The organism is Rugamonas aquatica (genome assembly GCF_009380215.1).
Taxonomy (GTDB): Bacteria; Pseudomonadota; Gammaproteobacteria; order Burkholderiales; family Burkholderiaceae_D; genus Rugamonas; species Rugamonas aquatica_B.
In genome coordinates this window covers 1-164,064 of sequence record NZ_WHUG01000016.1, presented here as the reverse complement: position 1 = coordinate 164,064, position 164,064 = coordinate 1, and the positions used below count along the sequence as shown (strand labels likewise).

The window sequence follows — 164,064 nt, the reverse complement described above, 5'->3', positions numbered from 1 at the left end:
GTCACGCAATCATCAAGGCCCCAAACAAACAGTCCAGCGGCGCCCAAGGGTGATCGCGCCCGCGCCGCACGACAACCCGTGGCGCGCCCATCGGGGCCGCCGCGCCAACCCAGCATGCCAGTCGCGAAGCCCGGCAATGGCATGCAGCCCAAGAGTGGTTCCGGACGAGGTTCCCGCCGTCGCAAAAAACGTCCTGCGACGAAACACGTTCCCGGAAGTCCGTGATGAACCATAAAAAAGCCCTCCATCCTCGCGGAGGAGCCGCGTGGATGGAGGGCGTAAGAGCGACCTGAAGGCAGGGTCGCGAGGGAGATGCAACTTTTAGAACGTCATGTCCAGGCGCGCGCCAAAGTAGCGCTGGTAGTCGCGTGGCGGCAGCCATTCGGTGGTGTTGACCACCAGCGGCGTGTTGGGCGCCTTGCTGCTCCAGTTGCTGTTGGCGTAGCCGTTGTTCAGCCCTGCCGCATAGCGCTTGTCGAACAGGTTGTTGACCAGGAAGGTGAACTTGTAGCGGTCCTGCTTGTCCTTCACGCCGAAGCTCAGGTTGGTGATGCTGTACGCGCCCTGTATCGTCATCGGATCCTGGCTCAGCGAGAACTGCGTGCGGCTCTGGTAGCGCGTGGTGGCCGCGACGAAGCCATTAAAACTCTGCGACGGCAGCACCAGATCATACTGGCCGCCCAGGTTGACCTTGACCTTGGGCGCATTGGGCAAGGTCTTGCCCGCCAGATCCTGGACGTTGGTGTTGTTGTACTTCGGACTGTTGACGCAGCCGGGGCCGGGGATGGTGCCCGTTCCCGTGGCGTTGAGCACGTTGTAGCACGGGCCGTTCTCGAACGATTGCACGGTGGCCTTGGTGTAGGCGAAGCTGCCGTTCAGTTGCAGCTCACGCGTCACGCGCACGCTGCCTTCCAGTTCCACACCCTCAGTGCGCAGGCCGCCGATGCTGTTCAGGCCGGTGCGATAGGTGCCGTCGGCATCGAAGAAGCTCGATGATTGCTGGAAGTTCTTGAAGTTGGTGCGGAACAGCGCCAGGCTGAACATGGCGCGGTTGTCCAGCAGGCTTTGCTTCAGGCCGATCTCGTAGCTGCGCGCCGTCTCCGGCTTGACGGCCGGCAGCTTGGCGGTGGCCGACGTGAAGCCGGACGTCAGGTCGTAGGCCACGCCCTTGTGGCCGGTCGACGCCATGCCGTACACCATGCTGTCCTTGTTGATGCGGTGCTCCAGGCCCAGCTTGCCGGTGAAGCTCTTGTCGTTGTCTTCCTTGTGGTAGTACTCGGTCAGCGCGTGCACCTGCGGCGGCACCGTGTAGCGGCGGAAGTTGTAGCCGGTGTCTTCATCGTTGTAGCGGCCGCCCAGGATCAGGCTGGTGTTCGGCACGAAGTCCCACGAACCCTGGCCGTAGATGGCCTTGCTGATATTCCACGCGTCGGCGCCGTAGGAAGTGCCGTAGGCCTGGATCAGCGGCGCCTTGGTCAGCTCGCGGTTCAGCCAGTTCTTGCCGTACCACAGGCCGGCCACGTAGCGCACAGCGCCCTTGTCCGGCGAGGTCAGGCGCAGTTCCTGCGTGGTCGAGTGCACGTCGAAGGAGCCGTACTGGAACAGGCCGCCGTGCATGCCGGTCGGCTGGCCGTTGGGCAGCAGCAGGAAGGGCAGGATGTCGATGTCGGTGTTGTCGTTGTCCTGGTAATCGTCCATGTGGTAGCGGCCGTAGGACGAGATCGAGCTCAGCGTATGGCCGGCCAGCGGGCCGTTCGGATCGAAGGCCCAGTCCAGCTTGACGCCGCTGCCGACGTCGTGGAACTTGCCGCCGGTCGGGTAATCGTTGCGCACGTCGCGGTTGCCCGGGCCGATGTTGATGCCGGCCAGTACCAGCGAGGCCGGCAGCTGCGGCGCGTTGCGGTAGATGCCGCCCGGCGACATATAGCTGTAGGCGTTGGAGCAGCAGAATTTCTCGGTGCGGTTGTAGTGCGGCGTCAGGGTGACGGTCAGCTGGTCGGTCGGGGTCCACTCCAGTTTTCCGCTGAGGTTGTCGCCTTTGCTGCCGTTCAGGTGGCCGCCGGTGGTCAGGTCGTTGAGCGTGCCCTGGTAGCTGGTCTTGCTGGCGGCCAGGCGCATGCGCAGCGTGTCCGACACGGCGCCGCCGACGCTGAAGCCGGCCCGCCATTCATGGTCGTCGGTGAGGTAGCTGCTGACGGTGGTCTTGATCGGGCCGCCGATCGGCTTGGTGGTGATGTTGAGCGCGCCGGCGATCGAGCTCTTGCCGAACAGCGTGGACTGCGGCCCCTTCAGCACCTCGATGCGGTAGACGTCGGCCAGGTCCTTGAAGGCGCCGGCCTGCATGCCCTGCGGGATATCGTCGACGATGACGGAAACGTCGGCCTCGACGCCGATGCCCAGCGAGAAGGTGCCGATGCCGCGCATATTGATGCTGAAGTTGCCCGGCTGGGTGCCGTATGACAGCGTCAGTGCCGGCGACAGCGACGGGATGTCTTCCAGGTCGCGCACGTTGGAGCGTTGCAGCACGGCGTCGCCAAGCACGGTGATCGAGGCCGGCACGTCCTGCAGGTTCTGGGCGCGCTTGTTGGCGGTGACGACCACCGATTCGAGCTTGCCGCTGTCTACCGGCGCGGCCTGTTGCGCGGAGGCTGTGCCCAGTCCTAGCAGGGCGATGGCGACTGCGGCCGTGATGGGCCGCAGCGTGAGGTTGTGAGTGTTCATCGTGTCTCCAATTTTTATTAAATGCTTTGTGGAATCGCTTCCACTTATTGTGAAAAAATACGCCGGCAATCGCGTGGATCGCCGGCGGTGCTGCGCTTACTTCGAACTGACCTTCAACGGGGCCTTCAGCTTCTGCGCGTAGTTGCGCACGTAGGCCTGCCATGCTGCGCCGTCAGCGAAATCGCCGCTCTTGTTCCAGCCCGCGCCGAAGTAGTAGACGAAGGGCTGGCCCGGTTGCGCCGTGCCCAGCGCCAGCTGCTGTTTGTCGGTGACGGCGAAGCCGCTGGCGCCGGCCGGCAGGATCACGCCGCAGCCGGTGATGCCGTCGTCGCCATGCTGCGGCTCCCAGTAGCTGGACCAGCCGCCGGCGGCGTCGGTCACGTAGTCGCCCTGGCCGTCGCGCTGCACGATGCCCACGCCCACCGTCAGCGGGCCTTTGCCGCTGGCGCTGTAGCGGCTCTCGACGCGGGTCATGTTGGAGCCGGCGTCGATGGAGAAGCGCTTCACTTCGGAGACCATGCGGCCGTTGCCCGCATCCCATTTGCCGAATGTGAGTTCGAACACGGAGCGCAGCGGACCGTCGGCCAGCACCTTCCAGCCCTGGAAGTTGGAGGAGTTGTGCAGGGCGTTGTCGGCGTAGATGGTGGTGCCGCCGCAGCCGCGGTTCTGGCCCACGTGGTAGTAGTCCAGGCCTTCGCCTGCGTCCTTGTGATAGGCGCCGGTCTTGTACCACTTGTCCACCACCGGGTAGCGCACCTTCTTGACCCACACGTCGACGCCGCTGCTGATCAGGTGTTCTTTCGGATCCTTGATGATGGCCGGGCCGTAGACGCGGTGCACGGTGCGGTCGCTCTCCCACGCGAAGTCGTCGAGGCGCTCCGGCACAAAGCGCGCGTGCGTCTTGACGTCGGCTGGCGGTGTCGCCGCCAGGCGTTCTGCTGGCAGCACCAGATAGCGGCGCGTGTCGCCGGCCGGCACGTTCACGGAGAACAGCAGCTGCTTGCCGATCACTTGGGAATTGATGATCGCCGAGGTGGCGGCATCCATCACCACCGGCGCCTTGATGCCGCCTGCGAGTTTGACTTCCACCAGCTCATCGCCGCGCAGGCCGTCGGTGCCGTTGGCTACGGCGACGGTCTGTGGCTTGGCCTTGTCCAGCACCGCCATGCGATACACCTCGCTGCCGGCCAGCAGGAAGCCGCCGACGCCATACACTTCGGTGGCGTCGTTGTCGAAGGATTTGGGATCCTGGCCGATAGGCTGCACGTGGGTCAGTTTGCCGTCCGCCTGCACGTTGGCTACCAGCGCGCTCCATACCTTCTGCACGGCGGGCTTGTAGGTCTTGGCGTCCAGCAGTCCCTGGTTGACGCCCCAGGCGAAGGCGTAGGCATACAGCGCCGAGCCGCTCGATTCCTTCAGCGGATAGCTGGCCGGATCCAGCAGGCTGGCGCGCCACAGGCCGTCCGGCTGTTGAAGCGTCAGCAGCTTGGCCGACATCTCCTTGTACTGCTGCTCGAAGCGCGGACGGGCAGGGTGATTGGCCGGCAGGTACTGCAGCATGCGTACCAGGCCGCCCATCACCCAGCCGTTGCCGCGTCCCCAGTAGACCTTCTCGCCGTTGGCTTCGCGCTTGTCGAAGTATTTGCTGTCGCGGAAGTAGAGGTGCGCTTCCTTGTCGTACAGGTAGTCCGACGTCACCCACCATTCGCTGACGGCGAAGTCCAGGTAGCGCTGGTCGCCGGTGACGGACCACAGGCGCAGCCAGGTCGGTGGACCCATGAACAGCGCGTCGCACCACGACCAGCGGTCCTGGTTGCCCTTGACGGTGAAGTCCAGCGTGCCGGTGCGGCGGTTGGCCAGGATGTCGTCGAAGCTGGCGCGCATGGCGGCGATCATCTTCGGATCGCGCAGTTGCAGATACAGCTCGGCGTAGGTCTGGCCGATGATGTGATCGTCCGCGTGGTAGTGGTTGGGGCCCAGCTTCCATTCGTTCTTGTCGCCGATGGCGAGCATGGCGTCGCGGTACTTGCGGTCGCCCGAGATGCCCACCAGGGCCATGAAACCGGTATCGCCTACCGCCTGCGTCCAGTCGTCGGTGCGGTGCTTGCTCGGATAGTCGAGCTGCCAGTCCGCCACGCGCTCCATCGCGTTCAGCACCGCTTTCGGATTGATGGCGGCCGAAACTTCCGCGGCGAAGACTGATGATGCGGGCAGCGCCGCCGCGAAGGCGGCCAGCACGGCGGCGTGCAGATACGTTGGGTTCATATAGGCGTCTCGTTTATATTTTTGGAGGTTGCTGCGTTACTTGTACATCGGTCCTGCGGTGACGAACGGGCCGCCCTGGTAGATGGTGGGCGCATCGCCCGCCGCAGGGTAGGCCGCGCTGTCGGGGAAGTTGCCGGCGAACTGGCTGGAGCTGTGCTTCGGCACATAGCCCAGGTGCGAGGCGTGCTTGTTGTCCCACCATTTGGTTGGATTGTCCGAGGTGCCGAAGGTGATCGTGTGGCCCACGCGCGGAGTGAACAGCGAGCATCGGATCAGCTCCACCAGATCGTCATAGGCCAGGTAGGTAATCATCATGCGGCTGTTCTTCGGTTCCGGGAAGGAGGAGCCGATGCGCAGGCAGACGGTCTCGGTGCCGAAGCGGTCGTAGTAGTAGCGCGACAGCGCCTCGCCGAAGGCTTTCGAGACGCCGTAGAAACCATCGGGCCGCAGCGGCATGCTGGCGTCGACCAGCTCCGTGGTTTCGTAGTAGCCCACAACGTGGCTGGAGCTGGCGTAGATCACGCGCTTGACGCCGCACTTGTGCACCGCCTCGTACAGGTGGTGCAGGCCGAGGATGTTGGCGTTCATGATCGGTTCGAATTTGTCTTCGACCGAGATGCCGCCGAAGTGCAGCACGGCGTCCACGCCTTCCATCATATTCAGCACGAAGTCGCGGTCGCCCAGGTCGCCGATGACGATCTCCTCGCCCTCGCGTGCAGGGCTGAGATCCTTGACGTCGTTCAGGCGCACCACGTCGGCCCAGGCCTTGGCGCGTTCGCGCAGGATGGTGCCCAAGCCGCCGCCGGCGCCGGTCAGAAGGAGGCGTTTGAAGGGTTTTGTGCTGGAAGTATTGGTCATTTGATGTTTTGTAGTTAAACGTTTAATCGCAAGTATATCGAATTTATTTTCGTGGTCAATCGCTTTCGTATCAATGTAGATATGGTGTGTGGCGAATTTGGCGTGCTAAGATCAAGGCGGATGGCACACTAAAATAAAAACCGATTGACTGGATTGATGAAAAAACCGATACCCACCATCCGCGATGTGGCCGCAGCAGCAGGCGTTTCGACCGCCACCGTGTCCAAGTTCGTCAACGGCGCCCAGCGTTTTTCGCCGGGTGTGGAGGCGACCATCACGCGGGTTATCGCCGACCTGGGTTATCGTTCCAATCCGCTGGCGGCGTCGATGATTACCGGCCGCACCAAGAGCATCGGCCTGTCGGTGCTGGATGTCGCCAATCCGCACTTCACCAGCGTGGTCAAGGGCGCCAACCGCGTGGCGCAGGAACATGGCTACACCTTGCTGCTGGTCGATACCGAGGAAAACCCGGATCGCGAACGCCCGCTGCTGGAGGCGTTGAGCCGCCGCGTGGACGGCATGATCGTCATCTCGCGCATACCGGAATCGGAGATGGACTGGATGGTGGCGCTGGAGAAGCCGATGGTGTTCTTCGGCCGCCTGGCCGGCCACGATATCCCCTGGGTGGCGGGCGACGATCACCGGGGCGCCTGCATGCTGACGCGTCACCTGGTCGCGCTGGGCCACCGCAGGATCGCCTACCTGGGTTTTTCCAAATCGCGCCGTGATGAAGAGCGCCTGGCCGGCATCCGCGAGTGCCTGTCCGCGCACGGACTGCCGCTGGCCGTGCATGACGCGGCCGCGCCATCGGCGCTGGAAGGAGAGCGCGTATGCTCGTCCATCATGCTCGGCTCCGAACCTCCCGACGCGCTGATCTGCTACAACGACCTGATGGCGCTGGGCTTCATGAAAGCCGCGCAGACATTGGGCTTCTGCCTCCCTGCCGATATTTCGGTGGCCGGCTTCGACAACATCCAGTTCGGCGCCTACACCTCGCCGCCGCTCACCACCGTCGACCTGCAAAGCGAGCGCCTGGGGGCGGCCGCGATGGAACAGCTGATCGGGCAGATCGAAGGCAAGCCGGCTCCCGCCTTCAGCATGATCGAGCCGCAGGTGATACTGCGCGGCTCCACCTCCGCCCGCAGCATCTAGAGCGATTTTTTCACGCGAAGCTTTACGTCTTCAGAAAAATCACATAACATCGGTTAAACGTTTTCCAAAATAATTCAAACCCGAGACCTCCGCCCCATGATTTCGAACCGATTCCGCCTGTCCGCGATCGCGCTGGCCGCTCTGCTGGCCGGCGGCGCTGCGGCGCAAACCGCCGCCACCGCGCCGATGAACCGCATCGTGCAGGACAACGCCTATCAGCAGCTGGACTACTTCTTCAAGAAGCTGGTGGCGGAAAAGGAAGCTATCGTCATCGACGGCTACGCGCCGTTCAAGGCGGGCGACAAATTCCTGCCGGGGAAAGTGGCGGCGGGCCTGGGCCACGTGCTGCTTAACAGCGCCAAGGACGATCCGGCGCTGCCGCAGCGCTTGCGCGACTACCGCGACATCGCCGATATGACGGTCGGCATGGACAACCACACCTGGGGCATCTACTACTACATCGGTACGCTGGTCAAACTGAAGGAAGCGGGCCTGCTGGAACAGGCGGTCAGCCCGGCCACGCTGGAGAAGCTGCGCAAGCAGCTGGACTGGCGCACCTTCGTCACGGTGCCGCAGTACGACTTGATTAACCTGCCGACCAACTACTACGGCGTGGCGTTCAGCATCGCGCGCCTGCGCATGCTGATGGGCTGGGAGGACGACAGCGGCAGCAAGATCCTGCTCGACAAAATGCTCACGCATTACAAGAAGTACTCAGGCAAGTTCGGTTTCTCCGACGAGACCGACGGCGAAGGGCGCTTCGACCGCTACAGCATCCTGCTGATCGCCGAGATCTGCGAGCGCTTCCTGGAGACCGGCCTGCAACCGACGCCGGAGCTGAAAGGCTTGCTGCGCAAGGCGGCCGACATCGCGCTCAACGTCAGCAACACCGCCGGCGACGGCTTCAGCTTCGGCCGCAGTCTCGGACCGTATGGCGAGACGGCGCTGGTCGAGATCCTGTCCGTGTCCGCCTACCTCGACGTGCTGACGGCGGAAGAGAAGCAGTATGCATATGCCTTCTCGTCGCGCGTGGCCGCACGCTACATGGACTTCTGGTACGACCCGGCGATGCATTCGCTGGACATGTGGGGCAAGGGCCGCCGCACCGACGCCTATCGCGGCAAGCACCGCATCCTGGGCGAGAACTTCTCGCTGCTGCATCAGCTGATCTACACCAACGATACCTGGAACAAGGCAGGCATGAAGGATGCGCCGCCCAAGGCCGACCTGCAGGCGTGGCTGGACAGGACGCGGCCGCAGTTCAGCACCACCACCTTCGCGCAGGGCGAGTACGACCGCGCGTTGACCATTTTCCGCGATGGTAAGCACGTCGTCAGCCTGAACATCATCAACGGCGGCATCAGCCAGCATGACAACAGCCCTTACTACCCGCTGCCGTTCGCGCCGGGCATCGTGTCCGGCATCGCCGACAGCGGCAGCGCGCATCCGCAGCTGCTGCCCAAGTTCACCATGGCGGACGGCACGCAGCTGATCGGCACAGCGTGGATCAAAGACATCAAGACCAGCCAGGCCGGCCAGCGCTACACCGTCAGCTATCGCCAGGATGAGCTGGACCGCCTGGGCAAGAAAGGGCCGGTCAAGGATGGCCGCATCAAGCTGCAAACCACCTACACGCTGGAGCACGGCCAACTGACGCGCAACGACGTCTACACGCCGGTCGGTACGCAGGAAGTGGAGAAGATCACGCTGGAATTCGCATCCTTCTCGGAGCAGCCTTCCATCGACGGCGGCACCGTCACCTTCGCCAAGGGTGACGTGAACGAGTACAGCGTGACGGGCCTTCAGCAATGCCAGGTGGCGCCGACCAACGGCAGCAAGGACTACATGGCGCCGTATGGTGCGATGAAGACGATCGTCACTTGCGGCACCGGCAAGCTGACGATGAAGGAACCGCTGACCATCAAGTGGACCATCAAGTACCACTAAGGACATCATGCCGCACTTAAAAATCGAATACACCGCGAATCTCGACGCGCACGCCGACATCGGTGAACTATGCAAGACGCTGTCGCACACGCTGGTGACACTGAAGGATGACCAGGGCGCGCCGGTGTTCCCGCTGCTGGGCACACGCGTGCTGGCCTATCCGGCCGCGCAGTACGCGGTGGCGGACGGCGAGCAGGGACGCGCCTTCGTCTACATGAACATGCGCATCACGCCGGGCCGCAGCGATGCGCTGGTGAAGGCGGTCGGCGATGCCGTGCTGGCCGCCGCGCACGCGCAACTGGCGCCGACGTTAGACAAACTCCCGTTGCGCCTTACGCTGCATATCGATGCGACACCGCCCGGATACGAAGGCAAATTCAGTAGTTAATACAATCTTGGAGACCTGAATGCGTAGTGTGTTGAAGCTCTTGTTGATATCGGGTTGTCTGGCGACGGCGGCATGGGCGCAGGATGACCAGGCCCCTGGCCAGGCGATGGTGGTTCCTGCCGCAGATGGCCACCCCGTCTCTGCACCTGCTGTGATGGCGAAGCAGCCGCCCACGCTGCACAATATCTATGGCCGCACGCGCCTGCTGCTGGACGGCCGATGGAACTACATCGTCGATCCCTACGAAGCGGGCTACTACAACTATCGCCATCAGCCGTTCGACCAATCGGCCACCGGCTCCGGCGGCTTCTACGACGACCGCAAACCCAAGGACAAAACCGAATCCGTCGAATACAGCTTCGACGGCTCGCCGACGCTGGCCATACCCGGCGACTGGAATTCGCAGAACGCCAAGCTGGAAAACTACGAAGGCACGGTCTGGATGCGCCAGCAGTTCAAGGCCGCCCCCAAGGACGGCAAGCTCTACTTCCTCTACTTCGGCGCCGTCAACTACGAGGCCCACGTCTACCTGAACGGCAAGAAGGTCGGCAGCCACAAGGGCGGCTTCACGCCGTTCCAGTTCGAAGTGACGGGCCGCCTGCTGAACGGCCAGAACACGGTCATCGTCAAGGCCGACAACAGCCGCCATCAGGACGACATCCCGACGCTGAACACCGACTGGTGGAACTACGGCGGCATCACCCGCAACGTGCTGCTGGCCGAGACGCCGGACACCTACATCGCCGACTACCAGATCCAGCTGGCCAAGGGCGACATGGGCCGCATCGAAGGCTATGTGCAGATGACCGGCGCGCAGCGCTCGCAGGACGTGACCATCACCATCCCCGAGGCGGGTGTCAAGGCCACCGTGCACACCGGCGCCGACGGCCGCGCTGTGGTCAGCATTCCGCTGGCGAAGAACAAGATGCGCTACTGGTCGCCGGAAGACCCCAAGCTGTACACCGTCACCATCGCCGCCGCCACCGACAAGCTCAATGACCGCATCGGTTTCCGCACCATCGAAACACGCGGACAGGATTTGCTGTTGAACGGGAAGTCGGTGTTCCTGCGCGGGATCTCGCTGCACGACGAAAACCCATTGATACCGGGCCGCCTGCGCGGCGAGGGCGACATGCGGATGATGCTGCAATGGGCCAAGGACATGAACTGCAACTACGTCCGTCTGGCGCACTATCCGCACAGCGAGGAGATGATAAAGCTGGCCGACGAGATGGGCATCCTGGTCTGGGCCGAGGTGCCGGTGTACTGGACCATCTCGTGGGAGAAGCCGGAAGTCTACGCCAACGCCAGCCAGCAGCTGACGGACCTGGTAACACGTGACAGGAACCGCGCCAGCGTCATCATCTGGTCCATCGGCAACGAGACGCCGGTCGGCGAGGCGCGCAATGTCTTCATGGGCAAGCTGGCCGATACCGTGCGCTCGCTCGACCGCACACGCCTGGTCGGCGCCGCGCTGGAAGTGCACCGCAAGGGCGACGAGGTGACGGTGGAAGATCCGCTGGCCGACAAGATCGACCTCGCCAGCTTCAACGAGTACGCGGGCTGGTACTGGTCCAACAACAAGGAGATGATGAAGTTCTCCTTCAAGGTCAATTACAACAAGCCGGTAATCATCACCGAATTCGGCGCCGACGCGTTGGGCGGCCTGCACGCGGATGACGACACCCGCTGGAGCGAGGAGTATCAGGACCTGCTGTACAAAAACCAGTTCAAGCTGCTGGACGCTATCCCAGGCCTGCGCGGCATGACGCCGTGGGTGTTGACCGATTTCCGCTCGCCACGCCGCCCGCATCCGTACTATCAGGACTTCTGGAACCGCAAGGGCCTGATCTCGGAGACAGGCAAGAAGAAGCTGGCCTTCTACACGATGAAGGCTTACTACGACCAAAAACAGCAGCAGTACAAATGACCATGAAGAAGACCACACTTGCCCTGGCAGCGGCCTTGCTGCTGCCGTTGATGGCCCACGCACAGGACGCGCAGATCGAACGCAAGGTCGCCGCGCTGATGAAGCAGATGACGGTGGCCGAGAAGGTCGGCCAGCTGCACCAGATATCCGGCCGCCTGTTCACCGGTCCGACCAGCAGCGACTATGCCGCCAAGCTGGCCGATATCCGGCTCGGCAAGGTCGGCTCCATGCTCAACATCAAAGGCGTTGCCGACACGCGTGAGATCCAGGCGCTGGCGCTGCAATCGCGGCTGCACATTCCGCTGCTGTTCGGCCAGGACGTGATCCACGGCTACCACACCGTGTTCCCCGTTCCGCTGGGCGAGTCGGCGTCGTGGGACATGGAGGCGATCGAACAGTCGGCCCACATCGCCGCACGCGAGGCGGCAGCGGCGGGCATCCACTGGACCTTCGCACCGATGGTGGACATCGCACGCGATCCGCGCTGGGGCCGCGTGATGGAAGGCGCGGGCGAGGACACCTTCCTCGGCTCTGCCATCGCCCGGGCGCGCGTGCACGGCTTCCAGGGCAAGCAGCTGGGCGCCACCGATTCCGTGATGGCCACCGCCAAGCACTTCGCCGCCTACGGTGCGGCCGTGGCGGGCCGGGACTACAACGCGGTCGATATGAGCAATCAGCAGCTGTTCGAAGTCTACCTGCCGCCGTTCAAGGCTGCGCTGGATGCGGGCGCGGCGACCTTCATGAACTCCTTCAACACGCTGAACGGCATACCGGCCACCGGCAATGTGTTCCTGCAGCGCGATATCCTGAAAGGCAGCTGGAACTTCAAGGGCTTCGTCGTCAGCGACTGGGGTTCGGTGCGCGAGATGGTCCCGCATGGCTATGCCGCCGACCTGGCCGATGCGTCGGTCAAGGCCATCAACGCCGGCAGCGACATGGACATGGAGAGCTACGCCCACATCAAGCACCTTGAGGATGCCGTCAAATCCGGCAAGGTGAAAATGAAGACGCTGGACGATGCCGTCAGCCGCATCCTGTACAAGAAATTCGAACTGGGCCTGTTCGACGATCCATACCGCTACTCGGTCGCCGAGCGCGAGAAGGCCGTGCTGGCCGATCCGTCGCACCGCGCCGCCGCCTTGGACGTGGCGCAGAAATCGCTGGTGCTGCTGAAGAATGCCGCCAAGACTTTGCCGCTGTCGCGCACCGCGCAGAAGATCGCCGTCATCGGCCCGCTGGCCGATGCGAAGCGCGACCTTGAGGGCGGCTGGGTGGTGGAGGGCGACCGCGCTCCCGTGGTCAGCATCCTCGAAGGCATCCGCAGCCACGCCGGCAAGGCGGAGGTCAGCTATGCTCAGGCTTGCGATAACCGCTGCACCGGCACCGACGGCTTTGCCGACGCCGTCGCCGCAGCCGTCCGCGCGGACGTGGTGGTGCTGGTCGTCGGCGAAACCTGGGACTTGAGCGGCGAAGCCAAGTCGCGCACCGACATCACGCTGCCCGGCCATCAGGAACAACTGTTCGCGGCGCTGAAGGCGACCGGCAAGCCGGTCGTGGTGGTGATGCTGGCCGGCCGCCCGCTGGTGTTCAATACCATCGCCGGCCAGGCGGACGCCATCGTCTACGCATGGTTCCCCGGCAGCGAGGGCGGCAACGCGGTCGCCAATGTGCTGTTCGGCGACTACAACCCGTCCGGCAAGCTGCCGATCACCTTCCCGCGCAGCGTCGGCCAGATTCCGCTGTCCTATGCTCAGTACAGCACCGGCCGTCCCGTCACCGACGAGAAGAACGTGGTCTACAAATCGGCCTACATCGATTCCGTCAACACGCCGCGCTACGCCTTCGGCCATGGCCTGAGCTACACCGACTTCAAATACTCCGGCCTGACGATCAGCAGCAAGGCGATGTCGCCGTCGCAGCAGGTCACGCTGTCGTTCGACCTGGCTAACACCGGCAAGGCCGCAGGCACCGAGATCGTGCAGCTGTACCTGCGAGATCTGGTCGCCTCGGTGGTGCGGCCGGTGAAGGAGTTGAAGGGCTTCCAGAAAATCCACCTGCTGCCTGGCGAACAGCGTCGCGTGAGCTTCACCATAGACCGCGAGCTGCTGTCGTTCTTTAACAACCAGCTGGTCTGGGGCGCGGAGGCCGGCGACTTCAAGCTGATGGTCGGCAGCGCCTCCGACGATATTCGCCTTGAGGGCGCAGTCACGCTGCTGCCATCCAAATAACCAGAACCACCGGACACCGAACCATGACCATCCCTCGTCAATCCAGCACGCCCGTCGTCACCGCCATGCGCGTGGTTCCGGTCGCGGGGCAGGATAGCATGCTGCTCAACCTGAGCGGCGCACACGCACCTTACTTCACCCGCAATCTGCTGATCCTGACCGACAGTGCCGGCAACCAGGGCGTGGGCGAAGTGCCCGGCGGTGAAGCGATACGCGCCACGCTGGAAGACGCGCAGCAGCTGATCGTCGGCCAGCCGGTCGGCCAGTACAACGCGGTGCTGAACAAGGTGCGCGCTGCCTTCGCAGACCGTGACAGCGGCGGGCGCGGTTTGCAGACCTTCGACCTGCGTATCGCGATCCACGCTGTTACCGCTATCGAGTGCGCGCTGCTCGACTTGTTGGGCCAATACCTGGATGTGCCGCTGGCCGCACTGCTGGGCGATGGGCAGCAGCGCGCGCAGGTGCCGATGCTGGGCTATCTGTTCTTCATCGGCGACCGCACCCGCACAAATCTGCCATACGCCAGCGACGCCGGCGCGGCGGACCGGTGGTCGCGTCTGCGCCATGAGCCGGCGATGGATGCCAAGGCCGTGGTGGCGCTGGCCGAAGCAGCCTATGAGCGCTATGGCTTCAAGGACTTCAAGCTGAAAGGCGGCGTGCTGCGCGGCGAGGATGAAATCGAAGCCGTCACCGCGCTGGCCGAACGCTTCCCCGACGCGCGCGTGACGCTCGATCCGAACGGCGGCTGGCTGCTGAAGGATGCGATCCGCCTGTGCCGCGACCAGGGCCACGTGCTGGCCTACGCCGAAGACCCTTGCGGCGCGGAGAACGGCTACTCGGGCCGCGAGGTGATGGCGGAATTCCGCCGCGCCACCGGCCTGCCCACCGCCACCAATATGATCGCCACCGACTGGCGCGAACTGGGTCACGCGATCCAGTTGCAGTCGGTGGATATTCCACTGGCCGATCCGCATTTCTGGACCATGCAGGGTTCGGTGCGCGTGGCGCAGCTGTGCCATGAATGGGGGCTGACCTGGGGCTCGCATTCGAACAACCATTTCGATGTGTCGCTGGCGATGTTCACGCACGTTGCCGCTGCCGCGCCGGGCAAGATCACCGCCATCGATACGCACTGGATCTGGCAGGATGGCCAGCGGCTGACCAAGGCGCCGCTGCAGATCAAGGGCGGCATGGTCGACGTGCCGGTCAAGGCGGGCCTGGGCGTGGAGCTGGATATGGGCGAAGTCGAGGCGGCGCACCGGCGCTACCTCAACATGGGCCTGGGCGCGCGCAACGATGCGGTGGCGATGCAGTTCCTGATACCCGGCTGGAGCTTCGACGCCAAGCGTCCCTGCCTGGTGCGGTAAGATCTTCCTCGCAGCGCTTACTCCAGCGAGCGCTGCATCTCTGCGATTTCGTCCTTCAGCCAGGCGCGCAGGCGCGCGATCTTGGTCGTGCCTTCCTTGCTTGGGCTGACCACCAGCTTGTAGCCGCGTTTGTACGGGGCGCTGAAGCAGACTATCCTTCTCAGTGCGCCGGCGCGCAAGTCTTCGTAGGCGATCGCATATGAAACGAGGCTGATGCCCTGTCCCGCCAGCGCCGCCTGCGCCAGCACGGCGAAGTTGCTGTAACTGCGGGAGAAATCGTATTGACCTTTGAGGGCGCTGTTCTGCCGCAGCAGCTGTATCCATTCCTCGTTGCTGTGCTCATGCAGCAGCGGGAAGCGCTGCAGGTCGGCCAGCGTCAACGCCTCCTGGCCGGGCGCCAGCAACGACGGGCTGTAGACCGCCACCAGCCGTTCGCGGAACAGCAGTTCGGGATCGCCATCCTCGATGGGATGGAAACGCAGCGCGGCGTCGGTGCTGCCGTCTTCCAGGTTGGCCAGGCGGTCGCTGGAATCGATGCGGATGTCCAGCTCCGGATACATCTTCGTGAAGCGGTGGATGCGCGGCACCAGCCACTTGATCGCCAGCGAGTGGGTGGTGGAGATGCGCAGGATTTTTTCCTCGTCGCCGTCCTGCAGCGCCGCCACCTTGGTGCGCAGGTCGCCCAGCGCGCGGGCCACCGTCGTCGCCAGTTCCTGTCCCTTGTCGGTCAGCGTGATGTGGCGCGGATGGCGCACGAACAGTTCGAAACCGACCGCCTGTTCCAACTGCTTGACCTGCAGGCTGATCGCCGCAGGCGTCTTGTGCAGCTCCTGCGCGGCCAGCTTGAAACTGCCCCAGCGGGCGGCGCAATCGAAATCGATCAGGCCGGAAAGTGAGCGCAGCGGTTTGTTCATGTCGGGATTAGGCTAAGTTTTTCTTATGCAATGATGGAAAATTACTCGTTTGATCGAGAGCGAATGCGGGAGGAAAATATACCTCATACGCTGATAAAACTCCATGAGCAAGAATTTATCGATATCGGCGCCACATTCGACAGGGGGGAGCCATGATCCAGATTCAGACCGTTCTTCAGCCATGTGTTTGCAAACCGGCTGCGCCATGCCCGGCGCCGGCGCCCAAGTTTTCGGCGGAATTGATGCGCATGCTGGCGCAGCTGGTGATGCTGCGCTGAGCCGGCGGCGCAGCGGCGCAACAGCCGTCAAAGACGGCAGCAGGTTTGTACAAGTTGCGCCGCATTCGGCATTTGCGCGGCCGGCGGCGGCGTGACAATCGGTGTTCCACATAAAAAAATCGGGAGACACCATGACCTTGTTACGCATCTCGGCGGCGCTCGCAGCGCTGCTGGCGACCGGCGCCGCCAGCGCCGACAATATCTCGCTGCGCCTGGCCTTTGCCGATGGCCGCAGCGGCGCAGTGTTCAGCGCACGCCACGCTGAAATCGGCAATTTCGCCTTGACGCCGGACGTGCGCAGCCAGGCGGCGGGCGCGCAGTGGCGGGTGGTGGCGCGGGATGCGCAGGGCGCCATCCTGCACGAGGTCACGGTGGCTGGCGCGCAGCAGCGCCATGTCGAGGCGTTCAATCCGGCGACCGGCGCCATCGATATATCCGAAACCGTGCGGCAGGCCAACGGCACGTTCGAAGTATCGCTGCCCTTCGACAGCGCCACCGCCAGCGTCGAGGTGCTGCCGGTGCCGGCTGCGGCGGCGCGTGGCGGCAAGAGCGCCACCATCGCCGCTGCCACCATCGCCCCCGCATCGCTGGCGCGCTTCGACCGCGCCACGCTGGTCAAGCTGGCCGCCGCCTCGCGCGATGCGCGTGCCGCCGCGCTGGCGTCGACCACCAACGCCACCACCATCCTCAGCACCGGCCCGGCCGCCTCGCGCATGGACTATGTGTTCATCGGCGACGGCTACACCGCCGCGGAGATGGACAAATGGCACGCGGATGCGAAGAAGGTCATCGACGGCTTCCTGGCCGATCCGCTGTTCGCGGCCAACCGCAACGCTTTGAACATACGGCGGGTGGATGTGGTCAGCAAGCAGTCCGGCGTGGATGAACCGGACAAGGGCATCTACCGCGACACCGCGCTGGACGCCGCCTTCAACTGCTACAACATCGACCGCCTGCTGTGCGTGGATACGGACAAGGTGCACGACGTGGTCGGCTCGGTGCTGGCGCCGGATGAGCGTGACGTGATTATCGTCGTCGCCAACTCCACCCGTTACGGCGGTTCGGGCGGCGAGGTCGCCACGCTGTCGATGGCGGCGCAGTCGATCGAGATCGCGCTGCACGAGATCGGCCATACGGCGTTCTCGCTGGCCGACGAATACGACTACGGCACCTGCAGCCTGGATGGCGAGCCGGGCGAGCCCGATGTGACGATGAACGGCACGCGCACCGTCAAATGGCGCGGCCTGATCGCGGGCAGCACGCCGGTGCCGACTCCTGCCGGCGTTTATCCGAACGGCACGGTGGGTGCGTTCCAGGGCGCGCAGTACTGCACCAGCGGCAAGTACCGGCCGACGGAAAACTCGCGCATGCGTATGCTGGGCTACCCCTGGCATGCGGTCAACGAGGGAGCGGCGCGCAAGGTGTTCGCGCAGTACAGCGGCGGCGGTTCCGGCGTGACGCAAACCGGCACCGTCGCGGCAGGCGGCAGCATCAGCATACCGAATGTGAACCCGGGCTGGATACGGGCGGCGGCGGGCAATATCAGCTTGCAGCTGAACGGCAAGGCGGGCACCAGTTATCAGCTCTACCTGTATCAGTACGGCGATAGCGGCTGGGTGCAGGTGGCGAGCAGCGCGGGCGGGACATCGAGCCCGTCGATCTCGTACAACGCCGCCGACGGCTACTACTATGCGATGGCTACCACGCCCTCAGGCGGCGCCTACACGCTGACCTACAGCTATACCAGGCCTTAGCCGGGAGCGGTGGCGCGTTCCAGGTCGGCCAGCCACAGCATGGCCGACTCGCGGCTCGTGCCGCACATCTCGGCCGACGGTTGCAGGCCGCCGCAGAAGGCTGGCCGTTCGGGGCGGCCGAAGATCTTGCAGCGCATGTCGTCGGCCAGCTGGATGCAGCGCACGCCCGCCGGTTTGCCGTCGGGCATACCGGGGATCGGGCGGGTGATGGAGGGCGCCGTGCAGCAGGCGCCGCAGTTCGGACGGCAGTCCAGGGCTGGGATGGTTTTCATAGGGGCGTTATTTTACGCCCCTTTTTCTCCACCCAGCCATTTTGCGACCGACGCCGCCACCCACGGGCCGTCATCCAGCGGCAGGTCGTGGCCGGCGCCGGGATGCAGCGCCAGCGGCGCATCCCACGCCTGCGCCAGCCGCAGCGAGCAGCGGTGGTCGACCAGCTGGTCGCCGGCGCTGGCCAGCACCAGCAGCGGCACGGCCGGTCGCGCCGCCGGTGCGCGGAAGCGGGCGGCGGACCACAGCTGGCGCAGGGCGTTGGCGCGCGTGACGGGATATTCGCGCTGGTAGTCCTGCCAGCGTTGCAGCAGGCCCGCGCGTTCGGCGGCGTCGCCGGCGCGGCTGGTCAGGCGCAGGATCAGGCGCTCCTGGTTTTCCATGCCGCCGCACAGCATCTGTTTGACGATCGATGGATAGTTCTGCCAGCGCAGCCGCTGGTGGAAGCGGCTGTACGGCCGCATGCTGGTGTTGATTAACACGCAGCGCTCCACTTCGTCCGGATAGCGGCTGGACCATTCCACCGCCGCCATGCCGCCCAGCGACAGGGCCAGCAGCGAGTAGGGCGGTTCGATGCCGCGCGCGCGCAGGTCGCGCCGGCAGTACTCCACCATCTGCGCGACTTGCGTGGCGCTGCGCACGGCGTGGCGTTCGCCGTTGCCCGGCAGGTCGGGCGTGACGATGGCGGCATCCGGCAGCGCGGCGGCCAGCTGGCCGGGGAAGCGTCCCCAATGCCGCTGCTCGCGCATCAGGCCGCGCAGCAGTATCCAGTTGCTCATGCGTCGTACCACTGCGCCAGCGCGCGGCGGTGGTGGACCTTGCGCGCCATCCCTTCCGGCATCCAGCGCCCGTGGCTGCTGGCCGCGCGCATCAGGAAGTCGAACCAGATCAGGTGGCGCCGCAGCACCCGTTGCAGGCGGTGCTTGGCGGTCGGGTTGAAGATGGCGATGCGGTCGAAGATCTGGCGCGGATTTTTTTTCACCCACAGCCACGATCCCATCTCCAGCGTCAGCGGCAGGAACACGCGCTCGCTGTAGCTGGTGCCGTTCAAATACAGGTAGTCCCACAGGTCGCCGTGCGTGCGGTACTGGCGGCTCTGCGGCTCGAACACGTAGTTGTGGTTGGGGTAGCTCTGGCTGAACAGCTGCTCCAGCGCGCCGATGTCGGCCAGGTGCGGGATCGGCGCGGTGGTGTGCGCGTGCGGGAACCAGATGCGGTCGCGCAGGCCGAAGCCCGAGTGGCAATCGAGCGCCATGCTGAACTGGCGCGTCAGCAGCTCGCGTTCGACCAGCTCGCATACTGCCTGGCTCTCCGGTTCCATCGGCGCTCCGGCGCGGCCGCGATACCAGGGCAGGTGGTGGCTGAAGCGCTGGCCGCCCAGCATGAATGGCACTTTGTCGACTGCGCTCAGCGGCGCGTTGCGCATCAGGTCCACGCCTTGCGGGTTGCAGCGCGTGGCTTGCCACATGCCGCCCGGGTTCACCAGCGGCATGAACACCAGCCGCATCGATTCGAGCTGCTGGTGCAGCGTGCTGTCCCAGCGCAGCCGTGCCAGCAGGCTTTCCATGAAGGACAGGATGACCTGGGTGCCGATGCGCTCCAGGCCGTGGATGCCGCCGAAGAAGCCCAGCGCCGGCACGTCCAGGCTGGGATTGCCGAGCGCGATGGAGTACACCGGGAATTCGCGGCCGTCCATCGCCACCGTGCACGAGGTGCCCACTTCCAGATGCCGCCCGCCTTCGTCGATCAGACGTTTCAGGGTGATCAGTTCAGGCAGATTCTTCTCGGGCATGGAGGCGGACGCAGAAAGAGGTGATCGACAGTGTAGCCCACTCGCCGCCGCTTGGCGATTTGTATAGGTGTTAATCATCTGTTAATGCTGGGCTTCGGGCACTTCATCGCAAGAACCCAAGGGAGACAGAGTCGATTGAAAGCAGCTTGCACCGGGGCAGCCGTGGCGCGTGCAGGAGCTCAAGGGACGGCGCTGACCGCCTCTCTCAACAAGCCTATTGCAATTGTCGCGCATGCGTTTCATTATCTGGGGGCGAAGCGCATCACCCACGCCAGGCGCGCGCCTGGCTTTTTGTTCATTCATTTTCCAGGGAATTTCATGACCACTATTGCGATCGTCTATTTCAGCGGCTACGGCCACACCGTCAAACAGGCCGAGGCCGTGCAAGAGGGCGCCGCCGGCGTCTCCGGCGCCGAAGTGCAGGTGTTCCGCATCGACCAGAACGGCGACCTGTCCGAGGATGCGCTGGCCGCCATCGGCAAGGCCGACGCCATCATCTACGGCAGCCCGACCTATATGGGCGGCCCGGCCTGGCAGTTCAAGAAGTTCGCCGACAAGTCGTCCGCCTCGTGGTTCGGCCAGAACTGGAAGAACAAGGTCGCCGCCGGCTTCACCAATTCGGCCTCGGTCAACGGCGACAAGTTCTCGACGATCCAGTATTTCTGGACGCTGGCCATGCAGCACAGCCAGATCTGGGTCGGCACCGGCGTGATGCCGTCGAATAAAAAAGAACACGGCCCGTCCGACGTCAACTGGACCGCCGGCTTCGGCGGCGCGCTGGCGATCTCGCCGTCCGACGCTTCGGCCGAGGAAGCGCCACGCAGCGGCGACCTGGAAACCGCCCGCCTGCTGGGCAAACGGGTAGCGGAACTGGCCGCCCGCCTGGCCTGATTCTTCTTCCCGCAGCACCCGCCCCGGCGCGCCCCGCGCCGGGGCATCATCTCCCCCTCGCATCCTTCATATCTGTTTTCCGTTCTAGCGAACTTGTTTTTATTCGTTCTGTTTAATTTTCATCGAACGTATATTCGAGTCGCGGCTGGTTGACGTCTATCGCCATCAAAAGTCCGCAAGCCTGAACCGATCAAATCATTTATGAGGTCTGAGTCTTATGCCAGTTGACGTGCTGCCTGCATTGCCTGCGGAGCTGGAATCCGTGAAAGCCGAGGCGCAATCTTCCCAGCTGCCGTATGCCGGCGGCGTCAGCCCCGGCGTCGCCTGGCAGCTGTTTTCCACGCAGCGCGTGCTGCTGGTCGATGTGCGCACCGCCGAGGAGCGCAAGTTCGTCGGCCACGTCGCCGACAGCATCCACGTGCCATGGGCCACCGGCACCGCGCTGACGCGCAATCCCCGCTTTGTCCGCGAACTGGAAAGCAAGATCGGCGGCAAGGATGTGCCGGCCCTGCTGCTGTGCCGCAGCGGCAAGCGCTCCGCGCTGGCGGCCGAGGCGGCGGCCAAGGCCGGCTTGAGCAATATCTTCAATGTGCTGGAAGGCTTTGAAGGCGAGATCGACGCACAACAGCAGCGCGGCAAGGCCGACGGCTGGCGCTTCCGCGGCCTGCCGTGGATACAGGACTGATTATGGCCACCTTCGACATCACCACCATCGTGCAGTCGCTGCACGAGGCGCGCAGCATCTGGCGCCGGACGCAAAGCCATGCCAGCGAACCGGGCGGCCGCGAATTCCCGTCGCGCGATGCGCTGGCCGCCATCGTCGACAGCCTCAAGGGCGTGCTGTTCCCGATGCGCCTGGGGCCGCCCGACCTGCGCCAGGAAAGCGAAAACTTCCACGTCGCCCACGCGCTCGACGCCGCGCTGCACGGCTTGCTGAAGCAGGTGCGGCGCGAGCTCAAATACAACGCCAGCCTGGACGGCGACGAGCAGCGCGATGTCGACGAGGCGGCGCTGACCGTGGTGCGCACCTTTGCCGCCGCCTTGCCGGACATCCGCGCCCTGCTCGACAGCGATGTGCTGGCCGCCTACCAGGGCGATCCGGCCGCGCGCAGCGTCGATGAAGTGCTGCTGTGCTATCCCGGCGTGCTGGCGATGATCCACTACCGCCTGGGCCACCAGCTCTATACGCTGGGCCTGCCGCTGCTGGCGCGCATCGTCTCCGAGCTGGCGCACGGCGCCACCGGCATCGACATCCACCCCGGCGCCCGCATCGGCCCCGGCTTCTTCATCGACCACGGCACCGGCGTGGTGATCGGCGAGACGGCGGTGATCGGCCAGCGGGTGCGGGTGTACCAGGCCGTCACGCTGGGCGCCAAACGCTTCCCGACCGACGCCGAAGGCAATCTGCAAAAAGGCTTGCCGCGCCATCCGGTGGTGGAGGACGACGTGGTGATCTACGCCGGCGCCACCATCCTCGGCCGCATCACGCTGGGCAAGGGCGCCGTCATCGGCGGCAATGTGTGGCTGACGCATGACGTGCCGGCGGGCGGCCGCATCGCCCAGGCCGAATCGCGTTCCGGCGCGCTGGCCAACGGCATCGCCGCGGCATGAGCGGCGATGCGCTGGCCAGCGCCCTGGTGCAAAGCTTCGGCATCGGCGTGCGGCAGTTGCGCGAGGCGCAGGGCTGGTCGCAGGAGCGGCTGGCCGAGAACTCCAACCTGAACCGTTCGTACATCGGCGAAATCGAGCGCGGCTGCGTGATCGCTTCGCTGGCGACGGTGGCCAAGCTGGCGGCGGCCTTGAAGCTGACGCCGTCGGCGCTGGTCACGTACGGCGAAAGCATCAGCCGCCGGACCTGGGGCCAAGCCCCGGGTTGATGGCGATAGCATGTTGAAACTGTATGCGGCAGCCCGCACACTGGGCGGGTCTGTACCTTACCCATCTGAAATTTACCTTGAATTGGAGTCACAATGTCGGCAACTGTTGGCGGTACGACCGCACTGGGCGATAACGCAGCAAGGCAACTTGCGAACGCCACCAAAACCGCACCGCAGCTGGAGACCATCAGCCCGCGCTGGCTGACGCATTTGTTGCAGTGGGTGCCGGTGGAAGCGGGCATCTATCGTCTGAACAAGGTCAAGAATCCGGAAGCGATCAAGGTCACCTGCACCGCGCGCGAGCAAGAGAACCAGCTGCCGCGCACCTATGTCGACTACGAAGAAAATCCGCGCGAGTATTTCCTCAACGCCGTTTCGACCGTGCTGGACGTGCACACCCGCGTTTCCGATCTGTACAGCAGCCCGCATGACCAGATCAAGGAACAGCTGCGCCTGACCATCGAGACCATCAAGGAAAACCAGGAAAGCGAACTGATTAACAACCCCGACTACGGCCTGCTGGCGCAAGTGACGGACGAGCAGCGCATCTTCCCGCTGACCGGCGCGCCGACGCCGGACGACCTCGACGAGCTGCTGACCAAGGTGTGGAAAGAACCGGCCTTCTTCCTCACGCACCCGCTGGCGATCGCCGCCTTCGGCCGCGAGGCGACCCGGCGCGGCACGCCGCCGCCGACCATCAGCCTGTTCGGTTCGCAGTTCATCACCTGGCGCGGCATTCCGCTGATCCCGTCGGACAAGGTGCCTGTGGCCGACGGCAAGAGCAAGATCCTGCTGCTGCGCGTGGGCGACAAGCGCCAGGGCGTGGTCGGCCTGTTCCAGCCCGGTCTGCCGGGCGAGCAGAGCCCGGGGTTGTCGGTGCGCTTCATGGGCATCAACAACCATGCGATTTCGTCGTACCTGATCTCGCTGTACTGCTCGCTCGCGGTGCTGACCAGCGATGCGCTGGCCGTGCTTGACGATGTGGAAATCGGCAAGTACCACGACTATCCTGACACCTACAAATAAGCCGCGCCGTGAGCCAACTTTCGCCTCCCACCTCCGTGCCGGAACCCGCCGGCGCGCCGTTCGATCCTGCGGTGCTGGCACGCCTGGCGTCGGCGATGTTTGCCGCGCCGCCGGGCGCGCCCGCCTTCCCGTTTCCACCGCCGGGCGTGCAGGCGCCCGGCAATATCGCACCGCCCGGTTCGCCGCTGGTCAGTCCGGCCGGCTTCGGCCCCGGCGTGCCCGGCACGCCGATTCCGCAAGGGCAGGTGCCAGGCACCAATCTGATTCCGGCGTCACCGACGTCGGTGCTGTCGCTCGGTAACCGCGCGCCGGCTTTGCTGCCGGTGGCGCCGGCCGGCAACGGCGTGCCGGACAAGGCTTTCAGCGCCATCCCCGCGTATGAGCCGCGCAACGGCGGCGCCTTGCTGGGCGTGCCGGAAGCGCTGGATGCGGGACGGCCGCAGGCCGGCGCTTCGCCGTACTACTTCCTCAGCGAGGTCGGCGTGCCGAGCGCGCCGGCGGCGCAGCCGATAGCCGATTTCTTCGCGCCGCCTGCGCCCGTGCAGGCGCCGCGCGTGTCGAACGCGCCTGCGGCCGACGGCCTGCCCGTCGCCGGTGCGGCCTCGCCGGCGCCGCAGTATTATTTCGTCGATTCGGTGGTGCTGTCCAGCGGCTATGTCACGCCCGCCAAGGCGCAGCCGCATGTGACGGTGCCGCTGGCCGGCGGCGACCGCCATCCACCGTTCGATGTGCATGCCGTGCGGCGCGATTTTCCCATCTTGCAGGAGCGCGTCAACGGCCGCCAGCTGGTGTGGTTCGATAATGCGGCGACCACGCACAAGCCGCAGCCGGTCATCGACCGCATCAGCTATTTTTACGAGCACGAGAATTCGAACATCCACCGCGCCGCGCACGAACTGGCGGCGCGCGCGACCGACGCCTACGAAGGCGCGCGCGAACGCGTGCGGCGCTTCCTGAATGCGCCGGAGGTCAATGAAGTGATCTTCGTGCGCGGCACCACGGAGGCGATCAACCTGGTGGCCAAGAGCTGGGGCGCGCAGCATGTGGGCGAGGGCGACGAGATCATCGTCTCTAATCTCGAACACCACGCCAACATCGTGCCCTGGCAGCAGCTGGCCGCCGCCAGGGGCGCGCGGCTGCGCGTGATACCGGTCGACGACAGCGGCCAGGTGCTGCTTGATGAATACCGCAAACTGCTCAACGACCGCACCAGGATAGTCGCGGTCACGCAGGTTTCCAATGCGCTCGGCACCGTCACGCCGGTCAAGGAGATCGTCGAGCTGGCGCACCGGGCCGGCGCCAAGGTGCTGGTCGATGGCGCGCAATCGGTGTCGCACATGCGGGTCGATGTGCAGGATCTGGGCGCGGACTTCTTCGTCTTCTCCGGCCACAAGGTGTTCGGTCCGACCGGCATCGGCGTGGTGTGGGGCAAGCGCGAAATTCTGGAGGACATGCCGCCATGGCAGGGCGGCGGCAATATGATCGCCGACGTGACCTTCGAGAAGACCGTGTTCCAGCCGATCCCCAACAAGTTCGAAGCCGGCACCGGCAATATCGCCGACGCGGTCGGGCTGGGCGCGGCGATCGATTACGTCAACCGCATCGGCATCGAGAACATCGCCCGCTACGAGCATGACTTGCTGGTCTACGGCATGCAGCAGCTGCGCACCATCAAGGGCGTGCGCCTGATCGGCACGGCGGCGGAGAAGGCCAGTGTGATGTCGTTCGTGCTGGACGGTTACAGCACCGAGGAAGTCGGCCATGCGCTCAACGAGGAAGGCATCGCCGTGCGCACCGGCCACCATTGCGCCCAGCCTATCCTGCGCCGCTTCGGCGTCGAGACGACGGTGCGGCCATCGCTGGCGTTCTACAACACCTTCGATGAAATCGACCAGCTGATTACGGTCGTGCGCCGCCTGGCGGGGCAGCGCCGCACGGGCTGACTTTATTGCGCCGATGGGGGCGAGGCCGCTGCCATCGTCTCCCGGAACCAGTCGCGCAGGCGGACCACGTCTGCGCGGCTGTCCACTTCCGGCGCGCAGACAAAATGATAGGCGTCTCCCGCCAGGGTTTGCTCGAAGGGCATGACCAGCAAGCCTTCCGCCAGCGCGTCCGCCACCAGCACCACACTGACCAGCACCACGCCATTGCCGGCGATGGCGGCCTGTATCGCATGCATGCCGTCGGTGAAGCGCAAGCCGCTGCCGGTATCGATGCCGGTGATGCCGGCCTGCGCGCACCAGCGCTCCCAGTCGGGCAGCGGCAGCGGCGCCGTGCGGCCGTCGATGTGGATCAGGCGTGCGCGCCGCAGGTCGTTGGCGCTGCGGATGCGCAGCGCCGGGCTGCACACGGGGGCGTAGCGGTCCGCCGCCAGCGGCGTGGCGGCCACGCCGGCGTACGGCCCCTTGCCGTAGCGGATGGCGATATCCACCGCGCCTTGCCGCAGCGGGACGATCGCGTCGGAGGCGTGCAGGCGCAGGTCGAGTTGCGGAAACAGGGCCTGGATCTGTCCCAGGCGCGGCACCAGCCAGTGGCTCAGGAAGGCGGTGGTCGACGACAGCGTCAGTTGCTGCGCGCGCGGGCCGTGGCGCAAATCGTCGGCGACCCGGAGGATGCCATCGAAGGCGCCGACCGTGGCTTCGTACAGGCGGCGTCCGTCCGCCGTCAGGCTGACCGAGCGCGGCGTGCGGTCCAGCACGCGGACGCCGAGATGGGCTTCGAGCTGGCGTATCTGATGGCTGATGGCGGTCGGCGTCACGAACAACTCGGCGGCCGCAGCCTTGAAGCTGGACAGCCTGGCCGTCGCCTCAAACGCGCGCAAGGAAGCCAGCGGTGGCAGGCCACGAAAGGTCATGATGAATCCTGGTCATCTATGGGTGATAAATTCGATTTTGACATGAATCTGCCGGCGCATGACACTGGGTGTAGCAAGATGATGCCCATTCATGATAAAGGAAGCCAATATGGAATTGACCGCAGGATTAGTTGACGTGTTCGCCGATGCCCCGTTGAGTGGCAATCCGCTGGCCGTGGTGGAGAACGCGGACGGACTGAGCGACGATGTGTTGCGCCGCATAGCCGGCGAGTTCAACCAGGCCGAGACCACCTTCCTGATGCGCAGCGAACGCGCCGACTGGAAGCTGCGCTCCTTCACGGCGAGCGGAGCGGAGGTGGGCGGGGCGGGCCACAACGCGCTGGGGGCCTGGCTGTGGCTGGGCCATCACGGCGCGCTCGGCCCGCTGGATGCGCCGGCCACCTTTCATCAGGAAATCGGCGGCGCGGTGTTGCCGATCACGCTGGAGCGGCGCGATGGCAGGATTTACGGCCGGATGCGGCAGGCGCCGCTCAAGCTGGGCGCGCCGTTGAGTTCGGTGGATGCCCTGGCCGCCGCGCTGGGCGTCGGCGTTGACCAGGTGCGGCCCCATCCCGCGCCGCGGGCGGCCGATACCGGCGCGCCGCATCTGATGGTCAGGCTGCAGGACCGGGCGGCGGTCGATCGGGCCAGGCCGTCGGCGGAACAATTGCTCGCAGTCCTGGGACCGGCAGGGGCGGAAGGCTGCTATGTCTACGCTTTCGACGAGACGGCGCCGGCCACCGCCTACGCGCGCTTCTTCAATCCCACCGTGGGCCTGTGGGAAGACTCCGCCACCGGCACCGCCGCCGGCCCGCTGACGGCCTATCTCGGCCAGCAAGGCTTGCTGGCGGAGCACCGCAGCCTGGTCATCGAGCAGGGCACGCAGATGGGCCGTCCAAGCTTCCTGCACGTGCGGCTGGCATCCGATGCCGAACTCTCCGGGACCGGCATCGTGGTTTTGCGAGGTGTGCTGAAAATTTAAGCTGGCAAGCGGCCTGCGCCCCCGCCACTTGCTTGACGCTGGACCTGCTTGCGCTTATATTAATGACTTATAAGTAAGTTAAATTGAGTACACCCATGCAAGCCCCTCAAGATACCAAGCCACGCTGGGAGCGGCGCAAGGATGCGCGGCCACAGGAATTGCTGGCGGCGGCGCTGGACCAGTTCGTCGAGCGCGGCTATGCCGCCACGCGCCTGGAGGATGTGGCCAAGCGCGCCGGTGTGTCCAAGGGCACGCTGTACCTGTATTTCGCCAACAAGGAAGAACTGTTCAAGGCCGTGGTGCGCGAGAACATCGTGCACGCCATCGGCGAGGCCGAACAGGACGCGGCCGTATTCGACGGCCCCAGCTCGGTGCTGCTGCGCGCCATCCTGATGAAGTGGTGGGACCAGATCTGCGCCACCCAGCTGGCCGGCATCACCAAGCTGATGCTCGCTGAAGGCAACAATTTCCCGGAGTTGGCGCAGTTTTACAACGAGGAAGTGGTCGCGCGCGGCAACGGCCTGATCGCCAGCGTGCTGGTGCGCGGCATCGGGCGCGGCGAGTTCCGCCCGGTCGATCCGGCCGTGATGACCCAGGTGCTGGTGGCCCCGGTGCTGATGCTGATGATGTGGACCCACTCCTTCATGCCGACCTGCGAGATGCCGCCCATCGACCCGCACGCCTTCATGGATACGCTGATCGGCGTCACCCTGAGCGGCCTGGAGGTGGCCCAGCCGTGAGCCGCCGGCCGCGCCGTTTGCGCCAAACTTGCCAATTTGGTAGGTTCATCCCCCTTAAACTGCAGACTGTCGCAATTTCCCGCGAACCCGCCGTCATATCGTTAATATGTGCCTCGATGCCAGTTCAACGATAAAATGACGGATTATTTAATCCGACCAGAGTCATAAGATGAATATCGAACAAGCCCGCTTCAACATGATCGAACAGCAAATCCGCCCTTGGGACGTCCTGGACACGAGTGTGCTGGATCTGCTGATGGTGGTGAAACGTGAGAATTTCGTGCCGGCCGTGCACAAGGCGCTGGCGTTTGCGGATACCGAAATCCCGCTGCCGGGTGGCGTTTCCATGCTGAACCCGAAGGTGGAAGCCCGTCTGCTGCAGGACGTCAACGTCAAGAAGCATGAGAGCGTGCTGGAAATCGGCGTCGGCTCCGGCTATCTGGCGGCGCTGCTGGCGCACAAGGGCCGTCACGTGACGGCGGTGGAAGTGTCGGCGGAGCTGAAAGCGCTGGCAGAAAAGAATTTGGCCGACAACGGCGTCACCAACGTGAGCGTGGAACTGGGCAATGGCGCCCAGGGCTGGAGCAACGGCGCGCCGTTCGACGTCATCGTGGTGACCGGCTCGCTGCCGGAACTGCCGCCGGCGCTGTTGCAACAATTGAAAGTGGGCGGCCGTCTGGCAGTCATCATCGGCCAGTCGCCGGCGATGAAGGCGCAGCTGATCACCCGCACCGGCGAAGCCGGCTACGACACGCGCACGCTGTTCGAGACCGACGTCAAGCCGCTGTCCTCGGCTGTGCAGCCGTCGCAGTTCAAGTTTTAAGCAAGGCGGACCAGTATGCAGCAGATCACCGCTCTGGAACTGGCCGACTGGCTGGCGGACGATGCACGGCCCAGCCCGATGTTGCTGGACGTGCGGGAAAACTGGGAATTCGAAACCTGCCGTATCGACGGCTCGGTGCAGATCCCGATGAATACCATACCGGCGCGCATAGACGACCTGGATGAGGATGCGGCGATAGTCTGCATCTGCCATCACGGCGCGCGCAGCCTGCAGGTGGCGGCCTTCCTGGAGCGTAACGGCTTCGGCAAGATGGTCAACCTGACCGGCGGCATCCACGCCTGGGCGCTGCAAGTCGACAGCACGATGGCCAAGTATTAAGTGCCGCGACGCTAGAAACGAGCGCGGCGCTAAGGTAGTGTGTTTTTGATTTGATCAACTTTTTTGATGACTCCAACGGAGAATGCAATGCAGAGACCCCTTATCGCCGTGCTGATCACCAGCGCCTTCTTGACGCTCAACGCACAGGCGGCCGACCTGATCCAGGTATATCAGCAAGCGCTGGCCAACGACGCCACGTACGCCAGCGCCCGCTCGTCGCTGGCCGCCGGTCAGGAACGGATTACCCAGGGGCGCTCTGGTTTGCTGCCTGTCATTGCCGCCACCGGCAGCAGTGTCCGCAATAGCGGCGACTCGACGACGGCGCTCGCCGGCACCTACCTGCCCAAGGCGGATGTCGACAACAACGTCAATTCCTACTCGGTGCAACTGACCCAGCCGTTGTTCAACTGGGGCAGCTGGCAGACTTACCAGCAGAGCAAGCTGGCGCAGGCCACCGCCGAAGCCACCTTCGCCCAGGCCCAGCAGGACCTGATTACCCGCGTGGCGCAAGCTTATTTCGACGTGCTGACGGCGCAGGACAACCTGACCTCGACCCAGGCGCAGAAAGTGGCGACCACCGAACAGCTGGCCTCGGCCAAGCGCAATTTCGAAGTCGGCACGCAGACCATCACCGACACCCACGAAGCCCAGGCCGCGTACGATCTGGTGGTGGCGCAGGAATTCGCCGCGATCAACGATCTGGACAACAAACGCACCGCGCTGCAAGTGATCGTCGGCCAGGCGCCGGGCGAACTGGCGCCGCTGCGCACCGGCGTGACGATCAGCGCGCCGTCGCCGGCCGCCGTCGAGCCGTGGGTCAGCTCGGCCGAGAGCCAGAACTATGCCGTGGTCGCCGCCAAGCTGAACGTGGAAATCGCCAAGCGTGAAATCGAACGCAACCGCGCCAACCACATGCCGACCGCCAACCTGACCGCGACCACCTCGCATCAGACGACGACCAGCACCCAGCGCCTCAACAACAATGCCATCGGCATCACCTTGAACGTGCCGATCTTCAACGGCTTCGCCGTCACCAGCAAGGTGCGCGAAACCATCGCCCTGGAAGACAAGGCCCGCAACGACCTCGAAGCGACCAAGCGCGCCGCCTCGCAGAACGCCCGTTCGGCCTACCTGGGCATGAACAGCGGCCTGGCGCAGGTCAAGGCGCTGGAAGCGGCCGAAGTATCGAGCAAGTCCTCGCTGGATTCGAACAAGCTGGGCTACCAGGTCGGCGTACGTATCAACATCGACGTGCTGAATGCCCAGAAGCTGCTGTACTCGACCCAGAAAGACCTGTCGAAAGCGCGCTACGACACCATCATGAACGGCCTGCGCCTGAAATCGGCCGCCGGTTCGCTGAAGGAAGACGACCTGGCGCCGATCAACGCGCTGCTGGCGCACTGATACAGCAATGCCTGATGAAACGCCGGCCGGTCCGGCGTTTTTTTTCGTCTGTATTATTTGCGAAAATTGCATAGTCATAGCAAATTCCATGGATTTATTCATTTCCTTCGCCGGGTGATACTGCTTGCACACCAATCCACCGAAGGAGCAGGACCATGAAACAAGTTGCCATCGTCACCGGCGCATCGCGCGGCATCGGCGCCGCCATCGCCCGCCGCCTGGCCCGGGACGGCTACGCCGTGGTCGTCAACTATGCGGGCAACGCCGCCGAGGCCGACAAAGTGGTGGCCGCCATCGAACAGGCCGGCGGCAGCGCCGTCGCCATCCAGGCCGACGTGGCCGACTCCGCCGCCGTGCGCCACCTGTTCGACGCCGCCATCGCCCGGCTGGGCCGGGTGGACGTGCTGGTCAACAACGCCGGCATCATGCCGCCGGCGCTGCCGCAGCTGGCCGACACCGACGACGACACCTTCGACCGCCTGGTGGCGGTCAACCTCAAAGGCAGTTTCAACAGCATGCGCGAAGCGGCCGCCCGCTTGCAGCACGGCGGCCGCATCATCAATTTTTCCAGCAGTGTGATCGGACTGGCGCTGCCCGGCTACGCGGTGTACGCCGCCATCAAGGGCGCGATCGAAGTGATGACCAACATCCTGGCCAAGGAGTTGCGCGGCAAGCAGATCACGGTCAACGCCGTCGCGCCCGGCCCGACCGCCACCGCGCTGTTCCTGGACGGGAAAACGCCGGAAGCCATCGAGCGCCTGGCCACGATGGCGCCGCTGGAACGGCTGGGCCAGCCGGACGATATCGCCGGCGCGGTCGCCTTCCTGGCCGGCCGCGACGGCGGCTGGGTCAACGGCCAGACGCTGCGCGCCAACGGCGGCCTGGTGTAGGGCCGAGGCCGGTTTTACAGGCCGGCGCCCTGGCCGTCGAAGCTGCGTTCGATCAGCTCGATCTTGTAGCCGTCCGGGTCGGTGACGAAGGCGATCACGGTCGAGCCGCCCTTGACCGGACCCGGCTCGCGCGTGACGGCGCCGCCGTTGGCCTTGACCGCCGTGCAGGCGCTGACGATGTCGTCGGCGGAAATGGCGATGTGGCCGTAGGCCGTGCCCAGCTCGTAGCTGGTCTGGCCGTAGTTGTAGGTCAGCTCCAGCTCGGCGTGCTCCGGGTTGGCGCCGTAGCCGAGGAAGGCCAGCGTGTACTGGTACTCGGGATTGTCGCTGGTGCGCAGCAGCTTCATGCCGAGTACCTTGGTGTAGAAATCGATCGAGCGCTGGAGGTCGCCGACCCGCAGCATGGTGTGCAGAATACGCATCGTGGTCTTTCGTGGGAACGGATAAACCAGAATTCTATGCGTTTTGCCGCAACCCTGCTCAGCTCTCCAGCCGCGCGTCCAGCGTGATGTGCGCGTTCAGCAGCTTGGAGACCGGGCAGTTCTCCTTGGCCTTGCGCGCCGCCGCCTCGAATTTCTGCTGGTCGGCGCCGGCGATGGTGGCCACCAGGTTCAGGTGCACTTCGGTGATGGCGAAGCTGCCGTCCACCTTGTCCAGCGTGACGGTGGCCGTGGTGCTGAGGTTTTGCGCGGTCAGGTCGGCCTCGGCCAGCACGCCGGACAGCGCCATCGTGAAGCAGCCCGCGTGGGCCGCGCCGATCAGCTCTTCCGGATTGGTGCCGGGGCCGCCTTCAAAGCGCGAATGAAAGCCGTACTCGACCCCGTCGAGCACGCCGCTTTGCGTGGATATCCTGCCGCCGCCGTCTTTCAGACCGCCGCTCCATACTGCCGAACCTGTGTGTTTGCTGCTCATGATGGTCACTCCTTATTTGCTTGCGGTTGTGGTAGCGGAAGGCGCCACGCGCCAGATGATGTTGCCGACGTCGTCCGCCACCAGCAGCGCGCCTTGTCGATCGACCGCCACGCCGACCGGACGCCCATGCGCCTTGCCGGAGTTGTCGAGGAAGCCGAACAGGAAATCCTGCGGCGGGCCGGACGGCTTGCCGCCGGCGAAAGGCACGAACACCACCTTGTAGCCGCTGTGCGGCTTGCGGTTCCACGAGCCGTGCTGGCCGATGAACACGCCGCCCTGGTAAGCCGGCGGGAACAACCGGCCGTCGTAGAACGCCAGCCCCAGCGAGGCGGTGTGGCCGCCCAGCGCGTAGTCGGGTGCGATCGCTTTCGCCACCAGCTCGGGCTTCTGCGGCGAGACGCGGCTGTCGACGTGCTGGCCGTAGTAGCTGTACGGCCAGCCATAGAAGCCGCCTTCCTTCACCGAGGTCATATAGTCCGGCACCAGGTCGTTGCCCAGCTCGTCCCGCTCATTGACCGTGGTCCACAGGGTTTTGCTGTGCGGCTCCCAGCCCATGCCGTTGGCGTTGCGCAGCCCGGTCGCGTACAGGCGCGACTTGCTGGTGGCGAGCTCCAGCTGCCAGATCGCGGCGCGGCCGGTTTCGGCGTCGAGGCCGTTCTCGCCGACGTTGCTGTTGGAGCCGACCGTCACATACAGGTACTTGCCGTCCGGGCTGGCGATGAGGTTCTTGGTCCAGTGGTGGTTGATGGTGCCGGCCGGCAGGTCCATCACCTTGACGCCGGGCGCGCTGAGCGCGGTCGCGCCTTCCTGGTAGGGGAAGCGCAGGATGGCGTCGGTGTCGGCCACGTACAGCATGTTGCCGACCAGCGCCATGCCGAACGGCGAGTTCAGCCCCTTGATGAAGACGGTCTGGCTTTGCGCCGCGCCGCTGGCGTCCAGCCCGCGCAGCAGCGTGATGCGGTTGGCCGACGGCGTGACGGCGCCGGCTTTCTTCATCTCGTACTGCATGATCTTGCCCTTGATACCCTTGCTGTCGTCGGGCTTGGGCGGGGCGTTGGTCTCGGCCACCAGCACGTCGCCGTTGGGCAGCGTGTACACCCAGCGCGGATGGTCGAGCCCGCGCGCATAGGCGGTGACGTGGAAGCCGGGCGCGGTGCGCGGCTGGTCCTGGCCTTGCCAGGCGACGGCCGGCGCCACGTTGACGGTCGGGATCAGCGTGCGCTGCGGCTCCGGCAGCACGGCGTTGGGGCCGTAGCCGGCCGGATAGGTCTGGGCCCAGACCGCTGGCGCGGCCAGCAGGGCGGCAATGGCCGCGTGAAGGAATTTCATGGCGCGCCGCTCAGTCGCGTTTGTTGCCGGGTTGCGGCTGGGCGGTGGCGGGCGCGGGCCCGGAGGCGCGGGTTTTTTCCACGCCGGGCTGGTTGTGCAGGTCGGTGTCGACCAAGCCCCGCTCGATGTCGCTGGCGGCCTGCTTCATGACGCTGCGCGGCTTGGCGCCCTGCGCGTCCGGCGTTTCGTCGCGCTCGTGCGGCATGCGCTTGACGCCGTCGTTCTCCACCTTGGCCTTCGTATTGACGTGCGCGTCTTTCATGGCGTCCTCCGGTGCTGTGATTGAAAGCCATCTTAACCAGTTGTTTTTTCCACGGTCGCCACATTGAATTCTGACAACTATCTGCTGAAGTCGTTTATCATTTCTCCACTTTTTCCACGCCCTAACCGATCAGGAAGTTTGCATGAGCACTGCTGTGAATCTGGAACACGACGCCCACGCGGCGCCGGCCACTTGTCCCAACTGCGAGGCGGTGGTCAGCGGCCACTTCTGCGCGAACTGCGGCCAGGAAGCCATTCTGCACCACGCCAGCACGCGCGAATTCCTGCACGAGTTTGTCGGCCACTACGTGGCGCTGGAAGGCAAGCTGTGGGGCACGGTGATGCGCCTGCTGTTCCGCCCCGGCGCGCTGACGCTGGAATACATCCGCGGCCGCCGCGTGCGTTTCGTGCAGCCGCTGCGCCTGTATCTCACGCTGAGCCTGCTGTTTTTCGCGATCATGAAGTTCAGCGGCGGATTTGCGCTGAATGGCCAGGACAACGACAAGCCCGAGACGGCCGTGGCCACGTCGGCCGTCGACATCGCCCGCAACGCCGCCAAGGTGCAGGAGAAAACCAGCGAAAAGCTCAAGCCGCTGACGCCGGAAGAGCAGCGCGGCAAGGCCGCTGCCGAAGCGGCGATTGAGGACATGCAAAAGGATTTCAAGCTGGAGGAGTCGTCCGCCGCCACGCGCGCAGCCGAGCGCAAGGAGCGGCGCAAGGAAAAGCGCAGCGAGAAGGCCAGGCAAATAGAGAAGGACACGGTCGACGGCAAGGACGATGACGATGACGATAATCTCAACGTCAGCTTGCTGGACAAGGAAGGCGATTTCCTCAACCGCTGGCCGACGCTCAAGCACAAGTGGCAGGCGTTCGAAGACCTGCCGAGCGGCGAAAAGGGCAAGGTCTTCACCGAAGGCTTCTACCACTACGCGCCGTACGCCATCTTCTGCCTGATGCCGGTGTTCGCGCTGTTCCTCAAGGTGCTGTATCTGGGCTCGGGCAAGCGTTTCGGCGAGCACCTGCTGTTCGCGCTGCACACCAACGCCTTCGCCTTCTTCATCTACAGCGTGATCCTGCTGGTGCCATCGGCCTTCGTCTCGTTCGTGCTGTGGTGCTGGCTGCTGGGCTATCTGCCGTGGGCGATGCGGCGCGTGTACGGCGGCAGCCGCTGGGGCGTGTTCTTCCGCTGGGGGACGCTGATGACTTTCTACTCGATGGCGGTCGGCCTGGCGATCCTGCTGTCGATGCTGGGCGGGATCATGAGCGTCGGCGCCCACTGAGGTCCTTGCAGTCTGGCCGCCCGCACACTATACTGCGCAAAATACTGTTTAAATGTACAGTTGTGAGGCGGGCGGGTGATAGCAGAAGCCTGCGTTATGGGTTACTCTGCTGCGTGTCGCCGACCTCACCCTTTTGCCGAGATTTTTATGACCGCCACGCCCGCCGTTTATCAAACCATCGCACTGGTCGTGCGCCAGAACACCGACGGCATCGCCGAATCGGTGCGCAGCGTGGTCGACTTCCTGCAAAACGATGGCTACACGGCGGTGTTTGAAGAGCAGACCGCCGCCCATCTCGGCTTCGAGATGGCCAACGTGCGGGTGATGAGCGCCACCGAAATCGGCGCCCACTGCGACGCCGCCATCGTCATGGGCGGCGACGGCACCATGCTGGGCATCGCGCGCCAGCTGGCGCCGTTCGACGTGCCGCTGATCGGCATCAACCAGGGCCGCCTGGGCTTCATGACCGACATCCCGCTCGACGCCATGCTCGATGTGCTGCCCAAGATCCTGGCCGGCCGCTACAAGGCCGAGCGCCGCACGCTGCTCGAAGGGCGCGTGATGCGCAACGGCGAAATCATTCACGTCGGCCTGGCCGTCAACGATGTCGTGGTGTCGCGCGGCGGCGGCGCCGGCATGGCCGAGCTGCGCGTCGATGTCGACGGCCACTTCATGTACAACCAGCGTTCCGACGGCTTGATTATCTCGACGCCCACCGGCTCCACCGCGTATGCGCTGTCGGCCGGCGGGCCGCTGCTGCATCCCAGCCTGGGCGGCATCGTGCTGGTGCCGATCGCGCCGCACGCGCTGTCGAACCGGCCCATCGTGCTGCCCGAGTCCAGCGAGATCGTGGTGGAGATCGTGCGCGGGCGCGACATCAGCGTCAACTTCGACATGCAGACCTTCGCCAGCCTGCAGGCGCAGGACCGCATCGTCATCCAGCGCTCGCCGCATTCGATCACCTTCCTGCATCCGGAAGGCTGGAGCTACTACAACACGCTGCGCGAAAAGCTGCACTGGAATGAATATCCTTCCGGCGAAGGCAAACTCAATTAACCTCACCAGGCCTCCATGCTCCGTACTCTGTCCATCCGTGATTTCGTCATCGTCGACACCATCGAACTGGAATTCTCCGCAGGCTTCACCGTCTTCACCGGCGAGACCGGCGCCGGCAAATCGATCCTGATCGACGCGCTGACGCTGGCGCTGGGCGGCCGGGGCGACGCCAGCGTGGTGCGCGAGGGCGCGGCCAAGGCCGACATCACGGCCGATTTCGCGCTCAGCGAGCAGGCGCGCGACTGGCTGGCCGCCAACGAATTCGCGGTGGAAGAGGGCGGCGCGCTGCTGCGCCGCGTGATCGACAACGCCGGCCGCAGCAAGGCCTACATCAACGGCATCGCGGCGACGGCGGCGCAGCTGCGCGAGATCGGCGACATGCTGGTCGATATCCACGGCCAGCACGCGCACCAGTCGCTGATGAAGACCGAGGCGCAGCGCGTGCTGCTCGACAGCCAGGCCGGCGCCGGCGGCGATGTGAAGGCGGTGTCGCTGGCATACAGGGCCTGGCGCGCGCTGGCGCGGCAGCTGGAGGAATTCGAGACCAACGCCGCCAACGTGCTGTATGAACGCGAGCGTCTGGAGTGGCAGGTCAACGAGCTGGAAAAGCTGGCCGTCAAACCGGGCGAGTGGGCCGAGATCACCAATGAGCAGAGCCGCTTGTCGCACGCCGCCAGCCTGCTGGAGGGCGCGCAGGAGGCGCTGGCCGTGATCTCGGAGGCGGAGGACCATCCCATCCTGTCGCAGCTGTCGTCGCTCAATCAGAAGCTGGGCAAGCTGGCCGGCATCGACACCGGCCTGCAAGCCATCGTCGACCTGATCGAACCGGCGCGCATCCAGTTGCAGGAAGCCGTGTATGCGCTCAACGACTATCTCGACCGCGTGGACCTCGACCCGGCGCGCCTGCGCACGGTGGAGGCGCGCATGGACGCGATCCATTCGGCGGCGCGCAAGTTCCGCGTCACCGAGGAGCAGCTGCCGGAAGAGCATGCGAAGCTGGCCGAGCGCCTGTCGCAGATCGCCGACGCCAGCGACATCGAAGGCTTGCGCAAGCAGGAAGAGAAGCTCAAGGCGGCCTACATGGAACAGGCGCTGCGCCTGTCCGCCACGCGCACCGTCGCGGCCCGCCAGCTGAGCGACGCCGTCACCAAGGCGATGCAGGAATTGAACATGACGGGCGGCCGCTTCGAGGTCGCGCTGAACGCCGGCGAGCCCGGTGCGCATGGGCTGGAGCAGGTGGAGTTTCTGGTGGCCGGCCATGCAGGCGTGGCGCCGCGTTCGCTGGCCAAGGTGGCTTCGGGCGGCGAGCTGGCGCGCATCTCGCTGGCGATCTCGGTGATCACGTCGAACGCCACCACCACGCCGACGCTGATCTTCGATGAAGTGGACAGCGGCATCGGCGGCGGCGTGGCCGAAGTCGTGGGGCGCTTGCTGCGCCGTCTGGGCCAGGAGCGCCAGGTGCTGTGCGTGACGCACTTGCCGCAGGTGGCCAGCCAGGCGGGCCAGCACTTCCAGGTGGCCAAGGGCACGCTGGACAACGGCAAGACCGCCTCGCGCATCGACGTGCTCGATGCCAAGGCCCGCGTCGAAGAAGTGGCGCGCATGCTGGGCGGCCTGGAAATCACCGCCACCACGCGCAAGCACGCGCGCGAATTGCTGGCCTCCTGAATCGGAACAATCGAATGAAACGCATGCTAATCGCGGCTGGCCTGATCGCGGCCAGCCACTGGGCGCTGGCCGCCGCACAAGTGCCGCCACAAGCACCTCCGCAAGCACCTTCGCAATTGTCGCCGGTGCCCGGCGCGCCACTGGATGAAGCGGCGGCGATCCGCCACCATCACTTCAAGCGCCTCAACGAGCGCCTGGCTGTGGAGCCGGAGGTGCTGGAAGGGCGTTGCCGCTACGAGTCCGACATCGCCACGCCGCCGCCGCTGAACCGCGTGGCGCTGACTTTCGACGACGGCCCCACCGCACCGGGCACCGAGAACATCCTGGCCGTGCTGAAGAAGTACCATATCCACGCGACCTTCTTCATGATCGGCGAGAAGGCGCAGCAGTATCCCGAGCTGGTGGCCAAGGTGCGCGCGGCCGGGCACGACGTGGTCGCCAACCATTCGTGGAGCCATCCGAACTTCCACGACATCGACCTCGCCCGCCAGACCAGCGAAGTGCTGCGTACCGACAGCCTGGCCGGCCAGGACGGCCCCAAGCTGTTCCGCTACCCCTACGGCAATTCGACCTGCGAAACCAACCAGCTGGTGCGCGAGCATGGCTACAAGATCGTCGGCTGGCATATCGATTCCTGCGACTGGGCCTACGACCGCACCGGCGCCATCGACGCCCGCGAAGCGATTACCTGCGGTGTGCCGCGCCAGTTCCAGGGCGACTACGTCGGCCATGTGCTGGCCGCCGCCCGCGCGCGCCGCGGTGGCATCATCCTGATGCACGAGATTCATCCGAATACGCTGAAAAGCCTGGACGCCATCGTCGCCGGCCTGCTGGCGGGCGGCTTCGAGTTCGGCATGGTCACCGACGCCGATTTTCAACCATCGCTGCGCTAGGCTAACTATAATGGCAAGCTGTCTTATACACACTGCCATTGGCCTACATGACCTTCTTAAAAGAACCGCCTCATAAGCACGGCACGGTGGGCCGCAGCGCCATCGTGCTGGTCAACCTGGGCACGCCCGACGCGCCCACCCGCTCGGCGGTGCGCCGCTATCTGAAGGAATTCCTGTCCGATCCGCGCGTGGTCGAGATTCCGCGCGCCGTGTGGTGGTTCATCCTCAACCTGATCATCCTGCCGTTCCGCTCCGGCCAGTCGGCGAAAAAATACGCGTCGATCTGGACCCGCGAAGGCTCGCCGCTGAAGGTGCACACCGCCGCCCAGGCCCAGCAGCTGCGCGGCGCGCTCGGCGAACGCGGCCACCACAACTTCACCGTCGCCATGGCGATGCGCTACGGCTCGCCGTCGCTGCCAGAGGTGCTGAGCAAACTGAAGGCCGACGGCGTCGAACGCATCGCCGTGCTGCCCGCCTATCCGCAATATTCCGGCACCACCACCGGCTCGATCTACGACGCCGTGTTCGACCACTACGGCACGGTGCGCAACATTCCCGAGCTGCGCTTCGTGCGCAACTACCACGACCACGAAGCCTATATCCGCGCGCTGCGCCTGTCGGTGCAGGCGCACTGGGACGCCCACGGCCGTCCGGACAAGCTGGTGCTGAGCTTCCACGGCGTGCCCAAGCGCACCCTGATGCTGGGCGATCCCTACCACTGCGAATGCCTGAAAACCGCGCGCCTGCTGGCCGCCGCCCTGAAGCTGACGCCGGATCAATACATCGTCACCTTCCAGTCGCGCTTCGGCAAGGCCGAGTGGCTGCAGCCGTACACGGCGCCGACCATCGCCCAGCTGGCCCGCGCCGGCGTCAAGCGGGTGGACGTGCTGTGCCCCGGCTTCATCAGCGACTGCCTGGAAACGCTGGAGGAGATCTCGATGGAAGTCCGGCACGACTTCGAACAGGCTGGCGGCCGGGAATTCCACTACATCCCTTGCCTGAACGAATCGCCGGCCTGGATCGCCGCCATGGCGGAAATTGCCGAGCAGCACATGATCGGCTGGCCGACGCAGATGCCTGCCGCCCAGCACGAGGAAGCGAAGGCCGATGCGGAAATCGGCCGCGCAGCCGCCCTCAAACTCGGCGCCGCCGACTGAAAAGAGACAACCGCGCCACACTCACCGTAATCAGCACTTGCGGGTGACGAGTGCCAGCCTGTTAAAATAGCCGGCTGATGGGATCGGCGGCATAGCATATCCATGCCGTCGCCAAGACGATATACACCAGGATGGATGCTGCGATCAGTGGCAACTTCATGATGGATGCGCTCCCGGAAACGGTTGTCTTTAATACAGCTTAGACGCTGCGCTGCAAAATAGTAGAGCCTGCACAGATGAAGTTTTGTAACGCTTGTTACATGGGCTTGTTTGTGAGGCAGCGCACGGCGGCGCTGATTAAATGGCGAGCAGAATACCCCTTGAAAACATAGGTTATCGCCCCATTTGCAGCCGGTGCAGTAAGAAAGTAATGTCAAACAAACACGATAGTAGGAGTCTATAGATGCAAGATCAGGAAAACCAAGCCGTACCTAATCCAGAGGCGGACGCAGCGCCGGCCGCGCCATCGACTCCTGACCAGCAGCCATCCCTGGAGGAGCAGCTGTCGGCCACCGAAGCGAAACTGGCCGAGATGCACGACGCTTTCATGCGCGCCAAAGCCGACGGTGAAAACATCCGCCGCCGCGCCCAGGAAGACGTGGCCAAGGCCCACAAGTTCGCCGTTGAAAGCTTCGCCGAAGCCATGGTGCCGGTCAAGGACAGCCTGGAAATGGCCCTGAAGGTCGAAACGCCATCGATCGAATCGCTGAAAGAAGGCGTGGAAATGACGCTCAAGCAGCTGTCGTCGGCCTTCGAGAAAAACCGCCTGCTGGAAATCCTGCCGGCCCAGGGCGAGAAGCTGGACCCGAACAAGCACCAGGCTGTCGCCGTCGTGCCTGCCGACCAGGAAGCCAATACGGTTGTTTCCGTGTTGCAAAAAGGCTATATGATCGCGGACCGCCTGCTGCGTCCCGCCATCGTGACCGCGGCGCAAGCGAAATAGTGAGTCGCGGCAGTGCCGCGACGAACAATAGTAAATTTCGCCGAACTAAGCACTTGAAAACATACAGCTTTTCCACATATTAGTACCATCTGAACTTTAGCAAATAAGGAAGAAAAATCATGGGTAGAATTATCGGTATCGATCTGGGAACCACGAATTCCTGCGTTTCCATCATGGAAAACGGTCAGCCAAAGGTAATCGAAAACGCCGAAGGCGCACGCACGACGCCATCGATCATTGCTTACCAAGAAGATGGTGAAATTCTCGTCGGCTCGCCGGCAAAACGCCAGGCTGTCACCAACCCGAAGAACACGCTGTTCGCCGTCAAACGTCTGATCGGCCGCAAGTTCGACGAAAAAGAAGTGCAGAAGGACATCGGCCTGATGCCTTACTCGATCATGAAAGCCGACAACGGCGATGCATGGATCGGCGTGCGCGACAAAAAACTGGCTCCGCCGCAAATCTCGGCTGAAGTGCTGCGCAAGATGAAGAAAACGGCAGAAGACTACCTCGGTGAAGAAGTCACCGAAGCCGTCATCACCGTGCCTGCGTACTTCAACGACTCGCAGCGCCAGGCCACCAAGGATGCCGGCCGTATCGCGGGCCTGGACGTCAAGCGCATCATCAACGAACCAACCGCGGCCGCACTGGCTTTCGGCCTGGACAAGACCGACAAGGGCGACCGCAAGATCGCCGTGTATGACTTGGGCGGCGGTACCTTCGACGTGTCGATCATCGAGATCGCCGACGTCGATGGCGAAAAACAATTCGAAGTGCTGTCGACCAACGGCGACACCTTCCTGGGCGGCGAAGACTTCGACCAGCGCATCATCGATTACATCATCGACGAGTTCAAGAAGATCAACGGCCTGGACCTGAAAAAAGATCCGATCGCCCTGCAGCGCATCAAGGCTTCGGCCGAGCGCGCGAAGATCGAACTGTCGTCGTCGCAGCAGACCGAAATCAACGAGCCGTACATCGCCATGGCGAACGGCGCGCCGGTCCACCTGACCCTGAAGATGACCCGCGCCAAGCTGGAATCGCTGGTCGAGGAACTGATCAACGCGACCATGGAACCATGCCGCACCGCGATCAAGGATGCCGGCGTCAAGGTTTCGGACATCGACGACATCATCCTGGTCGGCGGTATGACCCGTATGCCTAAGGTGCAGGAAAAAGTTAAAGAGTTCTTCGGCAAAGATCCGCGCAAGGACGTGAACCCGGACGAAGCCGTCGCTGTCGGCGCCGCCATCCAGGGCTCCGTGCTGTCGGGCGAGCGCAAGGACTTGCTGCTGCTGGACGTGACGCCTCTGTCGCTGGGTATCGAAACCCTGGGCGGCGTGATGACCAAGATGATCCACAAGAACACCACGATTCCTACCAAGTTCTCGCAAGTGTTCTCGACCGCCGACGACAACCAGCCTGCCGTGACCATCAAGGTCTACCAGGGTGAGCGTGAAATCGCGGCCGGCAACAAGGGCCTGGGCGAATTCAATCTGGAAGGCATCCCGCCGGCAGCACGCGGCACGCCACAGATCGAAGTGACCTTCGACATCGACGCCAACGGCATTCTGCACGTCGGCGCGAAAGACAAGGCCACCGGCAAAGAAAACAAGATCACGATCAAGGCCAACTCCGGCCTGACCGAAGCTGAGATCCAGAAGATGGTGAAGGATGCCGAAGTCAACGCCGAAGAAGACAAGAAAGTGAAAGAGCTGGCCGAATCGCGCAACCAGGCCGACGCGCTGGTGCACTCGACCCGCAAATCGCTGACCGAATACGGCGACAAGCTGGAAGCCGGCGAGAAGGAAAAAATCGAAGCTGCGATCACCGACCTGGAAGGTTCGATCAAGGCTGGCGACAAGGCCGAGATCGACGCCAAAGTGGCATCGCTGTCGACCGCTTCGCAGAAGCTGGGCGAGAAGATGTACGCCGACATGCAGGCGCAGCAAGCCGCAGCCGGCGGCGCTGAAGGCGGCGCACAGCCAGGCGCCGAGCAGGCCAAGCCGCAGGACGACGTGGTCGACGCCGACTTCAAAGAAGTTAAAGACAGCAAGTAATCGCCGGCGTCATTCCCGCGCAGGCGGGAATCCATACCGAGCATCCGCAGTCGCTCAGCATGGGTTCCCGCTTCTGCGGGAACGACAAGCCGAGCCGAGTCGCCGCCTCTGCGGCACCGGCTCGGCTTTTTAGCATAAACAGTACATCAGTATAAATACAGCAAGGTGCCGACAATATGGCAAAGCGAGATTTCTACGAGACACTTGGTGTCGCAAAAAATGCGTCGGAAGACGAGATCAAGAAGTCTTATCGCAAACTGGCGATGAAGTACCATCCGGACCGCAATCCGGATAGCAAAGAGTCGGAAGAAAAATTCAAGGAAGTCAAAGAAGCCTACGAGATGCTGACCAATCCGGAGAAGCGCGAAGCGTATGACCGTTACGGTCACGCCGGCGTCGATCCGAACATGGGTGGCGGCGGTGGCTTCGGCGGCGGCGCCGGCGGTTTCGGCGATGCCTTCGGCGACATCTTCGGCGATATCTTCGGCGGTGGACGCGGCCGCGGCCAAGGCCCGCAGGTGTATCGCGGCGCCGACCTGCGCTACAACCTGGAGATCACGCTGGAACAGGCCGCCCACGGCTTCGATACCACGATCCGCGTACCGTCCTGGGACAAGTGCGACACCTGCCACGGTTCGGGCGCCAAGCCCGGCACCTCGCCGGTCACGTGCTCGACCTGCGCCGGCCACGGCCAGGTGCGCATGCAGCAGGGCTTCTTCAGCATCCAGCAGACCTGCCCGAAATGCCACGGCACCGGCAAGATCATCCCCGAGCCATGCGCAGCCTGCGCCGGCCAGGGCCGCATCAAGCGCAACAAGACGCTGGAAGTGAAGATCCCGGTCGGCATCGACAACGGCATGCGTATCCGCTCGTCCGGCAACGGCGAACCGGGCACCAACGGCGGACCTTCGGGCGACCTGTATGTGGAAATCCACATCAAGCCGCACTCGGTGTTCCAGCGCGAAGGCGACGACCTGCACTGCGAAATGCCGATCTCCTTCGCCAAGGCGGCGCTGGGCGGCGATATCGAGGTGCCGACGTTGTCTGGTAAAGTATCGTTCACGATCCCTGAAGGCACCCAGTCGGGCAAGACCTTCCGCCTCAAGGGCAAGGGCATCAAGGGCGTGCGTTCCGGCTTCGCGGGCGATCTGTTCTGCCACGTGGCGGTCGAGACTCCGGTCAAGCTGACCGAGAAGCAGAAGGACATGCTGCGCGATTTCGAAAAGCTCACCACCGAGGGCGGCGCCAAGCACAGCCCGCAAAGCAAGACCTGGCGCGACAAGGTGAAAGACTTTTTTGAGTAGAGGTTTAAGTAACTGCGACGTCATGCAGTCTTGGTAATATCGGACCGCCGCGCCACCCTTTCCGGGCGGACCGGCGGTCTTCTTATGTACGAGAGGAGCATCATGAGTGATCTGGACAACAGCAATTCCCCGTTGCGCGACCTGCTGGCAAACAACCGCCGCTGGGCCGAATCCGAAGTCGAGCGCGATCCCGACTTCTTCAACCGCCTGGCGCAGCAAGCGTCGCCGGAATACCTGTGGATAGGCTGCTCCGACAGCCGCGTGCCGGCGAACGAGCTGCTGGGCCTGGCCCCGGGCGACGTTTTCGTTCACCGCAACATCGCCAACGTGGTGGTGCACTCGGACTTGAACGCGCTGTCGGTGTTGCAGTTCGCGATCGATGTGCTGAAGGTCAAGCACGTCATCATCGTCGGCCACTACGGCTGCAAGGGCGTGCACGCTGCCATGACCGGCACCCGCGTCGGCCTGGCCGACAACTGGCTGCGCCACGTGCAGGACGTGCACCAGAAGCATGAGCGCTACCTCGGCGATGTGTTGACCAGCAAGCTGCGCGCGGAACGCATGTGCGAGCTGAACGTGGTCGAGCAGGTGTCCAACGTCTGCCAGACCACCATCGTGCAGGACGCATGGGACCGCGGCCAGAACGTCACGGTGCACGGCTGGGTCTACGGCCTGAAGGACGGCAAGCTGCACGATCTGGAAATGACCGTCACCGCCGCCCACGAACTGGCGCCACGCGTGGCCAAGCGTCTGAGCGAGTACGAAGCGGATCAGGGCTGATAAGGCGGGGCTGATAAAGATTCTGTATATCGATATCAGGTAAGCTTCGTTTTCTAAATAAGGGAAGCGGCATAGACTGGGCACATACTCATTCACTGGGCGTGTGCCATGTCTGCCGTTCTCCAACCCGCTTTTGACATCGAACTGTTCGACGCGCCGCTCGGCGCCGAGATCCTGGGACTGGACCTGAACCATCCCTTGTCTCCACGGGCGTTCGACCGCATCCACAAGGCGCACCTGGAGCACCACCTGCTGGTGTTCCGCGACCAGCGCATCACACCACGGCAGCAGGTCGATTTCAGCCGCCGTTTCGGCCGGTTGCAAATCCATGTGCTGCGCAATTTCCAGCTGCCTTCGAATCCGGAGGTGCTGGTCATCTCCAACATCATCGAAGACGGCAAGCCGATCGGCCTTGGCGACGCCGGCCACTTCTGGCATTCCGATTTGTCGTACAAAGAGACGCCCAGCCTGGGCTCGATGCTGCACGCGCAGGAGCTGCCGGCCGAAGGCGGCGATACGCTGTTCGCCAATATGCACCTGGCCTGGGACACCTTGCCTGCGGCCTTGCGCTTCGCGGTGCAGGGTGCGCGCGCGGAGCACAGCTATCTGGCGCAGTACGAGGAGCTGCGCCGCCGCAATCCCTACCGTCCGCCGCTGACGCCGGAGCAGATCGCCGAGGTGCGCCCGGTCATGCATCCGGTGGTGCGCACACACCCGGAGACGGGCCGCAAGGCGCTGTTCGTCAGCGAGCATTTCACCACGCGCATCGTCGGCATCCCGCCGGACGAAAGCCGCGCACTGCTGGCCGAGCTGTTTGCGCACAGCGTGCTGCCCGAGCATGTGTACCGCCATCGCTGGGCGCCGCACGACCTGGTGTTCTGGGATAACCGCTCGCTGATGCACCTGGCCGGCGGCACGCCGGACCATCTGCGTCGCAAGCTGTATCGCACCACTATTGAAGGCGACACGCCTTTCTAATTTCAAGGAAACCCATGTCCAGATTGACTTCCCGCGTGATCGCCGCCGCCCTCGCGCTCAGCTTCGCCACCGCCGCGCAGGCCGAAGGTCGCATCCGCATCGCCGAGCAGTTCGGCGTGGTCTACCTGCTGCTGAACATCGCGCAGGACCAGCAGCTGATCGAAAAGCAGGGCCGCAAGAACGGCGTGGACGTGAAGGTCGAGTGGACGCAGCTGTCGGGCGGCTCGGCCGTCAACGATGCGCTGCTGTCCGGCGCCATCGATATCGCCGGCGCCGGCGTCGGTCCGCTACTGACGATCTGGGACCGCACCTCGGGCAGGCAGAACGTGAAAGGCGTGGCGTCGCTGGGCAGCTTCCCTTACTACCTGGTCAGCAATAACCCGAAGGTGAAGTCCATCGCCGACCTGACCGAGAAGGACCGCATCGCGCTGCCGGCGGTGACGGTGTCGGTGCAGTCGCGCATTTTGCAGTATGCGGCGGCCAAGCAGTGGGGCGAGAAGGACTTTGCGCGGCTCGATAAATTCACCCAGACCTTGCCGCACCCGGATGCAACGGCGGCCGTCATTGCTGGCGGTACGGAGATCAACGGCCACTTCGGCAACCCGCCGTTCCAGGAGCAGGAGCTGGCCGGCAATCCGAACGCGCACATCATTTTGAATTCCTACGACGTGCTGGGCGGCCCGAGTTCGGCCACCGTGCTGTATGCGACCGAGAAGTTCCGCAACGAGAATCCCAAGACTTATCGCGCCTTCACCGCCGCGCTGGCGGAGGCGGCCAAATACGCCAGCAGCAATCCCGAGGGCGCGGCCGATGCGTACATCCGCGTCAGCAAGAGCAAGGTGGATCGCAACCTGCTGCTGAAGATTATCAAGAACCCGCAGGTGCAGTTCAGCGTGGAGCCGCAGAATACTTACGGCCTGTCGCAGTTCCTGTACCGCGTCGGCGCGATCAAGAAGCAGCCGGCCAGCTGGCGCGACTACTTCTTCGACGACCCGGTCATCACCCAGGGCGGATGAGATCATGACACTGCAAGTCGTGCGGCCCGTTGGTGCGGTTGCGCCTTTGTTGAAGGCCAGCGGTGTGAGCCTCGAATACGGCGGCACGCGGGCGACGCATGACGTCAGCTTCGACGTGTATCGGGGGGACCGTTTTGTGCTGCTGGGGCCTTCCGGCTGCGGCAAGTCTTCGTTGCTGAAGGCGGCGGCGGGGTTTCTGGCGCCCAGCGCCGGCAGCATCAGCATCGATGGCGTGGCCGTGACGGGGCCGGGGCCGGACCGCATCGTGGTGTTCCAGGAGTTCGACCAGCTGCCGCCGTGGAAGACGGTGAAGGAGAACGTGATGTTCCCGCTGCTGATGACCAAGCGCTTGCGCCGTCATCAGGCGGAGGAGCGGGCGATGCACTGGATCGCCAAGGTGGGCCTGGGTGGCTTTGAGAACGCTCATCCGCATACCCTGTCCGGCGGAATGAAGCAGCGCGTGGCGATTGCGCGCGCGCTCGCCATGCAGCCGGAAGTGCTGCTGATGGACGAACCCTTTGCCGCGCTGGATGCGCTCACGCGGCGCAATATGCAGGAGGAGCTGGGACGCTTGTGGGAAGAGCTGCGCTTCACGCTGCTGTTCGTCACGCACTCGATCGAGGAGGCGCTGGTGGTGGGGAACCGCATCTTGTTGTTGTCGCCGCATCCGGGGCAGGTGAGGGCGGAGTTGAACAGCCACCAGTTCGACCTGCACAGCGCTGGCAGCGCCGAGTTCCAGGCCGCCGCACAACGCATCCACAGCCTGCTGTTCGACGCGCCTGTCATCGCGACGCCGCTCGACCGGAGCGTCGCGCTATGAGCTTGTCCTTCGATCCACCGATCCGCCAGGAATACGAATACATCCCCGCCGACCATGCGCCGCGCACAGTGGCCGTCGCCGCACCGCCGCTGCAGCGCGCATGGCAGCAGACATGGCTGCGCAAGTTCTTCATCCTGCTCCTGCTGGCCGCCGTGTGGCAAGCCGCCGCCATCTGGACCGACAACGACCTGCTGCTGCCGACCTTCCTGCAAACCGCACAAGCCTTCATCGCCGGCATCGCCAGCGGCGAACTGCTCGACCGCGTGCGCGCCTCGCTGGCCGTCCTGCTGCAAGGCTACGCGGTAGGTGTGCTGGCCGCTTTCGTCCTGACCGCGCTGGCCGCGTCCACCCGCATCGGCCGCGACCTGCTGGAAACGCTCACCTCCATGTTCAACCCTCTGCCAGCCATCGCGCTGCTACCCCTGGCGCTGCTGTGGTTCGGCCTGGGCCGCGCCAGCCTGATCTTCGTCATCGTGCACGCCGTACTGTGGCCGCTGGCGCTGGGCGCCTACGCCGGCTTCCAGAGCGTGCCCGACACCCTGCGCATGGCCGGCCGCAACTACGGCCTGCGCGGCTTGCGCCTGGTGCTGCACATCCTGGTGCCGGCCGCGCTGCCATCCATCCTCGCCGGGCTGAAGATAGGCTGGGCCTTCGCCTGGCGCACGCTGATCGCCGCCGAGCTGGTATTCGGCACCACGGCCGGCCAGGGCGGCCTGGGCTGGTACATTTTCCAGAACCGCAACGAGCTCTATACCGACAAGGTATTCGCCGGCCTGGCCGCCGTCATCCTGATAGGCCTGCTGGTGGAGAACGTGGTTTTCCGTCCACTGGAAAGCCTGACGATACGCCGCTGGGGCATGCAGAGATAAGGGATAGTCTGGCAGACAGACGAGCTTGTGCCGTAGAATGGTTTGATTCTTGCTTGTAGAAGAGTCATGAAACATTTACGCATAGTGGTCGTCAACACCATCATCCATGCCGGCGACGAAGATGACGCCTCCCTGCTCGCGCAGGCCGAACGCGCGCGCGCGTTGCGCATAGGCCTGCTGGAAGCGGGCTACGACATCATCGCCTCACTGCCGCCGGACATGTACCTGCCCGAGCGCATCGCCCAGCTTCAGCCCGACATGATTATCGTCGACGCCGAGTCCGACGCACGCGACGTGCTGGAGCACATCGTCATCGCCACCCGCGACGAGCGCCGCCCCATCGTCATGTTCACCGAAAGCGACGACACCGAGAGCATGGAGGCCGCCATGGCGGCCGGAGTGTCGGCTTACATCGTGGCCGGCCTGCAGAGCGACCGCATCAAGCCGGTGCTGCAAGTGGCGCTGGCACGCTTCAAACGCGAGCAGAAGCTGCTCGATGAACTGTCCGACACCAAGAGCAAGCTGGCCGAGCGCAAGATCATCGAGCGCGCCAAAGGCCTGTTAATGGAGCGCCAACGTTTCAGCGAAGAGCAGGCCTATCAAAAGCTGCGCAGCATGGCCATGAGCAAAAACCTCAAGCTGTCCGAGGTGGCTCAGCGCATCATCGATGTAGAAGACCTGCTCGGCTAAATCCCGTCCAAAATGATGCACTGCGCAATCGCGGTGCGTTTTCTGCGCCATCACGCGGCGCTGCCGCTCTCCGGTTTCCCTCCTTTTCCCCCTGAAGACTTGCTGGCATGGTCATTGCATAGCCTGTAGGCAAGTGCAACGATGCGCTTGCTGTACCTCGCCAACGGCGGTGAGGTCCACCAGACAACGACGTCTACACACGCGAATCCGTTCGCGCTGGGTAGACTTTTTTTTTGGAGATTTGCGATGGAATACGAAGAACAACAAGCCGGCGTCGATACCAAGCGCCGGCAAATCATTCAAAGCGCAGGTCTTGTGGCGGGAGGAAGCATGCTGGGTTTGTCGACGGGTGGAGTGTGGGCGGCGGGTTCGGACAAGCCGGAGAAGGAAGAAGTCAAGATCGGCTTCATTCCGCTGACCGATTGCGCGTCGGTGGTGATGGCGTCGGTGCTGGGCTTCGATAAAAAATACGGCGTCAAATTCGTGCTGAGCAAAGAGGCCTCCTGGGCCGGCGTGCGCGACAAGCTGGCCAATGGCGATCTCGATGCAGCCCATGTGCTATATGGCCTGCTTTACGGCGTGCAGATGGGCATAGGCGGCCAGAAAAAGGACATGGCGGTGCTCATGGGCCTCAACAACAACGGCCAGGCCATCACGCTGTCGAAGAAGCTGTCCGACAAGGGCGCCGTCGACGGCCCGTCGCTGGCAAAGCTGATGCAGACCGACAAACGCGAATACACCTTCGCCCAGACCTTCCCGACCGGCACCCACGCGATGTGGCTCTACTACTGGCTGGCCGCGAACGGCATCAATCCGATGAAGGACGCCAAGGTTATCACCGTGCCGCCGCCGCAGATGGTGGCCAATATGCGGGTCGGGAATATGGACGGCTTCTGCGTGGGCGAACCGTGGGGCCACCGCGCCATCATGGACGGCGTGGGCATCACCGCCACCACCACCCAGGACATCTGGAAGGACCATCCGGAGAAGGTGCTCGGCTCGACGCTGGAATTCGCCAAGAAGTATCCGAACACCTGCCGCGCGATGATGGCCGCCATCCTCGATGCCGGCAAATGGATCGACTCCTCGCTGGCCAACAAGAACAAGATGGCCGAGGTCATCGCCGACAAATCCTACGTCAACACCAGCAAGGATGCGATCGATCAGCGCATCATGGGCCGCTACCAGAATGGCCTGGGCAAGACCTGGGACGACCAGAACTACATGAAGTTCTACAACGACGGCGCGGTCAACTTCCCTTACCTGTCGGACGGCATGTGGTTCATGACGCAGCACCGCCGCTGGGGCCTGCTGAAGGAAGACCCGGATTACCTGGCCGTCGCCACCTCGGTCAACCAGATCGATTTGTACAAGGATGCGGCGGCGATGACCAAGACGCCGGTGCCGAAAAGCCCGCTGCGCACCTCGAAGATGATGGATGGTTCCGTATGGGACGGCAAGAACCCGAAAGCGTTCGCCGCCTCGTTCAAGATCAAAGCCTGATAAAGGAATGCCATGAACGCCATGCTCAAACCCGATAGCGCCGAACCGGTAGCAGCAGCGCCGATCCGCCGTCCACGCCGCCCGCTTGCCGCCAACTCCACGGCGCGCGCGCGGCAGCAGGTATCCGCCACCGTGATGAAGATCGTCGCGCCCTTGCTGGGGGCTGCGCTGCTGGTGCTGGTCTGGCAGATCATCACCATCAAGAACAGCGCCTTCCCCACGCCGCTGGCGACTTTGCAGGAAGCGGTCAAGCTGTTCTCCGATCCGTTCTACAGCAAAAGCCCGAACGACCAGGGCATAGGCTGGAACATCCTGGCGTCGCTGCAGCGCGTGGCGGTGGGCTTCGGGCTGGCGGCGTTGGTGGGCATCCCGCTGGGCTTCCTGATCGGCCGCGTGCAGTTCGTCGGCAGCATGTTCGGGCCGATTATCAGCCTGCTCAAGCCCGTGTCGCCGCTGGCCTGGCTGCCTATCGGACTGCTGGTGTTCAAGTCCGCCAACCCTGCTGCGATATGGTCGATCTTCATCTGCTCGATCTGGCCGATGATTATCAACACCGCCGTCGGCGTGCAGCGCGTGCCGCAGGATTACATGAACGTGGCCAAGGTGCTGAACCTGTCGGAGTGGAAGGTGCTGACCAAGATCCTGCTGCCGTCGGCGCTGCCCTACATCCTGACCGGCGTGCGGCTGTCGATCGGCACCGCGTGGCTGGTGATCGTCGCGGCGGAGATGCTGACCGGCGGCGTGGGCATCGGCTTCTGGGTGTGGGACGAGTGGAACAACCTCAATGTCCCGCACATCATCATCGCCATCGTCGCCATCGGCGTGGTCGGGCTGCTGCTGGAACAGGCGCTGATGGCGCTGGCCCGCGCCTTCACCTACGAACAAGTATCCAACTAAAGGACTGCGATCATGGACGAGCCAAAATTCATCGACATCGAAGGCGTGGAGATGGTGTTCCATACCCGGAAGGGCGTGTTCCACGCGCTGCGCGAGATCGACCTGACGGTGCGCAAGGGCGAATTCATCACGCTGATCGGCCACTCGGGCTGCGGCAAGTCGACGTTGCTGAACCTGATCGCCGGTTTGCTCAAGCCGACGGACGGCGTGCTGTTATGCGCCAACCGGGAAATCGCCGGGCCGTCGCCGGAGCGCTCGGTGGTGTTCCAGAACCACTCGCTGCTGCCGTGGCTGACCTGCTATGAAAACATCTTCCTCGGCGTGGAGCGCGTGTTCGGCAAGACTGAATCGCGCAGCCAGCTGCGGGAGCGCACCATGCAGGCCCTGGCGCTGGTTGGCCTGACGGCGGCGGAGGCCAAGCGTCCGCATGAAATCTCGGGTGGCATGAAGCAGCGCGTCGGCATCGCCCGCGCCTTGGCGATGGAGCCGAAAGTGCTGTTGATGGACGAACCCTTTGGCGCACTGGACGCGCTGACCCGCGCGCATTTGCAGGACGAGCTGCTGAAGATCGTCGCCGCCACCAGTTCGACGGTGGTGATGGTCACGCATGATGTGGACGAAGCGGTGCTGCTGTCGGACCGCATCGTCATGATGACCAACGGCCCGGCCGCCACCATCGGCGAGATCGTCGACGTGCAGCTGGAGCGTCCACGCGACCGCGTGGCGCTGGCGCAGGATGCGCGCTACATGGCGTACCGCACGGCGGTGCTGGAGTTCCTGTACCGCAAACAGGCGCATCCCGCGAAGGAAGCCGCCTGATGGACATGACCACGCCACCCATGGCGCCGGAGGGCGCCGCCAGGAAGCCGCTGACCGGTGAAGTGTTCGGCGCGTTGATTAATCTGTCGGGCCGTCGCCGCTTCACGTCGCAGCGCATCGTTTTATATGCGCTGCTGGCGTCGCAAGGGCATGCGGATGGCGCGGCCACCGCGCAGGAGGCGCTGGCGCTGTTCCGCGGCGCGCACAAGTCCTTGTTGGCCGAGGCGGATGGCTTGCCGGGCGTGTTCTGCCCCGAACTGCACGACGCCTACTTCGGCAAGCCGGATGGCGACCGGCTGATCGTCGCCTTTGCCGATCTGGGCGAGCGCACGCTGAAGGCGATCGCGCAAGGCTCGTCGCAGGCCGCAGAGCTGCTGGCGGAGCTGGTGCGCATCACCACGCCGACGCTGGCGATCCTCAACACCATCACCGGCATCTACGAAGAGCAGGCGAAGAAGAACGCGCGCCTGGTGCGCAAGCAGCTGCGTGGCGTGATTACGGATATCGATACGATCAACCGCCAGGCGCGTATGGTGGCTTTCAACGCGCGCATCGTCGCGGCGCGGGCGGGAAACGCGGGCAAGGAGTTTTCGGTGGTGGCGGGCGTACTGTCCAACATCACCGGCGAGATAGACGAAATGGTCAGCGCGGCGCTGGCCGCCGCAGGATAAGGAGAACATCATGAGCATCGTAACCCTGGTAGGCGCAGGTCCCGGCGACCCGGAACTGTTGACGCTAAAGGCTGTCCGCGCCATTGAGCGTGCGGACGTGGTGCTGATCGACGACCTGGTCAACCCGGAGATACTCAGCTTCGCGCCATCTGCGGCGCGGGTGATCCAGGTCGGCAAGCGCGGCGGCTGCGCATCCACGCCGCAGGAATTCATCGAGCGGCTGATGATCGCCGAGGCGAGGGCGGGGCATCGCGTAGTGCGGCTCAAGGGCGGCGACCCGTATATGTTCGGTCGGGGTGGCGAGGAACGCGCATCGCTGCGCGCGCATGGCATCGAGGTCGATGTGGTGCCGGGCATCAGCAGCGGCCTGGCCGCGCCGTCCAGCATCGGCATACCGTTGACGCATCGCTCGTGGAGCCAGGGCGTCACCTTCGTCACCGGCCATGGCAAGGATGCGGAGTCCGAGCCGGAATGGAAAGCGCTGGCGCAGAGCGGCCTGACGCTGGTGATCTACATGGGCGTGGCCCGGGTGGACGCGATCCAGGCCGGCCTGCTGGCAGGCGGCGCGGAGGTCGATACGCCGGTGGCGGTAGTGCAGTCAGCCACGCGCGATAATCAGCGGCAGCTACTTACGACGCTGGGCCAACTGCCGCAGGCACTGCGCGACAGCGGCCTAGGCAGCCCAAGCATCATCGTCGTCGGCGACGTGGTACGCTGCGCGGACGACTGGCAGGCGCTGATCGAACCAGTGCGCGCTAGCGCTTGAGGCCAGACTTGAACCACGCCGCCAGGCCGGCGATGAAGTCCTGCAGGTTGGCCTTGTCCGGCGCCTGAAGCGCATGGCCGGCGTTGGGGTATTCGATGAAGGTGAAGTTCTTTTCCGGATGACGTGCGAAGTAGTCGCGCAAGGCTCGTCCGGATTCGATCGCCTCGCTGTCATCCTTCTCACCCATGGCTGCGATGATCGGGATATCCAATTTGGCGTAGGTAGTCAGCGGATCGTAGAACAGGCCATCGCCTTCAAGGCCGGCTCCTGGCCGATGAACGCCAGGGTGTCGTTTACTCGACGCTCCAAGGTGTCCGCCTGATTGTAGGACTCGGAACAGGCCTGACCATCCGCACCTTTCTGGATGCCGATCTTTTCGAGGAAGTAGACATCCACCGGCGCCGGGTAGCGTTCAAAGAAGAACGGCACGCGGCTGCCGAAGTCCTTGCAGCCCGATCCGCTGAGCAGCACGATGGGCTGCGCTACGTCGGGCGTTTCGGTATCGCGCAGGTGATAGTAGCGGCGCTCCTGCCCGTCAATCTTGAGCGTCGCTTCATCAAGCACGCGCGCCGCAAAGGCCGGTGTGGCTACAAGGGTGGCGAGTGCGGCATGAGTAAGCAGTTGGCGTAAGGTCATGGACACCAGCATATGGCAACGTTAATGTATCGTCAATATCATGGCCGTCGTTTGGTCGAGTAAAACCGTCGTTCGTCTCATGTATGCTGTCGGCTGCGCGGTAAAGGCACAGACTCCACTCTGTGATTAACCAACCGTGCCGGAACAGGCATCAACGACCATGAAAACGACCAAGTATCCACGTATCTTCGCCGCTGCCTGCTGGCTGTTCGGCGCCCCTTTGCCGGATCGGCAGCCCGCCTCGGGATCACGCCGCACGCTGGAGGCGGCCGCGCGCCTGCTGATCGCCGCCGTGTTGTGCGCCGCTATCGGCTCCCTGATCACCGGCATCGCTGAAGCCTCGATCGATTTCGTCCGGGGCTTCAACGCCGGCATGAACAGATCGGCGGACATCCCGCCGGAGGCCAGTGTGAATCTTCCGCTCGGCGTGCTGATAGGCCTGTCGCTGATGGCCATGCTGCTGGTCCAGAGCCGGGTGCTCAAATCCGCGATCGTCTATACCGGCGACCGTCTGAACCTGGAGCGCGAGCGGGCCAGCCGCCAGGAGCTGGAATCGACGCTGCGACTGCTCAAGGCGCAGATCGAGCCGCACTTCCTGTTCAACACTCTCGGCGCGGTCCAGCAGATGGCGGAAGACAAAGCCCCGCAAGCCGCGGCGCTGACCTCCGAATTGATCACCTTCCTGCGCGCCAGCATGACCAGCCTGCGCGCCGACACCATCGGTCTGGCCGAGGACTGCGCCATCTGCGAGGCCTACCTGCGCATCATGCAGGCCCGCCTGGGCCAGCGGCTGTCGTTCTCGATCGACTATCCGATGGACCTGGGCGCCTTCACGCTGCCGACCACGCTGCTGCTTACGCTGGTCGAAAACGCCGTCAAGCACGGGATAGAGCGCGCACCGGCGGGCGGCCGCATCGACATCAGCGCGCAACGCCAGCAGGACCGGGTTGTGGTGACGGTGGCCGACACCGGCGCCGGCTTCGGCGCGACGGTGGGGCAGGGCGTGGGCCTGCAGCACATTCATGACCGCCTGGCGCTGATCTACAATGACGAAGCCCGCCTGACGATAGAGGAAAATGCGCCAACCGGCGTCGTCGCCAGGCTCTATCTTCCCAACGTGGAGTAATGGTGATGACGTTGAACGACAGCCCCACCATATTGATCGCCGAGGACGAGGCCCTGATGCGCGAGCGGCTGCTGGCCCAACTGGCGCAGGCCTGGCCGCAGGCGCGCGTCGTCGCCGTCGCGGAAAACGGCAACGACGCCTGGGACGCCTGGGTGGAGCACGAGCCGGACGTGGTCTTCCTCGATATCCAGATGCCGGGACTGACCGGGCTCGAAGTGGCCCGCCGCATCGCCGAGCGCTCCCACGTCGTCTTCGTGACGGCCTACGACCAGCACGCGCTGGAGGCGTTGCAGCGCGGCGCCGTCGACTATCTGCTCAAGCCTGTCGATATCGCCTCGCTGGAGCGCGCCGTCGCCCGCCTGAAGCAGCGCACGCAGCAGGCTCCCGCCGCGCTGGGAGGTGTGCTGGCCGAGATCCAGCTGGCGAAGGCTCCGGCCCAGCGGCTGAAATGGCTCAAGGCCAGCGTCGGCAAGCAGATCCGCCTGATTAATGTGAACGATGTGCTGTTTTTGCAATCCGATACCAAGTACACCCGCGTGGTGCTGGCCGACGGCGAGGCCCTGATCCGCGTGGCCCTGAAGGATTTGCTGGAGGGGCTGGACCCCGAGCTGTTCTGGCAAATCCATCGCGGCACCATCGTCAACGCCCATGCTATTGCGGCCGTGGAGCGGCTCGATAACGAGCGTCTGCAGGTGCTGGTCAAGGGCAGCGATGAAGTGCTGGCGGTGAGCCGCACCTTCGCCCACGTGTTCCGCGACTAGGACGTCGCACCATCAAGGCGCACCGCCGGCGCGCACCGATAGCGTGCAATCGTGCACCGCAACATAGCATGATGGCCGCGCAGCCCACGCGCTGCGCTGCGCTCTCCCTCTGTAGCAGCCTCGAATCCACTCTGGCACGCCTCTTGCAATACAGAGGCTAAGGGATCAACGGCGATCCCCCCGAATACATACGCCGACCCAAAGACGGGTTGGCAGGACAACGGCGTCCGCCCAACCCGGTCTTAGGTGATCGTGGCTGCGCGGACGCCTTTTTGTTTTCTGAACGGGATAAAAAATGGCCACCAAAGCTACCAGCATCAAGCTCTTCTCGATCTCAACGCCTCAGATGCGGGCGTTCCACTTGACCTGGATGGCGTTCTTCGTCTGCTTCTTCGCCTGGTTCGCCTGCGCGCCGCTGATGCCGGTGATTAAAGGGGAATTCGGCCTGAGCATCGCGCAGATCGCCAACATCAACATCGCGGCAGTCGCCATCACCATCCTCGTGCGGCTGGTGGTCGGCCCGCTGTGCGACCACTTCGGCCCGCGCAAAACCTATACGGGCTTGCTGCTGCTGGGGTCCATCCCGGTGATCGGCGTCGCCTTCGCGCAGAGCTACGAGAGCTTCCTGTTCTTCCGCCTTGGGATCGGCGCGGCCGGCGCCAGCTTCGTTATCACGCAGTACCACACCTCGGTGATGTTCGCGCCTAAAGTGGTGGGCACCGCCAACGCAGCCGCCGCAGGCTGGGGCAATGCGGGCGGCGGCGTGGCGCAAGCCGTGATGCCGCTGCTAATGACCGCCATGGTCATGCTGGGCGTGAGCGAGGGCTTCGGCTGGCGCGCTGCGCTGATCGTGCCGGGCGTGCTGATGATCGTCATGGCCGGCGTCTACTACCGCTACACGCAGGACTGCCCGCAAGGGAACTTCAGCGAACTGCGCGCGGCAGGTATCGCCATCGATGGGGGAGCAAAGAAAGGCGGCTGGGAGAGCTTCAAACTGGCCTCCGCCAACTACCGCGTATGGCTGCTGTTTATCACCTACGGCGCCTGCTTCGGCATCGAGATCTTCATCCACAACATCGCCGCCATCTACTACGTCGACCACTTCAAATTGACGCTGGCGCAGGCCGGCATGGCGGCGGGCAGTTTCGGCCTGCTGGCATTGTTCGCCCGTGCGCTGGGCGGCTGGGTGTCGGACAAATTCGCCGCCATCGGCAACCTGAATAACCGCGTCACGCTGCTGTTCGTGCTGATGCTGGGCGAAGGCGCGGGCCTGCTGATGTTCGCCAACGCCGGCACCGCCGCACTGGCCATAGTCGCCATGCTGGTGTTCGGCCTGTTCACCCACATGGCCTGCGGCGCGACCTACGCCATCGTGCCCTTCGTCGACAAGCGCGCCCTTGGCGGCGTGGCCGGCATCATCGGTGCCGGTGGCAATGTTGGCGCCGTGGCTGCGGGCTTCCTGATGAAAGGCCTGGGTAACACGCAGCAGACGCTGAGCATCCTGGGCTTCGTGGTCGCCGCATCCGCGCTGTGCGCGCTGGCGGCCCGCTTCAGCAGCAGCGCCGTCGAAGAAACCGCCATCGCATCCAAGCTGGCAGCTTAAGAGGAAAACGCATCATGAAAATTATCGTTATCGGTCACGGCATGGTCGGCCACAAGTTCCTGGAAAGCCTGGCCAACAGCGGCGCCGCCAATCTGCAGGTGACGGTGCTGTGCGAAGAACCGCGCCCCGCGTACGACCGCGTGCACCTGTCCGAATTCTTCTCCGGTAAATCGGCGGAAGACCTGTCGCTGGTGAAGCCCGGCTTCTTCGACCGCGACGACATGGTGCTGCGCCTGAACACCCGCGCCACCGGCATCGACACCGCCCGCAAGACCGTCTCCACCGCCGACGGCAATGTGCTGGACTACGACAAGCTGGTGATCGCCACCGGCTCCTTCCCCTTCGTGCCGCCGCTGCCGGGCAAGGAGCGCAAGGACTGCTTCGTCTACCGCACCATCGAAGACCTGGAAGCGATGCTCGAATGCGGCCAACGCTCGAAGACCGGCGTCGTCATCGGCGGCGGCCTGCTGGGCCTCGAATGCGCCAAGGCCTTGCGCGACATGAAGCTGGACACGCACGTAGTCGAGTTCTCGCCGCGCCTGATGGCGGTGCAGGTGGACGACGGCGGCGCGCGCGTGCTGCGCCGTAAGATCGAAGAACTGGGCGTGACCGTCCACACGGGTAAAAACACCACCGCCATCGTCGACGGCGTCGATGGCACGCACCGCATGGAGTTCGCCGACGGCGGCCATCTGGATGCGGACATGATCGTCTTCTCGGCCGGCATCCGCCCACGCGACATGCTGGCCCGCGAGAGCGGCCTGACCATCGGCCCGCGTGGCGGCATCGAGATCAACAACAACTGCGTCACCTCCGATCCGGACGTCTACGCCATCGGCGAATGCGCGCTGTGGGGCGGCTTGATCTTCGGCCTGGTGGCGCCGGGCTACGAGATGGCGCGCGTCGCGGCCAAGCATATGCTGGGCGAAGCGGCGGAATTCGCCGGCGCCGACATGAGCACCAAGCTGAAACTGATGGGCGTGGACGTGGCCAGCATCGGCGACCCGCACGGCAAGGTCGAAGGCAGCCGTTCCTACCAGTTCACCGACGAGCGCAAACAGATCTACAAGAAGATCGTCGTCTCCGATTGCGGCAAGTACCTGCTGGGCGGCGTGATGGTGGGCGACGCCAGCGAGTACGGCACGCTGCTGCAAATGATGTTGAACAAAATCGAACTGCCGGAATCGCCGGAGTTCCTGATCCTGCCGCAGTCGGATGGTGCGGCCAGGCCAGGCCTGGGCGTGGATGCGCTGCCGGAAGGCGCGCAGATCTGCTCCTGCAACGACGTGTCGAAAGGCGCGCTGTGCGCAGCGGTTGCCGGCGGCGCCACCACCATCAGCGAACTGAAAAGCTGCACCAACGCCGGGACCTCCTGCGGCGGCTGCGTGCCGCTGGTGACGCAGGTGATGAAGGCCGAGATGAAGAAGCTCGGCATGGCCGTCAACAACCACGTCTGCGAACACTTCGCGTATTCGCGCCAGGAGCTGTTCCACCTGATTAAAGTCGGCCAGATCAAGAGCTTCGGCGATCTGCTGGCCAAGCATGGCAAAGGCCTTGGTTGCGACGTCTGCAAACCGCTGGCGGCCAGCATCCTGGCGTCGGTGTGGAACGACTTCGTGCTGAAGAAGGAACACGCCAGCCTGCAAGACACCAACGACTACTTCCTCGGCAATATCCAGAAGGACGGCACCTACTCTGTGGTGCCGCGCATGCCGGGCGGCGAGGTGACGGCCGATGGCCTGATCGCAGTCGGCATGGTCGCCAAGAAGTACCAGCTGTACACCAAGATCACCGGCGGCGCCCGCGTCGACCTGTTCGGCGCCCGCGTCGAGCAGCTGCCGCTGATCTGGGAAGAGCTGATCGCCGCCGGCTTCGAATCCGGCCACGCCTACGGCAAGTCGCTGCGCACGGTGAAGTCTTGCGTCGGCTCGACCTGGTGCCGCTATGGCGTCGACGATTCCATCGGCCTGGCGATCGAACTGGAAAACCGTTACAAAGGCCTGCGCACGCCGCACAAGATCAAGTTCGGCGTATCCGGCTGCACCCGCGAGTGCGCCGAGGCGCAGGGCAAGGACGTGGGCGTGATCGCCACCGAAAAAGGCTGGAACCTCTACGTATGCGGTAACGGCGGCATGAAGCCGCGCCACGCCGAGCTGCTGGCGACGGATCTGGACAAGGCCACGCTGGTCCAGTACATCGACCGCTTCCTGATGTTCTACACCCGCACCGGCGACCGCCTGCAACGCACTAGCGTATGGCGCGAAAACCTGGAAGGCGGCCTGGATTACCTGAAGCAGGTCGTCGTCAACGACAAGCTGGGCATCGCCGCCGAGCTGGAAGCCGATATGCAGCACGTGGTCGACACCTACGCGTGCGAGTGGAAGGAAGCTGTCGAGAATCCGGAAACCCGCAAGCGCTTCCGTCACTTCGTCAACAGCGAGAAGGGCGACGAGAACGTGCTGTTCATGGAAGAACGCGGCCAGATTCGTCCGGCCACCGTGGAAGAGCGCAAGCGCGTGATTCCGATCGCAGTCAAGGCAGCTTGAGGAGAAGATTATGCATCGCGATATTCAAACCGATAACTGGATCGCCGTCTGCAACCTGGACGACATCGTGCCCAACACCGGCGTGTGCGCCTTGCTGAACAAGCAGCAGGTCGCCGTGTTCCATGTGGACGACGGCAGCGCGCGCGTGTTCGCCATCGATAACTACGATCCGAATTCCGAAGCGTCCGTGCTGTCGCGTGGACTGGTGGGCAATCTGGGCGAACGCATCGTGGTCGCCTCGCCGATCTACAAGCAGCACTTCGACCTGCAAACGGGCGAGTGCCTGGAGGCGCCGGAGCATTCGGTCGCCACCTATCCCGCCCGCATCGACGGCGGCAAAGTGTGGGTAGGCCTGTGAACGAAATTCCGTCATTCCCGCGCACGCGGGAATCCATACGCAGCATCCTGGTGAGCGTTCTATGGATTCCCGCCTGCGCGGGAATGACTGCGGAGGGGGTAACTCAATGAAGCCATCACTGGTGGTCATCGGTAACGGCATGGCCGGCATGCGCACGGTCGAGGAGCTGCACAAGCTGGCGCCGGACATGTACGACATCACCGTGTTCGGCGCCGAGCCGCACGGTAACTACAACCGCATCCTGCTGTCGCCTGTACTGGCGGGCGAGAAGAGCATGGAAGACATCATGCTCAACACGCGCGAATGGTACGTCCAGCATGGCATCACGCTGCATGCGGGCGATCCGGTCGAGCATATCGACCGACGCAAGCGCATCGTCCGCGCCCGCTCCGGGCTGGAAGTGCGCTACGACCGCCTGCTGATCGCCACCGGTTCCAAGCCCTTCATCATTCCCGTACCCGGCCACCAGCTGCCAGGCGTGCTGGCCTTCCGCGACATCCAGGACGTGGAGAGCATGCTGGCGATGGCCCGCAATCACCGCCACGCCGTGGTGATCGGCGGCGGCCTGCTGGGCCTTGAAGCTGCCAACGGCCTGCAACGGCAGGGCATGTCCGTCACCGTGGTCCATGTCTCCGATGTGTTGATGAACCAGCAGCTCGACAAGCCGGCCGCGCTGCTGCTGCAAAAGGCACTTGAAGCCAAGGGCCTGAAATTCCTGATGAACGCGCAGACCGCCGAAATCGCCGGCCCGGACCGTGTACGCGCGGTGCGCTTCAAGGATGGCAGCGAAATCCCTGCGGACCTGGTGGTGATGACCGCCGGCGTGCGTCCCAATATCGACCTGGCCAAATCGGCCGGCCTGCATTGCGAACGCGCCATCGTTGTCGACGATACGCTGCAAACCTACGATCCGCGCGTGTACGCCGTCGGCGAATGCGTGCAGCACCGCAGCGCCACCTTCGGCCTGGTGGCGCCGATCTGGGACCAGGCGCGCGTGTGCGGTGCGCACCTGGCCGGCGCCGGCGTGCGCCGCTACGTGCAACAGACATCGCCGACCCGCCTGAAAGTGACCGGCGTGGACCTGTATTCGGTCGGTGATTTCGTCGGTGGCGAAGGCAGCGAAGACCTGGTGCTGCGCGATGCGCGGCGCGGCGTCTACAAGCGCCTGGTGCTGAAGGACGGCCGCGTCACCGGCGCCGTGCTGTACGGCGACGTCAAGGATGGCCCGTGGTACTTCAACCTGATTCAGAACCGTACCGACATTACGCCGATCCGGCAAAACCTGTTGTTTGGCGAAGCGCTTTCCGCGCGCGCCGCATGATTTGAGCGAGCAAGCATCTTGAACCTGTCCACCGACCATCTGGCAGTACGCACCACATGCGCCTATTGCGGCGTAGGCTGCGGCGTGCAGGCGACGCCCAAGGCCGACGGCACGATAGCCATCGCCGGCGACAAGCTGCACCCGGCTAACAAGGGCCGCCTGTGCGTCAAGGGTTCCGCCCTGGGCGAGACGGTAGGCCTGGAAGGCCGCCTGCTGTATCCGCAGGTGCGCGATGCCGGCGGCCTGCGGCGCGTATCGTGGGACGATGCGCTGGACAAGGTGGCCGGCACATGGCGCTCCATCATCGCCGAGCATGGGCCGGACGCTGTCGCGCTGTACGTCTCCGGCCAGCTGCTGACCGAGGACTACTACGTCGCCAACAAACTGATGAAGGGCTACGTCGGCAGCGCCAATATCGACACCAACTCGCGGCTGTGCATGTCGTCGGCGGTGGCCGGCTACAAGCGCGCCTTCGGCGAAGACCTGGTGCCGTTGTGCTACGACGACCTGGAACTGGCCGACATGGTGGTGCTGGTCGGCTCCAACACCGCGTGGTGCCATCCCATCCTTTTCCAGCGCATCCTCAAGGCCAAGGAGAGCCGGCCGGAGATGAAGATCGTCGTCATCGATCCGCGCCGCACCGCCACCTGCGAACTGGCCGACCTGCACCTGCCGGTCAAGGCGGGGACGGACGTATGGCTGTTCAACGGCCTGCTGAGCTACCTGGCGCGCATCGGCGCGGTCGATCCGGCCTTCGTCGACGAGCACACCAACGGCCTGGATGCGGCGCTGGAAACGGCCAACGTCGATTGCAGCGATCCGGCCGCCGTGGCCAAGATCTGCCGTATCGAGCTGCCGGTGCTGATGGAGTTCTACGAATCCTTCGCCGCCACGCGCAAGACCATCACCGCGTTTTCGATGGGCGTCAATCAATCGTCGGCCGGTACCGACAAGGTCAACGCCATCATCAACTGCCACCTGATCGGCGGCCGGATCGGCAAGCCGGGCATGGGGCCGTTTTCGATCACCGGCCAGCCCAACGCCATGGGCGGCCGCGAAGTGGGCGGCCTGGCCAATATGCTGGCCGCGCATATGGACCTGGACCGCGCCGACCATCGCGACGTGGTGCAGACTTTCTGGGACTCTCCCTCCATCGCCGGCAAGCCTGGCCTGAAGGCGGTCGACCTGTTCCGCGCCATCGAGGTGGGCACCGTCAAGGCGGTGTGGGTGATCGCCACCAATCCGCTGGTCAGCCTGCCGGATGCGGACCAGGTGCGCCGCGCGCTGGAGAAATGCGAGCTGGTCGTGGCCACCGACATCATGCAGAACACTGACACCAATGCCTACGCCGACGTGCTGCTGCCCGCGCTGGGCTGGGGCGAGAAGGACGGCACGGTCACCAATTCCGAGCGCCGCATCTCGCGCCAGCGCGCCTTCCTGCCGGCGCCCGGCGAGGCGCTTCCGGACTGGAAGATCCTGTCGCTGTTCGCGCAGCGCATGGGTTATGGCGGCTTCGATTTCTGCGGCGCCCACGGCGTGTTCGACGAGCATGCGCGTTTGAGCGGCTTCCGCAACGCCGTCGGCGACGTGCCGCGCGCGTTCGACATGTCCGGCTTGGCAGGGCTGAATCAACGGGAGTACGACGAACTGGAACCGACTCAATGGCCAGTACGCCGCACCGCTTCCGGCGAGCTGCAAACGGAAGCTCGCCTGTTCAAGGACAATGTCTACGCCCACGCAGATGGCAAGGCGCGCTTCATCGCTACCGCCACGCGTGCGCCGGCCAACGCCGTCAGCGAGGATTTCCCGCTGACGCTCAACACCGGCCGCGTGCGCGACCAGTGGCACACGATGACGCGCACCGGAAAATCCGCCACGCTGGCCGACCACATCGCCGAATCCTTCGTCGACATCCATCCGCAGGACGCACTGCTGCACGGCGTGCGCGAAGGTGAACTGGCGCGTGTCAGCTCGGAGTGGGGCGCGATGGTGGCGCGGGTGCAGCACGGCGGCGGCATCCCGCGTGGCAGCGTGTTCATTCCCATCCACTGGTCGGGCCAGACCTCGTCCGACGCCCGCGTCGGCGCGCTGGTCAACCCGGTGGTCGATCCGGTTTCCGGCGAGCCTGAGTTCAAGCACACGCCGGTGCGCATCGAGCAGTTCCGCGTGAACTGGCATGGCTTTATCCTCAGCCGCACCGAGATGAGCCTCGACAGCGTGGCCCACTGGACGCGGATACAGGGCCGCGAGTTCGCCCGCTACGAACTGGCCGGCCGCAACACCATCAAGGACTTCAGCGACTGGGCGCGCACGCTGCTGGGCGTGCGGGATCTGGACGCCGACTGGCTCGAATACGAAGACCGCACCGCCGGCGTGTACCGCGCCGTGCACGTGGTGAACGACCGCATCGAGCAGTGCATTTTCCTGTCGCCGCGCCAGGACATGCCGTCGCGCGCGTGGCTGGCCAGCCTGTTCGTCAAGCAGGAGCTCAGCGAAATCGATCGCGTCGGCCTGCTGGTCGGCATGCCGGTGGAGAAGGGCGCCGATACCGGGCCGACGGTATGCTCTTGCTTCGGCGTGGGCCGCAACACCATCTGCAACGCCATCATCGAAAAAGACCTGAAGACGGTGCCCGAAGTGACAGCCTGCCTGAAGGCGGGCGGCAACTGCGGTTCCTGCGTCCCGGAGATCAAGAAAATTCTTGTGCAAACCCGCGTGGAGGCAGCAGAAGAAAGGTTGTAAACATGGTAAATTAGACTATCGATCGCTTGATCATGACCACAGAGAGCGAACATGTCTATCCGTGAAAATTTCTCCGATGCCGATATGGACCAGTGGCTCAACGAGAATCGCGTCACTGAAATTGAATGCCTGGTGCCCGATCTGACGGGCGTGGCGCGCGGGAAGATCCTGCCGCGCGCCAAATTCACCCAGGAGCGCGGCATGCGCATCCCCGAGGCGGTGCTGGGCATGACCGTCACCGGCAACTACCCTACCGAGAACGCGGCCTACGACCGCGCCATCTCTTCAACGGACCGCGACATGATACTGCGCGCGGACCCCGGCAGCATCACCAAAGTCCCCTGGGCCATCGACCCGACCGCGCAAGTCATCCACGATTGCTACTTCGCCGACGGCACGCTGGTCGATTTCGCCCCGCGCTCGGTGCTGCGGCGCGTGCTCAAGCTGTACGCGGACCGCGGCTGGACGCCGGTGGTGGGGCCGGAGCTGGAGTTCTACCTGACCGAGAAGAACATCGATCCCGACCTGCCGCTGAAGGCGCCGGTGGGCCGCAGCGGCCGTGCCGAGACCAGCCGCCAGGTCTACAGCATCGACGCCGTCAACGAATTCGATCCGCTGTTCGAGGATATCTACGACTACTGCGCGCTGATGAACCTCGACGTCGACACGCTGATCCACGAAACCGGCGCCGGCCAGATGGGCCTGAACTTCCAGCACGGCGACGCACTGGCCTTGGCCGACAACGTCTTCTACTTCAAGCGCACCTTGCGCGAGGCGGCGCTCAAGCACGATATGTACGCCACCTTCATGGCCAAACCGATGGCGGGCGAGCCGGGATCGGCGATGCATGTGCACCAGAGCGTGAGCGACGCCGCCACTGGCCGCAATATCTTCAGCGCGGCGGACGGTTCGCCGTCGGCGCACTTCCGCCACTATATCGGCGGCCTGCAGCGCTACACGCCGGCGGTGATGGCGATCATGGCGCCGTATGTGAACTCCTACCGCCGCATCGTGCGCCACACGGCCGCGCCGATCAATATCCAGTGGGGCATCGACAACCGCACCGTGGGCTTCCGCATTCCGATATCGGGCGTCGAACAGCGCCGGGTGGAGAACCGCATCATCGGCGCCGACGCCAATCCCTACCTGGCGATGGCGGTGACGCTGGCCTGCGGCTACCTGGGCCTGGTGGACCAGCTGGAGCCGACGCCCATGACCACCGGCAGCGCCTACGACCATCTGTTCGAGCTGCCGCAAGGGCTGCCGCAGGCGCTGGAGCTGCTGCGGCGCGAGGACCGGCTGCGCGATGTGCTGGGCGAACGCTTCATCGACGTCTACACGGCGATCAAGGAACTGGAGCATCAGGAGTTCATGACCGTCATCAGCCCGTGGGAGCGGGAGCACCTGCTGTTGCATGTGTGATTGCGTCATTTATAATCACGGGTTCGACCAAGCGCGCGGCCTGCGGTCGGCCTACTTTTCACGGGTTTTCCCGTAATATTATTAATATCATTTATATTTTAATAACATGACCCAAGAGCGAGAACCCTTCCTGCTGATCCGCAACCTGGTTAAGGAATTCGACGGCGTCCGCGCCGTCAACGATGTGTCGGTGGCGATCAACAAGGGCGAGATCTTTGCGCTGCTGGGTAGTTCCGGCTGCGGCAAGTCCACGCTGCTGCGCATGCTGGCCGGTTTCGAAACGCCGACCCAGGGCCAGATCACGCTGGGTGGCAAGGACATCGTCGGCGTGCCACCGTACGAGCGCCCGATCAACATGATGTTCCAGTCGTACGCGCTGTTCCCGCACCTGACGGTGTGGGACAACATCGCCTTCGGCCTGCGCCGCGACGGCCTGCCGAAGGACGAAATCGCCGCCCGCGTTGAGCAGATGCTGGCATTGGTGCAGCTGACCGCCTACGGCAAGCGCAAGCCGCACCAGCTGTCCGGCGGCCAGCAGCAGCGCGTGGCGCTGGCGCGCAGCCTGGCCAAGCGTCCGCAGTTGCTGCTGCTGGACGAGCCGCTGGGCGCCCTGGACAAGAAGCTGCGCGAACGCACGCAGATGGAGCTGGTCGGCATCATCGAGGAAGTGGGCGTGACCTGCGTGATGGTGACGCACGACCAGGACGAAGCCATGAGCATGGCGACCCGCATCGCGGTGATGAGCGAAGGCCGCATCCTGCAGGTGGGCGCGCCGGGTGAAATCTACGAAACGCCGAACTGCCGCTTTGTCGCGGACTTCATCGGCAGCGTCAATATGTTCAACGGCAGCGTGTCGGTCGATGAACCGGACCACGTCATCATCGAAACGCCGGAAGGCCGCCACTACGTCACCCACGGCATCACCGGCACGATGGGCATGGCGGTGTCGGTGGCCGTGCGTCCCGAGAAGATCGCCGTGCAGGCAGAGGCGCCGACCGCGGCGCAGCGCGCCAACGCCAGCGAGGATGGCTACAACTGCGTGCAGGGCACGATCACGGCGATGGCCTACTTCGGCAACGAGACGCTGTACCACGTGCGCCTCGACAGCGGCATGGAGATGAAAGTTTCGCGCACCAACGCGGCCCGCCATGACGAATCGGCGCTCAAGCGCGACCAGCGCGTCTACGCGTGGTGGGACGGCGCCGACGTCGTCGTGCTGACCAGCTAAGGCGGAGCGCAGCCATGAAATTTCTCAAGAACCTGCTGACCGGGCGCTGGCTCACCGGCCGCAACGTGGTGATCGCCGTGCCTTTCCTGTGGCTGACGTTCGCCTTCCTGGTGCCGTTCCTGATCGTGATGCGCATCAGCTTCACCGAGGCGGACGCCGGCGGCAACCCCTTCGGCACCTTGATGACGCTGGCCGACGGCGTCATCACGCTCAAGGTCAAGGTATCCAACTACCTGTTCATCGCGCAGGATGATCTGTATGCGATCACCTACCTGAACTCCATCAAGTTCGCCGCCATCACGGCCTCGCTGTGCCTCATCATCGGCTACCCGTTCGCCTACTTCATGGCGCGCGCCAAGCCGACCGTTCGCCCGGTGCTGCTGATGATGGTGATGATGCCGTTCTGGACCTCCTTCCTGCTGCGCATCTACGCATGGAAGGGCATCCTGGCCAACAACGGCATCCTGAACCACTTCCTGATCAGCATAGGTGCGATCAACGAGCCGCTGCATCTGATGAACACGCAGTTCTCGCTCATTATCGGCATGGTGTACGCCTACCTGCCGTTCATGATCCTGCCGCTGTACGCCAACCTGGTGAAGATGGACCTGCGCTTTCTGGAGGCCGCGGCCGACCTGGGCGCGACGCCGATGCAGGCGTTCTGGCGCATCACGGTGCCGCTGTCGAAGTCCGGCATCATCGCCGGCACCATGCTGGTGTTCATTCCGGCGGTGGGCGAGTACGTGATTCCCGAGCTGCTGGGCGGCCCGGAAACGCTGATGATCGGCCGCCAGCTGTGGGACGAATTCTTCACCAATAACGACTGGCCGCTGGCGTCCTCGGTGACGGTGGTGGTGATCCTGCTGATCCTGGTGCCGATGGCGATCTTCAATAAATACAAGGCAGAGCAGGAGGCCCGCCCATGAAAGGACATTCCAACTTCGTGCAGCGCTGGTTCGGGCGCGGCTGGCTGTCGCTGGGTTATCTGTTCCTCTACCTGCCCATCGTGGTGCTGGTGGTGTTCTCGTTTAACAGCTCGCGCCAGGACATGATCTGGAGCGGCTTCTCGACCCAGTGGTATGCGGAGCTGATGAACGACTCGGAAATCATCAGCGGCTTCGGCCTGTCGCTGCGCATCGCGCTGCTGACGGCTTGCGCTTCGGTGGTGCTGGGAACGTTCGCGGCGTTTGTGCTGAACCGCTACCAGCGCTTCGCCGGCCGTACGCTGTTCTCGGGCATGGTCAGTGCGCCGCTGGTGATGCCGGAAGTGATTATCGGCCTGTCGCTGCTGCTGATGCTGGTGTCGGTGCAGAAGGCCTTCGGCTTCCCGGAGCGCGGCCTGGTGACGATCTGGCTTGGCCACACCTTGCTGGGCATGGCCTATGCGGCGGTGGTGGTGCAGTCGCGCCTTCAGGAGATGAACAAGTCGCTGGAGGAAGCGGCGATGGACCTGGGCTGCCGTCCGTACCAGGTGTTCTTCCTGGTGACGCTGCCGAACATCACGCAGGCGCTGGGTTCCGCGTGGCTGCTGACGTTCACGCTGTCGCTGGACGACGTGGTGCTGTCGGCCTTCCTGTCCGGCCCCGGCTCGTCGACGATGCCTATCGTGATCTTCTCTCGTGCGCGTCTCGGCCTCGATCCGCGCGTGAACGCGGTGGCGGCACTGACCATCCTGGTGGTGTCGATCGGCGTGATCGCATCGAGCCTGTACATCGCCCGCAACGAACGCCTGCGCCAGAAGCAGGTGGCTGCTGCGGCCAAGGGTTAATCCACGTAGCCCTGTTTGTGTTCCCACCAGGCGCAGGCGACGAAGATCGCCGCGCCGCACCATAGCACCGCCGGTAGCGCATTGATGCCGGCGATCTGCATCAACAGACCTGTCACCAGCGGCCCGCCGCTGCTGGTGATACCCCAACTGGCATTGACTACGGCGCTGGCCGCGACCAGCGATTGTCCCTGGAAGCGCGCGCCGCACGCCACCAGCGACAGCATGTAGATCGCTCCCGCCACAGCACCCAGCATCAGCAGCAGTATCCACCAGAGCCACGGCGTGCCGGCCGCAAAGGGCAGCAGCGGCAGCAGCACGCAGACGGCGATGCCGCAGCCGGTATGCACGCGCCGCCGTCCCACATGGTCGGCAAGCCAGCCGAAGGCGAATTGCAGCGCGGTGTCGCCGACCAGCACCACCGTGGCCGACAGCAGCGCCAGTTCGGTGACGATGCCCTGGCGGATCGCATACAGCGGCAGCAGGCTCAATGCCAGCGTGTCGAACAGCGCGAAGAAGGCCGCGCCGACTGCGATCATCGGCATGCGCGGCAGCACCGCGCGCCACGAGACGTGCGGCTCGTCCTCGTCGTGATGCGCGTCGTCGGCGATCAGAGCCATGCCGGGCAGCGCGAGCAGGAACAGCGCACCGCAGGCGGCGAACGGCCACGCTACCTTGCCCTCCAGGCCCGCCACAAGTGCAGGGCCTATCAGCTGGAACAGTGTGAACGCCGTGGTGTACATGGCGACCACGCGTCCGCGCGAGTTGACTGGCGCAAGATGGTTGACCCACGCCTCCCCGATGGTGAACAGTACGCCCATGCAGGCGCCGAATACAAAGCGCAGAAGACCCCACAGCAGCAGGTTGTCGGTCGTTTCCATCAACGCGGTGGACAGCGCGCTTGCAGTGATGGCGCCTAGCATGCAGCCACGCGGCCCGTAGCGTGCCACCCAGCGCGAGACGAAGGGCGTGGCGGCCAGGATGCCGAAGGCGCTGGCGGCGGTGATGATGCCGATGATGTCGGTGCCGATGCCGCGCTGGTCCAGCCGCAGCGCCGTCAACGGGATGGTGGCGCCCAGTCCCAGCCCGACCACGCCGATGCTGCTGACCAGCGCGCAGAAGTCTCGCCATGGCATGGTCTTCATGCTTGCACCCCGTCTGCGATCAGGTCCGCCAGGATGCGGCCGTAGTGGGCGATCTTCTCCGGCGTGCAGTAGGCGTAGCCGACCAGCAGGCCGCGCCGGGTCGGCTGCGCGAGGTAATAGGTCGATAGCGCCTTGACGCGGATGTCCGCAGCGGCGGCAGCCGCTTCCAGCGCCACATCGTCGGCGTCGTCGGGCAGCTGCACCACCAGATGCAGGCCGGATTCTTCGCTGGAGATCGTCACCTTGCCGCCGAGGCGAGGCGTGAGCTGTTGCACCAGCGTGCGGCGCAGCAGTTCGCGGCGGGCGCCGTAGGTCTGGCGTATCTTGCGGATGTGGGTGGTGAAGTGGCCCAGCGCGATAAAGTCCGCCAGCACCGCCTGCACCGTCAGTTGGCCGGGGCGCTGAAGGTCGTACAGCGCGCTCTTGAAGCCATCGACCAGCGCCGGCGGCACCACCAGGTAGCCGACCTTGATGCCGGGGTAGAGCACCTTGGAGAAGGTGCCCATGTAGAGCACGCGGTCGTCGATGTCCAGGCCTTGCAGGGCGGCCAGCGGCCGGCCGGTGTAGCGGAATTCGCTGTCGTAGTCGTCCTCCAGTATCCACGCATCTTTGCGCACGGCGATGTTCAGCAGCTCGCGTCGGCGGGCCAGACTCATGACGGAGCCCGTCGGATATTGGTGCGACGGCGTTGCATAGATCAGGCGCGGCTTGGTGGCGAGGTCGGACTCCTTCAGCACCATACCGTCGTCGTCGACCGCGATCGGATGCAGTTTCAGTTCGCGTGACTGGAATACGCGGCGCGCGCCCCAGTAGCCCGGATCTTCGACCCAGGCGGTGTCGCCGGCATCGGCCAGCAACTGCGCGCACAGGTCCAGCGATTGTTGGGTGCCGGCTGTAATCATCACCTGATCCACCGTCACTTTCACGGAGCGTGACAGGCGCAGATATTCGGTGATGGCCTGGCGCAGCGGCAGGTGGCCGCCGGACTGGCCGTAGTCCAGCAGGTCGGTGCGCGCCTCGCGCCAGATGCGGTTTTGCAGCCGCTGCCACAGCTTGAAGGGGAAGGACGAAAAATCATCCTCGCCCGGTGCGAAGGGCTGGATCTCGAAACGCGGGCCGGCCGCAAAGCTGGTCAACTCGCGGCCCCGTTTGGACAAGCGCGCGGCGCGGCCCTGCGACGATCCACGCGGCGCCGGCCCCGAACCGCGCATGCTGGCGCGTTGCGCCTGCAGGTCCGCCACGTAGGTGCCGCTGCCCATCGCGCTGGTGACGTAGCCCTCGGCCGCCAGCTGTTCGAACGCCGCGATCACCGTGTTGCGCGAGATGCCGAGATCACGCGCCAGGTCGCGGCTGGACGGCAGTTTGCTGCCCGCGCCCAGCAGCTGGCGGTGGATGGCGCTCTTGGCCGCCTCGTACAAACGGCGCTGCTGCGGCAGGCGCGGATGGAAGCCGGATAGTGCCAGCGTTTGGGCTAGCAGATCGGAAGTGGGCGACAGGGGATGCGGCATGATACTCAAAGTGGTTCCATCAATTTTAAACAAGTGGCACTCACAATGATACCAAAATAGGCATATGATGAAGACATGCGTAGCCCAATTGTCATTGTCCCCGCCTGTGTGAACCAGATCGGCGCCCATGCCAACCACACGGCCCAGTTCAAATATGTCGCCGCAGTGGCCGACGGGGCGGGCTGCACGCCGCTCATCATGCCGGCCCTGGGCGCGGCCACGGATTTTGAAGCGCTGCTGGCGCTGGCCGACGGCGTCATGCTGACCGGCTCACCTTCCAACGTGCACGCCGGCCTGTATGGGCAGGAAGTGCTGGAACCGTCGCTGCCGCAGGACGCGGCGCGCGACGCCACCACGCTGCCTTTCATTCGGGCGGCGCTCAAGCGCGGCATACCGCTGCTGGCGATATGCCGCGGCTTTCAGGAAGTGAACGTGGCGCTGGGCGGCACGCTGCACCAGGCGGTGCACAACGTGGCCGGCATGGCCGATCACCGCGAGCGCAAAGACCAGCCGTTGGAGCAGCAATACGCAGCGTCGCATCGCGTGCTGCTGGAGCCGGACGGTCAACTGGCGCGCATTCTGGGCGGCGCTTCGGAAATCATGGTCAATTCGCTGCATGGCCAGGGCATCGCCCAACTGGCGCCATCGCTGGCCGTGGAAGCACGCGCTGACGACGGCCTGGTGGAAGCCTACCGCGTAGCAGACGCCAAGAGTTTTGCGCTCGCGGTACAGTGGCATCCAGAGTGGCGCCTGACGGAGAACCCCGATTCCGTCAAATTATTCAAGGCCTTCGGCGAGGCCTGCCGCAACTATAAAAATCAACGCTAAAAAAGAGAGAGAACCATGGCAATCCGCGAAAATTTTACTTATACCGACATGGACCTGTGGCTCAACGAGAAGCACGTCACCGAAATTGAATGCCTGGTCCCCGACTTGACCGGCGTGGCACGCGGGAAGATCCTCCCGCGCGGTAAGTTCACCCAGGAGCGCGGCATGCGCATCCCCGAAGCGGTGCTGGGCATGACCGTGACCGGCAACTACCCGGTGGAGGACGCAGGCTACGACCGCGCCATCTCCACCACCGACCGCGACATGATACTGAAGGCCGATCCGACCACCATCACCATGGTGCCGTGGGCCACCGATCCGACCGCGCAGGTGATCCACGACTGCTATTTCTCCGACGGCCGCCTGGTCGATTTCGCGCCGCGCTCCGTGCTGCGCCGCGTGCTCAAGCTGTATGCCGACAAAGGCTGGAAACCTGTCGTGGCGCCGGAACTGGAGTTCTACCTGACCGCCAAGAACAGCGATCCCGATCTGCCTTTGAAACCGCCTATCGGCCGCAGCGGCCGTGCGGAAACTAGCCGCCAGGTCTACAGCATCGATGCGGTGAACGAGTTCGATCCGCTGTTCGAAGACATCTACGATTACTGCGACCTGATGAACCTCGACGTCGACACGCTGATTCACGAAATCGGTGCCGGCCAGATGGAAATCAACTTCCTGCACGGCGATCCGCTCGGCCTGGCCGACAAGGTGTTCTTCTTCAAGCGCACCTTGCGCGAGGCGGCGCTCAAGCACGATATGTACGCAACCTTCATGGCCAAGCCGATGGCGGGCGAACCGGGTTCCGCGATGCACGTGCACCAGAGCGTGGTCGATCTGAAGACCGGCAAGAACATCTTCAGCGCGGACGATGGCTCGGCCGCGCCGATCTTCAAGCACTACATCGGCGGTCTGCAACGCTACATGCCGTCGGCGATGGCGATCGTCGCGCCGTATGTGAATTCGTACCGCCGCATCGTGCGCCACACGGCTGCGCCGATCAACATCCAGTGGGGCATGGACAACCGTACCGTCGGTTTCCGTGTGCCGGAATCGGGTGTGCAGGATCGCCGCGTGGAGAACCGCATCATCGGCGCGGACGCCAACCCGTACCTGGCGCTGGCGGTCACGCTGGCCTGCGGCTACCTTGGCATGACCGAGCAGCTGGAGCCGACGCCGATGACCGTCGGCAGCGCCTACGATTTGATGGTCGAACTGCCGCAAGGCTTGCCGGAAGCGCTGCAACTGCTGCGCGGCGAGGACAAGCTGCGCAGCGTTCTGGGTGACCGCTTCATCGACGTCTACTCCGCGATCAAGGATCTGGAGCATCAGGAATTCATGACCGTCATCAGCCCGTGGGAGCGTGAGCACCTGCTGCTGCACGTCTGATCACTTTTGATAGGAACCACTATGTCGAACAATCCATTGGCGCCTGGCGCCTCCCTGGTCGCGTCGGTGAAGGCCGCAGCGCGTCCGGAAGTGTATGACACCGCCGCCATCCAGAAGCTGGACACGGCCCACTACATGCACCCCTTCACCGACCACAAGGCGCTGGGCGAAAAAGGCGCGCGCGTGATGGTGCGCGGCGAGGGCATCTACCTGTGGGATTCGCAAGGCAAGAAGGTATTGGACGGCATGTCCGGCCTGTGGTGCGTCAATGTCGGTTACGGCCGCACCAGCATTTCGGAAGCGGTGTACAAGCAGATGGAGACGCTGCCGTTCTATAACAGCTTCTTCAACACCACCAATATCCCGGCGGTGGAGCTGGCGGCCAAGCTGGTGAAGATTTCGCCGCCGCAGTTCAATCACGTCTATTTCACCGGCTCAGGCTCGGAAGGCAACGACACCAATCTGCGCATGGTGCGCCGCTATTGGGATGTGCTGGGCTACAAGGAACGCCACACCATCATCAGCCGCCACAACGCCTACCACGGCAGCACTGTGGCCGGCGCGTCGCTGGGCGGCATGGATGGCATGCACGCGCAGGGTGGCTTGCCGATTCCCGGCATCGTTCATATCGGCCAGCCGAACTATCTGGAGTCCGGTCGCGGCATGACGGAGGACGAATTCGGCATCGAAGCGGCATCGTGGCTGGAGAAGAAAATCCTGGAGGTCGGCGCGGACAAGGTCGCGGCCTTCATCGGCGAGCCGATACAGGGCGCGGGCGGCGTGGTGATTCCACCTGCCACCTACTGGCCGGAGATCCAGCGCATCTGCGACAAGTACGGCATCCTGCTGATCGCCGATGAGGTGATCTGCGGCTTCGGCCGGCTGGGTAAGTGGTTTGCGTCTGAGCTGTTTGGCATCAAGCCGGACTTGATTACTTTCGCCAAGGGCGTCACGTCTGGCTATGTGCCGCTGGGTGGTGTGCTGGTCGGCGACCGCGTGGCCAATGTGCTGATCGAGAAGGGCGGCGAGTTCAATCACGGGTTTACCTACTCGGGCCATCCGGTAGCCTGCGCTGCGGCGCTGGAAAATATCCGCATCATCGAAGACGAGAAGCTTGTCGAGCGTGTCGGCAGCGAGACCGGGCCGTATCTGAAAAAGCGTTTTGCCGAGCTGGCGGATCATCCGCTGGTTGGTTATGCTGACAGCTGCGGTTTCGTCGCCGGGCTGAATCTGGTGCGCGTCAAAGGCGCTACCGTGCACGAGAATGTGCCGTTCGACGAGGAGCTGGCGGTGGGCATGGTCTGCCGTGGCTATATGTTCGGCAACGGCATGATTATGCGCGCCGTCGGCGACCGCATGATTATCGCGCCGCCGCTGGTGATGACCTGCGCGCAGATCGACGAAATGATCGCGCTGATTCGCCACTGCCTGGACCTGACCTACGCGGACGTTCAGCAGCGCGGCTGGCTGTAATTCAGAATTGGAGACGCATATGACTACAACATCATGGCATGAACGGGCGAGCAGCCTGCAGATCGACGGCCGCGCCTTTATCGGCGGCGAGCGCGTCTCGGCAAAATCGGAACAGCAGTTCGAGAACCTGTCGCCGATCGACGGCCGCAAGCTGGGCATGGTGGCGCGCTGCGATGGCGCCGATGTCGACGTGGCGGTTGCCGCCGCACGCGCTGCATTCGAAGACCGTCGCTGGGCCGGCAAGTCGCCGGCGCAGCGCAAGCGCACGCTGATCAAGTTTGCGGACCTGGTGCAAAAGTACGGCCCGGAGTTGGCGCTGCTTGAAACGCTGGACATGGGTAAACCGATCAAATACAGCCAGAGCGTGGACGTGGGCGCAACCGCCAACTGCCTGCGCTGGTATGGCGAGGCGATCGACAAGATCTACGACGAGATCGCACCGACGGCGGCCAACAGCCTGGCGCTGATTACGCGCGAGGCGGTCGGCGTGGTGGCGGCCATCGTGCCTTGGAATTATCCGATGATTATGGCCGCGTGGAAGATCGCGCCGGCGCTGGCAGCCGGGAATAGCGTGGTGCTCAAGCCGTCCGAGAAATCGCCGTTGACGGCGCTGCGGCTGGCGGAGATCGCGCTGGAGGCGGGCATTCCGCCGGGCGTGTTCAATGTGCTGCCGGGTTATGGCCACGAGGCCGGCGCCGCGCTGGCACTGCACATGGATGTGGACTGCATCGGCTTCACAGGCTCCACCCGCGTCGGCAAGCAGATTTTGCAGATGGCCGGACAATCGAATTTGAAGCGGGCATGGACTGAGTTGGGCGGCAAGTCCGCCAACATCGTCTGCGCCGATTGTCCCGATCTGGACAAGGCGGTACAGGCGGCGATTGGTTCCATCTACTTCAACCAGGGCGAGAGCTGCAACGCGCCTTCGCGCCTGTTCGTTGAAGCGTCGATCAAGGACCAATTCCTCGAAAAGGCGATGGCGATGATGCCGAGCTTCCAGCCGGGCGATCCGCTGGACGAGAACACTGTCATGGGCGCCATCGTCGATGCGACGCAATTGAAGACGGTGATGGGCTATATCGAAGCCGGCCAGTCGGGCGGCGCCAAGCTGCTGTCCGGCGGCCGCCAGGCGCGCACCGATACTGGCGGCTTCTACGTCGAGCCGACGCTGTTCGACCAGGTCGACAGCAGCATGACCATCGCGCGCGAAGAGATCTTCGGGCCGGTGCTGTCGGTGCTGAGCTTTACCGACGTGAAGGATGCCGTCAAGCAGGCCAACTCCACGCCGTACGGCTTGCAGGCCGCCGTGTGGACTGCCGATATCAGCAAGGCGATCCAGACGGCGCGTGCGCTGCGGGCAGGCACCGTGCATGTGAACCAGTACGACGGCGACGACATCACCGTGCCGTTCGGCGGCTACAAGCAGTCCGGTAATGGCCGCGACAAATCGCTGCACGCTTTCGATAAATACACCGAGCTGAAAACTACATGGATACAAATCGGCTAGACAGTACGGCGGCTCGCTCGACGGAAGAATCGCAGCGCGAGCTGGCTGCGAAAGGCGTGCGTTTCGTGTTCGCGCAGTTCACGGACATCCACGGTGCGGCCAAGGGCAAGCTGATACCGCTGGCGCATCTGGACGATATCGTCTCTCCGGGGGCTGGATTTTCGGGCCCGTCGATCTGGGGCACGGGCTTGCCGCGTACCGGTCCGCGTTCGGAATACTATGGCCGCGCCGATCTCTCCACCTTGAAGATCATGCCGTGGCTGCCGGGCTACGCGCGCGTGGTGCTGGATGGCCATGTGGCGGGCGTGCCTTTCGACGCCTGCCCGCGCCAGGTATTGCGCAAGCAGGTCGAGCGGCTGGCGCAGCGCGGCTGGACCTTGAACGCGGGTCTGGAACCGGAGTTCTTCCTGCTGCAAAAAGGTGCCGACGGCTATGACGCCGAAGCAGCCGACACGCTGGAAAAACCATCCTACGACACCAAGAGCCTGTTGCGCCGGCGCGGCTTCATCGAGAAGCTGACTACGTCGCTGGATCAGTGTGGACTGGGCGTTTTCCAGATCGACCACGAGGATGCGACCGGCCAGTTCGAAGTCAACTACAAGTACGCCGACGCGCTCAAGGCGGCGGACAACTTCATGCTCTTCAAGATGGCGGCGCAGCATATCGCCGAAGAGGAGGGCATGCTGTTCTCGATGATGCCCAAGCCGTTTGCCGACCGTCCGGGCAGCGGGCTGCATTTCCATCTGTCGCTGGCGAACGTCGCCGGCAAGCCGCTGTTCGCACTGGGTGAAGAGACGGAGCCGGGCGGGCGCGATCTCGGCCTGTCATCGCTGGCCTATCACTTCATGGCGGGCCTGCTGCATCACGCCCCGGCCTTGGCAGCGCTGTGCGCGCCGACGGTCAATTCGTATAAACGATTAATGTGCGGGCAGTCGCTGTCTGGCACTAGTTGGGCGCCGGCCTTTATCGGCTATGGCGACAACAACCGCACCACGGTGGCGCGGGTGGTCTACCAGCGCATCGAGTGGAGGCTGCCGGATAGTTCGGCCAATCCCTATCTGGCGCTGGCCGGTGTGATTGCTGCGGGACTGGATGGCATCGACCGGGCGCTGGCCGCCGGTGAGCCGATCAATCAGGATGTGTACGAAATGTCCGATGCGGCGCGGGCGGAGCTGGGATTGAAGCTGCTGCCGCAGAATCTCGGCGAGGCCGCCGCTGCGCTGAAGGCCGACGCGGTGCTGGCCGCAGCACTGGGTACGGATATCGTCAACGAGTTTGTGGCGCTGAAGAGCGCTGAATGGATCGAATACAGTCAACACGTCAGCGCCTGGGAGACCAGACGCTATCTCGACCGCTTTTAGGAGCAAGCGATGAGCCAGGCCATGAAGGACTTTCTACGCGACCGCAATATTCACGAAGTGGAGTGCGTGATCGCCGACATGACCGGCATCGCCCGTGGCAAGATACTGCCCAAGGATCTCTTCCTCAGCGAGGGCGAGATGCGCTTGCCCAAGAGCGTGCTGCTCAACACCGTCAACGGCGAGCAGCCTAACAATCTTCCCTATACCGGCGCTACTGATCCCGACATGATCTGCGTGCCGGACCTGGCCACGCTGCGGCAGGTGCCGTGGGCAGCGGAGAACGTCGCGCTGGTGATCCACGATTGCCAGAACTTCGATGGCTCGCCGGTCGGCCTGTCGCCGCGCGCGGTGTTGCGCAAGGTGCTCAAGCTGTATGCGGAGCGCGGCTGGCAGCCGGTGGTGGCGCCGGAGATGGAGTTTTATCTGGTCGCCCGCAGCAGCAATCCGCACGAGCCGCTGACGCCACCGCTGGGCCGCAGCGGCAAGACGGAATCCGGCCGTCAGTCATATTCCATCGACGCCGTGAACGACTTCGATCCTTTCTTTCTGGAGCTGTCCACCTTCTGCAAACAGCATGAGCTGGGCGTGGAGACGCTGATACACGAAGCGGGAGCGGGCCAGATGGAAATCAACTTCACGCACGGCGAGGCGCTGGAGCTGGCCGACCGCGTCTTCCTCTTCAAGCGCGCGGTGCGGGAGACGGCGCTGCGGCACGGGATCTTCGCCACCTTCATGGCCAAGCCGATGGAGACGGAGCCCGGCAGCGCGATGCACATCCACCAGAGCGTGCTCGATACCGCGACCGGCGAGAACATCTTCAGCCGCGCCGATGGCGAAGCCAGCGCCTTGTTCTTCAACTATATCGCGGGACTGGAGCAGTATGCGGCGGCGGCCACGCTGCTGTTTGCGCCGCATGTGAATTCGTATCGCCGCCTGTCGCGCTTCATGTCGGCGCCGACCAATGTGCACTGGGGTTACGACAACCGTACCTGCGGCATCCGCATTCCGAACTCCGCACCGCTGAACCGGCGTGTGGAGAACCGGGTGCCGGGCGTGGACGTCAATCCCTATCTGGCGATGGCCGCCACGCTGGCCTGCGGCTATCTCGGCATGACGCAAGGTTTGACGCCTTCGCCGCCGACCGCCGATAGCGCCGAGCATGTGCATGACCAGCTGCCGCGCAATCTGGAGGACGCCATTCTGCGCCTGCGCGAATGCAAGCCCTTGAGCGATATCCTGGGAGAGCTGTTCGTACAGGCCTTCTGCGAAGTGAAGGAACTGGAATTCGCCACCTACAGCCGCGTAATCAGCTCGTGGGAGCGCGAGCATCTGATGCTGCTGGTGTAACCATGGCCGGCACCCGCGACGGATTGAACTGGCCGCGCGTGCAAGCGCTGGCTGCCGCCGAACGCACCAGCTACATCGCGCGCAATCCCGAGTCGGCGCGGCTGGCGGGGCAGGCCGCGCAGCATCTGCTGTTCGGCGTGCCGATGCACTGGATGAACGACTGGTCCACGCCGTTCGCGCTGACGGTGCGCGAGGCATCCGGCGTCCGCTTCCGCGATGCGGATGGCCACGAATACATCGACTTCTGCCTCGGCGACACCGGCGCCATGTTCGGCCACGCGCCGCCGCCGGTGGCGCAGGCCATCGCGCGCCAGGCTGCACGTGGCTACACTGCCATGCTGCCGTCGGAAGACGCCGCGCCGGTGGCGGCAGAGCTGGCGCGGCGTTTCGGCCTGCCGTACTGGCAGTTCGCATTGTCCGCATCGGACGCCAACCGCTTCGTGCTGCGCTGGCTGCGCGCTGCGACGGGCCGCAGCAAGGTGCTGGTCTTCAACGGCTGCTATCACGGTACGGTGGACGATGTGTTTGTCGATCTGGTGGACGGCGTGCCGACGCAGCGCGACAGTCTGCTGGGGCAGGTGCACAAGCTGACGGATCATACGGTGGTGGTGGAGTTCAACGACCTGCCGGCGCTGGAGGCTGCGCTGGGGCAGGGAGACATCGCCTGCGTGCTGGCCGAACCGGTGATGACCAACATCGGCATGGTGCTGCCGCAGCCGGGCTACTGGGAGGCCGCGCAGCAGCTCATCAAGCGCCACGGCAGCCTGCTGGTGATCGACGAGACGCACACCATCAGCAGCGGCCCCGGAGGATACGCACAGGCGCACGGCATGCAGCCGGACGCGCTGGTGGTTGGCAAGCCAATTGGCGGCGGCATTCCTTGCGCAGTCTATGGATTTACGGAGGAGCTGGCGCGGCGCGTGGAGAAGGCAAAGCGCGATGCGCCACCGGGTCATTCAGGCATCGGCACCACGCTGAGCGCCAACATGTTCGCCATGGCCGCGATGCGCGCCAATCTGGAGCAGGTGATGGCGGAGCAGGCCTACCAGCACATGTTTGCGCTGGCGGCCCAATTGGCGGAAGGTTTGCGGGCAGTGATCGCGCACCACAAGCTGCCATGGTGCGTCACCCAAATCGGCGCCCGCACCGAGTTCCAGTTCACGCCGACGCCACCGCAAAATGGCACGCAAGCGCAATCGATACTGGACAGCGAGCTGGAACAGATCATCCACCTTTACCTGCTCAACCGCGGCCTGCTGATCACACCGTTCCACAACATGCTGTTGGTGTGCCCGGATACCAGCGACAACGACATCAAGCAGCTATTGGCCGCGTTTGAAGACTGCGTCAGACAGTTCGTTTAGAAGCAGTGCTCCAGCGCCGGGAAGCTGCCGTCCTTGACGGCGGTGACGTAGGCGGTGACGGCGGCGTCGATGCTGGTCTGGCCTTCCATGAAGTTCTTCACGAAGCGCGCTTTGCGGCCTGGGAAGACGCCCAGCAGATCGTGCATCACCAGCACCTGGCCCGAGCAGTCCGGACCCGCGCCGATGCCGATCGTCGGTATCGCCAGCAGGTCGGTGACTTCCTTGCCCAGCTGCGTAGGAATCGCTTCAAGCACCAGCAGCGAGGCGCCGGCTGCCTGCAGTTTCAGCGCGTCCGCTTTCAGCAGGTCGGCGCTTTCGATGGTCTTGCCTTGCACCTTGTAGCCGCCCAGCTGATGCACCGATTGCGGCGTCAGGCCGAGGTGGGCGCAGACCGGCACCGAGCGCTCGGTCAGGAAGCGTACCGTGTCGGCCAGCCATGCGCCGCCTTCCAGCTTGACCATGTGCGCGCCCGCCTGGATCAGCTGCACGGCGTTGTTGAACGCGCTCTCCGGCGTGGCGTAGGCGCCGAACGGCAAGTCGGCGACGATCATCGCCGACTTGCTGCCGCGCGCGACGGCGGCGGTGTGGTAGGCCACTTCGGCCACCGTCACCGGCAGCGTGGACTGGTGGCCGTTGCAGACCATGCCCAGCGAATCGCCGATCAGCAGGATCTCGACGCCGCAGCGGTCCATCAGCGAGGCGAAGCTGGCATCGTAGCAGGTCAGCATGGTGATCTTTTCACCGGCCGCGCGCAGGTTCGCCAGCGTGGGGATGGTGACTGCCTTGTTGGCGACCGCTTTGGCCGGTGCAGGTGCGGTGGTGGCGGCAGGCTTTTGGCTCGCGGCCATTTCGTTTCCTTGCAAATAACCAGACATGGGAAATCCTTTAAAGATGTGATGACACGGCGATAGTGTAGTCCTGAATGCTATCGCGTGCAGGGGAGTCAAATAATGGGGCTGATGCCCTGATCGGCTACCGAGGCGGCATAATCCTGCGCCGCGCCCTTGCCGGGAATGTGGATGGCCGGCGCCAGTTCCAGCAGCGGCACCAGCACGAAGGCGCGCTCGGTCATGCGCGGATGCGGCACGGTCAGCGTGGCGCTGGCAATCTGCTGGTCGCCGTACAGCAGCAGGTCCAGGTCCAGCGTGCGTGGGGCGTTGCGGTAGGGCCGCTCGCGTCCATGCGCCTGCTCGATGCCGTGCAGCGCCTGCAGCAGCGCTTCGGCGTCCAGCGTGGTGGCGATGCGGGCCACGGCGTTGATGTAGTCGTCGCCGCTCGAATCGATGGGCGCGGTGCGGTACAGGCCCGACGCCGCCATCAGCGTGCAGCCGGGCAGGCGTTGCAGGCGCTCCAGCGCATCGGCCACGTTGCCGCGCGCGTCGCCCAGGTTGGCGCCGATGCCGATGTAGGCGATGGTGAAGGCGAAGCCGTCTTCACCTGGTGTGCCGATGATGCTCATGATGCGTCAGGGCGCAGCTTATTCCGCGCCGCCGTCGCCGCCGGAACCGCCGGCATTGCCGCCAGCGTTGCCGCCTTCAGCGCCGCCCTTGCTGCGGCCACCGCGACGCGGTGCGCGTTTGCGCTTGGCGCCGCCGGAACCGGCCGGCTGGTTGGCCGATGCGATCAGGTCTTCGCGGGTGGCTTCGTCGCCTTCGTAGAACGCGGTCCACCATTCGCCCAACTCGGCGTCGATCTCGCCCGAGGCGCAGCGCAGCAGCAGGAAGTCGTAGCCGGCGCGGAAGCGCAGGTGCTCCAGCAGCTTGTGCGGCGACTTGCCGGTGCGGCGTTCGAAGCGTGGCTGCATCGACCAGATGTCGCGCATGTCGGAGCCGATCTTGCGCTGCAAGGCCAGCTTCTCGGTCTGCGAATCGAGCACGTCGTCGGCCGCCAGGTGCAGCGCGGGGATGGTTTGCTCGCCCGAGGCGCGGTAGGCGGTCCACTTCTCCAGCACCTGGTGCCACAGCAGCGACGCAAACAGGAAGCCCGGCGATACGGTCTTGCCGGCGTGGATGCGGGCATCGGTCGAGTCCAGCGCCAGCGTCACGAACTTGGCGCCCAGCGGCTGTTCCAGCACCACGTCCAGCAGCGGCAGCAGGCCGTGATGCAGGCCTTCCTTGCGCAGCTGCTGCAGGCAGGCCAGCGCCTGGCCGCTCATCAGAAGCTTGAGCATTTCGTCGAACACGCGCGCGGCGGGCACGTTGTCGATCAACGACGCCATCACGGAGATAGGCGCGCCGGTATTCGGTTCGATGGTGAATTTGAGCTTGGCGGCGAAGCGCACCACGCGCAGCATACGCACCGGGTCTTCGCGGTAGCGCGCTTCCGGCTGGCCGATGATGCGCAGCGTCTTGGCGCGGATGTCTTCGATGCCGCCGTGGTAGTCCAGCACCTGCTGGTTGGCCGGGTTGTAGTACATGGCGTTGATGGTGAAGTCGCGGCGCACCGCGTCTTCCGCCTGCGAGCCGAAGGTGTTGTCGCGCAGGACGCGGCCATGTTCATCCTTCGGCGCGTTGTCCAGCGTGGTGCCGCGGAAGGTGGTCACTTCCAGCAAATCCTGGCCGAACATCACGTGCACGATCTGGAATCGCTTGCCGATGATGAAGGCGCGGCGGAACAGGCGCTTGACCTGCTCCGGCGTGGCGTTGGTGGCGATGTCGAAGTCTTTCGGCTTCACGCCCAGCAGCAGGTCGCGCACGGCGCCGCCGACGACGAAGGCTTCGTAGCCGGCTTCCTGCAGGGTGCTGGTGACGCGCACCGCGTTCGACGACAGCAGGCGCGGGTCGATGCCGTGGGCGTCGGGGCCGAGTACCACCGGCGTGCTGGTGTCGCGCGCCTTGCTTTTGGTGCCGAGGATTTTGCGGATCAGTTTCTTAATCATTGAATAGGTCAATTAATGGCCAGCCTTGGGCTGTGGCGTGCGTTTTCAGTGCGGCGTTGGGGTTGGTCGCCACCGGATGGCTGACGATGGACATCAGCGGCAGGTCGTTGTGCGAGTCGCTGTAGAAGTGGACGGTGTCGAAGTCTTCCAGCGTCTTGTCCATCTTCGCCAGCCAAGCCTTGGTGTGGGTGATCTTGCCCGCGCCCTGGGTTGGCGTGCCGACCAGTTTTCCGGTCAGCTTGCCGTCGGCGTCTACTTCCGGCATGGCCGCGATCAGGTGCTCCACGCCCAGCGCCTTGGCGATCGGCGCGGTGACGAAGTGGTTGGTGGCGGTGACGATGGCCACCAGGTCGCCGGCGTCGATGTGCTTTTGCAGCAGCGCGCGGGCGGCCGGGCGGATCGCCGGCTGTACCACTTCGGCCATGTACTGCTGCTGCATGGCTTTCAGGCGGTCCTGCGGGAACGAGGCCAGGGTGCCGAGCGAGAACTCCAGGTATTCCACCGGGTCCAGCGTGCCGGCCTGGTACTGGGCGAAGAACTCGTCGTTGCGGCGGGCGAATTCGGCGGCGTCCACGGCGCCGATGCGCACCAGGAACTGCCCCCACTCGTAGTCGGAGTCGATCGGCAGCAGCGTGTGGTCGAGGTCAAATAAGGCTAAGTTCATGCAGGCGTCTTTATTCTTTAGCTTCCGCCTGCAACCACTCGCGCAGCAGCGGCAGGGTGATCGGGCGTTGGGTTTCGAGGGAATACTGGTCCAGCGAGTCCAGCATGGTCGACAGCGACCGCATGTCGCGCTGAAAATGGGACAGCAAGTAGGGTATCACGCCCGGCGACAGCGTCAAGCCGCGTGCGGTGGCGGCGGCGCTCAGCGCGGCCACCTTTTCGTCGTCGGTCAGGCCGTGGATCTGGTAGATCAGGCCCCAGCCCATGCGGGTGCGCAGGTCTTCGCGCACCGGCAGCACGGCCGGCGCGACGGCGCCGCTGCACACCATGAAGGCGTTGTTGGCGCGGATTTCATTGAACAGCGCGAAGGCGTCGATCTGCGCCAGCGGCGACAGCTTTTCGCAGTCGTCGAGCAGGTACAGGTCCACCTCCGGCGAGTAGACGAATTCGGACTCGATGGAAAACGGCGAGATGTAGCGCGCGCGCAGTTGTTCGGCCTCGCTGCCGGCGCTGGCCAGGGCTTTCAGCAGATGGGTCTTGCCGACGCCGCCCGCGCCCCACAGGTAGGCGAAGTGCTCGCGCGACGTGCGGTCGGCGAACTGCGCCATCAGCGCTGCCGCTTCGGCATTCTGTCCCACCTCGAACGATGCGAGGCTGTGCGCCTGGTCTGCGCCTAAATCGAGCACCAGTTGTTTCATGGCGTTCGCCTGATTGTGATCTTTTGCATAACGTTTTTCTGTTCCACGTCACGCATTATAGAAGCTGCTGCTCAGGTAGTGGCGGCGCAGATGCTTAAATGCCACCATCAGCACGGCCGAAGCGGGCAACGCCAGCAGCACGCCGACAAAGCCGAACAGCTGGCCGAAGGCCAATAAAGCGAAGATCACGGCCAGCGGATTGAGGCCGATGCGCTCGCCCACCAGGCGCGGCGTGAGGAAAAAGCCCTCGATCACCTGGCCGGCGCCGTAGATCACGGCCACCGCCACCACGCCGCTCCAGTCGGAGAATTGCAGCACCGCCGAAATCAGCGCCAGCACCAAGCCCAGGCCGAAGCCCAGGTAGGGGATGAACACCAGCAGGCCGGTGATGATACCGACCGGCAGCGCGACGTCGAAGCCGGCGATGGCCAGCGCCACCGAGTAGTAGACGGCCAGCACGAACATCACCAGCAGCTGGCCGCGCAGGTACTGGGCCAGCAGGGTGTCGACCTCGTTGGCCATGTCCATCGTGGCGCCTATCCAGCGGCGCGGCACGCAGCCGGCGATACGGGCCAGCATCGGGTGCCAGTCCAGCAGCAGGTAGAACAGCACCACCGGAATCAGCACCAGCGTGGCGATCCAGCCCAACACCGCGGTGCCGCCGACGCGCGCCGAATTGAGCACGGCGCTCCAGATCTCGTCGCCGCTGGTTGCCATCTGCTGTGATACGAGCTTCTTGATGCCGTCGCTGTCGAGGCGCACCTTGACGCCCATTTCCTGCAGCTTGGGGCCGAGCAGGTCGTTGGCCTTGGCCAGGAAGGCGGGGATCTGCGCCTGCAGCATCGGGATTTCTTTTTGCAGCACCGGCACCACGATCAGCACCAGCGCGGCGATGGCGGCGAAGAACAGCACCACCACCACCAGCACGGCCAGCGGGCGTGGCACGCGCATTTTCAGGCGGCCGACGCGCAGATGGTCGAGGAAGTCGACGCCCGGGTTCAATGCGTAGGCGAGGATGGCGGCGGCCAGGAAGGGCGTCAGCACCGGTCCCAGCGTGACCAACAAGAGGAAGAATGCTGCCCAAACCGCTACCCAGAATGCCGTTTGCTTTTGCTCTACCGAGAGGGGAAATGGCATGGAGTGTGATTTAGATGGTTAAAAACGGCTGTTGGACGGGGCATTTTGATAAAATAGCGGATTGACCGGGTTGTTGTGCTGCTTTTTCTGCATTTTCGTGGCTTTTTGCTACGAAACAGGTCTCCGCCTTCTATTTTACCGCCTCCGCTGCGAAATACACCATGAGCCAAACTTCTAATGTTTCCCTGTCCTACCGTGACGCCGGCGTCGATATCGACGCAGGTGACGCTTTAGTCGAAGCGATCAAGCCTTTTGCCAAGCGCACCATGCGCGAAGGCGTGATGGGCGGCTTGGGCGGTTTCGGCGCGATGTTCGAGATCAGCAAGAAGTACAAGGAGCCCGTCCTGGTTTCCGGTACCGACGGCGTGGGTACCAAGCTGAAACTGGCGTTCGAGCTGAACCGCCACGACACGGTCGGCATCGATCTGGTCGCGATGAGCGTCAACGACATCCTGGTGCAGGGCGCCGAGCCGCTGTTCTTCCTCGACTACTTCGCCTGCGGCAAGCTGGACGTGGCCACCGCGACCGACGTCATCAAGGGCATCGCCCAGGGTTGCGAACAAGCCGGTTGCGCGCTGATCGGCGGCGAAACGGCGGAAATGCCGTCCATGTACCCGGCCGGTGAATACGACCTGGCCGGTTTCGCGGTCGGCGCCGTGGAAAAATCGAAAATCATCGACGGCACCAAGATCGTGCCGGGCGACGTGATCCTGGGCCTGGCGTCGTCGGGCGTGCATTCCAACGGTTACTCGCTGGTGCGCAAGATCATCGAAGTGGCCAAGCCGGACCTGGAAGGCGACTTCCACGGCCGCAAGCTGTCGGACGTGCTGATGCAGCCGACCCGCATCTACGTCAAGCCATTGCTGGCGCTGATGGCTTCGATGGAAGTCAAAGGCATGGTGCACATCACCGGCGGCGGCCTGGTCGAGAACATTCCTCGCGTGCTGCAGCCTGGCCTGGTGGCTGAGCTGGACGGCAAATCGTGGACCATGCCTCCGCTGTTCACCTGGCTGCAACAGCACGGCGGCGTGGCCGACGCTGAAATGCACCGCGTGTTCAACTGCGGCATCGGCATGACCGTCATCGTATCGAAAGAAAACGCGGCAGCCGCCATCGCCCAGCTGGAAGCGGCCGGCGAGACGGTCTACACCATCGGCGCGATCCGCGCCCGCATGGGTGACGAGCACCAGACCATCGTCGTTTAAACGATAAGCACTTTCCAAAAAGCGGACCACGCCCTTGGCGTCGTCCGCTTTTTTTATGCCTGGACCCTGAACGATGACATCAAGCCTGAAACAACTGGCCGGCCTGTTGCTGCTGGCCGCGAGCTGCTGCGCCACGGCGGCGCCGTTGACGATACTGGTATCGATCGACGGCATGCGTCCCGATTACCTGGAGCGCGGCGTCACGCCCAATCTGAACCGTCTGGCGGCCAGCGGCGCGCGGGCGGTGGCGATGCGGCCGTCGTTTCCGTCGCTGACCTTCCCTAACCACTACACGCTGGTGACGGGGCTGCGTCCCGACCATCACGGGGTGGTGGGCAACAATATGGACGACGCGGCCATCCCCGGCGTGCGCTTCAGTCTGGATAACGAGGCGGCCGTCACCGACCGCCGCTGGTGGGACCAGGCCGAGCCGGTGTGGGTGACGGCCGAGCTGCACCGCATCCGTGCCGGCACGCTGTTCTGGCCGGGGTCCGAGGCGGCCATTCATGGCGTGCGGCCGACCGTGGCGCCGCCGTTCGACGGCAAGCATCCGGCCGTGGTGCGGGTCGACCGGCTGCTGTCGTGGCTGGGGCGGGCGAAGGGGGAGCCGCTCGGCTTCGCCACGCTGTACCTGGATGATGTCGATCACGCCGGCCACACCTTCGGCCCGGATGCCGGCCAAACCACGCGGGCGGTGGCGCGCGTCGACGAGAGCATCGGGCGCTTGCTGGATGGCTTGGCCAAGCGCCGCGTGGATGCCAACATCGTCATCGTCTCCGATCACGGCATGGCGCCGACCAGCGCCGAGCGCGTGGTGCGCATGGACCGGCTGCTGCCGGAGGGCAGCTACAACAAGGTGGCCAGCGGATCGTATGCGGGGCTGGAGCCGGTGGCGGGACACGAAGAGCAACTGGCGGCGGCGCTGCTCAAGCCGCATGAGCATATGCAGTGCTGGCGCAAGGGCGAGATCCCGGCGCGGCTGGCGTATGGACGGAACGCGCGCGTGCCGGCCTTTATCTGCCTGGCCGAAACCGGCTGGCTGCTGGCGTTCAACGACAAGACGATGGTGAGAGGCGGCGCGCACGGCTACGACAACGCCGCGCCGGAGATGAGCGCCATCTTCATCGCCGCCGGCCCGGCCATCAAGCCGGGTGTGGTGCTGCCGGCGTTCGACAATGTTGATGTTTACCCGTTGCTGATGCGGTTGCTGGAGTTGAAGCCCCTGCCATCCGACGGCGACATTATGCCGCTGCTGCCGGCGCTCGCGCCATAGTGTAAGCTTTAGCCACACACTGAATGCAGGAGTGGCAATGGGTGCGAATATTTCTGAACCGGAGATCGTGTCCGCATTGCGCCTGCGCTTGCCCGGGCTGCTGGCCGTCTACCTGTTCGGCAATCGAGCAACGGAGCAGGCGTGCGGCGACAGCGACCTTGATCTTGCGGTGCTGGTTGAGGGCAAGCTGGAGCCGTTGGCGACGTGGGAGCTGGCGCAATCGCTGGCCGGGTTGGTCGGCTGCGACGTCGATTTGATCGACCTACGTGCCGCATCGACGGTCTTGCAGTACCAGGTGATTACCACCGGCTCTCGTCTGTGGAACAAGGACGTGCAGGCCTCCTTGTACGAATGTGCGATCCTGAGTCAAAAGACGGATCTGGATACGGCCCGCGCCGGCCTGCTGGAAGACATTGAACGTGAGGGGCGCGTGTATGGCCGATGACGTCATCCTTAACAAGGCGGCCACGATAGAGCGCTGCGTGGCCCGTGCTCGCGAGGAGTATCTCAAAAATCCTGCCACGTTCGGTGCGGATCATACGCGGCAGGACGCCGCGATCTTGAATATTCAGCGAGCGTGCGAAGCCGCGCTGCACGACGTTTAGGCGAACGGCCGTGCATCGGGCTGGCGGCGCAGGGCTTCGAAGGCTTGCGGTTCCCATGGCTTGACCGCCATCAGCAGGCTGGTGCCGTAGCGTTGGGCGTCGGGTGCGGATTTGCTGTCTTCGTGCAGTTCGGCGAACTCGCGCAGCAGGCGCTGCATGCGTTGTTGCAGACGCGCGCTGGCCTCTGCCGTCAGCATCGCGTGCTGAAAGCGCAGCTGCTGGCCTGGCTGGTCGAAGCGGCCGTTGAGGAAGTCGGATTGAATGCGGTCCTGGAAGAAGCGTTGGATCGGGCCGTCCGGCAACCAGGCGAAGTCACGTGCGATACGCAGCTTGACGCGGTTTTCTGGCATCAGGTGTATCAATCCCAAACGGTCCAGTTGCACCAGGTAGCCGACGCACTTGGCTTCGCTGATCCGGTAGGTCTCGACAATGCGCGCGGCGCTCCAGTGGTTGAGCACGCAGACCGCTGTCAACAGTCGGCCGGGATCGGCCACCAGTTCTTTTTCCTGCGTCGCGCTCAGGCTGCGCAGCGTAGCCTGGCTCTGCGCGGCGGCCTGTACCAGTTCGGCCAATTCCATGTGCAGCAGGTCGCAGATTGCTTCCAGCGTTTGCAGTGAAAAGCTCTGCAGCGAGAACTGCCGCTTGACTGTGGCTTCGCTGAGCTGCAAGTGGGCGGCGACGCGGGCGTAGGTGATGCCGTCGGCCTTCAGCAGGCGCTTCAGCGTGGCGATCAGGTGCTGGGTCTGGGACATGGTGAAAAGTATCGAAAATTGATACTTCAAAGCTTAAATGACGTTGTTGGTAACGGCAATGTATTTATTTTGGCTACTTGCTGGCAGACTCCAGTCTTTCTCATCAATCAAGGAGAACGACATGTTGGGCGTGATACTGCTGGTGTTTGGCGGATGTTTTGTGCTGGAGCGGCTGCGGCCCGGCTGGGCACTGCCGCGCGTGCGGACCTGGCCGCTGCGGGTGTTGCTGGTCAACGCGGCGCAGTTGGGCATAGTGCTGCTGGCGGGCGTGAGCTGGGAGCGCTGGCTGTCGGCGGCCTCGGTGTTCCACCTGTCGCACTTTCTGCATCCGGCGGCGGGCGGATTGCTGGCCTATTTCATTGCCACCTTCGTGTTTTACTGGTGGCACCGCTGGCGTCATGAGTCGGACTGGCTGTGGCGCATCTTCCATCAGATTCACCACAGCCCGCAGCGCATCGAGGTGATCACCTCGTTCTACAAGCATCCGGGCGAAATGCTGGTCAACTCGGTGCTGGGCAGTCTGCTGGTGTACACGCTGCTGGGATTGTCGCCGGAAGCGGGCGCGGTCTACACGCTGTGCACGGCGCTGGGCGAGTTCTTCTATCACACCAGCGTGCGTACGCCGCGCTGGATAGGCTACTTCTTCCAGCGGCCGGAGATGCACCGCATCCACCACCAGCACGGCCGCCACCGCAACAACTACGGCGATATCGTCTGGTGGGACATGCTGTTCGGCACCTACGAAAATCCGGCCCGCTTCGAAGCCAGCTGCGGCTTCGATCCGGACAAGGAGGAACGCCTGCTTGCTATGCTCGCGTATCGCGATGTGCATGCGGATGAGTAGCGGCGTATCGCGTTTCCGTCTGCCTTGAAGTCGCCGTAATCTTCGATACGTTTCAATATCCGGTCTTCGGGACATGCTGCGTGGCCGGATTATCTTGCATGGTCGGTTGCTGTTCTATCGTTTGACAGGGAACAGGGCAAGCACTATAAATACTCCAAGGGTTTAGCGCTTTGGGTAGCTAAAGCCCCCGGCAATCGACCGCCATTCGCAAAGACGGCAGCCAGCCATGTCCCATATCCGGCCCTAAGGGGCGACAGGGTTATTCCTCATGGATAGCGCGCAAATACTGGCTAAGGCACGCTTGGCACTCGACCTCGGTGATATTGCCGAGGCGTCCCAGCTCCTCGGCCCCTTGGTGGAGCATGCCGATCCTGAGGCGTTGTTTTTATTTTCCACCTTCAGCATGCCCGACGCCGAGTCGGTTGCGCAATTTGAAGAACGCAGTCTGCGCTTGTTGGAGAAGTCTGCCGAACTGGGCTATGCGCCAGCTTTATATGCACTCGGCGTTTGCTACGATCTTGGCGATCTGGTTCGTCAGGATGAGTTCAAGGCAGCCCATTTTTTTGAGTGCGCGGCCAAGCTCGGTTATCCCAAAGCGAAATATGAACACGGTCGTAATCTCTACTACGGCTCTCACGGGGACCACAAAAAATCGCAGTTGGGCTGGCAGTTGATCCAGGACGCGGCAAACGAGCAGGTGGAAGGCGCGATGGAATTCATACGGAATTCAGCGCCTCCGCACCATATCTGATTCTCTGCTATTTCTTCAGTATTTTCTCCACCGGCGCCGGCCGCAGGCGGAAGGCGTCGGGCATGCCGGAGCCCAGCAGCGGGCGCAGGTACAGGCGGAAGGCGTCGGTGACGTCGGTGCCGCTGGCGCTGATGAACTCGTCCTCCATCACGCGCGTCTTGCCGGCCACGTCGGCCAAGGCCATCAACTCATAGTCGACCGAGTAGAAGCCGGTGCGCTTGATCGCTACCGAGCCGTCGCGCCCGCCCCACATGGCGAACTGCACCGCCTTCTCGCCGACTTCGCGCGCCTCGCGCTGGTCCACGTCCGACACGCAGCCGATGAACGAGCGCTGTAGATAGCCGAAGGTGTCGCCGCGCACGCGCTTGATGCCCAGCTTGGCCTTGATCTCGTCGCACAGCAGATCGGCCAGCGCGCCGGTGCCCGACAGCTGCACATTGCCGTGCGCGTCGCGCTCGACTTCCTTGGCCAGCAGGCTGGCGATCGCTTCGCCCGATGCGTCATGGATGCCTTCCGACACGGCGATCACGCAGCGCCCATAGCGCGCATAAGTGGCCTTGACATCGGCCAGGAACTGCTCCAGCGAGAACACCCGCTCCGGCAGATAGATCAGGTGCGGGCCGTCGTCCGGGAACTTCTTGCCCAGCGCGGCGGCGGCGGTCAGGAAGCCGGCGTGGCGGCCCATCACCACGCCCACGTACACGCCCGGCAGCGCGGCATTGTCCAGGTTGGCGCCGGCGAACGCTTGCGCGACAAAGCGCGCGGCCGACGGGAAGCCCGGCGTGTGGTCGCTGCCGACCAGGTCGTTGTCTATGGTCTTGGGGATGTGGATGCAGCGCAGCGGATAGCCGGCCTGCTGCGCCTGCTCGCTGACGATGCGCACCGTGTCCGATGAATCGTTGCCGCCGATGTAGTAGAACTGCTCGATCTCATGCGCGCGCAGCACCTTGAAGATCTCTTCGCAATACGGCAGGTCCGGCTTGTCGCGCGTGGAACCCAGCGCCGACGATGGCGTGGCCGCCACCAGCTCCAGGTTGTGGCTGGTCTCGCAGGTCAGGTCGACCAGGTCTTCGTTGATGATGCCGCGCACGCCGTGCAGCGCGCCGTAGACGCGGCTGACGTCGCGGAAGCGGCGCGCTTCCAGCACCACGCCCGCCAGCGACTGGTTGATGACGGCGGTCGGACCGCCTCCCTGTGCGACCAGAATTTTTCCCGACGACATGCGCGCTCCTCCGTGGTGGTTGAACCGGTTTGCTGCACCGAGACTATAGCGCGACTTTCAGCGCGCGCCGATATTCTTGTCGAGGAATTTCTCGACCCGGTTCCAGAAGTCGTAGCGGGTCTTGGGCAAGGCCCAGCCGTGGCCCTCGTCCGGGTACTCTATCCACTCGACGTTGGGATTGGTTTCCTTGACCGCCTTGTAGAACTTGGTGCCATGCGGCAGCGGCACGCGCATGTCGGCGCCGCCGTAGGCCAGCAGCAGCGGCTGCTTGATGCGCGCCGCCTGCAGCAGCGGCGAGGTGGCCTTCAGCTGTTCCGCATCCTTGACCGGATCGCCGACCAGCGCCGCCATGCCGTACTGGCGCCAGCCGTCCGAAAAGTCCGACACATAGGCCCAGTGGCCGTCGTGCATCAGGTTGATGTCGGTGACGCCCAGCCAGTCGATGCCGCACTGGTACAGGCCGGGATCGTTGATCAGTCCCATCAGCGTGGCATAGCCGCCGTAGCTGGCGCCGGCGATGCAGATGCGCTTGGGATCGGCCGTGCCCTGTTCGATGGCCCAGCGCGTGCCGTCGGCGATATCGTCCTGCATCTTCAAGCCCCATTGCTTCCAGCCGGCCAGGTAGTGTCGCACGCCGAAGCCCTTGCTGCCGCGATATTCCGGCTCCAGCACGGCGTAGCCGCGCGAGGCCAGGAACTGCGCCTCCGGCTCCCACGCCAGGTCGCCGCCGCGGACGTAGGGGCCGCCATGCACCAGCACCACCATCGGCAGGTTCTTGCCGCCGCCCTGCGGCACGGTCAGCCAGGCCGGAATCTCCAGGCCGTCGCGCGCCTTGTAGCGCACCATGGTCTTGTGCGCCATCTGCGTCGGGCTGATGCTCGGATGGCTGGCGCCGACCATGCTCAATTGCTGGGTGTCGCGGTTGTACAGGAAGGTGCGCGACGGCCACACGTCGCTGAAGGACTGGACCAGCACCCATGGCGCTTCCGGCCGCGTCGGCGGCGTCAGCAGATTGATGGTGTTGGGCAGCATGGTGTCTATCTTTTCCTGCATGGCCTTCATCGCCGCGTCGAACCAGACGGTGCCGGCGGCGTCGGTCAGGTAGCGCACGCCGAGTATCTTGTGCTGGTCCATGATCAGGTGGCCGCTGAAGTCGTAGCCGTCCAGCGTCACCACCGGGTCGTCGGAAATCTTGTTGGTGGCGAAGTTGTAGCTGTGTATCGAGGTGATGTTGCTGTTGCGGTTGATGATGACGTACAGCGTGCCGTCCGGCCCGAACGCCAGCGGCGTGAACGCGCCCTTGCCGCCGGTGTAGCTGTCGAACGCGGTCAGCCGGCGCCATTCGTTGTTGGCCGGATCGCGGTAATAGATCTCGCTGGTGCGGTCTTTCGAGGTCATCGTCAGGCGCGGTTCGCCCTTGTGGTCCAGCAGCCAGCTCATGCTGTCGCCGGGACGGGCGATGGTGGTCGCCACGCGGCCGGTCATGGTGTTGATGCGCAGCAGGTCGATACGGTCCACCTGGCCGGGACCGCTGAAGCTGCTGTTGAGCACGTACATGAATTCGGAATTCTGCGGCCCGTCCTGGTCCAGCATATAGGTGTGCCAGGGCAGCAGTTCGCGCGTTGCCACGCTGCTCAGGCCGCTGGTGATGAAGGGCATGCCGCTGCGCGTCGCCAGCTGGCGGAAGTCGGTGCCGTCGCGGTTGATCGCGTACAGGCCGGGCGCGTAGCGCTGGTCGCCCTGGGCCAGCGTGCGGTCGGCGGCGCTGAAGGCCAGGCGCTGGTCATTGATCCACTGGAATCTGCCGATGTCGGCGTCGCTGAAGTTGCCCACCACCTTGACCGTGTTCGGGCCCAGCTCGACCACGGCCAGGCGGTCGCGCTGGTCCTTGGCGCCGACTTTCACGGCCAGGTATTTGCCGCTGGGCGACAGCAGCGCGGCGCTGAATTCGGGATTGCTGAAGAAATCTTCGACCTTGGGCCGGGCCGGCGGCGCGTCGGCCGCCTGGGCGGCGGAGCAAGCCTGGACCAGGGCGCAGGCCAGCAACAGAATGGTGCGGAGTGTCATAGGTGGATTCAGAGTAGCGTATCACCGGACAATAGCATCAAGTTGTTAAATCCGCCACACTCGCTGTGTATCCTAAAGTTCCGGCGCGCGGATGTAGTCGACCAGCGCGGCGGTCTGGCGGTCGGGCGCCGGCGTGAGCAGGCTGACCGCGATCATCGTCAGCAGTCCGGCCGGCACGCCGAAGATGCCGGCCGACATGGGCGCGATGTGCAGCCACTGGCCGGCCGCGCTGCCGCCCAGGATGGGGTTGGTGTGCAACATGTAGTACAGGCAGACGATGAAGCCGGCCGTCATGCCGGCCAGCGCGCCCTGGTGGTTGGCGCGCTTCCAGAACACGCCCAGCACCAGCGCCGGGAACAGCGTCGAGGCCGCCAGCGAGAAGGCCGCGCCCACCAGCGACAGGATGTCGCCCGGCTTTTGCGAAGCCGCGTAGGCGGCGATGAAGGCCACGCCCAGCAGCAGCAGCTTGGAGATCGTCACCCGCTTCTGGGTCGAGGCGGCGCGGTCGACGATCTTGTAGTAGACGTCGTGCGACAGCGCGTTGGAGATGGCCAGCAGCAGGCCGTCGGCGGTCGACAGCGCGGCGGCCAGGCCGCCCGCCGCCACCAGGCCGGACACCACGTAGGGCAGGCCGGCGATCTCCGGCGTGGCCAGCACCAGCACGTCGGCGTCGATGGTGATCTCGGCCAGCTGCACCACGCCATCGTGGTTGATGTCGCTGATGCTGAACAGCGGATTGAGCTTGTCCACATTGGCCCAGTACGACACCCAGTTCGGCAGGTGGGCATAGTCGCTGCCGACCAGCGCGCTGTAGATGTCGTACTTGACCAGCACCGCCAGCGCCGGGATGGTCAGGTAGATCAGCAGGATGAAGAACAGCGTCCAGAACACCGACACGCGCGTCTCGTGCACCGACGGCGTGGTGTAGGCGCGCATCAGGATGTGCGGCAGCGCGGCCGTGCCCATCATCAGGCAGAACACCAGCGCCAGGAAGTTGTTGCGCTTGATGTCCGAGGTTTCCTTGTCGCCGGGGTAGGGCGTGGCGTGCGGCGTGATCGGTTCGGCGCGCGCCAGGTTTTGCGCGCGCGCCTCGGCCCAAGTGCGCGCCGCCTCGTCGGCGTTCTTCGGATAGGCGATCAATGCGCGCTCGGCGTTGCGGATGTCCAGCAGCGAGGCGTTGCGCAGCTTGACGCTGTCGAGCTTGTGCTGCACTTCGATGCGGCCCGCTTCCCACGACACCGGCAACTTGCGGATGCGGGCTTCGTAGTCGTCGGCGCGCTGGCGGAAGATGGCGCGTACTTCGGCTTCACGCGGATCGTTTTGCAGCACCTGTTCGCGTGCGCTGAGCTTGGGCAGCAGCTTGCCGTAGGCGACCTGCGGGATGGGGTTGTCGCTGTGCTTGCCGGACAGCCAGACCGCCGGCATCAGGAAGGCCACCAGGATGATGATGTATTGCGCCACCTGGGTCCAGGTGATGGCGCGCATGCCGCCGAGGAAGGAGCACACCAGGATGCTGGCCAGACCGAGGAAGATGCCGACCGAGAAATCGACGCCGGTGAAGCGCGAGGCGATCAGCCCGACCGCGTAGATCTGCGCCACCACGTAGGTGAAGGAGACGATGATGGTGGCGGCCACCGCCAGGATGCGCACGGCGCGGCCGCCGCGGTTGTCGCCGTGGCCGCCGCCGTAGCGGGCGGCCAGGAAATCGGGGATGGTGTACTGGCTGAACTTGCGCAGATACGGCGCGATCAGCAGCGCCACCAGGCAGTAGCCGCCGGTCCAGCCCATGATGTAGGCCAGACCGTCGAAGCCGTGCAGATACAGGCCGCCGGCCAGGCTGATGAAGCTGGCGGCGGAAATCCAGTCGGCGGCGGTGGCCATGCCGTTGAACATGGCCGGCACCCGGCGTCCGGCGACATAGTATTCAAGCACATTGGAGGTGCGGCCCAGCACGCCGATCGACGCGTACAGCACGATGGTGGCGAACATGAACAGGTAGCCGATCCAGACGCGCGACATGCCTTCCTGCTCCAGCACGGCAAGCGCGACCAGGAAGCAGGCGAAGCCGGCCGTGAACAGCAGGTAGTAGCTGCTCAGGCGCCGGAAGAAGGCGCGCTGGGTGCTCATGGGCGCTTTTCCGGCAAATTCGGCGCGGCGGCGCGGTCGTAGCGCCGCATGCGCCACGCGTAGACGGCCAGGATGGCGAGGTAGACCAGCGACGCGCCCTGCGCCGCCAGGTAGAACGACAGCGGCCAGCCGAACACGCTCAAGCCGGTCAGCTCGCGGGCGAAGAAGACGGCGCAGAAGCCGGTGGCCAGCCAGACCAGCAGCAGGATGGCGGTCAGGCGGCGCGTCTTGTGCCAGTGCTGGACGCGGGTGAGCGGAGGCTTAGCCATAGTAGGGCGGTTCGCTTTCTTCTTCCTGTGCTTGCGGCGGCAGCGGGAAGCTGAGCCGGAACAGCGCGCCCGGCAGTTTGGCCTGCTGCGCGCGCGGGTTGTTGTAGATATCGACTTCGGCGCCGTGCTGCTGGGCGATCTCGCGCACGATGGCCAGGCCCAGGCCGCTGCCCTCGGCGCTGTTGCCGAGGATGCGGTAGAAGCGCTCGAACACCTGCGCGCGCTCGGCCGGGGCGATGCCCGGCCCGGTGTCCTCGACTTCCAGCAGGCTGTGCTCGTCGCCGGCGCGCACCCGCACGGTGACGCTGCCGCCGGCCGGCGTGTAGCGCAGCGCATTGTCGATCAGGTTGGACAGCAGTTCGCGCAACATGGTCGGATTGCCGACGATCTGCACCGGCGCGGCCGGCGCCTCGTAGCCGAGGTCGATGCGCTGGGCGAACGAGGCCGGCACCCAGTCCTGCACCGCGCTGCGCGCCAGCTCCGATAATTCCAGCGGCAGCATGGCGGTGCCGGCCTGCGGCTGGTTCTCGGCGCGGGCCAGGGCCAGCAGTTGATTGACCAGGCGGGTGGCCGCCTCCGAACTCTTGGCCAGCTGTTCCAGCGAGCGGTGGATTTCGCCGCTGTCGGTCTGGCGCAGCGCCAGCTCGGACTGCATACGCATGCCGGCCAGCGGCGTGCGCATCTGGTGCGCGGCGTCGGCGATGAAGCGTTTCTGCATCTCGATCGACAAGGACAGCCGCGCCAGCATGTCGTTGAGCGAATTGACCAGCGGCGAGATTTCCTCCGGCACCTGGTTGGACGCGATCGGGCTCAGGTCGTCCGAGCTGCGCGCGCGTATCCGTTCCTGCAATTGCGCCAGCGGCGACAGGCCGCGCGCCAGCGCAAACCACACCAGGGCCAGCACGATGGGCAGGATGATGAACTGCGGCAGGATCACGCCCTTGATGATGGCGTTGGCCAGCTGGCCGCGTTTTTCCAGCGTCTCGGCCACCTGCACCAGCGCCAGCTGCGGTTCGTCGCCGCCGGCGCGCTCCAGCCGCACGTAGGCGTAGGCCACGCGCACCGGCGTGCCGTGCATGGTGTCGTTGCGGAAGCGCACGCTGGCGCGCTGCTTGTCGTCCTCGTCGATGACCGGCGGCGGCAGGTCGCGGTCGCCGTCCACGTGCTCGCCGCGCGGGCCCTGGATCTGGAAGTAGACGCTGTCGACATCGTCGGCGCGCAGGATGTCGCGGGCCGGGCCGGACAGGCCCTTGATGACCTTGCCGTCCACCGCGTGCACCTGCTGCGCCAGCACGGTGACGCTGTCTTCCAGCGCATGGTCGAACGGTTGGTTGGCGATGGACTTGGCGACCAGGTAGGTGATGGCGATGCTCATCGGCCACAGCAACAGCAGCGGCGCCAGCATCCAGTCGAGGATCTCGCCGAACAGCGAGTGCTGGATATCGTCGTCCGCCTCGGCCGCGGGCGGCTGGTAGTCCAGCTCCAGTTCTGGCGGCGGTTGCGGTGCGGCCGGCGGTATCACTTGGCGGCGTCCGAGTATTTCTCCAGGCAGTAGCCCAGTCCGCGCACGGTGGCGATGCGGATGCCGCCGACTTCGATCTTCTTGCGCAGCCGGTGCACATAGACTTCGATCGCGTTGTTGCTGACTTCCTCGCCCCATTCGCACAGGTGATCGACCAATTGCTCTTTGGAGACCAGGCGGCCGGTGCGGGCCAGCAGGATTTCCAGCAGGCCCAGTTCGCGCGCCGACAGGTCCAGCATCTGCTCGTTGATGTAGGCGCTGCGGCCGACCTGGTCGTAGCTGAGCGGCCCATGCTTGACCACGGTGGCGCCGCCGCCGGCGCCGCGCCGGGTCAGCGCCCGCACCCGCGCCTCCAGCTCGGACAGCGCGAAGGGCTTGGCCATGTAGTCGTCGGCGCCGAGGTCGAGGCCGTTGACGCGCTGCTCGATCGAATCGGCCGCCGTCAGTATCAGCACCGGCAGCAGCGAGGCGCGGGCGCGCAGGCGGCGCAGCACTTCCAGCCCGGACAGCTTGGGCAGGCCCAGGTCGAGGATCAGCAGGTCGAATTCCTGGGTCGACAGGGCGGTGTCGGCTTCCTGGCCGTTGCTGACGCAATCGATGGCATAACCGGACTGGCGCAGCGAGCGGGTCAGGCCGTCGGCCAGTACGCTGTCATCCTCGGCAAGTAAAATACGCATGTAAGACACTCCGGCTGCAGAAGTTTGTATTGTGTTTCATTTCCCGCAAGGTGGCGAGTTTTTGTGCTGTCTCAAAAATTGTTTAAAAATCGTGCTTGCATTAAGCACTGTTTTTTTATACAGTGCTGCCTGTACCGACGAATTTGCACCCACCTACTGGTTGAAAGAACATTATGGACGATAAAAAAGCTGTTGTACCTGCATCTGAAAAGGCTAAGGCGCTGGCTGCCGCGCTGGCCCAGATTGAAAAGCAATTCGGCAAAGGCTCCGTAATGCGCATGGACGCCAACACGCCGATCGAGGACGTACAGGTCGTGTCGACCGGTTCGCTGGGTCTGGATATCGCCCTGGGCGTCGGCGGCCTGCCGCGCGGCCGCGTGGTGGAAATCTACGGTCCGGAATCGTCGGGTAAAACCACGCTGACGCTGCAAACCATCGCGGAAATGCAAAAACTGGGCGGCACCTGCGCCTTCATCGACGCCGAACACGCGCTGGACGTGGGCTACGCGCAGAAACTGGGCGTCAACCTGCACGAGCTGCTGATTTCGCAGCCGGACACCGGCGAACAGGCACTGGAAATCTGCGACGCGCTGGTGCGCTCCGGCTCGGTGGACATGGTCGTGGTCGACTCCGTCGCCGCGCTGACCCCACGCGCCGAGATCGAAGGCGACATGGGCGACTCGCTGCCGGGCCTGCAAGCCCGTCTGATGTCCCAGGCGCTGCGCAAGCTGACCGGTTCGATCAACCGCACCAACACCCTGGTCATCTTCATCAACCAGATCCGCATGAAGATCGGCGTCATGTTCGGCAGCCCGGAAACCACCACCGGCGGTAACGCGCTGAAGTTCTACGCCTCCGTGCGCCTGGACATCCGCCGCACCGGCTCGATCAAATCGGGCGACGAGGTGATCGGTAACGAAACCAAGGTCAAGGTCGTCAAGAACAAGATCGCGCCGCCGTTCAAGGAAGCGCACTTCGACATCCTGTACGGCGCCGGCACCTCGCGCGAAGGCGAGATCCTGGACCTGGGCGTGGAAGCGAAGATCGTCGAGAAATCCGGTTCCTGGTACAGCTACAACGGCGAGCGCGTCGGCCAGGGCAAGGACAACGCCCGCATCTTCCTGCAAGAGCGTCCTGAGCTGGCGTGGGAAATCGAAAACAAGGTCCGCGAATCGCTGGGCGTGCGCGCACTGCCGCCGCTGGCCGCCGACAAGGGCGACACCGTGGTCAAGCTGAAATCCGTCGACAAGGCGGACAAAGGCGACAAGGCCGACGCCGCGTAAGCTGGTCATTCCCGCGAACGCGGGAATCCATGCTGAGCATGCGTTCTATAGACTCCCGCGTGCGCGGGAGTGACGGATCGACCACCGCGCTGTTCATTCAGCCGGTGGTTTTCTCATTGTGCAGAGGGTTTTATGGCAGCACCGCAACTTAGCCTGAAGGGCCGCGCCCTGCGCTACCTGTCGATGCGCGAGCACAGCCGCATGGAGCTGGCCCGCAAGCTGGCGCGCTACGCGGAAGAGGGCGACGACGTCGAAGCCCTGCTCGACCTGCTGGAAAAGAACAACTGGCTGTCGCAGGAGCGTTTCTCGGAAGCGCTGATCCACCGCCGTTCGGCCCGCTTCGGCAACAGCCGCATCGTGGCCGAGCTGCAAAGCCACGGCATCAAGGGCGAGGAATTGCAGGAATTGAAGGCCGGCCTGGCCGAAGGCGAGACCGAGCGCTGCGTCGAAGTCTGGAACCGCAAGTTCGGCACCGTGGCCGCCGATCCACAGGAACGCAACAAGCAGATGCGCTTCCTGCTGCAACGTGGATTTTCCCAGCGCGCCGTGCAAACCGCGCTCAAGGGCGCCCCGGAAGACGACTAGAACATTGCCGCGCCGCACCATGCAATGTTTCCATGACTGAAATAAGACTGGTGAATTTCTTGCCAAAACGCTCTCAAAACCGCCATTTTCAATGCTCAAAGTTATGTTCTGACGCAACTTGAGGCACCGATGTGCTACACTTTTGGGGTTTTTGCAGCGCCGCAGGTGCGGTAGTTGTCCGTAGAAGCTGCGGACACGTGCGATCAGCACATGGCTGCTTACTAAATTTCTGCCGCGAGAGCGGCATCGGTCTTATGTCCCTGTCAACTCCAGTTACCCGACGTGCGCTCCGGCACACGCGCGCAATTGCCGTCCAAGCGTACGCACGCGATGACGGGCTGTGGGATCTTGACGCCCATATCACCGATATCAAAGTCATCGACACCATGCTGGCCTCCGGCCCGCGCGCTGCCGGCACCCCGCTGCATGACCTGCACCTGCGTTTGACCGTCGATCTGCAACTGACCATCGTCGATGCCGAAGCCGCATCCGATGCCGTTCCATATCCCGGCCACTGCGACACCATTGCCCCCGATTACAAAAAACAGCTGGTAGGCCTGAACCTGATGAAGGGTTTCCGCCACGAGCTCAAGCAACGCCTGGCCGGTATTTCCGGCTGCACCCATTTGACCGAACTGGCGCAGATCCTGCCCACGGCCGCGGTGCAGGCGTTCGCCAACGATGTCTGGTCGACCAACGACGCGGCTACCGAGGACCAAGGCGTGCCGCGCCACAAGCCGTTTCAACTCGACAAATGCCATGCCCTGCGCACCGACGGCGCAGCAGTGGCGCAGTTTTACCCGCGCTGGGTGGCCAAAGCAGCACCAGGTGGCGCGTAGCAATCTCTGCTTACTAGATTCACACATTTCGCAGTATCAACCGATTTTTACACATCAGCATCAGAAGGGAAGCCAGCATGAAAATCCATGAGTATCAAGGCAAAGAAATCCTCCGAAAATTCGGAGTGACGGTTCCGCGCGGTATTCCGTGCATGTCCGTTGAAGAAGCAGTCAAAGCTGCTGAAACCTTGGGCGGTCCGGTCTGGGTTGTGAAAGCACAAATCCACGCCGGTGGCCGTGGTAAAGGCGGCGGCGTGAAAGTCGCCAAATCGCTGGAACAAGTTAAAGAATTCTCCGAGCAGATCCTGGGCATGCAGCTGGTCACGCACCAGACCGGCCCTGAAGGCCAGAAAGTACGCCGCCTGCTGATCGAAGAAGGCGCGGACATCAAGAAAGAACTGTACGTTTCGCTGGTCACCGACCGCGTCTCGCAGCGCGTTGTGCTGATGGCTTCCTCCGAAGGCGGCATGGACATCGAAGAAGTTGCCGAGTCCCACCCAGAACTGCTGCACTCGATCGCCATCGATCCATCGATCGGCCTGACCGACGCTGAAGCCGCTGGCATCGCCGCCAAGATCGGCGTGCCGGAAGCTTCGATCGCCGACGCCGTCGCCAACCTGCAAGGCCTGTACAAAGCCTACTGGGAAACCGACTCGTCGCTGGCCGAAATCAACCCGCTGATCCTGACCGGTTCGGGCAAGGTCATCGCTCTGGACGCCAAGTTCAACTTCGACGCCAACTCGCTGTTCCGTCAACCGGAAATCGTCGCTTACCGCGATCTGGACGAAGAAGATCCAGCTGAAGTCGAAGCATCGAAATTCGACCTGGCCTACATCTCCCTGGACGGCAACATCGGCTGCCTGGTGAACGGCGCCGGCCTGGCCATGGCTACCATGGACACCATCAAGCTGTTCGGCGGCGAGCCAGCCAACTTCCTGGACGTAGGCGGCGGCGCCACGGCTGAGAAAGTAACCGAAGCGTTCAAGATCATGCTGAAAAACCCAGGCCTGAAAGCCATCCTGGTCAACATCTTCGGCGGCATCATGCGTTGCGACGTGATCGCCGAAGGCGTGATCACCGCAGTGAAAGCCGTGTCGCTGAACGTGCCGCTGGTCGTCCGCATGAAGGGCACCAACGAAGACCTGGGCAAGAAGATGCTGGCCGATTCCGGTCTGCCTATCATCGCAGCCGACACCATGGAAGATGCAGCGAAGAGCGTAGTCGCCGCCGCTGCCGGTCAAGCTTAATTAAGGAATCAACATGTCCATTCTGATCAATAAAGATACCAAAGTCGTTACCCAAGGTATTACCGGCAAAACCGGTCAATTCCACACCCGCGGTTGCCGCGACTACGCGAACGGCAAAGCTGCTTTCGTTGCAGGCGTGAACCCGAAGAAAGCCGGCGAAGATTTCGAAGGCATTCCTATTTTCGCTAACGTTACCGAAGCGAAAAAAGAAACCGGCGCCAACGTGTCGGTCATCTACGTACCGCCAGCAGGCGCGGCCGCCGCGATCTGGGAAGCTGTCGAAGCTGAAATGGATCTGGCCATTTGCATCACCGAAGGCATCCCTGTCCGCGACATGATGGCTTTGAAAGATCGCATGGCTAAAGCGGGTTCGAAAACCCTGTTGCTGGGCCCTAACTGCCCAGGCCTGATCACCCCTGACGAAATCAAGATCGGCATCATGCCAGGCCACATCCACAAGAAGGGCCGTATCGGCGTGGTTTCGCGTTCGGGCACCCTGACCTATGAAGCAGTCGGTCAGCTGACCGCACTGGGCCTGGGCCAATCGTCGGCAGTCGGCATCGGCGGCGACCCGATCAACGGTCTGAAGCACATCGACGTCATGAAGATGTTCAACGACGATCCTGATACCGACGCGGTCATCATGATCGGCGAAATCGGTGGTCCAGACGAAGCCAACGCGGCTTACTGGATCAAAGACAACATGAAAAAACCGGTCGTCGGCTTCATCGCCGGTGTTACCGCTCCTCCGGGCAAGCGCATGGGCCACGCCGGCGCGCTGATCTCCGGCGGCGCTGACACCGCACAAGCCAAACTGGAAATCATGGAAGCTTGCGGCATCACCGTCACCAAAAACCCGTCCGAAATGGCGCGTCTGCTGAAAGCCATGCTGTAATAACAGCTTGCTTGAATGTGGAATAATGGGGGAGCTTCGGCTCCCCTTTTTTATTTGGAGAACAGATTGGCGAAGATCCTCATCTCGCGTGACGGACAGCTGGAACAGCAAATACAACTGAGCAAGGAGCGGATGACCATCGGCCGTCACCCGCGCAACGACATCGTGCTGACGCATCCGGCCGTCAGCGGCGACCACGCGGTCATCGTCACCATCCTCGACGATTCTTTTCTGGAAGACCTGCACAGCACCAACGGCACCTTCGTCAACGGCCACCGCATCGGCAAGCACTTCCTGCAGCATCAGGATGTGATCAAAATGGCCAAGTTCCAGGTAGAGTTTGTCGCCGACGGCGTGCGGCCGATGATGGCGGCGGCGCCCGTGCTGGCGCAGATCGAAGTCTTAAATGGCAATAATGCCGGCAAACAAATGGCGCTGACCAAGCCGCAGACCACGCTCGGCCGCGCCGGCGTGCAGGTGGTGGTTATCCATCGCCATCCGGACGCCTACACCATCACCCACCAGGAAGGCGCGCAGGCGCCGCTGGTCAACGACATCCCCCTCGGCAAGCAGCCGCAGCGCTTGAACCATGGCGACGTGATCGACCTGGGCGGCACCCACATGGCCTTCCGCATCGCCTGACAATATTTGTCAGCGCGCCGGCCGGCTGACAAACTGCGGCGCCGCGACTGACAAAAAACGGCAGTCCGGGCGGCGAAAAGCGACAGTTTTTGGCAGATTTGGCGGGTTTGGACCCGAAAAATGGGGTGGCACACCAATTGCTCATAGCTAAGTGTCCTACCAAATTTTGATGTTCAACACACCCCCCAGGAGTCGAAAATGAAATCCATGAAAATGATGAAGAAACAAGCACAAGCCGGCTTCACCCTGATCGAACTGATGATCGTGGTTGCCATTATCGGTATTCTGGCCGCCGTGGCGATCCCGGCGTACAGCGATTACACGGTCAAAGCCAAGATGGCGAATGCCCAGGGCGCGATCGACTCGATCAAGACTGCGGTGGCACTGTGCGCCCAGGAAGGTGGAGGGGATCTGACCGGTTGCAACGCCGGCGCCAAAGGTGTACCGACCTTCACCGCGACCAAGGAAGTTTCCGGCGCCACCGTTACCGACGGCGTGATTGTTGAAACCTTCGCTACCGGCGTCGGCAAAGACATCGACGGCAAAACCGCGACCTTCACCCCGACCATCGCCGCCGGCGCAGCTAACGTGACCTGGAACGTGACCACCACCGTCACCAACACCGCAGCGTCGCAGGCTCTGACGAAAAACAACGTACTGCCATAATCCAGATTGTGGACGAAAAAAAACCGGCTTCGGCCGGTTTTTTTTCGTTCAGACGATCTTCTGTCGATCGGCGATCAGCGCCTCGTAGGTCAGGTTTTGCAGCATGGTGTAGTGGACCGGGTCCAGGTCGATGAACTGCACGCCGTAGGTGAACACCTCGGCCTTGTCGCTGGTGGCCGGCTTGACCACGTTGATGTTGCGGATGGTGGCGTTCGGATTGATGCGCACCTGGCGGTTGCCGGGCTGGGCGATCAGGTAGAAGGACAGGCCGACCTCGGCCTCGTCTTCGGACAGTTTCTTGGCCGACTCGATCAGCGCGCCCGACACGCTCAGGTTCACCAGGAACACCGAAGTGGTGCCGGCCGGCGACGTCACCTGGGCCGGGATATCGACCTTGACCCGCATCGCCGCGCGCAGGCTGGTGCCCTGGATCGACACCGGGAACGACAGGTGGACATAGAACAGCGGCCGCGGGAACACGCGTTGCACGACGCAAGAGAATGAGCACACGTTGACGCCGGAGAAGACGCGGATGGTCAGCTTGTCGCCGTCATTGAGGGCGATCGGAGCGCCATTCTCGAACGGAACCTTGACGATCATATACTCGTCCTTGACCCAGCCGATCAGCGTGGAGAAGTGCTGGATAGGCTTGATGGTGCGATGAGTAATGAACTGAATCCTGCCGCCCACTTGCAGGTTCATCTGTTCGAATTCGTATTCCTGAGTCTTGGCTTCGCTCGGTGGAGGAGGGTTGCTGCTCATTCAAATTCTTTCTCGTATGCGCGAGGCGGGTACGGTGAGACCTACGTCAAAAAATTACTTCAGCAACATTTATTATATACGCGCTAAACAAAGGTAACAATCAGACAATAGGTTGAGATGCCAAATGGTCGCAGACTAGCCGGCAAGAGGGGGCGCAACGCCGAAAACCGTTGCATTTCGGCGCTCATCACGGATGTGGAGGCGGGGGAAGGCGGTTTAGCTCGTCACGCTCCAGTCGCCCGACTTGCCGCCATGCTTCTCCATCACGCGGATATCGGTCATCACCATGCCCCGGTCCACGGCCTTGCACATGTCGTACACGGTCAGCAGGCCGACCTGCACCGCCGTCAGCGCCTCCATTTCCACCCCGGTCTTGCCGTAGGTCTCAACCTGGGCCTTGCAGTGCACGCTTGAAGCAGCCACATCGGTCTCGAAATCCACCGTCACGCGGGTCAGGGCCAGCGGGTGGCACAGCGGCACCAGGTCGCTGGTGCGCTTGGACGCCATGATGGCGGCGATGCGGGCGATGCCCAGCACGTCGCCTTTCTTGGCCGTGCCGCTGGTGATGATGGCCAGCGTCTCCGGCTTCATGCGGATGGTGCCGCTGGCCAGCGCGATGCGGTGCGTCTCCGTCTTGGCGCCGACGTCGACCATATGCGCCTGGCCGGAGCTGTCGAAGTGGGTCAGGTGGTCGGCGGGCGCGGGGTTTTCGATGGTCATGGTAGGCTGAAAAACGTAACAAATTAATTCGTCGGCGGACGCCGTGCGTAAGCGCCCAAGTTGCGGGTATCATATCATCGTGAATACAAAACGTTCCCCCCACTCCCTGCGCCTGCGCGCAGTCGCTGCGGCGCTGCTGGTCGCCATGCCGCTGGCCATGGCCCAGGATGTGCTGGCGCCCGCCAAAATCCCCAACCTGCCCGCGCTCGGCGATACCGAACGCCAGGACTTGTCGCCGCTGATGGAGCGCAAGCTGGGCGAGGAAATCATGCGCGATATCCGCCGCGACCACGATTTCCTCGACGACGGCCCCATCCTCGAATACCTGAACAACTTCGGCAACTCGCTGGTCGCGGCCCGTCCCGGCGCGCGTGGCGAGGCCAACTTCGATTACTACTTCTTCGCCGTGCGCGATCCGCAGCTGAACGCCTTCGCGCTGCCCGGCGGCTTCATCGCCGTGCACTCGGCGCTGCTGCTGGCGGCCCAGTCCGAATCGGAACTGGCGTCGGTGCTGGGCCACGAGATCGGCCACGTGGCGCAGCGCCACATCGCCCGCTCCATCGGCCAGCAGAAGCAGGACGCGCTGATCCCGCTGGCGGCGATGATCCTGGCGGCGCTGGCGTCCAAGGCCGGCGGCGACGCGGCCATCGGCGTGTTCTCGGCCGGGCAGGGCCTGGCGATCCAGCGTCAACTGAACTTCGGCCGCGACGCCGAGCGCGAAGCCGACCGCATCGGCTTCCAGATCATGGGCGCGGCCGGCTACGATACCTCGGGCATGGTGGCCTTCTTCCAGCGCATGCAGGTGGCGACCCGCAACTACAGCGACCTGGTGCCGGCCTATCTGCAGAGCCACCCGCTGACCACCGAGCGCATCGCCGACATCCAGGCGCGCATCCGCGAGCAGCCGTACAAGCAGCGCCAGGACAGCCAGGATTTCTACCTGGTGCGTTCGCGCGCCCGCGTGCTGCAGGATTCCAGCAGCAACGGCCTGGCCGAGGCCAAGACTTTCTTTGAAGGCCAGATGAAGCAGGAGAACCGCCAGCAAGTCACGGCGGGCCAGTACGGCATGGCTTTCCTGTCGCTGAAAAAAGGCGAGACCGCCAACGCCCAGGCCTGGCTCGACAAGGCGCGCGCGACCTTCGACAAGCCGCCCGCCGCCGGCACCTTCAGCGCGGCCCCACGGCCGGCGCCGGATTCGATCTTCGTCAGCACGTCGATCGAGATCAAGCTGGCGCAGCCTGACGACAAGGCCATGATAGCGAAAGGTCTGGCCGAGGCGGAAGCGGCGCACCTGCAATTCCCGCTGTCGCGCGGCATCGCCCATCAATATGGCGAGGCCCTGATCGCGGCCGGCAAGCTGGAGGAGGCCGCCACCTATCTGCGCGACCAAGTGCAGCTGTACCGCGAAGACCCGGACGCCTACGACTTGCTGGCGCAAGCCTATTCCAAGCAGGGCAAGCTGGCCTTGCAGCATATCGCGCTGGCCGAATCGTATGTGTTGCAGGGTGGCGTGCTGTCGGCGCTGGACCAGCTGAGCTATGCGCGCAAGGCGCCCGACGCCTCGTTCTACGACCAGGCCGTGATCGATGCGCGCGAGCGCGAGTTGCAGGCGCGCCGCCGCGAGGAGCTGGGCGAAAAGGGCAAGAAGGATTTACGCGAAGCGGAATCGCGCCCGGCGTTCAAGGCGGAGATGCGCCGCGATACGGAACCGACGACGCCAGGCAGCCGCTTCGACCGCATGCGCCAGGACAACGACAGTTTTACGCAGGGGCGGACGGTGCGCTGATGTAGCCGTAACGCGCCGGCAGGTCGGCGGCCGCCACGCGCTGCACGGCCACGCCGTCCAGCGTCAGCGCGCCGGCGGCGGCGCCATCCATCCACGCCAGTAAGGCGTCGTCGCCCACGGCGGCGCCGTCCATCTGCAGCCTGTGCAGCACTTGCGCGAAATCGCGGTCGTCCAGCTGCGCCACCGTGTCGCCGCTGCGCAAGACCAGCGCGCCCGTCTCTGTCAGCACCACTTCCTCGATAGCCCCCAGCGCCGCGCCTGTGTGCAGCAGCCAACCCTGCGCCGGATCGGTGCGGACGATGTAGGGCGTGGCCTCCAGCTGTACGTACACGCGCTGCGGACCGTTCTGGAAATACCAGCAGCCGCGCTCGTCGGCCGCGTAGTTGCGGACGATGAAGGCCACCAGCGCCGCGTGATGCAATTTGTCGCCCGGCAGGTTCAGGTGCTGGGCGCGTTCGTCGCGCATGCGCCAGTTGCCACGCGCATCCAGACCCAGCCAGCCGTAGCAGTAGGGCACGTTCGGCCATTTGGCCAGGGCTTGCTTGACGATGTCATCCATGTTGTTCGGCCAGTGCGTCGTTGGTGGCGGTCGCGCCCGTCATGAAGTTGAGCAGGCGCTGCGGCAGCCAGTGCAGCTTGCCCGGCAGGCCGCCGACCGCAAAGCCCACATGGCCGCCCTCGGCAGGATAGTCCAATACCACGTTGGCCGCCGCACGCTGCGGCAGATGGCGGCCCGGCAGGAAGGGATCGTTCTTCGCGTTCAGCACCAGCGTCGGCACGGTGATGTCGTTCAGCACATGCTTGGCGCTGGCGCGGTCCCAGTAATCGTCGGTGTCGCGGTAGCCGTGCAGCGGCGCCGTCACCACGTTGTCGAAGGCGTACAGGTCGCGCGCGGCGTGCAGCGCGTCGAGGTCGAACAGGCCGGGGAACTGCTGCAGCTTGGCCACGCACTTGGGCTTGAGCGTTTGCAGGAACATGCGCGTGTAAATCATGTTGAAGCCGCTCGATAGCGAGACGCCGCCCTGCGCCAGGTCCAGCGGCGCCGATACCGCGCAGGCGGCGTCGACGAAGTCGGCCTGGTGCTGCGATTCGCCCAGCCAGCGCAGCAGCGCGTTGCCGCCCAGCGAGACGCCGGTGGCGTAGAACTTGCCGCTGCTACGCGCATGCAGGCGGCGCACGATCCAGTCGATTTCGGCGGCGTCGCCGGAATGGTAGAAGCGCGGCGCGCGGTTGGGCTCGCCGGAGCAGCCGCGGAAATGCGGCACCGCGCCCGACCAGCCGCGCGCCGCCACGGCGGCCATCAGCGCCCGCGCGTAGTGGCTGTCGGACGAGCCTTCGAGGCCGTGGAACAGCACCACGAAAGGTTGGCCGGGCTGGCCGTCGACGAAATCGACATCGACGAAATCGCCGTCCGGCGCCTCCCAGCGCTCGCGCCGGAACTGCACCGCCGGCCTGGCGATGCACAGGGCGGGGTAGATGGTTTGCAGATGGCCGCTGGGCAGCCAGAAGGGAGCGGTGTACTTCACGGCGGATATTATGCGGTGGCGATCAGTGCAGGATCTGGCTGTGGCTGTCCGACGGCGCCGCTCCCGGCGCCACCGAAGCATGGTGCAGCACGATGCGCCAGCCGCGCGGCGTCTTGACGTAGACGTTGGTGGCGACCAGGTGCGCGGCCTCGCCGCCGGCGGTCGTGCCTTCGACCACGGTGTGCACCGAGCTCATCAGATTGTGGGTTTCATGCAACTGCGTCGGCACGATGTGCAGGCCACCGTGTTCCAGGATAGCAGCCCACGAAGTGCGGATCGCCGCATGCCCGATCAGGCGCGGCCCGCCCGGATGCACGCAGACGATCTCGTCGTCATCGGCCCACAGGGACATCAGGGTGTCCAGGTCGGCGCGGTTGAGCGCGTCGTAAAAAGCCGCTTCGGTTTCTGCGGCACTGCCGTTCAACTGCTTGACTCGCTTGGTGGGCATGCTGGCTCCGGGACGCGCTGGCTGGCGGGGATTAGTGGTGGCCGACGACGGTGCCCGGCTTCAGGCGGTAGGCGGTGCCGCAGTATGGGCACTTGGCGACGCCGTCGTGGTTGAATTCCAGGAACACGCGCGGGTGCGACGACCACAGCGGCATGGCCGGGTTAGGGCAGTGGGCCGGCAGATCCTTGCCTTCGAGCTCGACTGCGTAGGTGGCGGCGGACGGGTGGGCGTTGGTCATATTCTTGTGCTCCGAAAGGCTGAGGAAAACCACGATTTTAACGGATTCGCGCATTGAGCAAAAATCATCGGTAAAATAGCGCCTCTACAACCCCGGTGCGGCCTGCTATGTGGCAGGAATGACACACGACTACGCACATGACCGATTTAAGCAGCGCACCTCCCCAGCCCTACGTCGCCGAGCACCACGAACCCTCGTGGCGCGAAGGCTTGAAGACCGGCACGCCCACCCTGTTCGGCATCGGCGCCTGGGGCCTGGTGGTGGGCATCGCCATGGTCAAGACCGGGCTGACCGTGCCGCAGGCGCTGGGCATGACCTTGCTGGTGTTTGCCGGCTCGGCCCAGCTGGCCGCGCTGCCGCTGATCGCCTCGCATTCGCCGATCTGGGTCATCTTCGCCACCGCCTTCGTGGTCAACCTGCGCTTTGTTATCTTCTCGGCATTGCTGGCGCCGCACTTCTCCCATCTGCCATGGCGCAAGCGCTTCGTGCTCGGCTACGTGGCCGGCGACATGACGGTCGCCCTGTTCCTGCAAAAATACCCGAGCGAGGCGCCGCAGGTCGGCAAGCTGTCTTATCTGAAGGGCTTGCTGTACCCGAACTGGGCCGCCTGGCAGATCGGCTCGATCGCCGGCATCTTCCTCGGCAGCGCCGTGCCCGCCGAATGGGGGCTGGGCTTTGCCGGCACGCTGGCCATCATCTGCGTGATGATCCCGTTGATGGTGGGCCGTCCCGCGCTGTGCGGCGTGCTGGTGGCCGGCGTGGTGTCGGTGCTGGCGGCCGGCCTGCCTTACAAGCTGGGCCTGCTGCTGGCCGTGCTGGTCGGCATGCTGACCTCGATGGCGGTCGAAGAGGGCGTCGAAAAATGGAGAAAACACCATGGCTGATTGGGAAATCTGGGTCGTGATCGGCGTGCTGGCGCTGGCCACCGCCGCCACGCGCAGCTCGTTCTGGCTGATCGGCCAGCACATCACCATCCCCAAGCGGGTGCAGGAAATGCTGCGCTACGCGCCGGCCTGCGCGCTGGCGGCCATCGTCGCGCCGGACCTGGTGCTGGTCGACAGCCACCCGCTGCTCGATTTGAGCAATCTCAAACTGGTATCAGGCATCGTCGCCACGATTTTTTACTTGCTGCGCCGAAATATGTTGCAGACCATCGTGTTCGGCATGGGCTTTTACACGGTTTTGCGACTGATGCATGTATTTTAATAACAGATAAATCACCCCGTCCTTGCGGTAAAATAGCGCTCTTTCCTCAACTCGACCTTTGGGTAGCCATGTCCGCTGTTTTGAACTTCATCCGTCTGCAAGATCTCATCGCCCAGAATGCGCTGCAAGGCAAGCGCGTTTTCATCCGCGCCGACTTGAACGTGCCGCAGGATGATAGCGGCAATATCACCGAAGATACGCGCATCCGCGCTTCCGTTCCAGCCATTAAGGCTGCTGCGGCCGCTGGCGCCAAGGTCATGGTCACGTCCCACCTGGGCCGTCCGACCGAAGGCGAGTTCAAGCCGGAAGACAGCCTGGCGCCGGTCGCCGCGCGCCTGGCCGAGCTGCTGGGCCAGCCGGTCGAGCTGAAACAGAACTGGGTCGACGGCGCCGGCCTGGAAAACCTGCAAGCCGGCCAAGTGGTATTGCTGGAAAACGTACGCGTCAACAAGGGCGAGAAGAAGAACAGCGACGAACTGGCGCAGAAAATGGCCGCTTTGTGCGACATCTACGTCAACGACGCTTTCGGCACCGCGCACCGCGCCGAAGCCTCGACGCACGGCATCGCCAAGTTCGCGCCGATCGCCTGCGCCGGCCCGCTGCTGGCCGCCGAGCTGGACGCGCTGGGCAAGGCGCTGGGCGCCCCGGCCCGTCCGCTGCTGGCCATCGTCGCCGGTTCCAAGGTATCGTCCAAGCTGTCCATCCTGAAGGCGCTGGCCGACAAGGTCGACAACCTGATCGTCGGCGGCGGCATCGCCAACACCTTCATGAAGGCCGTCGGCCTGAACATCGGCAAGTCGCTGGTGGAAAACGAACTGGTTGAAGAAGCCAAGGCCATCATCGAGATCATGGCCAAGCGCGGCGCGCAAGTGCCTATCCCGGTCGACGTCGTCTGCGCCAAGGAATTCTCGCCGACCGCCGCCGCCACCATCAAGGATGTGGCTGACGTGGCCGACGACGACATGATCCTGGACATCGGCCCGAAAACCGCCGCCATCCTGGCCGCGCAGATCGGCGCCGCCGGCACCATCGTCTGGAACGGCCCGGTCGGCGTGTTCGAGTTCGACCAGTTCGGCGAAGGCACGAAGACGCTGGCGCTGGCCATCGCCGGCTCCAAGGCGTTCTCGATCGCCGGCGGCGGCGACACGCTGGCGGCCATCGCCAAGTACAACATCACCGAGCAGATCGGCTATATCTCGACCGGCGGCGGCGCCTTCCTGGAGTTCCTGGAAGGTAAGACCCTGCCTGCGGTGGAGATTTTGACGCAGCGTGCTGCGGCGCAGTAAATACTAGGTATAAAAGCACGGTCGTGCGGTGTAGCAAATTAACAGTAAAATCAAGTTAATGCCTGGGAATGGTCAGAATTTTGTAGCTTTGCTACAAAATTCCGGCCTTGCCACCACAAACAGCGCAGCTCTTCCGCGTCCCCGCCGCCTTTGCGGGGACTGTTCGCATGACCCAACGCTCAAGGAATCCTATGTCCCGTGGTACCAAAATTGTTGCAACGATCGGCCCAGCCTCCACTGACTTCAACGTCCTGGTCAAAATGATACGTGCGGGCGTCGATGTCGTGCGCCTGAATTTCTCGCATGGCAAGGCGCAGGATCACATCGACCGCGCCCGCCTGGTGCGCGAAGCGGCAGCCGAATGCGGCCGCGAAGTGGCGATCATGGCCGACATGCAGGGTCCTAAAATCCGCGTCGGTAAGTTTGAAAATGGTAAGATTGACCTTGCGAACGGCGATAAATTCATCCTGGACGCAAAATGGGGCGAAAACGGCGAACTGGGCAACCAGGAACGCGTCGGCCTGGACTACAAGGCGCTGCCGCAGGATTTGCGCGCCGACGACAAGCTGCTGCTGAACGACGGCCTGATCGTGCTGGTGGTCGACAAGATCGTCGGCCATGAGATTTACACCACCGTGAAAATCGGCGGCGAACTGTCCAACAACAAGGGCATCAATCGCCAGGGCGGCGGCTTGACCGCGCCGGCGCTGACCGCCAAGGACATGGAAGACATCAAGACGGCAATGAGTTTCCAGTGCGATTACCTGGCGATCTCGTTCCCGAAAAGCGCGACCGATATGGAAATGGCGCGCCAGCTGGCCAATATCGCCGGCGAGCCGTTTGGCCACAAGCCGCTGATGATCGCCAAGATCGAGCGCGCCGAAGCGATCCCTGTGCTGCAGGAGATCCTCGACGCTTCCGACGGCATCATGGTGGCGCGTGGCGATCTGGCGGTGGAAGTGGGCAACGCGGCGGTGCCGGCGCTGCAGAAGCGCATGATCCGCATGGCGCGCGAGTCGAACAAGCTGGCGATCACCGCGACCCAGATGATGGAGTCGATGATCTTCAACGCCGTGCCGACCCGCGCCGAAGTATCGGACGTGGCCAACGCGGTGCTGGACGGCACGGATGCGGTGATGACCTCGGCGGAAACCGCGTCGGGCCGTTATCCGATTGAAACGGTAGAAATGATGGCCGCCATTTGCGTGGAAGCCGAGCAGTCCGAGTACAACAAGCTCGACGCCGACTTCCTCAATGCGACCTTCACCCGGATCGACCAGTCGATCGCCTACGGCGCGCTGTTCACCGCGCACCATCTGGCGGTGAAGGCGATCGTGGCGCTGACCGAGTCCGGCTCGACCGCGCTGTGGATGAGCCGTCACAACATCGACACGCCGATCTTCGCGCTGACGCCCAGCGTGACGACCCAGCGCAAGGTGGCGCTGTACCGCAACGTGAAGGCCTACAATCTGCTGCAAAAAGCCGGCAGCGCGGAAGTGCTGAAGCAGGCGGAAGATTTGCTGGTCGAGTACGGCATCGTCAAGAAGGGTGACATGATCGTCGTCACCTGGGGCGAGCCGATGGGCCAGGTCGGCGGCACCAATGCGCTGAAGATCGTCAAGGTTGGAGAATTTACCAAGTAAGTCCGGTAGCGCCGCCCTCGCGGAACGAGGGTGGCATGTGGCTCCGGCAACCAGGTTTTTTTATTGTTTGGAGTATTACCATGTCCCTCGTATCCATGCGTCAATTGCTGGACCACGCCGCTGAAAACGGCTATGGCATCCCTGCGTTCAACGTCAACAATCTGGAGCAGGTGCAGGCCATCATGGCCGCTGCCGACGCCCTGAACAGCCCGGTCATCATGCAAGCTTCGGCCGGCGCCCGCAAATATGCCGGCGAAGCCTTCCTGCGCCACCTGATCGACGCCGCCGTCGAAGCCTACCCGCACATCCCGGTCGTCATGCACCAGGACCACGGCCAGTCGCCGGCCGTGTGCCAGGCCGCGATCCGCTCCGGCTTCACCTCGGTGATGATGGACGGCTCGCTGGAAGCCGACGGCAAGTCGGTCGCTTCCTACGAGTACAACGTCGAAGTATCGAAAGAAGTGGTCAAGTTCTCGCACGCCATCGGCGTCACGGTGGAAGCCGAACTGGGCGTGCTCGGTTCGCTGGAAACCATGAAGGGCGACAAGGAAGACGGCCACGGCGCCGACGGTACCATGACCCGCGAACAGCTGCTGACCGACGTGGCCCAGGCCGCCGACTTCGTGCAGCGCACCCAGTGCGACGCGCTGGCGATCGCCATCGGCACCTCGCACGGCGCCTACAAGTTCACCCGCAAGCCGACCGGCGACATCCTGGCCATCGACCGCATCAAGGAAATCCACGCCCGCATCCCTAACACCCACCTGGTGATGCACGGTTCGTCGTCGGTGCCGCAGGAACTGCTGGCCATCATCCGCGAATTCGGCGGCGACATGAAGGAAACCTACGGCGTGCCAGTCGAAGAGATCCAGGAAGGCATCCGTCACGGCGTTCGCAAGATCAACATCGACACCGACATCCGTCTGGCGATGACTGCGGCCACCCGCAAGTTCCTGTTCGAGAACCCGTCGAAATTCGACCCGCGCGACTTCCTGAAGCCAGCCCGCGCCGCTGCCGAGCTGATCGTGCGCGCACGCTTCCAGTCGTTCGGCTGCGAAGGCCAGGCATCGAAAATCAAAGTCATCCCGCTGGAAAAAATGGCCGAGCGTTACAAGGCCGGCGAGCTGTCGCAGATTGTGAAGTAAAATTCTGTTTTGGAACGGATCGATTCTCTTGGGAATCGGTCCAACTCTCTTGACCGGCTAGCAAGGTTTTCCCTGCGCCGGTTTTCGCTTTTCTATACCGCTAGTCTATCCACCTCCCGCTATGAACAGCCTTTACCAGACCTCCATCAAGTCCCTGCCACTCCTCGGCCACGGCAAAGTCCGCGACAACTACGCTGTCGGCGACGACAAGATTTTGATCGTCACCACCGACCGCCTGTCGGCCTTCGACGTCGTCATGAACGAGCCTATCCCCGGCAAGGGCATGGTCCTGAACCAGATGAGCGATTTCTGGTTCGAGAAACTCGGCCACATCGTGCCTAACCACCTGACCGGCGTGGCGCCGGAATCCGTGGTCGCCGCCGACGAAGTGGAGCAGGTCAAGGGCCGCGCCGTGGTCGCCAAGCGTCTGAAGCCGATCATGGTCGAGGCGGTGGTGCGCGGTTACATCATCGGTTCGGGCTGGAAGGATTACCAGGACACCGGCAGCATCTGCGGCATCAAGCTGCCGGCCGGCCTGCAACAGGCTGAGAAGCTGCCTGAGCCGCTGTTCACCCCGGCCGCCAAGGCCGATCTGGGCGAGCACGACGAGAACATCAGCTTCGCCGACATGGAAAGCCGCATCGGCGCCGAACTGGCCGCCAAGATGCGCGACGTCAGCATCGCCCTGTACAAGGCCGCCGCCGACTACGCCGCCACGCGCGGCATCATCATCGCCGACACCAAGTTCGAATTCGGCCTGGACGAAAACGGCGTCATGCACCTGATGGACGAAGTGCTGACCGCCGACTCGTCGCGCTTCTGGCCTGCGGATTCGTACCAGCCAGGCATGTCGCCGCCGTCGTTCGACAAGCAGTTCGTGCGCGACTACCTGGAAACCCTGACCTGGGGCAAAACCGCACCAGCGCCGGCGCTGCCTGCCGACGTCATCGACAAGACCCAGGCCAAGTACTTCGAAGCCATCGAGCGCCTGACCGGCCAGAAGCTGAAGGCATAACATGGCAGATCAGAACAAGCCATTGGTCGGCGTCATCATGGGTTCGTCGTCAGACTGGGACGTGATGCAGAACGCGGTCGCCATCCTCAAGCAATTCGGCGTGCCGTTTGAAGCGCAAGTCATTTCCGCGCACCGCATGCCGGACGAGATGTACGCCTATGCCAAGAGCGCCCGCGCCCGCGGCCTGCGCGCCATCATCGCCGGCGCCGGCGGCGCGGCCCACCTGCCTGGCATGGTGGCCGCGATGACCATCGTGCCGGTGCTGGGCGTGCCGGTGCCGTCCAAGTATCTGCGCGGCGAGGATTCGCTGCTGTCCATCGTGCAGATGCCCAAGGGCGTGCCGGTGTCGACCTTCGCCATCGGCGAAGCCGGCGCCGCCAACGCCGCGTTGACGGCGGTGGCCATGATCGCCGCCAACGACGAGGCGCTGGCAGACAAGCTGGAAGCATTCCGTGTCACGCAAACCGAAGCCGCCAAGGCCATGACTTTACCGCTGGAATAAATGAGTAAACAGTTTTCACCAATTCTGCCAGCCGCCAATCCGCCAGCCTGGCTGGGTGTGATGGGCGGTGGCCAGCTCGGCCGCATGTTTGCCCAGGCCGCACAAAGCATGGGTTATCAAGTGGCCGTGCTGGAGCCTGCGGCCGACTGTCCGGCAGGGCAGGTCGGGCAGCGCCTGGTCGAAGCCGGCTATGAAGATGTCGCCGGCCTCGACGCGCTGGCCGCGCAATGCCTGGCCGTCACCACCGAATTCGAGAACGTGCCGGCCGACAGCCTGTCGCGCCTGGCGCAGCAAGTGTTTGTCGCACCGAACGCGCATGGCGTGTCGGTGGCGCAGGACCGCATCGCCGAGAAACGCTTCTTCGTTGATTGCGCGCCCAGGTCGGGCGTGATGCCGGCGCCGCACAAGGTGATCGCCACGCATGCGGATATCGACGCCATCGGCGACGACCTGCTGCCCGGCATCCTGAAGACGGTACGCATGGGTTACGACGGCAAGGGCCAGGTCCGCGTGCGCAGCCGCGAGGATGTGCGCGCCGCCTTCGACAGCATGGACGGCGTCACCTGCCTGCTGGAGAAGATGCTGCCGCTGGCCTATGAAGTGTCGGTGCTGACCGCCCGTGGCGCCGACGGCGAATCGGTGGTCTACCCGATCGCCGAGAACGTCCACCGCGACGGCATCCTGTTCACCACCACCGTGCCCGGCCCGAACGTGTGCGACGCCAGCGCCAGGATCGCGCAGCAGGCGGCGCAAGCCATCGTTGCCGAGCTTGGTTATGTCGGCGTGCTGTGCATCGAGTTCTTCGTGCTTACCGACGGCAGCCTGGTGGTCAACGAGATGGCGCCGCGTCCGCACAACAGCGGCCACTACACGATGGATGCCTGCGTCACCAGCCAGTTCGCGCAGCAGGTGCGCGCCATGGCCCGCCTGCCGCTGGGCGATGTGCGCCAGCATTCGCCGGCCGTGATGCTCAACATCCTCGGCGACGTCTGGTTCACCGACGACAGCGACGCCACGCGCGAACCGGCCTGGGACCAGGTGCTGGCGCTGCCGGGCGCCTGCCTGCATCTGTACGGCAAGGACGATCCGCGCCGCGCCCGCAAGATGGGCCACCTGACCTTCATCGCGCCGACGCTGGCGCAAGCGCAGCAGCAGCTCGACGCCGCCTGCGCGATTTTGGGCATCGCACCGTGAAGCAGCAGGCCGCAACGGTAGCCGATCACACCGCCATCGCGGCGGCGGCGACGATCCTGGAGGAGGGCGGCCTGGTCGCCTTCCCCACCGAGACCGTCTACGGCCTGGGCGCCGACGCCGAAAACCCGGCGGCCGTGGCCCGCATCTACCAGGCCAAGGGCCGGCCGAACGACCACCCGGTGATCGTCCACGTCGCCCCGGGCGCCGCGCTCGACTACTGGGTCGCCGACATTCCGGACGAAGCCCGCCAACTGGTCGCGGCCTTCTGGCCCGGCCCGCTGACGCTGATCCTGAAACGCGCCAGCCACATTCCCGACGCCGTCTCCGGCGGCCAGGATACGGTCGGCATCCGCTGTCCCTCGCACCCGGTCGCGATCGCCTTGCTGAGCGCCTTCAAGGGCGGCAAGGGCGGCGTGGCCGCGCCGTCGGCCAACAAGTTCGGCAACGTCAGCCCGACCACGGCGCAGCATGTGCGCGACGAGTTCGGCCTGGACGAGCACGACGACGGCGCCACCGACGGCGAAGCCTGCAGCGGCGCCTTGCTGAGCACCGTGCTCGAAGGCGGCCCCAGCCAGGTTGGCATCGAATCGACCATCGTCGACCTGTCGCGTCTGGCCACGCACGGCCCGGTGCTGCTGCGTCCCGGCCACATCAGCGCGCAGCAGATCGCCGACGTGATCGGCGCCATGCCGGCCGCGCCGGACCAGGCCGCGCCGCGCGCTTCCGGCACGCTGGAATCGCACTACGCGCCACGCACGCCGGTGACGATGTTGCCGCAGGCCGAACTGACGGCCGCGCTGGCGCAGTTGCAGGCGCGCGGCGTCAAGGTGGCGCTGATCGGCCATGCGCTGCCGCTGCAGTCGCCGTCGCAACGCCAGCTGCCGGCCGACCCGGCCGGCTACGCCTACGGCCTCTACGCCGCGCTGCGCGACATGGACCAGACCGGCTCCGACCTGATCCTGGTCGAGACCCCGCCGCAGGATGCGGCATGGCTGGGCGTCAACGACCGCCTGCGCCGTTCGGTGTTCGGCTCGGCCGGCGTGATCGCATCCCTGCTGAAAAACTGAAATGTAAGTGTTGCGATAGGACATGCAATTGGCTTGCTTTTCTGCTAAGCTAAAGCGTTGCTCGACAAAAAAAAATCCGGCAACCTTGACCTACCAGCAGGGGCCGCCTCATAGGGCCCTGTACCTATTCGAGGACGCATCATGATCAACCCCGCGCGCTTTTCCGTGATTTCCCTTGCCGTCTTGCTGGCCTGTTGTGGGGGCGGCGGTGGGTCCGCCGGCAACCAGACCGGCGGCACCGTGGTGACGCAGCCGCCGCTTCAGCTGCGCGGCGTGCCCATCGGTGGCGCCACGCTGGTGCCGGCTTCCATCGGCAACGGCGCCATGGCCAACACCGTCGAGCCGGCCGTCATGAAAAAGCTGATGGATGGCACCATCCCGATGGGAAGCAATATGACCGGCACGCCGACCTGCGCCGTGACCGCCTACACCCTCAGGTATCACACCGTCGACTCGGTCGCGGCCGACACCGACGCCAGCACCGCCATCCTCGTGCCGTCCGGCACGGACGCGGCCTGCCAGGGCAGCCGCCCGGTGATGCTGTACGCGCACGGCACTTCGCCGCGCAAGAGCACCGACATGTCCAACCTGTCCGCCACCGAGGTGCGGCTGGTGGCGGCGATGTTCGCGGCCCAGGGCTACATCGTGGTGGCGCCGAACTACGCCGGTTATGCCGGCTCGTCGCTGGCCTACCATCCCTACCTGGACGCCGACCAGCAATCGAACGACATGATCGACGCCTTGCGCGCCGCCCGCAGCGTGTTCGGCAGCATCAGCGCCAGCGCCTCCAGCAAGCTGGTAGTGAGTGGTTACTCGCAAGGCGGCTTCGTGGCGCTGGCCACCCAGCGCGCGATGCAGACCAAGTACGCCAGCGAATTCTCGGTGGCGGCGGCGGCGCCGATGTCCGGCCCGTATGCGCTGCTGCAATTCGGCGACGCCATCTACGGCGGTGCGCCGACGGTGGGTTCCAGCGGCTTCCTGCCGATGCTGATCAATGCCGGCCAGCGCGCCGGCGCCGGCATCTACGCCAGCCTGGACGACATCTACGAAGCCAAGTACGCCCCCGGCATCGATACGCTGCTGCCGGGCACGCAGGGCCTGGGTGACCTGGTGGCGGCCGGCAAGCTGCCGAACGACGTGCTGTTCGCGCAGGATTCCCTGCCGCAGGCGTCGGGCTACGCGAGCTACTTCGGTTTCGACCACCTGATGAAGACCAGCTACCGCAACGGTTACCTGGCCGACCTCAAGGCCAACCCCTGCAACGCCAACAGCGTCTCGCCGCTGAGCTGCGCGCCGGCCCAGCCGCTGCGCAAGTGGCTGCTGAGGAACGACCTGCGCACCTACACGCCGACCGTGCCGCTGCTGCTGTGCGGCGGCAACGAGGATCCGGTGGTGCCGTTCGCCAATACCGACTCCGTCAACGATTACTTCCGCGCCCACGGCGTGGCTTCCGGCCTGCTGACGGTGCTGGACGTGGACGACTCGGCACTGCTGGGCCCGTACCGCACCACGCGCGCCGAATTCGCCGCCGCCAAGCAGGTGCTGCGTTTGTCCACGATGACCAGCACGGGCTCGGCGGCGGCCGCCAACAAGGCGGTCAGCGACGCTTATCATGCCGGTCTGGTCGCCCCATTCTGTATGCGTGAGGTAAGAAACTTCTTCGATTCTGCCTCTGCACGCTAAAATCGATGGGTGAATATGTTGCCTCTTTGAAAATACATCCGAGCAAGCGTTCTTTTTAGCCACAGTCGACAGGGGATTTGATGTGCTCCCCTATACATCGATAGCTAACGCTGGCATATTAGTTGGGTTGCGAATAGCACGGCCGTTCGTATCACACTATAAAAATGTTTTTCTAGGAGACAACATGCGTCATACCAAATTTGCACTTGCTGCAATGACTCTGGCCGTCCTTGCAGGTTGCGGCGGCACCGATCCCAAACCTGGCGATCAAACCATCAAGAACAAATACAGCGCGCAGGTGTCGTTCGGCGACAGCCTGTCCGACGTTGGCTCCTACGCGGTTGGCACCGTGGCCCTGCTCAAGGGCGGAAAATTCACGATCAATGGCGACAACACGGCGGTCGCGTCCACGCTGACCGGCAAGAACTGGACCGAGCTGGTCGCCGCCCAATTCGGCCTGGCTGCGCCGTGCGCCGCCGTGACCGGCCTCGACGGCGATGCCAGCAAAGGCTTCTCGGTACCGCAAGCGCCGCACGCCGGCTGCTACGGCTACGCCCAGGGCGGCGCACGCGTCACCAATCCTGTCGGCCCGGGCAACAAGCTGACCGGCAGCCCGCTGGGCGCGCTGACCATCCCGGTCGTCACCCAGGTCGCCAACCACCTGAAAGCTGTCGGCGGCAAATTCAAGGGCGATGAAATGGTGTTCGTCATGGCTGGCGCCAACGATGCGATTCTGGCCTTGTCCGTGCTGAGCGACACCGCGACCAAAACCGGCAACCAGGCCTACGTCACCAGCCTGGTCGGCCAGCTGGCCGCCGGCGCCACCACGCCACAGGCCGCCGCAGGCGCCATCGGCCTGGCCGCGCAGACGGAAGCGGCCAAGCCTGGCAGCACGCCGGAATCGATCACCGCGGCGGCAGTCGGCGCCGCCGCTATCCAGCCTGGCAATTCCGCGGTGGCCTCGCAGGCCGTCTGGGGCCCGATGGCGGTCAAGGCTAAAGCTGACGGCGCCGCCGCCGGCGCCGCCTATGCCGCCGCCCATGGTCCGGAACTGGTGGTCGCGATGACCACCGCCGCCACCGAACTGGTCGCCCTGATCAAGACGCAGATCATCGCCAACGGCGCCAACTACGTCACCGTCAACAACATCCCGGACCTCGGCACCACGCCGTTCGCCCTGGCCACGTCGTCGTCGACCCAGGCCCTGATCAACACCATGATCGGCGCCTTCAATTCGACGCTGAGCACCGGCCTGGCGTCGGAGCCGAAGGTGCTGCTGGTTGACGTGTTCTCGGTCAGCCATGACCAGACCGTCAATCCCGGCCCGTATGGCCTGACCAACGTGACCGAGAACGCTTGCGACCTGACCTCGCCGAAGAACCCGCTGGGCAGCTCGGTGGTGTGCAATGCCGGCAACGTCAAGGCGGGCGATATCAGCCATTGGGCGTTTGCCGACACGCTGCACCCGACGCCGTTCAACAACCTGCTGCTGGCCCGCTACGTGGCCGAGAAGCTGGTCGTCAAGGGCTGGCTGTAATTCAGTCGTCGTGAGCAGCCGCCGCCTGCGGGAGGGCGGCTGCCGGACTCACCACACAATACATCAGGAGACGATATGAAGAACACGGTAAAACTGCTGGCGCTGGCCGCCGCACTGACGGTAGCTTCGGCCGCATCGGCGCAACAAAGCGCCGGCACCTGGCTGGGCACGCTGGGCATTAACAAAATCACGCCGAAAGTCGATTCGGGCGATGTGTCGGCGCCGGCGCTGCCGGGCACCAAGGCCGACGTGGGCACGGACACCAAGCCGCGCTTCGCGATCGCCTACATGGTGACCGACAATATCTCGGCCGAGCTGGACCTGGGCCTGCCGTACAAGCATGACCTGGTCGGCGCCGGCGCCATCCAGGGCACGGGCAAGCTGGGCACGTCGGAAGTACTGCCGCCGACCGCCTTCGTGCAGTACCGCTTCCTGCCGGCCAACTCGATGTTCCGTCCGTACGTGGGCCTGGGCATCACCTACGCGATGTTCCAGAAGGAGACCGGCTCCGGCCAGCTGACCGCGCTGCTCAACACCGGCGGCCCGGGCACGACCTTCAAGCTGGACGACAAGTGGGCGATGAGCTACCAGATCGGCGGCACGGTGAAGATCAACGAGAAATGGTTTATCGACGCCACGGTCATCAAGACCAAGCTGAAAACCATGGTGCACTTCTCGACCGGCCAGACCCAGGACGTGCGCCTGGATCCGCTGGCGGTGAGCGTCAGCGTGGGCTACAACTTCAAAGGCTTCTAACGCTGCGACGGCAAAAAAAAACCGCCGGCACTGAGCGCGATCTTGAGCGCGTTCAGGCTGGCGGTTTTTTTATTACTGGAAGGCCTGGATGCCGGTCTGGGCGCGGCCCAGGATCAGCGCGTGGATGTCATGCGTACCTTCGTAGGTATTGACCACTTCCAGGTTGACCATGTGGCGGATGATGCCGAACTCGTCCGAGATGCCGTTACCACCCAGCATGTCGCGCGCGACGCGGGCGATGTCCAGCGACTTGCCGCAGGAATTGCGCTTCATCATCGAGGTGATTTCCACCGCCGCCGTGCCGGCGTCCTTCATGCGGCCCAGCTGCAGGCAGCCTTGCAGGCCCAAGGTGATCTCGGTCTGCATGTCGGCCAGCTTCTTCTGCACCAGCTGATTGGCGGCCAGCGGACGGCCGAACTGATGGCGGTCCAGCACGTACTGGCGCGCGGTGTGCCAGCAATCCTCGGCCGCGCCCAGCGCGCCCCAGGCGATGCCGTAGCGTGCCGAGTTCAGGCAGGTGAACGGACCCTTCAGGCCGCGCACGTCCGGGAAGGCGTTCTCTTCCGGGCAGAACACATTGTCCATCACGATCTCGCCCGTCACCGAAGCGCGCAGGCCGAACTTGCCGTGGATGGCGGGGGCGCTCAGGCCGGCCATGCCTTTTTCCAGCACGAAGCCGCGGATCGCGCCTTCATCGTCCTTGGCCCAGACCACGAACACGTCGGCCACCGGCGAGTTGGTGATCCACATCTTGGCGCCGCTCAGCGAGTAGCCGCCCGGCACCTTCTTGGCGCGGGTAATCATCGAACCCGGATCGGAACCGTGGTTGGGCTCGGTCAGGCCGAAGCAGCCGATCCACTCGCCGGTCGCCAGTTTCGGCAGGTATTTCTGTTTCTGTTCTTCGGTGCCGAACTCGTAGATAGGCACCATCACCAGCGACGACTGCACGCTCATCATCGAACGGTAGCCGGAATCGATGCGCTCGACTTCGCGGGCGATCAGGCCGTAGGCCACGTAGTTCAGGCCGGGACCGCCATACTGTTCCGGAATGGTCGGGCCCAGCAGGCCCAGTTCGCCCATCTCGCGGAAGATCGAGGTGTCCATCTTTTCGTGGCGGAAGGCGTCCAGGATGCGCGGCGCCAGTTTGTCCTTGCAATATGCGGCGGCGGCGTCGCGCACCATGCGCTCGTCGTCGGTCAGTTGCTGGTCCAGCAGCAGGGGGTCATCCCAGTGGAATTGGGCGCGGGCTTGGCTCATGTGTGGTCTCTCATTATGAAAATTGGTGAAGGCTGCCCGCATTCTATTCCGCGGCCACCGGAACGGCTTTTCAAATGGCGACACCAATTTCCGTTTTTAGCCCAGCTCGCCGAACTGGCCGCCGTGGAAAATCAGCGGCGGCGACGGCGAGAACTCGCACAGCTCGACTTCGCCAACGAAAATCACGTGGTCGCCCTCCGGATAACGGCTGCGGTTGTGGCATTCGAACCAGGCCGACGCGCCCTTGAGGATGGGCTGGCCGGTGCGCGACAGCTCGTATTCGGTGTTTTCCCACGGATCGATGCCGCGCGTGGCGAACTGCTTGGCCAGATGGGCCTGGCTGGCCGACAACACATTGATGACGTAGTGCGAATTACCGGTGAAGATCGGCATGCTGTTGGCCGTGGTCGCCAGGCTCCACAGCACCAGCGGCGGATCCAGCGACACCGAATTGAAGGAACTGGCCGTCAGGCCGCGGAAGCTGCCGTCCGCCAGCCGGGTGGTGATGACGGTGACGCCGGTGGCGAACTGGCCCAGCGCCTGGCGAAAATGGCTGGTATCGAAGGGGCGCTGGTCGGCGCGGGGAGAACGAGTGTGCATGGTGGACCTGTGACTTTTCAGCCATTATGCCAAAGTTTACCGTGCGATAGCGTATTGCCCTGGTTTGCGTTACAGTGAACCCATGGGCATTCTTCTACGCGGGGGGAGTCATGACGAGTCAGACCGCGCCGGCCACGGCGCTGGAAACGGCGTATCTGGGCGGCGGCTGCTTCTGGTGCACCGAGGCCGTGTATGCCCGGGTCAAGGGCGTCGTGCACGTCGAGTCCGGCTACACCGGCGGCCACCAGCCCGACCCCACGTACGAGCAAGTCTGCGCCGGCAGCACCGGCCATGCCGAAGTAGTGAAATTGCAATTTGATCCCGCCGTCATCGGTTTCCGCGACCTGCTGGAAATCTTCTTCACCATCCACGACCCGACCACCTTGAACCGCCAGGGCAACGACGTCGGCACGCAGTACCGTTCGGTGATTTTCTACCAGTCGCCGCAGCAGGAAGCCACGGCGCGCCAGGTGATCGCGCAGATGGCCGGGGTGTGGGACGCGCCCATCGTCACCGAGCTGGCGCCGGCCTCGACCTACTATCCGGCCGAGCCCTATCACCAGGATTACTTCACCCAGCATCCCTTGCAAAGCTATTGCGCCTTCGTGGTGGCGCCCAAGGTGGCCAAGTTCAAGAGTACTTACGCGTATCGCCTGAAATCATAAAAACGAGGGGACGTGCATGAAGGTGGTGCTGGTCGACGATACCCATATCAACCTGGTGCTGATGTCGCGCCTGGTGGACAAGCTGAAGGACGTGAGCACCATCAGCTTCCAGTCGGCGCACGAGGCGCTGGCCTGGTGCAACGCCCACCCCTACGATCTGCTGATCGTCGACTACATGATGCCGGACATGAACGGCCTGGAGCTGATCGCCCGCCTGCAGGCGCCGCCCGACCAGCGCCCGCCGGTGCTGATGGTGACGGCCAGCGTCGACGTCGACGTGCGCCACCGCGCGCTGGAGAACGGCGCCAGCGATTTCCTCATCAAGCCGATCGACAAGGTCGAGTTCCTGGCGCGTACCCGCAACATGCTGGCGCTGCGCAGCGCCACGCTGGGCCTGCAGCACCGCGCCACCTGGCTGGCCGAGGAAGTGGCCAAGGCCACGGCCGAGCTGCGCGCGCGCGAGCAGGAAACCATCATGCTGCTGTGCCGCGCCTCCGAGTACCGCGACCCCGAAACCGGCGCCCACATCCAGCGCATGGCGCACTACTCGCGGCTGATCGCCGAGCAGCTGGGCCTGCCCGAGGAACAGCAGCAGGACGTGCTCAACGCCGCGCCCATGCACGACATCGGCAAGGTCGGCACGCCCGACCACATCCTGCTCAAGCCAGGCCGGCTGGACCCTGACGAAATGGCGATCATGCGCCAGCACGCCGCGATCGGCTACAACATCCTCAAGGATTGCCAGGCGCGCATGTTGCAGCTGGCGGCCGAGATCGCGCTGACCCACCACGAGCGCTACGACGGCGCCGGCTATCCGCGCGGGCTGGCGGGCGAGGATATCCCGCTGGTGGGCCGCATCGTCGCCGTGGCCGACGTGTTCGACGCGCTGACCAGCGTGCGCCCGTACAAGCGCGCCTGGAGCATGGAGGATGCGCGCCAGCACCTGCTGGACAACTGTGGCGGCCACTTCGATCCGCGCTGCGTGGACGCGCTGTTGCAGCGCTGGGACGACGTGCAGGCTATCCGCGCCCGCTTCCGCGACGAGCCCGGCGCCGCCACGGATCATGGATAGCCACGTCGCCCTGATACGGCAAGCGCTGGCAACGCTGGACGCGCAGGAGCTGGCGCGGCTGCTGGAACCGCACCTGGCCGCGCTGGCCGAACTGGAGGCGGAGGCGGGCCAGCTGCGCTCGGCCAACGCGCTGCTGCGCAAGGAGAACCGCCAGCAGCGCGGCAACGCCGGCACCTGGCGCGACCAGCACACCGCGCGCCTGGCCGGCCTGCAACGCGAGCTGCACGCCGACCTGCAAGTGCAGCTGCGGGCGCCGTCCGCCGACCAGGCCGCCCGCGACCAGCAGGAGTTGACCGAGCAGATTCTCGACCAGCTGCCCATCCCCATCTTCCTCAAGGACCGCGACGGCCGCTTCCTGCGCTTCAACAGCCGCTTCGAGGAATTCACGCAGCGCTCGCGGGCCGAAATCCTCGGCCGCACCATCGACGACTTCGCCTCGCCGCGCTGGGCCGCCGCCACCCACGTCGAGGACGAGCAAGCCTGGTCCACCGGCCGCATGGTCACCACCGAGCGCCGCATGGCCACCTTCGATCCGCCGCTCGATGTGCTAGTCAGCCGCAAGGTCATCAACAGCGGCGGGCTGTCCTACATGCTGGGCTACTTCATCGACATCAGCGAACAGCGCGCCGCTCGCGCCGCCATGCAGCACGCGGTCGAATCGGCCGAGGCGGCCAGCCGCGCCAAGAGCGAATTCCTGGCCAATATGAGCCATGAAATCCGCACGCCGATGAACGGCATCCTCGGCATGACCGAGCTGGTGCTGGAGTCCGACATCGACGCCCACCAGCGCGCCGACCTGACGCTGGTGAAAGCCTCGGCCGACGCGCTGCTGCAGATCGTCGACGACATCCTGGACTTTTCCAAGATCGAGGCCGGCAAGCTGGACATCGAGGAAGTGCCGTTCGACCTGCGCCAGCTGGTCAGCGACACCTTGCGTGCCATGAGCCTGCGGGCGCGGCAAAAGGGGCTGGCGCTGGCGTCCGAGATCCCAGCGAATGTGCCGCGCATCATGAAGGGCGATCCGGGGCGGCTGCGGCAAGTGCTGCTCAACCTGGTCGGCAACGCCATCAAGTTCACCGGCGCCGGCAGCGTGACGGTGCAGCTGTCCATCGGCGCCGAGCACGACGGCCGCAGCGAGATCGAGTTCGCCGTGCGCGACACCGGCATCGGCGTGCCGGAGGAAAAACAGCACCTGATCTTCGAAGCCTTCGCCCAGGTCGACGGCTCCACCACGCGCCAGTACGGCGGCACCGGCCTCGGGCTGGCGATCTGCCGCCGGCTGGTGATCCTGATGCAGGGCCGCATCGAGGTCCACAGCGCGCCGGGGCAGGGCAGCGTGTTCAGCTTCACTGTGCCCTTGCAGCACACCGGCGTGGCGCAGGCCGCGCCGCTGCCGCCGCTGGCTGTGCTGACGCCGGGCCAGGGCATGAACCTGAGCGCCAACGACGGCGGCCTGATCGTCGGCGAGGGCGATTTGCCGCCACCGTCGGCAGACCCGCAGGCCGCCCCGGCGCGCGGCGGCCTGCGCGTGCTGCTGGCCGAGGACAACCCGGTCAACCAGCGCCTGGCGGTGCGCCTGCTGGAAAAACTGGGCCACCGCGTCACGCTGGTCGACAGCGGCCTGGCGGTGCTGGAGCGCGCCGCGCGCGGCGCGCACGACGTGATCCTGATGGATGTGCAGATGCCGGGCCTGGACGGCCTCGCCGCCACGCGCCAGATCCGCCAGCGCGAATCGATGCAGGGCGGCCACGTGCCCATCATCGCGATGACCGCGCGCGCCATGGCGGGCGACCGCGAGCGCTGCCTGGAAGCCGGCATGGACGACTACCTGGCCAAGCCGGTCGACAGCCAGCAACTGCGCGACATGCTGCTGCGCTACCAGCCCGACAGCGGCCATCAGCTGCTGGACTGGCGCGGCGCCTTGCAGCGCCTGGACGGTGACGCGGAACTGCTGCTGGAACTGGCCGCGCTGTTCCTGCACGACGGCCCGCAGCTGTGGCAGGAGCTGGGTGAGGCGCTGGCGGCGGGCGACCAGCCGCGCAGCACGCGCGCGGTGCACAGCCTGAAGGGGGTGCTGGTCAACTTCGGCGCGGCGCGCGCGGTGGCGCTGGCCGAGCAGCTGTCGGCCGCGCTGCACGCCGGCCAGCCGTGGCAGCTGGCGGCAGGCCGCCTGGAGCCCGCCTTGCAGCAGGTCTACGAGGCCTTGAAGGAATTGATCGCCGGCGGCATTGACGCTCCGCCGCCTTCCTGATGCAGCGTGAGATCCGTCGTTCCCGCGCAGGCGGGAACCCATGCTGCCGTGCCGATCACGCGGCGTATGGAGGGAATTCATGCAATGCATGGATTCCCGCCTACGCGGGAATGACGAGGTTTGGCGACTCTGGATACATGTGCCGGCGCGACCACGGCAGCGCCGCGCTGCGCTGGCCCGCCTTGCGGCCGACGATCTGGTACAGGCTGATCCAGTCCTGCTCGAAGGCATAGCTGCAACCGGCCAGGTACACATGCCAGATGCGGTAGCGCTTGTCGCCGGCCAGCGTCCGCACGCGCTCGGCGTGGGCCTCGAAGTTGTCGGTCCAGATGGCGCAGGTGCGGGCGTAGTGGCGGCGCAGGTTTTCAACGTCGCCGACTTCCAGCTTGCCTTGCTGCATGGCCTTCAGCACATGGCCGATATGCGCCAGCTCGCCCTGCGGGAACACGTATTTCCCGATGAACTCGCCGCCGCCGTAGGGCGTCTCGCCGTTGTCCGGATCGGTGGTGGTGATGCCGTGGTTCATCACCACGCCGTCGTCCGCCAGCAGCCGGTGGATGGCGGCGAAATACTCGGGCAAGTGCTTGACGCCCACATGCTCGAACATGCCGACGCTGGTGATACGGTCGAAGCGGCCGCGCACGTCGCGGTAATCCTGCAGGCGGATTTCGACCAGGTGTTCCAGCCCCGCGCGCCGCACGCGCTCCTTGGCCAGCGCGAACTGGTTTTCCGACAGCGTGATGCCGACGCAGCGCGCCCGGTACTGCTGCGCCGCCCGTATCACCAGCGCGCCCCAGCCGCAGCCGATGTCGAGCAGCGTCTGGTTCGGTTGCAGCTCGATCTTGCGCAGGATGTGGTCTATCTTCTTGGCCTGGGCGCTGGCCAGGTCTTCGTCGCCGTCCTCGAAGTAGGCGCAGGAATACACCATGGCCGGATCGAGGAACTGCTGGTAGAACTCATTGGAAACGTCGTAGTGGTAGCGGATCGCCTCGGCGTCCTTCTGCTTGCTGTGCACCATGCCGCGCACGATGCGGGCGAACTTGCCCTCGGCCTTGAGCGTGGTGCGCGCCAGCGCGTTGACGACGGCGATCATGTCGTGCGCGCGGCCCTTGACCTCGATCGCGCCTTCGACATAGGCCGCGCCCAGGTTGGACAGCGAAGGCGTCAGCAGGTAGCGCGCGGCCGACACGTTCGGCAGCCGTATCGTCACGCGCGGTGTTTCGGTGGAGAAGTCGACATGCTGGCCGTTCCACAGTTCGATACGCAGAGGCAGGGCGATTTGCTGGCGGATGCCGGCGATCCAGCTAGTGAGTCGGTTTTGTACAAACACAATCACCTCCGCGTCGAAAAATTTACGGTTGCAGGCGCTCCTTGATCCAGCTGCCATCGGCCTGTTTCACATACACGATCCGGTCATGGAAGCGCGAGCGGCGTCCCTGCCAGAACTCGATGCGCACCGGTTCGAGGCGATAGCCGCCCCAGTATTCCGGCCGCACCGGATGCTCGCCGCCGACAGCGGCGGCCGCATCGTAATTGGCTTCCATCTGCTCCCGGCTGGCGATGCGCGCGCTTTGCTGCGAGGCGATCGCGGCGATCTGGCTCTTCACCGGCCGGCTGTAAAAATACTTGTCGCTTTCCTCGGCGGAGGTCTTGACCACCTTGCCTTCGATGCGCACCTGGCGTTCCAACTCGCTCCAAAAGAATAGCAGCGCGGCGTGCGGATTGTCGCCCAGTTGCCGGCCTTTCTGGCTCTCGTAGTTGGTGTACCAGGTGAAGCCGCGGGCGTCGTACTGCTTGATCAGCACGATGCGTGAACTGGGCTTTCCTTCCGCATCCACCGTGGCCACGCTCATCGCGTTCGGTTCATTGACCCTGGCGCGCATGGCCTCTTCAAACCACTTGCCGAACTGGGCGATCGGATCGTCCAGCACATCGTGTTCCGTCAAACTGGCGCGGCCGTAATCGAGGCGCAGATCCGCCAGCACCACGCCGTCGGCCACCGTGTTGGCGACCGCCACCTGCTGTTGCTCCGGCACCTGGCTGTGCGGCAGGGCGGGCGTGATGCCGCGCCGTACCTGCATCGCGCTGCCCAGTTGCGCCATCTGCTCGGGGCTGAACAGGCGCTTGGCCATGGGTGCGATATTGCTTTCTTCGATGACCATGTGGGCGGCGTAGGCGTCGCAGAAACGCTGCACCTGCTCGGCCGACAGGGCGGTTCCTTGCCCGTTGGCTATTTGATCAAGTTGCGAATTAATTATATGCCAGTCCTGATCCATCTGCTGGTGGTCGGCCAGAATGCCCGGCACCAGTTCGGCCAGCAGCGCGGCGTCGGCGTCGCGCGCGGTGGCCTGCAGCATCGGCACCAGGTTTTGTTCCTCGTCTTCGTGGTGCAGGTGGGCGGCGTTGTTGAAATATTTTTGCACCGCCTGCGCGGCCTTCTGCGCCTCGGCGTCGGCGCCGTGCTTGGGCAGGTGGGCCAGCAGCTTGTGCAGCGTGTCCAGCTGCTTGCGTATCTTGTCGTGGCAATGTTTCAAGACTGCTATCGGCTGGCTGAAGTCGGGGGCGGTGTCGTGCAGTGTAAGGCTCATGGATAGGCGCTCGGGCAGGGGGAGAAAGTCATTCTAAAATAATTTTTGCGGCGGCGTCCGTTAAAATGTCGGCATGAACTCCATAGCACCTACCCAATTCGACGATATCGACTTCGAGCGCCGCTTCGGCGGCATCGCCCGCCTCTATGGCGACGCCGCACTGGCGCGCTTCCGCACCGCCCACGTCTGCGTGGTCGGCACCGGCGGCGTCGGCTCGTGGATCGTCGAGGCGCTGGCCCGCAGCGCCATCGGCCAGTTGACCCTGATTGATCTGGACAACGTCGCCGAGTCCAATATCAACCGCCAGATCCAGGCGCTGGGCAGCACCGTCGGCCAGGCCAAGATCGGCGCGCTGGCCGCGCGCATCGCCGACATCAATCCCTACTGCGTGGTCAACCAGATCGAAGACTTCGTCACGCCGGACAACCTGGAGCAGATGCTGGGCGCCGGCCAGTACGACTTCGTGGTCGACGCCATCGACAGCGTCAAGGACAAGGCCGCGATGATCGCCTGGTGCCGCCAGCACAGCATGCCGATGATTATCATCGGCAGCGCCGGCGGCCAGACCGACCCGACCCAGATCGCCGTGCGCGACCTGGCCCGCACCGAGCAGGAACCGCTGCTGAAGAAAGTGCGCAAGGTGCTGCGCAGCCAGTACGGCTATCCGCGCGGCGAGAAGACCAAATTCTACGTCGACGCCGTGTTCTCGATGGAGCGCCTGAAGTTCCCGGAACCGCAGGAAGTGTGCGCGCTGGAAGGCGGACAACCGGCCGCCGGCGTGACGGGCCTGAACTGCGCCGGCTTCGGTTCGGCCATGGTGGTCACGGCCACCTTCGGCATGGTGGCCGCCGGCCAGGTGCTGCGCCAGTTGGCCGACAGCGTGCAACCGCCGGTAGCGCCGGCCGGCACACCGTAGATTTTATCCAGTTGCGGAGGCGGTTTTGCTATCATGGTGCGCGCTGGCACGGGGACCGTGCTATCCACAGACTTCATCGAAAGAATAAAACCATGATGCGTAGTTCCGTAGTAGTAGCCATGCTGTGCGCGCTGGCGGCCTCCGTGGCCCAGGCCCAGACTCCGACCGCACCCGTAGCGCCGGCCGATGTGCCGCCGCCACCGCCGATGGTGGTCGGCTCGGCCACGCCCGGCCCGGCTGCCGAACAGCTGATCGTCACCGACACCAAGGTCGGCACCGGCAAGGAAGCGACCGCCGGCTCCACCGTCTACATGCACTACTCGGGCTGGCTGTATCGTCCGCTGGCCAAGGCCATGCACGGCAAGCTGTTCGATTCGTCGATTCCGCGCGGCGAGCCGCTGGACTTCGTGCTGGGCGCCGGCCGCGTCATCAAGGGTTGGGACCAGGGCATCCTGGGCATGAAGGTGGGCGGCAAGCGCACGCTGATCATCCCGTCGGAACTGGCTTACGGCTCGCGTCCGACGCCGGGCAGCGGCATTCCGCCGAATTCCGCGCTGATCTTCGATGTCGAACTGATGGATGTGAAATAAGCACCTGAATAGGCGTAGACTGGAACCTCCGTCCCACTTCGGAGGTTTTTCATGAAGATTGCCAACGACGTCACCGAACTGATAGGCCGCACCCCGCTGGTGCGGCTCAACCGGCTGGCCAAGGGCAGCACCGCGCAGGTGCTGGTCAAGCTGGAGTACTGCAATCCTGCCCACAGCGTCAAAGACCGCATCGGCCTGTCGATGATCGAAGCGGCCGAAGCGGCCGGGCAGATCCGTCCCGACACCATCATCCTCGAACCAACCAGCGGCAACACCGGCATCGCGCTGGCGATGGTGTGCGCCGCGCGCGGCTACCGCTGCATGCTGGTCATGCCGGACACCATGAGCCGCGAGCGCCGCATGCTGCTGCGCGCCTACGGTGCCGAGCTGGTGCTCACACCGGGCAGCGAGGGCATGCTGGGCGCGATCCGCAAGGCCGAGGAACTGGCCGACAGCGATCCGCGCTACCTGATGCCGCAGCAATTCAACAACCCCGCCAATCCCGATGTGCACCGCCGCACCACGGCCGAGGAAATCTGGGCCGACACCGACGGCCGCGCCGACATTCTGGTGGCCGGCGTGGGCACGGGCGGCACCATCACCGGCGTCGGCGAAGTCATCAAGGCGCGCAAGCCGGAGTTCCGCTGCATCGCGGTGGAGCCGGAGGCTTCGCCCATGCTGGCCAAGGGCACCAAGGGGCCGCACCCGATCCAGGGCATAGGCGCGGGCTTCGTGCCGGCCGTGCTCAATACCAGGGTGTATGACGAGATCATCGGCGTCAAGAACGACGACGCCTTCGCGACCGCGCGGCTGGCGGCCAGTCAGGAGGGATTGCTGGTGGGGATATCCTCCGGCGCCGCCTTGTGGGCGGCGCTGCAGGTGGCGCGGCGGCCGGAGAATGCGGACAAGATCATCGTGACGATCATCCCGTCCTTTGGCGAACGTTATCTGAGCACTGCGCTGTACGCCAACCTGGTGGACAACTAGGCAGGCTTGGTGCGGCTGCTTTAGTGCGGCTGCTCCTGCAGGCTGCACTCGTGCGCCGTGGTGCCGAGGCGCACCTGCAGCGTGGCGTGGTCGATCGAGTAGTCTGCTTTCAGCTGGGCGCTGATCGCGTCCAGCGCCGCATCGCCCGGATGGCCGGCCGGCGTCACCAGATGCGCGGTCAGCGCGTTCTCGGTGGTGCTCATGGCCCAGATGTGCAGGTCGTGCACTTCGGTCACGCCCGGCTGGCTGCGCAGGAACTGCTCGACTTCGGCGTGGTCCAGATTGTCCGGCACGGCCGCCAGCATCATGCGCATCGATTGCTTCAGCAGCGACCAGGTGCTGTAGACGATGAAGGCGACGATCACCATACTGACCAGCGGATCCAGCCAGTTCCAGCCCGAGTACTTGACGATCACGCCGGCCACCAGCACGCCCAGCGAGATGGCGGCGTCGGCCGCCATGTGCAGGTAGGCGCCGCGGATGTTGATGTCGTCCTTGCTGCCGGACATGAACAGCCAGGCCGAGAAACCGTTGATCAGGATGCCGACGCCGGCCACCACCGACACGGTCAGGCCGGCCACCGGATCCGGGTGCGCCAGTTGCTGCACGGCTTCCCAGGCGATGCCGCCGCAGGCCGCCATCAGCAGCATGGAATTGAACAGCGCCGCCAGCATCGACGTGCTGCGCAGGCCGTAGGTATAGCGGCCGTTCGGCACGCGCTTGGCCAGGATCGCCGCGCCCCAGGCCAGCATCAGGCCCAGCACGTCGGACAGGTTGTGGCCGGCGTCGGCCATCAGCGCGGTGGAGTTGGCCAGGAAGCCGTAGAAGAATTCCACCGCGACGAACACGGTGTTGAGCACGATGGCGATGGCGAAGGCGCGGCCCATGGTGTTGGGATCGCCGTGGTGGTGATGGTGGCCGCCGTGACCGTGGCTGTGGTCGTGCCCGTGGTGGTCGTGGCTGTGCGCCTTGGCCTTGGCCGGGGCGTGGGAATGGCCGCAATCATGGCCATGGTCATGGCTATGGTCGTGATTGTGGTGGTCGTGGTGCTTGCTCATGCTTCGTTCCCGTTGGAAGGTTCGGCGATATGTTCGAGCATATCGTTGAGTACGCCGCTGATGTGGGCGTCGGCGGCGGAATAGAACACTTGTTTGCCCTGGCGCTCAGACTTCACAATGCGCGCCGCGCGCAGCAAACGCAAGTGATGGCTGACCAGCGAACTGCTCAGCTCCAGCGAGGAAGCGATGTCGCTGACGGCGATCGGCGCCGCCACGCAGGCCAGCACGATGCGCAGGCGCGTGGGATCGCCCAGCAGATGGAACAGGTCGGCCAGCTGGGCGATCGCGGGATCGCAGTCGGAATAGTCGTGGTGGCAGCTCATGGTGCTAACAAATGAATAGGTGTTCACATGTTAGCAGAAAACTGCCGGAATCGCCTAATCGTCGATTTGCCCCACCGCCTTGCCCATGCCGGACCCGGCGTCGAGATAGGCGTGGGCTTCGGCGATGTCGTCGAAGGCGAACACCCGGGCCGGCCGCGCGCGGTAGTGGCCTTGTTCGGCCCGCTCTACGATGGCTTGCAGCGGCACCCGGTCCAGCTCGAAGCCGGGCGTGCCGAAGGCGAAGCTGCCGAAAAAGCTCAGCTGCACGCATGGCGGCAGCTGTTGCAGCGGCAGGAAACGCTCCAGCGGCCCCAGTCCGCCGAGGAAGCCGGCCTGGCACACGCGGCCCGGGCGCGCCGCCAGCGTCAGCGAGTCGAGCAGCGTGGTGTTGCCGATCAGGTCCAGCACCGCGTCCACGCCGCCGGGCGCGATTTCCCGCACCGCGCCGGCCAGGCTGGGCTGCTCCGCAACGATGTGGCGAGCGCCGTTCCGCCGCAGCACGTCTTCCAGCGCGGCCGGCCGGCGGCTGGCGGCGATCACCTGCGCGCCCAGGTAAGCGGCGATATTGCTGGCGGCCTGGCCCAGCGCCGAGCTGGCGCCGCGTATCAGCAGGGTCTGCCCGGCTTGCAGCGCGAGGCAGTCGTGCAGGCAGGCCCAGGCGGTGGCATACGATTCCGGAATGGCGGCCAGCTCGGCCCAGGGCAGGGCGCTGTGCAACGGCACCACGTTGGCGGCCGGCACGCATACATACTCGGCGTAGCTGCCGTTGATGCTGCGGCCCATGCCGCCCATGAGGGCGGCGACGCGCTCGCCTTCACGCAGCGTCGAGCCCGGCGCGCTGACGACTTCGCCGACGCATTCGATGCCCGGCACCTTGACGGCATCGCCCCACAGCCCTTGCCGCATATAGCTTTCCGCACGGTTGAGGCCGAACGCCTTGACGCGGATGAGCACCTGGCCGGCCGCCGCGACCGGGGTGGGCAGTTCTATCGCTTGCAGCTGTTCCGGGCCGCCGAAGCTGGCGATGTGTATGGCACGCATGATGTTCTCCTGAAAATGATCGAGGCTTCACTGTAGGGAAGAACATAGTCGGATAAAATTCAGTAATTCGGTCTATCTCTGTAGGATTTATGAACTCTGTCGGTTTTACCCTGCATGAGCTGGCCTGCTTCCTGGCGGTGGCCGAATTGGGCAGCTTCCAAAAGGCTGCGGCGCAGCTGCACCGCTCGCATCCCAGCGTGTTTGCCGCCGTGGCCAGCCTGGAGCGTCAACTGGGGCTGGCGCTGCTGGACCGCAGCGGCTATCGCGTGACCGTGTCCGCCGCCGGCCAGGCCTTCGTCGGGCAGGCGCGGCAGCTGCTCGATGGCGCGCGGCAGCTGGCAACCCAGGCCAGCCAGGCGGCGATGGGCGAGGAACTGCAACTGTCCGTGGTGATCGGCGACCTGTGCCCGCTGCCGGCCACGCTGCGCCTGCTGCGGCAGTTCTTCGCGCAATGTCCGGCGACCCGCCTCGACCTGCATTTCGAAGCGCTGTCCGGCCCGTGGGAGCGGCTGCACGATGGCGAGGCCGACCTGATCTTCCACCACCTCGACCATGCCGACCTGCGCTTCGATGCGCGGCCGTGGCAGCGCGTGCGGCTGGTGCCGGTGGTGGCGCCGGGTTTCCTGGATTTTCCGCTGCACGCCGGCATTACGCCGGAGATGATGCGGCCCTACGTGCAATGCGTGATCCGCGACAGCGCGCGCAATAGCCCGCCGCGCGACTACTTCGTGGTGGGCGGCGCGCGGCGCTGCACGGTGGCCGACCAGTTCATGAAGCGCGAAGTGATTTTGCAGGGCATGGGCTGGGGCCACATGCCGGGCTATCTGGTGGACGAGGATCTGGCGCAGGGAAGGCTGCTGTCGCTGGCCGGCGACCATTTCCGCGAAAGCGAACTGGAGCTGGTCATCGCGCGCCGCCGCGATGCCGCCCATGGCCCGGTGGCCCAGCGGCTATGGCAGCATCTGCTGGCGGGGCTGGACTAGCGCAGGTGCATGCCCGCGTTGTCGATCTGCACCGTCGCGGGATCGGTGCGCAGCACCATCTTGAGGTTTTCACGCGCGGCGTTGCGCAGGTTCTGCTGCACGGCCGGCGGCTGCGGCGTCTGCTGGGCGGACTTGTAGGCCAGCGCCATGAAGGTGCCGACCATGGCGCTTTGTTCGAAGGTGTCGCGCAGGGTGGCGGCATCCTGCTTGCTGACCAGCGCCTGCATGCCCGGCTCGCGGCGCAGCTGTTTCGCCACCGCCTGGAACGCTTCGTCGGAGACATCGGCGTCGTTCAGCACCATGTAGTTGCCGACCACGAAGGCGGCCAGTCCGCCCGCCATGTCGCGCGAGGTCCAGCCCATCTTCTTTTCGATTTGCAGATACACGTCCATGCTTTGCAGATAGGCCTGCTGCATTTCAAACTGCTTCTTGGGCGGGAAGGACTGCGCCAGGATGCGCGCGTTGGCCTTCGGTGCGGGCTGTGCGCTGGCCCGCACCGGCGCCGCAGCGGCGCTGCGGGACGAGGGCACCGGCACCCGCAAATCCGGCACGGGCCAGACGGTGACGTTGTCGTACTGCATGCCATAGCCCGCCACCTGCGCATGGATGGACGGGACCGCAGCCAGCGCCAGCGCGGCCAGCAGGAATTTGGGTGTGAAGGGTTTCATGGAGACGGCAGCCTTGATGTAAAGTTGACGTATTTGCAAGCCATCAGCATGGCATAGAATCGTTTGCCGATCAACGGCCGCACGATACGGCAGAGGACTCGCTGCCTTGCCGGATGCTGGAAACAAGCAGTTGTTCGTAGCAATCGTACTGACCGGCGGGCAGCACCGGCCGCAGCGTTTCCAGGCTTTTCCCGATGCCGAACAGCTGCTCGACCGCCCAGCCGACCAGGTAGAGCGCGGCCAGGCAACCGCCCGCCGTCGCCACATTGCCGACGCTCATGAACGGCCTGTCGTCCGGTTCCACGCCGGTCGCGCGCAAGCCCTCGCGGGCGTCGGGATGGGTGGCGGCCCGCCGTCCGGGCAACAAGCCCAATTGCCCGAGGATGAAGGCGCCGCCGCAGATGGAGCCGATCAATTGCCGTTCGGGGTCCAGCTGGAACGCCGCCATGAAGTCGCGATCCGCCAGGGCCGCAGGCACGCCTTCCTTGCCGCTTGAGAACAGCACCACGTCCGCCTGGTTCGCTTCGTCCAGCGCGCCGTGCACGCCGACCTGCAATCCGTGCGCCGAACGCAGCGTCGCCTGCTTGCCGAGGATGCGGACCTGCCAATCATGTTGGTTGCGTCCGAGAATATCCCACATCAAAAACAGGTCGATATCGGTGAAGTTGTCAAAGGCGATCAGGGCTATCTTTTTCATGCCGGCTCCATGTGTAGGGGATGGATGCAGTCTAGCGAGGGCGGTGCTACCATACACAGTCTGTATGTTTTCGAGGTGAGTCCTGGTGTTGACGCGTGACCATTGGATTGCAGCCGGCTTCGACGCCCTGGACCACCAGGGCTATCAAGGCATCTCCGCCGAGCAATTGGCGCGCCGCCTGAACGTGACGCGTGGATCGTTCTACCACCACTTCCGCAGCCGAGATGAATTCGTGCATGCGCTGCTGACGGCCTGGGAGGCCGATTACGCCGACCGTATGCTGGCCCACGCGGCCGCAGGCAGCAGCCTGGAAGATGTGCTGCAACGCTACCTGACCATCGCCGCGGAAAAGCGGCCGCAGCGGGAAACCGCAATCCGCGCCTGGTCGCGCATCGATCCCCTCGTGGCCGAGTACCAGCAGCGCGTTGATCAAACGCGCTTGTCGTTCGCCATCTCGGCGTGCCGCGCGCGCACCGATGGTTCGGTCGATGCGGAGCTGGTGGGGCGCATGGTGCACCTGTGCCTGATCGGCGGCCAGGAGTCCGGCGAGCGCAGCATGCCCGCCATCTTCGGCCAGCGCGTCCAGCAGGCGCTGGCGTTGCTGCGCGCCTCGTCGTTCCGTCCATCATAAACATGCATCTGAATCTGGATTTACTTGAACGTTGGCTGTCCGGCTGGAGCCTGGCGCGCGGCTTGCCGCTGCCGCAGCGTGAAGGCGGCGGTCTGGTCGTCGAGGTCGGCTGGCCGGAGCAATTGCGCCGCCATGTGTTTGTCGATGCCGGCGCTGCACTGCAAGCGTGTGCGGCGCAGATCCTGCAACACCGCGTCTTCCTGAAGGCGGCGGTCGATGTCGAGACCCTGCGCCGTGCGCTGCCGCCGCGCTGGACCATCGAACGCCCGCGCTACCTGATGTACCGCGCCACGCCGATGGCGCAGGCCGCGCCGCTGCCTGCCGGCTATGCGCTGCAATCGGCGCTTGAACATGGCGCGCACATCATCCGCATCGTCGCCGCCGACGGTCAGACGGCCGCAACGGGCGGCGTGGTGCTGCACCAGGGCATCGCCATTTTCGACCGCATCGAAACCGCGCCGGCGCATCGCCGCAAAGGATTGGCCAGCGCACTGATGCACGCGCTGGACGTCGCGGCCGGCGACGCCGATCGCCTGCTGGTGGCGACCGACGAAGGCCGCGTTCTGTATCTCAGCCTGGGCTGGCAGGAACTGGCGCCGTACTCGACGGCGGTGCTAGCCGAAGGCCAGCCTGGCGATGATTGAGAACACGACGGTGGTGCCGACATCCTGCCGGCTGTCGATCTGCAGCTGTCCGCCGACCTGCTGCGCGCGCTCGCTCATGCCGCTCAGCCCCCAGTGGCCCGGCCGTTTTCCTGACGACTGCACGCTCGCGTCCAATCCCCTGCCGTAATCCTGCACCGTCATCGAGAACTGCGCGGATGCATACAGCAGCTCGATCTTGACCTCGGCGCTGCCCGAGTGCCGCACCGCATTGAACAAGGCTTCCTTGCCGATGGCCAGCACCTCGGTCTTGACCGCCGCCACCAGTTCCCGCGCATCGCCCTGCGTGCTCAGCGAAAAACAAATGCCGTGCTGCTGCGCCATCGCTTGCCCGAACTCGTACAGGTAGTCGCCGAGCGCGCCCGGATGCGCATCGCGCCTGCGCAATTCCAGCACCCGTTCGCGTCCCTCGTCGACCACCTCCTGCGCGGCATCGAGCGCGGCGTCGATCTGGCATAGCGCCGGGTCGGCGGCGGGCAGGGCGCGTTTGATGCGGTCGAAGCGCAGGATCAGCGCCTGCGCGCTTTGCAGGATGGTGTCGTGCAGCGTGCGGGCGATGCGCTCGCGTTCCGCTTGCCGCACTTCCATCTGCGCCTTGATGCGCAGTTCCATGCGTTTCAAACGCAGCCGGTGCAGCAGCCATACCATCACCATCACGGACATGGCCAGCAGGCACTTGAACCACCAGGTCTGGTAAAAACTCGCGGCGACGCTGAAGCGCAAGCCCGGGCCTTCCTGCCCCCAGTTGCCGGCGCCGTTTTCCGCGACCGCGCGGAAGCGGTACTCGCCCGGCGGCAGGCCCGTGTAGAAGGCCTGGCGGCGTTCGCCCGCGTCCTGCCATTCCTGGTCGTAGCCTTCCAGCAGATACTTGAAGCGCATGCGTTGCGGCGTGCCGAGCAGCGCGCTGCTGTAGTCGATCTGCACATTGCCCGCGCCGGCGGGCAGGGCCAGCTGCGCGGGCCGGCGGTAGGTCTGGCCCTGCGCGCTCAGCGCTTGCATGACGACCGGCGGCGGCGCCGGCGCTTTGAGCAGATGCAGCGGATCGATCCAGGCGACGCCGTCGTGCGTGGTCAGCCATATCTTGCCGTCGCCCGCTTGCGCCAGCGATTGCGCGCCCAGCAGGTCGGTGATGCCCAGCCTGCCGTCGGTGGCGTCGAACAGTCGTCCTTGCACCGGCTGGTCCGGATGGGCGATGGCCTTGGCCAGCGAGCGGCCATCCAGCCGCACCGTGCCGGCGGACGAGTTCAGCCACATATTGCCGCTGCTGTCGGTCAGGATGGCGGAGATGCTGCGGACGTTGGGCAGCGCCAGGCGCACCTTGACGAAGCGCCCATCGTGATAGCGCGCCAGCCCGGCCTCGCCGCCGGCCCAGATTTGTCCGAGGGACTCGTACAATACCGACGTGCCTTTCAGTTGCCCATCCTGCTCGATGGGCACCGTCACCGCCTTGCCCTTGTCCAGCATGACCACCGTGTTCCTGCTGTAGCCGAACCACATCCGGCCGGAGGTATCGGCCAGCATCGACATGGCCGAGCGCGTGCCTTCTCCCGGCAGCAGCGTTTCGCGGTCCCAGCGTCCGCCGCGCAGCCGGTGCACGCCGGCATTCACCACCGACATCCACAGCGTATCGTCCTCGCCATGCGCCAGCGCATGAACCAGATGGACCGGGCCCATGTCCTCGGGATATTCGATGGCGTGCACCGCGCCGTCCGGCGTTACCCGGCGCAGGCGGGCGCGCTCCGCCAGCCACAGCGATTGATCGCGCCCGCGCTGGATCACCTGCACCCGGCCTATCCCGTGCTGCTTCAGCCAGGCGCTGTTGTGCACTTCGCCGTCCGGCGTGACTTCCAGCCAGCTGCCGACCTGCGCCACGGTGGTCAGCATCATCGCGTTGGCCGGGCCGGGCAGCAGCCTGCCTTCGCTCACTTCCGCGCCCGGCAAGGCCGGCGTCACCAGGTTCACATCGACCTGGCGGAAGCGCTCCAATCCCTTGCTGGTGGAAACCCAGACATTGCCCTCGCGGTCTTCGAAAAAGGAAGTGACCAGATTCGAACTGAGGCCGTTCTTGACGCTGAAGCTTTCCATCTTGTCCGGCCGGCGCGGATCGAAGCGGCAGACGCCGCAGGTCGCGGTTTCCATCCACAGGCTGCCGGAACGGTCGACCAGCATGCGGTGGGATGCTTCCGGCTGGGACTTGAACAGCCACGGCCCGTCGGCCTTGTCATAGTTTTCCAGGCTGTCGATGATGCGCAGGCCGCGCGCCTCCATGAAGTAGATGCTGCCGTCGGGGCCGGCCTGCGGCGGCTCGATGCTGCCCAGATGCCCGAGCGGCGGCTTGAAAGTGGCGGCGCCCGGCGGCAGGCGGAACAGGCCGTGGTCGGTGAAGACGGCCAGCGTGCCGTCCTTGTCGACAAACATGACGGACGCCTTGTCCGCCGTGAAGCCCTGGGCCGGCCCCAGCTTGTGCCAGCGCTGGCCGTCGAAGCGCATCAGGCCGTCGAGGCCGGCGGCGAACACCCGACCTTGCCGGTCGAACGCGAAGCCCCACCAGCTGGCCAGGCTCAGCCCTTCGTCGGCGCCGTAGTTGACCACCGCGCCATCCTTGACGAAGCTGATGCCGCCCTGGCGCCAGCCTATCCACAGGCCGCCGCCCGGCTGCGCCTTGATGAAGTAGACGGCGCTGGTCGAGATCGTTCCCGCGCGCGGCTGGAAGGGCTGGAAGCGCACGCCGTCGAACTGGAACAGGCCGGCGCCGGTGCCCAGCCACAGATAGCCGTCGTCGGTCTGGTCCATCGTGATGATCGATGGCGGCACGCCGTCCTTGGCGGTCCAGGAGCGGTGCTCCAGTTGCGCCAGCGTGCGTTCGGGAGGGATGGCGGCCGCAGGCAGGCCCGCCATCAACGCGCCGATCAATAGCAGATGGCGGACGAGGGAAGATGCCATGCCGCCGACGCCGCTTACTTCTGCAACTCAGCTTGAAGCTGGGCGCGGAGTTTCGGGTCGAGTTTCTGGATGGCTTTGTTGAGTTTGTCGGCGTTGGCCAGCGCGGTGCTTTGTTCCGGCGTCAGCGCCTTGGCTTGCTGGATCACCGGCGCCGGCGGCGGCAGCGGTCTGAAGAAGGCGGCCTGGCCGCCCAGCACCAGCAAGGCGCTCAGCACCGAGACGCCGGCCGCCGCGCCCAGCAGCCGCAGCTCGCGCGGCGTGATCGCCGGCGACTGGGTGGCGATGGCGCGCACCGGCATCGCCGGCGCCGGCGCGTAGCCGGCCGCCGTGGCGGCGGGGACAGCGGCCGGTTCGTTGGTGGCGTCCAGCGCCGCCGGCTTGCGCACGCCGTCGTGCTGCGCGCCCAGTCCGCCGGCCGACCTGGCGTGCTGCACCAGTTCCTGCGAGGCGGCGTCGATCAGGGCGATGTGGCGCTCGACCGTCTCGGCCAGCACCGCCTCGTTCAGCGCCACCAGCGCGAACACGGGGTCGTCGACGTCGATGCGGACGCCGGTTTTTTCAAAGACCAGGCTGCGCAGCTTGTGCTGATCCATGGCGGCTTACCACTCCACTTTGTCGAGTTGCTCGAACAAATCGCGGAAGACCACCTTGATGCGTTGTTTTTCCATCAGGTTGAACTTGTCGCTTTCCTTGACCTCGTTGGCGGTCAGGCGCGCGGTGTTCATTTTCTTGATGTCGGCGCCGAAGGTGTCGGCGTTGCGCGCCGACAGCACGATGCGGCCCTTCACGCGCGACGAGTTGTCGGCATAGGTCTGCGATTCGGTGAACTGCTTGCCGGACGCCGATTGCAGCAGGCCGAAGTGTTCGTTCTCCCACAGCACCAGCGGCACATTGGTCGACTTGGCGGTCGAGACGAAGCCCATGGCGGTGTCGTGCAGCGTGTCGCCGCCGCCGACGATGGTGTGGATGTAGACCTTGCGGCCCGATTCCTGCAGCAGCGAGAAGCAATCGTTCTCGATCAGGTAGCCCATCAGCGGCGAGAAGGTGTTGGCGCCGTTGTCGATGACGCAGTTGCCGTCTTCTTCCAGGATGTCGATCATCAGCGCGTCGAAGCGCTTGGGATCGATGGTGCGGCTGTCGGTCATCACTGGCACATGCTTGACGTCCATCGCCTTGTAGCGCGAGAAGGTCGCGTTCTCCTGGTCGGTGTCGTAGCAGCGCAGCGGCTGCTGGCCCTCCACCAGATCCTTGGCCGCGATCCACTGCGCCAGGATGGTGGATACCAGCGTCTTGCCGATACCGCCCTTACCTTGGAGAATAAAATGTACCGAGTTTTGCATCAATTACTCCTGAATCGCTTGAATGCGTCGAGAGTAATTGTTTTGTGGCGGGATGGCAACCGCCTAGTCGATGAAGCGCAGCAAACCCTGCAACGCGTGGATCACCGTCTGCTCGCGTACCGCCTTGCGGTCGCCGGCAAACACCAGCCGTTCGGTGTGCACGGTGTCGCCGTTGGCCCAGCCGAAGCAGACCGTGCCGACCGGCTTGCCGGGCACGGCGCCGGTGGGGCCGGCGATGCCGGTGGTCGACACCGCCAGGTGGGCGTTGCTGGAACCGAGCGCGCCGGTCGCCATCGCCGCCGCCACTTCCTCGGAGACGCTGCCCATCTGCGCGATCAGCGCGGCGGACACGTCCAGCATTTCGGTCTTGGAGGCGTTGGAATAGGTGATGAAGCCGCAGTCGAACCAGGCGGTCGAACCGGCGATTTCAGTGATGGCCTGGGCTACCCCGCCGCCGGTGCACGACTCGGCGGTGGCCAGTATCAGGCCTTTGGCTTGCAGGGATTTGCCGACTTGCGCGGCCAGGTCGAGGATGGTGTCGCTGTTCGAATTCATGAAACGCTCCTTCTGTTGCGGCAATCTGCGGGCTGGCTTCCACTGTACCATGCAGTTCGCAATCGATGCCAGTAGTGTACAAAATGTTTTGCTAGAATCGCAATATTCCATAAAAACATTAGACCGCCGATTTGAACTTGCGTACACTCGAAACGATAGACCGGACGCCCCTGCCCAGACACCGCAGGCGTGCGCCGCCGATTGCGCAAGCTGTTAAGCTTGTCCAAGAGAGGGACGAGGTCCGAACCGGCCAGAATGCCGGCTCATCGGGGACCACACGGAGGCCCATCCTATGATCAGCCAGACTGACATTTTCAGCGCCCGCATCCTGATCGTCGACGATCAGCCGGTGAACGTGGAACTGCTGGAGTACCTGCTCCGTTCGACCGGCTACACGGCGGTCAGCGCCACCACCGATCCGCGCGTGGTGGCCGGCTGGCACGCCGAGCACCAGTACGACCTCATCATCCTCGACATGCAGATGCCGAACATGACCGGCTTCGAAGTCATGGAGGCGCTCAAGCCGCTGGAGGCCGACGCCTGGCTGCCGGTGCTGGTCGTCACCGCCCAGCCCGACCACAAGATCCAGGCGCTGGACATGGGCGCGCGCGATTTCGTCAGCAAGCCCTTCGACCCGGTCGAGGTGCTGACGCGCATCCGCAACATGCTGGAGGTGCGCCTGCTGCACCGCGAAACCCGCGACTACAACGCCCGCCTGGAGCAGACCGTGCGCGAGCGCACCGCCGAGCTGCAACGCTTCCGCAGCGCGATGGACGCCACCGCCGACGCCATCTTCCTGCTCGACGCCGACAGCGCCGACGTGGTCGATGTCAACGACGGCGCCTGCCGCATGCTGGGCTATCCGCGCGGCGAGATGCTGGGGCCGAGCGCCAGCCGCATCGGCCTCGGCGCGCCGTCGGCGCTGCGCGACCAGGCCGAACGGCTGGCCGCCTATGCCGCCGCCATCGGCCCGGCGCGCGCGCCCGAGCTGATCGAGCAGGACTTGATGCGGCGCGACCTGATCGCGGTGCCGGTGGAGCTGTACTGGCAGCTGCTGCAGCGCGCCGGCCAGCCGACCGTGCTGCTGGGCGTGGCGCGCGACATCAGCGAGCGCCGCCAGTCCGAGGAATTGCTGCAGCACATGGCCCACTACGACAGCCTGACCGGCCTGCCCAACCGCACGCTGTTCTTCCAGACCCTGGGCGACGCCATCACGCTGGCGCAGGACAAGGCCTGGCGCATCGTGGTGCTGTTCATCGCGCTGGACCGCTTCAAGAACATCAACGATTCGCTGGGCGCGGCGCTGGGCGACGAGCTGCTGCGCCAGTTCAGCAACCGGCTGGTGCAGTGCGTGCGCATCCGCGACACCGTCGGCCGCATGGGCGGCGACGAGTTCGCGCTGATCCTGACCATGACGCGCGACCAGCAGGACGCGGTGCACACCGCCAACGAAGTGCGCGAGGCGCTGCGCCTGCCGTTCGACCTGGACGGCCACCAGGCCGTGCTCAGCGCCAGCATCGGCATCGCCATGTATCCGGACGACGCCACCGATCCGCAAACCCTGGTCAAATACGCCGACACCGCGATGGAGCGCGCCAAGCAGGCCGGGCGCGACGGCTACCGCTTCTTCACCGCCGGCATGAACGTGCAGGTGCTGGCGCGGCTGGACATGGAGCTGGCGCTGCGCCGCGCCTTGGACAACAACGAACTGCTGCTGTACTACCAGCCCAAGGTCAACCTGCACAGCGGCGAGGTGGCCGGCGCCGAGGCGCTGCTGCGCTGGCAGCGGCCCGGCTTCGGCCTGGTCTATCCGGCCGAGTTCGTGCCGGTGCTGGAGGATACCGGCCTGATCGTGCGGGTCGGCGCCTGGATCGTCGATGCCGCCTGCCGCCAGATCGGCGCCTGGCTGCGCAGCGATGTCGGGCCGGTGCGGGTGGCGGTCAACGTCGCCAGCCGCCAGTTCGTCGAGGGCGACCTGGAGCTGACCGTGCGCAGCGCGCTGCTGCGCCACGACGTGCCGGCCGAGCTGCTGGAGCTGGAGCTGACCGAGACCGCGCTGATGTCCAACACCGAGCGCACCATCAGCGTGCTGACCAATTTGAAGGCGATCGGCATCAAGGTGGCGATCGACGACTTCGGCACCGGCTATTCATCGCTGGCTTATCTGCAGCGCTTCCCGATCGACAAGCTGAAGATCGATATCGCCTTCGTGCGCGACATCACCACCAACCCCAACGACGCCGCCATCGCCCAGGCCATCATCAGCATGGCGCACAGCCTGAAGCTGCGGGTGATTGCCGAAGGGGTGGAGACGCGCGCCCAGCTGGAATATCTGCGGCGCAGCCGCTGCGATGAAATCCAGGGCTACTACTTCAGCCGGCCGGTGGCGCCGCTGGAGCTGGCGGCGTTGCTGGCGTCCGGCCGCGGCCTGCCGCCGGACGCCGCCCGTCCCGGCCAGCCGGCCCAGACGCTGCTGATCGTCGACGACGATGTCAACGTGCTGTCCTCGCTGCACCGGCTGTTCCGCCGCGACGGCTACCAGATCCTGACGGCGGCCACGCCGGGCGAAGGCTTCGAGCTGCTGGCGCTGCACGCGGTGCAGGTGATCGTCTGCGACCAGCGCATGCCGGGCATGAGCGGCACCGAGTTCCTCAGCAAGGTCAAGGAAATGTATCCGGAGACGATACGCATCATCCTGTCCGGCTACACGGGGCTGGACGCGGTGCTCGATTCGATCAACCTCGGCGCCATCTACCGCTTCTACACCAAGCCGTGGGACGACACCCAGTTGCGCGACAACATCCGCCTGGCCTTCCACCACTACTGGCTGATGCACGGCAGCGGCCGCCATGCGGGGCAGCCGGACGAGGATGTCACCGCGCTTCAGGAAGTGAAGTGATCGAAGCTCTGTAGTTGCAGGGCTAGCGCGGCGCCGGCCGCGTCCACCAGGCGCAGGCCGGGGGCGGCTGCTATGCTGCCGACCCGGGTGACCGGCGTGGCCACGCTGGCGGCGGCCGCCAGCACGTCCGCCCGCGCCGAGGCCGGCGCGGTGAAGCACAGTTCGTAGTCGTCGCCGCCGGCGGCGGTGAAGGCGCGGCGCATCGCGGCGTCGCGCGTGGCCAGCACGGCGCCGGCCGGCAGCGCATCCAGGTCCAGCGTGGCGCCGACGCCCGATTGCTTGAGGATGTGGCCGAGGTCGCCCACCAGGCCGTCGGAAATGTCGATGGCGGCGTGGGCCAGGCCCTGTTGCGCCAGCTGCATGCCCAGCGCCACGCGCGGCGTCGGCGTGTGCATGCGCGCGGCGGCCGCCTGCAGGCTGGCCGCGTCCATCGACAGTTCAAGGCGGTAGCCGCCCAGCGCCAGGCGGGCGTCGCCCAGCGTGCCGGAAATCCAGATGTCGTCGCCCACGCGGGCGCCGCTGCGGCGCAGCGCCTGGCCGGGCCGCACTTCGCCGAACACGGTGATGCAGATGGTCAGCGGGCCCTTGGTGGTGTCGCCGCCGATCAGTTCGATGTCGTGGGCGTCGGCCAGCGCGAACAAGCCTTTGGAAAAACCGGCCAGCCAGTCGCGGTCGGCCGACGGCAGCGCCAGCGCCAGCGTGAAGCCGACCGGGCGCGCGCCCATCGCCGCCAGGTCGGACAGGTTGACCGCCAGCGCCTTGTGGCCGAGGCGGGCCGCGTCTTCGCCGGCGAAGAAGTGGCGGCCCTCGACCAGCATGTCGGACGAGATCGCCGTCTGCATGCCGGGCGTGGGGGTGAGCAGGGCGCAGTCGTCGCCGATGCCGAGCGTGGCGCGGGCAGGGTGGCGGGGGCGCTGGAAGTATTCCTGGATGAGGTCGAATTCGGAGAGCATGGCGTTATTGTACCGGTGCGTGCGGGCGGTTTAGCGGAAGGTTTGTTCGAATACCCGGTATTCCACCGAATCGCGCACGGCCTCGATGCTGTCCCAGATGCGCTGCGCCAGCCTGGCGTTGTGTGCGACGAACTGGTGCGACAGCATCAGGTAGTAGGGCTTCTCGGCCAGCGGCGGCGCCAGCTTTTCCAGCTTGCCGTTGAATTCGCGGTGAGTCAGCAGCATGCTGTCGCCCTCCTGCGTGCGCAGCGCCACCGCCGCCAGCCGGCCCATGGCCAGCTTGCGCAGATTGTCCTCGACCGGATAGGTGCCGGTGTCGACGCCGGCGCCCAGCGTCTGCAATTGCTCGACCACCGAGTAGCCGCGCTGGGCGCCGACCGGGCCCGGGCTGCGCAGCACGCTGCCGTCCCAGCCGACCTGCTCGTCGCCGCTGCGGCGGTACAGGCTGTAGCTGTCGGTCATCAGGCGCTTGGCGGGATCGGGCTGGCCGGCGCGCATCGGGTAGCGGCCGAACTGCTGGCGCTCGGCCAGGTAGCTGATGGCGAACATGCCGTCGATGCTGCCGGCCTTCAGCTCTTCCTGACAGCGTTTCCAGGGCCGCAAGCTGATTTCCAGCACGATGTTCAGCCTGGCTTCGACGATCTTGAGCAGGATGTTATTCAGGCCGGGTCGCGCTTTCAGCGTCCACGGGTAGACGTCTTCGGCGTCCTGGCACAGCCGCACCAGCTGCGGCTCGGCCGCCGCCGGCAGCGCGGCGGCCAGCAGCAACAGGCAGGCGATGGTGCGCAGGCGCGGCATGATGCATCAGGCGGTCAGCACGGCATGGGCCGCGTGGGCTGGCATGGCTCCGGCCGACAGGAACAGCCAGTCGTGGTTGGCCAGCCGGACCGCGATGCCGTCGACCTGGTAGCGGTCCAGCAGGCCGGGCGTGAAGAACAGTTGCGGCCCGGCCTCGTAGCGGGCGCCGGCCAGCATGACCAGCAGGCGGCTGCCGGCCGTTTCGATGGTCAGCGCCTGTTCGCCCAGCTGGGCCAGCCTGCCCTGGCCGGTCTGCATCAGGCCGCCGAGCGAGCGGCTGTAGACAAACGACAGCCGGATGCCGTGGCGCTGCCAATCCTGCAGGCAGGCCCAGGCGTCGGAAGGGGCGGCGTCGCCGCTCGCGGGCAGGTTGGCGCCGCTGCAGATCATGGTGGACATGGTTGGCTCCGCTAGGTGGGGATGGAGTTAGCTTACTTGGACGCCGGCCGCAGCCTGATTGGCATTTTCAATCAAATTTCATCGGTCGATACAAAATAGTGATAAAACCGGAAAATTGATTATGTTGAAGCTATTGATAGTTTAATGCCGCTAAAAGCGTCAAAAATTCGGTTTGAGTTGCCTCAGATCATAAATAATGCTGATATCAGTCATAGCTGTTGGTGAAAATACCTACTTAATTGAAAGAATTGGTCTGATAAAATCGGAAGCTTTCCGACAGTACAAACAGGAAGGCAGCACAGCATGGATTCGTCATCTGATAAAAAAGAAGAACTTCGTCAACAATTGCGCCTCGCGGCGCTCGAATACCACGAGTGCCCGACGCCAGGCAAGATCAGCGTCACGCCGACCAAGCAACTGACCAACCAGCGCGACCTGGCGCTGGCGTACTCGCCGGGCGTGGCCGCGCCGTGCGAAGAGATCGTCATCGATCCGGCCAACGCCTACAAATACACGGCGCGCGGCAACCTGGTGGCCGTCATCACCAACGGCACCGCCGTGCTGGGCCTGGGTAACATCGGCCCGCTGGCCGCCAAGCCTGTGATGGAAGGCAAGGGCGTGCTGTTCAAGAAATTCGCCGGCATCGACGTGTTCGACATCGAGATCAACGAATCCGACCCGGACAAGCTGGTCGACATCATCGCCTCGCTGGAGCCGACCTTCGGCGGCGTCAACCTGGAAGACATCAAGGCGCCGGAGTGCTTCTACATCGAGCGCCAGCTGCGCGAGAAGATGAAGATCCCGGTGTTCCACGACGACCAGCACGGCACCGCCATCATCGTCGGCGCCGCCATCATGAACGGCATCCAGTACGTCGGCAAGGATATCGCCAACTGCAAGCTGGTGGTGTCGGGCGCCGGCGCGGCCGCGCTGGCCTGCCTGGACCTGATCGTCGACCTCGGCTTCCCGCTGGAAAACATCTACGTCACCGACCTGGCCGGCGTGGTCTACAAGGGCCGCCAGGAATTGATGGATCCGGACAAGGAACGCTTCGCCCGCGAAACCTCGGCCCGCACGCTGGCCGAAGTCATCAGCGACGCCGACATCTTCCTCGGCCTGTCGGCCGGCGGCGTGCTGAAGCAGGACATGGTCAAGGCCATGGCGCCGAATCCGCTGATCCTGGCGCTGGCCAATCCGAACCCGGAAATCCTGCCGGAAGACGTCAAGGCCGTGCGCGGCGACGCCATCATCTGCACCGGCCGTTCGGACTATCCGAACCAGGTCAACAACGTGCTGTGCTTCCCGTACATCTTCCGCGGCGCGCTCGATTGCGGCGCCACCACCATCACGCGCGAAATGGAAATCGCCGTGGTGCACGCGATCGCCGAGCTGGCCCACGCCGAGCAGTCGGACATCGTCGCCACCACCTACGGTTTCAGCAACCTGTCGTTCGGCCCCGAGTACCTGATCCCGATGCCGTTCGATCCGCGCCTGCTGATCAAGATCGCCCCGGCCGTGGCCAAGGCGGCCGAGGATTCCGGCGTCGCCACCCGTCCTATCAAGGATTTGCAAGCCTACGCCGACAGCCTGCAGCAGTTCGTCTACCGCAGCGGCACCTTCATGAAGCCGCTGTTCCAGGTCGCCAAGAAGACCGCCGCCGAACTCAAGCGCATCGTCTACGCCGAGGGCGAAGAAGAGCGCGTGCTGCGCGCGGTGCAGGTGATCGTCGACGAGAAGCTGGCCCGTCCGATCCTGGTCGGCCGTCCGGCCGTGCTGGAGACCCGCATCACCAAGTTCGGCCTGCGCCTGAAGCAGGGCATCGATTTCGACGTCATCAACCCCGACCACGACGAGCGCTACCGCGAATACTGGCAGGCTTACTACGAGCTGACCGCCCGCAAAGGCGTGACGCAGGAGTACGCCAAGCTGGAAATGCGCCGCCGCCATTCGCTGATCGGCGCCATGATGATCAAGAAGGGCGACGCCGACGGCATGATCTGCGGCACCTTCGGCACCACCCAGCTGCACCTGCACTACATCGACCAGGTGCTGGGCAAGCGCGACGGCGCCTGCGTGTACGCGGCGATGAACGTGCTGATCATGCCCGAGCGCCAGCTGGTGATGGTCGACACCCACGTCAACGAAAACCCGAACGCGAAAGAGCTGGCGGCGATCACCGTGATGGCGGCCGAAGAGATGCGCCGTTTCGGCCTGTCGCCGCGCGCGGCGCTGCTGTCGCACTCGAACTTCGGCTCGTCCAACAGCGAATCGGCGCAGAAGATGCGCGCCGCGCTGGAGCTGGTCAAGCAGCTCGATCCGACCTTGGAAGTGGACGGCGAAATGCATGGCGACACCGCGCTCGATTCCAAGCTGCGCAACTCCATCATGCCGGGCACCACGCTGACCGGCGACGCCAACCTGCTGGTGATGCCGAACATCGACGCCGCCAACATCGCCTACAACCTGGTCAAGACGGCGGCCGGCAACGGCATCGCGGTCGGTCCGATTCTGCTGGGCTGCGCCAAGCCGGTGCACATCCTGACGCCGTCGGCCACGGTGCGCCGCATCGTCAACATGACCGCGCTGTGCGTGGTCGACGCGGTGGCCCAGCGCAAGGTCTGATGTAGCACACCGCCGCAAGGCCGGGGGTCAAGTCTGACATTCGGACACGAGCTCTACCGTAACGTGCGTTACGGTAGAGCTCGTGTCCGAATGTCAGACTTGACCCCCATTTTTTATTGCCTCAATTTCAACGAAGCCGAGACATCACTGTCGATGATGGTAACAAGATGTAAGTGATGTAATCGACATAATTGGTGAGAAGTGCGGCTGGTGCGCTCTGTTACAATACCGGGCTGTAAAGTCACCCATGATTTGGATCGCTATTCACCATGAATAAAATAAAAAAAGCCCTGATTACGGGCATTACCGGCCAGGACGGTGCATATCTGGCCGAATTGCTGTTGGAAAAAGGTTACGAAGTTACCGGAACTTATCGCCGCACGAGCTCGGTGAATTTCTGGCGTATCGAGGAACTCGGCATCCAGTCGCACCCGAATCTGAAGCTGGTGGAATACGATCTGACTGACCTGGGCTCCAACATCCGCCTGCTGCAAAGCGCGCAGCCGGACGAGGTCTACAACCTGGCGGCGCAAAGCTTCGTCGGCGTCTCCTTCGAGCAGCCGGTGACCACCGCCGAAATCACCGGCATCGGCCCGGTCAACCTGCTGGAGGCGATCCGCATCGTCAATCCGAAGATCCGCTTCTATCAGGCGTCGACCTCGGAAATGTTCGGCAAGGTGCAGGCCGTGCCGCAAAAGGAAGACACGCCTTTCTACCCGCGCAGCCCGTACGGCGTGGCCAAGCTGTATGCCCACTGGATGACCGTGAACTACCGCGAATCCTATGGCATCTTCGGCTGCTCCGGCATCCTGTTCAACCACGAGTCGCCGCTGCGCGGCCGTGAATTCGTCACCCGCAAGATCACCGACTCGGTGGCCAAGATCCATCTGGGCCAGCTCGACGTGCTGGAACTGGGCAACCTGGACGCCAAGCGCGACTGGGGCTTTGCCAAGGAATACGTCGAAGGCATGTGGCGCATCCTGCAAGCCGATGAGCCGGACACCTATGTGCTGGCCACCAACCGCACCGAAACCGTGCGCGACTTCGTCAGCATGGCGTTCAAGGCGGTCGACGTGGCGCTGGAGTGGACCGGCTCGGCCGACCACGAAATCGGCACCTGCAAGAAAACCGGCAAGGTGCTGGTGCGCGTCAATCCGAAGTTCTACCGTCCGGCAGAAGTCGAGCTGCTGATCGGCGACCCGGCCAAAGCCCTGGCGGACCTGGGCTGGAAGCCGCAGACCACGCTGGAACAGCTGTGCCAGATGATGGTCGAGGCCGACCTGCGCCGCAACAAAGCCGGCTTCTCCTTCTAAGGAAACGATGATGGCTGCTGCAGGCATGGAGGGCGCAGGCAGGCGCGCCCTGATCACTGGGCTGTCCGGTTTCACCGGCCACTATGTCGAGCAGGAGCTGAGCGCCGCTGGCTACGAAGTCTACGGCACCATCACGCCCGGCCATGAACCCGGCCCGCGCCAGTTCGCCGTCGACCTGGGCGACCGCGCCGGCCTGGCCGACGTGGTGGCGCAAGTGCGCCCGGACGTGGTGGCCCACCTGGCCGCCATCGCCTTCGTCGGCCATGGCGACGTCGACCAGATCTACAACGTCAACGTGGCGGGCACCCGCAACCTGCTGGAAGCGCTGGCCGCCGCCGAGCACAAGCCGTCGGCCGTGCTGCTGGCCTCCAGCGCCAATATCTACGGCAATACCGACGCCGGCGTGATCGGCGAGCAGGTGCCGGCCGCGCCGGCCAACGATTACGCGGTCAGCAAGCTGGCCATGGAATACATGGCGCGGCTGTGGCAGGACAAGCTGCCGCTGATTATGGTCCGTCCCTTCAACTACACCGGCGTCGGCCAGCACGAGAACTTCCTGCTGCCGAAGATCGTCGCCCACTTCCGCCGCCAGGCCGCCGACATCGAGCTGGGCAACCTGCACGTATGGCGCGACTTCTCGGACGTGCGGACCGTGGCGTCCAGCTACCGCCGCCTGCTGGCGCTCGGCCCGGCCGCCGCCGGCCAGACCTTCAACGTCTGCTCCGGCCACGCCTATTCGCTGGGCGAGGCGCTCGACATGATGGCCGACATCGCCGGCTACCAGATCAAGGTGCACGTCAATCCGGCCTTCGTGCGCGCCAATGAAGTGGTGCGCCTGGTCGGCGACAACCGCCGCCTGCTGGCCGCCATCGGCGCCTCGCCGGCCGTGCCGCTGGCCGACACGCTGCGCTGGATGTACACGACGTGAGCGCGATCCCGACCACTGCCGCGCGCGTGCTGCGCGTGGGCCTGTCGACCACCACGGCCGAACCGGCGCTGACCGGCGGCCGTCTGGACGGCCTGGGCGTGTACAGCCGCGCGCTGCTCGAACACCTGCCGCAGGCCGGCGCCGAGGTGCTGCCGTTTTCCTTCCCGTCGCCGGGCGACACCGCGCGCCTGACGGTCGGCCGGGCCTTGCCGCTGTCGTTCCCGCTGGCGTCGCTGGGCAATCTGCTGCTGCCGTCGTCGGCGCACCTGAATGTCAGCCGCCTGATGGGCAAGGACGCGCCGCCGCTGGACCTGTTCCACGCCACCGACTACCGCATCGTGCGCATGGATTGCCCGGTGGTGGCGACGCTGCACGACGCCGTGCCGATCGCCCATCCCGAGTGGTGCCGGCCGCGCCTGCGCGGCCTGAAGAACTGGCTGCAGATCCAGGCCGCGCGCCGCGCGCAGCATGTGATCACCGGTTCCCATTATTCGATCCGCGAACTGGTCGAACACTTCGGCGTCGACGAGCGCAAGATCAGCGTGGTGCACCACGGCGTGCGCCCCGAATGGTTCGAGGCGCCGCCGGCCGAGGCGCGCGACGCCACGCTGGCGCTGCACGGCCTCAATCCCGGCTACTTCCTGTTCGTCGGCACGCTGCAGCCGCGCAAGAACCTCGGCCGCCTGCTGGAAGCCTATCTGGCGCTGCCGCCGGTGCTGCGCTCGGCGCGCCAGCTGGTGATCGTCGGCGCCCCGGGCTGGCTCTGCGAAGAGCTGGTGGCCCGGATCAAGGCCGCCCGGCAGCGCGGCGAAAACGTGGTCTGGCTCAGCAAGCTGACCGACGACGCCCAGCTGCACCACATCTACGCCGGCGCCGGCGCCTTCATCTTCCCGTCGCTGCACGAGGGCTTCGGCCTGCCGCTGGTGGAAGCCTTCGCCAGCGGCGTGCCGGTGGCCACCTCCAACGCCACCTCGCTGCCGGAAGTGGCGCAGGGCGCGGCGCTGGAGTTCGATCCGCTGTCGGTGCCGGAAATGACCGCCGCCATGACCACGCTGGCGCGCGACGACGCCACCCGCAGCCGCTGCATCGCGGCCGGCCGCCGCCGCGCGCTCGAACTGACATGGGATGAAGCGGCGCGCCGTACCGTCGCCGTGTACCACCACGTCTTATCTCACTGAAGCAGTCATGCGCGTCCTCCATTTCTACAAGACCTACTACCCCGATACCTGGGGCGGCATCGAGCAGGTGATACGCCAGCTGTGCGTGGGCACCGCCCGCCTCGGCGTCACCAATGAAGTGCTGACACTGACGCGCGACGCCGGCCCGGCCCGCATCGAGTTCGAAGGCCACACCGTGCACCGCGCGCAGCTGGACTTCGAGTTCGCCTCGACCGGCTTTTCGTTCGCGGCGATCCGCCAGCTGGCGCGCCTGGCGCGCCAGGCCGACGTGATCCACTACCACTTCCCGTGGCCGTTCATGGACCTGGCGCACTTCATGGCGCGCATCGACAAGCCCTGCGTCGTCACCTACCACTCGGACATCGTGCGCCAGAAGAACCTGCTGCGCGTGTACAGCCCGCTCAAGCGCCGCTTCCTGCGCAGCATCGACACCATCGTCGCCAGCTCGCCGAACTACCTGGCCTCGTCGCCGGTGCTCAAGCGCTTCGCCCACAAGACCCGCACCATCACCTTCGGCCTGGACAAGTCGGTCTATCCGAAGCCGCCGGCGGCGCTGAAGGAGCAGTGGCGCGCCCGCTGCGGCGAGCGCTTCTTCCTGTTCGTCGGCGTGCTGCGCTACTACAAGGGCTTGCACATCCTGCTCGACGCCATGACCCGGCTGGACTATCCGGTGGTGATCGTCGGCGGCGGCCCGGAGGAACAGGAACTGAAGGCGCACGCCGAACGCCTGGGCCTGACCCACGTGATGTTCGTCGGCGCGCTGGCCGAGGAAGACAAGGTCGCGCTGCTGGAGCTGAGCTATGCGATGGTGTTCCCGTCGCACCTGCGCTCGGAAGCGTTCGGCATCTCGCTGCTGGAAGGGGCGATGTACGGCAAGCCGATGATCTCCAGCGAGATCGGCACCGGCACCACCTACATCAACATCGACCAGGAGACCGGCCTGGTGGTGCCGCCCGACGATCCGGCGGCGCTGGGCGCGGCCATGCGCGTGCTGTGGGAACAGCCGGAGCGCGCCGCCGAAATGGGCCGCCGCGCCGAAGCGCGCTACTGGGAACTGTTCACCGCCGAAACCATGGCGCGCAACTACCACGCGCTGTACAGCGAGCTGGTGGCCCGCCCGGGCACGGCCAGCGGCAGCGCCCGCCCCCGTACCGTTTGATCTGACGCAAGGGCGGTGCTGGCGGGCGCGGCTATCATGGCGGTCGAACTCCGCGCCCTGCCGATGGTCCTCAACAATGACGCCGCCAAGACGGCGCCACCCGCTGTGCGACGCAACGACGTCGTCCGGGCGGGAGTTCACCTCCACCGCGGTCCGTCGCGCAGGGTAGAATACCGCCACCACCCCTGAATCCGGAGATCCGCGTGCGCTGCCTGGTTATTGAAGACGAAGCCGAAACCTCGAATTACATCTGCAAGGGGCTGCGCGAGGCGGGCTACCTGGTCAGCGCCTGCGACAACGGCCCCGAGGGGCTGGACCTGGCGGTCGGCAACGACTGGGACATCATCGTGCTCGACCGCATGCTGCCGGGCCGCATCGACGGCCTGTCCATCGTCGACCGCCTGCGCGCGCTGGGCAAGCAGACCCCGGTCATCATCGTCAGCGCGCTGACCACCATCGACGCCCGCGTCAGCGGCCTGCGCGGCGGCGCCGACGACTACCTGTCCAAACCCTTCGCCTTTTCCGAACTGCTGGCCCGCATCGAGGCGCTGCAGCGCCGCAGCGCGCCCGGCGCCGACAGCTCGCAGCTGCAGGTGGCCGACCTGCGGCTGGACCTGCGCACGCTGCGCGTGACGCGCGGCAGCAAGGTCATCACGCTGCAGCCGCGCGAATACCGGCTGCTGGAATACCTGATGCGCAACGTCAACCAGGTGGTGACGCGCACCATGCTGCTCGAATCGGTGTGGGACTATCATTTCGATCCGCAGACCAATGTCATCGACGTCCAGATCAGCCGCCTGCGCGCCAAGGTCGACAAGGACTTCCCCGTCATGCTGATCCATACGCTGCGCGGCGTCGGCTACCGCATGGGGCCGACCCCGCCCGAGGATGGGGAGCCGGCCGCTTGATCCAGCTGCGCGCGTCCATCGCCGCCAAGCTGGTGCTGGGCTACGGCCTGCTGGGCACGGCTTCGGTCGTGCTGGTGTCGGCGGTGTTCTATCACGGCACCGTGGGCGTGCTGGACCGGGATATCGACGGCCGCATCGTGGTCCAGTCGGACCGCATGGTGGCGCGCGCCAACGGCTTGCCGCGCGACGTGCTGCAGGCCGAGGTGCGGCGCCAGCTGGACGACGGCGTCGACAGCGACCGTGAAATCTTCCAGCTGGTGGCGGCCGACGGCACGCCGCTGGCCGGCAACCTGGACTCGTGGCCGAAGGCGGGCCTGCCGTCGCCGGGCACCGGCCCCGGGCTGGTGAGCGCGATGGTGGTGCGCCAGGGCCATCCGGCGCCGGCCCGCCTCTACCTGCGCCCGCTGGACGATGGCGGCGCGCTGATCGTCGGCCGCGACCTCAGCGAGCAGGAAGCCGTGAGCGAGGTGATCTGGCACGCGCTGCTGGCCGGCGCCGCCGTCTCGCTGCTGCTGACGGTGGGCGGCGCGCTGCTGTTCCGGCGCGCCATCGAACGCCGCCTGAGCGCGATCCGCCGCACCGCCGCGCAGATCGAGGCGGGCGACCTCAGCCCGCGCATCCCGGTGAGCGGGCGCGACGAATTCGCGCTGCTGGGGCGCGACATCAACCGCATGCTGGACCGCATCGAGCTGCTGATGGAAGGCATACGCCACGTGTCGAACGCCATCGCGCACGACCTGCGCACGCCGCTCGGCCGCATCCGCGGCAAGCTCGACGACGTGGTGCGGCGCGAAGCCACCGTGCCGCGCCTGACCTCCGCCGCCCAGGACGCCATCGAAGACATCGACGACCTGATACGGCTGTTCGAACGCCTGCTGCAGATCGCCGAGGCGGAATCGGGCATGCGCACCCGGCTGTTCGAGCGGCTGGACCTGGGCCATATCGCCAGCGACATCGGCGAGATGTACGAGGCCAGCGCCGAGGACTGCGGCCTGCAGCTGACGGTGGACGCGCCCGAGCACCTGTACGTGGACGGCGACCGCAACCTGCTGGCCAGCGCCGTCGCCAGCCTGCTGGACAACGCCATCAAGTACGCCGGGCCGGGCGCCGCGCTGCGCCTGCGCGCCGGGCTGTACCACGGCGGCCTGGCCTCGATCGCGGTGCACGACAACGGCCCCGGCATCCCCGAGGAAGAGCGCGGCAAGGTGACGCAGCGCTTCTACCGCCTGGACGACAGCCGCCACCTGCCGGGCAACGGCCTGGGCCTGGCCATCGTCAGCGCCACCGCGCTGGCCCACGGCGGCGAGCTGGTGCTGGAGGACGCCGCCCCGGGCCTGGTGGCGCGCATCCTGCTGCCGCTGGCGCCGTCATCCTAGGCGCTTGCGCTAGCTTTCCGATCGGTAATGTGGCCGCAAGCTGGCGGAAAGCCGCTGCGCGCTAGCATCGAGGGTTCCATATCGAGACCCTCTCCACCATGCACGATTTAAGCGACATCGCCGATTGGCTCAAGCATCATCCCGTCCAGCAGGACGCGCGGGAGCATGGCGGGCACGTGGTGTCGTTCAGCAGCCACGACTATCTGGCGCTGGCCGGCCATCCGCGCCTGGTGGCGGCGGCCAAGGACGGGCTGGACCGCTACGGCGTGCGCCACGGCGACGGCGTGGCGTCGTGGCAGCCGGGCGGCGAGCCGGCAGTCTACCGCGCGCTGGAAAGCCGTCTCGGCGCGCTGGCGCACAAGAGCGACGCCGTGCTGTTTGTTTCCGGCTACATGACCAATATCGGCGTGCTGTCGTCCCTCGTCAAGGCGGCCGCGCTGGCGCGGCTGCACGGCTACCGCGCCCGCAAGCGCCACAAGTACGCCTACTATTCGGACGAGTTCAACCACGTCAGCATCCGCGAGGGCATCCAGATGTCGGGCGCGCTGCGCTACACCTACCGCCATGGCGACATGGAGCACCTGGAATCGCTGCTGAAGTCGGGCGCGGAAGAGGGGTGCACGCCCATCGTCGTCAGCGACGGCGTGTTCGGCATGGAAGGCACGATCGCGCCGCTGCCGCAGCTGGTGGCGCTGGCCGAGCGGTTCGGCGCGCTGCTGTACGTCGACGACGCCCACGCCACCGGCGTGCTGGGCGCCAACGGCGGCGGCAGCACCGAGCACTACGATTGCTACAGCCCGTGCATCATGCAGATGGGCAGCCTGGGCAAGGCGCTGGGCGCGCTTGGCGGCTATGTCGCCGTCGAGCGCGAGGCGGCCGATGTGATACGCATGACCAGTGCCGCCTACGGCTACGCCAGCCCGCCGCCGCCGGAGCGCGCGGCCGCGCTGCTGGCCGCGCTGGACTTGCTGGAAGAAGAGCCGCAGCGCCGCCAGCGCCTGTGGGACAACCAGCGCTACTTCATCGAAAAGATGGCGCCGCTGGGCTATACGATTCTGTCGACCTTGACGCCTATCCTGCCGGTGCTGGTCGGCGAGGCCGAGGCTTGCCAGCGCTATGCGATCGCGCTGCGCAAGGAAGGCATCCATGTCGAAGCGGTCCAGTTCCCGGCGGCGCCGGTGGGCCAGGCCCGTCTGCGCTTCGTCATCAACGCCGGCCACACGCGCGAGCAGATCGACCACGCGGTGCGGGTGATGGCGCAGCTGGCCGGCCGCGCCTCGCGCCTGGCGGCTTAAGCGGCGGCGGTCTGCTCCGCCCAGCGCTGCTTGATCTCCAGCAGCGCCGGCATCTGCTTCAGGAACAGGTCGACCAGCTGCGCGTCGAAGTGCTTGTCGCGCTGCTGCTCCAGATATTCCACCGCCTTGGCGATCGGCCACTCCGGCTTGTACGGACGGGCCGAGGTCAGCGCGTCGAACACGTCGGCGATGGCGACGATGCGGCCCACCAGCGGAATCTCGCGGCCGGACAGGCCGTTCGGATAGCCGCTGCCATCCCACTTTTCATGATGCGTCATCGCCACCTGGTGCGCCATCGCCAGCATGCCGCCCGCGTGCTGGCCGATGATGTTGCCGCCGATGGTGGCGTGGCTCTGCATCACCTTCCATTCATCCTCGTCCAGCGGCCCCGGCTTGCGCAGGATGCTGTCCGGGATGCCGATCTTGCCGACATCGTGCATCGGCGCCGCGTGCAGCAGGTCGTCCGCCTCGGCCTCGCTGAGGCCGGCGGCGCGGCCGAGGATGCGCGAGTAGTGGCTCATGCGGATCACGTGCAGGCCGGTTTCATTGTCCTTGTATTCGGCCGCCAGGCCCAGGCGCTGGACGATTTCCAGCCGCGTGCGGGCCAGCTCGTCCACCCGCACCAGCGACAGGTGGGTGCGCACGCGGGCGCGCACGATGGGCGGGCTGACCGGCTTGGTGATGTAGTCGACCGCGCCGGCGTCGAAGCCGACCACCTCGTCGCTGGCGTCGCTGAGCGCGGTGACGAAGATCACCGGAATGGCGGCGGTGGCTTCGTCGGCCTTGAGCAGGCGGCACACTTCATAGCCGGTCATGCCCGGCATCATCACGTCCAGCAGGATCAGCTGCGGCCGCTCCTGGCGCGCCAGTTCCAGCGCGCGCGGGCCGTCCTTGGCGAACAGCAGGCGGTACTGGTCTTGCAGGATATGGCGCAGCAGTTGCAGGTTGCTGGCCTCGTCGTCGACGGCCAGGATCAGCGGCAGGTCGTTGGTGGGTTCTTTAATCATGGGTTCTCCTTGGCCAGATGGTCAGCCAATTCCAGCAGCGTAGCATGGGCTTGCGGGAAATCGAAATCGTTGAGTGCGGTGTGCAGTTCCGCCAGTTGCCTGGCCAGCGCGGCCGACAGGCCGGCGCCGCTCATCGCGGTGGCCAGCGCGGCCAGCGCCGCATCCTCCAGCGCGCCGCGCTTGAGCGACGGCAGCAGCGCCTGCGCCGCCGCGTGCGCGCGCGCCGCGTCGAAGGCCGGCGCGGCCGCCGCG

At 64.8% G+C, this 164,064-nt stretch carries 154 protein-coding genes; 101 read left to right on the top strand and 53 right to left on the bottom strand.

The window, feature by feature from the left end:
• Positions 1-321: 321 nt before the first annotated feature.
• The 3 genes from GEV02_RS27765 to GEV02_RS27755 form a co-directional block, all read right to left on the bottom strand.
• A complete protein-coding gene (locus tag GEV02_RS27765; RefSeq protein ID WP_152841123.1) occupies positions 322-2,721 on the bottom strand; it encodes a TonB-dependent receptor in 2,400 nt (799 codons plus the stop codon).
• A 96-nt stretch (positions 2,722-2,817) separates the two neighbouring features.
• Positions 2,818-4,986 (bottom strand): glycoside hydrolase family 88 protein, encoded by a 2,169-nt coding sequence (locus tag GEV02_RS27760; RefSeq protein WP_152841121.1) that lies wholly within the window; start codon positions 4,984-4,986, stop codon positions 2,818-2,820.
• 36 nt (positions 4,987-5,022) lie between these two features.
• Entirely contained in the window at positions 5,023-5,844 is an 822-nt protein-coding gene (locus tag GEV02_RS27755; protein ID WP_152841119.1) for an NAD-dependent epimerase/dehydratase family protein, read from the bottom strand.
• 156 nt (positions 5,845-6,000) lie between these two features.
• Here GEV02_RS27755 and GEV02_RS27750 point away from each other — a divergent pair, with 156 nt between their 5' ends.
• The 6 genes from GEV02_RS27750 to gudD all read left to right on the top strand — a co-directional run bounded on the left by GEV02_RS27750 (position 6,001) and on the right by gudD (position 14,856).
• The gene (locus GEV02_RS27750) at positions 6,001-6,996 is read left to right on the top strand and encodes a LacI family DNA-binding transcriptional regulator (RefSeq protein ID WP_152841118.1); all 996 of its coding nucleotides are present in this window, start codon (positions 6,001-6,003) and stop codon (positions 6,994-6,996) included.
• 96 nt (positions 6,997-7,092) lie between these two features.
• The gene (locus tag GEV02_RS27745) at positions 7,093-8,943 is read left to right on the top strand and encodes a hypothetical protein (RefSeq protein ID WP_152841116.1); all 1,851 of its coding nucleotides are present in this window, start codon (positions 7,093-7,095) and stop codon (positions 8,941-8,943) included.
• Positions 8,944-8,950: 7 nt separating this feature from the next.
• Positions 8,951-9,331 (top strand): 5-carboxymethyl-2-hydroxymuconate isomerase, encoded by a 381-nt coding sequence (locus GEV02_RS27740; protein WP_152841114.1) that lies wholly within the window; start codon positions 8,951-8,953, stop codon positions 9,329-9,331.
• A 19-nt stretch (positions 9,332-9,350) separates the two neighbouring features.
• A complete protein-coding gene (locus GEV02_RS27735; protein ID WP_152841112.1) occupies positions 9,351-11,261 on the top strand; it encodes a glycoside hydrolase family 2 protein in 1,911 nt (636 codons plus the stop codon).
• 2 nt (positions 11,262-11,263) lie between these two features.
• Positions 11,264-13,489, top strand: a complete 2,226-nt coding sequence (locus tag GEV02_RS27730) for a glycoside hydrolase family 3 N-terminal domain-containing protein (RefSeq protein WP_152841111.1) — start codon at positions 11,264-11,266, stop codon at positions 13,487-13,489.
• 23 nt (positions 13,490-13,512) lie between these two features.
• Positions 13,513-14,856, top strand: a complete 1,344-nt coding sequence (gene gudD, locus GEV02_RS27725) for a glucarate dehydratase (protein WP_152841109.1) — start codon at positions 13,513-13,515, stop codon at positions 14,854-14,856.
• A 17-nt stretch (positions 14,857-14,873) separates the two neighbouring features.
• Here the strand turns inward: gudD and GEV02_RS27720 are convergent, their stop codons facing one another.
• Positions 14,874-15,770: a LysR substrate-binding domain-containing protein gene (locus GEV02_RS27720; protein ID WP_152841108.1), complete on the bottom strand. Its 897-nt coding sequence runs from the start codon at positions 15,768-15,770 to the stop codon at positions 14,874-14,876.
• A 152-nt stretch (positions 15,771-15,922) separates the two neighbouring features.
• Between GEV02_RS27720 and GEV02_RS33595 the strand changes: the two genes are divergently transcribed.
• Both GEV02_RS33595 and GEV02_RS27715 read left to right on the top strand, forming a co-directional pair.
• A complete protein-coding gene (locus GEV02_RS33595) occupies positions 15,923-16,048 on the top strand; it encodes a hypothetical protein (RefSeq protein WP_268878660.1) in 126 nt (41 codons plus the stop codon).
• A gap of 131 nt (positions 16,049-16,179) precedes the next feature.
• Positions 16,180-17,802, top strand: a complete 1,623-nt coding sequence (locus GEV02_RS27715; RefSeq protein WP_152841107.1) for a M64 family metallopeptidase — start codon at positions 16,180-16,182, stop codon at positions 17,800-17,802.
• Here GEV02_RS27715 and GEV02_RS27710 read toward each other — a convergent pair.
• The 3 genes from GEV02_RS27710 to GEV02_RS27700 are packed head-to-tail and all read right to left on the bottom strand — an operon-like array spanning position 17,799 to position 19,864.
• Positions 17,799-18,074, bottom strand: a complete 276-nt coding sequence (locus GEV02_RS27710; RefSeq protein ID WP_152841106.1) for a YkgJ family cysteine cluster protein — start codon at positions 18,072-18,074, stop codon at positions 17,799-17,801. The two genes, GEV02_RS27715 and GEV02_RS27710, sit on opposite strands and share 4 nt — an antisense overlap.
• A 12-nt stretch (positions 18,075-18,086) precedes the next feature.
• Positions 18,087-18,851, bottom strand: a complete 765-nt coding sequence (locus GEV02_RS27705; protein WP_152841105.1) for an alpha/beta fold hydrolase — start codon at positions 18,849-18,851, stop codon at positions 18,087-18,089.
• Positions 18,848-19,864, bottom strand: coding sequence for a M14 family zinc carboxypeptidase (locus tag GEV02_RS27700; RefSeq protein ID WP_152841104.1), 1,017 nt, complete (start codon positions 19,862-19,864; stop codon positions 18,848-18,850). The genes GEV02_RS27705 and GEV02_RS27700 overlap by 4 nt, the downstream gene beginning before the upstream one ends.
• A gap of 318 nt (positions 19,865-20,182) precedes the next feature.
• Between GEV02_RS27700 and GEV02_RS27695 the strand changes: the two genes are divergently transcribed.
• The 6 genes from GEV02_RS27695 to GEV02_RS27670 all read left to right on the top strand — a co-directional run bounded on the left by GEV02_RS27695 (position 20,183) and on the right by GEV02_RS27670 (position 25,601).
• The gene (locus GEV02_RS27695; RefSeq protein WP_152841103.1) at positions 20,183-20,755 is read left to right on the top strand and encodes a flavodoxin family protein; all 573 of its coding nucleotides are present in this window, start codon (positions 20,183-20,185) and stop codon (positions 20,753-20,755) included.
• 217 nt (positions 20,756-20,972) lie between these two features.
• Positions 20,973-21,440 carry a rhodanese-like domain-containing protein gene (locus GEV02_RS27690; protein ID WP_152841102.1) on the top strand — a complete coding sequence of 156 codons (468 nt, stop codon included), beginning with the start codon at positions 20,973-20,975 and terminating at the stop codon, positions 21,438-21,440.
• Positions 21,441-21,442: 2 nt separating this feature from the next.
• Positions 21,443-22,366, top strand: a complete 924-nt coding sequence (gene epsC / locus GEV02_RS27685) for a serine O-acetyltransferase EpsC (RefSeq protein WP_152841101.1) — start codon at positions 21,443-21,445, stop codon at positions 22,364-22,366.
• A complete protein-coding gene (locus GEV02_RS27680) occupies positions 22,363-22,632 on the top strand; it encodes a helix-turn-helix domain-containing protein (protein WP_152841100.1) in 270 nt (89 codons plus the stop codon). The genes epsC and GEV02_RS27680 overlap by 4 nt, the downstream gene beginning before the upstream one ends.
• 93 nt (positions 22,633-22,725) lie before the next feature.
• The gene (locus tag GEV02_RS27675) at positions 22,726-23,658 is read left to right on the top strand and encodes a family 2A encapsulin nanocompartment shell protein (RefSeq protein WP_152841099.1); all 933 of its coding nucleotides are present in this window, start codon (positions 22,726-22,728) and stop codon (positions 23,656-23,658) included.
• A gap of 95 nt (positions 23,659-23,753) precedes the next feature.
• Positions 23,754-25,601: a family 2A encapsulin nanocompartment cargo protein cysteine desulfurase gene (locus GEV02_RS27670; RefSeq protein ID WP_174999385.1), complete on the top strand. Its 1,848-nt coding sequence runs from the start codon at positions 23,754-23,756 to the stop codon at positions 25,599-25,601.
• Between the two features lie 2 nt (positions 25,602-25,603).
• Here GEV02_RS27670 and GEV02_RS27665 read toward each other — a convergent pair whose 3' ends face one another.
• On the bottom strand, positions 25,604-26,512 hold the full coding sequence (locus GEV02_RS27665; protein WP_152841098.1) for a LysR substrate-binding domain-containing protein: 909 nt from the start codon (positions 26,510-26,512) through the stop codon (positions 25,604-25,606).
• Between the two features lie 109 nt (positions 26,513-26,621).
• Here GEV02_RS27665 and GEV02_RS27660 point away from each other — a divergent pair, with 109 nt between their 5' ends.
• From GEV02_RS27660 to GEV02_RS27635, 6 genes are all read left to right on the top strand, one after another.
• Positions 26,622-27,494 carry a PhzF family phenazine biosynthesis protein gene (locus GEV02_RS27660; protein WP_152841097.1) on the top strand — a complete coding sequence of 291 codons (873 nt, stop codon included), beginning with the start codon at positions 26,622-26,624 and terminating at the stop codon, positions 27,492-27,494.
• A gap of 95 nt (positions 27,495-27,589) precedes the next feature.
• Positions 27,590-28,234 (top strand): TetR/AcrR family transcriptional regulator, encoded by a 645-nt coding sequence (locus tag GEV02_RS27655; protein ID WP_152841096.1) that lies wholly within the window; start codon positions 27,590-27,592, stop codon positions 28,232-28,234.
• Positions 28,235-28,403: 169 nt separating this feature from the next.
• Positions 28,404-29,057: a protein-L-isoaspartate O-methyltransferase family protein gene (locus tag GEV02_RS27650; RefSeq protein ID WP_152841095.1), complete on the top strand. Its 654-nt coding sequence runs from the start codon at positions 28,404-28,406 to the stop codon at positions 29,055-29,057.
• Positions 29,058-29,072: 15 nt separating this feature from the next.
• Positions 29,073-29,396 carry a rhodanese-like domain-containing protein gene (locus GEV02_RS27645; RefSeq protein ID WP_008452670.1) on the top strand — a complete coding sequence of 108 codons (324 nt, stop codon included), beginning with the start codon at positions 29,073-29,075 and terminating at the stop codon, positions 29,394-29,396.
• Between the two features lie 87 nt (positions 29,397-29,483).
• Positions 29,484-30,800 (top strand): TolC family outer membrane protein, encoded by a 1,317-nt coding sequence (locus GEV02_RS27640; protein WP_152841094.1) that lies wholly within the window; start codon positions 29,484-29,486, stop codon positions 30,798-30,800.
• Positions 30,801-30,955: 155 nt separating this feature from the next.
• Complete coding sequence (locus GEV02_RS27635) at positions 30,956-31,690, top strand: SDR family oxidoreductase (protein WP_152841093.1); 735 nt, start codon at positions 30,956-30,958, stop codon at positions 31,688-31,690.
• Between the two features lie 14 nt (positions 31,691-31,704).
• Here the strand turns inward: GEV02_RS27635 and gloA are convergent, their stop codons facing one another.
• The 4 genes from gloA to GEV02_RS27615 are packed head-to-tail and all read right to left on the bottom strand — an operon-like array spanning position 31,705 to position 34,193.
• Positions 31,705-32,112: a lactoylglutathione lyase gene (gene gloA, locus GEV02_RS27630; RefSeq protein ID WP_152841092.1), complete on the bottom strand. Its 408-nt coding sequence runs from the start codon at positions 32,110-32,112 to the stop codon at positions 31,705-31,707.
• A 58-nt stretch (positions 32,113-32,170) separates the two neighbouring features.
• Positions 32,171-32,602 (bottom strand): OsmC family protein, encoded by a 432-nt coding sequence (locus GEV02_RS27625; RefSeq protein ID WP_152841091.1) that lies wholly within the window; start codon positions 32,600-32,602, stop codon positions 32,171-32,173.
• A gap of 12 nt (positions 32,603-32,614) precedes the next feature.
• Entirely contained in the window at positions 32,615-33,931 is a 1,317-nt protein-coding gene (locus tag GEV02_RS27620) for a PQQ-dependent sugar dehydrogenase (RefSeq protein ID WP_152841090.1), read from the bottom strand.
• A gap of 10 nt (positions 33,932-33,941) precedes the next feature.
• Positions 33,942-34,193 (bottom strand): hypothetical protein, encoded by a 252-nt coding sequence (locus tag GEV02_RS27615; RefSeq protein WP_152841089.1) that lies wholly within the window; start codon positions 34,191-34,193, stop codon positions 33,942-33,944.
• A 142-nt stretch (positions 34,194-34,335) separates the two neighbouring features.
• On the opposite strand from GEV02_RS27615, the gene GEV02_RS27610 reads away from it, so the two are divergent.
• From GEV02_RS27610 to cobA, 19 genes are all read left to right on the top strand, one after another.
• Entirely contained in the window at positions 34,336-35,472 is a 1,137-nt protein-coding gene (locus GEV02_RS27610; RefSeq protein WP_152841088.1) for a DUF3667 domain-containing protein, read from the top strand.
• Positions 35,473-35,619: 147 nt separating this feature from the next.
• Positions 35,620-36,528 carry an NAD kinase gene (locus GEV02_RS27605; protein WP_152841087.1) on the top strand — a complete coding sequence of 303 codons (909 nt, stop codon included), beginning with the start codon at positions 35,620-35,622 and terminating at the stop codon, positions 36,526-36,528.
• A 15-nt stretch (positions 36,529-36,543) separates the two neighbouring features.
• On the top strand, positions 36,544-38,196 hold the full coding sequence (gene recN, locus GEV02_RS27600; RefSeq protein ID WP_152841086.1) for a DNA repair protein RecN: 1,653 nt from the start codon (positions 36,544-36,546) through the stop codon (positions 38,194-38,196).
• 14 nt (positions 38,197-38,210) lie between these two features.
• Positions 38,211-39,089: a polysaccharide deacetylase family protein gene (locus GEV02_RS27595; RefSeq protein WP_152841085.1), complete on the top strand. Its 879-nt coding sequence runs from the start codon at positions 38,211-38,213 to the stop codon at positions 39,087-39,089.
• A 47-nt stretch (positions 39,090-39,136) separates the two neighbouring features.
• On the top strand, positions 39,137-40,246 hold the full coding sequence (gene hemH, locus GEV02_RS27590) for a ferrochelatase (protein ID WP_152841084.1): 1,110 nt from the start codon (positions 39,137-39,139) through the stop codon (positions 40,244-40,246).
• Between the two features lie 403 nt (positions 40,247-40,649).
• Positions 40,650-41,189, top strand: coding sequence for a nucleotide exchange factor GrpE (gene grpE, locus GEV02_RS27585; RefSeq protein WP_152808699.1), 540 nt, complete (start codon positions 40,650-40,652; stop codon positions 41,187-41,189).
• Positions 41,190-41,308: 119 nt separating this feature from the next.
• Positions 41,309-43,249 carry a molecular chaperone DnaK gene (gene dnaK, locus GEV02_RS27580; protein WP_008452645.1) on the top strand — a complete coding sequence of 647 codons (1,941 nt, stop codon included), beginning with the start codon at positions 41,309-41,311 and terminating at the stop codon, positions 43,247-43,249.
• Positions 43,250-43,425: 176 nt separating this feature from the next.
• Complete coding sequence (dnaJ, locus tag GEV02_RS27575) at positions 43,426-44,553, top strand: molecular chaperone DnaJ (protein ID WP_008452642.1); 1,128 nt, start codon at positions 43,426-43,428, stop codon at positions 44,551-44,553.
• A gap of 102 nt (positions 44,554-44,655) precedes the next feature.
• A complete protein-coding gene (can, locus tag GEV02_RS27570; protein WP_152808701.1) occupies positions 44,656-45,333 on the top strand; it encodes a carbonate dehydratase in 678 nt (225 codons plus the stop codon).
• Positions 45,334-45,441: 108 nt separating this feature from the next.
• Complete coding sequence (locus GEV02_RS27565; protein ID WP_152841083.1) at positions 45,442-46,311, top strand: TauD/TfdA dioxygenase family protein; 870 nt, start codon at positions 45,442-45,444, stop codon at positions 46,309-46,311.
• A gap of 14 nt (positions 46,312-46,325) precedes the next feature.
• A complete protein-coding gene (locus GEV02_RS27560; RefSeq protein WP_008452636.1) occupies positions 46,326-47,327 on the top strand; it encodes an ABC transporter substrate-binding protein in 1,002 nt (333 codons plus the stop codon).
• Positions 47,328-47,331: 4 nt separating this feature from the next.
• Positions 47,332-48,147 (top strand): ABC transporter ATP-binding protein, encoded by an 816-nt coding sequence (locus tag GEV02_RS27555; RefSeq protein WP_152841082.1) that lies wholly within the window; start codon positions 47,332-47,334, stop codon positions 48,145-48,147.
• Positions 48,144-49,016: an ABC transporter permease gene (locus GEV02_RS27550; RefSeq protein ID WP_152841081.1), complete on the top strand. Its 873-nt coding sequence runs from the start codon at positions 48,144-48,146 to the stop codon at positions 49,014-49,016. Before GEV02_RS27555 ends, GEV02_RS27550 begins: the two co-directional genes overlap by 4 nt.
• A gap of 66 nt (positions 49,017-49,082) precedes the next feature.
• Positions 49,083-49,706 carry an ANTAR domain-containing response regulator gene (locus GEV02_RS27545; protein WP_008452630.1) on the top strand — a complete coding sequence of 208 codons (624 nt, stop codon included), beginning with the start codon at positions 49,083-49,085 and terminating at the stop codon, positions 49,704-49,706.
• Positions 49,707-49,952: 246 nt separating this feature from the next.
• A complete protein-coding gene (locus GEV02_RS27540) occupies positions 49,953-51,209 on the top strand; it encodes a CmpA/NrtA family ABC transporter substrate-binding protein (RefSeq protein WP_152841080.1) in 1,257 nt (418 codons plus the stop codon).
• A 12-nt stretch (positions 51,210-51,221) separates the two neighbouring features.
• Positions 51,222-52,106, top strand: a complete 885-nt coding sequence (gene ntrB, locus GEV02_RS27535) for a nitrate ABC transporter permease (protein ID WP_152841079.1) — start codon at positions 51,222-51,224, stop codon at positions 52,104-52,106.
• Between the two features lie 12 nt (positions 52,107-52,118).
• Positions 52,119-52,925, top strand: coding sequence for an ABC transporter ATP-binding protein (locus GEV02_RS27530; RefSeq protein ID WP_152841078.1), 807 nt, complete (start codon positions 52,119-52,121; stop codon positions 52,923-52,925).
• Positions 52,925-53,596: a methyl-accepting chemotaxis protein gene (locus tag GEV02_RS27525; protein ID WP_152841077.1), complete on the top strand. Its 672-nt coding sequence runs from the start codon at positions 52,925-52,927 to the stop codon at positions 53,594-53,596. Before GEV02_RS27530 ends, GEV02_RS27525 begins: the two co-directional genes overlap by 1 nt.
• A gap of 10 nt (positions 53,597-53,606) precedes the next feature.
• Positions 53,607-54,362: a uroporphyrinogen-III C-methyltransferase gene (cobA, locus tag GEV02_RS27520; RefSeq protein WP_152841076.1), complete on the top strand. Its 756-nt coding sequence runs from the start codon at positions 53,607-53,609 to the stop codon at positions 54,360-54,362.
• Here cobA and GEV02_RS27515 read toward each other — a convergent pair.
• Entirely contained in the window at positions 54,352-54,549 is a 198-nt protein-coding gene (locus tag GEV02_RS27515; RefSeq protein WP_152841075.1) for a hypothetical protein, read from the bottom strand. The genes cobA and GEV02_RS27515 overlap by 11 nt on opposite strands.
• Before the next feature lie 38 nt (positions 54,550-54,587).
• Positions 54,588-54,998: a hypothetical protein gene (locus GEV02_RS27510; RefSeq protein WP_152841074.1), complete on the bottom strand. Its 411-nt coding sequence runs from the start codon at positions 54,996-54,998 to the stop codon at positions 54,588-54,590.
• Positions 54,999-55,158: 160 nt separating this feature from the next.
• Here GEV02_RS27510 and GEV02_RS27505 point away from each other — a divergent pair, with 160 nt between their 5' ends.
• The 11 genes from GEV02_RS27505 to GEV02_RS27455 all read left to right on the top strand — a co-directional run bounded on the left by GEV02_RS27505 (position 55,159) and on the right by GEV02_RS27455 (position 69,873).
• Positions 55,159-56,124 carry a sensor histidine kinase gene (locus GEV02_RS27505; protein WP_152841073.1) on the top strand — a complete coding sequence of 322 codons (966 nt, stop codon included), beginning with the start codon at positions 55,159-55,161 and terminating at the stop codon, positions 56,122-56,124.
• Between the two features lie 5 nt (positions 56,125-56,129).
• On the top strand, positions 56,130-56,885 hold the full coding sequence (locus GEV02_RS27500; RefSeq protein WP_152841072.1) for a LytR/AlgR family response regulator transcription factor: 756 nt from the start codon (positions 56,130-56,132) through the stop codon (positions 56,883-56,885).
• Between the two features lie 295 nt (positions 56,886-57,180).
• The gene (locus GEV02_RS27495; protein ID WP_152841071.1) at positions 57,181-58,488 is read left to right on the top strand and encodes an MFS transporter; all 1,308 of its coding nucleotides are present in this window, start codon (positions 57,181-57,183) and stop codon (positions 58,486-58,488) included.
• Between the two features lie 14 nt (positions 58,489-58,502).
• Positions 58,503-61,034, top strand: coding sequence for a nitrite reductase large subunit NirB (nirB, locus tag GEV02_RS27490; RefSeq protein ID WP_152841070.1), 2,532 nt, complete (start codon positions 58,503-58,505; stop codon positions 61,032-61,034).
• 10 nt (positions 61,035-61,044) lie between these two features.
• Complete coding sequence (gene nirD / locus GEV02_RS27485; protein ID WP_070270974.1) at positions 61,045-61,392, top strand: nitrite reductase small subunit NirD; 348 nt, start codon at positions 61,045-61,047, stop codon at positions 61,390-61,392.
• Between the two features lie 106 nt (positions 61,393-61,498).
• Positions 61,499-62,713 (top strand): NAD(P)/FAD-dependent oxidoreductase, encoded by a 1,215-nt coding sequence (locus GEV02_RS27480; RefSeq protein ID WP_152841069.1) that lies wholly within the window; start codon positions 61,499-61,501, stop codon positions 62,711-62,713.
• Positions 62,714-62,731: 18 nt separating this feature from the next.
• Positions 62,732-65,455, top strand: coding sequence for a nitrate reductase (locus GEV02_RS27475; protein WP_152841068.1), 2,724 nt, complete (start codon positions 62,732-62,734; stop codon positions 65,453-65,455).
• Between the two features lie 51 nt (positions 65,456-65,506).
• Positions 65,507-66,877 (top strand): glutamine synthetase family protein, encoded by a 1,371-nt coding sequence (locus GEV02_RS27470; RefSeq protein ID WP_152841067.1) that lies wholly within the window; start codon positions 65,507-65,509, stop codon positions 66,875-66,877.
• 106 nt (positions 66,878-66,983) lie between these two features.
• The gene (locus GEV02_RS27465; protein ID WP_152841066.1) at positions 66,984-68,105 is read left to right on the top strand and encodes an ABC transporter ATP-binding protein; all 1,122 of its coding nucleotides are present in this window, start codon (positions 66,984-66,986) and stop codon (positions 68,103-68,105) included.
• Positions 68,106-68,119: 14 nt separating this feature from the next.
• Positions 68,120-69,031, top strand: coding sequence for an ABC transporter permease subunit (locus GEV02_RS27460; RefSeq protein WP_152841065.1), 912 nt, complete (start codon positions 68,120-68,122; stop codon positions 69,029-69,031).
• Positions 69,028-69,873 (top strand): ABC transporter permease, encoded by an 846-nt coding sequence (locus tag GEV02_RS27455; protein WP_070270980.1) that lies wholly within the window; start codon positions 69,028-69,030, stop codon positions 69,871-69,873. Before GEV02_RS27460 ends, GEV02_RS27455 begins: the two co-directional genes overlap by 4 nt.
• Here the strand turns inward: GEV02_RS27455 and GEV02_RS27450 are convergent.
• Both GEV02_RS27450 and pdxR read right to left on the bottom strand, forming a co-directional pair.
• Positions 69,870-71,015: an MFS transporter gene (locus GEV02_RS27450; protein ID WP_152841064.1), complete on the bottom strand. Its 1,146-nt coding sequence runs from the start codon at positions 71,013-71,015 to the stop codon at positions 69,870-69,872. The genes GEV02_RS27455 and GEV02_RS27450 overlap by 4 nt on opposite strands.
• The gene (pdxR, locus tag GEV02_RS27445; protein WP_152841063.1) at positions 71,012-72,523 is read right to left on the bottom strand and encodes a MocR-like pyridoxine biosynthesis transcription factor PdxR; all 1,512 of its coding nucleotides are present in this window, start codon (positions 72,521-72,523) and stop codon (positions 71,012-71,014) included. The genes GEV02_RS27450 and pdxR overlap by 4 nt, the downstream gene beginning before the upstream one ends.
• A gap of 75 nt (positions 72,524-72,598) precedes the next feature.
• On the opposite strand from pdxR, the gene GEV02_RS27440 reads away from it, so the two are divergent.
• From GEV02_RS27440 to GEV02_RS27410, 7 genes are read left to right on the top strand one after another with little or no spacing between them, the layout of a single operon-like run.
• Positions 72,599-73,351, top strand: coding sequence for a gamma-glutamyl-gamma-aminobutyrate hydrolase family protein (locus tag GEV02_RS27440; RefSeq protein WP_152841062.1), 753 nt, complete (start codon positions 72,599-72,601; stop codon positions 73,349-73,351).
• Between the two features lie 15 nt (positions 73,352-73,366).
• Entirely contained in the window at positions 73,367-74,737 is a 1,371-nt protein-coding gene (locus GEV02_RS27435; protein ID WP_152841061.1) for a glutamine synthetase family protein, read from the top strand.
• A gap of 21 nt (positions 74,738-74,758) precedes the next feature.
• Complete coding sequence (locus tag GEV02_RS27430; protein ID WP_152841060.1) at positions 74,759-76,210, top strand: aspartate aminotransferase family protein; 1,452 nt, start codon at positions 74,759-74,761, stop codon at positions 76,208-76,210.
• Between the two features lie 19 nt (positions 76,211-76,229).
• A complete protein-coding gene (locus tag GEV02_RS27425) occupies positions 76,230-77,717 on the top strand; it encodes an aldehyde dehydrogenase (protein ID WP_152841059.1) in 1,488 nt (495 codons plus the stop codon).
• Entirely contained in the window at positions 77,699-79,078 is a 1,380-nt protein-coding gene (gene glnT, locus GEV02_RS27420) for a type III glutamate--ammonia ligase (protein WP_152841058.1), read from the top strand. Before GEV02_RS27425 ends, glnT begins: the two co-directional genes overlap by 19 nt.
• A gap of 9 nt (positions 79,079-79,087) precedes the next feature.
• Positions 79,088-80,425, top strand: coding sequence for a glutamine synthetase family protein (locus GEV02_RS27415; RefSeq protein ID WP_152841057.1), 1,338 nt, complete (start codon positions 79,088-79,090; stop codon positions 80,423-80,425).
• A gap of 2 nt (positions 80,426-80,427) precedes the next feature.
• Positions 80,428-81,789 carry an aspartate aminotransferase family protein gene (locus GEV02_RS27410; RefSeq protein WP_152841056.1) on the top strand — a complete coding sequence of 454 codons (1,362 nt, stop codon included), beginning with the start codon at positions 80,428-80,430 and terminating at the stop codon, positions 81,787-81,789.
• On the opposite strand, the gene panB is transcribed toward GEV02_RS27410, so the two are convergent.
• The 6 genes from panB to GEV02_RS27380 form a co-directional block, all read right to left on the bottom strand.
• Positions 81,786-82,637 (bottom strand): 3-methyl-2-oxobutanoate hydroxymethyltransferase, encoded by an 852-nt coding sequence (gene panB / locus GEV02_RS27405; RefSeq protein ID WP_152808755.1) that lies wholly within the window; start codon positions 82,635-82,637, stop codon positions 81,786-81,788. The genes GEV02_RS27410 and panB overlap by 4 nt on opposite strands.
• Positions 82,638-82,732: 95 nt before the next feature.
• Complete coding sequence (folK, locus tag GEV02_RS27400) at positions 82,733-83,248, bottom strand: 2-amino-4-hydroxy-6-hydroxymethyldihydropteridine diphosphokinase (RefSeq protein WP_152841055.1); 516 nt, start codon at positions 83,246-83,248, stop codon at positions 82,733-82,735.
• Between the two features lie 18 nt (positions 83,249-83,266).
• Positions 83,267-84,667, bottom strand: a complete 1,401-nt coding sequence (gene pcnB / locus GEV02_RS27395; protein WP_152841054.1) for a polynucleotide adenylyltransferase PcnB — start codon at positions 84,665-84,667, stop codon at positions 83,267-83,269.
• Positions 84,660-85,331: a histidinol-phosphatase gene (locus tag GEV02_RS27390; RefSeq protein WP_070270993.1), complete on the bottom strand. Its 672-nt coding sequence runs from the start codon at positions 85,329-85,331 to the stop codon at positions 84,660-84,662. Before GEV02_RS27390 ends, pcnB begins: the two co-directional genes overlap by 8 nt.
• Positions 85,332-85,341: 10 nt before the next feature.
• Entirely contained in the window at positions 85,342-86,028 is a 687-nt protein-coding gene (gene hda / locus GEV02_RS27385) for a DnaA regulatory inactivator Hda (RefSeq protein ID WP_152808761.1), read from the bottom strand.
• A gap of 48 nt (positions 86,029-86,076) precedes the next feature.
• Entirely contained in the window at positions 86,077-87,165 is a 1,089-nt protein-coding gene (locus tag GEV02_RS27380) for an AI-2E family transporter (protein WP_152841053.1), read from the bottom strand.
• A gap of 161 nt (positions 87,166-87,326) precedes the next feature.
• On the opposite strand from GEV02_RS27380, the gene purM reads away from it, so the two are divergent.
• The 4 genes from purM (at position 87,327) to GEV02_RS33050 (ending at position 90,248) form a co-directional block, all read left to right on the top strand.
• Positions 87,327-88,370 (top strand): phosphoribosylformylglycinamidine cyclo-ligase, encoded by a 1,044-nt coding sequence (gene purM / locus GEV02_RS27375; RefSeq protein WP_152841052.1) that lies wholly within the window; start codon positions 87,327-87,329, stop codon positions 88,368-88,370.
• Positions 88,371-88,443: 73 nt separating this feature from the next.
• Positions 88,444-89,643 carry an alkaline phosphatase family protein gene (locus tag GEV02_RS27370; protein ID WP_152841051.1) on the top strand — a complete coding sequence of 400 codons (1,200 nt, stop codon included), beginning with the start codon at positions 88,444-88,446 and terminating at the stop codon, positions 89,641-89,643.
• Between the two features lie 37 nt (positions 89,644-89,680).
• Positions 89,681-90,088 carry a type VII toxin-antitoxin system MntA family adenylyltransferase antitoxin gene (gene mntA / locus GEV02_RS27365; RefSeq protein WP_152841050.1) on the top strand — a complete coding sequence of 136 codons (408 nt, stop codon included), beginning with the start codon at positions 89,681-89,683 and terminating at the stop codon, positions 90,086-90,088.
• A complete protein-coding gene (locus tag GEV02_RS33050; protein ID WP_174999372.1) occupies positions 90,078-90,248 on the top strand; it encodes a hypothetical protein in 171 nt (56 codons plus the stop codon). Before mntA ends, GEV02_RS33050 begins: the two co-directional genes overlap by 11 nt.
• Here GEV02_RS33050 and GEV02_RS27360 read toward each other — a convergent pair.
• Positions 90,245-91,000 carry a helix-turn-helix domain-containing protein gene (locus GEV02_RS27360; protein ID WP_152841049.1) on the bottom strand — a complete coding sequence of 252 codons (756 nt, stop codon included), beginning with the start codon at positions 90,998-91,000 and terminating at the stop codon, positions 90,245-90,247. The genes GEV02_RS33050 and GEV02_RS27360 overlap by 4 nt on opposite strands.
• Before the next feature lie 121 nt (positions 91,001-91,121).
• Between GEV02_RS27360 and GEV02_RS27355 the strand changes: the two genes are divergently transcribed.
• Both GEV02_RS27355 and GEV02_RS27350 read left to right on the top strand, forming a co-directional pair.
• Positions 91,122-91,844, top strand: a complete 723-nt coding sequence (locus GEV02_RS27355; RefSeq protein ID WP_152841048.1) for a sterol desaturase family protein — start codon at positions 91,122-91,124, stop codon at positions 91,842-91,844.
• Between the two features lie 268 nt (positions 91,845-92,112).
• Positions 92,113-92,595, top strand: a complete 483-nt coding sequence (locus GEV02_RS27350) for a tetratricopeptide repeat protein (RefSeq protein WP_152841047.1) — start codon at positions 92,113-92,115, stop codon at positions 92,593-92,595.
• 7 nt (positions 92,596-92,602) lie between these two features.
• On the opposite strand, the gene GEV02_RS27345 is transcribed toward GEV02_RS27350, so the two are convergent.
• The 6 genes from GEV02_RS27345 to GEV02_RS27320 form a co-directional block, all read right to left on the bottom strand.
• Complete coding sequence (locus tag GEV02_RS27345) at positions 92,603-93,817, bottom strand: 6-phosphofructokinase (protein ID WP_152841046.1); 1,215 nt, start codon at positions 93,815-93,817, stop codon at positions 92,603-92,605.
• A gap of 57 nt (positions 93,818-93,874) precedes the next feature.
• Positions 93,875-95,884 carry a S9 family peptidase gene (locus GEV02_RS27340; RefSeq protein ID WP_152841045.1) on the bottom strand — a complete coding sequence of 670 codons (2,010 nt, stop codon included), beginning with the start codon at positions 95,882-95,884 and terminating at the stop codon, positions 93,875-93,877.
• Positions 95,885-95,956: 72 nt separating this feature from the next.
• The gene (locus GEV02_RS27335; RefSeq protein WP_152841044.1) at positions 95,957-98,011 is read right to left on the bottom strand and encodes a sodium:solute symporter family protein; all 2,055 of its coding nucleotides are present in this window, start codon (positions 98,009-98,011) and stop codon (positions 95,957-95,959) included.
• Positions 98,008-98,280, bottom strand: coding sequence for a DUF4212 domain-containing protein (locus GEV02_RS27330; RefSeq protein WP_152841043.1), 273 nt, complete (start codon positions 98,278-98,280; stop codon positions 98,008-98,010). Before GEV02_RS27330 ends, GEV02_RS27335 begins: the two co-directional genes overlap by 4 nt.
• Positions 98,273-99,802 carry a sensor histidine kinase gene (locus GEV02_RS27325; protein WP_328595935.1) on the bottom strand — a complete coding sequence of 510 codons (1,530 nt, stop codon included), beginning with the start codon at positions 99,800-99,802 and terminating at the stop codon, positions 98,273-98,275. The genes GEV02_RS27330 and GEV02_RS27325 overlap by 8 nt, the downstream gene beginning before the upstream one ends.
• Positions 99,799-100,479, bottom strand: coding sequence for a response regulator (locus GEV02_RS27320; RefSeq protein WP_008452542.1), 681 nt, complete (start codon positions 100,477-100,479; stop codon positions 99,799-99,801). The genes GEV02_RS27325 and GEV02_RS27320 overlap by 4 nt, the downstream gene beginning before the upstream one ends.
• A 173-nt stretch (positions 100,480-100,652) precedes the next feature.
• Here GEV02_RS27320 and recA point away from each other — a divergent pair, with 173 nt between their 5' ends.
• The 7 genes from recA (at position 100,653) to GEV02_RS27285 (ending at position 106,636) form a co-directional block, all read left to right on the top strand.
• Entirely contained in the window at positions 100,653-101,762 is a 1,110-nt protein-coding gene (gene recA / locus GEV02_RS27315) for a recombinase RecA (RefSeq protein ID WP_008452540.1), read from the top strand.
• Between the two features lie 132 nt (positions 101,763-101,894).
• Positions 101,895-102,347 (top strand): recombination regulator RecX, encoded by a 453-nt coding sequence (recX, locus tag GEV02_RS27310; RefSeq protein WP_152808781.1) that lies wholly within the window; start codon positions 101,895-101,897, stop codon positions 102,345-102,347.
• 254 nt (positions 102,348-102,601) lie between these two features.
• Positions 102,602-103,186 carry a DUF2889 domain-containing protein gene (locus GEV02_RS27305; protein WP_152841042.1) on the top strand — a complete coding sequence of 195 codons (585 nt, stop codon included), beginning with the start codon at positions 102,602-102,604 and terminating at the stop codon, positions 103,184-103,186.
• Positions 103,187-103,263: 77 nt separating this feature from the next.
• Positions 103,264-104,433 (top strand): ADP-forming succinate--CoA ligase subunit beta, encoded by a 1,170-nt coding sequence (gene sucC, locus GEV02_RS27300; protein WP_070271007.1) that lies wholly within the window; start codon positions 103,264-103,266, stop codon positions 104,431-104,433.
• A 13-nt stretch (positions 104,434-104,446) separates the two neighbouring features.
• Positions 104,447-105,328: a succinate--CoA ligase subunit alpha gene (gene sucD / locus GEV02_RS27295; protein WP_008452531.1), complete on the top strand. Its 882-nt coding sequence runs from the start codon at positions 104,447-104,449 to the stop codon at positions 105,326-105,328.
• Positions 105,329-105,394: 66 nt separating this feature from the next.
• Positions 105,395-105,970 carry an FHA domain-containing protein gene (locus GEV02_RS27290; RefSeq protein WP_070358233.1) on the top strand — a complete coding sequence of 192 codons (576 nt, stop codon included), beginning with the start codon at positions 105,395-105,397 and terminating at the stop codon, positions 105,968-105,970.
• Between the two features lie 198 nt (positions 105,971-106,168).
• The gene (locus GEV02_RS27285; protein WP_328595934.1) at positions 106,169-106,636 is read left to right on the top strand and encodes a pilin; all 468 of its coding nucleotides are present in this window, start codon (positions 106,169-106,171) and stop codon (positions 106,634-106,636) included.
• A gap of 48 nt (positions 106,637-106,684) precedes the next feature.
• Here GEV02_RS27285 and GEV02_RS27280 read toward each other — a convergent pair whose 3' ends face one another.
• Together GEV02_RS27280 and moaC are read right to left on the bottom strand one after the other, a co-directional pair.
• On the bottom strand, positions 106,685-107,398 hold the full coding sequence (locus GEV02_RS27280; protein ID WP_152841041.1) for a flagellar brake protein: 714 nt from the start codon (positions 107,396-107,398) through the stop codon (positions 106,685-106,687).
• Between the two features lie 216 nt (positions 107,399-107,614).
• Positions 107,615-108,118 carry a cyclic pyranopterin monophosphate synthase MoaC gene (gene moaC / locus GEV02_RS27275; protein ID WP_152841040.1) on the bottom strand — a complete coding sequence of 168 codons (504 nt, stop codon included), beginning with the start codon at positions 108,116-108,118 and terminating at the stop codon, positions 107,615-107,617.
• Positions 108,119-108,263: 145 nt separating this feature from the next.
• Between moaC and GEV02_RS27270 the strand changes: the two genes are divergently transcribed.
• Positions 108,264-109,904, top strand: coding sequence for a M48 family metallopeptidase (locus tag GEV02_RS27270; protein WP_235922980.1), 1,641 nt, complete (start codon positions 108,264-108,266; stop codon positions 109,902-109,904).
• Here GEV02_RS27270 and GEV02_RS27265 read toward each other — a convergent pair.
• Genes GEV02_RS27265 through GEV02_RS27250 form a run of 4 tightly spaced genes read right to left on the bottom strand, consistent with a single transcriptional unit; the run spans position 109,879 to position 112,116 of the window.
• Positions 109,879-110,463 (bottom strand): DUF2946 family protein, encoded by a 585-nt coding sequence (locus tag GEV02_RS27265; protein WP_152841039.1) that lies wholly within the window; start codon positions 110,461-110,463, stop codon positions 109,879-109,881. The genes GEV02_RS27270 and GEV02_RS27265 overlap by 26 nt on opposite strands.
• On the bottom strand, positions 110,456-111,430 hold the full coding sequence (locus GEV02_RS27260; RefSeq protein ID WP_328595933.1) for a YheT family hydrolase: 975 nt from the start codon (positions 111,428-111,430) through the stop codon (positions 110,456-110,458). The genes GEV02_RS27265 and GEV02_RS27260 overlap by 8 nt, the downstream gene beginning before the upstream one ends.
• 22 nt (positions 111,431-111,452) lie before the next feature.
• Positions 111,453-111,878 carry a YybH family protein gene (locus tag GEV02_RS27255; RefSeq protein WP_152841038.1) on the bottom strand — a complete coding sequence of 142 codons (426 nt, stop codon included), beginning with the start codon at positions 111,876-111,878 and terminating at the stop codon, positions 111,453-111,455.
• Positions 111,879-111,909: 31 nt separating this feature from the next.
• Positions 111,910-112,116 (bottom strand): zinc-finger domain-containing protein, encoded by a 207-nt coding sequence (locus tag GEV02_RS27250; RefSeq protein WP_152841037.1) that lies wholly within the window; start codon positions 112,114-112,116, stop codon positions 111,910-111,912.
• 137 nt (positions 112,117-112,253) lie between these two features.
• Here GEV02_RS27250 and GEV02_RS27245 point away from each other — a divergent pair, with 137 nt between their 5' ends.
• The 12 genes from GEV02_RS27245 to GEV02_RS27190 all read left to right on the top strand — a co-directional run bounded on the left by GEV02_RS27245 (position 112,254) and on the right by GEV02_RS27190 (position 125,150).
• Positions 112,254-113,000 carry an AzlC family ABC transporter permease gene (locus GEV02_RS27245; protein WP_152841036.1) on the top strand — a complete coding sequence of 249 codons (747 nt, stop codon included), beginning with the start codon at positions 112,254-112,256 and terminating at the stop codon, positions 112,998-113,000.
• Positions 112,993-113,322, top strand: a complete 330-nt coding sequence (locus tag GEV02_RS27240; RefSeq protein WP_152841035.1) for an AzlD domain-containing protein — start codon at positions 112,993-112,995, stop codon at positions 113,320-113,322. The genes GEV02_RS27245 and GEV02_RS27240 overlap by 8 nt, the downstream gene beginning before the upstream one ends.
• Positions 113,323-113,390: 68 nt before the next feature.
• Positions 113,391-114,608, top strand: a complete 1,218-nt coding sequence (locus tag GEV02_RS27235; RefSeq protein ID WP_152841034.1) for a phosphoglycerate kinase — start codon at positions 113,391-113,393, stop codon at positions 114,606-114,608.
• 191 nt (positions 114,609-114,799) lie between these two features.
• Positions 114,800-116,251, top strand: a complete 1,452-nt coding sequence (gene pyk / locus GEV02_RS27230; RefSeq protein WP_008452504.1) for a pyruvate kinase — start codon at positions 114,800-114,802, stop codon at positions 116,249-116,251.
• A gap of 80 nt (positions 116,252-116,331) precedes the next feature.
• Positions 116,332-117,396 (top strand): class II fructose-bisphosphate aldolase, encoded by a 1,065-nt coding sequence (gene fba, locus GEV02_RS27225; protein WP_152808802.1) that lies wholly within the window; start codon positions 116,332-116,334, stop codon positions 117,394-117,396.
• Positions 117,397-117,517: 121 nt separating this feature from the next.
• Positions 117,518-118,411: a phosphoribosylaminoimidazolesuccinocarboxamide synthase gene (locus GEV02_RS27220; RefSeq protein WP_152841033.1), complete on the top strand. Its 894-nt coding sequence runs from the start codon at positions 117,518-117,520 to the stop codon at positions 118,409-118,411.
• Position 118,412: 1 nt separating this feature from the next.
• Complete coding sequence (gene purE, locus GEV02_RS27215; RefSeq protein WP_152841032.1) at positions 118,413-118,913, top strand: 5-(carboxyamino)imidazole ribonucleotide mutase; 501 nt, start codon at positions 118,413-118,415, stop codon at positions 118,911-118,913.
• A complete protein-coding gene (locus GEV02_RS27210; RefSeq protein ID WP_152841031.1) occupies positions 118,914-120,107 on the top strand; it encodes a 5-(carboxyamino)imidazole ribonucleotide synthase in 1,194 nt (397 codons plus the stop codon). It abuts the gene before it with no gap.
• On the top strand, positions 120,104-121,174 hold the full coding sequence (locus GEV02_RS27205; protein ID WP_328595932.1) for an L-threonylcarbamoyladenylate synthase: 1,071 nt from the start codon (positions 120,104-120,106) through the stop codon (positions 121,172-121,174). The genes GEV02_RS27210 and GEV02_RS27205 overlap by 4 nt, the downstream gene beginning before the upstream one ends.
• Positions 121,175-121,315: 141 nt before the next feature.
• On the top strand, positions 121,316-122,857 hold the full coding sequence (locus GEV02_RS27200; RefSeq protein WP_152841030.1) for an alpha/beta hydrolase family protein: 1,542 nt from the start codon (positions 121,316-121,318) through the stop codon (positions 122,855-122,857).
• A 184-nt stretch (positions 122,858-123,041) separates the two neighbouring features.
• Entirely contained in the window at positions 123,042-124,394 is a 1,353-nt protein-coding gene (locus tag GEV02_RS27195; protein ID WP_152841029.1) for an SGNH/GDSL hydrolase family protein, read from the top strand.
• Between the two features lie 75 nt (positions 124,395-124,469).
• On the top strand, positions 124,470-125,150 hold the full coding sequence (locus GEV02_RS27190) for an OmpW/AlkL family protein (RefSeq protein ID WP_152841028.1): 681 nt from the start codon (positions 124,470-124,472) through the stop codon (positions 125,148-125,150).
• Positions 125,151-125,222: 72 nt separating this feature from the next.
• On the opposite strand, the gene GEV02_RS27185 is transcribed toward GEV02_RS27190, so the two are convergent.
• Together GEV02_RS27185 and GEV02_RS27180 are read right to left on the bottom strand one after the other, a co-directional pair.
• The gene (locus GEV02_RS27185) at positions 125,223-126,407 is read right to left on the bottom strand and encodes an acyl-CoA dehydrogenase (RefSeq protein ID WP_152841027.1); all 1,185 of its coding nucleotides are present in this window, start codon (positions 126,405-126,407) and stop codon (positions 125,223-125,225) included.
• A 96-nt stretch (positions 126,408-126,503) separates the two neighbouring features.
• The gene (locus GEV02_RS27180) at positions 126,504-127,007 is read right to left on the bottom strand and encodes a flavin reductase family protein (protein WP_152841026.1); all 504 of its coding nucleotides are present in this window, start codon (positions 127,005-127,007) and stop codon (positions 126,504-126,506) included.
• A gap of 110 nt (positions 127,008-127,117) precedes the next feature.
• Here GEV02_RS27180 and msrA point away from each other — a divergent pair, with 110 nt between their 5' ends.
• Genes msrA through GEV02_RS27165 form a run of 3 tightly spaced genes read left to right on the top strand, consistent with a single transcriptional unit; the run spans position 127,118 to position 130,995 of the window.
• Entirely contained in the window at positions 127,118-127,672 is a 555-nt protein-coding gene (gene msrA / locus GEV02_RS27175; protein WP_152841025.1) for a peptide-methionine (S)-S-oxide reductase MsrA, read from the top strand.
• A 16-nt stretch (positions 127,673-127,688) separates the two neighbouring features.
• Positions 127,689-128,744 carry an HD domain-containing phosphohydrolase gene (locus GEV02_RS27170; protein WP_152841024.1) on the top strand — a complete coding sequence of 352 codons (1,056 nt, stop codon included), beginning with the start codon at positions 127,689-127,691 and terminating at the stop codon, positions 128,742-128,744.
• Positions 128,737-130,995 carry an ATP-binding protein gene (locus GEV02_RS27165; RefSeq protein WP_152841023.1) on the top strand — a complete coding sequence of 753 codons (2,259 nt, stop codon included), beginning with the start codon at positions 128,737-128,739 and terminating at the stop codon, positions 130,993-130,995. The genes GEV02_RS27170 and GEV02_RS27165 overlap by 8 nt, the downstream gene beginning before the upstream one ends.
• Before the next feature lie 100 nt (positions 130,996-131,095).
• On the opposite strand, the gene GEV02_RS27160 is transcribed toward GEV02_RS27165, so the two are convergent.
• Positions 131,096-132,325 carry a cyclopropane-fatty-acyl-phospholipid synthase family protein gene (locus tag GEV02_RS27160; protein WP_328595931.1) on the bottom strand — a complete coding sequence of 410 codons (1,230 nt, stop codon included), beginning with the start codon at positions 132,323-132,325 and terminating at the stop codon, positions 131,096-131,098.
• Between the two features lie 22 nt (positions 132,326-132,347).
• Entirely contained in the window at positions 132,348-133,583 is a 1,236-nt protein-coding gene (gene pdxH / locus GEV02_RS27155) for a pyridoxamine 5'-phosphate oxidase (protein ID WP_152841021.1), read from the bottom strand.
• A 73-nt stretch (positions 133,584-133,656) separates the two neighbouring features.
• On the opposite strand from pdxH, the gene tcdA reads away from it, so the two are divergent.
• From tcdA to cysK, 3 genes are all read left to right on the top strand, one after another.
• Positions 133,657-134,499, top strand: a complete 843-nt coding sequence (gene tcdA, locus GEV02_RS27150) for a tRNA cyclic N6-threonylcarbamoyladenosine(37) synthase TcdA (RefSeq protein WP_152841020.1) — start codon at positions 133,657-133,659, stop codon at positions 134,497-134,499.
• Between the two features lie 119 nt (positions 134,500-134,618).
• Positions 134,619-135,089 carry an FKBP-type peptidyl-prolyl cis-trans isomerase gene (locus tag GEV02_RS27145; protein WP_152841131.1) on the top strand — a complete coding sequence of 157 codons (471 nt, stop codon included), beginning with the start codon at positions 134,619-134,621 and terminating at the stop codon, positions 135,087-135,089.
• A gap of 51 nt (positions 135,090-135,140) precedes the next feature.
• The gene (gene cysK / locus GEV02_RS27140) at positions 135,141-136,076 is read left to right on the top strand and encodes a cysteine synthase A (RefSeq protein ID WP_152841019.1); all 936 of its coding nucleotides are present in this window, start codon (positions 135,141-135,143) and stop codon (positions 136,074-136,076) included.
• 20 nt (positions 136,077-136,096) lie between these two features.
• Here the strand turns inward: cysK and GEV02_RS27135 are convergent, their stop codons facing one another.
• Genes GEV02_RS27135 through GEV02_RS27125 form a run of 3 tightly spaced genes read right to left on the bottom strand, consistent with a single transcriptional unit; the run spans position 136,097 to position 138,498 of the window.
• Complete coding sequence (locus GEV02_RS27135) at positions 136,097-137,134, bottom strand: cation diffusion facilitator family transporter (RefSeq protein WP_152841018.1); 1,038 nt, start codon at positions 137,132-137,134, stop codon at positions 136,097-136,099.
• On the bottom strand, positions 137,131-137,457 hold the full coding sequence (locus GEV02_RS27130) for an ArsR/SmtB family transcription factor (RefSeq protein ID WP_008452460.1): 327 nt from the start codon (positions 137,455-137,457) through the stop codon (positions 137,131-137,133). The genes GEV02_RS27135 and GEV02_RS27130 overlap by 4 nt, the downstream gene beginning before the upstream one ends.
• 54 nt (positions 137,458-137,511) lie before the next feature.
• Positions 137,512-138,498 carry a zinc-binding dehydrogenase gene (locus GEV02_RS27125; RefSeq protein ID WP_152841017.1) on the bottom strand — a complete coding sequence of 329 codons (987 nt, stop codon included), beginning with the start codon at positions 138,496-138,498 and terminating at the stop codon, positions 137,512-137,514.
• Positions 138,499-138,587: 89 nt separating this feature from the next.
• Here GEV02_RS27125 and GEV02_RS27120 point away from each other — a divergent pair, with 89 nt between their 5' ends.
• Positions 138,588-139,481, top strand: coding sequence for a LysR family transcriptional regulator (locus GEV02_RS27120; protein ID WP_152841016.1), 894 nt, complete (start codon positions 138,588-138,590; stop codon positions 139,479-139,481).
• Here the strand turns inward: GEV02_RS27120 and GEV02_RS27115 are convergent.
• Together GEV02_RS27115 and GEV02_RS27110 are read right to left on the bottom strand one after the other, a co-directional pair.
• Positions 139,478-140,149 (bottom strand): DUF6683 family protein, encoded by a 672-nt coding sequence (locus tag GEV02_RS27115; RefSeq protein ID WP_152841015.1) that lies wholly within the window; start codon positions 140,147-140,149, stop codon positions 139,478-139,480. The genes GEV02_RS27120 and GEV02_RS27115 overlap by 4 nt on opposite strands.
• A 70-nt stretch (positions 140,150-140,219) precedes the next feature.
• Positions 140,220-140,846, bottom strand: coding sequence for a DJ-1/PfpI family protein (locus tag GEV02_RS27110; protein WP_152841014.1), 627 nt, complete (start codon positions 140,844-140,846; stop codon positions 140,220-140,222).
• A gap of 85 nt (positions 140,847-140,931) precedes the next feature.
• Between GEV02_RS27110 and GEV02_RS27105 the strand changes: the two genes are divergently transcribed.
• A complete protein-coding gene (locus GEV02_RS27105) occupies positions 140,932-141,477 on the top strand; it encodes a TetR/AcrR family transcriptional regulator (RefSeq protein WP_328595930.1) in 546 nt (181 codons plus the stop codon).
• Positions 141,478-141,479: 2 nt separating this feature from the next.
• The gene (locus GEV02_RS27100; protein WP_152841013.1) at positions 141,480-142,121 is read left to right on the top strand and encodes a GNAT family N-acetyltransferase; all 642 of its coding nucleotides are present in this window, start codon (positions 141,480-141,482) and stop codon (positions 142,119-142,121) included.
• Here GEV02_RS27100 and GEV02_RS27095 read toward each other — a convergent pair.
• The 4 genes from GEV02_RS27095 to GEV02_RS27080 all read right to left on the bottom strand — a co-directional run bounded on the left by GEV02_RS27095 (position 142,092) and on the right by GEV02_RS27080 (position 146,977).
• Positions 142,092-145,082, bottom strand: coding sequence for a sensor histidine kinase (locus GEV02_RS27095; RefSeq protein WP_152841012.1), 2,991 nt, complete (start codon positions 145,080-145,082; stop codon positions 142,092-142,094). The two genes, GEV02_RS27100 and GEV02_RS27095, sit on opposite strands and share 30 nt — an antisense overlap.
• A gap of 14 nt (positions 145,083-145,096) precedes the next feature.
• The gene (locus GEV02_RS27090) at positions 145,097-145,675 is read right to left on the bottom strand and encodes a hypothetical protein (RefSeq protein WP_152841011.1); all 579 of its coding nucleotides are present in this window, start codon (positions 145,673-145,675) and stop codon (positions 145,097-145,099) included.
• Positions 145,676-145,681: 6 nt separating this feature from the next.
• A complete protein-coding gene (locus tag GEV02_RS27085) occupies positions 145,682-146,422 on the bottom strand; it encodes a P-loop NTPase family protein (RefSeq protein ID WP_152841010.1) in 741 nt (246 codons plus the stop codon).
• A 63-nt stretch (positions 146,423-146,485) separates the two neighbouring features.
• Complete coding sequence (locus GEV02_RS27080) at positions 146,486-146,977, bottom strand: CinA family protein (RefSeq protein ID WP_152841009.1); 492 nt, start codon at positions 146,975-146,977, stop codon at positions 146,486-146,488.
• Positions 146,978-147,269: 292 nt separating this feature from the next.
• Here GEV02_RS27080 and GEV02_RS27075 point away from each other — a divergent pair, with 292 nt between their 5' ends.
• Entirely contained in the window at positions 147,270-149,876 is a 2,607-nt protein-coding gene (locus tag GEV02_RS27075; protein WP_152841008.1) for an EAL domain-containing protein, read from the top strand.
• Here GEV02_RS27075 and thiL read toward each other — a convergent pair.
• Genes thiL through GEV02_RS27060 form a run of 3 tightly spaced genes read right to left on the bottom strand, consistent with a single transcriptional unit; the run spans position 149,861 to position 152,026 of the window.
• Positions 149,861-150,829: a thiamine-phosphate kinase gene (thiL, locus tag GEV02_RS27070; protein ID WP_152841007.1), complete on the bottom strand. Its 969-nt coding sequence runs from the start codon at positions 150,827-150,829 to the stop codon at positions 149,861-149,863. The genes GEV02_RS27075 and thiL overlap by 16 nt on opposite strands.
• 30 nt (positions 150,830-150,859) lie before the next feature.
• Positions 150,860-151,627, bottom strand: coding sequence for a substrate-binding periplasmic protein (locus tag GEV02_RS27065; RefSeq protein WP_152841006.1), 768 nt, complete (start codon positions 151,625-151,627; stop codon positions 150,860-150,862).
• Positions 151,628-151,633: 6 nt separating this feature from the next.
• Entirely contained in the window at positions 151,634-152,026 is a 393-nt protein-coding gene (locus tag GEV02_RS27060) for a hypothetical protein (RefSeq protein WP_152841005.1), read from the bottom strand.
• A 303-nt stretch (positions 152,027-152,329) separates the two neighbouring features.
• Here GEV02_RS27060 and GEV02_RS27055 point away from each other — a divergent pair, with 303 nt between their 5' ends.
• From GEV02_RS27055 to GEV02_RS27020, 8 genes are all read left to right on the top strand, one after another.
• Complete coding sequence (locus GEV02_RS27055) at positions 152,330-154,648, top strand: NADP-dependent malic enzyme (RefSeq protein WP_152841004.1); 2,319 nt, start codon at positions 152,330-152,332, stop codon at positions 154,646-154,648.
• Between the two features lie 269 nt (positions 154,649-154,917).
• Positions 154,918-155,961 carry a GDP-mannose 4,6-dehydratase gene (gmd, locus tag GEV02_RS27050; protein ID WP_152841003.1) on the top strand — a complete coding sequence of 348 codons (1,044 nt, stop codon included), beginning with the start codon at positions 154,918-154,920 and terminating at the stop codon, positions 155,959-155,961.
• A 10-nt stretch (positions 155,962-155,971) separates the two neighbouring features.
• Positions 155,972-156,889 carry a GDP-mannose 4,6-dehydratase gene (locus GEV02_RS27045; RefSeq protein WP_152841127.1) on the top strand — a complete coding sequence of 306 codons (918 nt, stop codon included), beginning with the start codon at positions 155,972-155,974 and terminating at the stop codon, positions 156,887-156,889.
• Positions 156,886-158,067, top strand: coding sequence for a glycosyltransferase family 4 protein (locus tag GEV02_RS27040; RefSeq protein WP_328595929.1), 1,182 nt, complete (start codon positions 156,886-156,888; stop codon positions 158,065-158,067). Before GEV02_RS27045 ends, GEV02_RS27040 begins: the two co-directional genes overlap by 4 nt.
• 7 nt (positions 158,068-158,074) lie before the next feature.
• Positions 158,075-159,226 carry a glycosyltransferase family 4 protein gene (locus GEV02_RS27035; protein WP_152841001.1) on the top strand — a complete coding sequence of 384 codons (1,152 nt, stop codon included), beginning with the start codon at positions 158,075-158,077 and terminating at the stop codon, positions 159,224-159,226.
• Between the two features lie 203 nt (positions 159,227-159,429).
• Positions 159,430-160,134 carry a response regulator transcription factor gene (locus GEV02_RS27030; RefSeq protein WP_328595928.1) on the top strand — a complete coding sequence of 235 codons (705 nt, stop codon included), beginning with the start codon at positions 159,430-159,432 and terminating at the stop codon, positions 160,132-160,134.
• The gene (locus GEV02_RS27025; protein WP_152841000.1) at positions 160,131-161,510 is read left to right on the top strand and encodes a sensor histidine kinase; all 1,380 of its coding nucleotides are present in this window, start codon (positions 160,131-160,133) and stop codon (positions 161,508-161,510) included. The genes GEV02_RS27030 and GEV02_RS27025 overlap by 4 nt, the downstream gene beginning before the upstream one ends.
• A 98-nt stretch (positions 161,511-161,608) precedes the next feature.
• The gene (locus GEV02_RS27020; RefSeq protein ID WP_152840999.1) at positions 161,609-162,805 is read left to right on the top strand and encodes an aminotransferase class I/II-fold pyridoxal phosphate-dependent enzyme; all 1,197 of its coding nucleotides are present in this window, start codon (positions 161,609-161,611) and stop codon (positions 162,803-162,805) included.
• Here the strand turns inward: GEV02_RS27020 and GEV02_RS27015 are convergent.
• Complete coding sequence (locus tag GEV02_RS27015) at positions 162,802-163,812, bottom strand: HD-GYP domain-containing protein (RefSeq protein WP_152840998.1); 1,011 nt, start codon at positions 163,810-163,812, stop codon at positions 162,802-162,804. The genes GEV02_RS27020 and GEV02_RS27015 overlap by 4 nt on opposite strands.
• Positions 163,809-164,064 (bottom strand): hypothetical protein (locus tag GEV02_RS27010; RefSeq protein WP_217433164.1); only part of this gene is annotated, 256 nt, incomplete at its 5' end. The genes GEV02_RS27010 and GEV02_RS27015, both read right to left, overlap by 4 nt.

Excerpts from the sequence above, each read along its gene's own strand:
- mntA (WP_152841050.1), top strand. The coding sequence starts at position 89,681 with ATGGGTGCGAATATTTCTGAACCGGAGATCGTGTCCGCATTGCGCCTG.
- GEV02_RS27195 (WP_152841029.1), top strand. The coding sequence starts at position 123,042 with ATGCGTCATACCAAATTTGCACTTGCTGCAATGACTCTGGCCGTCCTT.
- GEV02_RS27700 (WP_152841104.1), bottom strand. The coding sequence starts at position 19,864 with ATGCCCGAGAAGAATCTGCCTGAACTGATCACCCTGAAACGTCTGATC.
- sucD (WP_008452531.1), top strand. The coding sequence starts at position 104,447 with ATGTCCATTCTGATCAATAAAGATACCAAAGTCGTTACCCAAGGTATT.
- GEV02_RS27240 (WP_152841035.1), top strand. The coding sequence starts at position 112,993 with ATGGCTGATTGGGAAATCTGGGTCGTGATCGGCGTGCTGGCGCTGGCC.
- GEV02_RS27495 (WP_152841071.1), top strand. The coding sequence starts at position 57,181 with ATGGCCACCAAAGCTACCAGCATCAAGCTCTTCTCGATCTCAACGCCT.
- dnaJ (WP_008452642.1), top strand. The coding sequence starts at position 43,426 with ATGGCAAAGCGAGATTTCTACGAGACACTTGGTGTCGCAAAAAATGCG.
- GEV02_RS27460 (WP_152841065.1), top strand. The coding sequence starts at position 68,120 with ATGAAATTTCTCAAGAACCTGCTGACCGGGCGCTGGCTCACCGGCCGC.
- GEV02_RS27035 (WP_152841001.1), top strand. The coding sequence starts at position 158,075 with ATGCGCGTCCTCCATTTCTACAAGACCTACTACCCCGATACCTGGGGC.
- GEV02_RS27345 (WP_152841046.1), bottom strand. The coding sequence starts at position 93,817 with ATGTCGTCGGGAAAAATTCTGGTCGCACAGGGAGGCGGTCCGACCGCC.
- GEV02_RS27355 (WP_152841048.1), top strand. The coding sequence starts at position 91,122 with ATGTTGGGCGTGATACTGCTGGTGTTTGGCGGATGTTTTGTGCTGGAG.
- GEV02_RS27210 (WP_152841031.1), top strand. The coding sequence starts at position 118,914 with ATGAGTAAACAGTTTTCACCAATTCTGCCAGCCGCCAATCCGCCAGCC.
- GEV02_RS27645 (WP_008452670.1), top strand. The coding sequence starts at position 29,073 with ATGCAGCAGATCACCGCTCTGGAACTGGCCGACTGGCTGGCGGACGAT.
- GEV02_RS27100 (WP_152841013.1), top strand. The coding sequence starts at position 141,480 with ATGCATCTGAATCTGGATTTACTTGAACGTTGGCTGTCCGGCTGGAGC.
- GEV02_RS27680 (WP_152841100.1), top strand. The coding sequence starts at position 22,363 with ATGAGCGGCGATGCGCTGGCCAGCGCCCTGGTGCAAAGCTTCGGCATC.
- GEV02_RS27745 (WP_152841116.1), top strand. The coding sequence starts at position 7,093 with ATGATTTCGAACCGATTCCGCCTGTCCGCGATCGCGCTGGCCGCTCTG.
- GEV02_RS27625 (WP_152841091.1), bottom strand. The coding sequence starts at position 32,602 with ATGAGCAGCAAACACACAGGTTCGGCAGTATGGAGCGGCGGTCTGAAA.
- GEV02_RS27370 (WP_152841051.1), top strand. The coding sequence starts at position 88,444 with ATGACATCAAGCCTGAAACAACTGGCCGGCCTGTTGCTGCTGGCCGCG.
- GEV02_RS27515 (WP_152841075.1), bottom strand. The coding sequence starts at position 54,549 with ATGGGTGAGAAGGATGACAGCGAGGCGATCGAATCCGGACGAGCCTTG.
- recN (WP_152841086.1), top strand. The coding sequence starts at position 36,544 with ATGCTCCGTACTCTGTCCATCCGTGATTTCGTCATCGTCGACACCATC.
- GEV02_RS27740 (WP_152841114.1), top strand. The coding sequence starts at position 8,951 with ATGCCGCACTTAAAAATCGAATACACCGCGAATCTCGACGCGCACGCC.
- GEV02_RS27615 (WP_152841089.1), bottom strand. The coding sequence starts at position 34,193 with ATGAAAGACGCGCACGTCAATACGAAGGCCAAGGTGGAGAACGACGGC.
- gloA (WP_152841092.1), bottom strand. The coding sequence starts at position 32,112 with ATGCGTATTCTGCACACCATGCTGCGGGTCGGCGACCTCCAGCGCTCG.
- GEV02_RS27055 (WP_152841004.1), top strand. The coding sequence starts at position 152,330 with ATGGATTCGTCATCTGATAAAAAAGAAGAACTTCGTCAACAATTGCGC.
- GEV02_RS27720 (WP_152841108.1), bottom strand. The coding sequence starts at position 15,770 with ATGAACAAACCGCTGCGCTCACTTTCCGGCCTGATCGATTTCGATTGC.
- recA (WP_008452540.1), top strand. The coding sequence starts at position 100,653 with ATGGACGATAAAAAAGCTGTTGTACCTGCATCTGAAAAGGCTAAGGCG.
- epsC (WP_152841101.1), top strand. The coding sequence starts at position 21,443 with ATGGCCACCTTCGACATCACCACCATCGTGCAGTCGCTGCACGAGGCG.
- GEV02_RS27360 (WP_152841049.1), bottom strand. The coding sequence starts at position 91,000 with ATGTCCCAGACCCAGCACCTGATCGCCACGCTGAAGCGCCTGCTGAAG.
- GEV02_RS27090 (WP_152841011.1), bottom strand. The coding sequence starts at position 145,675 with ATGGATCAGCACAAGCTGCGCAGCCTGGTCTTTGAAAAAACCGGCGTC.
- pdxH (WP_152841021.1), bottom strand. The coding sequence starts at position 133,583 with ATGAGCCTTACACTGCACGACACCGCCCCCGACTTCAGCCAGCCGATA.
- purE (WP_152841032.1), top strand. The coding sequence starts at position 118,413 with ATGGCAGATCAGAACAAGCCATTGGTCGGCGTCATCATGGGTTCGTCG.
- GEV02_RS27425 (WP_152841059.1), top strand. The coding sequence starts at position 76,230 with ATGACTACAACATCATGGCATGAACGGGCGAGCAGCCTGCAGATCGAC.
- GEV02_RS27270 (WP_235922980.1), top strand. The coding sequence starts at position 108,264 with ATGCCGCTGGCCATGGCCCAGGATGTGCTGGCGCCCGCCAAAATCCCC.
- GEV02_RS27605 (WP_152841087.1), top strand. The coding sequence starts at position 35,620 with ATGACCGCCACGCCCGCCGTTTATCAAACCATCGCACTGGTCGTGCGC.
- purM (WP_152841052.1), top strand. The coding sequence starts at position 87,327 with ATGAGCCAAACTTCTAATGTTTCCCTGTCCTACCGTGACGCCGGCGTC.
- GEV02_RS27550 (WP_152841081.1), top strand. The coding sequence starts at position 48,144 with ATGAGCTTGTCCTTCGATCCACCGATCCGCCAGGAATACGAATACATC.
- GEV02_RS27620 (WP_152841090.1), bottom strand. The coding sequence starts at position 33,931 with ATGAAATTCCTTCACGCGGCCATTGCCGCCCTGCTGGCCGCGCCAGCG.
- GEV02_RS27390 (WP_070270993.1), bottom strand. The coding sequence starts at position 85,331 with ATGAACTTAGCCTTATTTGACCTCGACCACACGCTGCTGCCGATCGAC.
- GEV02_RS27200 (WP_152841030.1), top strand. The coding sequence starts at position 121,316 with ATGATCAACCCCGCGCGCTTTTCCGTGATTTCCCTTGCCGTCTTGCTG.
- GEV02_RS27060 (WP_152841005.1), bottom strand. The coding sequence starts at position 152,026 with ATGTCCACCATGATCTGCAGCGGCGCCAACCTGCCCGCGAGCGGCGAC.
- GEV02_RS27530 (WP_152841078.1), top strand. The coding sequence starts at position 52,119 with ATGGACGAGCCAAAATTCATCGACATCGAAGGCGTGGAGATGGTGTTC.
- GEV02_RS27730 (WP_152841111.1), top strand. The coding sequence starts at position 11,264 with ATGAAGAAGACCACACTTGCCCTGGCAGCGGCCTTGCTGCTGCCGTTG.
- GEV02_RS27545 (WP_008452630.1), top strand. The coding sequence starts at position 49,083 with ATGAAACATTTACGCATAGTGGTCGTCAACACCATCATCCATGCCGGC.
- GEV02_RS27610 (WP_152841088.1), top strand. The coding sequence starts at position 34,336 with ATGAGCACTGCTGTGAATCTGGAACACGACGCCCACGCGGCGCCGGCC.
- cysK (WP_152841019.1), top strand. The coding sequence starts at position 135,141 with ATGAAGATTGCCAACGACGTCACCGAACTGATAGGCCGCACCCCGCTG.
- pcnB (WP_152841054.1), bottom strand. The coding sequence starts at position 84,667 with ATGATTAAGAAACTGATCCGCAAAATCCTCGGCACCAAAAGCAAGGCG.
- hemH (WP_152841084.1), top strand. The coding sequence starts at position 39,137 with ATGACCTTCTTAAAAGAACCGCCTCATAAGCACGGCACGGTGGGCCGC.
- GEV02_RS27415 (WP_152841057.1), top strand. The coding sequence starts at position 79,088 with ATGAGCCAGGCCATGAAGGACTTTCTACGCGACCGCAATATTCACGAA.
- moaC (WP_152841040.1), bottom strand. The coding sequence starts at position 108,118 with ATGACCATCGAAAACCCCGCGCCCGCCGACCACCTGACCCACTTCGAC.
- GEV02_RS27765 (WP_152841123.1), bottom strand. The coding sequence starts at position 2,721 with ATGAACACTCACAACCTCACGCTGCGGCCCATCACGGCCGCAGTCGCC.
- hda (WP_152808761.1), bottom strand. The coding sequence starts at position 86,028 with ATGAAACAACTGGTGCTCGATTTAGGCGCAGACCAGGCGCACAGCCTC.
- GEV02_RS27180 (WP_152841026.1), bottom strand. The coding sequence starts at position 127,007 with ATGCACACTCGTTCTCCCCGCGCCGACCAGCGCCCCTTCGATACCAGC.
- GEV02_RS27350 (WP_152841047.1), top strand. The coding sequence starts at position 92,113 with ATGGATAGCGCGCAAATACTGGCTAAGGCACGCTTGGCACTCGACCTC.
- GEV02_RS27565 (WP_152841083.1), top strand. The coding sequence starts at position 45,442 with ATGTCTGCCGTTCTCCAACCCGCTTTTGACATCGAACTGTTCGACGCG.
- nirB (WP_152841070.1), top strand. The coding sequence starts at position 58,503 with ATGAAAATTATCGTTATCGGTCACGGCATGGTCGGCCACAAGTTCCTG.
- GEV02_RS27505 (WP_152841073.1), top strand. The coding sequence starts at position 55,159 with ATGAAAACGACCAAGTATCCACGTATCTTCGCCGCTGCCTGCTGGCTG.
- GEV02_RS27250 (WP_152841037.1), bottom strand. The coding sequence starts at position 112,116 with ATGACCAACGCCCACCCGTCCGCCGCCACCTACGCAGTCGAGCTCGAA.
- GEV02_RS27120 (WP_152841016.1), top strand. The coding sequence starts at position 138,588 with ATGAACTCTGTCGGTTTTACCCTGCATGAGCTGGCCTGCTTCCTGGCG.
- msrA (WP_152841025.1), top strand. The coding sequence starts at position 127,118 with ATGACGAGTCAGACCGCGCCGGCCACGGCGCTGGAAACGGCGTATCTG.
- sucC (WP_070271007.1), top strand. The coding sequence starts at position 103,264 with ATGAAAATCCATGAGTATCAAGGCAAAGAAATCCTCCGAAAATTCGGA.
- GEV02_RS27450 (WP_152841064.1), bottom strand. The coding sequence starts at position 71,015 with ATGAAGACCATGCCATGGCGAGACTTCTGCGCGCTGGTCAGCAGCATC.
- tcdA (WP_152841020.1), top strand. The coding sequence starts at position 133,657 with ATGAACTCCATAGCACCTACCCAATTCGACGATATCGACTTCGAGCGC.
- gmd (WP_152841003.1), top strand. The coding sequence starts at position 154,918 with ATGAATAAAATAAAAAAAGCCCTGATTACGGGCATTACCGGCCAGGAC.
- fba (WP_152808802.1), top strand. The coding sequence starts at position 116,332 with ATGTCCCTCGTATCCATGCGTCAATTGCTGGACCACGCCGCTGAAAAC.
- can (WP_152808701.1), top strand. The coding sequence starts at position 44,656 with ATGAGTGATCTGGACAACAGCAATTCCCCGTTGCGCGACCTGCTGGCA.
- GEV02_RS27455 (WP_070270980.1), top strand. The coding sequence starts at position 69,028 with ATGAAAGGACATTCCAACTTCGTGCAGCGCTGGTTCGGGCGCGGCTGG.
- GEV02_RS27320 (WP_008452542.1), bottom strand. The coding sequence starts at position 100,479 with ATGCGTATTTTACTTGCCGAGGATGACAGCGTACTGGCCGACGGCCTG.
- thiL (WP_152841007.1), bottom strand. The coding sequence starts at position 150,829 with ATGCTCTCCGAATTCGACCTCATCCAGGAATACTTCCAGCGCCCCCGC.
- nirD (WP_070270974.1), top strand. The coding sequence starts at position 61,045 with ATGCATCGCGATATTCAAACCGATAACTGGATCGCCGTCTGCAACCTG.
- GEV02_RS27435 (WP_152841061.1), top strand. The coding sequence starts at position 73,367 with ATGGCAATCCGCGAAAATTTTACTTATACCGACATGGACCTGTGGCTC.
- GEV02_RS27190 (WP_152841028.1), top strand. The coding sequence starts at position 124,470 with ATGAAGAACACGGTAAAACTGCTGGCGCTGGCCGCCGCACTGACGGTA.
- GEV02_RS27650 (WP_152841095.1), top strand. The coding sequence starts at position 28,404 with ATGAATATCGAACAAGCCCGCTTCAACATGATCGAACAGCAAATCCGC.
- GEV02_RS27750 (WP_152841118.1), top strand. The coding sequence starts at position 6,001 with ATGAAAAAACCGATACCCACCATCCGCGATGTGGCCGCAGCAGCAGGC.
- GEV02_RS27095 (WP_152841012.1), bottom strand. The coding sequence starts at position 145,082 with ATGGCATCTTCCCTCGTCCGCCATCTGCTATTGATCGGCGCGTTGATG.
- cobA (WP_152841076.1), top strand. The coding sequence starts at position 53,607 with ATGAGCATCGTAACCCTGGTAGGCGCAGGTCCCGGCGACCCGGAACTG.
- GEV02_RS27715 (WP_152841107.1), top strand. The coding sequence starts at position 16,180 with ATGACCTTGTTACGCATCTCGGCGGCGCTCGCAGCGCTGCTGGCGACC.
- GEV02_RS27380 (WP_152841053.1), bottom strand. The coding sequence starts at position 87,165 with ATGCCATTTCCCCTCTCGGTAGAGCAAAAGCAAACGGCATTCTGGGTA.
- GEV02_RS27115 (WP_152841015.1), bottom strand. The coding sequence starts at position 140,149 with ATGAAACCCTTCACACCCAAATTCCTGCTGGCCGCGCTGGCGCTGGCT.
- GEV02_RS27635 (WP_152841093.1), top strand. The coding sequence starts at position 30,956 with ATGAAACAAGTTGCCATCGTCACCGGCGCATCGCGCGGCATCGGCGCC.
- GEV02_RS27130 (WP_008452460.1), bottom strand. The coding sequence starts at position 137,457 with ATGAGCTGCCACCACGACTATTCCGACTGCGATCCCGCGATCGCCCAG.
- GEV02_RS27410 (WP_152841056.1), top strand. The coding sequence starts at position 80,428 with ATGGCCGGCACCCGCGACGGATTGAACTGGCCGCGCGTGCAAGCGCTG.
- GEV02_RS27555 (WP_152841082.1), top strand. The coding sequence starts at position 47,332 with ATGACACTGCAAGTCGTGCGGCCCGTTGGTGCGGTTGCGCCTTTGTTG.
- GEV02_RS27670 (WP_174999385.1), top strand. The coding sequence starts at position 23,754 with ATGTTTGCCGCGCCGCCGGGCGCGCCCGCCTTCCCGTTTCCACCGCCG.
- GEV02_RS27045 (WP_152841127.1), top strand. The coding sequence starts at position 155,972 with ATGGCTGCTGCAGGCATGGAGGGCGCAGGCAGGCGCGCCCTGATCACT.
- GEV02_RS27705 (WP_152841105.1), bottom strand. The coding sequence starts at position 18,851 with ATGAGCAACTGGATACTGCTGCGCGGCCTGATGCGCGAGCAGCGGCAT.
- GEV02_RS27135 (WP_152841018.1), bottom strand. The coding sequence starts at position 137,134 with ATGAGCAAGCACCACGACCACCACAATCACGACCATAGCCATGACCAT.
- GEV02_RS33595 (WP_268878660.1), top strand. The coding sequence starts at position 15,923 with ATGATCCAGATTCAGACCGTTCTTCAGCCATGTGTTTGCAAACCGGCT.
- GEV02_RS33050 (WP_174999372.1), top strand. The coding sequence starts at position 90,078 with ATGGCCGATGACGTCATCCTTAACAAGGCGGCCACGATAGAGCGCTGC.
- GEV02_RS27595 (WP_152841085.1), top strand. The coding sequence starts at position 38,211 with ATGAAACGCATGCTAATCGCGGCTGGCCTGATCGCGGCCAGCCACTGG.
- GEV02_RS27145 (WP_152841131.1), top strand. The coding sequence starts at position 134,619 with ATGCTGTGCGCGCTGGCGGCCTCCGTGGCCCAGGCCCAGACTCCGACC.
- GEV02_RS27335 (WP_152841044.1), bottom strand. The coding sequence starts at position 98,011 with ATGAGCACCCAGCGCGCCTTCTTCCGGCGCCTGAGCAGCTACTACCTG.
- GEV02_RS27525 (WP_152841077.1), top strand. The coding sequence starts at position 52,925 with ATGGACATGACCACGCCACCCATGGCGCCGGAGGGCGCCGCCAGGAAG.
- GEV02_RS27305 (WP_152841042.1), top strand. The coding sequence starts at position 102,602 with ATGTCCCTGTCAACTCCAGTTACCCGACGTGCGCTCCGGCACACGCGC.
- GEV02_RS27015 (WP_152840998.1), bottom strand. The coding sequence starts at position 163,812 with ATGATTAAAGAACCCACCAACGACCTGCCGCTGATCCTGGCCGTCGAC.
- panB (WP_152808755.1), bottom strand. The coding sequence starts at position 82,637 with ATGGCCGCGAGCCAAAAGCCTGCCGCCACCACCGCACCTGCACCGGCC.
- GEV02_RS27500 (WP_152841072.1), top strand. The coding sequence starts at position 56,130 with ATGACGTTGAACGACAGCCCCACCATATTGATCGCCGAGGACGAGGCC.
- glnT (WP_152841058.1), top strand. The coding sequence starts at position 77,699 with ATGGATACAAATCGGCTAGACAGTACGGCGGCTCGCTCGACGGAAGAA.
- GEV02_RS27735 (WP_152841112.1), top strand. The coding sequence starts at position 9,351 with ATGCGTAGTGTGTTGAAGCTCTTGTTGATATCGGGTTGTCTGGCGACG.
- gudD (WP_152841109.1), top strand. The coding sequence starts at position 13,513 with ATGACCATCCCTCGTCAATCCAGCACGCCCGTCGTCACCGCCATGCGC.
- GEV02_RS27235 (WP_152841034.1), top strand. The coding sequence starts at position 113,391 with ATGTCCGCTGTTTTGAACTTCATCCGTCTGCAAGATCTCATCGCCCAG.
- folK (WP_152841055.1), bottom strand. The coding sequence starts at position 83,248 with ATGAGCATCATCGGCACACCAGGTGAAGACGGCTTCGCCTTCACCATC.
- GEV02_RS27755 (WP_152841119.1), bottom strand. The coding sequence starts at position 5,844 with ATGACCAATACTTCCAGCACAAAACCCTTCAAACGCCTCCTTCTGACC.
- GEV02_RS27430 (WP_152841060.1), top strand. The coding sequence starts at position 74,759 with ATGTCGAACAATCCATTGGCGCCTGGCGCCTCCCTGGTCGCGTCGGTG.
- GEV02_RS27470 (WP_152841067.1), top strand. The coding sequence starts at position 65,507 with ATGTCTATCCGTGAAAATTTCTCCGATGCCGATATGGACCAGTGGCTC.
- GEV02_RS27110 (WP_152841014.1), bottom strand. The coding sequence starts at position 140,846 with ATGAAAAAGATAGCCCTGATCGCCTTTGACAACTTCACCGATATCGAC.
- GEV02_RS27280 (WP_152841041.1), bottom strand. The coding sequence starts at position 107,398 with ATGAGCAGCAACCCTCCTCCACCGAGCGAAGCCAAGACTCAGGAATAC.
- pyk (WP_008452504.1), top strand. The coding sequence starts at position 114,800 with ATGTCCCGTGGTACCAAAATTGTTGCAACGATCGGCCCAGCCTCCACT.
- GEV02_RS27165 (WP_152841023.1), top strand. The coding sequence starts at position 128,737 with ATGGATAGCCACGTCGCCCTGATACGGCAAGCGCTGGCAACGCTGGAC.
- GEV02_RS27665 (WP_152841098.1), bottom strand. The coding sequence starts at position 26,512 with ATGACCTTTCGTGGCCTGCCACCGCTGGCTTCCTTGCGCGCGTTTGAG.
- GEV02_RS27020 (WP_152840999.1), top strand. The coding sequence starts at position 161,609 with ATGCACGATTTAAGCGACATCGCCGATTGGCTCAAGCATCATCCCGTC.
- GEV02_RS27480 (WP_152841069.1), top strand. The coding sequence starts at position 61,499 with ATGAAGCCATCACTGGTGGTCATCGGTAACGGCATGGCCGGCATGCGC.
- GEV02_RS27265 (WP_152841039.1), bottom strand. The coding sequence starts at position 110,463 with ATGGATGACATCGTCAAGCAAGCCCTGGCCAAATGGCCGAACGTGCCC.
- GEV02_RS27640 (WP_152841094.1), top strand. The coding sequence starts at position 29,484 with ATGCAGAGACCCCTTATCGCCGTGCTGATCACCAGCGCCTTCTTGACG.
- GEV02_RS27660 (WP_152841097.1), top strand. The coding sequence starts at position 26,622 with ATGGAATTGACCGCAGGATTAGTTGACGTGTTCGCCGATGCCCCGTTG.
- GEV02_RS27340 (WP_152841045.1), bottom strand. The coding sequence starts at position 95,884 with ATGACACTCCGCACCATTCTGTTGCTGGCCTGCGCCCTGGTCCAGGCT.
- GEV02_RS27185 (WP_152841027.1), bottom strand. The coding sequence starts at position 126,407 with ATGAGCCAAGCCCGCGCCCAATTCCACTGGGATGACCCCCTGCTGCTG.
- grpE (WP_152808699.1), top strand. The coding sequence starts at position 40,650 with ATGCAAGATCAGGAAAACCAAGCCGTACCTAATCCAGAGGCGGACGCA.
- GEV02_RS27255 (WP_152841038.1), bottom strand. The coding sequence starts at position 111,878 with ATGCCCACCAAGCGAGTCAAGCAGTTGAACGGCAGTGCCGCAGAAACC.
- dnaK (WP_008452645.1), top strand. The coding sequence starts at position 41,309 with ATGGGTAGAATTATCGGTATCGATCTGGGAACCACGAATTCCTGCGTT.
- recX (WP_152808781.1), top strand. The coding sequence starts at position 101,895 with ATGGCAGCACCGCAACTTAGCCTGAAGGGCCGCGCCCTGCGCTACCTG.
- GEV02_RS27085 (WP_152841010.1), bottom strand. The coding sequence starts at position 146,422 with ATGCAAAACTCGGTACATTTTATTCTCCAAGGTAAGGGCGGTATCGGC.
- GEV02_RS27220 (WP_152841033.1), top strand. The coding sequence starts at position 117,518 with ATGAACAGCCTTTACCAGACCTCCATCAAGTCCCTGCCACTCCTCGGC.
- GEV02_RS27075 (WP_152841008.1), top strand. The coding sequence starts at position 147,270 with ATGATCAGCCAGACTGACATTTTCAGCGCCCGCATCCTGATCGTCGAC.
- GEV02_RS27330 (WP_152841043.1), bottom strand. The coding sequence starts at position 98,280 with ATGGCTAAGCCTCCGCTCACCCGCGTCCAGCACTGGCACAAGACGCGC.
- ntrB (WP_152841079.1), top strand. The coding sequence starts at position 51,222 with ATGAACGCCATGCTCAAACCCGATAGCGCCGAACCGGTAGCAGCAGCG.
- GEV02_RS27285 (WP_328595934.1), top strand. The coding sequence starts at position 106,169 with ATGAAATCCATGAAAATGATGAAGAAACAAGCACAAGCCGGCTTCACC.
- GEV02_RS27710 (WP_152841106.1), bottom strand. The coding sequence starts at position 18,074 with ATGAAAACCATCCCAGCCCTGGACTGCCGTCCGAACTGCGGCGCCTGC.
- GEV02_RS27675 (WP_152841099.1), top strand. The coding sequence starts at position 22,726 with ATGTCGGCAACTGTTGGCGGTACGACCGCACTGGGCGATAACGCAGCA.
- GEV02_RS27440 (WP_152841062.1), top strand. The coding sequence starts at position 72,599 with ATGCGTAGCCCAATTGTCATTGTCCCCGCCTGTGTGAACCAGATCGGC.
- GEV02_RS27560 (WP_008452636.1), top strand. The coding sequence starts at position 46,326 with ATGTCCAGATTGACTTCCCGCGTGATCGCCGCCGCCCTCGCGCTCAGC.
- GEV02_RS27080 (WP_152841009.1), bottom strand. The coding sequence starts at position 146,977 with ATGAATTCGAACAGCGACACCATCCTCGACCTGGCCGCGCAAGTCGGC.
- GEV02_RS27690 (WP_152841102.1), top strand. The coding sequence starts at position 20,973 with ATGCCAGTTGACGTGCTGCCTGCATTGCCTGCGGAGCTGGAATCCGTG.
- GEV02_RS27540 (WP_152841080.1), top strand. The coding sequence starts at position 49,953 with ATGGAATACGAAGAACAACAAGCCGGCGTCGATACCAAGCGCCGGCAA.
- GEV02_RS27655 (WP_152841096.1), top strand. The coding sequence starts at position 27,590 with ATGCAAGCCCCTCAAGATACCAAGCCACGCTGGGAGCGGCGCAAGGAT.
- GEV02_RS27760 (WP_152841121.1), bottom strand. The coding sequence starts at position 4,986 with ATGAACCCAACGTATCTGCACGCCGCCGTGCTGGCCGCCTTCGCGGCG.
- GEV02_RS27245 (WP_152841036.1), top strand. The coding sequence starts at position 112,254 with ATGACCGATTTAAGCAGCGCACCTCCCCAGCCCTACGTCGCCGAGCAC.
- GEV02_RS27510 (WP_152841074.1), bottom strand. The coding sequence starts at position 54,998 with ATGACCTTACGCCAACTGCTTACTCATGCCGCACTCGCCACCCTTGTA.
- GEV02_RS27170 (WP_152841024.1), top strand. The coding sequence starts at position 127,689 with ATGAAGGTGGTGCTGGTCGACGATACCCATATCAACCTGGTGCTGATG.
- GEV02_RS27065 (WP_152841006.1), bottom strand. The coding sequence starts at position 151,627 with ATGCCGCGCCTGCGCACCATCGCCTGCCTGTTGCTGCTGGCCGCCGCG.
- GEV02_RS27125 (WP_152841017.1), bottom strand. The coding sequence starts at position 138,498 with ATGCGTGCCATACACATCGCCAGCTTCGGCGGCCCGGAACAGCTGCAA.
- GEV02_RS27695 (WP_152841103.1), top strand. The coding sequence starts at position 20,183 with ATGACCACTATTGCGATCGTCTATTTCAGCGGCTACGGCCACACCGTC.
- pdxR (WP_152841063.1), bottom strand. The coding sequence starts at position 72,523 with ATGCCGCATCCCCTGTCGCCCACTTCCGATCTGCTAGCCCAAACGCTG.
- GEV02_RS27465 (WP_152841066.1), top strand. The coding sequence starts at position 66,984 with ATGACCCAAGAGCGAGAACCCTTCCTGCTGATCCGCAACCTGGTTAAG.